At 28.5% G+C, this 230686-nt stretch carries 202 protein-coding genes, 1 tRNA gene and 2 pseudogenes (2 of these 205 only partly in view); 123 read left to right on the top strand and 82 right to left on the bottom strand.

The features are described from left to right. Together ACFOWD_RS04335 and pdeM are read left to right on the top strand one after the other, a co-directional pair. Positions 1-1711, top strand: partial view of a ligase-associated DNA damage response DEXH box helicase gene (locus ACFOWD_RS04335; protein WP_377408420.1) — the 3' portion only. Its footprint begins 737 nt before the window's first position; the window shows 1711 of its 2448 coding nt (coding positions 738-2448); its start codon lies off the left edge, out of view; its stop codon occupies positions 1709-1711. Between the two features lies 1 nt (position 1712). Continuing rightward, positions 1713-2375, top strand: coding sequence for a ligase-associated DNA damage response endonuclease PdeM (gene pdeM, locus ACFOWD_RS04340; protein WP_377408422.1), 663 nt, complete (start codon positions 1713-1715; stop codon positions 2373-2375). Here pdeM and thrC read toward each other — a convergent pair. The 4 genes from thrC to ACFOWD_RS04360 all read right to left on the bottom strand — a co-directional run bounded on the left by thrC (position 2372) and on the right by ACFOWD_RS04360 (position 9059). After that, positions 2372-3658 carry a threonine synthase gene (gene thrC / locus ACFOWD_RS04345; RefSeq protein ID WP_377408424.1) on the bottom strand — a complete coding sequence of 429 codons (1287 nt, stop codon included), beginning with the start codon at positions 3656-3658 and terminating at the stop codon, positions 2372-2374. The two genes, pdeM and thrC, sit on opposite strands and share 4 nt — an antisense overlap. Positions 3659-3746: 88 nt before the next feature. Further along, a complete protein-coding gene (locus ACFOWD_RS04350) occupies positions 3747-4670 on the bottom strand; it encodes a homoserine kinase (RefSeq protein WP_377408426.1) in 924 nt (307 codons plus the stop codon). Between the two features lie 78 nt (positions 4671-4748). After that, positions 4749-7187, bottom strand: a complete 2439-nt coding sequence (thrA, locus tag ACFOWD_RS04355; protein ID WP_377408428.1) for a bifunctional aspartate kinase/homoserine dehydrogenase I — start codon at positions 7185-7187, stop codon at positions 4749-4751. 309 nt (positions 7188-7496) lie between these two features. Next, on the bottom strand, positions 7497-9059 hold the full coding sequence (locus tag ACFOWD_RS04360) for a hypothetical protein (protein WP_377408430.1): 1563 nt from the start codon (positions 9057-9059) through the stop codon (positions 7497-7499). A 130-nt stretch (positions 9060-9189) separates the two neighbouring features. Here ACFOWD_RS04360 and ACFOWD_RS04365 point away from each other — a divergent pair, with 130 nt between their 5' ends. From ACFOWD_RS04365 to ACFOWD_RS04400, 8 genes are all read left to right on the top strand, one after another. Then, positions 9190-10365 carry a 2-isopropylmalate synthase gene (locus ACFOWD_RS04365; RefSeq protein WP_377408432.1) on the top strand — a complete coding sequence of 392 codons (1176 nt, stop codon included), beginning with the start codon at positions 9190-9192 and terminating at the stop codon, positions 10363-10365. Positions 10366-10380: 15 nt separating this feature from the next. Further along, positions 10381-11502 carry a 3-isopropylmalate dehydrogenase gene (gene leuB, locus ACFOWD_RS04370; RefSeq protein WP_377408434.1) on the top strand — a complete coding sequence of 374 codons (1122 nt, stop codon included), beginning with the start codon at positions 10381-10383 and terminating at the stop codon, positions 11500-11502. 292 nt (positions 11503-11794) lie between these two features. Then, complete coding sequence (gene ilvD / locus ACFOWD_RS04375) at positions 11795-13471, top strand: dihydroxy-acid dehydratase (RefSeq protein WP_377408435.1); 1677 nt, start codon at positions 11795-11797, stop codon at positions 13469-13471. Between the two features lie 9 nt (positions 13472-13480). Beyond that, positions 13481-15214: a biosynthetic-type acetolactate synthase large subunit gene (ilvB, locus tag ACFOWD_RS04380; protein ID WP_377408437.1), complete on the top strand. Its 1734-nt coding sequence runs from the start codon at positions 13481-13483 to the stop codon at positions 15212-15214. A gap of 1 nt (position 15215) precedes the next feature. Continuing rightward, positions 15216-15752 carry an acetolactate synthase small subunit gene (gene ilvN, locus ACFOWD_RS04385; RefSeq protein WP_298991003.1) on the top strand — a complete coding sequence of 179 codons (537 nt, stop codon included), beginning with the start codon at positions 15216-15218 and terminating at the stop codon, positions 15750-15752. A gap of 10 nt (positions 15753-15762) precedes the next feature. Next, positions 15763-17238, top strand: a complete 1476-nt coding sequence (gene ilvC, locus ACFOWD_RS04390; RefSeq protein WP_377408439.1) for a ketol-acid reductoisomerase — start codon at positions 15763-15765, stop codon at positions 17236-17238. A 202-nt stretch (positions 17239-17440) separates the two neighbouring features. Then, the gene (locus ACFOWD_RS04395) at positions 17441-19033 is read left to right on the top strand and encodes an NADP-dependent glyceraldehyde-3-phosphate dehydrogenase (protein WP_377408441.1); all 1593 of its coding nucleotides are present in this window, start codon (positions 17441-17443) and stop codon (positions 19031-19033) included. An 89-nt stretch (positions 19034-19122) separates the two neighbouring features. After that, the gene (locus ACFOWD_RS04400; RefSeq protein ID WP_377408442.1) at positions 19123-19659 is read left to right on the top strand and encodes a hypothetical protein; all 537 of its coding nucleotides are present in this window, start codon (positions 19123-19125) and stop codon (positions 19657-19659) included. Positions 19660-19741: 82 nt separating this feature from the next. On the opposite strand, the gene tsf is transcribed toward ACFOWD_RS04400, so the two are convergent. The 4 genes from tsf to rplM all read right to left on the bottom strand — a co-directional run bounded on the left by tsf (position 19742) and on the right by rplM (position 22518). Beyond that, complete coding sequence (gene tsf, locus ACFOWD_RS04405) at positions 19742-20707, bottom strand: translation elongation factor Ts (RefSeq protein WP_377408444.1); 966 nt, start codon at positions 20705-20707, stop codon at positions 19742-19744. 43 nt (positions 20708-20750) lie between these two features. Next, positions 20751-21533, bottom strand: coding sequence for a 30S ribosomal protein S2 (gene rpsB, locus ACFOWD_RS04410; protein ID WP_298991017.1), 783 nt, complete (start codon positions 21531-21533; stop codon positions 20751-20753). Between the two features lie 143 nt (positions 21534-21676). Beyond that, positions 21677-22063: a 30S ribosomal protein S9 gene (gene rpsI / locus ACFOWD_RS04415; RefSeq protein WP_288956483.1), complete on the bottom strand. Its 387-nt coding sequence runs from the start codon at positions 22061-22063 to the stop codon at positions 21677-21679. Continuing rightward, positions 22063-22518, bottom strand: coding sequence for a 50S ribosomal protein L13 (rplM, locus tag ACFOWD_RS04420; RefSeq protein WP_288956484.1), 456 nt, complete (start codon positions 22516-22518; stop codon positions 22063-22065). The genes rpsI and rplM overlap by 1 nt, the downstream gene beginning before the upstream one ends. 242 nt (positions 22519-22760) lie before the next feature. Here rplM and ACFOWD_RS04425 point away from each other — a divergent pair, with 242 nt between their 5' ends. Continuing rightward, positions 22761-25376, top strand: a complete 2616-nt coding sequence (locus tag ACFOWD_RS04425) for a DUF5916 domain-containing protein (protein ID WP_377408447.1) — start codon at positions 22761-22763, stop codon at positions 25374-25376. Position 25377: 1 nt separating this feature from the next. Here the strand turns inward: ACFOWD_RS04425 and ACFOWD_RS04430 are convergent, their stop codons facing one another. The 3 genes from ACFOWD_RS04430 to ACFOWD_RS04440 are packed head-to-tail and all read right to left on the bottom strand — an operon-like array spanning position 25378 to position 27859. Next, positions 25378-25680, bottom strand: coding sequence for a DUF6370 family protein (locus ACFOWD_RS04430; protein WP_377408449.1), 303 nt, complete (start codon positions 25678-25680; stop codon positions 25378-25380). A 7-nt stretch (positions 25681-25687) separates the two neighbouring features. Then, complete coding sequence (locus tag ACFOWD_RS04435) at positions 25688-26152, bottom strand: VOC family protein (RefSeq protein WP_377408451.1); 465 nt, start codon at positions 26150-26152, stop codon at positions 25688-25690. An 18-nt stretch (positions 26153-26170) separates the two neighbouring features. After that, positions 26171-27859, bottom strand: a complete 1689-nt coding sequence (locus tag ACFOWD_RS04440) for a glutamine--tRNA ligase/YqeY domain fusion protein (protein WP_377409610.1) — start codon at positions 27857-27859, stop codon at positions 26171-26173. A 111-nt stretch (positions 27860-27970) separates the two neighbouring features. Here ACFOWD_RS04440 and ACFOWD_RS04445 point away from each other — a divergent pair, with 111 nt between their 5' ends. From ACFOWD_RS04445 to ACFOWD_RS04490, 10 genes are all read left to right on the top strand, one after another. Next, positions 27971-28186 carry a zinc ribbon domain-containing protein gene (locus ACFOWD_RS04445; protein WP_026776514.1) on the top strand — a complete coding sequence of 72 codons (216 nt, stop codon included), beginning with the start codon at positions 27971-27973 and terminating at the stop codon, positions 28184-28186. 64 nt (positions 28187-28250) lie between these two features. Beyond that, positions 28251-28676, top strand: a complete 426-nt coding sequence (locus ACFOWD_RS04450) for a DUF2452 domain-containing protein (RefSeq protein WP_377408453.1) — start codon at positions 28251-28253, stop codon at positions 28674-28676. 3 nt (positions 28677-28679) lie between these two features. Then, complete coding sequence (folB, locus tag ACFOWD_RS04455; protein ID WP_298991042.1) at positions 28680-29036, top strand: dihydroneopterin aldolase; 357 nt, start codon at positions 28680-28682, stop codon at positions 29034-29036. 64 nt (positions 29037-29100) lie between these two features. Then, positions 29101-29171: transfer RNA gene (locus tag ACFOWD_RS04460), tRNA-Cys, on the top strand. A gap of 121 nt (positions 29172-29292) precedes the next feature. Continuing rightward, a complete protein-coding gene (locus ACFOWD_RS04465; RefSeq protein ID WP_377408456.1) occupies positions 29293-30747 on the top strand; it encodes a CotH kinase family protein in 1455 nt (484 codons plus the stop codon). 117 nt (positions 30748-30864) lie between these two features. Next, entirely contained in the window at positions 30865-36408 is a 5544-nt protein-coding gene (locus ACFOWD_RS04470; protein ID WP_377408458.1) for an alpha-2-macroglobulin family protein, read from the top strand. 4 nt (positions 36409-36412) lie between these two features. Continuing rightward, positions 36413-38761 carry a penicillin-binding protein 1C gene (gene pbpC, locus ACFOWD_RS04475; protein ID WP_377408460.1) on the top strand — a complete coding sequence of 783 codons (2349 nt, stop codon included), beginning with the start codon at positions 36413-36415 and terminating at the stop codon, positions 38759-38761. An 85-nt stretch (positions 38762-38846) separates the two neighbouring features. Next, positions 38847-39689, top strand: coding sequence for an MBL fold metallo-hydrolase (locus tag ACFOWD_RS04480; RefSeq protein ID WP_377408462.1), 843 nt, complete (start codon positions 38847-38849; stop codon positions 39687-39689). A gap of 12 nt (positions 39690-39701) precedes the next feature. After that, positions 39702-41417 carry a S8 family peptidase gene (locus ACFOWD_RS04485; RefSeq protein WP_377408464.1) on the top strand — a complete coding sequence of 572 codons (1716 nt, stop codon included), beginning with the start codon at positions 39702-39704 and terminating at the stop codon, positions 41415-41417. A gap of 45 nt (positions 41418-41462) precedes the next feature. Then, the gene (locus ACFOWD_RS04490) at positions 41463-43307 is read left to right on the top strand and encodes a M1 family metallopeptidase (RefSeq protein WP_377408466.1); all 1845 of its coding nucleotides are present in this window, start codon (positions 41463-41465) and stop codon (positions 43305-43307) included. Between the two features lie 48 nt (positions 43308-43355). Here the strand turns inward: ACFOWD_RS04490 and ACFOWD_RS04495 are convergent, their stop codons facing one another. From ACFOWD_RS04495 to ACFOWD_RS04505, 3 genes are read right to left on the bottom strand one after another with little or no spacing between them, the layout of a single operon-like run. Then, on the bottom strand, positions 43356-44024 hold the full coding sequence (locus ACFOWD_RS04495; RefSeq protein WP_298991232.1) for a LysE family translocator: 669 nt from the start codon (positions 44022-44024) through the stop codon (positions 43356-43358). Between the two features lie 21 nt (positions 44025-44045). Beyond that, positions 44046-45089: an FAD-binding oxidoreductase gene (locus tag ACFOWD_RS04500; protein ID WP_377408468.1), complete on the bottom strand. Its 1044-nt coding sequence runs from the start codon at positions 45087-45089 to the stop codon at positions 44046-44048. A gap of 8 nt (positions 45090-45097) precedes the next feature. Further along, entirely contained in the window at positions 45098-46087 is a 990-nt protein-coding gene (locus ACFOWD_RS04505) for an aspartate-semialdehyde dehydrogenase (protein WP_377408470.1), read from the bottom strand. A 238-nt stretch (positions 46088-46325) separates the two neighbouring features. On the opposite strand from ACFOWD_RS04505, the gene trhO reads away from it, so the two are divergent. From trhO to ACFOWD_RS04570, 13 genes are all read left to right on the top strand, one after another. Then, positions 46326-47357 (top strand): oxygen-dependent tRNA uridine(34) hydroxylase TrhO, encoded by a 1032-nt coding sequence (gene trhO / locus ACFOWD_RS04510; RefSeq protein ID WP_298991239.1) that lies wholly within the window; start codon positions 46326-46328, stop codon positions 47355-47357. A gap of 318 nt (positions 47358-47675) precedes the next feature. Then, positions 47676-49016 carry a PSP1 domain-containing protein gene (locus tag ACFOWD_RS04515; RefSeq protein ID WP_377408473.1) on the top strand — a complete coding sequence of 447 codons (1341 nt, stop codon included), beginning with the start codon at positions 47676-47678 and terminating at the stop codon, positions 49014-49016. Continuing rightward, the gene (locus ACFOWD_RS04520) at positions 48991-49485 is read left to right on the top strand and encodes a gliding motility lipoprotein GldH (protein ID WP_377408475.1); all 495 of its coding nucleotides are present in this window, start codon (positions 48991-48993) and stop codon (positions 49483-49485) included. The genes ACFOWD_RS04515 and ACFOWD_RS04520 overlap by 26 nt, the downstream gene beginning before the upstream one ends. Positions 49486-49488: 3 nt before the next feature. Beyond that, on the top strand, positions 49489-51774 hold the full coding sequence (locus tag ACFOWD_RS04525; protein ID WP_377408477.1) for a transglycosylase domain-containing protein: 2286 nt from the start codon (positions 49489-49491) through the stop codon (positions 51772-51774). A 9-nt stretch (positions 51775-51783) separates the two neighbouring features. Beyond that, on the top strand, positions 51784-52485 hold the full coding sequence (locus ACFOWD_RS04530) for a CoA transferase subunit A (protein WP_377408479.1): 702 nt from the start codon (positions 51784-51786) through the stop codon (positions 52483-52485). Between the two features lie 2 nt (positions 52486-52487). Next, on the top strand, positions 52488-53144 hold the full coding sequence (locus ACFOWD_RS04535; protein ID WP_377408481.1) for a 3-oxoacid CoA-transferase subunit B: 657 nt from the start codon (positions 52488-52490) through the stop codon (positions 53142-53144). Further along, the gene (locus ACFOWD_RS04540) at positions 53145-53375 is read left to right on the top strand and encodes a hypothetical protein (protein ID WP_377408483.1); all 231 of its coding nucleotides are present in this window, start codon (positions 53145-53147) and stop codon (positions 53373-53375) included. 9 nt (positions 53376-53384) lie between these two features. Beyond that, positions 53385-53609 carry a hypothetical protein gene (locus tag ACFOWD_RS04545; protein ID WP_298991252.1) on the top strand — a complete coding sequence of 75 codons (225 nt, stop codon included), beginning with the start codon at positions 53385-53387 and terminating at the stop codon, positions 53607-53609. Beyond that, the gene (locus tag ACFOWD_RS04550; protein ID WP_377408485.1) at positions 53610-54371 is read left to right on the top strand and encodes an exodeoxyribonuclease III; all 762 of its coding nucleotides are present in this window, start codon (positions 53610-53612) and stop codon (positions 54369-54371) included. A gap of 2 nt (positions 54372-54373) precedes the next feature. After that, the gene (locus ACFOWD_RS04555) at positions 54374-55366 is read left to right on the top strand and encodes a lytic transglycosylase domain-containing protein (protein WP_377408487.1); all 993 of its coding nucleotides are present in this window, start codon (positions 54374-54376) and stop codon (positions 55364-55366) included. Further along, positions 55329-55904 (top strand): LysM peptidoglycan-binding domain-containing protein, encoded by a 576-nt coding sequence (locus ACFOWD_RS04560; protein ID WP_377408489.1) that lies wholly within the window; start codon positions 55329-55331, stop codon positions 55902-55904. Before ACFOWD_RS04555 ends, ACFOWD_RS04560 begins: the two co-directional genes overlap by 38 nt. Before the next feature lie 4 nt (positions 55905-55908). Then, positions 55909-56889: a DUF4837 family protein gene (locus ACFOWD_RS04565; RefSeq protein ID WP_377408491.1), complete on the top strand. Its 981-nt coding sequence runs from the start codon at positions 55909-55911 to the stop codon at positions 56887-56889. Positions 56890-57005: 116 nt separating this feature from the next. Beyond that, entirely contained in the window at positions 57006-57503 is a 498-nt protein-coding gene (locus tag ACFOWD_RS04570) for a DUF1761 domain-containing protein (protein ID WP_377408493.1), read from the top strand. A 55-nt stretch (positions 57504-57558) separates the two neighbouring features. Here the strand turns inward: ACFOWD_RS04570 and trpS are convergent, their stop codons facing one another. After that, entirely contained in the window at positions 57559-58527 is a 969-nt protein-coding gene (gene trpS, locus ACFOWD_RS04575; RefSeq protein WP_377408495.1) for a tryptophan--tRNA ligase, read from the bottom strand. A gap of 200 nt (positions 58528-58727) precedes the next feature. On the opposite strand from trpS, the gene ACFOWD_RS04580 reads away from it, so the two are divergent. Both ACFOWD_RS04580 and trhA read left to right on the top strand, forming a co-directional pair. Beyond that, positions 58728-59444, top strand: coding sequence for a lysophospholipid acyltransferase family protein (locus ACFOWD_RS04580; RefSeq protein ID WP_298991267.1), 717 nt, complete (start codon positions 58728-58730; stop codon positions 59442-59444). Further along, complete coding sequence (trhA, locus tag ACFOWD_RS04585; protein WP_377408497.1) at positions 59413-60051, top strand: PAQR family membrane homeostasis protein TrhA; 639 nt, start codon at positions 59413-59415, stop codon at positions 60049-60051. Before ACFOWD_RS04580 ends, trhA begins: the two co-directional genes overlap by 32 nt. Before the next feature lies 1 nt (position 60052). Here trhA and ACFOWD_RS04590 read toward each other — a convergent pair whose 3' ends face one another. Both ACFOWD_RS04590 and ACFOWD_RS04595 read right to left on the bottom strand, forming a co-directional pair. Beyond that, positions 60053-60523, bottom strand: coding sequence for a CYTH domain-containing protein (locus ACFOWD_RS04590; protein ID WP_377408499.1), 471 nt, complete (start codon positions 60521-60523; stop codon positions 60053-60055). Next, the gene (locus ACFOWD_RS04595) at positions 60524-61501 is read right to left on the bottom strand and encodes a class I SAM-dependent methyltransferase (protein WP_377408501.1); all 978 of its coding nucleotides are present in this window, start codon (positions 61499-61501) and stop codon (positions 60524-60526) included. A 98-nt stretch (positions 61502-61599) separates the two neighbouring features. Here ACFOWD_RS04595 and porZ point away from each other — a divergent pair, with 98 nt between their 5' ends. The 3 genes from porZ to ACFOWD_RS04610 are packed head-to-tail and all read left to right on the top strand — an operon-like array spanning position 61600 to position 67135. Beyond that, the gene (porZ, locus tag ACFOWD_RS04600; protein ID WP_377408503.1) at positions 61600-63924 is read left to right on the top strand and encodes a type IX secretion system anionic LPS delivery protein PorZ; all 2325 of its coding nucleotides are present in this window, start codon (positions 61600-61602) and stop codon (positions 63922-63924) included. Next, positions 63924-64646, top strand: coding sequence for a DNA repair protein RecO (recO, locus tag ACFOWD_RS04605; RefSeq protein ID WP_298991277.1), 723 nt, complete (start codon positions 63924-63926; stop codon positions 64644-64646). The genes porZ and recO overlap by 1 nt, the downstream gene beginning before the upstream one ends. Continuing rightward, positions 64646-67135 carry a TonB-dependent receptor plug domain-containing protein gene (locus ACFOWD_RS04610; protein ID WP_377408505.1) on the top strand — a complete coding sequence of 830 codons (2490 nt, stop codon included), beginning with the start codon at positions 64646-64648 and terminating at the stop codon, positions 67133-67135. Before recO ends, ACFOWD_RS04610 begins: the two co-directional genes overlap by 1 nt. A gap of 14 nt (positions 67136-67149) precedes the next feature. Here the strand turns inward: ACFOWD_RS04610 and ACFOWD_RS04615 are convergent, their stop codons facing one another. Genes ACFOWD_RS04615 through ACFOWD_RS04625 form a run of 3 tightly spaced genes read right to left on the bottom strand, consistent with a single transcriptional unit; the run spans position 67150 to position 69549 of the window. Then, a complete protein-coding gene (locus ACFOWD_RS04615) occupies positions 67150-67494 on the bottom strand; it encodes an SdpI family protein (RefSeq protein ID WP_298991282.1) in 345 nt (114 codons plus the stop codon). Positions 67495-67505: 11 nt separating this feature from the next. Further along, positions 67506-68372, bottom strand: coding sequence for an acyl-CoA thioesterase (locus tag ACFOWD_RS04620; protein WP_298991284.1), 867 nt, complete (start codon positions 68370-68372; stop codon positions 67506-67508). Further along, entirely contained in the window at positions 68365-69549 is a 1185-nt protein-coding gene (locus ACFOWD_RS04625) for a peptidogalycan biosysnthesis protein (RefSeq protein WP_377408508.1), read from the bottom strand. Before ACFOWD_RS04625 ends, ACFOWD_RS04620 begins: the two co-directional genes overlap by 8 nt. 198 nt (positions 69550-69747) lie before the next feature. Here ACFOWD_RS04625 and ACFOWD_RS04630 point away from each other — a divergent pair, with 198 nt between their 5' ends. From ACFOWD_RS04630 to ACFOWD_RS04670, 9 genes and pseudogenes are all read left to right on the top strand, one after another. Continuing rightward, positions 69748-70860 (top strand): efflux RND transporter periplasmic adaptor subunit, encoded by a 1113-nt coding sequence (locus ACFOWD_RS04630; RefSeq protein WP_377408510.1) that lies wholly within the window; start codon positions 69748-69750, stop codon positions 70858-70860. 7 nt (positions 70861-70867) lie between these two features. Beyond that, complete coding sequence (locus ACFOWD_RS04635) at positions 70868-74065, top strand: efflux RND transporter permease subunit (RefSeq protein ID WP_298991291.1); 3198 nt, start codon at positions 70868-70870, stop codon at positions 74063-74065. Further along, positions 74055-75395: a TolC family protein gene (locus tag ACFOWD_RS04640; protein WP_377408512.1), complete on the top strand. Its 1341-nt coding sequence runs from the start codon at positions 74055-74057 to the stop codon at positions 75393-75395. The genes ACFOWD_RS04635 and ACFOWD_RS04640 overlap by 11 nt, the downstream gene beginning before the upstream one ends. A 228-nt stretch (positions 75396-75623) precedes the next feature. After that, positions 75624-75923 (top strand): thioredoxin, encoded by a 300-nt coding sequence (trxA, locus tag ACFOWD_RS04645; RefSeq protein WP_298991295.1) that lies wholly within the window; start codon positions 75624-75626, stop codon positions 75921-75923. Positions 75924-75944: 21 nt separating this feature from the next. Next, a complete protein-coding gene (locus ACFOWD_RS04650) occupies positions 75945-76076 on the top strand; it encodes a hypothetical protein (RefSeq protein WP_298991298.1) in 132 nt (43 codons plus the stop codon). A 147-nt stretch (positions 76077-76223) separates the two neighbouring features. After that, positions 76224-76710: pseudogene (locus tag ACFOWD_RS04655) on the top strand (Crp/Fnr family transcriptional regulator). 50 nt (positions 76711-76760) lie between these two features. After that, a complete protein-coding gene (locus ACFOWD_RS04660; protein ID WP_377408515.1) occupies positions 76761-77759 on the top strand; it encodes a Tll0287-like domain-containing protein in 999 nt (332 codons plus the stop codon). Between the two features lie 10 nt (positions 77760-77769). Then, on the top strand, positions 77770-78063 hold the full coding sequence (trxA, locus tag ACFOWD_RS04665; RefSeq protein WP_298991303.1) for a thioredoxin: 294 nt from the start codon (positions 77770-77772) through the stop codon (positions 78061-78063). Then, a complete protein-coding gene (locus ACFOWD_RS04670; RefSeq protein ID WP_377408517.1) occupies positions 78056-78646 on the top strand; it encodes a methyltransferase domain-containing protein in 591 nt (196 codons plus the stop codon). Before trxA (ACFOWD_RS04665) ends, ACFOWD_RS04670 begins: the two co-directional genes overlap by 8 nt. 242 nt (positions 78647-78888) lie before the next feature. On the opposite strand, the gene ACFOWD_RS04675 is transcribed toward ACFOWD_RS04670, so the two are convergent. Continuing rightward, entirely contained in the window at positions 78889-80067 is a 1179-nt protein-coding gene (locus ACFOWD_RS04675; RefSeq protein WP_377408519.1) for an acyl-CoA dehydrogenase family protein, read from the bottom strand. 160 nt (positions 80068-80227) lie between these two features. Here ACFOWD_RS04675 and rnpA point away from each other — a divergent pair, with 160 nt between their 5' ends. The 16 genes from rnpA (at position 80228) to purD (ending at position 98459) form a co-directional block, all read left to right on the top strand. Then, positions 80228-80602: a ribonuclease P protein component gene (rnpA, locus tag ACFOWD_RS04680; protein WP_377408521.1), complete on the top strand. Its 375-nt coding sequence runs from the start codon at positions 80228-80230 to the stop codon at positions 80600-80602. 8 nt (positions 80603-80610) lie between these two features. Continuing rightward, positions 80611-82242, top strand: coding sequence for a S41 family peptidase (locus tag ACFOWD_RS04685; RefSeq protein WP_377408523.1), 1632 nt, complete (start codon positions 80611-80613; stop codon positions 82240-82242). Between the two features lie 27 nt (positions 82243-82269). Then, a complete protein-coding gene (locus tag ACFOWD_RS04690; protein WP_377408525.1) occupies positions 82270-83955 on the top strand; it encodes a DUF6909 family protein in 1686 nt (561 codons plus the stop codon). A gap of 6 nt (positions 83956-83961) precedes the next feature. After that, the gene (locus ACFOWD_RS04695) at positions 83962-85008 is read left to right on the top strand and encodes a hypothetical protein (RefSeq protein WP_377408527.1); all 1047 of its coding nucleotides are present in this window, start codon (positions 83962-83964) and stop codon (positions 85006-85008) included. A gap of 174 nt (positions 85009-85182) precedes the next feature. Continuing rightward, positions 85183-85725 (top strand): dTDP-4-dehydrorhamnose 3,5-epimerase, encoded by a 543-nt coding sequence (rfbC, locus tag ACFOWD_RS04700; protein WP_377408529.1) that lies wholly within the window; start codon positions 85183-85185, stop codon positions 85723-85725. 44 nt (positions 85726-85769) lie between these two features. Continuing rightward, positions 85770-87233, top strand: coding sequence for an oligosaccharide flippase family protein (locus ACFOWD_RS04705; RefSeq protein WP_377408531.1), 1464 nt, complete (start codon positions 85770-85772; stop codon positions 87231-87233). An 81-nt stretch (positions 87234-87314) separates the two neighbouring features. After that, the gene (locus tag ACFOWD_RS04710; RefSeq protein WP_377408533.1) at positions 87315-88436 is read left to right on the top strand and encodes a glycosyltransferase family 4 protein; all 1122 of its coding nucleotides are present in this window, start codon (positions 87315-87317) and stop codon (positions 88434-88436) included. A gap of 12 nt (positions 88437-88448) precedes the next feature. Continuing rightward, on the top strand, positions 88449-89774 hold the full coding sequence (locus ACFOWD_RS04715) for an O-antigen ligase family protein (protein WP_377408535.1): 1326 nt from the start codon (positions 88449-88451) through the stop codon (positions 89772-89774). Continuing rightward, complete coding sequence (locus ACFOWD_RS04720; RefSeq protein WP_377408537.1) at positions 89752-90978, top strand: O-antigen ligase family protein; 1227 nt, start codon at positions 89752-89754, stop codon at positions 90976-90978. The genes ACFOWD_RS04715 and ACFOWD_RS04720 overlap by 23 nt, the downstream gene beginning before the upstream one ends. Before the next feature lie 5 nt (positions 90979-90983). Beyond that, positions 90984-92045: a glycosyltransferase gene (locus ACFOWD_RS04725; RefSeq protein WP_377408539.1), complete on the top strand. Its 1062-nt coding sequence runs from the start codon at positions 90984-90986 to the stop codon at positions 92043-92045. 1 nt (position 92046) lies between these two features. Further along, positions 92047-93138 (top strand): glycosyltransferase family 4 protein, encoded by a 1092-nt coding sequence (locus tag ACFOWD_RS04730; protein WP_377408541.1) that lies wholly within the window; start codon positions 92047-92049, stop codon positions 93136-93138. Further along, the gene (locus tag ACFOWD_RS04735) at positions 93116-93661 is read left to right on the top strand and encodes a putative colanic acid biosynthesis acetyltransferase (RefSeq protein ID WP_377408543.1); all 546 of its coding nucleotides are present in this window, start codon (positions 93116-93118) and stop codon (positions 93659-93661) included. The genes ACFOWD_RS04730 and ACFOWD_RS04735 overlap by 23 nt, the downstream gene beginning before the upstream one ends. Before the next feature lie 112 nt (positions 93662-93773). Further along, positions 93774-95006 carry a WcaI family glycosyltransferase gene (locus ACFOWD_RS04740; RefSeq protein WP_377408545.1) on the top strand — a complete coding sequence of 411 codons (1233 nt, stop codon included), beginning with the start codon at positions 93774-93776 and terminating at the stop codon, positions 95004-95006. Continuing rightward, complete coding sequence (locus ACFOWD_RS04745; RefSeq protein WP_377408547.1) at positions 95006-96364, top strand: exopolysaccharide biosynthesis polyprenyl glycosylphosphotransferase; 1359 nt, start codon at positions 95006-95008, stop codon at positions 96362-96364. Before ACFOWD_RS04740 ends, ACFOWD_RS04745 begins: the two co-directional genes overlap by 1 nt. Further along, the gene (locus tag ACFOWD_RS04750) at positions 96365-97135 is read left to right on the top strand and encodes a glycosyl transferase family 2 (protein WP_377408549.1); all 771 of its coding nucleotides are present in this window, start codon (positions 96365-96367) and stop codon (positions 97133-97135) included. It abuts the gene before it with no gap. A gap of 49 nt (positions 97136-97184) precedes the next feature. Then, entirely contained in the window at positions 97185-98459 is a 1275-nt protein-coding gene (purD, locus tag ACFOWD_RS04755; RefSeq protein ID WP_377408551.1) for a phosphoribosylamine--glycine ligase, read from the top strand. Here the strand turns inward: purD and ACFOWD_RS04760 are convergent, their stop codons facing one another. Further along, the gene (locus ACFOWD_RS04760; RefSeq protein ID WP_298991349.1) at positions 98460-99500 is read right to left on the bottom strand and encodes a sensor histidine kinase; all 1041 of its coding nucleotides are present in this window, start codon (positions 99498-99500) and stop codon (positions 98460-98462) included. It abuts the gene before it with no gap. Between the two features lie 5 nt (positions 99501-99505). After that, positions 99506-100204, bottom strand: coding sequence for a response regulator transcription factor (locus ACFOWD_RS04765; RefSeq protein ID WP_377408553.1), 699 nt, complete (start codon positions 100202-100204; stop codon positions 99506-99508). A 183-nt stretch (positions 100205-100387) separates the two neighbouring features. Between ACFOWD_RS04765 and ACFOWD_RS04770 the strand changes: the two genes are divergently transcribed. After that, a complete protein-coding gene (locus ACFOWD_RS04770) occupies positions 100388-102562 on the top strand; it encodes a T9SS type A sorting domain-containing protein (RefSeq protein WP_377408555.1) in 2175 nt (724 codons plus the stop codon). 73 nt (positions 102563-102635) lie between these two features. Next, positions 102636-103352 (top strand): 3'-5' exonuclease, encoded by a 717-nt coding sequence (locus ACFOWD_RS04775; RefSeq protein ID WP_377408557.1) that lies wholly within the window; start codon positions 102636-102638, stop codon positions 103350-103352. Here the strand turns inward: ACFOWD_RS04775 and ACFOWD_RS04780 are convergent. Next, positions 103349-105211 carry an ABC-F family ATP-binding cassette domain-containing protein gene (locus ACFOWD_RS04780; protein WP_377408559.1) on the bottom strand — a complete coding sequence of 621 codons (1863 nt, stop codon included), beginning with the start codon at positions 105209-105211 and terminating at the stop codon, positions 103349-103351. The genes ACFOWD_RS04775 and ACFOWD_RS04780 overlap by 4 nt on opposite strands. 127 nt (positions 105212-105338) lie before the next feature. On the opposite strand from ACFOWD_RS04780, the gene ACFOWD_RS04785 reads away from it, so the two are divergent. From ACFOWD_RS04785 to ACFOWD_RS04800, 4 genes are read left to right on the top strand one after another with little or no spacing between them, the layout of a single operon-like run. Continuing rightward, the gene (locus tag ACFOWD_RS04785) at positions 105339-106355 is read left to right on the top strand and encodes a sugar phosphate nucleotidyltransferase (RefSeq protein ID WP_377408561.1); all 1017 of its coding nucleotides are present in this window, start codon (positions 105339-105341) and stop codon (positions 106353-106355) included. A gap of 59 nt (positions 106356-106414) precedes the next feature. Then, entirely contained in the window at positions 106415-107335 is a 921-nt protein-coding gene (locus ACFOWD_RS04790) for a tetratricopeptide repeat protein (RefSeq protein WP_377408563.1), read from the top strand. A gap of 3 nt (positions 107336-107338) precedes the next feature. Further along, positions 107339-108109 (top strand): DUF4292 domain-containing protein, encoded by a 771-nt coding sequence (locus ACFOWD_RS04795; RefSeq protein WP_377408565.1) that lies wholly within the window; start codon positions 107339-107341, stop codon positions 108107-108109. Further along, positions 108109-109332, top strand: coding sequence for a murein hydrolase activator EnvC family protein (locus tag ACFOWD_RS04800; protein ID WP_377408567.1), 1224 nt, complete (start codon positions 108109-108111; stop codon positions 109330-109332). Before ACFOWD_RS04795 ends, ACFOWD_RS04800 begins: the two co-directional genes overlap by 1 nt. A gap of 45 nt (positions 109333-109377) precedes the next feature. Here ACFOWD_RS04800 and ACFOWD_RS04805 read toward each other — a convergent pair whose 3' ends face one another. The 3 genes and pseudogenes from ACFOWD_RS04805 to ACFOWD_RS04815 all read right to left on the bottom strand — a co-directional run bounded on the left by ACFOWD_RS04805 (position 109378) and on the right by ACFOWD_RS04815 (position 111332). Then, positions 109378-109869, bottom strand: a complete 492-nt coding sequence (locus ACFOWD_RS04805) for a mechanosensitive ion channel domain-containing protein (protein ID WP_298991368.1) — start codon at positions 109867-109869, stop codon at positions 109378-109380. A 6-nt stretch (positions 109870-109875) separates the two neighbouring features. Beyond that, a pseudogene (locus tag ACFOWD_RS04810) lies at positions 109876-110384 on the bottom strand (acyl-CoA thioesterase). Between the two features lie 42 nt (positions 110385-110426). After that, positions 110427-111332 carry an HU domain-containing protein gene (locus ACFOWD_RS04815; RefSeq protein ID WP_377408569.1) on the bottom strand — a complete coding sequence of 302 codons (906 nt, stop codon included), beginning with the start codon at positions 111330-111332 and terminating at the stop codon, positions 110427-110429. Positions 111333-111424: 92 nt separating this feature from the next. On the opposite strand from ACFOWD_RS04815, the gene dprA reads away from it, so the two are divergent. Together dprA and ACFOWD_RS04825 are read left to right on the top strand one after the other, a co-directional pair. Next, positions 111425-112528, top strand: a complete 1104-nt coding sequence (gene dprA, locus ACFOWD_RS04820) for a DNA-processing protein DprA (RefSeq protein ID WP_377408571.1) — start codon at positions 111425-111427, stop codon at positions 112526-112528. Positions 112529-112563: 35 nt separating this feature from the next. Next, positions 112564-113631 (top strand): hypothetical protein, encoded by a 1068-nt coding sequence (locus ACFOWD_RS04825; RefSeq protein ID WP_298991377.1) that lies wholly within the window; start codon positions 112564-112566, stop codon positions 113629-113631. Between the two features lie 3 nt (positions 113632-113634). Here the strand turns inward: ACFOWD_RS04825 and ACFOWD_RS04830 are convergent, their stop codons facing one another. Next, positions 113635-114492 (bottom strand): DMT family transporter, encoded by an 858-nt coding sequence (locus ACFOWD_RS04830; RefSeq protein WP_377408573.1) that lies wholly within the window; start codon positions 114490-114492, stop codon positions 113635-113637. Continuing rightward, a complete protein-coding gene (gene mfd / locus ACFOWD_RS04835; protein ID WP_377408575.1) occupies positions 114492-117824 on the bottom strand; it encodes a transcription-repair coupling factor in 3333 nt (1110 codons plus the stop codon). Before mfd ends, ACFOWD_RS04830 begins: the two co-directional genes overlap by 1 nt. A 127-nt stretch (positions 117825-117951) precedes the next feature. Between mfd and ACFOWD_RS04840 the strand changes: the two genes are divergently transcribed. Next, complete coding sequence (locus ACFOWD_RS04840; RefSeq protein ID WP_377408577.1) at positions 117952-118503, top strand: hypothetical protein; 552 nt, start codon at positions 117952-117954, stop codon at positions 118501-118503. A gap of 7 nt (positions 118504-118510) precedes the next feature. On the opposite strand, the gene ACFOWD_RS04845 is transcribed toward ACFOWD_RS04840, so the two are convergent. Further along, positions 118511-118984 (bottom strand): thioredoxin family protein, encoded by a 474-nt coding sequence (locus tag ACFOWD_RS04845; protein WP_377408579.1) that lies wholly within the window; start codon positions 118982-118984, stop codon positions 118511-118513. A gap of 1 nt (position 118985) precedes the next feature. After that, entirely contained in the window at positions 118986-121334 is a 2349-nt protein-coding gene (locus ACFOWD_RS04850; RefSeq protein ID WP_377408581.1) for a TonB-dependent receptor, read from the bottom strand. 98 nt (positions 121335-121432) lie between these two features. Here ACFOWD_RS04850 and ACFOWD_RS04855 point away from each other — a divergent pair, with 98 nt between their 5' ends. From ACFOWD_RS04855 to ACFOWD_RS04915, 13 genes are all read left to right on the top strand, one after another. Continuing rightward, positions 121433-122089, top strand: coding sequence for a metal-dependent transcriptional regulator (locus tag ACFOWD_RS04855; RefSeq protein WP_298991389.1), 657 nt, complete (start codon positions 121433-121435; stop codon positions 122087-122089). Beyond that, complete coding sequence (locus ACFOWD_RS04860) at positions 122086-122922, top strand: ZIP family metal transporter (RefSeq protein WP_377408584.1); 837 nt, start codon at positions 122086-122088, stop codon at positions 122920-122922. Before ACFOWD_RS04855 ends, ACFOWD_RS04860 begins: the two co-directional genes overlap by 4 nt. A gap of 81 nt (positions 122923-123003) precedes the next feature. Continuing rightward, a complete protein-coding gene (locus tag ACFOWD_RS04865) occupies positions 123004-126153 on the top strand; it encodes a UvrD-helicase domain-containing protein (RefSeq protein ID WP_377408586.1) in 3150 nt (1049 codons plus the stop codon). 48 nt (positions 126154-126201) lie between these two features. Beyond that, entirely contained in the window at positions 126202-127395 is a 1194-nt protein-coding gene (kbl, locus tag ACFOWD_RS04870) for a glycine C-acetyltransferase (RefSeq protein WP_377408588.1), read from the top strand. 117 nt (positions 127396-127512) lie between these two features. Then, complete coding sequence (locus ACFOWD_RS04875; protein WP_377408589.1) at positions 127513-128871, top strand: OmpA family protein; 1359 nt, start codon at positions 127513-127515, stop codon at positions 128869-128871. A 155-nt stretch (positions 128872-129026) separates the two neighbouring features. Next, positions 129027-130538: a F0F1 ATP synthase subunit beta gene (gene atpD / locus ACFOWD_RS04880; RefSeq protein ID WP_377408591.1), complete on the top strand. Its 1512-nt coding sequence runs from the start codon at positions 129027-129029 to the stop codon at positions 130536-130538. 78 nt (positions 130539-130616) lie between these two features. Further along, entirely contained in the window at positions 130617-130910 is a 294-nt protein-coding gene (locus tag ACFOWD_RS04885; RefSeq protein WP_298991402.1) for a FoF1 ATP synthase subunit delta/epsilon, read from the top strand. A 248-nt stretch (positions 130911-131158) separates the two neighbouring features. Next, on the top strand, positions 131159-131773 hold the full coding sequence (locus ACFOWD_RS04890; RefSeq protein WP_377408593.1) for a hypothetical protein: 615 nt from the start codon (positions 131159-131161) through the stop codon (positions 131771-131773). A gap of 5 nt (positions 131774-131778) precedes the next feature. Beyond that, positions 131779-132414, top strand: a complete 636-nt coding sequence (locus tag ACFOWD_RS04895; protein WP_377408594.1) for a hypothetical protein — start codon at positions 131779-131781, stop codon at positions 132412-132414. After that, a complete protein-coding gene (locus ACFOWD_RS04900) occupies positions 132387-133136 on the top strand; it encodes a sensor histidine kinase (protein ID WP_377408596.1) in 750 nt (249 codons plus the stop codon). The genes ACFOWD_RS04895 and ACFOWD_RS04900 overlap by 28 nt, the downstream gene beginning before the upstream one ends. After that, the gene (locus ACFOWD_RS04905) at positions 133129-133773 is read left to right on the top strand and encodes a response regulator transcription factor (RefSeq protein ID WP_377408598.1); all 645 of its coding nucleotides are present in this window, start codon (positions 133129-133131) and stop codon (positions 133771-133773) included. Before ACFOWD_RS04900 ends, ACFOWD_RS04905 begins: the two co-directional genes overlap by 8 nt. Before the next feature lie 20 nt (positions 133774-133793). Beyond that, positions 133794-134189, top strand: a complete 396-nt coding sequence (gene rbfA, locus ACFOWD_RS04910; RefSeq protein ID WP_377408600.1) for a 30S ribosome-binding factor RbfA — start codon at positions 133794-133796, stop codon at positions 134187-134189. Between the two features lie 15 nt (positions 134190-134204). Continuing rightward, positions 134205-135407 carry an ABC transporter permease gene (locus ACFOWD_RS04915; RefSeq protein WP_377408602.1) on the top strand — a complete coding sequence of 401 codons (1203 nt, stop codon included), beginning with the start codon at positions 134205-134207 and terminating at the stop codon, positions 135405-135407. A gap of 49 nt (positions 135408-135456) precedes the next feature. Here the strand turns inward: ACFOWD_RS04915 and hpf are convergent, their stop codons facing one another. The 4 genes from hpf to ACFOWD_RS04935 form a co-directional block, all read right to left on the bottom strand. After that, positions 135457-135759: a ribosome hibernation-promoting factor, HPF/YfiA family gene (hpf, locus tag ACFOWD_RS04920; protein WP_298991417.1), complete on the bottom strand. Its 303-nt coding sequence runs from the start codon at positions 135757-135759 to the stop codon at positions 135457-135459. A gap of 380 nt (positions 135760-136139) precedes the next feature. Next, positions 136140-137144 carry a tRNA dihydrouridine synthase DusB gene (gene dusB, locus ACFOWD_RS04925; protein WP_377408604.1) on the bottom strand — a complete coding sequence of 335 codons (1005 nt, stop codon included), beginning with the start codon at positions 137142-137144 and terminating at the stop codon, positions 136140-136142. Positions 137145-137146: 2 nt separating this feature from the next. Continuing rightward, complete coding sequence (locus ACFOWD_RS04930) at positions 137147-137548, bottom strand: DUF4345 domain-containing protein (protein ID WP_377408606.1); 402 nt, start codon at positions 137546-137548, stop codon at positions 137147-137149. Between the two features lie 3 nt (positions 137549-137551). Further along, a complete protein-coding gene (locus tag ACFOWD_RS04935; protein ID WP_298991423.1) occupies positions 137552-138775 on the bottom strand; it encodes a M28 family peptidase in 1224 nt (407 codons plus the stop codon). Positions 138776-138818: 43 nt separating this feature from the next. Between ACFOWD_RS04935 and ACFOWD_RS04940 the strand changes: the two genes are divergently transcribed. After that, the gene (locus ACFOWD_RS04940) at positions 138819-139916 is read left to right on the top strand and encodes a TolB family protein (RefSeq protein WP_298991425.1); all 1098 of its coding nucleotides are present in this window, start codon (positions 138819-138821) and stop codon (positions 139914-139916) included. 68 nt (positions 139917-139984) lie between these two features. Further along, positions 139985-140260: an EF-hand domain-containing protein gene (locus ACFOWD_RS04945; RefSeq protein WP_377408608.1), complete on the top strand. Its 276-nt coding sequence runs from the start codon at positions 139985-139987 to the stop codon at positions 140258-140260. 52 nt (positions 140261-140312) lie between these two features. Here the strand turns inward: ACFOWD_RS04945 and ACFOWD_RS04950 are convergent, their stop codons facing one another. From ACFOWD_RS04950 to ACFOWD_RS04985, 8 genes are all read right to left on the bottom strand, one after another. Continuing rightward, positions 140313-141131, bottom strand: coding sequence for a purine-nucleoside phosphorylase (locus ACFOWD_RS04950; protein WP_377408610.1), 819 nt, complete (start codon positions 141129-141131; stop codon positions 140313-140315). Between the two features lie 4 nt (positions 141132-141135). After that, positions 141136-141738 (bottom strand): TIGR04282 family arsenosugar biosynthesis glycosyltransferase, encoded by a 603-nt coding sequence (locus tag ACFOWD_RS04955; protein ID WP_377408612.1) that lies wholly within the window; start codon positions 141736-141738, stop codon positions 141136-141138. Next, positions 141731-142225, bottom strand: coding sequence for a rhodanese-like domain-containing protein (locus ACFOWD_RS04960; protein ID WP_377408614.1), 495 nt, complete (start codon positions 142223-142225; stop codon positions 141731-141733). The genes ACFOWD_RS04955 and ACFOWD_RS04960 overlap by 8 nt, the downstream gene beginning before the upstream one ends. 239 nt (positions 142226-142464) lie before the next feature. Next, a complete protein-coding gene (gene arsM / locus ACFOWD_RS04965; protein ID WP_377408616.1) occupies positions 142465-143433 on the bottom strand; it encodes an arsenosugar biosynthesis arsenite methyltransferase ArsM in 969 nt (322 codons plus the stop codon). A 16-nt stretch (positions 143434-143449) separates the two neighbouring features. Further along, complete coding sequence (gene arsS, locus ACFOWD_RS04970; protein ID WP_377408618.1) at positions 143450-144505, bottom strand: arsenosugar biosynthesis radical SAM (seleno)protein ArsS; 1056 nt, start codon at positions 144503-144505, stop codon at positions 143450-143452. Between the two features lie 71 nt (positions 144506-144576). Continuing rightward, a complete protein-coding gene (locus ACFOWD_RS04975; protein ID WP_298991444.1) occupies positions 144577-144912 on the bottom strand; it encodes an arsenosugar biosynthesis-associated peroxidase-like protein in 336 nt (111 codons plus the stop codon). Between the two features lie 38 nt (positions 144913-144950). Continuing rightward, positions 144951-145661, bottom strand: a complete 711-nt coding sequence (locus ACFOWD_RS04980) for a DUF547 domain-containing protein (protein ID WP_377408621.1) — start codon at positions 145659-145661, stop codon at positions 144951-144953. A gap of 54 nt (positions 145662-145715) precedes the next feature. Continuing rightward, positions 145716-146417 (bottom strand): queuosine precursor transporter, encoded by a 702-nt coding sequence (locus ACFOWD_RS04985; protein ID WP_377408623.1) that lies wholly within the window; start codon positions 146415-146417, stop codon positions 145716-145718. Between the two features lie 205 nt (positions 146418-146622). On the opposite strand from ACFOWD_RS04985, the gene fabD reads away from it, so the two are divergent. After that, positions 146623-147507, top strand: coding sequence for an ACP S-malonyltransferase (fabD, locus tag ACFOWD_RS04990; protein WP_377408625.1), 885 nt, complete (start codon positions 146623-146625; stop codon positions 147505-147507). A gap of 83 nt (positions 147508-147590) precedes the next feature. Here the strand turns inward: fabD and ACFOWD_RS04995 are convergent, their stop codons facing one another. Beyond that, positions 147591-150413, bottom strand: coding sequence for a M16 family metallopeptidase (locus ACFOWD_RS04995; protein WP_377408627.1), 2823 nt, complete (start codon positions 150411-150413; stop codon positions 147591-147593). A 211-nt stretch (positions 150414-150624) separates the two neighbouring features. On the opposite strand from ACFOWD_RS04995, the gene ACFOWD_RS05000 reads away from it, so the two are divergent. The 16 genes from ACFOWD_RS05000 (at position 150625) to tsaB (ending at position 163702) form a co-directional block, all read left to right on the top strand. Beyond that, entirely contained in the window at positions 150625-151047 is a 423-nt protein-coding gene (locus ACFOWD_RS05000; protein WP_377408628.1) for a hypothetical protein, read from the top strand. 116 nt (positions 151048-151163) lie between these two features. After that, complete coding sequence (gene leuS, locus ACFOWD_RS05005; protein WP_377408630.1) at positions 151164-153995, top strand: leucine--tRNA ligase; 2832 nt, start codon at positions 151164-151166, stop codon at positions 153993-153995. Positions 153996-154004: 9 nt separating this feature from the next. Continuing rightward, complete coding sequence (locus ACFOWD_RS05010; RefSeq protein ID WP_377408631.1) at positions 154005-154259, top strand: SemiSWEET transporter; 255 nt, start codon at positions 154005-154007, stop codon at positions 154257-154259. Between the two features lie 74 nt (positions 154260-154333). Then, complete coding sequence (locus tag ACFOWD_RS05015; RefSeq protein WP_377408633.1) at positions 154334-155104, top strand: enoyl-CoA hydratase/isomerase family protein; 771 nt, start codon at positions 154334-154336, stop codon at positions 155102-155104. After that, positions 155105-155665 carry an MOSC domain-containing protein gene (locus ACFOWD_RS05020; RefSeq protein WP_377408635.1) on the top strand — a complete coding sequence of 187 codons (561 nt, stop codon included), beginning with the start codon at positions 155105-155107 and terminating at the stop codon, positions 155663-155665. After that, positions 155662-156225, top strand: a complete 564-nt coding sequence (locus tag ACFOWD_RS05025; protein ID WP_377408637.1) for a hypothetical protein — start codon at positions 155662-155664, stop codon at positions 156223-156225. Before ACFOWD_RS05020 ends, ACFOWD_RS05025 begins: the two co-directional genes overlap by 4 nt. A 261-nt stretch (positions 156226-156486) precedes the next feature. Then, positions 156487-157389, top strand: a complete 903-nt coding sequence (gene cyoE, locus ACFOWD_RS05030; protein WP_377408639.1) for a heme o synthase — start codon at positions 156487-156489, stop codon at positions 157387-157389. A 1-nt stretch (position 157390) separates the two neighbouring features. Next, positions 157391-157978, top strand: a complete 588-nt coding sequence (locus ACFOWD_RS05035) for a cytochrome c oxidase subunit 3 (RefSeq protein ID WP_298991469.1) — start codon at positions 157391-157393, stop codon at positions 157976-157978. Positions 157979-158029: 51 nt separating this feature from the next. Then, positions 158030-159013 (top strand): cytochrome c oxidase subunit 3, encoded by a 984-nt coding sequence (locus tag ACFOWD_RS05040; protein WP_377408641.1) that lies wholly within the window; start codon positions 158030-158032, stop codon positions 159011-159013. Positions 159014-159033: 20 nt separating this feature from the next. Then, positions 159034-159375: a cytochrome C oxidase subunit IV family protein gene (locus ACFOWD_RS05045; RefSeq protein ID WP_298991471.1), complete on the top strand. Its 342-nt coding sequence runs from the start codon at positions 159034-159036 to the stop codon at positions 159373-159375. A 58-nt stretch (positions 159376-159433) separates the two neighbouring features. Continuing rightward, positions 159434-160087 (top strand): hypothetical protein, encoded by a 654-nt coding sequence (locus ACFOWD_RS05050; RefSeq protein ID WP_377408643.1) that lies wholly within the window; start codon positions 159434-159436, stop codon positions 160085-160087. Then, positions 160084-160728, top strand: coding sequence for an SCO family protein (locus ACFOWD_RS05055; protein WP_377408645.1), 645 nt, complete (start codon positions 160084-160086; stop codon positions 160726-160728). Before ACFOWD_RS05050 ends, ACFOWD_RS05055 begins: the two co-directional genes overlap by 4 nt. Then, positions 160721-161260, top strand: coding sequence for a DUF420 domain-containing protein (locus ACFOWD_RS05060; protein ID WP_298991477.1), 540 nt, complete (start codon positions 160721-160723; stop codon positions 161258-161260). Before ACFOWD_RS05055 ends, ACFOWD_RS05060 begins: the two co-directional genes overlap by 8 nt. Then, entirely contained in the window at positions 161253-161471 is a 219-nt protein-coding gene (locus tag ACFOWD_RS05065) for a hypothetical protein (protein ID WP_377408647.1), read from the top strand. The genes ACFOWD_RS05060 and ACFOWD_RS05065 overlap by 8 nt, the downstream gene beginning before the upstream one ends. A gap of 125 nt (positions 161472-161596) precedes the next feature. Further along, on the top strand, positions 161597-162928 hold the full coding sequence (locus ACFOWD_RS05070; RefSeq protein ID WP_298991481.1) for a TolC family protein: 1332 nt from the start codon (positions 161597-161599) through the stop codon (positions 162926-162928). Positions 162929-163015: 87 nt separating this feature from the next. Continuing rightward, positions 163016-163702 carry a tRNA (adenosine(37)-N6)-threonylcarbamoyltransferase complex dimerization subunit type 1 TsaB gene (gene tsaB, locus ACFOWD_RS05075; RefSeq protein ID WP_377408649.1) on the top strand — a complete coding sequence of 229 codons (687 nt, stop codon included), beginning with the start codon at positions 163016-163018 and terminating at the stop codon, positions 163700-163702. Positions 163703-163708: 6 nt separating this feature from the next. On the opposite strand, the gene ACFOWD_RS05080 is transcribed toward tsaB, so the two are convergent. Together ACFOWD_RS05080 and ACFOWD_RS05085 are read right to left on the bottom strand one after the other, a co-directional pair. After that, the gene (locus ACFOWD_RS05080; protein ID WP_377408651.1) at positions 163709-164515 is read right to left on the bottom strand and encodes a mechanosensitive ion channel family protein; all 807 of its coding nucleotides are present in this window, start codon (positions 164513-164515) and stop codon (positions 163709-163711) included. A 58-nt stretch (positions 164516-164573) separates the two neighbouring features. Beyond that, positions 164574-164927, bottom strand: coding sequence for a DUF1304 domain-containing protein (locus ACFOWD_RS05085; protein ID WP_298991487.1), 354 nt, complete (start codon positions 164925-164927; stop codon positions 164574-164576). A 152-nt stretch (positions 164928-165079) separates the two neighbouring features. Here ACFOWD_RS05085 and ACFOWD_RS05090 point away from each other — a divergent pair, with 152 nt between their 5' ends. Next, positions 165080-165433 (top strand): toxin-antitoxin system YwqK family antitoxin, encoded by a 354-nt coding sequence (locus ACFOWD_RS05090; RefSeq protein WP_298991488.1) that lies wholly within the window; start codon positions 165080-165082, stop codon positions 165431-165433. Positions 165434-165545: 112 nt separating this feature from the next. Here the strand turns inward: ACFOWD_RS05090 and ACFOWD_RS05095 are convergent, their stop codons facing one another. From ACFOWD_RS05095 to ACFOWD_RS05145, 11 genes are all read right to left on the bottom strand, one after another. After that, positions 165546-166265, bottom strand: coding sequence for an energy transducer TonB (locus ACFOWD_RS05095; protein ID WP_377408654.1), 720 nt, complete (start codon positions 166263-166265; stop codon positions 165546-165548). A gap of 63 nt (positions 166266-166328) precedes the next feature. Then, positions 166329-166619, bottom strand: a complete 291-nt coding sequence (locus ACFOWD_RS05100) for a VanZ family protein (RefSeq protein WP_377408656.1) — start codon at positions 166617-166619, stop codon at positions 166329-166331. Positions 166620-166671: 52 nt separating this feature from the next. Beyond that, the gene (gene gcvH, locus ACFOWD_RS05105; RefSeq protein WP_298991494.1) at positions 166672-167052 is read right to left on the bottom strand and encodes a glycine cleavage system protein GcvH; all 381 of its coding nucleotides are present in this window, start codon (positions 167050-167052) and stop codon (positions 166672-166674) included. A gap of 13 nt (positions 167053-167065) precedes the next feature. Next, positions 167066-174127, bottom strand: coding sequence for a T9SS outer membrane translocon Sov/SprA (sov, locus tag ACFOWD_RS05110; protein WP_377408658.1), 7062 nt, complete (start codon positions 174125-174127; stop codon positions 167066-167068). Between the two features lie 4 nt (positions 174128-174131). Then, a complete protein-coding gene (gene ruvA, locus ACFOWD_RS05115) occupies positions 174132-174713 on the bottom strand; it encodes a Holliday junction branch migration protein RuvA (protein WP_298991498.1) in 582 nt (193 codons plus the stop codon). A gap of 31 nt (positions 174714-174744) precedes the next feature. After that, on the bottom strand, positions 174745-177021 hold the full coding sequence (locus ACFOWD_RS05120) for an NADP-dependent malic enzyme (RefSeq protein ID WP_377408660.1): 2277 nt from the start codon (positions 177019-177021) through the stop codon (positions 174745-174747). Positions 177022-177110: 89 nt separating this feature from the next. Then, the gene (locus ACFOWD_RS05125; RefSeq protein WP_377408662.1) at positions 177111-178841 is read right to left on the bottom strand and encodes an alpha-amylase family glycosyl hydrolase; all 1731 of its coding nucleotides are present in this window, start codon (positions 178839-178841) and stop codon (positions 177111-177113) included. Between the two features lie 24 nt (positions 178842-178865). Beyond that, positions 178866-179795, bottom strand: a complete 930-nt coding sequence (locus ACFOWD_RS05130) for a carbohydrate kinase family protein (protein ID WP_298991504.1) — start codon at positions 179793-179795, stop codon at positions 178866-178868. Positions 179796-179810: 15 nt separating this feature from the next. After that, positions 179811-181109, bottom strand: coding sequence for an MFS transporter (locus ACFOWD_RS05135; RefSeq protein WP_377408665.1), 1299 nt, complete (start codon positions 181107-181109; stop codon positions 179811-179813). Beyond that, complete coding sequence (locus ACFOWD_RS05140; RefSeq protein ID WP_377408667.1) at positions 181099-181464, bottom strand: glutaredoxin family protein; 366 nt, start codon at positions 181462-181464, stop codon at positions 181099-181101. Before ACFOWD_RS05140 ends, ACFOWD_RS05135 begins: the two co-directional genes overlap by 11 nt. A 162-nt stretch (positions 181465-181626) precedes the next feature. After that, the gene (locus tag ACFOWD_RS05145; protein ID WP_377408669.1) at positions 181627-184251 is read right to left on the bottom strand and encodes a TonB-dependent receptor; all 2625 of its coding nucleotides are present in this window, start codon (positions 184249-184251) and stop codon (positions 181627-181629) included. A gap of 185 nt (positions 184252-184436) precedes the next feature. Between ACFOWD_RS05145 and ACFOWD_RS05150 the strand changes: the two genes are divergently transcribed. Beyond that, positions 184437-185459 carry a LacI family DNA-binding transcriptional regulator gene (locus ACFOWD_RS05150; RefSeq protein WP_377408671.1) on the top strand — a complete coding sequence of 341 codons (1023 nt, stop codon included), beginning with the start codon at positions 184437-184439 and terminating at the stop codon, positions 185457-185459. On the opposite strand, the gene queG is transcribed toward ACFOWD_RS05150, so the two are convergent. From queG to ACFOWD_RS05170, 4 genes are read right to left on the bottom strand one after another with little or no spacing between them, the layout of a single operon-like run. Further along, positions 185456-186379 carry a tRNA epoxyqueuosine(34) reductase QueG gene (gene queG / locus ACFOWD_RS05155; RefSeq protein WP_377408673.1) on the bottom strand — a complete coding sequence of 308 codons (924 nt, stop codon included), beginning with the start codon at positions 186377-186379 and terminating at the stop codon, positions 185456-185458. The genes ACFOWD_RS05150 and queG overlap by 4 nt on opposite strands. Before the next feature lie 30 nt (positions 186380-186409). After that, the gene (locus ACFOWD_RS05160) at positions 186410-189094 is read right to left on the bottom strand and encodes a carboxypeptidase-like regulatory domain-containing protein (RefSeq protein ID WP_377408675.1); all 2685 of its coding nucleotides are present in this window, start codon (positions 189092-189094) and stop codon (positions 186410-186412) included. Then, complete coding sequence (locus ACFOWD_RS05165; protein ID WP_377408677.1) at positions 189078-189860, bottom strand: GLPGLI family protein; 783 nt, start codon at positions 189858-189860, stop codon at positions 189078-189080. Before ACFOWD_RS05165 ends, ACFOWD_RS05160 begins: the two co-directional genes overlap by 17 nt. 60 nt (positions 189861-189920) lie before the next feature. Continuing rightward, the gene (locus ACFOWD_RS05170; RefSeq protein ID WP_377408679.1) at positions 189921-190220 is read right to left on the bottom strand and encodes a hypothetical protein; all 300 of its coding nucleotides are present in this window, start codon (positions 190218-190220) and stop codon (positions 189921-189923) included. Between the two features lie 493 nt (positions 190221-190713). On the opposite strand from ACFOWD_RS05170, the gene ACFOWD_RS05175 reads away from it, so the two are divergent. The 3 genes from ACFOWD_RS05175 to ACFOWD_RS05185 all read left to right on the top strand — a co-directional run bounded on the left by ACFOWD_RS05175 (position 190714) and on the right by ACFOWD_RS05185 (position 193752). Beyond that, a complete protein-coding gene (locus tag ACFOWD_RS05175) occupies positions 190714-190965 on the top strand; it encodes a helix-turn-helix domain-containing protein (RefSeq protein ID WP_377408681.1) in 252 nt (83 codons plus the stop codon). A 65-nt stretch (positions 190966-191030) separates the two neighbouring features. After that, positions 191031-193502 (top strand): DUF5686 and carboxypeptidase regulatory-like domain-containing protein, encoded by a 2472-nt coding sequence (locus ACFOWD_RS05180; RefSeq protein WP_377408683.1) that lies wholly within the window; start codon positions 191031-191033, stop codon positions 193500-193502. Positions 193503-193509: 7 nt separating this feature from the next. Then, the gene (locus tag ACFOWD_RS05185; RefSeq protein WP_298991519.1) at positions 193510-193752 is read left to right on the top strand and encodes a MoaD/ThiS family protein; all 243 of its coding nucleotides are present in this window, start codon (positions 193510-193512) and stop codon (positions 193750-193752) included. On the opposite strand, the gene ACFOWD_RS05190 is transcribed toward ACFOWD_RS05185, so the two are convergent. Then, positions 193753-194025 carry a DUF3817 domain-containing protein gene (locus ACFOWD_RS05190; RefSeq protein WP_298991521.1) on the bottom strand — a complete coding sequence of 91 codons (273 nt, stop codon included), beginning with the start codon at positions 194023-194025 and terminating at the stop codon, positions 193753-193755. A 63-nt stretch (positions 194026-194088) separates the two neighbouring features. On the opposite strand from ACFOWD_RS05190, the gene ACFOWD_RS05195 reads away from it, so the two are divergent. Next, positions 194089-194511 carry a molybdenum cofactor biosynthesis protein MoaE gene (locus tag ACFOWD_RS05195; RefSeq protein ID WP_377408686.1) on the top strand — a complete coding sequence of 141 codons (423 nt, stop codon included), beginning with the start codon at positions 194089-194091 and terminating at the stop codon, positions 194509-194511. A 102-nt stretch (positions 194512-194613) separates the two neighbouring features. On the opposite strand, the gene ACFOWD_RS05200 is transcribed toward ACFOWD_RS05195, so the two are convergent. Next, the gene (locus tag ACFOWD_RS05200) at positions 194614-195633 is read right to left on the bottom strand and encodes a COX15/CtaA family protein (RefSeq protein WP_377408688.1); all 1020 of its coding nucleotides are present in this window, start codon (positions 195631-195633) and stop codon (positions 194614-194616) included. Between the two features lie 427 nt (positions 195634-196060). Here ACFOWD_RS05200 and ACFOWD_RS05205 point away from each other — a divergent pair, with 427 nt between their 5' ends. Both ACFOWD_RS05205 and ACFOWD_RS05210 read left to right on the top strand, forming a co-directional pair. Next, positions 196061-197032 (top strand): ribonucleotide-diphosphate reductase subunit beta, encoded by a 972-nt coding sequence (locus tag ACFOWD_RS05205; RefSeq protein ID WP_298991527.1) that lies wholly within the window; start codon positions 196061-196063, stop codon positions 197030-197032. A gap of 135 nt (positions 197033-197167) precedes the next feature. Beyond that, positions 197168-199564, top strand: coding sequence for a ribonucleoside-diphosphate reductase subunit alpha (locus tag ACFOWD_RS05210; RefSeq protein ID WP_377408690.1), 2397 nt, complete (start codon positions 197168-197170; stop codon positions 199562-199564). Between the two features lie 76 nt (positions 199565-199640). Here the strand turns inward: ACFOWD_RS05210 and ACFOWD_RS05215 are convergent, their stop codons facing one another. The 5 genes from ACFOWD_RS05215 to ACFOWD_RS05235 form a co-directional block, all read right to left on the bottom strand. Further along, positions 199641-200189, bottom strand: coding sequence for a DUF2911 domain-containing protein (locus ACFOWD_RS05215; RefSeq protein ID WP_298991532.1), 549 nt, complete (start codon positions 200187-200189; stop codon positions 199641-199643). 76 nt (positions 200190-200265) lie between these two features. Beyond that, positions 200266-200460, bottom strand: a complete 195-nt coding sequence (locus ACFOWD_RS05220) for a FeoB-associated Cys-rich membrane protein (RefSeq protein WP_377408692.1) — start codon at positions 200458-200460, stop codon at positions 200266-200268. Next, positions 200382-202493, bottom strand: coding sequence for a ferrous iron transport protein B (gene feoB / locus ACFOWD_RS05225; RefSeq protein ID WP_377408694.1), 2112 nt, complete (start codon positions 202491-202493; stop codon positions 200382-200384). The genes ACFOWD_RS05220 and feoB overlap by 79 nt, the downstream gene beginning before the upstream one ends. A gap of 3 nt (positions 202494-202496) precedes the next feature. Further along, a complete protein-coding gene (locus ACFOWD_RS05230; protein WP_377408696.1) occupies positions 202497-202724 on the bottom strand; it encodes a FeoA family protein in 228 nt (75 codons plus the stop codon). A gap of 58 nt (positions 202725-202782) precedes the next feature. Continuing rightward, a complete protein-coding gene (locus ACFOWD_RS05235) occupies positions 202783-203463 on the bottom strand; it encodes an SCO family protein (protein WP_377408698.1) in 681 nt (226 codons plus the stop codon). Between the two features lie 171 nt (positions 203464-203634). Here ACFOWD_RS05235 and rseP point away from each other — a divergent pair, with 171 nt between their 5' ends. Next, positions 203635-204981 carry an RIP metalloprotease RseP gene (rseP, locus tag ACFOWD_RS05240; RefSeq protein ID WP_377408700.1) on the top strand — a complete coding sequence of 449 codons (1347 nt, stop codon included), beginning with the start codon at positions 203635-203637 and terminating at the stop codon, positions 204979-204981. A 563-nt stretch (positions 204982-205544) separates the two neighbouring features. Here the strand turns inward: rseP and ACFOWD_RS05245 are convergent. Both ACFOWD_RS05245 and ACFOWD_RS05250 read right to left on the bottom strand, forming a co-directional pair. After that, positions 205545-206399 (bottom strand): cupin-like domain-containing protein, encoded by an 855-nt coding sequence (locus ACFOWD_RS05245; protein WP_377408702.1) that lies wholly within the window; start codon positions 206397-206399, stop codon positions 205545-205547. 52 nt (positions 206400-206451) lie between these two features. Further along, positions 206452-208269, bottom strand: coding sequence for a TonB-dependent receptor plug domain-containing protein (locus ACFOWD_RS05250; protein WP_377408704.1), 1818 nt, complete (start codon positions 208267-208269; stop codon positions 206452-206454). Positions 208270-208385: 116 nt separating this feature from the next. Between ACFOWD_RS05250 and ACFOWD_RS05255 the strand changes: the two genes are divergently transcribed. The 4 genes from ACFOWD_RS05255 to ACFOWD_RS05270 all read left to right on the top strand — a co-directional run bounded on the left by ACFOWD_RS05255 (position 208386) and on the right by ACFOWD_RS05270 (position 210124). Beyond that, entirely contained in the window at positions 208386-208814 is a 429-nt protein-coding gene (locus tag ACFOWD_RS05255; protein WP_377408706.1) for a LexA family protein, read from the top strand. Positions 208815-208893: 79 nt separating this feature from the next. Next, on the top strand, positions 208894-209409 hold the full coding sequence (locus ACFOWD_RS05260; protein WP_377408708.1) for a DUF2975 domain-containing protein: 516 nt from the start codon (positions 208894-208896) through the stop codon (positions 209407-209409). Between the two features lie 3 nt (positions 209410-209412). After that, a complete protein-coding gene (locus ACFOWD_RS05265) occupies positions 209413-209916 on the top strand; it encodes a DUF2975 domain-containing protein (protein ID WP_377408709.1) in 504 nt (167 codons plus the stop codon). Between the two features lies 1 nt (position 209917). Beyond that, positions 209918-210124 carry a helix-turn-helix domain-containing protein gene (locus tag ACFOWD_RS05270; RefSeq protein ID WP_377408711.1) on the top strand — a complete coding sequence of 69 codons (207 nt, stop codon included), beginning with the start codon at positions 209918-209920 and terminating at the stop codon, positions 210122-210124. Positions 210125-210177: 53 nt separating this feature from the next. On the opposite strand, the gene ACFOWD_RS05275 is transcribed toward ACFOWD_RS05270, so the two are convergent. After that, a complete protein-coding gene (locus tag ACFOWD_RS05275; RefSeq protein ID WP_377408713.1) occupies positions 210178-212682 on the bottom strand; it encodes a S9 family peptidase in 2505 nt (834 codons plus the stop codon). 91 nt (positions 212683-212773) lie between these two features. Beyond that, positions 212774-213223, bottom strand: a complete 450-nt coding sequence (locus ACFOWD_RS05280) for a nucleoside deaminase (protein ID WP_377408715.1) — start codon at positions 213221-213223, stop codon at positions 212774-212776. 55 nt (positions 213224-213278) lie between these two features. Here ACFOWD_RS05280 and dxs point away from each other — a divergent pair, with 55 nt between their 5' ends. Further along, positions 213279-215051 (top strand): 1-deoxy-D-xylulose-5-phosphate synthase, encoded by a 1773-nt coding sequence (gene dxs / locus ACFOWD_RS05285; protein WP_377408717.1) that lies wholly within the window; start codon positions 213279-213281, stop codon positions 215049-215051. A 35-nt stretch (positions 215052-215086) separates the two neighbouring features. Here dxs and ACFOWD_RS05290 read toward each other — a convergent pair whose 3' ends face one another. The 5 genes from ACFOWD_RS05290 to ACFOWD_RS05310 all read right to left on the bottom strand — a co-directional run bounded on the left by ACFOWD_RS05290 (position 215087) and on the right by ACFOWD_RS05310 (position 222632). Beyond that, the gene (locus ACFOWD_RS05290) at positions 215087-218542 is read right to left on the bottom strand and encodes a WD40/YVTN/BNR-like repeat-containing protein (protein WP_377408719.1); all 3456 of its coding nucleotides are present in this window, start codon (positions 218540-218542) and stop codon (positions 215087-215089) included. 3 nt (positions 218543-218545) lie between these two features. Then, positions 218546-218965 (bottom strand): hypothetical protein, encoded by a 420-nt coding sequence (locus tag ACFOWD_RS05295; RefSeq protein ID WP_377408721.1) that lies wholly within the window; start codon positions 218963-218965, stop codon positions 218546-218548. Between the two features lie 29 nt (positions 218966-218994). Then, positions 218995-220332: a deoxyguanosinetriphosphate triphosphohydrolase gene (locus ACFOWD_RS05300; protein WP_377408722.1), complete on the bottom strand. Its 1338-nt coding sequence runs from the start codon at positions 220330-220332 to the stop codon at positions 218995-218997. A 106-nt stretch (positions 220333-220438) separates the two neighbouring features. Beyond that, the gene (gene galE / locus ACFOWD_RS05305) at positions 220439-221449 is read right to left on the bottom strand and encodes a UDP-glucose 4-epimerase GalE (protein ID WP_377408724.1); all 1011 of its coding nucleotides are present in this window, start codon (positions 221447-221449) and stop codon (positions 220439-220441) included. Between the two features lie 19 nt (positions 221450-221468). Next, positions 221469-222632 (bottom strand): DegT/DnrJ/EryC1/StrS family aminotransferase, encoded by a 1164-nt coding sequence (locus tag ACFOWD_RS05310; RefSeq protein ID WP_377408726.1) that lies wholly within the window; start codon positions 222630-222632, stop codon positions 221469-221471. A gap of 74 nt (positions 222633-222706) precedes the next feature. On the opposite strand from ACFOWD_RS05310, the gene ACFOWD_RS05315 reads away from it, so the two are divergent. Continuing rightward, positions 222707-225085 carry a penicillin acylase family protein gene (locus ACFOWD_RS05315; RefSeq protein ID WP_377408728.1) on the top strand — a complete coding sequence of 793 codons (2379 nt, stop codon included), beginning with the start codon at positions 222707-222709 and terminating at the stop codon, positions 225083-225085. A gap of 31 nt (positions 225086-225116) precedes the next feature. Continuing rightward, entirely contained in the window at positions 225117-225548 is a 432-nt protein-coding gene (locus ACFOWD_RS05320; protein WP_377408730.1) for a hypothetical protein, read from the top strand. 5 nt (positions 225549-225553) lie between these two features. Here ACFOWD_RS05320 and ACFOWD_RS05325 read toward each other — a convergent pair whose 3' ends face one another. The 5 genes from ACFOWD_RS05325 to ACFOWD_RS05345 are packed head-to-tail and all read right to left on the bottom strand — an operon-like array spanning position 225554 to position 229483. Further along, positions 225554-226300, bottom strand: a complete 747-nt coding sequence (locus tag ACFOWD_RS05325; RefSeq protein ID WP_377408731.1) for a nitroreductase family protein — start codon at positions 226298-226300, stop codon at positions 225554-225556. 7 nt (positions 226301-226307) lie between these two features. Next, a complete protein-coding gene (locus tag ACFOWD_RS05330) occupies positions 226308-227342 on the bottom strand; it encodes an alkane 1-monooxygenase (RefSeq protein WP_377408733.1) in 1035 nt (344 codons plus the stop codon). 31 nt (positions 227343-227373) lie between these two features. Continuing rightward, positions 227374-228060: an RluA family pseudouridine synthase gene (locus tag ACFOWD_RS05335; protein WP_377408735.1), complete on the bottom strand. Its 687-nt coding sequence runs from the start codon at positions 228058-228060 to the stop codon at positions 227374-227376. Between the two features lie 34 nt (positions 228061-228094). Then, positions 228095-228706, bottom strand: coding sequence for a ribosome biogenesis GTP-binding protein YihA/YsxC (gene yihA, locus ACFOWD_RS05340; RefSeq protein WP_377408736.1), 612 nt, complete (start codon positions 228704-228706; stop codon positions 228095-228097). 12 nt (positions 228707-228718) lie between these two features. Then, positions 228719-229483 carry an alpha/beta fold hydrolase gene (locus ACFOWD_RS05345; RefSeq protein ID WP_298991593.1) on the bottom strand — a complete coding sequence of 255 codons (765 nt, stop codon included), beginning with the start codon at positions 229481-229483 and terminating at the stop codon, positions 228719-228721. A 203-nt stretch (positions 229484-229686) separates the two neighbouring features. Between ACFOWD_RS05345 and mraZ the strand changes: the two genes are divergently transcribed. Next, positions 229687-230154: a division/cell wall cluster transcriptional repressor MraZ gene (gene mraZ / locus ACFOWD_RS05350; protein WP_298991594.1), complete on the top strand. Its 468-nt coding sequence runs from the start codon at positions 229687-229689 to the stop codon at positions 230152-230154. After that, positions 230141-230686: the 5' portion of a 16S rRNA (cytosine(1402)-N(4))-methyltransferase RsmH gene (gene rsmH / locus ACFOWD_RS05355; protein WP_377408737.1), read on the top strand. 354 nt of this gene lie beyond the right edge of the window; only the first 546 of its 900 coding nucleotides appear in the window; it begins with the start codon at positions 230141-230143; its stop codon lies beyond the right edge, outside the window. The genes mraZ and rsmH overlap by 14 nt, the downstream gene beginning before the upstream one ends.

Below are 230686 nucleotides of genomic sequence, written 5' to 3' on the forward strand. Positions count from 1 at the left end.
GAGTTCTAAAATTATTCCAATTATATATGAGAATAATACTACTTTAATTTTTACAAATACAAGAAACCAAAGTGAATTATGGTATCAAATTATTATAGAAGAAGCTCCAGATTTAATTGGGCAAATTGCTATACATCATGGTTCAATAGATAAAGTTCAAAGAAACTGGATAGAAGAAGCTATTTCAGAAGGATTGTTAAAAGCTGTTGTATGTACTTCTTCTCTTGATTTAGGAGTCGATTTTAAACCTGTAGATTGTGTCATACAAATTGGTTCTGCAAAAGGCATTGCACGTTTTATGCAAAGAGCAGGTAGAAGTGGTCATTCTCCTTTTGAGGTTTCAAAAATGTATGCAGTACCAACTCATTCTTTACAATTAATAGAAGTTGCAGCAGTTAAAGAAGCTATTAAGCAAAATGAAATTGAAGCAAGACATCCTTATGTATTAACTTATGATATTTTGGTTCAATTTTTAGTAACTCTTGCAGTAGGTGAAGGTTTTAAAGCCTCTGACACCTTTGAGTTAGTTAAAGAAGTTCATGCTTTTCAATACCTAACTAAAGAAGAATTTGATTGGTGTATTCACTTTATTACAAATGGAGGAAATACTCTTAATTCTTATGAAGAATTTCATAAAGTTGTTTTAGATGATGATGGTGTTTATAGAGTAAGAAGTAGACGAATTGCTATGATGCATAGAATGAATATTGGAGTTATTGTAGGTGAAGTTATGATGTATGTAAAATTCTTTTCTGGGGGTTATATAGGCATGATTGAAGAGTTTTTTATTTCGAAATTAAAAAAAGGAGATGCCTTTGTTTTAGGAGGTAAAGTTGTAGAGATGCAACAAATAAAAGACATGACAGTTCTGGTAAAAAGAAGCAAAAAGAAAAAAGCAATAACACCAAGTTGGTTAGGAGGTAGACTGCCTTTAACTTCTTACTTAACTCATTTTTTGCGTTTAAAATTAAATGATGCTCTTACCCCAAATAATCGAGAAAAAGAACTAAAATTTTTACATCCGCTTTTAAAAAGACAAGAGAATAATTCTCATATTCCTAAAAGCGATGAGTTTTTAGTAGAAAAAATAGAAACCAAAGAAGGTCATCATTTATTTGTTTACCCTTTTGAAGGAAGACTTGTGCATGAAATTATGGCTTCTTTAATTGCATATAGAATTAGTCAAATTAAAAAGCTAACATTTACAATTGCACAGAACGATTATGGTTTTGAGCTATTAAGTGATCAAGAAATACCTTTACATGAAGATAATATTAATTCAATATTCTCAAAAGAAAATTTAATACAAGATGTTACAGCTAGTATAAATGCAAGTGAAATGGCATCTAGAAAATTTAGAGATATTGCTGTAGTTGCTGGTTTGGTTGTACAATCGCAACCAGGTAATAAAAAGTCTAATAAAAGCTTACAATCTTCTTCTGGCTTAATATTTAGAGTTTTAAATGATTACGAACCTAATAATCTTTTACTAAAACAAGCCTATAATGAAGTCTTTGATTATGAGTTAGAAAAAGTTCGATTACAAGGTGCTTTTCAAAGAATTTCTGAGAGTAAAATCATTTTGAAAAAAGCCAATAATTTTACACCTTTGAGCTTCCCTTTAAAAGTTGATAGTTTACGTGGCACTATGAGTAATGAGGAGCTAAGTAAACGTATAGAACGCATACAAAAGCAAGCTTTAAAATCTTAAAATGACAGAAAATTTCTTAATTGTAACTCAAAAAATTAATTGTAAAAATGAAATTTTAGAGCTTACAAATCAACGTGTTATTTTTTGGGAATCACAAAATAGTTTAATTCTAAGTGATTTACATATAGGCAAATCTGCTCATTTTCAAAAAAGTGGAATACCTATTCCTTCAAATATTTTAACTACAGATTTAAATAGATTAGCAAAGTTAATTCATCATTTTAAAGCAAATCAACTGATTATTGTGGGTGATTTATTTCATGCAGAATATAATAAAGATCTAGATGAATTTAAGTCTTGGTTAACACAGTTTAATAATCTAAATATTAAATTAATAAAAGGCAATCATGATCGACTATCAGATAAGGTTTATAAACAATTTAATATTCAGGTTTTCAACAAAAAATACACAGAAAATCTATTAAAATTTGTTCATGATTTTGATAAGATTGAAGAGGAGTACTTCGTAATTTCTGGACATACACATCCTGGAGTTTTTATAAAAGGTAAAGGGAAACAACGTATAAAATTACCATGTTATCAAGTAACAAAACAACAATTAATATTACCAGCTTTTAGTTTATTTACAGGCCTAAATACTAAAAATGCACCTGAAAATTGTAAAAATTATTGTTTCACAAATGATGGTATTTTCGAAGTTTAATTTTTCATTAAAAAAGCTTTTAAATCTTCATAAGTAGAAGCCTTAATTGCGACTTTTTCTTTGTGTATTACTTTTTGAATTTGTGGTGGTATTTCTACTTTTACAGGTAAAGTTTCTTCTACTATATCTAAAAATTTAACAGGATGTGCAGTTTCTAAAAACACACCATATTCATTTTCTTTTAAACCATATTTTTCAAGACCTAAATAACCTACAGCTCCATGAGGATCTGAAATGTATTCAGATTTTTTATAAATATTTTGCATGGTTTCTTTAGTTTTTTCATCTGTAAAACTAAAAGAAGAAAAATTATTTTTTAATAAAGTTATATCGTTATTAAATAGTTCTTGAATTCTTATAAAGTTACTAGGGTTACCAACATCCATAGCATTAGAAATTGTTGCTTTAGATGGTTTTGGACTGTAAATACCATTTAGCATATAATTTGGTACTGTATCATTTACATTAGTGGCAGCAATAAAATGTTTTATGGTTAAGCCTAACTTTTGAGCCATAATACCTGCACATATATTCCCAAAATTTCCACTAGGTACAGAAAAAACGATCTCTTTTTGATGTTTTTTTAATTGTTTGTAAGCAAAGAAAAAGTAAAACATTTGAGGTAACCAACGTGCTACATTTATAGAATTTGCAGAGGTAAGCGTTTTGGTAATTTCTTTATCTAAAAAAGCAGTTTTTACCATTTCTTGGCAATCATCAAAAACACCATCAACTTCTAGGGCTGTAATGTTTTGTCCTAAAGTGGTGAGTTGTTTTTCTTGAATATCACTTACTTTTCCTGAAGGATATAAAATTACTACTTTTACTCCTTTTGCACCTAAAAAGCCATTAGCTACTGCACCACCAGTATCACCAGATGTGGCTACTAAAACAGTGACTTCATCATCATTATCTTTATTAAAAAACTCTAAACATTTAGCCATAAATTTTGCACCTACATCTTTAAAAGCCATGGTTGGTCCATGAAATAACTCTAATGTGCCAATATTTTTATTTATTGGAACAACAGGGAAGTCAAAAGAAACAGTTTCTGCAATGATTTCTTTTAATTTATTTTCAGGAATTTCATCACCTACAAATTGCTTAATCGCTTCAAATGCAATTTCATAATTAGAATAGTTTTCTATGTTTTTTATAAAATCTTTAGAAAGTGGAGTTATGTTTTCTGGAAAATACAAGCCTCTATCTTGAGCAATTCCGTTTATAACTGCATTTTTAAATGTTGTTTTTGGTGATTTATGATGTAAACTATAATAGTTCATTTTTTATTGATTTGTCTTTGCGAGTAAAACGAAGCATCTTTTTATTTAATTAGAGATTACTTCAGTCATTCTTCCTTCGTAAAGACGGTTAATTAATTATTTTAATTCCTTCTTTATTTACTTTAGAAGTATACATTTCGAAATCTATATTTTTATTTCTATAACTTTTTTCAATTGCATTGTATACTTGTTCAGTAATTTCATCTCCTTTACAAAGAGCAAAAATTGTTGGTCCAGAACCAGAAATTCCAGCACCTAAAGCACCTGCTTTTATAGCAGCACTTTTTACTTCATCAAAAAAAGGAATTAATTTTTTACGATGAGGTTCTACAATTACGTCTTTTAAAGAGTTACTAATAAGTTCGTAATTATTAGAGTACAACCCACTAATTAAACCACCTACATTTGCCCATTGTGTAACAGCATCTTTTAATGCAATTTCTTTAGGTAAAACGTTTCTTGCATCTTCAGTTCTAACTTCAATTTGTGGATGAATAGCTACCAATCTTAACTCATTAGGTACAGGTAATTTTACAACTTCTAAAGGTTGGTAACTTCTAATTAATACAAAACCACCATAAATAGCTGCTGCAACATTATCTGCAATTTGAGAACGACAAGCAACTTCTTCACCAAACATGGCAAATTTGGTTAGTTCTAAATTTGAGTAAGGTTTACCTAATAGCTGATTAGCCCCAAAAGCGGCACCAGCAGAACTTGCAGCAGAACTTCCCAAACCACTTCCAGGAAAATAGCCTTTATGCATAGTAAGTTGTATGCCAAAATCTGCTTTTGCATCTAATAACATTTTTTTTACAACTGCACTTGCTGCATTTTTATCTACATCATAAGTTAGTTCTGCACCTGTAATATTTGTTATTTCAACTCCTTTTTGTGGTGTTTTTACAAAGGTCATTTCATCACCAATTTCGTCTACAGCTAATCCTAAAGAATCAAAACCACAAGAAACATTGGCAATTGTAGCTGGTGAAAATATTTTTAAATAGTCCATATTTTTGGTTTATTGTTGTTAGTTTATGGTTTTTGGTGATTTGTAACTGGCAACCAATAACCACCAACCCTTAACTAATTATTGATTTGCTATTCTAATTACATCTGCAAAAATACCTGAAGCTGTAACTTCTGCACCTGCACCTGCACCTTTTATAATTAAAGGATTTTCTGGATATCTGTCTGTATAAAATAATACAATATTATCACTACCTTCTAGATTGTAAAAAGGATGTTCTGCTTCAATTTGTTGTAAACCTACACTTGCAATACCATCTGTAAATTCAGCAACATATTTTAAACGACAATCTTTGTCATCTGCTTGTTGATATATTTTTTGAAAATGATTTTCGTATTTAATTAATGATTCGTAAAAATCTTTATTATTCTTTGTTTGTAGAGCTTCATCAGGTAAAAATGCATTATTTTCTATATCTGATAATTCTAATTGATAACCACTTTCTCTAGCTAAAATTAAGATTTTTCTAGCAACATCTATCCCACTTAAATCAATTTTTGGATCTGGTTCTGTATAACCTTCTTCTTGAGCTTGTTTTACCACGTCATGAAAAGTTGAGTCTTCATCATAATTATTAAATACAAAATTTAAACTACCAGATAAAACAGCTTGAATTTTATGAACTCTATCTCCAGAATTTATTAAATTTTTTAAGGTATCTATAATTGGTAAACCTGCACCAACATTAGTTTCAAATAAAAACGAGGCATTATATTTTTTAGATAAGTTTTTTAAATTTTTATAATTATCAAACTCAGAAGCACATGCAATTTTATTACAAGTAACAACAGAAATACTTTCTCTTAAGTATTTACTGTATACTTTAGAAACACTTTCGTTTGCTGTGTTATCTATAAAAACACTATTTCTTTGATTACATTTTTTTACTTTAGTATAAAATTTTTCAAGACTAGTAGGTTCTCCTTTCTCTAATAATTCTTTCCAGTTTTTTAGGTTGATTCCAGAATTTTCAAAAACCATTTTTCTAGAATTCGAAATTCCAATGACTCTAATATTTAATTTTAAATTTTCTTTTAAATATTTTTTTTGTTGTTCAAGTTGAGCTAAAAATCGTTCGCCAACATTACCAACTCCTGTTACAAATAAATTAAGTTGTTTTACTTTTTCTTCAAAAAACTGTTCATGTAAAGTGTTTAAAGCTTTTTTGGCATCAATTTTATTAATAACAGCAGAGATGTTTTTTTCTGAAGAACCTTGAGCAATAGCTCTTACATTAACATTATTTCTACCTAAAGCACTAAACATTTGTCCACTTAAACCTTGGTAGTTTTTCATACTTTCACCAACTACAGCAATAATGGCTAAATCATTTTCTAGAATAACAGGTTTTATTTTTTTTCTTTCTATTTCTCTTTGAAATGTTTCGTCTAAAAGATGTTTTGCTTTTGTTGCATCTGCATCATAAATACCAACACAAATAGAGTGTTCAGATGAAGCCTGAGTAATAAATACTACATTAATTTTAGCTAAAGAAAGTGTTTCAAATAATCGTTTAGAAAAACCAGGAATTCCAATCATTCCTCCACCTTCTAAAGTAATTAAACTAATGTCTTCTATATGAGAAATTCCTTTTACTTCATGTCCATTTTTAGGATTTTTAGAAATTAAAGTACCTTCAATTTCAGCTTCAAAAGTATTTTTAATTCGAATAGGAATATCTTTTCTTAATGCAGGCTGTATGGTTGGGGGATACAAAACTTTTGCGCCAAAATGAGATAGCTCCATAGCTTCTTCGTAAGAAATTTCTGGTATAGCAAAAGCTTGCTTTACAACTCTTGGATTTGCAGTAAACATACCACTAACATCAGTCCAAATCTGTAATTCATCAGCATCTAAAGCAGCAGCATAAATAGCTGCAGAAAAGTCTGATCCTCCTCTGCCTAAGGTTGTTGTTTCACCCTCTATATTCGATGAAATAAAGCCACCTAAAAGAGTAATTTGATGTTTATTTTTAGAAAAAAATGATGAAATATTTTTGTTGGTCACTTTAAAATTAACCTGAGCATTTAAATAATCATTATTTGTAATAATTAAATCTCTACTTTCTTGATGAATGGCATCTAAATTCTCTTTAGCTGCATTTGCAATAATAACCGATGATAATCTTTCTCCAAAACTAGATACTTTAGCTAGAGTTTTATCAGATAATTCTTGTAATAAAAAAATTCCTTCATAAATAGAAGCAAGTCTATCAAACAAATACTTAACTTCTTCATGTGTCTTTTTTTTGTGATTTAAGATTAAATCATCTATAACTGTAAAATGTAACTCACTTAATTTTTCTAAAATTTCTATGGCAGATGTAATGTCATCTAGAGCTTTGTTAGCACCTAGTAACAGATTATCTGTGGTTTTACCAAATGCAGATACTATTACAGCTATTTTACTATTTTTTGATGTGTTAGATATGATATCTAATACTTGTTTTATGTTTTTTGAATTGGCTACTGATGAACCTCCGAATTTTAATACTTTCATTTTTTTAATGATAAATATTGATACTTTTTATAAATGTTTTTTGTTGATGATAACAACAAAATATAACCTGAAATAATATGAATAGAAATAACCCCTAAAGGGTTGTAGTAGTTGTAAAAGTGCGAGAATTTGTTATTTGCATAACAAATTTTACATTTAAAGTAGTTGCTGTATTTTTATTAAGAAACTTCACGCTTCAAAAATAGAAGGTTTATTTAAATAACAATTAAAACTTACTGTTTTTTTTGTAAAATATTTAAATTAATATGAAATTCTTAAAAATTTACTTATCAAAATATGAATAATAAGTTATTTACTAATTTGATTTGATTTTTCTTTAATTACCTGTGCAATGGTTTTATTTTGAATTTTACTTTCTAACCAAGATAAAATATCCAAATATAAAAAAGCTCTTTTTTCATAAGGATGATCTTCATACTTCTTTAATTTAGCGTGAATTTTTTTGAATTCATTTTTAATTTCATGAGGATAAACATCACTTAAATCTCTAATAGAAGTTAAGAAAACCTTTTGTACTTCTTGAAGATTCTGCATTTTTAATAAGAATTTATAAGTATCTAAAAATTGTCTTTCTAAATCGTAATCTAAACCACACTCATAATGTGCTATAAGATTTAAAACTCTAGCAAAACACTGTAAATCTTCTGCAGAACCAAGGTTTTTAGATTTTATAATTTTTTGTAAATAAGCAATACAAAGCTCATTTTTACCCATACCAAAATACAAACAAGCAATTTTATAATATAGCATTACAACGTAATGATTATCTAACCTATTTTTATAAATCTCAATTTTCTGATTTATAATATCTACAAGATATTCTCCTTTGGCAAAACTAGCTTCTAAAAAGTGTAAATGCAGTTTGTTAGCATATAAATACTGAAAAATTAAGATATCTGTATTTGTATTTGTAGGTATAATTTTTTCATCTACATCTTTTTCAAAAAGCCTTAATTCTTCTTTAAAATTATCTACCTTTTTTACAAAAAAACAAGCCTCTAATAAGTAATTAATACCTTTTAAATAAAATACAGGATGTAGCGTAATAAATTTTTTGTTTCCTTTAAATAAATCTACCCATTGATTGGCATATTTATAACTATGTAGAAAATCTTGAGTTAAAAAGCTGAACCACAAATGAGATTTATACAACCATAATTTTTCACGAAAGCCAAATTTTTCGAAATCATATTTTGGAAGTTTACTGTAAAAATAACTATTAATAAACTCTAATTCTTCGTTATTTTTTACATACCCATTTTGTAATAAATAGCTGTATAGTTGTAAAGATAAATTAGACAATTTGCTAGCTACCACATTTTGTTGACTAAGCTCTTTTGCTTGTATAGAAAGCTGGTCTGCTCTATTGCTTAAGCTTCTTGTTATGTATTGTGTTTCAATTACTTTTTCTAACTCAACAATTTCATAAGCAATATTTTTTTCTTCATTTTCTAAAGCTAAATTTTTAGCTTTTTCTAATAATTTTAAGCTTTGTTTGTACAATCCTTTTTGATATAAAACTGTTGCAAAGTCTAATTGTTCTCTAATTTGAATTCTTATATTTTTATGAGCAGGATTTAAACGTAAACTAATTAGAATCTGTTTATATAAATGTGCTTTAAGGTTAGAGAGTTGTTGTTTAGTAACTATTCCACTTTTAATAATTACTTTTTCATCATAGACTTTTAGTTTTTCTAAAAACTTAAATAAAGAGAAAAATTTAGCATCAATATTTCCTCCTAACCTACCAACATATAAGTTAAATTGTCTCTTTTCAGATTTAGTTAATGATTTAATTAACACAAAAAGAGCATCATTTTGATTATTGGCTGATGTAATAGATTTAGGCATAAAATACTGATAAATAATATATTAACATTTTGTCTCTCTTTGTAGAAATCGTATAAAACTCCAAAAATAACTAATTATTTTTTTCCTCTTAAATATATTTGATTAGTTAATAAGAAAAACTAATACAAACATGCAAGATAACAAGGTACATATTTTTGATACTACATTAAGAGATGGAGAGCAAGTTCCTGGTTGTAAATTAGATACAAAACAGAAATTAGTTATTGCAGAAAGATTAGATGTTTTAGGTGTAAACGTTATTGAAGCTGGTTTTCCTGTTTCTAGTCCTGGTGATTTTATTTCAGTTTCAGAAATTGCAAAAATTGTAAAAAATGCAACAGTTTGTGGTTTAACTAGAGCAGTAGAAAATGATATTAAAGTTGCTGCAGATGCATTAAAACATGCAAAATATCCAAGAATACATACAGGCATAGGCACTAGTGATTCTCATATAAAGTTTAAGTTTAATTCTACAAGAGAAAAAGTAATTGAAAGAGCAGTAAAAGCGGTTTCTTACGCAAAATCTTTTGTTGAAGACGTTGAGTTTTATGCAGAAGATGCAGGTAGAACAGACAATGAATATTTGGCCAGAGTTTGTGAAGAAGTAATTAAAGCTGGGGCTACAGTTTTAAATATTCCAGATACAACAGGATATTGCTTACCAGAAGAATATGGAGCAAAAATGAAATATTTACGAGAAAATGTAAAAGGTATCGAAAATGTAATTCTTTCTTGTCACTGTCATAACGATTTAGGAATGGCAACAGCTAACTCAATTGCAGGGGTTATTAATGGTGCTCGTCAAATAGAATGTACAATTAATGGAATTGGAGAAAGAGCTGGTAATACTGCTTTAGAAGAAGTAGTAATGGTTTTAAAACAACATCCATATTTAAATTTAGAAACAAGTATCAATACAAAACTTTTATATGATACAAGTTTAATGGTTCGTGATAAAATGGGAATGCCTGTACAACCAAATAAAGCTATTGTTGGTGCAAATGCTTTTGCTCATAGTTCTGGAATTCATCAAGATGGAGTGATAAAAAATAGAGAAACCTATGAAATTATGGATCCTGAAGATGTTGGAGTTACAGAAAGTGCTATTGTATTAACCGCCAGAAGTGGTAGAGCAGCATTAGCTTACAGAGCTAAAAAAATTGGTTATGAATTAACTAAGATTCAATTAGATGAGGCTTATACATCATTCTTAAATATAGCTGATAAACAAAAAGAAGTAAAAGATGAAGATATTCACAACATCATAAAAATTGTGAATCAAAATTCAAAAGTAGAAGTAGTTTAATTTTTTAAGATAATAATGAAGTTTACTATTGCAATTATTCCTGGAGATGGAATTGGACCTGAAGTTACAAGTCAAGCAAAAAAAGCATTAGATGCAGTTGCAGAGGCTTATGACCATATTTTTTTATATAAAGAAGCGCAAATTGGTGCAACAGCAATAGAAGCAACAGGTAGTCCATTACCAAAAGAAACTATTGAAATTTGCAAAAATGCAGATGCCATTTTATTTGGTGCTGTTGGTAATGAATATTATGATAATAATCCAAGTGCAAAAGTTAGACCAGAGCAAGGCCTTCTAAGATTAAGGCAAGAATTAGACTTGTTTTGTAAAATTAAGCCTGTAAAGGCATATGATAATTTAATTTATAATTCGCCTTTAAAAAGAGATGTTATTAAAGGGACAGATTTTGTAATTTTTAGAGAATTAACAGGAGGCATTTATTTTGGTGATAAAGAAATAAGTAAAGACGAAAAGTCTGCTTATGATAAAAGTTTTTATACAATTGATCAAATAAAAAGAGTAGCTCATTTAGCTTTTAAAGCTGCACAAAGAAGAAGAAATAAAATAACATTAGTAGATAAAGCAAATGTTTTAGCAACTTCACGTTTATGGAGAAAAACAATCATTGAAATCGCTAAAGAGTATCCTAATGTAGATGTTGAGTTTATGTTTATAGATAATGCAGCCATGAAAATGATTTTGAACCCAAAACAATTTGATGTCATACTTACAGAAAATCTTTTTGGAGATATAATTTCAGATGAAGCTAGTGCAATTGCAGGTTCTATAGGTTTATTAGCTTCTTCTTCTATTGGAGAAAAAAACGCATTATTTGAACCAATTCATGGTTCTTTTCCAAAGGCAAAAGGTAAAGATATTGCAAACCCTTTAGCTTCAATTTTATCTGCAGCAATGTTATTAAAACACTTAGGTTTAGATGAAGAAGCAGATGCTATAGAAAGAGCTGTAGAGAAATCAATTGCATTAGGTATAACTACAAAAGACATAAAACGTAAAACACAAACATCTACATCAACATCTAAAGTAGGTGATTTTATTGCTGATTATATTACAAATCAAGATGATAGTAATATGAACTTTAGAAATATTCACATGGGGCAAAGTACCATCATATAATTGAAAAGATGAAAAATATAGTTTTAAATATTTGTGTAATTGTCTTTGTCATTTCATTAAAGATTTGATAAGGAAACTCTATTAATATTTAAAATTAGAACCTTCCTTAAAAAGAAGGTTTTTTTATGAAATATAAAAAGAAGTGAATGTCATAATAATTAAGAGTTAAGATATTGTAATACAGTATTTTATATAATTTTTTTAACATCTGAAATTAAAGATGACATTAAATTTTATTTAATAAAAAACAAGAAATAAAATAATTTTGATAACTAAACTAAGAAATCATTAAATGAATCTTAACAAACATAGCAAAAGATTAACACAAGATGAATCTCAACCAGCTTCACAGGCCATGTTGTATGCTGTAGGTTTATCTGAAGAAGATATGAGCAAAGCTCAAATAGGTATTGCAAGCACAGGTTATGATGGTAATCCATGCAATATGCACTTAAACAGATTGAAAGATGAGGTTAAAGTAGAGTGTAAAATTGCTGATATGGTTGGATTAGGATTTAATACTATTGGAGTTTCTGATGGGATTTCTATGGGAACTTCTGGAATGAATTATTCTTTAGTTTCTAGAGATATTATTGCAGATTCTATAGAAACAGTTATGAATGCCCAAAGTTATGATGGCTTAATTGCTATTGTAGGCTGTGATAAAAATATGCCAGGAGCTGTAATATCTATGTTGCGTTTAAATCGACCTTCAATAATGATGTATGGAGGAACCATTGCATCTGGTAATTACAAGGGAAGAAAACTTAATATTGTTTCTGCATTTGAGGCTTTAGGACAAAAAGTAGCTGGCGAAATTGATGAGGATGAATACAAAGAAATTATTAAAAGTGCAATCCCTGGAGCAGGAGCATGTGGAGGAATGTATACTGCAAATACAATGGCATCAGCCATAGAATGTATGGGGTTTGCATTACCATATAACTCATCAATTCCTGCTGAAAACCCTAATAAATTATCGGAATCAGAAAGACATGCAAGAGCTATAAAAAATCTACTGGAAAAAGATTTAAAACCGTTAGATATCATCAGTAAAAAATCAATAGAAAATGCAATTGCTTTAGTAAATGCATTAGGAGGTTCTACAAATGCTGTATTACACTTTTTAGCCATTGCACATGCAGCAGATATCGATATTACATTAGAAGATTTCCAAAGAGTTTCAGATAGAACGCCTTTAATTGCTGATTTAAAACCATCAGGTAAATATTTAATGGAAGATGTGCATGGTATTGGTGGTACACCAGCAATAATGAAATATTTATTAGATAATGGATATTTACATGGCGATTGTTTAACTGTAACAGGTAAAACTTTAGCTGAAAATTTAGCTAATGTAGAAGCTATGGAGTTCCAAGAACAAGACGTTATTTTTCCAACAGATAAAGCCTTAAAATCTTCTGGAAATATTCAGATATTATATGGAAATCTTGCAGAAGAAGGAGCTGTTGCAAAAATATCTGGAAATGAAGGTTTATTGTTTGAAGGTAAGGCTGTTGTTTATGATGGAGAGCAAGCAGCAAACACTGGTATTTCTAATGGTGAAGTTGCAAAAGGTGACGTAGTCGTCATTAGATATGTAGGTCCAAAAGGAGGGCCAGGAATGCCAGAAATGTTAAAGCCAACATCTTTAATTATGGGAGCTGGTTTAGGAAAATCAGTGGCATTAATTACAGATGGCCGTTTTTCTGGAGGTACTCATGGTTTTGTGGTTGGTCATATTACACCAGAAGCACAATCAGGAGGTGCAATTGGGCTTATTGAAACAGGAGATAAAATTAGAATTAGCGCAGAAGATAATTCTATAAATGTCTTAATTTCTGATGAAGAATTGTCTAAAAGAAAGGCTAAATGGAAAGCTCCAGAGCCAAAACACAAAAAAGGAATTTTATACAAATATGCAAAATATGTAGCATCTGCCTCTAAAGGATGTGTTACTGATTTATAATTAAAATATATGGAAACACAAACCATAAAATCAACTCAAAAATCTACCAAGAAAAAAGAACGTATTTCAGGTAGTGAGGCAATTGTAAGATGTTTAATAGAAGAAGGTGTAGATATTCTTTATGGATATCCAGGAGGTGCAATTATGCCAGTTTATGATGAGTTATATAAATATCAAGACAAAATACATCATGTTTTAACACGTCATGAACAAGGTGCAACACATGCAGCTCAGGGTTATGCTAGAATATCAGGTAAAGTTGGGGTAGCTATGGCTACATCTGGACCAGGAGCAACCAATTTAATTACTGGTATAGCAGATGCACAAATAGATTCGACACCAATGGTTTGTATAACAGGCCAAGTATCTTCTCATTTATTAGGTTCAGATGCATTTCAAGAAACAGATATAGTGGGTATTTCAACTCCGGTTACAAAATGGAACTGTCAAGTAACAAAAGCAGAAGATATTCCTTCTGTAATAGCAAAAGCATTTTATATTGCTAAAAGTGGAAGACCAGGTCCTGTTTTGGTTGACATTACTAAAGATGCACAATTTAATGAGTTTGATTTTTCTTATGAAAAATGTACACAAGTAAGAAGTTATAATCCTATTCCATTAACAGATATTATAGATGTAGAAGCTGCAGCAAAACTCATAAATACAGCAAAAAAGCCACTAATTGTTTGGGGGCAAGGTGTTATTCTAGGTAAAGCAGAAGAACAATTAAAAGCTGTTGTAGAAAAAGCAGGAATCCCAGCTGCTTGGACAATTTTAGGAGCTTCAGCAATTCCAACTTCTCATCCTTTAAATGTTGGTATGGTGGGTATGCATGGAAATTATGCACCAAATATGCTAACAAATGAATGTGATGTTTTAATCGCTATTGGTATGCGTTTTGACGATCGTGTTACTGGAAGTTTAGATACCTATGCAAAACAAGCAAAAGTAATTCACTTTGAAATTGATCCTGCAGAAATTGATAAAAATGTAAAAACAGATGTAGCTGTTTTAGGTGATGCAAAAACGAGTTTAGAGTTGTTATTACCATTATTAGATAAAAATTCGCACAAAGAATGGCATCAGCAATTTAAAGATTTGTATCAAATAGAATTTGATAAGGTTATTAAAAACGATTTATACCCAACAAAAGAAGGATTAACCATGGCTGAGGTGTTAAAAGAAATAAACATACAAAGCGAAGGTAAAGCTGCAATAGTAAGTGATGTAGGTCAGCATCAAATGATTGCTTGTAGATATGCAGATTTTAATGTTTCTAAAAGCAATATTACCTCTGGAGGTTTAGGAACTATGGGCTTTGGCTTACCTGCAGCAATAGGTGCTAAAATGGCTGCTCCAGAACGTGAAGTAGTTTCTATTTCTGGTGATGGGGGTTATCAAATGACCATTCAAGAATTAGGTACAATTTTTCAGCAAAAAGCAGCTGTGAAAATAGTTGTGTTAAATAATGATTTCTTAGGTATGGTTCGTCAATGGCAACAATTATTTTTCGATAAAAGATATGCTTCAACAGAAATGATAAATCCTGATTTTGTTAAAATTGCTGAAGGATATTATATAAAAGCAAGAAAAGTAACAAAACGTGAAGAATTAGCTGAAGCTGTAGAAGAAATGATGAAAAGTAAAGAAGCTTATTTCTTAGAAGTTTGTGTAGAAAAAGAAGATAACGTTTTTCCAATGATTCCCTCTGGAGCAAGTGTTTCAGACATTAGATTAGAATAAAATGAGCATAGAAGATAAACAACTGTTTACAGTATCTGTATATACTGAAAACAATATAGGTTTGTTGAATAGAATTTCAGCAATTTTTCAAAGAAGACATATTAATATTGAGAGTTTAAACACTTCTCCATCAGAAATAGAAGGCGTATCTAAGTTTACGATTGTTGTTAATATAACAGAAGTAAACATGAAAAAAATTATAGGGCAAATAGAAAAGCAAGTAGAAGTCATAAAAGCCTATTACCATAAACTTGATGAAATTATTTATCAAATAGCAGGTTTATTTAAAATCAAGTCTGAATTATTGTTCGAAGAGCGCCAAATTCAAAATATCATAAAAGAAAGCAATGCTAGAATTGTAACTGTTAATAAAGAGTTTTTTGTTTTAGAAAAATCAGGTAAAAAAGAAGAAATTGTAACACTTTATAATCAATTAAGTCCTTTTGGCATTATGCAGTATACAAGATCAGGGCTTATAGCAGTTACTAAAGAAGAAATGAAAATATCATCGCTTTTAGAAGCAATCAAAAACAACTAAATAAACAACAATGTCAAATTATTTTAACACATTAACATTAAGAGAAAAATTAGAACAATTAGGGCAATGCAGATTTATGGAAGCTTCAGAATTTGAAGACGGAGTAAATGCATTAAAAGGGAAGAAAATTGTTATTGTGGGCTGTGGAGCACAAGGATTAAACCAAGGTTTAAATATGAGAGATTCTGGATTAGATATCTCTTATACTTTAAGAAAAACAGCAATAGAACAGAAAAGAGAATCTTTTGTTAATGCCACTTCTAATGGATTTACTGTTGGTACTTACGAAGAATTACTACCAACAGCAGATTTGGTAATTAATTTAACACCAGATAAACAACATACTAATGTAGTAAATGCAGTGATGCCTTTACTAAAAAAAGGAGCTACTTTAAGTTATTCTCATGGATTCAATATTGTAGAAGAAGGAATGCAAATTCGAGAAGATTTAACTGTAATTATGGTTGCTCCAAAATGTCCAGGATCTGAGGTTCGTGAGGAATATAAAAGAGGTTTTGGTGTGCCAACATTAATAGCTGTTCATCCCAATAACGACCCAGAAGATAAAGGTTGGGCTCAAGCAAAAGCTTATGCAGTTGCAACAGGTGGTCATAGAGCAGGTGTTTTAGCTTCTTCATTTGTAGCTGAGGTGAAGTCAGATTTAATGGGAGAACAAACCATTTTATGTGGTTTGTTACAAACTGGTGCAATTTTATCTTTTGATAAAATGGTAGAAGAAGGCATAGATGCTGGTTATGCTGCAAAATTAATTCAGTATGGTTGGGAAACAGTTACTGAAGCTTTAAAGCATGGAGGAATCACAAATATGATGGATAGATTATCTAATCCTGCTAAAATTGAAGCTTTTAGACTTTCTGAAGAATTAAAAGATATTATGCGTCCATTATTTCAAAAGCATATGGATGATATTATGACTGGTCATTTCTCTAAAACAATGATGGAAGATTGGGCTAATGATGATGTAAACTTATTAAAATGGAGAGCAGCAACTGGCGAAACTGCTTTTGAAAAACAACATATTACAACTGACGAAATTTCTGAACAAGAGTATTTTGATCATGGAACTTTATTAGTTGCTTTTGTAAGAGCAGGTGTAGAATTGGCTTTTGAAGCAATGACAGAATCTGGTATTATTGATGCTTCTGCCTATTATGAATCTTTACACGAAACACCATTAATAGCTAATACTATTGCACGTAAAAAATTATTCGAAATGAATCGTGTTATTTCTGATACTGCAGAATATGGTTGTTATTTATTTGATCATGCTTGTAAACCTTTATTAGCAGATTTTATGAAAACAGTTTCTACAAACGTAATTGGTAAGCCTTTTAGTTCAGAAAATGGAGTAGATAACCAAGAATTAATAAAAGTAAATCAGATTATTAGAAATCATCCTGTAGAAAAAGTAGGAGCAACTTTAAGAGCTTCTATGACAGCTATGAAAGTTATAAAAACTTCATAGAAATTTAAAAATTCTAAAATTTATAAAACCTGTCAGAATTTAAATTTTTGACAGGTTTTATAGTTTTGACTCTCAAAAAATTAACTTAGAAAACGAAATTGTTTTCGTTAATAGTAGTAGAATTATAAGGGCTTTTGATACCTTTTTAGTTAATTTTGAGTCTAATAAATTCAATTATGAACTAATTGAAAAACTAAAAAATATGGAAACTACATTTAAAGAAATTCCAAAAAAGCATCAAATCTCAGAATTAACTATACAAAACACTTATTTAGTTGATGGTGAGTTAAAGAAGTGGAGTGGAGAAATGGCGGATGTTTATTCTACAATTTCATCAACAGAAAAATATAAACCAACTTTATTAGGTAAAGTACCTAACTTATCAGAAAATGAAGCATTAGAAGCATTAAACTCTGCTTACAAAGCTTATGATAAAGGTCAAGGATTATGGCCAACAATGAGAGTTGTAGATAGAATTGAATGTATGGAAGAATTTGCAGAGCAAATGAAAACCAAACGTGATGAAGTTGTTAAATTATTAATGTGGGAAATAGGAAAATCTTTAGCAGATTCTGAGAAAGAGTTTGATAGAACAGTAGAATACATTTATGATACTATAGAAGATTATAAGAAAATGGATAGAAACTTTGCTAAGTTTGAAAAGCATAGTGGAGTTCATGCTCATATAAGACGTGGTCCTTTAGGAGTTGTATTATGTTTAGGGCCTTATAATTACCCTTTGAATGAAACATTTGCTTTGTTAATTCCAGCTTTAATTATGGGAAATACAGCAGTGTTTAAACCAGCAAAACATGGTGTTTTATTACTTACTCCTCTTTTAGAAGCATTTCAAAATTCTTTTCCAGAAGGTGTAGTTAATATCATTTATGGAAGAGGTAGAGTATTGGCTACTCCTATAATGAAAACTGGTAAAGTAGATGTTTTAGCATTAATAGGAAATAGTAAATCTGCAAATGCAATTCAAGCAAATCATCCATATAAAAACAGATTACGTTTAGTGTTAGGTTTAGAAGCTAAAAACCCAGGAATTGTTTTACCAGATGCAGATCTAGATTTAGCGATTGATGAGTGTATTACAGGTTCTACTTCTTTTAATGGACAACGTTGTACAGCTTTAAAAGTGCTATATGTACATGAACATATAGTTGATAAATTTAACAAACGTTTTGCTGAAAGAGTAGATGCTTTAAAATATGGTAATCCATGGGAAGAAGGTGTTAAATTAACTCCTTTACCTGAGCCAGGCAAACCTGCTTACATACAAGAATTAATAGATGATGCCTTAGAAAAAGGAGCAAAAATTATTAATAAAAAAGGAGGTGAGACTTCAGAAAACTATATTTATCCTGCTGTTTTATATCCTGTTTCTAAAGATATGAGGGTTTATGAAGAAGAACAATTTGGTCCTGTTATACCTATAGTATCTTTTAAAAACATTCAAGAGCCTTTAGATGATATGGCTGACTCTAATTATGGGCAACAAGTAAGTGTATTTGGAAGTGATACCAGAACTTTAGCTCCTTTAATAGATACACTTGTAAATTTAGTTTGTAGAGTAAATTTAAATAGTGCTGCTCAAAGAGGGCCAGATGTATATCCATTTACAGGAAGAAAAGACTCTGCAGTTTCTACTTTAAGTGTTCATGATGCATTACGTTCTTTTTCTATAAGAACTTTTGTTGCATCTAAAGATACAGCATATAACAATGCTATTTTACAAGAATTGTTAGATAAAAAAGCATCTAATTTTATAAGTACCGATTATATTTTGTAATTATAATTAATCATATTTATGAGCCTCTTTTTAAGAGGCTTTTTTTATTGGAATGATGTTTGATAATAGTTCATAATTAATCAAGCTAAATGAAAAAACTTTTTTTGATTTTATGTATTGTTCTTCAAACTAAATCTTTTTCTCAAGATAAACCAGGAAGAGTCTTTTTTACTGGAAATATAAATTTTGTTTTGGGTGTTAATGAAAATTATACCCTTTTTCAACAAGATGATGATGAGTCTCTAATTATACCAACAGCAATTTTTGCGAGAATAGGTTTTGGTTATGAGTTTAAAAAAAGAGTTGCAATAAGTTTTAATTCAGGTTATGATTACCATTGGAATTATGCTGTTAGTGCGATTCCTGCTTTTGGTAGTTTACAATTTAACTTATGGAGAAATGGAGATGATGTTTTTTTTATAGATACTAGTTATGGTAAAATGTTTAGAATGTCTAAAAACTATGCAGATGGTAATTATTATGGTCTTGGTTTAGGTTATCAAATAGATGGAGAAAATAGATGGAATACAGTAATTCGTTTTGATTTACATAGAAAAGGTATTATAGGATTTAAGAACAATAGGCTAGACAGTTTTTCTATTGGTATAGGATTCTCATTTTTCTAAGCCATATTTTATAAAAAGAAAAACCTCGCAATTTGCGAGGTTTTTTATTTAAGCTTTCTGTTTTCAGAAATAATATGTTGAATTATCCTAAAGTAACTCTTTTAAATCCAGTTACTTCAACAGTACCATAAGTCTTTACATATTCTGCAACATTTTTCTTATCATCCTTAATAAAAGTTTGATCTAATAAACATTGTTCTTTATCTAAAGTAGTATTGTCAGAGATAAATCTTTCCATTTTACCTGGTAAAATTCTATCCCAGATTTTTTCTGGTTTACCTTCAGCAGCTAACTCAGCTTTTGCAGCCTCTTCAGCTTCAGCTAAAACTTCATCAGATAATTGAGACATAGAGATGTATTTTGGTACATTTTTTAATGTTTTACCTAATCTACCTAATTCTATGTTCTCTTTTTCGATTTCTGCAATTCTAGCTTCAGTTTCAGAAGCAACAAATGCAGGATCAAAATCTTTATAAGATAAAGTTGTTGCACCCATAGAAGCAACTTGCATAGCTATATCTTTAGCTAAAGTTTCAGCATTATCTACAGCTGCAGATAAACCTACTAAAGCAGCAATTTTACCAATGTGAGTGTAAGCACCAACATAAGCAGCTTCAATTTTTTCGAAAGCTGTAATGTCTAACTTTTCACCAATAACACCAGTTTGTTCAACTAATTTGTCAGCAACAGTCATACCACCAAAATCAGCAGCTAAGAAAGATTCTTTACTGTCATGATTTAATGCGATATCTGCAAACTCACCAGCTAAAGCTACAAATTTTTCGTTTTTACCAACAAAGTCAGTTTCACAAGCTAATACAATTGCAACACCTTCTGTGTTTGCATCGTTAATTCTTGTTACTGCAACACCTTCTGTAGATTCTCTATCAGCTCTTTTTGCAGCGATTTTTTGACCTTTTTTACGTAAAATATCAATTGCTTTATCGAAATCACCTTCTGCTTCTACTAATGCCTTTTTACAGTCCATCATTCCAGCTCCAGTAGCGTCTCTTAATTTTTTTACGTCAGCAGCACTAATTTTTGCCATTTTTAATCTTTTTTTTAGAAATTTATGTTTCTATTTATTAAAATTATTTTTTCTCTTCTGTTGCAACTTCTTTTGCTTCAGCCTTTGGAGCTTCCTTTTTAGGAGCTTCTTTAGCTTCTTTTGCTTTGTCTTTATCAGCTTTTCTTTCTGATAAACCTTCTGCTATAGCATCAGTTACAAAACCTAAAACTTTATCAATAGATTTAGAAGCATCATCATTTGCTGGTATAACATAATCTACCTGTCTTGGGTCAGAGTTTGTATCTACCATTGCAAAGATTGGGATATTTAATTTTTGAGCTTCTGCTACTGCAATGTGCTCTTTCTTAATATCGATTACAAATAATGCACCAGGTAAACGAGTCATATCAGATATAGAACCTAAGTTCTTTTCTAATTTTTCTCTTTGACGATTAATTTGTAATTTTTCTCTTTTAGATAAAGCGTCAAAAGATCCGTCTGTCTTCATTCTATCGATAGAAGCCATTTTTTTAACAGCTTTTCTAATAGTAACAAAGTTAGTTAACATACCACCTGGCCATCTTTCTGTAATGTAAGGCATGTTTACAGCTTTTGCTTTATCTGCAACTATATCTTTTGCTTGTTTTTTTGTAGCAACAAATAAAATTTTACGACCAGAATTTGCAATCTTCTTTAAAGCTGCAGAAGTCTCTTCTATTTTTGCTGCTGTTTTATACAAATCAATGATGTGTACACCATTTCTTTCTGTATAAATATAAGGAGCCATGTTAGGATCCCACTTTCTAGTTAAGTGTCCAAAGTGTACACCACTATCTAATAATTCTTGAATGTTAATGTTTGCCATTTTAAAATGTGTTTACTTTCTGTTTTTGAAATCAATGATTAAGTAGTCTTTTGGAGTCTTAACCATTTAGATACTAAACTGTTATTAATATTTGATAACAGTCTCTTAATGTAAATAGTTGCTGAATTTCTTTCAGCAAATAATTAACGTTTAGAGAACTGGAATTTCTTACGTGCTTTCTTCTGACCGAATTTCTTACGCTCAACCATTCTTGGATCACGAGTTAATAATCCTTCTGGCTTAAGTACAGCTTTGTGTTCTTCATTAATAGAAACTAATGCTCTAGTAATTGCTAAACGAATTGCTTCAGCTTGTCCTGTAACACCACCTCCGTAAACATTAACTTTAATATCGTAAGACGTTAAGTTTTCTGTTAACATTAAAGGTTGTTGAACTTTATATTGTAAAGTACCTGTTGTAAAGTAGTCTTTATAATCTTTTTTGTTTACTGTAATATTACCTTTTCCTTCAGAAAGATAAATACGTGCTACAGCAGTTTTTCTTCTACCTATTTTGTGAACTGTATCCATTATTTATAATCGTTAAGGTTAATAGCTTTAGGTTCTTGACCTGCTTGTTTGTGCTCTGAACCTGCATATACATACAAGTTTCTGTATAAAGCGCTACCTAATTTGTTTTTTGGTAACATTCCTTTTACTGCTTTTTCGATTAATCTTGTAGGATCTTTATCGAACATTTCTGTTGCAGTTAACGATCTTTGACCTCCTGGATATCCTGTGTGTCTGATGTAAGATTTATCAGTCCATTTTTTACCTGTAAGGTTAATTTTCTCTGCGTTGATAATAACCACGTTATCTCCACAATCTACGTGAGGAGTATAGTTTGGCTTGTATTTACCTCTAATTAGCTTAGCTACTTTAGAAGCTAGACGACCCAACGTTTGCCCGTCTGCATCAACTAAAACCCACTCCTTATTTACTGTAGAAGCGTTTGCTGATACTGTTTTGTAACTTAATGTGTTCATAATTACACTTTTAGTCTTTGTTCTTTGTTAATAATTTATTTTTTCCTTAAAAAAGGAGTGCAAATGTACCGCTTTTTATTTGATTGACAAATAGCGTTTTAAAATATTATCTATAAAGGTATATGATGTTCTTATATCTAAGAATTATTAACAAAAACTTAAGAAATTAGAAACTTACTTTTGCATTGCATTTTTAGAAATAATGTTTTCATTGTATTTACAGAGCAAACTAACCCAACAAAATGAAATTTTTTCGATATTTTTTCACATTAATTTTTTTACTCTCTTTTAAATTATTTTCTCAAGAAAATAAGATCTCTAAAAGAATTTATACTACAAAAAAACTAGTAAAGAAGCCTGTAATTGATGGATTTATTAATGATGAAGCTTGGAATGTAGTAGAATGGTCATCAGATTTTACTCAAAAAGACCCAGATGAAGGTAAGCCACCAACATATCAAACAAAATTTAAAGTAATGTATGATGCTAAATATCTTTACGTTGCTATTAGAGCTTTTGATGATGAACCAGAAAAAATAGAAAGACGTTTAAGTAGAAGAGATGGTTTTCAAGGAGATAGAGTAAATGTAATTATTGATAGTTATCATGATAAAAGAACAGCTTTTGTTTTTACTACAACTGCAGCTGGCGTGAAAGGAGAAGAATTTGCTTCTCAAAATGGAGAAAACTGGGATGATAGTTGGAACCCAATTTGGTATACAAATGCCAAAATAGATGATAAAGGTTGGACTGCTGAAATGAAAATTCCTTTTAGTCAATTACGATTTGGAAAAGCAGAAGAACAAATTTGGGGTTTTAATATAAACAGAACTATTTTTAGGTTACAAGAACGTTCTTTATGGCAAAGGATTCCAAACGACCAAGCAGGCTTTATAAGTGAAGCAGGTGAATTACATGGGTTAAAAAATTTAATTTCCCAAAAACAATTAGAAATTCAGCCTTTTACAGTTTTACAATATGATAAATATCCACCAGAAGCAGGTAATCCATTTAGAACTGGTAAAGACTTTAGAGCAAATTTTGGATTAGATGCTAAAATTGGAATAACAAATGATTTAACATTAGACTTAACTGTTAATCCAGATTTTGGTCAAGTTGAAGCAGATCCAGGAGCAATTGCTTTAGATGGATTTCAAATTTTCTTTAGAGAACAAAGACCATTTTTTGTTGAAAATAGCAATATTTTTGATTATCAATTTGCTAATGGTAGTGATAATGTTTTTTATAGTAGAAGAATAGGTAGAAATCCTCATAGAAGTGCAAATTTAGCTAATGGAGAATTTTCAGATGAACCTCAAAACTCAAGAATTTTAGGTGCAGCAAAATTTTCAGGTAAAACTAGAGATGGTTGGTCTATTGGAATTTTGGAAAGTGTGACAGGAAATGAATACGCAGAAATTAGACAAACAGATGGTAGCTCTAGAGAAGAAATTGTAGAACCTCTTACCAATTATTTTGTTACTCGAGTCCAAAAAGATTTTAACGAAAGAAATTCTTTTGTAGGTGGAATTTTCACAGCTACAAATAGACATTTAAACGGAGATTTTAATGAATTACACAAGGCTGCTTATACAGGAGGATTAGACTTTCAACATAATTGGAAAAATAGAGAATACTATATAGATGGTAACATGATTTTTAGTCATGTTTTAGGAAGTAAAGAAGCTATTACAGCTACACAACAAACGTTACGTCATAATTTTCAAAGAACAGATGCAACACATGTTTCTGTAGATACAGACAGAACATCATTAACAGGAACAGGAGGTAGATTTGAATTTGGAAAAGTTGGTGGTGAAAAATGGAGATATAGTACTGGAGTAATTTGGAGATCTCCAGAATTAGAATTGAATGATGTTGGTTTTTTAAGAAGAACAGATCAAATTTTACAATTTTTAAATGTTGATTATTTGTGGCTAGTTCCAACAGATACTTACAGAAATATGGCTATAAATGCAGAGCAGTTATCTGAATATGATTTTCAAGGAAATGTAAATAGATTACGTTACGAATTAGCAGGTAATATCAATTGGATTAAAAATGAAAGAACAAGATTAGGTATAGGTGCAAACTTTTCTAGATTTGACAACTTTTTCTTAAGAGGAGGCCCAAGATGGAGGTCTGCAAATTCTAGGTATATTTTTACTTCATTTAATTCTGATAATGGAAAAAAGTTTGCCTTTAGTTTTGGGTATACTAATGTTCATTCAGACGAAGATGTTTTTAGTAGAAACAGATTTAGAATAGGTTTTTCTTATCAGCCTTTTGATGCTCTTAATATCTCTTTAAACAATGAGTTAGAAATTACTAAAGATCGTTCACAATATGTAACAACAACCTCTTTTGGAAATGATAGCAGGTATATTTTAGGAACAATAAATAACGACGAACTAAGTACAACATTACGTTTTACTTATAGTTTAAATCCAAATTTATCAATTCAGTTTTATGGACAGCCTTTTATCTCAAGAGGAAGATTCTCTGACTTTAAATTTGTAAATATAGCTGCTGCAGATAAATTTACAGATAGAGTTAATATTTACAGTCAAAATCAAATTACAAATCAAAATAACATTTATAATATAGATGAAGATTTAGATGGTAATTTAGATTATACTTTCGAAAATCCAGATTTTTCTTTTGTACAATTACAAACAAATTTAGTTATGAGATGGGAATATATACCTGGCTCAGAATTATTTTTAGTTTGGTCTAGAGGTTCTGTAGGTAGTGCAGATGTAGATGATGATTTAATAGATAGCGTTTCTGACCAGGTGTTTAGAGCACCAGCAAATGACACCTTTTTATTAAAATTTACTTACAGATTTAGAAGGTAGATTAATCTATTAATTTAATAGAAGATGCAATAAACTTATCCTCTTTTATTTTACCTGATACATTACCCTTTCTAATAACGTTACAAAAGCCTGTGTTTTCATCATGGGCATCACCAAAGTCATCAATACCAAATCCTTCTATAAAATAGGCTTTGTTATCTAATTTAACTGCTAAATCACAACCATCAGCTTCTAATTTAAATTGGCATTGGCCACAAGAAATTTCTGCGGTTTGATTTATTTCTTCTTTAGTATTACAAGAAAATAGGATGCATACTATTAATAAGGATAATAATTTTTTCATTTTCGTATTAGTTTTTATCTTTAATTTTTAACCAATCATCATAAGTTACAACTCTTTTTTCTTCAGATGTTTTTGTTGTTCCTGGAAGTAATCCTATAAACTCAAGATAATGCCCATCTGGATCATTAAAATAAATTGAAATAGCAGGCATCCAACAAAAAACCATTGGTTGTTCGTTATCATCTTGTAAAAAGTTCCAGTAGTTAAGATGATGAGATTTTAAAAAATTAATAGATTCATTTAAAACCCAGTTAGGATCACATTGAAAAGCAAAGTGTCTAAGGTCTATTTCTTCTTTTTCTTTTTCCCATAAACCTAGCATGGCTTTTTTATCTTCACCTATCCAAAAAAAGGATGCTCTTCTTTCATTTTCTAAACGACATTGTTTTAAACCAAGAACATTTTTATAAAACTCTATGGAACGCTCTAAATTTTCAACAAATAAATGTGTTTCATAAAGTCCTAGAATCATATCTTTTTTTGATTTAATTTAATTCTTACCTCCCCATGAATCTCTTAATCCAACAGTTTTGTTAAATACTAATTTTTCTGGAGTAGCATCATCATCTACATTAAAATAGCCTAACCTTTGAAACTGAAATCGCTCTCCAATTTTTGCAGATTGTAAACTTGGCTCTACAAAAGCTTCAATAATTTCTAAAGAATTTGGGTTTATAAATTCCATGTAATCTTTGTCTTTATGAGCATCAGGAGCTTCATCTAAAAATAACCTATCATAAGCTCTAACTTCTGCTTTTACTGCATGTTTTACAGAAACCCAATGTAATGTTCCTTTAACTCGTCTTGTACTTTCTGGAGTTCCACTTCCAGATTTACTTAGTTCATCATAAGTACACTGAATTTCAATAACATTACCATCTGCATCTTTGGTACAACTTTCGGCTTTTATGATATAAGCATTTTTTAATCGAACTTCTTTACCCAGTTTTAATCTAAAAAACTTCTTATTAGCTTCTTCTCGAAAATCTTCTTTTTCTATATACAATTCTCTTGAAAAAGGAACTTCTCTAAACCCTGCACTTTCGTCTTCTTGATTATTTTCTGCTTGTAGCATTTCTTCCTTACCTTCAGGATAGTTAGTAATTACTACTTTAACAGGATCTAAAACTGCCATAACTCTATTTGCAGTTTTGTTTAAATCTTCTCTAATTTTAAACTCTAAAAGAGCAACATCAATTACATTTTCACGTTTAGATACTCCAACAGTTTCTACAAAACTTCTAATAGATGCAGGTGTATAACCACGTCTTCTTAAACCAGAAATTGTTGGCATTCTTGGGTCATCCCAGCCAGAAACAATTCCTTCTTCTACCAATTTAAGTAACTTACGTTTACTCATTATGGTATAACTTAAATTTAATCGAGAAAATTCTCTTTGTTTTGGAGGTAGAGGTAATTTACTAGAACTGTAATTATAAACATTATCTCTAAACCAATTATATAGCTCTCTATGAGGTTTAAATTCTAAAGAACATAATGAGTGAGATATTTGTTCAATATAATCACTTTCTCCATGAGTCCAATCATACATAGGATAAATACACCATTCATCCCCTGTTCTATGATGAGATTTGTACATAATTCTATACATTAATGGATCTCTCATTAACATATTAGGAGAACTCATGTCTATTTTTGCACGTAAAACATGTTCTCCTTCTTTAAATTTGCCTTCTTTCATTCCTTGGAATAATTCCAAGTTTTCCTCCACACTTCTATCTCTAAAAGGGCTATTAGTTCCTGCTTCTGTTGGTGTACCTTTTTGGATACGCATTTCTTCAGAAGTTTGTGAGTCTACATAGGCTTTACCATCTTTTATCAATAAAACTGCCCAATCATAAAGTTGTTGAAAATAATCTGAAGAATAACATTCATTTGCCCAATTATAACCTAACCATTTAATATCTCTCTTTATTGCATCTACATATTCTTGCTCTTCTTTAGCAGGGTTTGTATCATCGAAACGTAAGTTTACAGGTGCATTATATTTTTCGCCCAAACCAAAACTAATACCAATAGCTTTTGTATGGCCAATATGTAAATATCCATTAGGTTCAGGAGGAAAACGAAAATGTAATTGTTCTTTTGACATTCCGTTTGCCAAATCTTCCTCTATAATATGCTCTAAAAAATTAAGCGATTTATTTTCTTCAGACATTAGTTTATCCATAAAAATTAGGCAACAAAATTACATAAAATATTACACAGCTATTTATTATCTTGTAACAAAAATAGTATTTCAACAACTTATAAATAAACAAAAGAAATTATGAGCAATCAAATTAGAAACTACACTTGTCCAAAATGTAATAACAAAACATATAAATTAGGACAAATGAGAGCAACTGGTGGTACTTTATCCAAGATATTTGATATTCAAAATCAAAAATTTACAAGTGTTACTTGTGAAAAATGTACCTATACAGAGTTTTACAAAACTAAAACAAGTGCTATTAGTAATGTATTTGACTTTTTCACTTCTTAAAACTACCAGTTAAAGTTTTCTAAAAGCAGTTTTTAGTGCTTATTTATTGTCGTATTTTTGCAGTATGAAGAAAGAAGCTAAAAAACCAGATTTAGTTGTTTTTAATGAAGAAGAACAAAAATATGATGCTGCATTAAAACCTTATGGTACATCTGCTAGTTCACCAGTAATACAACCATTAAATACTGCAAGTTGGAAAAATGATGGTATTCAGCGTGTAAACAAGCAATTAAAATCAAAATTTGATGAAGTAAAAGCTCAATATGAAGAGCTAATGCAGAAGTTTCAGTATAATGATTTGGTGTATAATGCAAAATTTAGCTTTGAACCTAATATTGGTGAAGTTTATCATTTATATAATAATAAAAAACAGGAATCATTTTTATCTATTATCGCTCCAGAGCAATGTAGTTTTCAGCATTTAGGATCTTTTAGACTAAATTCAGATAAAATGTGGGAAAAGGTAGCATCAGAGTCAAATCAAGAATAATAAATGGGAATAATACAAGTAAACAATATTAAATTATATGCGTATCATGGCTGTTTAGAAGAAGAAGCAAAAATAGGTTCTTGGTATAGAGTAGCAGTAGAAGTTAAAGCAGATTTAAAAAAGTCTGCAAAAACAGATAATTTAAAAGATACTGTAGATTATGTTCATTTAAATCTAATTGTAAAAGAAGAAATGGCAATTAGATCAAAACTTTTAGAAGAAGTTGCTCAAAGAATTTTAAATCGTTTTTTTAAAGAAATACCAATGATTAAAAAAGCAAAAATAGAGGTAGCTAAAATTAACCCGCCAATAGGAGGAAATGTCGAAGAAGTCGTAATTATTTTAACAAAAAAACGATAAGATTAAAAAATACTTGTACTAATTGTAAATTTGCGTAAATTTGCAATCCTTAAAATATACTCAAGGTGTCGTGGCCGAGTGGCTAGGCAGTGGTCTGCAACACCATCTACAGCGGTTCGAATCCGCTCGACACCTCAACAAAACTCTAAATTTTATTAAAAAAAGTTTAGAGTTTTTTATTTATATAATATTTACAACTCTTTTTGATGCTTTCTTAACATTATTAATTAGATTTATAAATCTATAAATAAAGGTTTTGAAAATATTTATATATAAACTTCTAATTATATTATTTCTTACAAGTACAACCAATTCAGCTCAAGAATTAGTTGCAGAAAAAGGGAGTTTTGGAATAGATACAAAGAATAAAATTATTGTTTGGCATGTTTTTAACTTAGACTCTATTCTAAAAGTGAGTAAAAATATAAAGTCAATAAAATTTAATGAAAGCTTTAGAATTCAGGATTTATCAACTAAAAATCTTTCTTACACAAACTCTATTTCTTTATCTAATGGTAACTCATACAAACTATATATTTCAAAACTACCAATTATTCATTTAGATGTAAATACTTCTGAATTAAATAGTAGAAATAAGATACTTGGTAGTTTTACTTTTTTTTATAAGACAAGATTTTTACAATCTAATTTAGGGATAAGATATCGTGGTAATTTATCACTTTCTTTTTCTAAAAAATCTTTTGATTTAGAATTTTGGAAAGACAAAGTTTTAAAACAAAGTAAAGATGTAAAATTTGAAGGACTGAGATCTGATGATGATTGGGTTTTAGATGCAATGTTTAATGAGCCCCTAAGATTAAGATCTTTTATTGCAGCGAATTTATGGACTCAAATTCATCAACCTTATTATAAGAGTAAAGAACCAGAAGCTAAAAGTGGTTTTGGAGTAAAGTATGTTGAGGTTTTTAAAAATAATGAATATTATGGAGTGTATCAACTTTCAGAATCTGTAGATAGAAAACAATTAAAACTTAAGAAAAGTAAAAACAAAACCATTTATGGAGAATTATATAAAGCAGATTCTTATGAAGGTGGGCCTAGTTTCGAAAAAGCTCCAAAAGAATATTCTAATTTATTAGGTAATTGGAATGGTTGGGCAATGCGTTATCCTTTTATTGACAATCAACCTAATTGGAAAAATTTAGCTGAATTTTCAAATTTAGTAGTTAAAGAACCAGATGATTATTTTATTAAAAAAATAGCAACTAATTTTAATATTGCTAATGCGATAGATTACTATTTATTTGTAAATATTTTAGGAGCAACAGATAATCTTGGTAAAAATTATTATTTAGCAAAGTACTCAAACAATGAGCCTTACTTTTTTGTTCCTTGGGATTTAGATGGTTCTTGGGGAGTTATTCAAGATGGTAAAGAGCAATACAATACTGATAAAATTTTAGATAATGGTTTGTTAAAAAGGCTGATTGTAACTAATCCTGATAACTATAAGCAAAAGTTAAAAAATAGATGGTCACAATTAAGGTTAAAAGAATTTAGTGATAAAAACTTATTTGCTAAAATTGATGAAATCTATACCCAATTTAGTGAAGAAAAAATCTATGAACGTGAGTTTTTGGTATGGCAAAATAAATATACTAGAATATCAAAAGAAAAGCATTACCAACATCTTAAATGGTGGCTAGAAAAAAAACTAAACTTCTTAGATAATTATTTTAATAACTTATAATGCTATGTGATCTTTTTTAAAATACTAATTCTAAATAAATTATAACGAATTCTCATTTAAAAATTCTTTGCTTAATAAATTTATTAACTTTGAGTAGTCTTCAAAAATCAATCCAAAATGAAAACAAGAAATCTACTCATTTTAACACTATTCATAACTCTTATATTTTCTTGTAATAAACAAGATATTAAACCAGATAACATCTATAAGTTTAAAGAATATATAAGCTATACCACTTCTGGTATTGTGTCAGCCTCAGATCATATTAAGATAAATTTAGCTAAGGATGTAGAAAGTTGGGAAGCAGGTAAAGAGATTTCTAATGATGTAATAACAATACAGCCTTACATTTCTGGAAAGGTGAAAATTATAAATAAGCATGCTTTTTATTTTGAACCTGATGAAATTTTAGAACCAAATACAGAATATTCTGTTACAGTTAAACTAGATAAAATCTACGATAGTATAGATAAAGAATATTCTAATTATACATTTCAGTTTAAGACGATAACACCTAACTATAGCATACAAACAGAAGCTTTACAATCGTATACTAAAACACATCAATATTTAAATGGATTTTTAAAGTCTGCTGATATCATTTCTTTAGAAGATGCAAAAAAAATTATAACTGCCTCTCAAAATAACCAAAAGATAAATATTGTTTGGAACGAATCTTATGCAACATCTAAAGTTTTTGAGTTTAAAATAGATAGTATAACACGATTTGTAGAAGATTCTAAACTAACTATTTCTTGGGATGGAAAACCAATATATGCCAATAATAAAGGTGATAAAGAAATTATAATTCCTGGGAAAAATAATTTTAAAGTGTTGTCAGTTTCAGTTAATAATGCCGAAAATCAGTTTATTTCAATTAATTTTTCAGATGAATTAAAAGAACAACAAAACTTTGATGGTTTAGTGTCAGTTCAAAATCAAAATAAACTCCAATTTATTGTTAATGGTAATGAGTTAAAAATCTATCCTCAAAACAAGTTTGAAGGAGATGTTTTGGTTTCTGTTTTTGAAGGAATTAAAAATTCACAGAATTATAAGTTAAAGAAAGCTTTTAAAGAAACAATTACTTTCGAACAAAAAAAACCTCAAATTAGGGCGCTTTCTAGTGGTACAATTTTACCCAATTCTAAAGATTTAAAATTTAATTTCGAAGCTATTAATGTTAAAGAAGTAGAGGTTAGAATTATCAAAATATTTGAAGACAATGTATTGCAGTTTTTACAAGAAAACAACATTAATAGCAACTATGAATACAATATAAAAAGAGTAGGTAGAAGAGTTGCAAAAGAAACAATTACTCTTATAAATAATAAAAACAATAACACTCAAAAATGGAAAGCTTATAGTATAGACATCGCTAAAATGGTAGCTGCAGAACCAGGGGCTATTTACAGGGTTGAACTTAGTTTTAATAAAAATCAAACATTTTATAATTGTCAAAATACATCATCAATAAAAGAAGCAAATGATTTTGAAGAAGATTTTAATAATAACTTAAATGAAATAAATGATGATGAAGCTAGAGAAGAAATGTATTGGGACAATCAATTATATAGTTACAAGAACTACAATTACAATTGGAGAGAAAGAAACAATCCCTGTCATGATGCATATTATGATGAAAGTAAAGTTATAGCCCAAAATCTTTTAGCATCTAATCTTGGAATTATTGCTAAAAAAGGAGAAAATAATAATTACTTCTTTGCAGTTACAGATATTGTTAAAGCTACTCCTAAAGCAACAGCAACAGTAAAATTATTCAATTTTCAACAACAAGAAATTGCTTCTGGTGTTACTAATTCAGAAGGTATAGTTTCGATTAAATCTAAAAATAATGCTGCCTTTGCAATAGTTTCTCAAGGTAATGAAAAAGGATATGTAAGATTATTTGATGGTAATTCTTTATCGTTAAGCAAATTTGATGTTTCTGGTAGTAAAACTCAAAAAGGCCTTAAAGGTTATATTTATGGAGAACGTGGAGTTTGGAGACCAGGAGATGAAATACATCTTACATTTTTACTTAATGATGCTGATAATAAGTTGCCTAAAAATCATCCTATAAAGTTAGAAGTTACAGATCCTAGTGGAAAATTAGTATATAAAAAAGTAACTTCAGATCAATTAAATAATTTTTACAAGTTTACAGTAAAGACTTTGCAAGAAGCAAAAACAGGAAATTACACTGCAAAAATTTCTGTTGGTGGAGCAAAGTTTTATAAAAATTTAAAAGTAGAAACAGTTAAACCAAATCGTTTAAAAATTAAAGTAGATTTTGATGATGAAATATTATCAAACTCAAAACCAATTAATGGTACTTTAGATGTAAAATGGTTACATGGAACACCTGCTAAAAATTTAAAAGCAGAAATAAAAGCTAAAATTACATCGTCAAATTTCAGTTTTAAAGAGTTTAAAAATTATGTCTTTACAGACCCCTCAAGAAATTTTTCTACTGAAGAACTAAACGTTTTTGAAGGTAAATTAAATGCAAACGGAATTGCAAAAATAAATACCAATTTAAAAGTAGGTAAAAACGCACCAGGAATGTTAAATGTCCAATTCTTGGTGAGAGCTTTTGAAAATGGTGGAGATTTTTCTATAGATGCTTTCACCAAAAAATATGCGCCTTTTAAAACTTTTTTAGGATTAAAATCACCAAAAGGCAATAAATACGGCTCATATTTTACTGATGAAAATCAAACTTTTTCTGTAGTTTCTGTAGATGAAAATGGTAAACCTGTTCAAGTAGATGATATAGAAGTTCAAGTTTTTCAAATAAAATGGCGCTGGTGGTGGAGTTCATCAGAAGATAATTTATCTAGATATACTTCAAGTAGTTACCATCAACCCTATAAAACAATAAAATTAAGCACAAACTCTAAAGGAGAAGGTAATTTCTCTTTAAATATTCCTGAAGAAAATAAAGGTCGATTTTTAATTAGAGTTATCGATAAAAAGAGTGGTCATGCAACTGGTAGAACAGCTTATTTTTATAAAAATTGGTGGCAAAACTCAGCATCTGGAGATAAAGAAGCTGCAAAAATGTTAGTATTTTCTGCAGATAAAGAAACCTATAATGTTGGTGAAACTGCTAAGATTACTTTTCCTTCAGGCTCAAAAGGCAATGCATTAATAAGCATAGAAAATGGCACAAAAGTGTTAGAAACAAAATGGGTAAAGACAGAAAAAGGAACAACAACTTTTGATTTGCCTATTACTAAAAAGATGACACCTAATGTTTTTGTAAACATCACTTTATTGCAGCCACATAAAGTTACAGAAAACGATTTACCAATTAGATTGTATGGTGTAATTCCGATTTTAGTTGAAGATTCAGCTACAAAATTAGAACCTGTAATTCAGATGCCAAAAGAATTAAAACCAGAAACAGAATATACAGTAAAAGTTTCTGAGAAAAACAGTAAGGCAATGACGTATACTTTAGCAGTGGTAGAGGATGGCTTATTAGATTTAACACGATTTAAAACTCCAAACGCTTACCATACTTTTTATGCAAAAGAAGCTTTAGGCGTTAAAACTTGGGATATTTTTGATGATGTTATTGGGGCGTATTCTGGAAGTATAGATCAAGTTTTTGCAATTGGTGGTGATGGAAGCATAGCAAAAGGAAAGAATAAAAAAGCAAATAGATTTAAGCCTGTAGTTCAGTTTTTAGGACCTTTTGAATTAAAACCTGGTAACAGTAAAACTCATAAAATTAAACTGCCAAACTATATAGGTTCTGTTAGAACTATGGTTGTTGCTGGTGATGTTACTACAGAAGCTTTTGGTAGTTCAGAAGAAACAACACCTGTAAAAAAACCACTAATGGTTTTAGCTACTTTACCAAGAAAATTATCGCCTAAAGAAAAAGTGACTTTACCTATTTCTGTTTTTGCAATGGATAAAAAAGTAAAAAATGTTACTGTTCAGGTTAAAACTTCTAAAGGAATTTCTGTTGTGGGTAATGCAACTCAAAAAATCAATTTTAATAAACCAGATGAAAAAATGGTTTATTTTGAACTTGATGTTCTAAAAGCAAATGGTATCAATACTGTTGAAGTGATTGCTTCTGGAGCAGGAGAAAAGTCAACTTATAAAGTAGAGTTAGATGTAGTTAATCCAAACCCAATAACTACAAAAATTATAGATAAAACCATACAAGGTAATGCTACTCAAACTATAAGTTTCGAAACTTTTGGAGTAGAAGGTTCAAATTCTGCAATAATTGAACTATCAACAATACCTGCTATGAATTTTACAGGTAGATTAGAGTATTTAATTCAATATCCTCATGGTTGTGTAGAGCAAACCACATCAAGTGTTTTTCCTCAATTATTTTTAAATGATTTATTCGATTTAACTTCAGAAAAGAAAAGAAAAATACAGAATAATATAGAAAAAGGAATTAAAAGATTAGGTAGTTTTCAAAAAGCAAATGGAGGATTAAGTTATTGGTTAGGTGAAAATTACATAAGTGATTGGGGTACAACTTATGCAGGTCATTTTATGTTAGAAGCTGAGAAAAAAGGCTTTGTGTTACCACTTACTTTTAAAAGTAATTTTATTAACTATCAAAGAAATTTAGCTAGAAATTGGAGGCCAAATTATAACAGTTATTCTAGAGATTTAGAGCAAGCTTATAGGTTATACACATTAGTATTGGCAGGTAGTCCAGACTTATCAGCTATGAACAGATTAAGAGAATATAATAAGATTTCTAATGAGGCAAAATGGAGGTTAGCTGCAGCATATGCATTAGTTGGTCAAAAAGAAGCTTCAGATGAAATTTTAACACAAACAACTCTAAATTTTGAAGGTTATAACTATTACAATTATGGCTCTAAAACAAGAAATAAAGCTATGGCTTTAGAAACGATGTTGCTTACAAACAACAATAATGTAAAAGACTTGGCAAAAAGTATTGCAAAAGATCTATCAAGTAATCAGTGGATGAGTACCCAAACAACAGCTTATAGTTTGTTAGCTATAGGTAAAATGGTAGTGAAAAATGGTGGTAAAGCTATACATGTGGTATTAACTTCAGATGATAAAAAAGATCAAATTAACACTAGTAATTCTTTATTGCAAAGAACTTTAAAAGTCGAAAAAGGTAAGAATACTATCAGCATTAAAAATAATGATAATAATGTTGTTTATGCAAGAATTGTTAACTCAGGAAAATTACCTTTAGGTAGCGAAATTGTTGAAAATAGAGGATTAAAAGTTGCTTTAGAATACAAAGATTTAAAAGGCAATAAAATTGATGTAAATCAATTAAAACAAGGTCAAGATTTTGTGGCAAAAATTACGGTTCAAAATAGTAAAAATGAGTCTGTAAAAGATATCGCTTTAACTCAAATTTTTCCTTCTGGATGGGAAATTGTAAATACACGTTTTACAGATTTTGGGACTACTACAAAAAGCGATGCCAGATACACAGATATTAAAGATGATAGCGTTAATTTTTACTTCGACTTAGAAAATGGGAAATATAAATCTAAAACAAAAACATTCTCTGTATTATTAAATGCAGCTTATTTAGGTAACTATTATTTACCAGGTATACAAGTTGAAGCTATGTATGATAATGACTATTTGGTAAGAACAAAAGGACGTTGGATAAAAGTAGTGAAGTAGTTAAATGAGGATAAAAGGCTACATAATAAAGCATAAAAAGAAAAGTATTTTAGTTGGTATCTTGTTGATTTTTTATGCTTTTTGCTTACCTAAGCAACTTTTTGTTAAGCCAACTTCTACAGTTATTACAAGTACTAAAGGCCATTTGTTAGGGGCTTTAATTGCAGAAGATGGTCAGTGGAGATTCCCTCATAATGATTCTGTACCTGATAAGTTTAAAACCTGTTTAATTCAGTTTGAAGACGAACATTTTTACAAACATCCTGGGTTTAATCCTGTTTCTATTTTTAAAGCAATTCAACAAAACATTAATGCTGGAAGAGTTGTTAGAGGTGGTAGTACAATTACACAGCAAGTTATAAGATTGAGTAGAAATGATAGGCCAAGAACTTATTTAGAAAAATGTAAAGAACTTATTTTAGCTACAAGATTAGAATTAAGAGCCAGTAAAGAAAAAATTTTAGCTTATTGGAGCAGTAATGCACCTTTTGGAGGTAATGTTGTTGGTTTAGATGCAGCTTCATGGCGTTTTTTTAATAGAAGTTCTGCTGATTTATCTTGGGCAGAAGCTGCAACATTAGCAGTATTACCTAATGCTCCAAAATTGATTTATCCAGGGAAAAATCAACAAAAATTGTTGGCAAAAAGAAATCGATTATTAAAAAAATTACTTCATAAAAATGTAATTGATTCACTTACTTATAATTTATCAATTTTAGAAGAACTACCACAAAAACCTTTTGCTTTACCTCAAATTGCACCACATTTATTGCAAAAGATTAATAAAGAAAAAAAAGGAGAATTTGTAAAAACCACAATTAATAAAAGATTACAAAATCAAACCAATACTATTGTAAAAAACCATTATAATCAACTCTCAAAAAACGGAATAAATAATATTGCTGTATTGGTTTTAGATGTAAATACAAGAGAGGTTTTAAGCTATGTAGGTAATGCTCCAACAACAAAAAAAAACCAAAAAGATGTAGATATAATAGATAAGCCAAGAAGTACAGGTAGTATATTAAAACCTTTTTTATATGCAGCTATGTTAGATGCTGGAGAACTTTTACCCAACACTTTGGTTGCTGATGTACCAACAAATTATGGAAGTTATCAGCCAGAAAATTTCGACAAAAAATATGCTGGAGCTATCTCTGCTAAAAAAGCACTTTCTAAATCTTTAAATGTGCCTACAGTCAGACTTTTACAAAAATTTGGTTTAGAAAAATTTCATGATTATCTGCAAAAGTTACAATTACGAGATATCAAAAAAAACCCTAATTACTATGGGTTAACTTTAGCTTTAGGTGGAGCAGAAAGTAATTTATGGGATTTATGTAAAAGTTATGCATCTCTAGCTTCTACTGTAAATCATTACACAGAAACTTCAAGTTTTTATTTTGATAATGAGTTTTTAAATCCAACATTTTATAAAGGTGAAACCATAGATTTTGGTAAAAAATCTAATCAAAAAATCGTTTTTGATGCAGCTTCTATTTATCTAACTTTCGAAAGTTTGAAAGAAGTAAACAGACCCAATGCAGATGAAAATTGGGAGTTTTTTGATGCTGCAAAAGAAATTGCTTGGAAGACTGGAACTAGTTTTGGATTTAGAGATGCTTGGAGTATTGGTGTAACTAGAGATTATGTAGTTGGTGTTTGGGTGGGTAATGCAGATGGAGAAGGAAGACCTGGTTTGGTAGGTATACAAACAGCAGCTCCAATTCTTTTTGATGTATTTGATAAACTGCCAAATTCGTCTTGGTTTGAAAAACCTTTTGATGAAATGACTCAAGTTGAAATATGTTCAAAAAGTGGTTATAGAGCTACCAAAATTTGTGAAGAAACGAAACTATCTTACATACAAAACACAGGTTTAAAAACTGAGCCATGTCCATTTCATATAAATATAAATATTGATAGATCAAGCACTTATCAAGTAAACACTTCATGTGAAAGTTTAGAAAATATTCAGCAGAAATCTTGGTTTGTGTTGCCTCCTTTACAAGAGTATTATTACAAAAAACAAAATCCTTTTTATAAGCCCTTACCAAAATTTAGAGAAGATTGTTTGGGTGAGGTAAAGAATGTGATGAAATTTCTATATCCAACAGAAAAAAGCACCATTTTTTTGCCAAAAGACTTTGATGGCAAACAAAATGAGCTAATTTTAAAAGTAGCACATTCTAATAAAGAAGCCATTTTATTTTGGTCTTTAAACCAACAATTTTTAGGAACAACTACAGAAAATCATGAGTTAGCAATAACTCCAAAAGAAGGGGATTTTAAAATTACAGTCGTCGATAATTTTGGTAATGAAATTCAGCAACAAATTAGTATTAAAGAATAAAAAAAGAGTTAATCTTTAGAGTTTTCTTAACGAAAAATCATCAATTTTTTAACATCTTTGTAAGAATCAAAAAATAGGTTCTACAATGAAGATTTATCCTATAGAAACTGGTAATTTTAAATTAGATGGAGGTGCAATGTTTGGTGTTGTACCTAAATCTATTTGGCAAAGAACAAATCCTGCAGATGCTAATAATATGATAGACATGAGTATGCGTTGCATGCTTATAGAAGATGGTAATCGTTTAATATTAATAGATACTGGTTTAGGTAATAAACAATCAGATAAATTTTATAGCTATTATTATTTGTTTGGAGATTTTTCTTTAGATACATCCTTAAAAAAATATGGTTTTCATAGAGATGATATCACAGATATTTTTTTAACACATTTACATTTTGATCATTGTGGAGGTGTTATTAAAAGAAACAAAGAGGGTTTATTAATTCCTGGTTTTAAAAATGCAAAAGTTTGGTCTAATCAAAAACATTGGAAATGGGCAACAGAACCAAATGCCAGAGAAAAAGCATCATTTTTAAAAGAGAATATAAATCCAATTAAAGAAAGTGGTCAGTTAGAATTTATTCATAGTAATTACAAAGATCAAATTGGTTTTGATGTTTTGTTTATGGATGGTCATACAGAAAAACAAATGTTGCCAAAAATTGAATATCAAGACAAAACATTGGTATTTATGGCAGATTTATTACCAACAGTTGGTCATATACCTTTACCATATGTTATGGGGTATGATACTAGACCTTTGTTAACTATTAAAGAAAAAGCAGCATTTTTAAACGAAGCTGCAGATAAGAACTTTTATCTTTTTTTAGAACATGATGCACATCATGAATTATGTACTGTAAAGCACACAGAAAAAGGAGTCCGTTTAAATACTACACATAAGTTTTCAGAAATATTTAATTAGAGAAGTTAGAATATGAAGCGTATTAAAGCAAGTTTTTTTATTGCCTTTTTAGGCATTTTTTTATGGGGTTGTAAATCATCAAAAATAGCAGTTACTGCACCAAACTTCGATGAAATTATTACAACACCAGCAAAAAAAGATTTTTTGTCTGAAGAAGAATTAAAAGTTTGGCATCATTTAGATATACAGAAAGATTCTATTGCAGGTATTAGCTTAGAAAAAGCATATAAATTTTTAAAGGGAAAAAAAGCAAGACCAGTTGTTGTTGCAATTGCAGATTCTGGAGTAGATATTAATCATGAAGATTTAAAGGATGTACTTTGGGTTAACAAAGACGAAATAAAAGGTAACAATAAAGATGATGATAATAATGGATATATAGATGATGTTTTTGGTTGGAATTTTCTTGGGAATGCTAAAGGAGATATTGTAACTACAGATCAATTAGAAATTACTAGAATTGTTAAAAGAGGCAGAGAAAAGTTTGGAGATAAGGAACTTTCTGAAATTGCAGAAAAAGACAAAAAAGCATATGAAGAATATTTAAAACTAAATAAAGAATTCGAAGCTACTCTTATTGAGAAAAAAGGAGAAATTTATCAAATGGATGACTATCTAAAAAATTTAGATATGGTTCAAGAAAATTTTGATATTGTTAAAAAATTAGCAAAAACAGATAGTCTTACTTTAGCAATTGTAGACAAAGTAGAAGCACCAAATTTACAAACTTTAATGAGGGTAAAAAATGTTGCTAATATTCTAAAGCAAGGTATGAGTGAAAGTACTTTGATAGAAGAAAGAGAAAAAGTAAAAGAATACGTTGCAGAACTTAAAAAGGCAATGGAAGGTTATAATCTAGATATGAATTATCGCCAATCTTTAGGAGATGATTTATATGATATTACTGATAAATTTTATGGTAACAATAATATGTTAGGTACTGCAGATGCAGGTAAACATGGTACTCATGTAGCAGGAATTGTTGCAGCAAATAGAGCTAATAAAATAGGAGCAGTAGGTGTTGCAGATAATGTAAAAATTATGACTGTTAGAATTGTTCCTGAAGCAGATGAACATGATAAAGATGTGGCTCTTGGTATTAGATATGCAGTAGATAATGGAGCAAAAATTATAAACACAAGTTTTGGTAAACGTTTTTCACCAAATAAAAATTGGGTTTATGATGCATTAAAATATGCAGCAGAAAAAGATGTTTTAATAGTTAATGCAGCAGGTAATGATGGTAAAGATTTAGATGTTAACGAAACCTACCCAACAGACTCCAAAGATATGCTTACAGAATTTACAGATAATGTAATTACAATTGGTGCAAATAGTTTGCATTATGATAAAAATTTACCAGCAAATTTTTCTAACTATGGTAAAGTAAATGTAGATATTTTTGCACCAGGTGTGAGTATCTATGCACCAATACCAGAAAATAAATACGAGGCTTTAAGTGGTACTTCTATGGCTGCACCAACAACTGCAGGAGTTGCTGCTTTAATACGTTCTTATTATCCAAATTTAACTGCTAAAGAAGTTAAAGATATCATTATGAAATCTGGAGTAAAAATTAATTTTGATGTTGTAAAACCAGGTTCGCAAACAGAAGAAAATCCAAATGGAGAAATGATTCCTTTTTCTAGTTTATCTGTTACAGGTAGAGTTGTAAATGCATACAATGCATTACAATTAGCAGAATATATTTCAAACAAAAAACAATAGTAAATCTTTTACTATTTTTATAAATAAATAAAAACCAATTTAAAAATGAAGAAAGTACCTTATTTAGTTTTATCAATACTAATGTTAGTGTCATGTGCTCAAACCAAAGATGTTTCTAATACAGATAACAATGCTAAAAAAAGTAATGAAAGTTACTGGCAGCAACATGTAGATTATACTATGGATATTGATGTAAATGGTTATCAATATAATGGAAAACAAAAATTAGTGTATACTAACAATTCTCCAGATGATTTAGATAAGGTTTTTTATCATCTTTATTTTAATGCTTTTCAACCTGGTTCTCAAATGGATGTTCGTTCTTTAAATATTAAAGATCCAGACAGAAGAGTAAGAGATAGAATTAGTAAATTAAAACCAAATGAAATAGGTTACATTAAAGTAAATTCTTTAAAACAAGATGGAGTAGCAGTTTCTCATGAAACAGTGGGTACTATTTTAGAAGTAACTTTAAACAAGCCTATAAAATCTGGAGAAAGTGTAACTTTTGATATGCTGTTTGATGCTCAAGTTCCTGTTCAAATTAGAAGATCTGGAAGAAATAATGCAGAAGGTGTTGCTTTATCTATGACTCAATGGTATCCTAAAATGGCTGAATATGATTTTCAAGGATGGCATACTCCACCTTACATTGCAAGAGAATTTCATGGTGTTTGGGGAGATTTTGATGTGACTTTACATATAGATAAAAATTATGTTGTTGGAGGTACAGGTTATTTACAAAATCCACAAGAAGTAGGTCATAATTATGAAGACAAATCAAAAGAATTAAAATTACCAAAAGGTGATAAATTAACTTGGCATTTTAAAGCACCAAATGTTCACGATTTTTCATGGGCAGCAGATCCAGAATATAATCATGATATGATTACAACTAAATCTGGTATAGATTTACATTTCTTTTACAAGAAAACTATGGAGGCTAAGTATTTAAAGAATTGGAAAGATTTACAGCCTAAGACTGCAGAATTAATGGATTTCTTTAGTGAAAATGTGGGTATGTACCCTTACAAACAATACTCTGTGATTCAAGGTGGAGATGGAGGTATGGAGTATGCAATGTCTACATTAATTACAGGTCAAAGAAATTTTGGAAGCTTATTTGGTGTTACTGCACATGAAATGGCACATACATGGTTTCAGTTTCTGTTAGCTTCAAACGAAAGTTTACATCCTTGGATGGATGAAGGTTTTACTTCATACATTTCTTCTAAAGCATCAAATAAAATATTAGAAAGAAATAGAGAAAATCCTCATGCAGGTTCATATAGAGGTTATAGAACTATTGTAAATAGAGGTTATGAAGAATCAATTTCTACACATGCAGACAGGTATAACACAAACTGGGCTTATAGTACAGGGAGTTATTCTAAAGGAGCAATTTTCTTAGCTCAATTAGAGTATATAATTGGTGCAGAAAATGTGGCAAAAGGTTTAAAGAAATATTTTAATGACTTTTCTTTTAAACACCCAACACCAAATGATATTAAAAGATCTATGGAAAAGGTTTCTGGTATTCATTTAGATTGGTATTTAAATGAATGGACGCAAACTACACATACAATAGATTATGGTCTAAAAAGTGTTGATGGAAAAACAATTACTTTAGAAAGAATTGGTCAAATGCCAATGCCTATAGATCTTGAAGTTGAATACACAGATGGGTCTAAAGAAAGCTTTAACATTCCATTACGTATGATGAGAGGTGTAAAACCAACATCTGCAACAATTTTAAAAGACTGGGGATGGGCTTTTCCAACCTACACTTTTGATGTTTCTAAAGATGTAAAATCTGTTGTAATAGATAAAAGTGGATTAATGGCAGATATTAAATTAGAAAATAATACGTATCCTGCAAGCTCAAGATAAAATTAAATAATAGTAAGAATTTAATGACCCTAGCTTTGGCTGGGGTTTTTAATTTAGAAGACTATTTATATCTTCTTTTGGTATAAAACCTACTAACATTAAATAAACTCCACAAACAATTAAAATAATTCCCATTACTTTTTTTACTCTATAAATAACTGTAGGAGTCATCTTGTTTTTAAGCTGTTTTGCTAAAAATATTTTTCCTAAATCTGTTATAAAATAACCTGCAATAACAACAGAAAAATAAGTAAAAATTGCATTTTGATTCATTTTTAAAGAGGGACCAATAACAAGTATAGTTCCTAACCAAAATGCTAATACCCCTACATTAATAAAGTTTAAAAAATAACCTTTTAAAAATAGTTTTATATAGTTGTTTTTTACAATGGGGACGTCTATCTGTTTAGCAGATTCTATAGCCTCTTTTTTGTTTTCTCTATCAAAGTAAGTAATTAAACCATAGATAATTAACACCAAACCACCAATTAAAAATAATCTTGGATCATCTTTTATTTTTTCTAATAAAGACCTACTTCCATAATAGGCAATTAGAATAAAAGTAACATCTGCTAATACAACACCTAAATCAAAAACAATAGCAGCTCTTGCACCTTTAATAATACTAGTTTGAATCAACATAAAAAAAACAGGTCCAATCATAAAAGCCATGAAAAAACCTATTAAAAAAGCGTTTTTAAAATCGTAAAAATCCATATTTAACAAAAATAAGGATTTTTATACATCATCAAAATCTATACTAATTTTTGAAGTTGTTGGGTGTGCTTGACAGGTTAAAATAAGTCCTTCTTCTACTTCACCATCAGTTAAAATAGTATTTTTAACCATAACAGCCTTACCTTCTGTAACTTTAGCTAAACAAGAACTACAAACACCTCCTTGACAAGAATAAGGTGGGTCTAAATCGTTACGTAAACTTGCAGCTAAAATGTTATCTGTTTGCGTCATTGTAAAGGTGGTTTCTTCATCATCTAACAAAACAGTAATTTCTGATGTGCCTTCTTTAATTTCGTCTTTTGCATTTTCATCTTCAGAAACTGTAAATAATTCAAAATGAATATTTTCATTAGAAAAACCAGCTTCTTTTAAAGTTTCAGAAACCGTATTTATCATAGCTTCTGGTCCACATAAAAATGCTGCATCAAAAGAAATGTCTTTGTATTTATTTTTAATAAAGAAATTAGTGAATGGTTTATCTATTCTGCCAAATAACATGTTTTCTTGACGTTCTCTACTACAAACAAATTCTAAATTAAAATGTTCATATTTTGAATTTAATGCAAGTAGTTCGTCATAAAAAATAGTATCCTCTACAGATTTGTTACCATAGATTAAGGTAAATGTTGATGTTGGTTCATGCTCTAAAACAGATTTCACCATCGATAAAATAGGAGTAATACCAGAACCAGCAGCAAACGCAATATAGTTTTTCTTAGCTTCTGGATTTAGTAAAAAACGACCTTCAGGAGTTGAGATTTTAACTTCATCACCTACTTTTAAATCAGTTGTTGCATAAGTAGAAAAGACTCCATTTTCTACAGCTTTTATGGCAACTCTTATTTCGCCACTTTTAGGTGTGGAGCAAATAGAATAAGCTCTTCTTACTGCTTCACCATTAATCTCTTTTTCTATAGTAATGTATTGCCCAGCTGTATAACTAAATTCAGTTATTAAATTTTCAGGAATACTAAAAACAACAGAAACCGCGTTTGCGGTTTCTTGTTTTATTTCTTTGATGTTTACGTTATAAAATGTTGCCATAAATAGTTTTAGACTAAATTTTTCTCGATTAAATATTCTGCAATTTGAATGGTATTAGTAGCAGCACCTTTTCTTAGGTTATCTGCAACAATCCACAAATTTAAGGTATTTTCTTGAGATTCATCACGTCTTATTCTACCTACAAAAACTTCATCTTTATCATTTGCATTTATTGGCATTGGATATATATTGTTTGCCAAATCATCTTCAACAATTACTCCAGGAGTTTCACTTAAAATTTTACGAACTTCATCAACATCAAAATCATTATGAAATTGTACATTAACAGCTTCAGAATGTCCACCAGCTGTAGGAATTCTAACAGCAGTAGCTGTTACAGAAAAAGAATCGTCACGTAATATTTTCTTTGGTTCTTTAACTAATTTCATTTCTTCTTTAGTATATCCATTTTCTAAGAAAATATCACAATGTGGTAAAGCATTTCTACCAATTTTATGAGGGTAAGCCATTTCTCCATCTATACCAGCTTCTTCATTATCTAATTGTTGTACAGCTTTTACACCTGTTCCAGATACAGATTGGTATGTTGAAATAACAACTCTTTTCATTTTATATTTTGCATGTAAAGGCGCTAAAGCCATTACTAACTGAATTGTAGAACAGTTTGGATTTGCAATAATTTTGTCTTCTGAAGTTAATACATCTCCATTAATTTCTGGAACCACTAATTTTTTATCAGGATCCATTCTCCAAGCAGAAGAATTGTCTATTACAGTTGTACCTACTTCTGCAAATTTTGGAGACCATTCTAATGAGGTATCACCACCTGCTGAAAATAAAGCTACATCTGGTTTCATATTAACTGCATCTTGTAAGGTAACAACTGTGTAATTATTTCCTTTATATGATAATTTTTTACCTGCAGATCTTTCTGAAGCCACAGGAATTAATTCTGTAATAGGTAAATTACGTTCTTCTAAAACTTTTAACATGACTGTGCCAACCATACCAGTTGCACCAACAACAGCTACTTTCATTTTATCTTTTTAAAAAATTTATTTATTGCATTGCAAATATCAACACAAAAAAAATACTGACCATTGTTTTAAGAAATATTTACCAAAATTATTTCTAATGTTTAATTTAAAACAAATTGATATAATTTTAATTGAATGCTAGTTCTTATGTGGCTTGCAAGTCTATAAGAAATAACTACATTTGCAAAAAATTTATTAACAAAAACTGAATTTTGTTCAGCTTAAAAATTAGTATAGCATGCAACTGTACAATAAGTTAAGCGCAAAAGAACGCGCTGCATTAATAGATGAGGCTGGTAAAGACCGCATCACAATTTCTTTTTATCAATATCATCAGATAAAAAACCCACAAATACTTAGAGATAAATTATTTTTAGAATGGAATGCTTTAGATGTTCTAGGAAGAATTTATGTTTCTTATGAAGGTATCAATGCCCAATTATCTGTCCCATCAGAAAACATGTATGCTCTTAAAGAGCAATTAGATAGTATATCATTCTTAAAGGATATTCGATTAAATGTAGCTATTGAGCAAGACAATAAATCGTTCCTAAAACTTAAAGTTAAGGTTCGAAATAAAATTGTTGCAGATGGTTTAAATGATGAAACTTTTGACGTAACTAATAAAGGAGTACATTTAAATGCAGCAGCATTTAATGAAATGTTAGCAGACCCAAATACAGTTTGTGTTGATATGCGAAATCATTATGAAAGTGAAATTGGCCATTTTGATGGTGCAATTACTCCAGATGTAGATACATTTAGAGATTCTTTAGATATTATAGAAGAAGATTTAAAAGATCATAAAGAAGATAAGAATTTATTGATGTATTGTACAGGAGGTATTCGTTGTGAAAAAGCTTCTGCCTACTACAAACATAAAGGATTTAAAAATGTATTTCAGTTAGAAGGTGGTATTATAGAATATACACGTCAAGTAAATACAGAAGGCATAGAAAATAAATTTATTGGTAAGAATTTTGTGTTTGATCATAGAAGAGCAGAAAAAATTACAGATGATGTTATTGCAAATTGCCATCAATGTGGAAAGCCTTGTGATACACATACAAATTGTGCGAACGAAGCTTGTCATTTATTGTTTATACAATGTGATGATTGTGCTGAGCAAATGGAAAATACATGCTCTACAGAATGTCAAGAAATTATTCATTTACCTTATGAAAAACAAAAAGAGCTTAGAAAAGGAAAAGGCAATAGCAATAAAATTTTCAAAAAAGGAAGAAGTGAAGTTCTGAAATTTAAGAAATAAAAAAACCAATAAAAAAGACCTCATTAAGAGGTCTTTTTTAGTTATAATAATCAAATACTAAAAGTAACCTAGCGAATTCTAAAAAGATTTATAAAGCATCACTTTTAAAATTATATTTGATGAGTAATAGATACATTCATTACAGTAAGGTAGTTTTAAAAATAGCCTTTTTTCATTCTTTAATATTGTGTATATTTACCTATTAAGCAATAAAGAAGTTTTTTATTGCAACTATTTAATAATCAGAAATAAAACTTTAGTTAAAACTATAGACTGTTAATTAACTTCTAAAGACGAACAACTAAAGACTAAATATATATGGCATGTGGAAGTTGTGGTACAACAGAAAATGGAGTACCAAGAGGTTGTAAAAGTAATGGAAATTGTGGTACAGGAACCTGTGGTTCTGGTAGCGAAAAACTAGCTGTTTTTGATTGGTTGTCTAATATGACATTACCAAGTGGACAAGAACGATTCGATATTTTTGAGGTACGATTTAAAAATGGTAGAAAACATTTTTTTAGAAATGTAGATAATTTAACCATTTCTATGGGAGATGTAATTGCTGTAGAAGGTAATCCTGGTCATGATATTGGAATTGTATCTCTTGCAGGAGAACTTGTAAAAGTTCAAATGAAGAAAAGAAATGTGCCTATTGATAGCGAAGACATAAAAAAAATATATAGAAAAGCTACACAAAAAGACATTGATATTTGGCAGCAAGCTAGAGCCAGAGAAGAAGAAACTCAAAAAAGAGGAAGAGAAATATTAGGTAGGTTAGGGCTTCAGATGAAATTGTCTGATGTAGAATTTCAAGGAGATGGAAATAAAGCTACTTTTTACTATACTGCTGATGCAAGAGTAGATTTTAGACAATTGATTAGAGATTTAGCTAGTGCTTTTTCAATTCGTGTAGAAATGAAACAAGTAGGTGCAAGACAAGAAGCAGCAAGACTTGGAGGTGTTGGCTCTTGTGGAAGAGAATTATGTTGTTCTACATGGCTTACAGATTTTAGAAAAGTAACCACAGCTGCAGCTCGTTATCAGCAATTGTCTTTAAATCCTTTAAAATTAGCTGGGCAATGTGGAAAGTTAAAATGTTGTTTAAATTTTGAATTAGATACCTATTTAGATGCATTAAAACCTTTTCCAAAACAAGATGTTGTTTTAAAAACAGAAAAAGGAGATGCTGCTTTTGTAAAAATGGATATTTTTAAAAAATATCTTTGGTATACTTATAAAGAAGAACGTACAAAATGGTTTAGATTAACTTTAGACCAAGTGCAAGAAATTATCGCTTTAAATAAGCAAAATAAAAAATCGAGTTCATTAGAAGATTATGAATCTGATATTGAAATTCCTGAAAAAGTCGATTTTGAGGATGCAGTAGGTCAAGATAGTTTAACAAGGTTTGATGTACCTAAAAAACGTAAAAGAAATAATAGAAACAAAAAAAGAAGACCAGCCACAGCTGCTGTTGCTTCTTCAGAGAATAAAGAAGATAAAAAACAACAGCCTAGAAAAAAAGTTAATCATCAAAAATCAACTGATAATTCATCAGCATCTAAAACTGTAAATAAAAATAAAAACAGGAGAAGAAATTTTAAAAATAAAAGAAATAATCAATTTAAAAATGGAAATAATTCTCAAGAAAAATAGGGGTTTAATTTGTTTTTTTTCATTGATGTTTCTTGTTTCTTGTTCAGATAATTTAGTGTTTACAGAATACAAAACATTAAAAAATTCAACTTGGAAATCAAATGAGAAATTAACATTTAATTTTACTGTAAAAGATACTATACAGCCTAAAAATCTGTTTATTCATGTTAGAAATAATAAAGATTATGCCTTTAGTAACTTGTATTTAATTACCAGTTTAAATTTTGCAAATGGTACAAAAATTGTAGACACTTTACAATATGAAATGACAGATGAATATGGGGCTTTTTTAGGAAAAGGATTTTCTAATATTAAAGAAAATAAATTATTCTATAAAGAAGCAAAAATTTTTCCAACTAAAGGAGAATATCAATTTATCATATATCATGCTATGAGAAAACAAGGAGAAATAGAACCAATTTCTACTTTAAAAGGAATTCAAGATGTTGGTTTTTCAATAGAAAATTAAAAAATGGCAACAAAGAAAAAAACAAATTTTAAAAAATACATCCTTTGGTTTTGGGCTACTATTTTAGGAGGTTTATTAGTTGTAATACTTTTATTTTTTACAGCTTCAATAGGTGGTTTTGGAGCATTACCCACTTTTGAAGAATTAGAAAACCCACAAACTAATTTAGCAACAGAAGTTATTTCTGCAGATGGTGTTACCATTGGTAAATATGCAACAGAAAACAGAACGCCTATTAAGTATAAAGAATTACCAGAAAACTTAGTACAAGCTTTAGTTGCTACAGAAGATGAACGTTTTTATGAACATTCTGGAATTGATTTTAAAGGTTTTGCAAGAGCCGTTATTAAGTTAGGAAGAGATGGTGGTGCTAGTACAATAACACAACAATTAGCTAAAAATTTATTTACGAAAAGAGCTTCTAGAAATATTTTTAAAAGAATAGGTCAGAAAATGAAAGAGTGGGTAGTGTCTGTTAAATTAGAAAGGCAATACACTAAGCAAGAAATCATTGCAATGTATTTAAATACTCAAGATTTTATTTTTAATGCTGTAGGTATTCGTTCTGCAGCAAGAATTTATTTTGGAAAAGAAGCAAAAGATTTAGACGTTCAAGAATCTGCAATTTTGGTAGCTATGTTAAAAAACCCAAGGCAGTACAACCCTAATAGAGAAATATCTAAAGAAAAATCTAGAAGAAGAAGAAATGTTGTTTTTTCTCAAATGGCAAAAAATAGATTTTTAACTCAGTCTGAGAAAGATTCACTTCAATTACTTCCTTTAAAAATTAATTACACACCAGAAAGTCATGATGAAGGTTATGCTACTTATTTTAGAACACACCTTCAAAAAATAATGCGTAATTGGGTAGAGAAAAATCCAAAACCAAATGGTGAGGAATACGATATTTTTAAAGATGGTTTAAAAATTTATGTGACTATAGATTCTAGAATGCAACAATATGCAGAAGAAGCTGTAAAAGAACATATGGCTAATTTACAAACGTATTTTTTTAGAGAACAAAAAAGAAATAGAACAGCACCTTTTTATGACATTGAAAGAGATCAAATAAGAGGAATATTAACCAGAGCTAAAAAGAATTCAGAACGTTACAAAAGACTAAAAATAGCTGGTGTTTCTTCTAAAAGAATAGACAGTATTTTTAATGCTAAGACTAAAATGAATGTCTTCTCTTGGAGAGGAAATATTGATACAATTATGTCTCCTATGGATTCTATAAAGTATTACAAGCACTTTTTAAGATCAGGTTTAGTTTCTATAGAGCCACAAACAGGTCATATAAAAGCTTGGGTAGGTGGTATAGATAATAAACATTTTAAATATGATGCTGTAGCTCAACAAAAAAGACAAGTTGGTTCAACATTTAAGCCATTTGTATATGCAACAGCTATAGATCAATTAAGAAAATCACCTTGTGATATGTTGCCAAATACACCTTATACAATACCTAAAGGTAAATATGGTATACCAGAAGAATGGACACCAAGAAACTCTCAAGAAAAGTATGGAGGAATGATGACTTTAAAAGATGCATTAGCAACTTCAACAAATGTGGTAACAGCTAATTTAATAGATCAGGTAGCTCCAGAAAATGTAGTTCGTTTAGCAAAATCTGCTGGAATCGAAACTGAAATTCAAGCAAACCCTTCTATAGCATTAGGTGCAGTAGATCTATCATTGTTAGAAATGACAAGTGCCTATAGCACATTTGCTAATAAAGGTTTACGAGTAAAACCAATGATTATTACAAGAATAGAAGATAAAAACGGAACAGTTTTAAAAGACTTTATTCCTAAAACAAAAGAGGTAATTAGTGAAGAATCTGCATATGTAATTTTAAAGTTATTAGAAGGTGTAGCAGATTCTGGTTCAGGTATTCGTTTACGATCATCATTTACAAGTTCTGGTAAAGCTTCAACTGGTTTTCCTTATAAGTTTACAAATGCAATTGCTGGTAAAACTGGAACTACACAAAATCAATCAGATGGTTGGTTTATGGGTATTGTTCCTAATTTAGTTACAGGGGTTTGGACAGGTGGAGAGGATAGGGCTACTCATTTTGCTGGTATTACTTATGGTCAAGGTGCAAATATGTCTTTGCCTTCTTGGGCTATCTTTATGCGAAAATGTTATGAGGATAAATCATTAAATGTGAGTAAAGAAGATTTTGAGAAACCAGAAAACTTAACTATAAAAGTTGACTGTGATGAGGTTATAGATGAAGATAAAAAAGTAATACCAAAGAAAAATACTGATACAGATTTTTAATAAAGCACAATGATAAATAAGAAAGTTAATAATGTAGAAGAAGCTTTAAATGGCGTAAAAGACGGAATGACTTTTATGTTAGGAGGCTTTGGTTTATGTGGTATTCCTGAAAATGCAATATCAGAATTAGTTAAGTTAAATGTAAGAGACGTAACATGTATATCTAATAATGCAGGCGTAGATGATTTTGGTTTAGGTTTACTTTTACAAAATAAACAAATCAAAAAAATGATTTCTTCTTATGTAGGCGAAAATGATGAGTTTGAACGTCAAATGCTTTCAGGAGAATTAGAAGTAGAATTAACACCACAAGGTACTTTAGCAGAAAAATGTAGAGCAGCTCAAGCTGGTTTTCCTGCCTTTTATACACCTGCAGGTTTTGGAACAGAAGTAGCAGAAGGTAAAGAAACTAGAGATTTTGATGGTAAAATGTATGTTTTAGAACGTGCTTTTAAAGCAGATTTTGCTTTTGTTAAAGCTTGGAAAGGTGATGCTGCAGGAAACTTAGTGTTTAAAGGAACTGCAAGAAATTTTAATGCTAATATGTGTGGCGCTGCAAAAATTACAGTTGCAGAAGTAGAAGAGTTAGTTCCTGTTGGTGAATTAAATCCAAATCAAATTCATATTCCAGGAATTTTTGTTCAAAGAATTTTTCAAGGTAAAAACTATGAGAAAAGAATAGAACAAAGAACAGTAAGACAAAAAAATTAGGTATGGCTTTAGATAAAAACGGAATTGCAAAACGTATTGCTAAAGAAGTAAAAAATGGTTACTACGTAAACTTAGGAATTGGTATTCCTACTTTAGTAGCTAATTTTGTTAGAGATGATATAGAAGTTGAGTTTCAAAGTGAAAACGGAGTTTTAGGAATGGGACCTTTTCCTTTTGATGGAGAAGAAGATGCAGATATTATTAATGCTGGTAAACAGACAATAACTACAATGCCTGGTGCTAGTTTTTTTGATTCAGCAACAAGTTTTTCTATGATTCGTGGTAAGCATGTACATCTAACTATTTTAGGAGCTATGGAAGTTGCAGAAAATGGTGATATTGCAAACTGGAAAATTCCTGGTAAAATGGTAAAAGGTATGGGTGGTGCAATGGATTTAGTTGCTTCTGCAGATAATATAATCGTTGCTATGATGCATACCAATAAAAGAGGTGAAAGCAAACTATTAAAAAAATGTTCTTTGCCTTTAACTGGTGTAGGTTGTGTAACTAAAGTGGTCACAAACTTAGCAGTTTTAGAAATAAGAGAGAATGCTTTTCATCTTTTAGAAAGAGCCCCTGGAGTTTCTGTTGAAGAAATTCAAAATGCAACAGAAGGTACATTAATTGTTAATGGAGAAATCCCTGAAATGAAAATATAAATGAATACATTAAAATATATTATTCCTTTTCTATTTCCTCTCTTAATTATTTTATTTGGCTTGATAACTTATAATGTATTAGAGTTAGAACCTAATTTTTATACAATTCTGATAAATATTGGATTGGCATATATTTTATCTCCAAAATATAAAATAGTTCAAAAACAAGATGGTGAAGAAGAACAAATGAAATGGTTATTCTATAAAAAAGTTGTAATTAGAAAAATATAGCATTATCAAATGAATAAAATCGCACAATATCCTAGATTAGTTTTTGTATTTTTTTTCGTTTTCATTTACCTGATTACTTATTTGTCAGGAATTGAAAACGCCATGTTAAGAACTGTTTTTTCTATAACCTTAGCTTTTGTAATTTCTCCAAGAAGAAAAAAATTAAAAACTCAAACAGGAGAAAAAACTCAAGTTACTTGGATTTTTCTTAAAAAACCTATCATTTTAGAGTAAATGAAAATTATATCTTACAATGTAAACGGAATTAGAGCTGCCTTAAAAAAAGGTTTTTTAGATTGGTTACAAGCAGCAAACCCTGATGTAATTTGCATACAAGAAACCAAAGCACATAAAGAACAAATTGATGTTTCAGAAATAGAAAATGCTGGGTATCCCTATCATTACTGGTTTTCTGCACAAAAAAAAGGATATTCTTCTGTAGCTATATTTTGTAAAGAAAAACCAAACCATATAGAATATGGAACTGGAATCGAAACTATGGATTTTGAAGGTAGAAATTTGCGAGTAGATTTTGATGAGGTGTCTATTATGAGTTTGTATTTACCTTCTGGGACAAATCTAGATCGATTAAATTTTAAGTTGACGTATATGGATGAATTTCAAGCGTATATCAATCAACTTAAACAAGAAATACCTAACCTTGTTATCTGTGGAGATTATAATATTTGTCATGAAGAAATAGATATTCATAATCCTAAAATGAAAGGAGTTTCTGGTTTTTTACCAGAAGAAAGACAATGGATAGGTTCTTTTATAGATAGTGGTTTTATAGATAGTTATCGATATTTAAATCAAGGTGTTCAAGAGTTTTCTTGGTGGAGTTATAGAGCCAATGCAAGAGCAAACAATAAAGGTTGGAGGTTAGATTATGCAATGGTTTCTGAACCTCTTAAAGATAAAATAGCTAGAGCTTATATTTTAACTGAAGCCAAACATTCAGATCATTGTCCAATAGCATTGGAATTAGATATTTAAAAATGAAACAAATTTTATTATTTTTCTTTTTTTCGGTTTCAGTTTTTTCTCAAACGAAAAAAGATACATTAATCATACCTAAAAAAGATACTTTATTTATAGCTAAAGACACTATAAAACAACCTATTGATTCTGCTTTTTTTACAGATAAAGACTTAAAAGTAATAGATAGTTTATTGGTTGATGAAAAATTTAGTTCAGCATTATTAGATACTTTAGAATATATTATTGATGATAAAGATATTATAGGTAATACTAATTTGGTATTAACTACAGATTTATTAAAACAGCGACTATCTGTTTTAAATGAAAACACTCCTTTTAACCTAGCATACAATCCTGCATTAGAAAAAGTAATTAATAGCTATTTAAAATATAGAAGAAAGTATTATCCAGCATTAATGGCTAAGGCTAAGTATTATTTTCCAATGTTCGAACAATATCTAGATCAATATGATATTCCTTTAGAAATGAAATATCTTGCCATTGTAGAATCTGCTTTAAAACCAAGAGCAAGATCTAGAGTTGGTGCATCTGGTATGTGGCAATTTATGTATGGTACAGGAAAACAATTTGATTTAAAAGTAAGTTCTTACGTAGATGAAAGATACGATCCTTTAAAATCTACAATAGCTGCTTGTAAATATTTAAGTCAATTGTATAAAATATTTGGAGATTGGGATTTGGCTTTAGCAGCTTATAACTCTGGTCCTGGTAACGTTACTAAAGCTATAAAAAGATCTGGAGGTTACAAAAACTATTGGAATATTCGCCCTTTTTTACCAAGAGAAACAGCTGGTTATGTGCCTGCTTTTTATGCAACAATGTATATTTTTGAATATTCAGAGGAGCATAAAATTTATTCAGATTTACCAAAATTTTTCGATTTCCAGACAGATACTATTCAAGTTAAAAGAACCATTTCTTTTGATCAAATATCAGAAATCATAAATGTTGATGAAAGAGGTTTTAACATTTTTAAATCCTTCTTATAAATTAGATATTATACCTTTTATAAAAGACAGAAAATACGCCTTAAGATTACCCACAAGTAAAGTTATTGAGTTTTTAAATAAGGAGAAAGAATTATATGCTTTAGCAGAAGCAGATGATGCGAAAAGAGAAAAACCTTTGCCTAAATATTTTGAGATGGACAAACGCGTTCGTTATAAAGTAAGAAGTGGAGATTATTTAGGTAAAATTGCAAATAAATATGGAGTTAGAGTAAGTGATATAAAAAGATGGAATCGCTTAAAAACAAGTAGTTTAAAAATAGGTCAACGATTGTATATTTATCCAAAAAGAATTCCAAGAGATATTGCAAAACCTAAGGCTAAGAAAGAGAATATTGTTAGCAGCAGCAAAAAGAAATCTGGAAAATATGATGTTTATATTGTAAAGGAAGGAGACTCGCTTTGGACCATTGCACAAAAATTTAAAGGAATTTCTGCAGATGATATTAAAAAATGGAACAATATTTGGAGTGCTAAAGGTTTAAAACCTGGAACTAAACTTAAAATTTATAAAAGTTAACCTCATGAAAAAAATTATCCTAGTATTTTTTGCTACAGTTTTATTAATTTCTTGTGTTGGAAATGACAAAATGATTCTTAGAGACTCTATTGGAAAAATTAATAAAGTAATGGTTGTTGCTAAAATTAGTGATTGGACAGGAGATGTTGGTCAAGAAATTAGAAATACCTTTGGAGAGCTTCAAGTTGGTTTACCTCAACCAGAACCAATTTTATCTGTATCTCAAGTTGCACCTAATGGCTTTAGTTCTATGATGAAATCTAGTAGAAATATATTAATGGTTTTAGAAGGTGAACAAGAAGGGATTTCTGTTAAGAAAAATGTGTATGCACAACCACAAACTATTGTATATCTACAAGCAAAAAACGACGAAGCAATTATTAATATTTTCAACAAAAATAAAGAGAAAATAAAGAGAATATTTTTAGATTCAGATATAGCTTTTACTCAAAGTATTTTTGCAAAAAATAAATTAGATGATTCTAAATATAAAACACTACAAAATTTAGGTATTTCATTAACCATACCAAATAAGTTTAATACAGTAGATGATACAGGAGATTTTTTATGGCTTAGAAATCACTTAACAAGTGGTATTGCAAAATCTGGAAGTAACAATATTTTGGTATATTCTTTGCCTTTAGAAGATGGATTACAAGTTGCAGATAGTATTGTTGTAAATAGGAATAAAATTGGTAAAAAATACATTCCTGGTTATAAAGAAGGTATGTATATGATTACAGAAGAGGCTTATACACCTTTTACTTTTGATGCTGTTGTTGATGGTAAAAAAGCCTATGAAACTCGTGGAAAATGGGAAGTAAAAGGAGATTTTATGGCTGGTCCTTTTGTTAACTATACTGTTTTTGATGAAGAAAAAAATAGACTAATAGTTGTAGAAGGTTTTACTTATGCACCTTCTGTAAGTAAAAGGGCTTTTCTTTTTGAGCTAGAAGCTATAGCAAAGTCTTTAAAAATAAAATAAAAAACATCAAAATAATATTAAAAGTCTGAGTATTAAAAGCTCAGGCTTTTTTTGTGTTATAAATTTCATGAATTTATTTTCATATATTTGAGTATCAATCAATAAACTTTTTTATTATGGAAATGAATATTTACATTCTTTTTATTGCAGCAATTGTACCTATGTTAATAGGTTTTGTCTGGTATGGTCCTTTATTTGGCAATGCTTGGATGAATGAAATGGGTTTTACAAAAGAATCCTTAGAAGGAACTAATATGGCTAAGGTTTTTATTTTAAGCTATATTTTTAGTCTTTTATTGGCCTTCTTTTTACAGTTCATTGTAATCCATCAAATGGGTGTTTTTCAAACACTAATTAATGAACCTGGGTTTAATGAAGAAACAGGGACAGCTTTTGCTTATTTTCAAGATTTTATTGCTACTTATGGAGATCGATTTAGAACATTTCAACATGGAGTTATTCATGGTGTTATGTCTGGGTTATTTTTTGTTTTACCAATCTTGTCAATTATAGCAATGTTTGAAAGAAAATCTTTTAAATATATAGCAATTAATGCTGGTTATTGGATAGTAACTCTAGCAATAATGGGAGGTATTATTTGTCAATGGTTATAAAAACCAACTATAACAATAATAAAAAAGCTTCACATTTGTGAAGCTTTTTTATTTATTAATATCCTATTTTTTGTCTTACTCTTTGCAGTACATCATTAGCAACTTTACTTGCTTTTTCTGCTCCAACTGCAAGTGCTTCATCAATTTCATGTTTATTTTCCATGTAATGATGATACTTAGCTCTTACCTCAGAAAAGGTATCAATAATCAATTCGTATAAAGCTTGTTTTGCGTGTCCATATCCATAATTCCCACCTTCATAATTTGCACGCATCTCAACAATCTGTTCATCAGAAGCTAATAATTTATATAAAGCAAAAACATTATCTGTATCAGGATTTTTAGGTTCTTCTAAAGGAGTACTATCTGTTTTAATACTCATTATTTGCTTTCTTAATTTTTTATCTGCTAAAAAAATATTTATGATATTGTCTCTAGACTTACTCATTTTTTCTCCATCAATACCAGGAACTAATTTAGTATGTTCTTGAATTTTTGCTTGTGGAGCAATAAGTGTATCACCTACTATATTATTAAATCTATTTGCAACATCTCTTGTCATTTCTAAATGCTGTAATTGATCTTTACCTACTGGTACAATCTCAGCATCATACAATAAAATATCTGCTGCCATTAACATTGGGTAAGTAAATAAACCAGAATTTACATCTGCTAATCTGTCTGCTTTATCTTTAAAACTATGTGCTAAAGTTAATCTTTGATAAGGAAAAAAACAGCTTAAATACCAAGACAATTCTGTAACTTGAGGTATATCACTTTGCTTATAAAAAACAGTTTTATTGATGTCTAAACCACAAGCAAGCCAAGTTGCAGCAGTACTGTAAGTGTTTTCTCTTAAGACATCTCCATCTTTAATTTGTGTTAAAGAATGCATGTCTGCAATAAATAAAAAAGATTCATTTTTAGGATCATTTGCCATTTCTATTGCTGGCAAAATGGCTCCTAATAAATTTCCTAAATGAGGTGTTCCAGTACTTTGTACACCTGTTAAAATTCTTGACATTAATTTTTTATTTTATCAATTTTTACAAGATTGAGATTGATGAAAAATCTCTAAAAGCACAAAAATAAGGTTTTGTATATGAAAATCCATCAAACAAAAGAATATTAGTATTTTTGGTGTTTATGAAATTTTTGAAAATACCTTTTTTACTAATTTGGAGAGTATGGTTTTACATACTCATTTTTATTACCATTATTATTATGGTACCTTTTTTATTAGTATTAACGTCAAAAGAAGAATATTACCCTACATTTTGGAAAATGGTTAGACTTTGGGCAAAAGTGCTAATTTATGGGATGGGATTTCGTCTTAAGATACAAGCTGATGAAGTTTTAGATAGAAATAAAAGCTACATGTTTTGTCCAAATCATGCTTCGTTAATGGATCCGTTTGTGCTGATTGCTTTAAGTAAAAACCCAATAGTTTTTGTTGGTAAACAAGAGTTTGTAAAAATTCCGATTTTTGGGTTTTTCTACAAAAGAGTGGTAATTATGGTAGATAGAAGTAGTCCAAAAAGTAGAAAAAGAGTTTATGAAATGGCTAAAAAAAGATTACAAAATGGAGTAAGTATGGCTATTTTTCCTGAAGGATTAGTACCAACAGAAAATGTAATTTTGGCCCCTTTTAAAAATGGTGCATTTTCTTTAGCTATTGAATATGAAATACCAATTGTGCCACAAGTTTACTTAGATGGTAAACGTTTATTTTCTTGGGATTTTTTTAAAGGCGGACCTGGAGTTTTTAGAATTCGTCAACATAAATTTATTCAAACAAAAGACTTAGAACAGTCTGACATGCAAAAACTAAAAGAAAAAACTTTTGATATTATTTACAATGATTTGGTAAATGACAAAAAGTATATGAAAGATACAAATAGACCTAATAATGAAAGAGAATTTAAATCACCTTTATCCTAAAAAAGAAGAAACATTAAATATTCTTTCTCATGGATTAGGATTTTTATTGAGTATTGTAGCATTACCATTTTTAATTTTAAAAAGTTTTAATTTTACTGGTTTTTGGAAACCATTAAGCTTTATTATTTATGGTTTAAGTATGATTATTCTATATGCTGCATCTACATTTTATCATGCAGCAAAAAACCCAAAAAGAAGAAGAAGATTAAATATTTTTGATCATGCAGCAATTTATGTTTTAATAGCAGGTAGTTATTCGCCTTTCTGTTTGGTAGCATTAGACTCAAGTTTAGGTTGGTATATGTTTGTTTTTGTCTGGTTATTTGCATTAGCTGGGGTAATCTTAAAATTATTTTACACAGGTAAATTTGATAAACTTTCAACAGCTCTTTATTTACTTATGGGTTGGCAAGTGGTTATCTTTATAAAACCATTAATGGCAAGTTTAACTTCAGAAGGATTACAGTTTTTGTTTGCTGGTGGAATTTTTTATTCTGTAGGTGCAATATTATATTCAATAAAAAAATTACCTTACAACCATGCTATATTTCACATATTTGTTCTTTTAGGTAGTTTGAGCCATTTTTTAGCAATTTACAATTTATAAATTACCAATTTTTAAAAGGATTTTTACTGAGGTATGAATTATAATATTCTTTATTTCCAGTAACTTCTTTGCCTAACCAATCTGGTTTTTTAAATTTTTGATGTTCACTATTTAATTCAATTTCAGCAAGAATTAATCCTTGGTTATCAGCATAAAACTCATCAACCTCAAAAATTAAATCATCATTTTTAATATAATACCTTTTTTTCTCAATAATAATAGGTTCACACAATAAAAGTAATTGTTCTGCTTCTTGTCTATTTATTTCTTTTTCCCATTCAAAACGAGTGGTTCCAGAAGCATTAGATGCCCCTTTTATTGTTAAAAAAGCTTTATCATTAGTAACTCTAATTCTTACATTTCTTGTTTTATCAGAATTTAAATAACCTTGTTTAAATACTTCTTCTTTATAGCTTAGGTTTTTAAAATCTTTGTTTTTTACTAAAAACTTTCTTTCTATTTCTATATTCATTTAATTGTTATTTTGATAAATACCAAATACAAAATCTGATGGGTTATGTTTTAAAAATTCATCTTCGAGAAGAAAAATTTCTTCTAAAATTTGCTGCTTTTCTTTATTAACTTCATAAAAATGATGAGATATATCTCTAAATGCACTCATTAATAAATTACCACCATAAGGTTTTTCTAAAACTGTATTAAAATGTTTATGAATTGATGGCATTATGCTTGAAGAATCTACACATTCTGATGGATCTGCAATTATCATTCTTAACGTTCCTACACCTCTATATTTATTTTTTAGAAACCTACTTTTAAATCTTACTCTATATTTTTTAGGTATTAATGCTATAGCTTTATTAATTGCTGCAATTTGATTTTTAGAAAATTGATGTCTAGTTGCACCAACAAATTCGTTAATGATTAACAAACCATTAGGTTTTATAAGTGGTTTTATTCTGTTAGCTAAAAATGAATCAATTTTATCAAAATGATGCAATGATGCTTTAAAAAAAACAACATCAAATTCTTGCTCTTTAAAATGAATATCATAAATGCTTTTTGCAATAAATTCAATATTTGTTAGGTTTTGTTTTTTTGCAGATGTAGAAGCTTTTTCAAGAAGATTTTCAGCGATATCTAAACAGGTGATTTTTTTAAAAATGTGGGTGTTTTTTGCTAGCTCTATTTCAGTATTAGAAATACCAGAACCAATAGAAAGTAGTTTTAAATCTTTTTTATATTTTAAAGTAGTATTGATTAAGTAACTTATATAATCTTGTTTTTTATCTCCAGTAATTAAGGTGTTCCACCTTTCTTTTACTTTAGGAATAGACCAGAAGTTTGATGATTGAAAAGAACTATTATTAAATGCACTTTTTGTTCTTTTCTCTTTATTAAAAGTTAGTTTTGATAAGAAAAAACCATTTCCTCTTTGTACAACTTTAAAATAAGTATCTATAAAATCATCTAAAGTTATGAATGGCATTAAATTTTATTTTAAAACAGTTATTTACAGGTGCACTAAGATACGTTATTAGTCGTTTTATCATAAATAAATAATATATTTGATGTATATAAATTAACATGAAAAAAATACTTTTTCTTTTCTTTTTTTTTAATTTAATAAACATCTATTCTCAAGTTGATTATAGTGATTCTTGGGAAGATTTTTTCTCTTACAACAACGTTAAAGACTTTGTAAAAGTAGATAATATTATTTATGCTTTAGCAGACAATGCTGTTTTTACCTACAATGAGTCAACTTCAGAAATTAGTAAATTTTCATCTATTCAAGGTTTATCTGGAGAAACAACATCAAGTATTCATTATAATAACACATTTAAAAGATTAGTTATAGGTTATGAAAATGGTTTAGTAGAGGTTATAGATGATGATAGTTCAATTACCATTTCTTCTGATATTATTAACTTTAACCAATCTAGTAATAAAAGTATAAATCATATTTCTGAATCTGGAAATACACTTTATTTATCAACTCCATTTGCCATTGTAGAATATGATATTGAGAAACTAGAATTTGGAGACACTTTCTTTATTGGCAATGGCTCATTATCATTAGCCATAAACAAAACTGTTATTCAAGATAGTAAAATTTATGCTGCAACAGAAGATGGTCTTTTTACTGCAGATGTAACAAGCAATCTTTTAATTGATTTTAATAATTGGACTCAAGAATTTTCTGGAAGAAACTTTAGCAACATAGAAAGTTTTAATCATCAGATTTACCTAACAGAAAATACTATTCTATATCAATATGAAAATGGATTGTTAAATCAGCAAAGAAATTTTTTTGAAAGTATTACAAATATAGACGCAACAACAAATAGTTTAACTGTATCTCTTAATAAAAAAGCGATTGTTTTAGATGCAGGTTTAAATCAAACAGTAGAATTTAATACTACAACAGATTTTGATTTTACACTATCAAAAGCTATATATGAGAATAATACAATATATCTTGCAACATCAGAATATGGTGTTTTAATATCAGATAATATAGTAAACCCTTATCAAGAAATACATCCAGAAGGACCTCTTTTTAATGAAGCTTTTAACATAGATGTTTTAAATAGTAATTTATGGGTGGTTTATGGTGGTTATAGTGTAGTTTATGGGCCTAATTTTATTAGAAAGGGATTTAGTCATTTTAATGGAGAAAACTGGATTAACACAAGATATGACCCAACATTTCCTTTAACGGATTTAAATTACATTTCTATAGATCCAAATGCAGAGAATAGAGTTTTTTTAAGCTCTTTTGGTGACACAAGAGATGTAAACAGTACCTTAACAGGAGGTTTATTAGAAGTAGAGAATGATGTTATAAAAACATTTTACAATCAATTAAATAGTCCCTTACAAGATATAGAGGCTAATGATCCTAATAGAGTTACATTAAGAATTAGTGGAACTGTCTTTGATAACGAAGGTAATTTGTGGGTAACAAATATTGGTGTGCCAAACGAATTAAAAAAGTTAAGTGCTTCTGGTCAATGGACAAGTTATGATGTTTCTGCTGCAAAAACTAGAAATGCATTTGGTTTAAGCGAAATAGAATTAGATAGATCTGGGAATGTTTGGTTTGGTACTAGAGGAAATGGAGTTTTAGCTTTTAATGAAAGAGCTAATACAGCAAAATCTTTAATAGCTACACCCAATTTAGGTAATTTGCCAGATGCAAATGTAAAAACAGTTGCAATAGATAGAAGTAATAGAGTTTGGTTAGGTACAAGAAGTGGAATGGTCGTTTTTAGAAATGCATCAAGTATTTTTACTTCTGATGTTGTAAATGCCCAACCTATAATTATAGAAGAAAACGGAATTGGAGAAAGACTTTTAGGAGACCAAAATGTAAATTCTATAGAAATTGATGGAGCAGATAATAAATGGTTTGGGACAGATTCTGGAGGAGTTATTTATACAAATCCTTCTGGGTTAAGAACAATAGCTAATTTTAGTAAAGAAAATTCTCCTTTACCTTCCAATAGAGTATTAAAAATTAAAGTTGATGATAGTTCTGGCAAAGTATATTTTGCTACAGATAAAGGTATTGTTGCTTATAATAGTAATGTTGCACCTTTTGGAGACACTTTAGGAGAAGTTTATGCTTATCCAAATCCTGCTTTAAAAAACCATGCAACAGTTACAATTACAGGAAGAAATGGAACAACTTTACCTAAAGGAACAAACGTAAAAATTCTTGATGTTGCTGGTAATTTGGTTTATGAAACAAATGTAATTGAAGGACAAGAATTACAAGGTGGTAAAGTGGTTTGGAATAAAAAAAATCTTGCTGGTAGATCTGTAGCTTCTGGAGTTTATATTGTTTTACTTACTAATGAAGATTCTTCTGAAACATCAACCACAAAAATTGCGATTGTAAATTAATGTCAATTATTACTACAAAAGCTATTGTATTAAGCTCACTAAAATATGGTGAAACAAGTTTAATTGTTAAATGTTTTACAGAACAAGAGGGATTAAAATCTTATTTAATTAAAGGTGTTTTATCTTCAAAAAAAAGAAATATAAAAGCCGCTTATTTTCAACCTTTAAATCAACTTTCTTTAACAGCAAATCATCATCAAAAATCGAATTTACATCACTTAAAAGAAGTGCATGTAATACATCCTTACAAAACCATCTACGCAGATATTGTTAAGCAATCTGTAGTCTTGTTTTTATCAGAAATGCTAACTAGTGCAATTAAAGAAGAAGAACAAAACATTCCATTATATAATTATTTAGAAAGCGGTCTTAATTGGTTAGATGTACATGATAAAATTGCAAACTTTCATTTATTATTTCTTTTAAATTTAACTAATTTTCTTGGTTTCTATCCTGATGTGTCAAATACAGATAGTAAATATTTTAACCTCTTAGAAGGCAATTTTACTTCTCAAGATTATTATAAAAATAGTATTTCAGATAATGAACTTTATCAATTTAAAAAGCTGTTAGGCATAAATTTTGATAGTATAGAAAAAGTTACTTTCAGTAAAAATGAAAGACAACTAGTTTTAAAAATTATTATTGAATATTTTAAATTACATTTGGGCAATTTTAAAAATCCGAATTCTTTACAAGTTTTAGAAACCATTTTTAGTTGATGATGAGGTACAGTGTTTTTGTTTTTTTATGTTTTGTGTATAGTATTTCTTTAAGTCAAAACGTTAAAATTTTAGATAAAGAAACAGGAAAAAGCATTAGAAATGTAACTGTTTTTAATGATAGCAACTCCATTTCTTTAACCTCTAATAATGATGGCTTTGTAGACATTAGTTCTATAAAAGAAAGTGAAACAATATATTTTTCTCATTTATCTTATGCTATTTTTAGTATTACAAAGGCGAAATTAAGAAAGCAAGATTTTATAGTTTACTTATCTAAACAGTCAGAACAGTTAGATGAAATTATAATCTCATCATTTAAAAAAGCAGAAAAAAGAAAAAGAATAGCAGAACAAATTGCTGTTGTTTCTCTAAAAGATATTCAAAAAGTATCTCCACAAACTTCAGCAGATTTATTGGCTACAATACCAGGTATCAAAGTTCAAAAATCACAATTTGGTGGAGGTAGCCCTGTAATTAGAGGAATGGAATCTAACAGAGTGCTTTTAGTGGTAGATGGTGTTAGAATGAATAATGCAATTTACAGAAAAGGACATCTGCAAAACTCAATCACATTATCTCCTAATTTACTAGATAAAACAGAAGTTATTTTTGGACCTTCTTCTGTAATATATGGTTCTGATGCTTTAGGTGGCGTAGTTCATTACTACACAAAAACGCCTAAATTATCTGAAGAAAAAAAAGTTACAAGTCAATTTTTTTCTAGATTTTCAACAGTAAATCAAGAAATAACAACCAATGTTTCTGCAGAAATTAGCTTTGCAAATTGGGCTTCATTTACAAGCATATCATATTCAGATTTTGGAGATTTAATGGCAGGTAAAAACAGAAGACATGGTTTTAAAGATTGGGGTAAAGTATTTTATTTTTCAGAAAATGTAAATGGTAATTACAATCCAAATCCTACCTTAAATGCAGACCCTAATTTATTAAGAAATACAGGTTATAATCAAACAGATGTGCTTCAAAAGTTTTTTGTGCCTTTATCTAAAAATACTGATCTAAAAATAAACCTACAATACTCTAGTTCATCAGACATTCCAAGATTTGATCGTTTAACAGAGTTAACAAATAGTTCAGACCCATCTTCTTTAAAGTTTGCAGAATGGTATTATGGACCGCAAAAAAGATTATTAATTTCTTCTCAGTTGTTATTAAACCCAAATAAAAATTGGTTAGAAAGTGGTGCAATTACAACAGCATATCAAAATGTTCAAGAAAGTAGAATTCAAAGAAAATTTGGAAGTTTAGATCGTTCTTACAGAGAAGAAACTGTAAATATTTTAAGTGTTAATGGAGATTTTTCTGTATCATTAACAGAAGATAAAACAAGAACTTTAAGTTACGGTTTTGAAGTTGCATACAATGATGTAATGTCTAATTCTTATGGTCGAACTTTAAATATTTCTAATGGAGAAATTGATGGTTTTTCAGGAGATTTTAAAGTACAATCACGTTATCCTGATGGAGGAAGTGATTTTTTAACATCAGCTATTTATGTAGGTTATAGACAAGATTTAAATAGCAAGTCTACTTTAAATACAGGTATAAGATTTACAAACATAAATAAAAACGCAACTTGGATAGATGAGACATTTTTAACCTTTCAAGACAAATCAATTTCTAGAAATAATTCTGCAATAACAGCAACTTTGGGTTATGTATATAAACCGAATACAAATTGGCAGTTAAATGGAGTATTATCTTCAGGCTTTAGATCTCCAAATATAGATGATATTGGTAGAGTAAGAGAAAAAGCAGGTAATGTAACCATTCCAAATATTCATGTTTCTCCAGAATTTGCATACAATGCAGAAATAGGAATTCAAAAATATTTTAATAATAGAAAGTTTAGAATTGGAGGTAATTTTTATTACACATTATTAGATAATTATATTCAAAGAGACTTTGTTTATAATCCAGATGGTTCTATAAAACAAGTACAGTTTGATGGTGATTTTGGTAACGCTGTTAATAATCAAAATAAAGGAACTGCTTATGTTTTAGGTTACACAATAAACTATTTAGGTAAAATATCAAAAACCCTAAATACAGAAGGATTTTTAACATATACAAAGGGTAGAACTTATGACACAGACGAACCTATGTCTTCTATACCTCCTTTATTTGGCCAGTTTTCTATCAATTATAAAAAAGAGAAAATAGAATTAGGTTCTGTAGTTAGATTCAATGCTAAAAAAAATATAGAAGATTTTAATTTTACTGAAGGTATAGATAATCATGAATTAACTCCTGTTGTAGACCAAAATGCAACAAATGATATTGATAAATTCTATGGATCTCCAAGTTGGATTACTTTAGGTGTAAATGGAAGATATGTTGTAAGCGATAATTTTTCTGTACAAGCAAGATTAGATAATATATTTGATGAACATTACATCGAATTTGCTTCAGGAGTTTCTTCTCCAGGTAGAAATTTGTCAGTTTCTTTTATGGCATCATTTTAAAATTACAGACTTTTTTATTTCTTCTTTCCTTCTTCAGTAAAATTTTCAGAAATAGCTCTTTCAGTTTTTACAATAGCAACTAAAATAGATAATGCAACTAAAACCATAGGCTGCCAAGTTAATTCACTTTTAGCAAAATTAGCTAAGACTAAACTTGCTAAAAAAGATAGACCACTGTATTTAACAAAAGCTTCATTAAAAGTTTTATTAGCAAAGTCCCAAATTTGTTGATTTAGCATGGTTTTATGAGTTCTATAACCATATAAATTATTTATTTTTTTTGGTGGAAATTTCCAAAATATAATACTCAATAAAAATAAGACGCCATTTGTGGTTAATACGTAAATAAATGGATTCATGTTTTAATATTTTATTTGTTAATTGGTCTCATTAATCCTTCTTGAGAAAATGAGGCTACAAGTTTACCTTCTCTAGTAAAAATATTGCCTTTTACTAACCCTCTTGCACCAAATGTATTTGGAGATTCTGCAGAAAATAACATCCAGTCATTAAAATCAAAGTCTCTAAAAAACCACATAGAGTGGTCTAAACTAGCAGTCATTGTATTCGCAAAACTATATTCTTTTCCATTAGGATTAAAAGCTGCATTTAAAACATTATAATCAGAAATATAGGTAAGAATCTGATGCTTTAAAGCAGTATCCATTTCAGGAATCTCTCCTTTTAATTTAAACCAAATATGTTCTATTGGTTTTTTATTTTCTGGTTTTAAAGGGTTTTTAACTTCTACAGGTTTAAAATCTACAGGTCTTTTAATACTTAAAAAAGACTTTATAGATTTAGGTAAAACAGCTCCGAACTTATCAACCATATCTACCCAACTTAACAGTTCTTCTGGCTGTTTTAAATTCGATTCCATTTGTGTTTGATGTTCAAAACCTTTTTCTTTTTTATGAAAAGAAGCTGCTAAAATAAATATGGTTTTTTGGTTTTGAGAAGCAGTAACTCTTCTAGTAGAAAAACTACCACCATTTCTCATTTCATCTACCTTATATTGAATGGGTAAAGTTAAATCACCAGCTTCTAAAAAATAAGAATGTAAAGAGTGCAGAAATCTATTTTCTGGAACTGTTCTATAAGCTGCATTAATAGCTTGTGCAAGTACTTGACCTCCGAAAACAATAGCACTACCAATAGTAACACTAGTTCCAGAAAATGTATGGTTATCTAATTTATCTAAATTTAAAAGAGCTATAAGTTCTTTAGTATTATTCATTTTTGATATTTTTAAAGGGGAAATGTTGTCTAAAAGGAGATGGTTGTATGTATTGTAAAAACAGTTTTACTATTTTATTTGTTATACCTTTTTTATGTCTTAAATACATTGTTAAATCTTGAGGTTTTGCCCCAACAGAACTTTTAATTTCACTTGCAGTTCTTCCAAAATTTAAAGTTTTTATTTTTTTTGCAATAGCAATTTGAATATAGTCATACAACATTCTTTGATAAATAGCATATTGTCTATTTAAACTATAATCTAAACCTACAAAATGTGCATCTAGAGAGTTTTGATTAATCATGCCAGACATAAAACCAACAATTTTACCATCTAACTCATAGGTTTTAAGAATATATTTTTCACCAAAAGCACTTTTTAATGTTTTATAACTTTCTAGATTAAAATGGCTCAAATTAAAATCTGCATTATTTACAACTTTCTTATAAAGAGAAGTCATTTGAGGTAATTTATTCTCAATGTTATGATCGTTAACTTCTTTAATAATAATGTCTTTACTTAATTGTAATGCTTTTTTTGCTTTTACTCTAAATTTAGTTTTTATTGCATTTAAGTAATCTTCAAAAGAGATCCAATCTTCATTTATTTCTAAAATCATATTTGGTTCTACAGAAAATGGATGGTAGTTGTAGTTCTTTAATTCATCTGTTATAAATAAAGATTCATTTACAAAATCTTTTAGTAAAAAGGCGTCAATATTTATACTATTATTTGAGTTTACGAAATGTAAAATAGCTTTAGCAAGGTTTTTAATAACTTGTTTTTTATCTTGATTATGAGTTATAAAAATACCATGCTCACCACTTACAAATGTATTACCAGATATAAGCAGTTTTAAAGCTTTTTTATTTGGTAATATGTATAGTTTTCTTAATAGATTTTTTATTTTTCTTATAAAATCTTCAAAATTAGTTTTTACTGTATCTAAGTAAAAATCTACTATTTGAATTGAAGCTAAAGCAATTGGTTTATTAGAATTATCTACTAAAACTATATAGTAAAAATTAATTTCAGAATGATTTATTTCTATTGATTTTAAAAAATCTCTATGAAAATATAAATTATTTTCACACTCTAATTGAGTCCAAATTTCGTTAGAAATTTCATCAATAGAAGAAAAAAATAATGCTGTATTTGAATTAGAAGAGAAATTCAATAGATTTTTAATGATTTTGTTTTAATCAAACGTAAAATTACGCATTTATTAAAAAAGGATATTTAAAATGTTAATTATAACTTTTCTTTAACAAAGTAATGTCACATAAAAAAGTCATTTGAAAATGTTAAAAGTATCTTTGTGTCTTATAAAAATCCGTTACCAAAATAAACTTAAAGGTATTATAACTAACCAATTATGAGAAAAATAATTCTAGGAATTCTAGGTGTTTTACTAATTGCAGGAGCAATTTTTTTAGGAAAGTATTTTATAGATAATAATCAAAAACCAAAACCAAAGTTTAAAAAAATTATAAATACGGTTTTTGTAAGTAATGTAGAAAACCAATCTGTACCAATTATGTTATCTGCTAATGGTAATTTAGTAGCTAAACATAAAATAGACATTTTTTCTGAGGTTCAAGGAGTATTACATACATCTAATAAACTATTTAAACCTGGTACAAAATATTATAAAGGTGAAACTTTATTAAGTATTAATAGTGAAGAATTTAGAGCCAGTTTACAATCACAAAAAAGTAATCTATATAATTTAATTACTTCTATTTTACCTGATATTCGTTTAGATTATGCTTCTGAGTTTACAAAATGGGAAAGCTATTTAAAAAGTTTCGATTTTAAAAAATCAGTACCAAAATTACCAGAATTTTCATCAGATAAAGAAAAGTATTTTATTTCTGGTAGAGGTATTTTAACAGCTTATTATAATGTAAAAAATTTAGAAGTAAGACTTGCCAAACATCAAATTAAGGCGCCTTTTACTGGTGTTTTAACAGAAGCTTTAGTTACTTCTGGTTCTTTAGTAAGATCTGGTCAAAGATTAGGTGAGTTTATAGATACAAGTGTTTATGAATTAGAAGTTTCAATTAATGCAGAATTTGCAGACTTACTAAAAGTAGGAAATACTGTGCAATTATCTAGTTCAAACAATACTACTATTTATACTGGTAAAGTTGCAAGAGTAAATGCTAAAATAGATCAAGTATCTCAAACTATTTCTGCATTTATAGAAGTAAAACATCCAGACTTAAAAGAAGGAATGTTTTTAGAAGCTAACTTAAAAGCAAAATCAATTGATGATGCAATAGAAATTTCTAGAAAATTATTAGTAGATAATAAAGCAGTATATACTGTTAAAAATGATAGTATTTTAAAATTACAAGCTGTGAATGCAGTTTATTTTGGTTCAGAAAGTGTAGTGATTAAAGGTTTAGAAAATGGAGCAAAAATTTTATCTCAACCTTTACCAGGTGCATTTGATGGTATGATTGTAAAAATCAATAAAAAGTAATTGTAAGATGAGAAAAATCATAAGTTACTTTATAAAATATCCTGTTGCAGTTAATGTAGTAATTATTGCATTTTTTGTATTTGGAATAATTGGAGCTTTAAAAATGAAGTCTTCCTTTTTTCCATTAGTAGACTCACAACTAATTAATATTAGTCTAACTTATCCTGGAGCTTCACCTGCAGAAATGGAAGAAGGTGTAGTTTTAAAAATAGAAGATAATTTAAAAGGAATTGTTGGTGTAGATAGAGTAACATCTATCTCAAGAGAAAACTCTGCAGTTGTAAATGTAGAAGTAGAAAAAGGTAAAAATATTGATGTTGTTTTATCTGATGTTAAAAATGCTGTAGATAGAGTGCCTTCTTTTCCTTCTGGAATGGAACCACCAGTAATCGCAAAAGTAGAAAGTATAAGACCTACTATAAGTTTTTCTGTTAGTGGAGAAAATGTTTCTTTAAAAGCACTAAAACAATATGCCAGAAATATAGAAAACGATATTCGTGGTATAGAAGGTATTTCTCAAATAGTTATTTCTGGTTTTCCAGAAGAAGAAATAGAAATTGCGGTTAGAGAAAATGATTTAAGAGCTTACAATTTATCATTTACAGAAGTTGCAAATGCTGTTAGAAACGCTAATATTTTAGTAACTGGGGGTAATATTAAAACAGATCAAGAAGATTATTTAATTAGAGCTAGAAACAAATCTTATTATGGAGTTGAGCTTCAAAATTTAATAGTTAGAACTCAACAAAATGGAACGATTATTCGTTTAAAAGATATTGCTAATGTAAATGATGTATGGTCAGAAAATCCAGATAGGTTGTACTTTAATGGAAATTTAGCAATTAACATAACTATTAATAATACCAATAGCGAAGACTTAATTTCAACAGCAGATAAAGTAAAAGAATACATTTACGAATACAATCAAAAGCAGCAAAACATACAATTAAATGTTTCTAGTGATTCTTCTACTACACTAAAAGGAAGAACACAATTATTAATAGAAAATGGGGCAGTAGGTATTTTATTAGTATTGTTCTTTTTAGCATTATTTTTAAACTTAAGATTAGCTATTTGGGTTGCTTTTGGATTACCTGTAGCTTTCTTAGGTATGTTTGTTTTTGCTTCTCAATTTGATGTTACCATTAATGTTTTATCATTATTTGGGATGATCATAGTAATAGGTATTTTGGTAGATGATGGAATTGTAATTGGAGAAAATATTTATCATCATTATTACGATTTAGGAAAATCTAAAATAAAAGCAGCTATAGATGGAACTATGGAAGTTATTCCACCCATTATTTCTGCAATTTTAACCACTATTATTGCATTTTCTACATTCTTTTTTCTTGATGGTAGAATAGGTAGTTTTTTTGGAGAAGTTTCTACAATTGTATTGTTAACCTTAAGTGTTTCATTAATAGAAGCTCTTATTATTTTACCTGCTCATATTGCTCATTCTAAAGCTTTAGATAGAAAAAGATTAGAAAATGGAGAAGAGAAAAAGACCAATGCAATAGATGCTTTTTTTAAAAAAATAAATAAGGCAGCAGACCAAGGTTTATCTAAATTTAGAGATAAATATTATGTACCTCTTTTAAGTTTTACATTAAAACATAGGTTCTTTTCTTTTTGTATTCCTGTAGCTATTTTAATTTTTAGCTTTATGGCAATTGGTGGTGGTATTGTTAGAACTTCATTTTTCCCTAGAATTGCTAGTGATAGGGTTCAGATTACTCTTACTATGCCACAAGGAACTAACGAAAAAATTACAGACTCAATTATATCTTCAATAGAGGATAAAGTTTGGTTAGTAAATAACGAGTATACAGCTAAACAGACAGATAATTTACAAGTAGTAGAAAATGTAATTAGAAGGGTTGGCCCTGGAAGTGCAAATGCTACTTTAACTGTAAACCTTTTGCCTGGAGAAGCTCGTGATTTTTCATCCCCAGAAATTACAAATTCAATTAGAGAAAAAGTAGGTAAGGTCTATGAAGCAGAAAGTTTGGTTTTTGGTTCTGGAGGAAATTTTGGAGGAAGCCCAGTAGCTATCTCATTATTAGGGAATAATATTACTGAATTAAAAGCGGTAAAAGAAGAGTTAAAAACTGCTTTAGAGAATAATCCATTATTAAAAGATGTAACAGATAATGATCCTGCAGGTATTAAAGAAGTTAGAATAAAATTAAAGGATAATGCTTATTTGTTGGGCTTAAATTTACAGTCTGTAATGCAACAAGTACGTTATGGATTTTTTGGTTTTCAAGCACAACGTTTTCAAAGAGGTCAAGATGAAATTAAAGTTTGGGTTCGTTATAACAGAAAAGATAGATCTTCTATAAAAGATTTAGATGATATGCGAATTATTGCTCCAAATGGAACACGAATTCCACTCTCTGAAATTGCAGATTATACAATTGAGAGAGGTGATATTGCTATAAATCATTTAGAAGGAAAACGAGAAATACAAATTACTGCAGATTTAAAAGAAGTAAAAGGTAGTGCAACAGAAATATTAGATGATATTAAGTCTAATATTATGCCAGAAATATTGTCTAAATATACTTCTGTAACTCCAATTTACGAAGGTCAGAATAGAGAGCGTAAAAAGACAACAGACTCAGCAAACGGAGTTTCCTTAATCATTTTAGGACTAATTTATATAGTTATTGCATTTACATTTAGGTCTTACTCACAACCATTTTTACTTATAATATTAATTCCTTTTAGTATGATTGGTGTAGTTTGGGGTCATTTTATTCATGATTTTGCCATCGGAATTTTATCCTTCTTAGGTATTATTGCACTTATAGGAATTATGGTAAATGATGGTTTAGTATTGATAGGTAAATTTAATAATTATCTAAAAGAAGGCATGAAATATGATGATGCACTTATAGCTGCAGGAAGATCTAGATTTAGAGCTATTTTCTTAACATCGTTAACAACAATCGCAGGTTTAGCGCCTTTAATTTTTGAAAAAAGTAGACAAGCTCAATTTTTAATTCCTATGGCTATTTCTATTGCTTATGGTATTGCAATTGCAACATTATTAACTTTATTAGTATTGCCATTATTACTATCAAGTTCTAACTTTTTTAAGGTAAAAATGAAGTGGTTAATTACAGGTAATAATGTTACTAAAGAAGAAGTAGAAAGAGCAGTTATAGATTCTAAATACGATGAAAATGAAATATAATAAACTCACATTTGTTGTCGTTTTTTTATCGACATTTTATAGTTTTTCTCAAGAAATACTTACAAAAAAAGAAGCTTTAGCAATAACGTTAAAAAATAATTTTGGAATTAAAATTGCCAATAATAATTTAGAAATTGCTAAAAATAATAGCGATATTTTAAACACAGGTTTTTTACCAATTGCAACTTTAAATTCAGGTGCTACTTATCAAAGAAACAACCAGAGTTTAACGTTTACAGATAGAAATACTGGTAACGATTCTGAAATTTCTGGAAATGGTGTTGTATCTAAAAACTACAATGCTTCTTTAGGTGTTAATTATACCATATTTGATGGTTTAGGAAGAAAATATAATTATAAACAATTAAAAGAAACTTATAATTTAACAGAGTTACAAGCTAGAGAAACTATAGAAAACACCTACTTACAACTCTTTACAATTTACTTTCAAATTGCTAGATTGTCAGAAAACGCAAATAATTTAAAAGAAGCTTTAAGTATTTCTAAAAGAAGATTAAAACGTGCTAAATATCAATATGATTATGGACAATCTACTAAACTAGAATTATTAAATGCACAAGTAGATGTAAATAATGATAGTATTACTTATATATCAGCTAAACAGCAACTTAGTAACGCAAAAAGAGGTTTAAATGTAGTTTTAGGTGTAGATAAAGAAACAAATTACAATGTAGAAACTGTAGTTGAATATAATAAGCTACTAAATCTAGAAGAACTTGAGCAAAAAACCATTGCAAATAATTCATTATTAAAGCAAAATGAAAAAAATATAGCAATAAGTGAATTTAATATAAAAGTAAATAAGTCTAACTATTTCCCAACATTAAATTTTAATGCTTCATATGGTTTTAATAGAACAGAAAATGAGAATTTAATCAACCCATTTGGTGCTAAATTAATTACTTCAGATGGTTTAAATGCAGGCTTAAATTTAACTTGGAATATTTTTGATGGTGGTACAAGAAAAACTAGGGTAGCCAATGCAAAAATTGCTTTAGATAACCAACAAATTGCTTTAGAGCAACAAAAAGTTACCATTAAAAACAATCTAAAAAACACTTGGGAAAATTATAATAATCAATTGTTTATATTAAAAGCGCAAGAGCAAAATGTACTAAGTAATCAAAATAATTTCGAAAGAACACAAGAACGTTTTAACCTTGGACAAATAACTTCTGTAGAGTTTAGACAAGCACAAATAAACCTTATTAATGCTAAAACTGCTTTAAACAATGCAAAGTTTGATGCTAAACTAATAGAACTTCAATTACTACAGTTAAGTGGAGATATATTAAATGTAAATTTTTAAAACTTGATTTTTATCATATAATGTAGATTTTTTAAATAGTAACTTTATTTAAAATTTATATTATGAGCCTAGTTAATTTACTTTTAGTGTTTAGCCCAATATTAAGTGCAGTTGCTGTAGTTGTATTTTTAGTTTTTCTTTTAACAGTTAGTGTTATTTCTGACTCTATTAAGAAAGCTTAACTATTAATTGATTTCATAGTTTTTTTGGTATTTTTAAAATAAAATTATGAGTAAGTTTTTAGAATTTATAAATCAAGACAAACCTGTTTTAATAGATTTTTTTGCAACTTGGTGTGGTCCTTGCCAAACCATGTCTCCAATCTTAAAGCAAGTTAAAGATGATTTAGGCGAGAGTGTAAAAATTCTAAAGATTGATGTTGATAAAAATAAAGCACTAGCTAATAAATTTCAAGTGAGAGGGGTGCCTACTTTTATACTTTTTAATAAAGGCAAACAAGTTTGGAAGCAATCTGGACTTATAACAAAAAGCGATTTAAAACATATAATTTTAAAAAATCAAAATTAATTTTAACCAAAAAATTTAAATATGAGTTTATATAATTTACCTTTAGTATCTTGGGCAAATGGTACTGTAATGATCGGTGTTTTTGTGCTAGTTGTAGTTGGTTTGATTTTAGCTGTTTATCTTTTAATGAATAGTGATAAAAAAGCCAATTGAATAAGAATTGAAAAAAATACAACCGAGTTTAATACTCGGTTTTTTTATGTCTAGTCTTATTGTTATTTTTTATGAAAATATATTTTAATGCCTAACTACTTTAATGATTTAGTAACAAATTTTGGATATTCTTGAGAAGAAGAGTTAATTTCTGAAATTCAAAAAATTGGTTATCCAAAAGTTATCTCCAAAAATAAAGAAATTATAGATATTGGAGATTATATAAAGTTTATGCCCCTTTTGTTAAAGGGAGCTATAAAAATTCAAAGAGAAGATGCTAATGGAGATGAATTGGTATTATATTATTTAGAGAAAGAATATACTTGTGCAATGACTTTATCTTGTTGTTTATGAGAAACAAAAAGTAAAATTAGAGCAGTAGCAGAAACAGATGTATAGTTAATCATGATTCCAAAAGCAAAAATGGGAGAGTGGTTTAGCAAATATCAATCTTGGTAATCTTTTATCTTACAAAGCTATGGTTATACATAATGACATCATAATAACAACTCATAAAGAAATTGCTGAAGATTTGCATACCTCTAGAGTTGTCATTTCTAGGTTATTAAAAAAATTAGAAAATGAATCTAAAATAAAGTTGCATAGAAATAGTATAAAAGTGCTTCAACTGTAACCTTTGTTACCAAAAATGATAAGAGATCGTTTTATCTTTGAAATAAAAAGATGAAATATTTTCTAGTTGTTTTCGTGTCTTTATTTCTTTTAAGTTGTTCTAATAAAACTAAAACTTATAACAATAAAACAGACTTAGCTTTAAAATCTAATATAGGTAAAGAGCTAATGCAGAATAAATGTCTTATTTGTCATAGTAATACAGCAAATCATTCTTCAAGAATTGCACCTCCTATGTTTGCTGTAAAAAATCATTATCTAAATAAAAATACGACTAAAAAAGAGTTTATAAGTGATATCCAAAATTGGATAAAAAACCCTACTCAAGAAAATGTAAAAATGCATGGAGCTGTCAAAAAGTTTGGGATTATGCCTAAACAAGTTTTTTCTGAAAAAACAATTGAATATATTGCTTCTTATATGTACGATAATGAATTAGAAAAACCAAAAGGATTTCATAAAAATCATAATGGTAAAGGAAAAGGAAAAGGCATGAAAAATGGCATAGGTAAAGGTAAACACCAAGGCATGGTCAAATATGGTAATAATATGGATGCTAAAACAAAATCACATAAGAAAAAAGGTGTTCAAATAGCTTTAGCAACCAAAACTGAATTAGGAAAAAATTTGATGAAGAAAATTCAAAAAGAAGGAACTCTTGAAGCATTAAAATTTTGCAATATAAATGCTTTACCCATAACAGATAGTATGTCTAAAGTTCTAAATGCTAATATTAAAAGAGTTTCTGACAAACCAAGAAATTTAAAAAATAGAGCAACATTTGAAGAAGAAGGTTATATAAAGATTTTTAAACAAGAAATTTTGGAAGAGAAAGAAGCAAATGCAATTGTTAGAGAGGAAAATAATACTGTTAATGTCTATTACCCCATCAAAACAAATGGTCTGTGTTTGCAATGTCATGGAAATCCAAAAACAGATATTAAGGAAAATGTTTTGGCATCATTGAAAGAATTATATCCAAATGATAAAGCAGTTGGATATAGTATTAATGAAATTAGGGGAATTTGGAAAGTATCGTTAGAAAAATAATTATATAAGCATGAATAATTTTACAGAAATAGTAAATCAAAATAAACCAGTTTTAGTAGATTTCTTTGCTGAATGGTGTGGCCCATGTAAAATGATGAGTCCAGTTTTAAAAGAGGTGAAAGATAATTTAGGAGATAAAGTAACTATTTTAAAAGTTGATGTAGATAAAAATGCTGCAATAGCTAGTAAGTTTCATGTTAGAGGCGTGCCAACTTTTATCTTATTTAAAAATGGGAAACAAGTTTGGAAACAAGCAGGTTTAATATCTAAAACAGATTTAAAACAAAAAATACTAAATGTCTAATATAGATTTATCTGAAAAATCTTGGGATAATCGTTATCAAAACCAAGATATAGGTTGGGATTTAGGGAAAGTTTCCACTCCTTTAAAGGCTTATTTTAATCAACTCAATAATAAAGATCTTAAAATTTTGATTCCTGGTGGAGGTAATTCTTATGAAGCTGAGTACTTGTTTAATTTAGGGTTTAAGAACGTATTTGTTGTTGATTTATCAAAAACTGCTTTAAACAATATCAAAAAGAGAGTTCCAAATTTTCCAGATTCACAATTAATTTTAGGTGATTTTTTTAATGTAAATGATACATTTGATTTAATTGTAGAACAGACTTTCTTTTGTGCTATACATCCTTCATTGAGAAAAGATTATGTTTCTAAAATGTATAACTTATTAGAAATAAATGGAAAATTAGTAGGTGTATTATTTGATGCGCCTCTATACAAAAACAGACCTCCTTTTGGAGGCTCTAAACAAGAATATTTACTTTATTTTAAGAAACTTTTTAAAATAAACATTTTCGAAAAATGTTATAATTCTGAACCCAGTAGAAAAGGGAAAGAACTTTTTATAAAACTGATTAAATTTTAACATTCATTATTTTTATTTATTCTAAATAAACAATTATCTTTGCAGCAATAGTATAGCAAATGATTGTTTTTTATCAAAAAGAGACTACAAAAGTTACACAATTACAAACAACAGCAGTTTGTGATTCTTCATGCTTAACCAATTGCTTAAAGCCTAAAAGTAAGTGTTGTAATAAGTATAAAAAAAAGGGCATCAATTGTAAAAGATGCCCAAAAATTTTATTAGAATCTGCTTCTTAATATTTATTTAAAAGCATTCAATCCAGTTACATCTAACCCTGTTATTAACAAATGTATATCATGTGTACCTTCGTAGGTAATTACACTTTCAAGATTCATCATATGACGCATTATAGAATATTCTCCAGTAATACCCATTCCACCTAACATTTGTCTTGCTTCACGTGCAATTTTTATAGCCATTTCTACATTATTTCTTTTAGCCATAGAAATTTGAGCAGAAGTAGCTTTTCCTTCATTCTTTAATGTTCCTAATCTCCATGCTAATAATTGAGCCTTAGTAATTTCTGTAATCATTTCAGCTAACTTTTTTTGTTGCAATTGAAATTGACCAATAGGTTTACCAAATTGTTCACGTTCTTTTACATAACGTAAAGCAGTATCATAACAGTCCATTGCAGCACCAATAGCACCCCAAGAAATTCCATAACGTGCAGAATCTAAACATCCTAAAGGGGCTCCAAGACCAGATTTATTAGGTAATAAATTTTCTTTTGGTACCTTAACATTATCAAAAATTAATTCACCAGTTGCAGAAGCACGTAAAGACCATTTATTGTGAGTTTCTGGTGTAGAAAATCCTTCCATACCACGTTCTACGATTAAACCGTGAATTCTTCCTTCTTCATTCTTAGCCCAAACTACAGCAACTTGTGCAAAAGGAGCATTTGAAATCCACATTTTTGCTCCATTTAATAAATAGTGATCACCTTTATCTTTAAAGTTAGTTTCCATTCCTCCAGGGTTTGAACCATGATTGGGTTCAGTTAATCCAAAGCAACCCATCCATTCTCCAGAAGCTAATTTTGGTAAATATTTTTTACGTTGTTCTTCTGTTCCATATTTATAAATAGGATACATAACTAGAGAAGATTGTACAGATGCAGTAGAACGAACACCAGAATCTCCACGTTCTATTTCTTGCATAATTAATCCATAAGAAATTTGATCTAAGCCAGCACCACCATATTCTTCAGGAATGTAAGGGCCAAAAGCACCAATTTCTGCTAAACCATTAATAATTTGATGAGGAAATTCAGCTTTTTGAGCATATTCTTCAATAATTGGAGATACATCACGTTTTACCCAATCACGAGCAGCTTCTCGTACTAATTTATGTTCATCACTTAATAAATCATCTATATTGTAATAGTCTGGTGCTTGAAATAAGTCTGGCTTCATATAAATCTACTTAATTATTTTAAATGTGTAATTTTAAACAAAAATACAATTATTTGTTTAATATAAAACAAGTGTATTTTCAATTTTAAAAATACAAATAATTAAAATTTCGTATAAAGTTATTCTATAAAAGTTATTGATTTCATTTAAGTTTGTATCAATGAAGTTTACTTTAGGAAAAAAAGAACGATTAAAAAGCAAAAAGCTTATTGAACAGCTTTATGCTGAAGGAAAATCTATAAAGGTTTTTCCTTTTAGAATGGTTTTTTTACAAGTTCAGCACACTTCTGATTTTCCTTGTCAGGTTGGATTCTCTGTTCCTAAAAGAAATTTTAAATTAGCTGTAAGCAGAAATCGAATTAAAAGATTAATGAGAGAAACGTATCGTTTACAAAAAAATATTGTTTACGATAAAGTAGATAAACCTTATGTTTTTATGATTTCGTATATTGGTAGAGAAGAAATGAGTTACCAAGAGCTATATTTTAAAACGAAAAAGCTGCTTGAGTTATTTATAGAAAAAACTAAAAAATAGACAAAAGGATGAAGTTTAAATTTTCAAACAAAACAATTTTAGTTGTAGTTGCAGCAACAATGTTTTTAAGTTATTCTTTTAAGTCTAATTTCTTTGAGGTTGCTAAACAAATTGAAATATATAACTCTCTTTTTAAAGAGTTAAATATGTATTATGTAGATGAAATTAACCCTGCAGATTTAACAGACAGAGCTATAAAAAATACCTTAAAAGATTTAGATCCTTACACAAATTTTTACAATGAACAAGATGTAGAGGATGCTAAAATTAGAAGAGAAGGACAATATGGAGGTATAGGAGTTTCAGTTTATTATTTAGATAAAGGCATACAAATTAAAGAGATATATCAAGGTTATGCAGCAGATAAAGCAGATTTGAAAGCTGGTGATATTATTACATCTGTTGATGGGCAATCTTTATTAAACATGGAAAGAGAACAACTTTCTATGTATTTAAAAGGAACACCAAATAGTAAGATTTCAGTTGAAATTGAAAGGCAAGGAAAAGTCTTAAAAAAAGAAATAACTAGAGAAAAAATAGAGGTAAATCCTGTTCCTTTTTCCAAAATGATAGATGAAGAAACTGGTTATATTGTTCTAACAAGATTTAATAATAAAGCATCATCAGAAGTTAAAAAAGCATTTAGGAAATTAAAGTCTGAAGGGATGCAAAAATTAGTTTTTGATTTGCGTTCAAACCCAGGTGGTTCTCTTTTAGAAGCTATTAATATTTCTAACTTTTTTATTCCAAAAGGTAAAACTATAGTTACTACTAAAGCTAAAATAAAAAAATGGAGTAATACTTACAGAGGTAGTAATGAACCTTTAGATTTAGAAATTCCAATAACAGTTTTAATTAATGGTAGTTCTGCATCTGCATCAGAAATTGTAGCTGGGTCTTTACAAGATTATGATAGAGCTGTAATTTTGGGCGAACGTTCTTTTGGTAAGGGCTTAGTTCAGCGTCAAAAAGAATTAACCTATGGGACTCAATTAAAATTGACAATTTCTAAATATTATACACCAAGTGGAAGGTGTATTCAAGAATTAGATTATACAAATAGAGATCTTAAAACAGGTAAAGTGCCTAAGTTTTCAGATAGAATAGTTAATAAATTTAAGACTCAAAATGGAAGAATAGTTTATGATGGTGGAGGTATTTTACCAGATGTAAAGACAAACTCTTCAGATAAAACAGATTTAACCAAAGAATTATTTCAATCTAAGGCTATTTTTAATTTTGCAACAGATTATTATCATAATAATCAGAAAGTTGAAAAACTTGAAGATTTAAATATTCCAGCAACTATTTTTAAAGACTTTATACAATATCTAGAAAAAGATACCACTTTTGTAACTCAACAAGAAAAGCTTTTTAAAGAAGCTTTTAATTATGCACAAAACCAAAATATAAGTAAAGAACTCAATAAAATACAAGAAGAGTTATACAAACAAAAAGTTGATGAAATTTCAAAAAATAAAGAAGAAATAGAAGAAGAAATTATTGATGAAATAATATTAAAATATTTTTATAAAGAGGGTGTTTTTATAGATGATTTAAAAAATGACAAAACCATTATAGAAGCAGTAAAATTATTGAAGAACACAAAAGAGTACAATAGAATTTTATCCTCTAAATAATTCTATATTTGCTTATCAAAAAAATAAATGCAACAAGTAAAAAACATAGATAGAACTAGAGCACAAGAATCTACCAATGCCATAGAAAAATTATATATTTCTATGAGACATTTATTTAGTAGAGGCTTTTACAAACCTATGGGTGTTTCTGGTGAAACGTTAAGGAAATCGCTTTTGCTTTTACGGCCAGAAATTTATGGTTCTATTGCAGAAGAAAGAGTAGAATTAAATGGATTAATTTATGTCATAGAAAGATTACCTGAAGGCATAGAAGAATGTCAGTTTATTAATTTAACTGCTGATGAAGGATATAAAAACTCTCACTTTAAGCCTATAATTCCTCCTAAAAGAAGAAGAAATTGTTATAGAATAGATAAAGATCAAATGAATATTGAGATTACAAGAGGGAGATCTGAAATCTATGATATACTTACACATTTGACTTTTTTATTTATAGAATCTCATAAAATTCAAAATAGAGTTACTATAAATGAGGGTGAAAATTTTACTAGAGAATGGAAACATTTAGAAGATGTTATTTTACATGATAAAGTAATTTCTGAGAAAGAAAAAGAAGTACTTATAGTTCATTTAGGTAATATATTAGGAAGAACATTTAACGAAGTTCTTGCAGCTTACAAAGTATTTTCTACTGAAAAAAATCCTCATAAATTTTTTAAACTCATTTATTGGTTAGGTAAATTAGCTATATATGAAGTATTAGAAAGTAAAAAAAGAACCATTACTTTTAGTTCGGTTTTAGTAGAAGAAATTGGTCATCACATTTATGGTGAAATTTGGGCTAATGAAATAAAAAATGTATTAAATCATTATAATCTATTAGAAAGACCAATTCATATAATTAGTGCAAATATGCATAGCGTTTTAAACTCTATCTATGCAAAGAATGCACTACAAAAAGAAAGTATTTCAAAAAAAGACTTTGATTTATTTCAATTACTGAGCGATAAAAAAAGTAAAGAATTACAAGAAAAAGTTAAGGACTTTGCCTTAAGAAATGGATTAATCTTTATTGATGATAATTCAGGGACAAACATAGATGTACAAATAATTGATACTCATAAAATAAACTTTGATATTCTATCGTTTGAAAAAAGAGAAAACACAGAAGAAAATCCTGTAATTATTGTTATGGATTATGCTTTTGGAGAACAAGCTTATGAAACTATGGATGAATTACTTAAGCCTTATATTGGCGAAAGTAAAAATATACATTTAGATGTTAAGTCTGTCTCAATTATGGGTAAAGCAGGGATTTTAGAAGGAGGCAAAGGAGATATAATGATACCTAATGCCCATATTTTCGAAGGAACAGCAGACAATTATCCTTTTGAAAATGAATTAAAAAAAGAAGATTTAGAAGGATTTGGAGTAAAAGTTTTTGATGGATCAATGGTGTCAGTTTTAGGAACATCTTTACAAAACAAAGATTTACTAAAGTTTTTTCATGATTCTACTTGGAATGTAATTGGCTTAGAAATGGAGGGAGCTCATTATCAAAAAGCAATTCAATCTGCATCTAGAATTAGAGATAATATTTCTAAAGATGTAAAAGTAAGATATGCTTATTACGCCTCTGATAACCCTTTAGAAACAGGAGCAACATTGGCATCAGGAGGTTTAGGTATGACAGGAGTTGTGCCTACTTATGCGATTACTCAAAAAATATTAGAACAAATTTTTAACAGTTAAAATTATATGTCAACTAACCAAAAACAACAAAATAATGAAGAAGAGGTAGATTTAGGCTCTTTGTTTATTATTATTGGAAAAGGATTTTCAAAGTTTTTCAACTTCATTGGAAGTATATTTAAAGGCATTTTTGATTTTTTAATAGAAATATTACTATTCTTAAAAAAGAATTTTATTAAAATTGGTCTTGCTACCATTTTTGGTGCAATTTGTGGATTTTTCCTTCAATCTAATTCACCTGAAAAATATGGTTCAGATTTATTACTTGAACCTAACTTTAAAAGTGTAATGCAACTGTACAATAATATTCAATTTTATAATGATCTTGTAAAACAAAAAGATACTATTGGTCTTGTTAATACTTTTAACTTAAGTAAAGAAGACGCAGCATCATTAAAAAAGTTTACTGTAGAACCTATTGTAAATGAAAATGATATTATTAATGGGTATAATGAATTTATAACTGAGGTAGATACTACAACTGTTAGAAGTTATTCATTTGATGAATTTAAAGCCTCTTTTTCAGATTATGACTATAAAATTCATAAAGTACAAGTAATATCTGAAAAGAATAACGTTTTTAATAAGTTAGAAAATAAAATAATTTCTTCTATCGTAGAAAATAAATATTTTAAGAGATTAAAAGAACTTACCAATGAAAACTTAAACAGAACAGATTCTGTTTACAGAGAGAATTTAGCCCAAATAGATTCATTAAGAAAAGTTTATATGACTGTAATGATTGAAGAAGCAAAAAAACAGTCTACAGGGACAAGTATAGATTTAGGAGGAGAGAAAAGAACAACGAAAGAGCTTGAATTATTTGAAACTAACAGAAGAATAAACTCAGACTTAAAAGATTTAGCAGATCAAAAAGCAGCAGAATTTGAAGTTATTAACGTAATTTCTAATTTTCAGCCTGTTGGTTATGAAATTAAAGGAGTAACAAAGAACTACATTTTTATTTTAGGAGCTTTATCTGCAGCTTTAATGATTGTCTTTTTATTACTTTTAAAAATAAATAAATTTTTAGAAAATTATAAGAAGAATTAAAGATGAAAACTCTTCTTGTTACTGGTGGTGAAGGTTTTATAGGTTCAAATTTTATTTCTTTTTTTAAATAAAAATTAATTTTTAGAAGTGGATTTATAAATAAAAGTCAATTAAAAAAATTAGCTGAACCATTATTGAAAAGTGGTTATGGTAATAAACTTTTAGATATTTAGTATGATAATAGAAACCCCTTTTAAAGATTGTTTTATAATAAAGCCTGCTTTTTTTGAAGATGAAAGAGGGAGTTTCTTGTTAGAATATAATAAGAATCAACTAAAACAATTAACAGGCTTTGAAGGTGAATTCGTTATGGGTAATCAGTCCATATCTAAATATGGGGTAATAAGAGGATTGCATTTACAAAAAGGTGAATTTGCTCAGGCAAAATTAGTAAGAGTTATACAAGGTAAAATTTTAGATGTAGTTGTTGATGTTAGAATAAATTCTAAAACTTTTGGTAAAGTTTTTACTACTGAATTAAGTAAAGAAAACCAAAAGCAAATTTTAATACCAAGAGGATTTTTACATGGTTTTTCAGTGTTAGAAAATGATACTATAGTTGCTTACAGATGTGATAATTATTATAATCCTTTATCTGAAGATGGGGTAATTTACAATGATAAAAAATTGAATATTGATTGGAAAATTCCAAAGGATAAAATAATATTATCTAAAAAAGATATGCAATTAAAAGAATTCCATAAGTTTATAATATAATTTTGATTTTCATTAATTGATAGAATATCATAAAAATAAAAATATTGAAAATTAAAAACTTAAATAAACTAATTGATTCAGATATAAAATTAAAAATTGCAAATGGAGTCTTTTGGTCTTTCTTAGGTACATTTATTTCAAGAGGTCTTTTTTTTCTAACTACAATTTTTATAACTGATGTAGTAAGCTTAGAAGAGTATGGAGAAATAGGTATTATTAAGTCTATTATAGTAACATTTACTATGTTTAGTTTAGCTAGTTTTGGGGTAACAGCAACTAGATATATTGCTATTTATAAAGAAAAAGATTTATCTAGAGTTGGTAAAATACTATCCTTAACGCTTTTATCTACAGTCTTAGTAAGTCTAATTATTTTTATAGGTATTAATGCTTTTTCTACATATTTCAGTAGACATGTTATTAATAAAGAGGGTTTTACATTAGGTACTTTTTTAATTTCTATAGCAATACTTTTTTCTGCAATAAATGGTTACCAAAATGGAGCTTTAGCAGGATTTGAAAAATTTAAAAATATATCGATAATTAATATAATTAATGGTGTACTATCTATTCCAATTTTGTTTCTTTTAACTAAGTACTATGGTGTTCTAGGTTATTGTTTTGGTATGGCTCTCTTGTTTTTTATTCTTTTTATCTGCTCTCAAATATACCTTCAAAGAGCAGTAAAAGAAGTTGATATTAAATTAAATTTTTTTAATATTAAAAGCGAGTTTAAAATTATTAAAAAGTTTAGTATTCCTTCATTCCTAGGAGGTTTTATCATAAGTCCAACTATTTTAGTTTGTAATAACATTTTGGTTAAATCTAATAATGGTTTTGTAGCTATGGGTATTTATGAAGCTGCATTTAATTTTTCAATTATAGCTATGACTTTTAATTCTATGGTTGGGCAAGTTTTATATCCATTTGCTGTTAGATTATTTAATAAAAAAAATAAAAAGTTCGATTTTTTAAATTTGAATATGCCTTGGTTGATAGGTGTATTCTTAAGTCTTTTTTTAATATTTCTACCAGATTTCTTTACTTATATATTTGATGAAAAATATCATAACATTGAAATGTATAAAACAGTAATTTATATAGCTATTTTTATCATTTTTATAAGTCATAGACAAGGTATTTCAAGAAATTTAGCAGCTGTCAATAAAATGTGGTATGGTTTTTTTGATAATTTAATATGGGCATTTTTAGCAATTGTATTTACATTTTATTTTGTAGATAAAGGTGCACAAGGAAGAGCTCTAGCTTTTGTTTTGGCTTATTTAATAAATTCAATTTTTATTTTACCTTTTTACATTAAAAAAGAAATTATACAAAAGAATTTTATCTATTCTATACAAAGTATATCAATTTGGTCTTTAGTATTAGTTAGTTTTTGGATTACTACATTTAATTTAGACCTTTATTTAAGATTATTATTACTAATTTTATCATTAATATTTTTATGTTTTATTTCTGTTAACTGGTTTTTAAAATCTAAGAATTAAATCATTCAATTGTTATTATTAACAAGATATTTAATTTAAAAATTAATTTGGTCAAGAGGTTTTAAAACTTACCATTAAGTTATGTCAAAAAAAAAGACTCTATATATTATTTATTCTGAATTTTTCATCTATGAACAGAATAAAATCAGTATTGGAGGAATTCAAAATTATATACTTGGTTTAATAGAAGTTTTTCATATTAAATACAATATTAAGATAATACAAAAATCAAATCAATACTTTAAAAAAGAGTTTAAAGATTATACTGTACAAGGCTTTAAAATTAAAAAGAACCATAATTTGGGCAAGCAGTTATATAATAATATAAAGTCTAATTTAAATGATGAAGATTATATTATTTGGGCTTCAGATAGGATAGCTTGTAAAACAAACCATAATAAAACTGTTTCAATCCAACATGGTATTACATTTGATTTTTTAGATTATGAAAATATCAAAATAGGAAATATTTTGAAAAAGAGTTTACTACTATCTGTTACCTATCGTTTTTTCCAATATTTGAGTGCAGTCAAATATTTTTTAAGATCTAAAACAGTAGTTTGTGTAGATTATAATTTTTTAAATTGGATAAGAACAATTTTGCCAAGAAGTTATACTAATAGAGCTGTTGTTATTCCTAACTTCACAAAAATTCCAAATTTAAATGTACTAAAAGATACTACTGCTATTAATATTTTATTTGCTAGAAGATTTGTAGCATATAGAGGAGTCTTTGTGTTGTGTGAAGTTGTTAAAGCTATACTAAGCAAATACGACAATGTTAATTTTGGTATTTATGGTGAAGGTGTTCTTAATGATTATATTAAAAAAGAACTTGGTGATTTTAATAATGTAACAATTTCTAGTTTTAATTTTGATGAAGCTATTGATGTATCGTTAAATTATGATATTTCTATAGTGCCATCATTAGCAAGTGAAGGCACTTCTTTAAGTTTGTTAGAATCTATGGCTTGTGGTTGTGTTCCAATTGCTAGTAATATAGGAGGTATGACAAATATTTTAATAGATGGTTTTAATGGTTTTTTAGTAAATCCAACTGCTACTGATTTTGTTAAAAAAATAGAATACTTAATAAATAATCCTGATGAATTATTATCATTAAGTAAAAATGCTAGAGAAACATCTGTAAAAAGTTTTTCTTTTAGAAAATGGAAAATGGAATGGGAGCAAGTTCTGAAATAAGAAATTAAATATATGGAGCAAGTTTTAACTTATTCTTTATTTCTATTAATTGTTGTTATAACAGTAAAAAATTCTGCTATTTCTTTAGCGATATTACTAAATGTTGTTGTTTTTAGAGCTATCCCATATGTAGATTATAAGGCTCCTTATTATGGGTATTATAATGAGAATGATTTAATTTTAGGAGCTATATTACCAATTACTTGTTACATAATTATACTCTCTAAAATTTTTTTAAATAAATCTAAAATAAAATATCATACTGATGTTTTTGATTTGTTTATGCTAGTTTTAAGTATTGTCATGATTATATCTATTATATTTTCTCCAAATACTTTTAAATCAATTTATTACACCTGTATTTTTTTATTGCTTGCTTTGCCTTTATATTTGGTAACAAAAGTATATTTTTTAAATACTAAAAAATATAAAACAAGGTTTTTGCAATTTTTAAAGTCAATAGTAATTTTTGCAGTTGCTTTTTCTATAGTAAGTCTCTATCTACATAAAATTGCTAAATATCCATATGAAAGAATGACATTTCCTGGGGTATATCCAATTCCTTTTTGTCTTTTTCTTTGTACAGCTTTAATTATCTTATTATTATATTATATAAAACCATCATTTAAACTTCAACTTGCAAAAAAGAGTCGAATTTTATTCTCTTTACCTGTATTAGGAATCGTTTTATTTTCAATAATAAAAACAAATACCAGAGGTCCTGTTTTTGCAATGTTACTAACTGTAATAGTGTTATTTTTTATGTTCTTTAAAATAAAATTACATATTAAAATTATAATGAGTTTTTTAGCAAGTTTGTTTATTGGTTTTATAATATTTATTAGCGCATTTGATGTTCAAAAAATTGCAGTAAGATTTATCAATTTGGCTCCTAAAGATGCAGAATCTATTTCTCCAAGATTAATTGCATATCTAGATTCAATAAAACTTTTAATCTATAGACCCTGGGGAATTAGTGTTGGTACATTTGGTGATTTTTATTCAGATAAAAACTCATCTGCAGAAGAAACAGGTACATATGCTCATAATTTATTTATGGAATTAATTTCTAGTTTTGGAATTGTGGGTGCCTTATTGTCTTTTTTCTTTATTTATATTCTATTATTTGAATATAATTTTATTATAAGAAATCAAGAAAAGATTTTTTCAAATATCTATTTATTTACAGCTTTAGTACTTTTTATTTTCTTTTTCTTTGAAACTCAGTTTAGCTTTACTTTAAATACCCATAAAGGATTTTATATTGCTATGGCATTTTACAGCGTATTTAAATTTAAATTTATAAATTCTAAATATGAACATAAGAATTCCATTTAAAATAGATATTTCTAAAAATAGTTTTTTTGCAGTAATTGCTTTTTTGCTTTTTGGGCTCATCCCTTTAACTTCTCAAAAATTAGAAGCTGTTTTTGTTGCCATTTTTATTTTTTTATTAATTGTCCAGAATTTTTTTAATGTAAATGAAGAAAAAAAAGAAGTTAAATTTTATACAATAAATACTTTACTGTTTTTAGTTTTATTATTTACATTTTTTGATGGTTTTGATTATTTAGCATACAAGAAATTAGAGCAATTGGTTTCTTTATTAATTTTTCCTATAATATTTTATTTATTAAGTAATCAAAAAAGGAATGAAGTAAATAAGTTATTTAAGATTTGGCAGTATACCTTTCTAGGTTCAACTTTATTATTAGTATTTGTTGTTTATTATCTTGTTTATAATTATTCAAACCCAAGGTATCCAAATTTTGATTCAAATCTTTTTAAAGCTGCTTTATCAGATTCTTCTTTTTTTTCAAGAGATCCAGCATATATATCTATGTTTATGAATGTTGCAATTTTAATATGTTTAGATTTTTTAAATAAAGCTTCAAAAAAAATAAACAAGGTCTATTTATTTTTAATTATTATTTTCCTTTTAATTCCGATATTTCTTTTCTCATCTAAAATTGCTATTCTTGGTTTAGTTACATGTTCAATAATTTATATAATTATTAGCTTTAAAAAAGAAAGACTACCAATAATAATAAGTTTATGTCTACTTTTTTTTACAACAATATTTTTATTACCATCGAAATTAAATAGGTTTACAGATTTGTTTAGTAATAATATATTAAAAAGAAATGTAGAATATAACTCTACATTTGTTCATAAAGAAACAATTAAATGCTCTTACGATATTTTTAAATCAAACTTTTTGTTTGGAGTTGGATTAGAAAATACAAATACTAGTGTAAACAATTGTGTAAGAAAAACTTTTACATATAATGAAGGAGTTATTTATAACCCACATAATCAATATTTAGGATTTGCTTTACATTCTGGAATTTTAGCCTTATTGATATTTATATATGTCATATATAATGGTTTAAGATTAAGTTATAAGAATAATAAGTTTTTATTTTTGACAGTAGTTTACTTTTGTGTATTTTTTTTTACTGAAAATGTTTTAGAAAGACAATCTGGATTAGTTTTATTTTGTTTTTTATTTAACACAATACCATTAATTAAAAGCAAATAAAAAGAATGAATATCATAATTCAAACCTGTGTTCCATCTTATAGATTGAATTTTTTTAATTTTATAACTTCAAATTCTAAGTCAGTTAAAATAATTGCAGGTAAATATTTTTATTCAAAATCTATTGTTTCAGATCCATCAACAAAATCAGTAATTTGGGTAAAGAATTATTTTTTCTTTAAAAGAAAAATTTTGTTTCAAAATATCCCTTTTTTTAAAGTGTTAAAAGCTGATAATGTTGTCATAGAATTTAATTTAAATAACATAACATTTTACATTGTTTTTTTCTTAAGGGTATTACTCAATAAACCAGTTTATCTATGGGGGCATGCATGGTCTAGAAAAGGACCAAAATCGAAATCAGAATATTTACGTAAATTTTTTAAAAAAACATCTACAGGTTATATTACTTATACACTAAAGCAACAAAAAGAATTAGAGTCACAAATAAGTAGTTTAAAAACATTTGCAGCACCTAATGCTATTTATTTTAAAGAAGAAATGTCACCAAAACATTCAGATCAAAATGATATACTAAATTTTATTTATGTTGGTAGACTAGTTGAGGAGAAGAAAATTTCATTGCTTGTAAAGTCTTTTCATAATATAATTGATAATTTACCAATTAATGTAAAATTAATAATAATTGGTGCAGGACCTGAATTTGATTCAATCAAACATTATATTGAATTAAACAACCTCAAAAATAGAGTAGAGTTGTTAGGAGAAATTTCTAATTATAATGATTTAAGAGATTATTATTCAAAAAGTATTGCAAGTATTTCTCCAGGTTATGTTGGTTTGTCAATAACACAAAGTTTAGGTTTTGGTGTTCCAATGCTTATTTCTAGAACAGAAAAACATTCTCCAGAAATAGAAGCTTCAATAGAAGGTTTTAATTCAATTTTTTTTGAAACAGATAATCAAACAGATTTAGGAGAAAAATTATTATCATTTTTTTTAAATAAAGAAAAATGGATTCAAAAAAGAAATCAAATTTCAGAAAAATGTAAAGAGCTATATTCAATAGAAAGAATGACAAGTCCCTTTATTTCAATTTTTAAATAGAATGAAAAAAGTATTAATTATTGGGCCATTTCCAAAACCTATTTCTGGTGTAGCATTAGCAAATAGTGTTTTAAAAAAAACTTTAGATAAATCAAATTTATTTAAAACCCAAATCATAAATACTTCTTTGCCTTTTTTTGAAGAATCTATTGGTAAATTTTCTTTTAAAAAATTCTTTTTTTTTATTTCTTTAAATTTTAAAGTATTAAAAGTTTTTAATGCAAATAAAATTTATATAACACCAGGTCAATCTTTTTTTGGAGTTGCAAAGTATTCCCTTTTTATTCTTTTGGCATTTGTTTTAAAGAAAGAATTAATTATTCACGTTCATGGAAATTATCTAGGTACAGAATATAAATTGTTAAAAGGTTTTAAAAAGAAATATTTTTATTTTTTACTATCAAAATTTAATAAGGGAATTGTATTATCTGAATCTTTATTAAAAAATTTAACACCATTTATAAGTAAAGAAAATATTTATGTGGTTTATAATTTTGCAGAAAATTTTCTCTATGATAAAGATCATACTAAAGACTTTTCTAAACTAAAAATTACTTTTTTAAGTAACTTAATGGAGGAAAAAGGGATACTATATTTATTAGATACATTACTTGAGTTAGAAAAGAAAAACATCAATTATTCTGCTAGGATTGCTGGTAATATTGACGAATCTTTAAAAGAAAAAATTAATAGTAAGATTGATAAACTAGAGCATACTAAATATATAGGTATTGTTTATGATAACCAGAAAAAAGAACTATTAGATTGGAGTAATATATTTATACTACCTACGTTTTATAAAATGGAAGGTCAGCCAATTTCTATTCTAGAGGCTTTAGCTACTAAAAATGTAATTATTACAACAAATCATTCTGGAATACCAGATATAATAACCTCAGAAGTAAATGGTTTTATAGTAAGGCCTAAAAATGTATCAGATATCATAGAAAAACTAGTGATTCTTGATAATGATAAAACTAAAATTAAAACTATTGCAGAAAGTAACAGAAAGTATTTTTTAAATAACTTTACTTTAAATAAGTTTCAAACAAAAATCATAAAAGTAATAAATGAAAGTCCAAGAATTAGATAAGTTTAAATTACCAAAAAATTTTAGACGAAGAAATGCCTTTATTGTTCAAATTTGGTGGTTAGTACAAAGTCTTTTGTTTAGAACTTCACCTCAATTTCTATATGGATACAGGAGATTTTTGCTTAGGTTGTTTGGAGCTAAAATTGGTAAAAAAGTTATCTTAAGACCCACTGTAAAAATTACATATCCTTGGAAAATTTCAATTGGTGATTATTCTTGGATTGGTGATGATGTAGATTTATATTCTTTAGGAGAAATAGAGATTGGTGAAAATGTTGTTATATCTCAAAAATCTTATTTATGCACGGGTTCTCATGATTATAAAAATTCAGAATTTCCTATTTATGCAAAAAAAATAATAATAGAAGATGAATGCTGGATAGCAACAGATGTTTTTATTGCTCCAGGAGTAAATATTAAAAAAGGGACATTAGTAGGCGCAAGAAGTAGTGTTTATTCAGATTTAAAAAGTAATAAAATTTACATTGGTAATCCTGCAAAAGAAATAAAAGATAGAGTCTAGTTTTTTATCAGTTTTTATTCTATCATCTCTTCTAGAAACCCTTTAAATTTTGATAAATAATAGTATTTTTGAGCAGTTTTAAATATTTAACGTATAATCAATAGTTTCTACTTTGAAAAAGAAAATTACTATTATTGGAATCAATTATTTTCCAGAAGATACAGCTATTGGATTATATACATCACAGCTTGCAGAATATTTAAATCTGAGTAATATTGATGTTACTGTAATTACTGGATTTCCTTATTATCCTGCATGGAGAATTCATGAAAAGTATAGATCAAAAAAAAGATTTTTAGAGGAAAATATAAATGGTATAAGAGTTTTAAGATATAAGCAATATGTGCCCAAAAAACCAACCTTTATAAAAAGAATTCTACATTTATTAGATTTTTCACTAGGTACGCTCTTTAATATTTTTAAAGTAAAAAAAACAGATGTTATACTATGTGTAGTACCTTTTATAGGAAGTGTTTTTTTAGGAAAAATATTATCTAAATTAAAAGGAGCTAAGTTGTGGGTACATATTCAGGACTTTGAGTTTGATGCAGTATCTGATTCTAATTTGATAGAAAATAAAACTAACAGTAACTTTATATTTAAGGCATTATTTAGGGTTGAGAAAAAGCTTTTAAAATCAGCAGATTTTTTGAGTACTATAAGTACTTCAATGATTTTAAAACTTAAAAATAAGGTTAATACAGAAACTAATAATAAAAAACTTTTACCTAATTGGGTAGATGCTAATTTTATTAAGCCAGATAATTATAAAACTCATCAATTTTTATCATCAACAAAATTTAAAATTTTATATTCTGGAAATATTGGTGAAAAACAAGATTGGAATTTTTTTATAGATTTTGTTAAGAAACTAGAACCTATAAAAGATATTGAAATTATTGTTGTTGGTAATGGTAGTAAAAGAATTTGGCTTGAGGAAAACTTGTTAGATTTTGATAATATTTATTTTTATAGTCCAGTAGATTATTCAGAATTATCAAATTTATTGTGTAGTGCAGATTTACATGTATTGTTTCAAAAAAATAATGTGATAGATACAGTTATGCCATCAAAGATTTTAGCAATGATGTCTAGTGAAAAGCCTTCATTAATTACTGGAAATTTAAAATCAGAAGTATCATCAATAATAAAAGAATCTAAAGCTGGTAAGTATTTTGAAACATATAATATAAATGAAGTTGTGGATTTTGTTATTGAATTAAAGGATAATAAAAATTTACAAGTAGAATATGGAGGAAATGCAAGGGAATTTGTGAAAAACAACTTTTCAAAAACAAAAATTCTAAATCAATTTAAAGAAGTTTTTTTTAAGTTAGCAGAATAGTGATAAAGAGGATAAAAAAATATTCAAGTTTAATAAGACCATTAATCATTTTATTTGATTTAATAGTTATAAATGTTGTTGTCTATTTTTTTTCAGATAAACAGTTTTTTAATCTAAAGTTCTCAATTTACCTAAGTATTTTTTGGCTGCTAATTTCTTATTATACAAAGTTTTATAACGTATATAGATATACTCACGTTTTAAGATTAATAACACTAATTTTATCTCAATTCTTTGTTTTTTTATTGGCCTTTTTTGCATACTTCACCATTTTTGAAGAAGGTCAAATTGTAAACAAACAATCTAACATTGTATTTTATTTTGTAAGCATAATTACACTTTTTAAGTTTATTTTTTTCTTCCTATTAAAATCCTACAGATTAAGTGGAAATAATTATAGAAATGTTGTTGTATTTGGAAAAAGTAAATCAGCACAAAACATTGCATCTATTTTCGAGAAAAGGCAAGATTTAGGATATAGGTTTAGAGGCTTTTTTACTGATAAAACAAATGTAACAGGTCATTCAGGAACTATTGAACAGGGTTTAGATTATATCTTAAAAGAAGATATAGACGAGGTTTATTGTGAAGAAAGTTCTATGAGTAGAGAAAAGTTTAAGCAGATTAGAATATTCTGTAATAAACATAAAATAGATTTTAGTTTAGTACCAGAAAATAAAGCAATTTATAGTAAAGATTTTATTCTTGAATATTATGGTACTATACCAGTTTTAAAACCAAAACAATTACCTTTTGAGCGTATAGAAACACATATATTAAAAAGATTTTTTGATGTAATTTTTTCTTTTTTTGTTTGTCTATTGATACTTTCTTGGTTGTTACCTATTTTATGGATTATTGTAAAATTAAATTCAAAAGGAAATTTTTTATTTAAACAAAAAAGAGATGGAGCTAATGGAAAACAATTTTATTGTTATAAAATTAGATCAATGAAAAATAATGTTCTGGCAGATAAAATTTCGACAACAAAAGATGATTCTAGAATTACATCAGTTGGTTCTTTTTTAAGAAGAACAAGCTTAGATGAGTTACCCCAATTTTTCAATGTTTTAAAAGGAGATATGAGTGTAGTTGGTCCAAGACCACATATGAATATTCAAACAAAGAAATATTTAAACGAAATAGATAATTACATAATTAGGAACTCAGTAAAACCTGGTATTACTGGGTTAGCTCAAGTCTCAGGATATAGAGGAGAAGTTAAAGAAAAATCAGATATTGAAAATAGAGTTCGTTTAGATATTTTTTATATAGAAAACTGGTCTTTCTTTTTAGATATTAAAATTATTTTACAAACTCTTTTAAGTGTTTTTAAAGAAGAAGAAAAAGCTTATTAGATGGATGAAAAATTTGCTATAACAGCCTCAATTGTTTTATATAAAGAAAACCTAGAAGAGCTTACAAAAACAATAAACTGTTTTTTAAATACCCCTTTAAAAAAGAAACTTTACCTAATTGATAATAATAAAGATAGACGATTCGAAAATTTATATAGTTATGAAGAAGTTGAGTATATAGCTGTTGGTAAAAATATTGGATTTGGAGCAGGGCACAATATAATTTTAGAACAAATAAAGACATTGTCTAAACATCATTTAATTTTAAACCCCGATGTTTATTTCACTTCAAATGTAATACCAAACTTAATATCAAAACTAGACAGACATGAAATAGTTTCTATGATTGCTCCAAAAGTTTTATTTCCTGATGGAATGCATCAATTTTCTTGTAGAAGGTATCCAAAAATTCCTGAACTGTTAGCAAGAAGATTTCCATTTCTAAAACCTCTTTTTAATTCATATATAGAAAAAGGGAAATATAATGATAAACAATTGGAATATTCATTTTTCGCAGATTATATAACTGGTTGCTTTCATTTATATAAAACAGAAGACTTAATCAAAGTTGGTGGTTTTGATGAACGTTATTTTCTTTATATGGAAGATGTTGATATTTGTAAGAAAATAGAAAAAATAGATAAACAAAAGCTATATTACCCTAAAGAAGAAATAATACATGTTTTAAAGCAGGGCTCATCTAAAGATTTTAACCTGTTTATAATGCATATTAACTCAGCAATTAAATATTTTTTAAAGTGGGGTTTTTAGCATTCTGATATTTTTTAAAATATATTTGCAAAATCATTAATATTATAAAATGAACGTACTTATTTTAGGTTCTGGAGGAAGAGAACACGCATTTACATTAAAACTATCTGAAAGTAAAAAAATTAACAAACTATTTGTTGCTCCTGGAAATGCAGGAACAAACAAAATAGCGATAAATGTTGATGTAAATCCAACAGATTTTGATGGTATTAAGAATTTAGTACTTAATGAAGACATTAAAATGGTGGTTGTTGGTCCAGAAGCTCCACTAGTAGAAGGTGTACACGATTTTTTCTTATCAGATGAACAACTTAAAAATATTCCTGTTATTGGACCTAAAAAAGATGGTGCTCTTTTAGAAGGAAGTAAAGATTTTTCAAAGCAGTTCATGCAAAAACATAATATACCAACTGCAAAATATCAATCTTTCACTAAAGATAATTTACAAGAAGGTTATGCATTCTTAGAAACATTAAAACCTCCATTTGTTTTAAAAGCAGACGGATTAGCTGCAGGTAAAGGAGTTCTTATTTTAAATTCTTTAGAAGAAGCTAAAAAGGAATTAAAAGAAATGGTTTCTAATCAAAAATTTGGAGAAGCTTCATCTACTGTTGTTATCGAAGAATTTTTAAAAGGAATAGAATTATCTGTTTTTGTATTAACTGATGGTATTGATTATAAAATTTTGCCTTCAGCTAAAGATTACAAAAGAATTGGAGAAGGTGACAAGGGATTAAATACTGGAGGAATGGGAGCAATATCTCCTGTGCCATTTGCAGATGATGCTTTTCTTAAAAAAGTTGAAGATTTAATCGTAAAACCAACTGTTGATGGTTTGCGAAAAGATGGAATAGATTATAGAGGATTCATTTTTATTGGATTAATGAATGATAATGGAAATCCATCTGTTGTTGAGTATAATGTAAGGATGGGAGATCCTGAAACAGAAGTTGTTTTACCAAGAATTGAATCAGATTTATTAGATTTATTTGAGGGTGTTGCAAACCAAAATTTAGGAGAAAAATCATTTTCTATTACATCAAAAACTGCTACTACTGTTATGCTAGTTTCTGGAGGTTATCCTGAGGCTTATGAAAAAAATAAAGAAATTAATGGTTTAGAGAACATTAATGAATCTATCGTTTTTCATGCAGGTACTTCTTTAAAAGAAGATAAAGTACTAACAAATGGTGGTAGAGTTATGGCTATTACTTCATTTGGAGAAAATATTCAAGAGGCATTAGATAAAAGTTATGCATCAATAAAAAAAATTCATTTTGATAAAATGAATTTTAGAAAAGATATTGGTTTTGATTTACTTTAATTAGGTAGCTTTTTCTAGAGTAAAAGAAAATTCAGAACCTTCACCATAAGTACTTTTCAAAAGTATATTTTCATTGTGAGCTTCTACAATATGTTTTACAATAGATAATCCTAAACCAGAACCACCTTGTTCTCTAGATCTACTTTGATCTACTCTATAGAAGCGCTCAAATAAACGTGATAGGTGTTCTTGTTTAATACCTTCACCATTATCAATTACCTTGATAATAAACTTTTTATCATTATAACTTTCAATAGCAACTATAGTACTTCCATTAGGTTTACCATACTTAATTGAATTAACTATTAAGTTAATTAGTACTTGTTCTATTTTTTCTATATCACCTTTTACAAAAACAGGAAATTCATAAACTTTATCAAAAAGAAGAGAAATATTTCTTTTTTTAGCTTTCATTTCAAACAAATCAAAAACATTTTGAACAAGTTCAAGTATATTAAAAGGTTCAATTTTAAGTTTTAAACCTTCGTTTTCTAACTTAGCAATCATGTCTAAATCTTTGATTACGGCTGTTAACCTCTCTACACCTTTATTGGCTCTTTCTAAGTATTTGGCTCTTATTTTTTTATCATTAATTGCACCTTCTAATAACGTTAAAATATACCCTTGAACTGTAAAAAGTGGAGTTTTAAGTTCGTGAGCAACATTCCCTAAAAAGTCTCTTCTAAATGAATCTCTTTCTGTTAAGTTTTTGATTTCCAATCTTTTTCCATCTACATATTTCTGCATACTTTTAGATAATTGATCTATATCTGTAGTAGCATTTTCTCTTTTTAAATCTTTTGCATTTAAAATAGAAACTTCTTCATATATCTTTTTTAATCGTCTATAGATAAAATGTTCAGCTCTATACTGAATAATAAAAAATGAAACAAAAAATAGAACAATTACAGACAATATTATGGTTTTAACACCAAAATGTTTAATTATAAAAAAATAAGAAACACCTGCTATAATAACAGATAAAAGTGTTAAATAAATTGCAGACCAAAGCGCATAAGAATATGTCTTTTTAACTTTCAATAGATTTATTTTTCTGTATTAGTGAGTACAAATTTATAACCTACTCCTTTAACAGTTTTAAAATGATTGTCTCCAATTTTTTCTCTTAATTTTCGAATATGAACATCTATAGTTCTACCACCTACAACAACTTCATTTCCCCAAACAGTATCTAAAATTACTTCTCTTTTAAAAACTTTATTTGGTTTAGAAGTTAAAAGAGAAAATAGTTCAAACTCTTTTCTTGGTAAAGAAATTTTTTCTCCAGATTTATAAACCACATATTCTTCTCTATCAATAACAATGTCTCCAATTTTTAAAGAATCTTCAGAGTTTTTTTCAGTCTTTAATCTTCTTAATAAAGATTTTATTTTACTTACTAAAACTTTTGGTTTTATAGGTTTTGTAATATAGTCATCAGCACCAGCTTCAAAACCAGCAACTTGAGAGTAGTCTTCTCCTCTTGCCGTTAAAAAAGCAATAATTACATTTTCTAGAGAATTAATTTTTCTAATTTTTTCGCAGGCTTCTATACCATCCATTTCTGGCATCATGATATCTAGCAATATTAAATGCGGATTATGTTTTTTAGCAAATTTTATGGCTTCTTGACCATTTTCTGCAGTAATAACTTGGTAGCCTTCGTTTTTTAGATTATACCCAACAATTTCTAAAATATCAGGCTCATCGTCTACTAAAAGAATTTTAATATCTCCTTTATTCATAATATTATGATTGATAACTCAAAAATAGCGATAATTATAGAATAATAACAAGTGCTTAACAATCATTTAATATTGGCCAAGAATAAAGTGGTGAATAACTTAACAATAAGTTAATCAGGTTAAATGATAAAAACATAAATATAATTTTCTATTTTTAAGGTCTTAATTAAAATTCAATCAAACATGAAAAAAAATTACTTTTTAACTTTATTATTAACTTTATGTTTTAGCCTTTTTTCCTTTGGGCAAGACTTAATTATTACAGGAGTTGTAGATGGTTCTCTTAGTGGAGGAACACCTAAAGCACTAGAATTATATGTTGTAAATAATATTTCAGATTTAAGCATTTATGGTGTAGAAAGCGTAACAAATGGTAATGCTTCAGGTAATGCTCCAGAATTCACATTTCCAGCTGATCAAGTAACAGCAGGAACTTTTATTTATATAGAGTCTGTTTCAGGAACAAACCCTACAGCTTTTAATGATTTTTTTGGTTTTAATTCTACATATCAAGATGGAGTATTATCCGTTAATGGAGATGATCCAATAAAACTTTATATGAATGGAACAGCAATTGATGTTTTTGGTTCGGTTGGTACAGATGGTACAGGTGAAACTTGGGAGTATATGGATGGTTGGGCTTACAGAAAAGATGGTAAAACAGCAAACACTACTTTTACTGATAGTGACTGGACATACAGTGGGCCAAATGCATTAGATAATCAATCTACTAATGCATCTGCATCTATACCTTTTCCTGCAGGTACTTATTCTATGACTGCTTCTACAAATCCAAATTTAGCTATAACATCTCCATCAATTAATGAGGTTTTTCAATCTGTAACTGAAGTTTCAGTTTCAATAGATGTAAATAACTTTACAGTTTCAGGTGATGCTGGAGGAGGTGTTAGTGATAACTCTGGAGATGGTTATATTAAATCAACTTTTGAAACTCAAGGTGGATCAACAGAAAACAGTAATTTTTTTACAACGACTTTACCAAATATAACTGTAGCTGCTGGTAATACTTACACTTTAACTCTTGAATTAGTAGATAACTCTGGTAATTCTTTAAGTACACCAGTTACACAGTCTGTTACTTTTTCAGTTATTTTTCCTTGTGATATTCAATTAGCAACTATATTAACAACATGTGAAACTTCAACATCTGGTACAGACACATATACAACTAGTATAGATTTTACAGCTGGTAATACTACAACTTATACCATTACTGCAAAAGATAGTAATAATAATGATGTTGGTACTATTGGAGGTGATAACCCTAGTACAAGTGCTGCAGGAACTATAACAATTACTGGTGTTCCAGAGGGAACAGATTTTACAGTAAAAGTAATTGGAGGAACTGGAAGTAGTTGTGATTTAACAAGAAATATTTCTAGTCCTAGCTGTATTGCATTTCCAATAGAAGAAGATTTCGACTATGCAGACGCAGCAAATTTAGGTGACCAAGCTTCTTGGACAAAGTTAAATTCTGGAGATGATATGTTAGTAACTGCAGGAAGTTTAAATTATACAGGATTAAAAGCTTCTACAGGTAATAAAGTAACTTTTAGTGAATCTGGTTCAGAAACTTATACTAGTTTTTCGGATATTAACTCTGGTACAGTTTATGCCTCTTTTCTCTTAAAAATAACTGGTTTTCAAACAAATGGAAGTCCAGATACAACAGATGGTGGCTATATTGCTGCATTAGCAGGAAGTACGAGTGGATATGATGCAAGATTTTGGGTAAGACCAAATCCAGATACAAGTGGATCTACATATGATATTGGATTTGGACATGTTTCTTCTAATCCAACTTTTACATCTGGAACATACAATTTAAATGATGTTTTATTTGTAGTTATGGCTTATAATATGGATACGAAACTAGTAAGTACCTGGGTTAATCCTGATGTATCTACTTTTGGAGGAACTGCACCTGCTGTAACTCTAAGCACAACAGATGATAACCCACCAAATTCTATAAATTTATTTATTTTAAGACAAGATTCAGATAGAGAAACTCCTTTTATAGAAGTTGATGAATTAAGAATTTCTACATCTTGGGCAGATGTAACACCTAAAGAAGCTACAGCATCAACCATAAACAGTCAAATAGAAGGTTTTGCAATTTATCCAAACCCTGTTACTAATGGTAGACTTTCTATCACTAGCAACAGTTCAGATAATAAGCAAGTTTCAATTTTTAATGTTTTAGGTAAAAACGTATTGAATACTACAGTTTCTGGAACCAAAGCAGAGGTGAATACTTCTGGAATTTCTGCAGGGATTTACATTTTAAAAGTTGTAGAGGGTGGTAAAACAGCAACTTCAAAACTTATTATAAGATAATATTTTTTACATATTTTATTAAAAGCTCTGAATTTTCAGAGCTTTTTTTTATTTTTAAATCAAAATAAATGCTATGAATTTTAAAAAGAAGTTATCAGATATCTTGTTTTTAGATATCGAAACTATACCACAAAAAGAACATTGGGAAAATTTATCTTCTAAAGAACAAGAACTTTTTACTCAAAAAACACTATATCAAAGAAAAGATGAAATTACTGCTGAAGATTTTTATGAGAGAGCAGGTATTTGGGCGGAATTTGGTAAAATTATTTGTATTTCAGTTGGCTTTTTTACAGGTTTAGATGAGAATAAAATGTTCAGAGTAAAATCTTTTTTTGGCGATGATGAGCATAAAATATTATCCGATTTTAAAGACTTGTTAGAATCTCATTTTTCTAAGAATCAACATGTTTTATGTGCACATAATGGAAAAGAATTCGATTTTCCTTTTATAGCCAGAAGAATGATAATTCATCAAATTGTTTTACCTAAAAAGTTAAATTTATTTGGTAAAAAACCTTGGGAAGTACCACATTTAGACACTTTAGAATTATGGAAGTTTGGAGACTACAAACATTATACCTCATTAAAATTATTAACTCATGTTTTGGGAGTTCCTTCACCAAAAGATGATATAGATGGTAGTGAGGTTGCTAAAGTTTATTATCAAGAAAATAATATAGAACGTATTGTAACTTATTGCGAAAAAGACACAATTGCAGTGGCTCAAATTTTATTAAAAATGAACAATGAAAAATTACTAGAAGATAAAAATATTATAAAAGTTTAGTTGTCTTCTAATTTCATAGATAACTCAAACCAACGCTCTTCTTTTTCTTCTATATTTTTAATTATTTCTTCTAATTCTTGTGATTTTTTTGGAATATCTTCAGGAGCAATTTCAACATTTAAAAACTGTTTCTCAATCCTAGTTTTTTGGTTTTGTAACCTTTCGATTTCGACTTCTAAAGACCCAAATTCTCTTTTTTCATTATAACTTAAAGCAGATTTAGTACTCTTATTTTTATCTTCTTTAACTTCAATTTTTGTATTTTCTGCTACATAAGGATTTGAGTTATCATAAGCTCTAAAATCTGAGTAATTTCCAGGAAAATTTTCAACAACTCCTTCTCCTCTAAAAACAAAAAGAGAATCTACAATTTTATCCATAAAGTAACGATCATGAGAGACAACCAATAAATTTCCAGGATAATCTAACAAGAAATTTTCTAATACGTTTAGTGTTATAACATCTAAATCATTGGTAGGTTCATCTAAAATTAAAAAGTTAGGATTTTGAATTAATACAGCACACAAATACAACCTTTTTTGTTCTCCACCAGAAAGTTTTTCAACAAAATCATATTGCTTTTTCTTATCAAATAAAAAACGTTCTAAAAGTTGGGAAGCAGAAATTTTACGTCCTTTTGTTAAGGGTATAAATTCTCCAAATTCTTTAACAACTTCTATTACTTTCTGGCCTTCTTTTATAATGATTCCTTTTTGAGTATAATACCCAAATTTAATAGTTTCACCTATTATAACTTTACCACCTTCAACTGGAATTTTCTGTGTAATTATATTTAAAAAAGAAGATTTACCAGTTCCATTTTTTCCAATAATACCAATTCTTTCTCCTCTTTTAAAAACGTAATCAAAACCATCTAATATTACTTTATCATCAAAAGACTTTTGTAATTTATGAAGTTCAAGAATTTTACTTCCTAAACGTTCCATATTAATTTCTAACTGTACTTTATGGTCTTTTCTTCTTTGGTGTGCTCTTTGTTTAATTTCAAAGAAATCATCAATTCTAGATTTAGACTTTGTAGTTCTAGCTTTTGGTTGTCTTCGCATCCAATCCAACTCTTTCTTATATAGTTTTTTATCCTTTTGAACTGTGGTTTGTTCTATTTGTAAACGTTCTTCTTTTTTCTCTAAATAATAAGAGTAATTACCCTTGTACTTATAAATTTTGCCTTCATCTAACTCTAAAATTTCATCACAAACTCTTTCTAAAAAATAACGATCATGTGTAACCATAAACAAGGTTATTTTTTCTTTTGCAAAAAAATCTTCTAACCATTCTATCATTTCTAAATCTAAATGATTAGTTGGTTCATCAAGAATTAATAAATCTGGTTTATGAATTAAAACAATAGCTAATGATAATCTCTTTTTTTGTCCTCCAGAAAGTGATGCAACTTTTTGTGAAACATCATCTAATTTTAGTTTCGATAATATCTGCTTGTATTGGGTTTCAAAGTCCCATGCATTAAACTGTTCCATTAACTCAAATGCTTTTTGATAAGCCTCTTCATTTTCTGGATTTTTTAATGCTTTTTCATATTGACTAATTACAGAAAGAATCTTATTGTCTGTATTAAAAACACTTTCTTCAATAGTTAAGTTATTATCTAAATTATCTTTCTGTGCTAAGTAAGCTATAGAAATGTTTTTTCTGCTTACTATTTGTCCAGAATCTGGGACATCTAAACCAGCAATAATGTTTAAAATAGAAGTTTTACCTGTTCCGTTTTTTGCAACAAATGCTATTTTTTGATCTTTATTTATACCAAACGAAATGTCTTTAAACAAAATACGTTCACCATAAGATTTCGAAATATTTTCTACAGAAAGGTAATTCATTATATCATTTTTCTTTGAGCAAAGAAACAAAAAATAATACTAGAAAACCGATGATTTTAAATTATTGAAGGGCTTTTTAAATCAGTCAATTAATGCTATCTTGCAATTATAAATTTAAAAATACTTTATGAAAATTATAGTTCCAATGGCTGGTATAGGTTCACGTTTAAGGCCACATACGTTAACTGTTCCAAAACCATTAACAGTTATTGCAGGAAAACCAATTGTACAGAGATTAGTAGAAGATATTGCTTCTGTAATTGATGAAAAAATTGATGAAATTGCCTTTGTAATTGGTCCAACAGCAAAGGGTTTTCCAACAGATACTGAAGATAAATTATTAAAAATTGCAGAAGAACTTGGTTCTAAAGGTTCTGTATATGTACAAGAACAAGCGTTAGGTACTGCTCATGCAATTTATTGTGCAAAAGAATCTCTAAGTGGGCCTTGTGTTGTAGCCTATGCTGATACTTTATTTAAAGCAGATTTTAAATTAGATGCAAATGCAGATGGAGCAATTTGGGTAAAACAAGTAGATAACCCAAGTGCATTTGGGGTTATTAAATTAGAAGACGGATATATTAAAGATTTCATTGAAAAACCTAAAGAATTTGTTTCTGATTTAGCTATAATAGGTATCTATTATTTTAAAAGTGGAGAAAAATTATTAGATGAAATTCAGTATTTAATTGATAATGATTTAAAAGAGAATGATGAATATCAATTAACAAATGTACTTGAATCTCTAAAACAACAAGGAGCAAAATTTATTCCTGGTAAAGTTTCAACTTGGATGGATTGTGGTAAAAAAGATCCAACAGTAGAAACTAATAAAATTATTTTAGGCTTTGAACAACAAGCAGGTAATAATTTAGTTTCTAAAGATGTAGTATTAGAAAATTCAGAAATTATACAACCTTGTTTTATTGGTGAAAATGTGGTTTTAAAAAATACTAAAGTAGGGCCTTATGTGTCTATTGGAGAAAATAGTATTGTAGAAAATTCTACAATTGTAAACTCATTAATACAAACAAATGTATCTATTTCTAATGCTAATTTAGATAATGCTATGATTGGTAATCATGCTAAATATAATGGTAATTATACATCTGTAAGTATTGGCGATTACACTGAATTAACTTAATAATGTTAAACAATAGAAAAATAATAAAAAGTAGAGAGAGGCAATTTAAAAATTTTAGATTGGCTCTTTTCTATTTATTTTTTATTCTTTTTTCTTTAAAAACAGTTTCTCAAGATAGTATTCCAGAACAAAAAGATTTAACAGAAGAAGCAGAACTTAAGTTTCAGCAATATTTTTTTAAGGCTCTATCTCAAAAATCTATTGGTAATTACTCAAAAGCAATTGAAAACCTAGAAGATTGTAATCAAATTTTACAAGAAAATACAGCAGTGTTTTTTGAGTTTTCTAAAAATTATTTAGCGCTTAATAAAACATTATTAGCTAAAGAATATATTAACAGAGCATTAGTAAAAAAACCTGATAATATATGGATGTTAAAACACTTAGTAGAAATCTATGTAAAAGAAAGAAATTATAGCAAGGCTATTGATGTTCAACAAAAAGTTATTACCCAAAACCCTAAAGAAAAAGAATATTTAGTTCGTTTATTTTTATACAATAGAGAATATAAAAAAGCTGTTGATTTAATGAACGCTTTAGAAAATGATAAAGCATTATCTACTTCTTTAAAAATGCTAAAACAAAGTTTAGAGGCAAGAAAAAATATTAGTGTTAAAACTGAATCACCAAATGATGTTTCTACCCTAAAAAAAAGCTTTGAGAATGAAAAATCTTATAAAACATTAGAGAAAATTTTAAAGTTATCTAATGATAATATTAATGATTTACTTAAGTATAGTAAGTTAGGTATAGAGCTTTATCCATCTCAGTCTTTTGTTTATTTAATAAATGGCAAAGCATTAAATATGCAAAAAGAGTACAAAAATGCGTTATTGATTTTACAAAATGGTATTGATTTTGTTATTGAAGATAATATGGAAATCGATTTTTATAAAGAAATAGCTAAAGCATATAAAGGTTTAGGAAATATAGATCAAGAAAATAAATACATTAAAAAAGCAAAACAGTTAAAAAGTTAAGTAATGAAGATTTTAAAATATTCGCTCTTTTTTATGGTATTTTGTTTCTCTTGTAAAACCAAAAAAAACATGATAGATGCTAATATTATAGCAAAAAATATTTCTGCAAGAAAAGTTGCAAAAAAACATGATTTAGGTTCTTTTGATAAAAAAACTGTTGATGCTAAATTAAAAGTAAATTTTAATAACGGAAAGACAAATCAAGGCTTATCTGTACAATTAAAAATGAAAAAAGATGAGGTAATTTATTTAAGAGGCACAAAATTAATTACTGTTTTTAAAGCTAAAATTACACCTACTTCTGTAAGTTATTATTCGCCATTTGCAAAAAATTATTTTACTGGAGATTTCTCTATGATAAAGCAATTATTAGGAGTAGAAATTAATTTTGAGCAACTACAAAATTTATTTTTAGGACAAGCATTGCAAAATTTAAAAGATGATAAACATGAAGTAGATATTGTAGATAATAAATATGTTTTAACTCCTGAAAATCAAAATATTTTGTTTGATATTTTCTACACAATAAACCCATCTTATTTTAAAATTGATAAACAGTCCATTATAAATTCTCAAAAAAATTTAAGCTTAGACATAATTTATCCTTCTTATAATTTAATTAATGATATTATTTTTCCTTCTAAAATAAAAATCATCGCTAAGAATACAAAAAGAACTACTCGTATAGATTTTGATTATAAAACAGTTGTTTTTGATGAAGATATTTCTATGAGTTTTAATATACCTTCTGGCTACAAACGTTTAGAGTTTTAATGAAAAAAATATTCTTACACATATTCATTTTCACTTTTTCTTTTTTGAGTGTTTCTATAAACGCGCAAACTAAAGCTGAGTTAGAACAACAGCGAAAAAAATATAAAAAAGAGATCAATCAGCTCAACAAACTTCTTTTTTCTGAACAAAAAAAAGAAAAAAATGCACTTGAAGAATTAAGAGATTTAAATCAAAAAATAGAACTTAGAAATAAGTTATTAGCAACCATAGAATCAGAAACAAAACTTTTATCAAGAAAAATTAATACTAACGAATCTAAACTTAAAAAGCTGAAAACAAATTTAGCTTCTTTAAAAGAAGATTATGCAGAGATGATTTATAAGTCTTATAAGAGTAAATCGCAACAAAGTAGGTTAATGTTTTTATTATCTTCTCAAAATTTCTATCAAGCTTATAAAAGAATGGAGTATATGAAACAGTATACAAAATTCAGAAAAAAACAAGGAGAATCTATTGTAGTGCAAACTAAAGTAATAGAAAGTGTAATAGATTCTTTAAACATTCAAAAAATAGAAAAAGACACATTATTGGTTTTTGAAAAAAATCAAAAAACAGAAATAGAAAATGATAAGAAAAACCAAGAAAATTTAATTTCTACAATTAAAAAACGAGAAAATAAATATAAAAGAGATCTTAGAAATAAAATAAAAGAAGATAAATTAATTGCTGCAAGAATAGATAAATTAATTAAAGAAGAGATAGCAAGAGCCAATAGAAAAATTAAAAATAAACCAAAAACAGTAAAACGAAACGAATTTATTTTAAGTCCTGAAGCCAAAGTTTTGGCTGCAAATTTTGAGTCTAATAAAGGCAAATTACCTTGGCCAATAGAACAAGGTTTAATTACAAGAAAGTTTGGTGTTCAACCACATCCTACATTTCCTGGTATTACCATAAATAGTACAGGATTACATTTTGTAACAGCTAAAGAAAGCGATGCAGAAGCTATTTTTGATGGTGAAGTTTTAAATATTTTAGTAGGTTCTGGTGGTATTAAAAACGTAATGGTTAGACATGGTAATTACATTTCATCATATAACAACATAGAATCATTATATGTAAAAAAAGGTGATAAAATAAAAACTGGGCAAAAAATAGGTAAAATATTTACTGATAAAGTTTCTGGTAAAACAAAATTGGTTTTTTCTTTATTTAAAAATACAAAACGTTTAAATCCATCTTCTTGGATTTTAAAAAGATAATTACAAAAAAAATACTCTTTGACCCTAATAGTACTTTTCGTCTTTTTATTTGTACTTAATCATTTTTTGAAGAATTAAAGAATTTGGTATCGATACATTTTGGCCATCTTTTGTGGTTAAGGTTATAAAAAACACACCAATATCTTTAATTTGTCCTGTTAAATCGTTGTCTTTTTCTAAAATTGTTATGCTATCACCAATTTTTACAGGATAATTTATAAATAAAATTAAACCAGCTGTAATATTAGAAAGCATAGACCATTGTGCAAAGAATGCAATACCTAAAATGGTTAAAAATGAAGAGATAAATAATACCAATTGTTTTTCATCTACACCCCATAAAAATGCAACAACAATTATAGCTGTCGCAAAAATTAAAAAACTTACAACTTTATTAGTGACAAGAATTCTAGCTCTTTGAAAACCAAACTTTATCTGAATTTTTCTAAGTGAGTTAGTTATTAGAAATCTCAATAAAAAAGCAACTGCTAAAATAATTATTGACTGTAAAATTTTAAAGTTTTCGAAGAATTCCATTTGTATTTATTTAAAAAGTGCTTTTAATTCTGTAGCTTCATTTGGTAGCATTTTACCAGCTAAAACTAAACTTAATTGTTTACGTCTTAGTGCACCATCAAAACGTTCTTTTTCTAGTTCTGTTTCAGGTTTTATCTGAGGTATATTTACTGGTTTTCCTGTTTCATCTACTGCAACAAAAGTATAAATACCTTCATTTACTTTTGTTCTTTGACCAGATTGTCTGTCTTCTATCCAAACATCTACATAAATTTCCATAGAAGTTTTAAAAGCCCTAGATACTTTTGCTTCAACAACAACTACGCTTCCAACAGGTACAGATTTATTAAAAGCAACATGATTTACAGAAGCTGTAACAACAATTCTTCTAGAATGACGTCTTGCAGCAATACTACATGCTCTATCCATTCTTGCTAATAATTCACCACCAAAAAGATTGTCTAAATAGTTGGTTTCACCAGGTAACACTAAGTCTGTTAATACAGTAATGATTCTTTAGGTGTCTTTGCTTCCATTTTTTTAATTTTTGCAAAGATAAGAAGAGGTGATAAATAAATCTATTTTTTAATCAATAACCAAGCATCTTTAGATACTGTATCTTGAATTTTGTATAAAGCATTAGTAGCTTTGTTTTTATCAGAAAAGCTCTCAAAAGCAACTTCTGTTAATCCCCATTTATTCACTCCTAAAATACTAGCTTTAAAACCTTTCTTTTTTAATTGATTTACTTTTTTCTTAGCATTTTCTGGAAATTGAAAAGCGCCAGCAATTACGTGATATGGTTTTTCAACTTCTTTAACAACATTTAATTCTATAGTTGGTAAAGGATTAGAAATAACAAAAGTAGCAGACTGAATTTTTTCTTCTAAAGCTTTTTCTTGATTGGCAAGTATTTCTTTCTGTTCGTTTTGTTGATACATGTTATTACCAGCAAAACCAAGCGTTAATAAAATGGCAGCAGTTGCAACATATTTTATAAATGTAGGTATACCTGTTTTTTCTTTTTTATTTACAACAGCTACTAAAGGCTTTACTTTCTCTTTATATCTATCAACTTTAGTAGACTCAACTTCAGATAAACCAAAAGAATCTGTTAAGTAATTGACTTTAGTATTAGGTTCAAAAATGTATTGTTTACTTTCATTTAAACTCAAACTTCCTAAAGCACCAATAGTAATTGTATTTGTTTGAAGTTCAATTTTCCAACTATTAACACAGTTTAAGATGTCTTTAGTTGCTTTATCGTAAGAAATATTTTCTGATGTTGCTACGTAATTAACCAGCAATCCATCATTAACATTTAAATGTTTATTAAACGATATTTTTTTTGAAGGTGGATAAATTGAGTTTGTATTCTCATTTATTTTTGCACTTACTTTGTTAGTTATAAAACCTCCAAAATTTGGAACAATAACACAATCGTATCTGTATAATAAATCGTTGATGTAGCTAGCTAAATTCATATTAACAAAATTAATTTTTTAACTGACTTATCCAAATAAAGCATAACACTACTTATTAACAATTTTTTTTATCTTGTGATTCATTGTAAATTATGAAAGAAGAAGAATTACTGTCTATACTTAGACTTCAAAAAAGTAAAGCTATTGGAGATATTTTAGCTAAAAAATTAATTGTTTCTGTTGGTGATGTGCAGCAGATATTTGAAGAGAAACCTCAATTTTTAGCAAAAATAAATGGTATAGGTAGTCATGCTATAAAACACTTGTTTGCTAAAGAAAATTTAGAACTTGCCCAAAAAGAACTAGAATATATTAAATCAAATAAAATTGATTACACCTATTTTTTAGAAGATGATTATCCAAAAAATCTTTTAAATTGTATAGATAGTCCAATTTTACTCTTTAAAGATGGCAACATAAACCTAAAAAATGAAAAAATCATTTCTATTGTTGGTACTAGAAATATGAGTTCTTATGGTAGAGATTTCACTAATAAACTTATAGAAGATTTAGCTGAGTATAATCCAATAATTGTAAGTGGTTTTGCTTATGGAGTTGATATTTGTGCTCATAAAGCAGCAATAAAGAACAATTTACAAACAATTGCTGTTTTAGCTCATGGTTTTGAGCAGATTTACCCAAAAGTACACAAGAAATACATTAATCAAGTAAATGATAATGGTGGTTTTTTTACTGAGTTTTGGAGTGAAGATCAACCTTTACGTGAAAATTTTTTAAAAAGAAATAGAATTGTAGCTGGTATTTCTAAAGCAACCATAATCATAGAAAGTGCAGAAAAAGGTGGTTCTTTAGTTACTGCAGATATTGCAAATTCTTATGATAGAGATGTCTTTGCAGTACCTGGAAGATCTACAGACTTGTTCAGTAAAGGATGTAATAATTTAATAAAAAACAATAGAGCTCATTTGCTTACATCTGCATCTGATATTGTGAAACTTTTAAATTGGGATGTTCTTCAAAAACCAAAAAAAGAAATTCAAAAACAATTATTTGTAGAACTTAATAATCAAGAACAAAAAATCTACGATTATTTAAGTATGAATGGTAAACAATTGTTAGATGTTGTTGCTTTAGAATGTCACATTCCTCTATATCAATTGTCTTCTGTATTATTACAAATGGAATTAAAAGGGGTTATAAAACCATTACCAGGTAAAATGTTTGAAGTAGTCTAAATAGTTTCCTTATTTTTGAGATAAACTCTAATATAATGTCTTCACCTAAAAAATTAATGTCCAAAAAAAAGCCAACATTTCCTGTGAATGAAATGTTAGATGGATATTTAAAACGATATAAGCGAAACATAAAAATTCCTATATTTTATGATGACTTACTTCGTTTTCAAGGCTCTGTAGCTGTTTTTGATAAAAACGATGAAGACACTCTTTGGGTTAGAACTTATTATTCTGAGTGGGATAGAAAAGAGATTGATAAAAGCCTAAAGAAAATATATACCATGTTACATTCTGATGGTAGTAATGAGACAATTCCTTTTTTAAATATTGATGCCATTGATTATTGTACGTTTGGTAATTCTAAACCTTTTCGTATTAAAGTAAGAAATATTTTAAATGATAACTTCATTTATTTTTATGTAAAAAAAGCAGATGCTTCTCGTATTTACGGACTGGAATTGGAGCACATTTTATCTCCACATAACATGAACTTTTTAGTTCATAAAGAAACTTTAATAGAAGAACATATTGCTGGAATTCCTGGAGATGATTTTATTAGAGATTTTTTACCAAAATGTACAGAATCAGAAAAATCACAAATAGCCAAAGAATTTGTAAAATTTAAAGAACGTTGTTTAATACGTTTGTTGGGTGATATGCGCTCTTACAATTATGTAATTACACCTACTCACGACTTTGATCAAATCGTTTATAAATTTAGAGCCATAGATTTCGATCAACAATCTTTTGAAGGTAATCTAAAAGTCTATAATCTTCAGTTTATGAAAGAGAATTTTAAGATGATTGAAATGGTGGGTAGAAAACTGCAAAATAGTTCTATAAATCAGTATAAAGTAGAGGAGCGATCTTTTATGGCTAAAAGAATGATTACCTCTCCTAAAAGAACTTCACGTTTAATAAAGTGCATGAAAAAAGACACTATCTCTTTTCCAGAAAATATAGAATTACTTAAAAAACATTTAATACAGTACGTAGGTGATGTTAAGTTTAAAGATTGTAAAAATATGGGAGAAATTTTGGAAACTATTTTAGATTTTGTAAAACGTAACTATCTAAATATTAGTAATAAAGAGTTGTTTTAGATTTTACTTTTTACTTCGTAAACTTTCAAAAACAACCGTAAGTAAAATTAAACTACCACCCCAAAAAGTATTCCAATTAGGTATTTCTTTTAAGAAGAAAAAAGCTAGAATAATGCCAAATATTGGTTGTAAACTACTAATTATGCTTGCAGTAGAAGCAGAAAAGAATTTTAAAGAATGTAACATTAAACTATGACCAACTGCTGTAGTTAATATGGCTAATAATAAAATATATGGAAACTGAGATTCTAAACCAGATAAATCCATAAAAAACAAAGTAGGTAAAAGAAGAATACTTATAATTACTGTTTGATAAAACATTAACATAGAGCCATTGTAATTAGCTACATGTTGTTTCATTATTAAAATTCTTAAAGCATAACAAAAAGCAGAAAAAATACCAAAGAGTATGCCTTTAACTTGAGCGCTTTCAATATCTAATTCAGGTGTTAAAATATATAATCCTGTAAGTACCATAAAACCAAATAAAATATAAATAGGATTAAATTTTATTTTTAAAAAGAAAGGTTCTAGTAATGCAATAATAATTGGAAAAGTATATAATGATAAAACACCCAAAGCTACATTAGCTAGTTTTAATGCGTAAAAATAAGTAATCCAATGTACAGCCATTAATACACCCCCAATTAAAAAGGGTTTATAATCTTTACTAGACTTTATGGTTAAATCTATTTTTTTATACTTACAAAAACCATAGATAAAAAACATGGCTAAGAATGCTCTAAACCATATGATAATTTCTACAGGTAGTTTTATATAACGACCTAAAACACCAGAAGTACTTATAAAAAAAGTAGCTAATAATAAACCTGATAAATTTTTTAAATGATTGTTTTGCATTAGATTTTCTGTAGTGTTTCTAATGCATTTTTAACAGTGTCTATTTTGATAAAAGTAATTAACAAACGTAAACCATTTTTAGTTTGTTTCTCTTTCATTACACAGCTTTTTGGATTTTGTTGAAGGTATTTTAAAGTTTTAGTGAATGCTTCTGTTTGATAAAACTCACTTTGTTGATCAGATACAAAATAGCCAATCATTCTTTTTTGTTTTAAAATGATCTTTTCTAAGCCTAATTTTTTAGCCAACCATTTAATCCTAACAGAATCTAATAAATCTTCTACTTGAGTTGGTATTTCTCCAAATCTGTCTATAATTTCATTTTCAAAAGCAATTAGTTCATCTTCAGAAATTAAGTCAGATAACTTTTCATATAAACTTAAACGTTCTGTTACAGAATTTACATAATCATCAGGAAAAAGAATTTCGAAATCTGTATCAATTTGTACCTCTTTTACAAATTCTTTTGGTTTAGAATTATCTGTTATATATAAATCTTTAAACTCATTTTCTTTAAGTTCTTCAATGGCTTCTTGCAATATTTTTTGATAAGTATCAAACCCAATATCATTTATAAATCCACTTTGTTCTCCACCTAATAAATCTCCTGCTCCACGAATTTCTAAATCTTTCATGGCTATATTAATTCCACTTCCTAAATCAGAAAATAATTCTAAAGCCTGAATTCTTTTTCTAGCATCATCTGTCATCATGTGATAAGGAGGCGTAATAAAATAACAAAACGCTTTTTTGTTAGAACGCCCAACTCTTCCTCGCATTTGGTGTAAATCACTCAATCCAAAATTATTGGCGTTATTGATAAAAATTGTATTAGCATTAGGTACGTCTAAACCACTTTCTATAATAGTTGTTGATACTAATACATCAAAATCGCCATTCATAAAAGCTAGCATTAGTTCTTCTAACTTTTTTCCTTCCATTTGTCCATGACCAATACCAATTTTAGCTGATGGTACTAATCTTTGTAACAACCCAGCTACTTCTTTAATATTTTCTATTCTGTTGTGAATAAAGAAAATTTGACCACCTCTAGATATTTCATAAGAAATAGCATCTCTAATGGTTTCTTCAGATAAACGAATTACATTGGTTTCTATTGGATGTCTGTTTGGTGGTGGTGTTTTTATAACAGATAAATCTCTTGCAGCCATTAAGCTAAATTGCAATGTTCTTGGTATTGGAGTTGCAGTTAAAGTTAATGTATCTACATTTTCTTTTAAGGTTTTTAATTTGTCTTTTACAGCCACACCAAATTTTTGTTCCTCATCAATAATTAATAAACCTAAATCTTTAAATTTTATACGTTGATTTGTTAGCTGATGTGTACCTATTATAATATCTACAGAACCATCATTAACTCCATCAATAGCAGCAGTTTTTTGTTTAGCAGTTCTAAATCGATTTAAATAATCGATCTTGATTGGAAAATCTTTTAAACGTTCTGAAAAGGTTTTATAATGCTGAAATGCTAAAATGGTTGTAGGAACTAAAATAGCAACTTGTTTTCCATTATCAACTGCCTTAAATGCAGCTCTTACAGCAACTTCTGTCTTACCAAAACCAACATCACCACAAACTAACCTATCCATAGGCTGTTCTTTTTCCATATCATTTTTTACATCCAAAGTAGCTGTAAATTGATCTGGAGTGTCCTCATACATAAAACTACCTTCTAGTTCATGTTGCATATGTGTGTCAGGTCCAAAAGCGTAGCCTTTTTGTAGTTTTCTTTTTGCATACAATTGAATTAAATTAAAGGCTATATGCTTAACTCTAGCTTTGGTTTTTTGTTTGATTTTTTTCCAAGCCCCAGAACCTAATTTGTAAATTTTTGGAGCTTTACCGTCTTTACCATTAAACTTAGAAATCTTATGAAGCGAGTGTATACTTACATATAAAATGTCTCTATCTCCATAAATAAGTTTAATAGCTTCTTGTTTTTTACCCTGAACATCAATTTTTTGAAGACCTCCAAATTTTCCAATACCATGATCCATGTGTGTTACATAGTCACCAATTTCTAATTTGTTCAATTCTTGTAAAGTAATGGCTTGCTTTTTTGCATAGCCATTTTTTAATCGGAATTTATGGTAACGTTCAAAAATTTGATGGTCTGTATAACAAACTAACTTGTTGTCTACATCTATAAATCCTTGATATAAAGGAAAAACTACAGTTTCGTAATGAACTTTTTGTTCAGCATCATCAAAAATGTCATGAAAACGTTTTGCTTGCTGATCGTTTGCACAAAAAATATAATTCGTAAAACCTGCTTTATGGTATTCATTTAAATCATCAATTAATAAATTAAACTTTTTATTAAAAGAAGGTTGTGGTTTTGCATCGAATACAATTTCTAAATTTACATTTTGATTTGTAGTACCAAAATGAACAACAGAAAACTCTTGTATCTGTTGATTTATAAAATTACCATCACAAAATAATTCTTCTGGCTTTGCATGTTTTATTTCTTTGGAAAGTCCATCAAAAGCTTCTTCTGCTTTTTTAAAAAACTTATCTAAATTTCCTGATAGTAATTCTATGTTTTTAGCAAAAACAATAGTTTTAGAAGAAATATATTTTAAAAAACTTTCTCTGCTTTCTTGTAAAGTTTTGTTTTCTACATTGGGCATTATAGAAACCTTTTTTAATTTTTCTTTAGAGAGTTGAGTCTCTACATCAAAGGTTCTTATACTGTCTATTTCATCACCAAAAAACTCTATTCTAAAAGGCTCATCATTTGAAAATGAGAATACGTCTATTATACCTCCTCTAACAGAAAAATCACCAGGCTCTGTAACAAAATCTACTCGTTTAAATTTGTATTCAAATAATACTTCGTTTACAAAATCTAAAGATAAGTTTTCACCTACTTTAACATGCAATGTATTTTTTTCTAACTCTTTTTTAGTAACAACTTTTTCGAACAATGCTGTTGGATAGGTTACAATTATTGCTGGTTTTTTTCTAGAATTAATTCTATTTAAAACCTCAGAACGCAATAAAACATTAGCATTATCTGTCTCTTCAATTTGATAAGGTCTTCTGTAAGAACCAGGATAAAAAAGTACATTTTTATCACTTAATAATTGTTCTAAATCATTTAAATAATAAGCAGCCTCTTCTTTATCATTAAAAATTAAAAGATAGGGTTTGTCTACTTTTTTAAAAGTTTCTGAAATTACAAAAGACAAAGAGGAACCAGCCAAATTCGAAATTTGAATTTGGTTTTTTTCTTTTTGTAGGGCAGAAATAATCTGCTCAACTTTTGCGGATTTTTGATATCGATTTACAATATATTGTTTACTCAATTGTAAAAGTTTTTGCAAATGTAAGTATCTTATATAGAAAATATAAAAGAACTAAAGTCATTTCTAGATTGAATACAATATATTTGTTTCTTTTACAGTTGTAATTATTATAAAAATCCCTTTAATCATGAAAAACATTTCCCCCCTTAAAATTTTTTTATTAGTTTTTTTATTTCAAAGTTTAGCCATTCAAACTATAAACTCTCAAGGTTTTGATGGAACTTTAGGTGTTGGTTTAAATCTTGGTTCTGCATTGTATTCTGAAGAAGATGGAAAAGTTGTAGGAGGTAGATATATAGCAACAATTCCTGGTGTAAGTTTTAGTAAATACTTGGGAGATAAAATGACGATTTCTTTAACATTGTCTAATTCTGTAAGAGATACTCAAAACTATTTTTCTACAGATTTAAATTTAAGCTACGATATTTTTAATCCAGAAGGTAAGTTAAGGCCTTATGTGCTTGCTGGTTTTGGTCTTGTAAACTTATTAGATAGTGGTTTTACTTTTAATGCAGGTGCAGGAGGAACTTATTGGATAACAGATGTAATTGGTTTAAATGCTCAGTTATTTTATAAAGTAAGTATTTTTAGTACAGAATTTCAACGTTCGCATATTTTTGGTTCTGCAGGTTTAATCTATAGTATAGATTTAGGAACTAATAAACGTATTTGGGAATAATTAAAGTTTAATCTTTCTTTAAAATAGAGATTAGTTTTTTAGGAGATAAATACTCAAAATACCTTCCTTTAATTTTAAAAGATTCATCTAGAACAATATTTGCTGGTAATGAAAATGGCATATTTATTCTTGAAGCTAAAAGCAAAGGAATTTGATGAGTAGGTTTTCTACTTTTCCCAATGTTTTTATTGATATATTTTTTTCCTTCAAAAACAATAGTGTCTTTTGTTTCAGCATTTAATTTTATAGCATAGTAATTATTATTTAAAATACGGATAATTTCTATGTCTTTAAAAGCTATTGCATCCATTTTTTTACAGTAGGTGCACCAATCTGCATAAAATGAAATAAATACTTTTTTAGGTTTTATCTTTAGAGAATCTTCAAGTTGTTCAAAGCTTATCCAATTTATTTTAGACTCTTGAGCATGAAGTTTAAGAGTAATTAAAATAAAAGATAAAAGAAAAACAATTCTTTTCATATTAATGTAATTTACCAAATTTTACTCCAATAAAGAATGTTCTTGGAGCACTTGGCCCATAAACATAATCAGAGTCTCTTGTTGGCCCAATATCAAAATCATTTTGATAAGCATTAAACATATTTTTTACGCCAGCTGAAATAGTAGTCATAAAGTTATCACTAAAATCTATGTGAGATTCAAGTTTTAAATTTAAATCAAAAAAAGAATCTACCTCGTTTAATTGTAAAAAACCAGTATTGCTAATTACTTTTGGTACAGTCATAGAACCAGTATAAGTTCCTGTTAGATCCATATTAAATTTTTTATTAGGAATCCAACTTGTGCTTAAGAATCCATAAAAATTAGGGTTTCTTAGAAATTCATTAATGATGATATCAGATTCACCTGCAGTTCCATCAGTTTCAAAAATAACTTGAGGCTCATCATACTTTGTTTTTTGCAAAGTACCACCTAATTGAAATTGCCACTTTGGATTTGGAGAAAGGCTAAATTCAAAATTTGTTCCATATACTTTTGCTCCAGAACCATTTCTTACTTCCTCTAAAATAGAGCCATTTGGTAATACACTTCCAGTACTTACCAATGTAAAAGGATTTTCTAAAGTTGTATAAAAACCTTCAATTAAAAAATCCATTTGTAATAAGTTAATGCTTTTTGAGTAGTTAAAGCTACCTGTATACGCATTAGAATATTCAGTTTTTAAATTATCAGAAAGAATTACAAATTGGGGTTCTCCTCCAACACTAGATATGTGTAAATCTTCATTAAATGCTTGAGATGCTCTAAATCCTCTAGCATAACCTCCTCTAAATTTAAGGGCGTCAGTAAACTTATAAGAAAACGTTAATCTTGGAGAAAACGCATTTTGATTTACATTTATTTCTCTGTTTATAGAGCCTACTTTATAAATACCATCAACAGAAATATTATCAAATCTAGACCCTAATAAAGCTGTAAATTTTTCTGTAGGTTTCCACTCATATTGTGCATAAATTCCAAAAGAATTTACGGTTTGATCTATTAATCTATTATAACCTAAAATTTCATCTTTAGTATTTGTATGATTGTATTCTGAACCTAAAGTTATAACATCATTATTCTTAAATGATTTAGTGAATTGCAAACCATTTACCCAAGCTATATCTTTGGTTGTTCCAAAAGCATTATTTGCAGTAATACTATCTTGTTTTGTTCTTGCACCTCCTAAACCACCATAATAACTATCTCTATTTGTATGAGAAACAGAAGTGTAGACTTCAAATTTTTTTGAGTCGTCTTTACTAAAAGATTCGTAATCTAAGCCACCAATAAAAGTATCATGATTTAATTCTTCTGTAATATCTGTGAATTGAGGTGCTAAATCAAGTTGATTTCCACCTCTTCTATATTCTTGAATAGATGCTAAATTTAAAGAGATTTTACTTTTTTCAGTAGGTTTTAGATAAGCATTAGCACCTACTGTTGTATTTTTAATTTTAACTAATTCTGAAAAGCCATCATTATTAGCATCAAAAGCATCTCTTTTTCTATAGTTACCAAAAAATGAAATTCCGCTATTTAAATCATCTGCAACTAACGAATTATTAAAGGTAAGTGTTCTATCTACAGCAGAACCACCTATTAAAGCTAGGTTAGTTCCTATTTCCCAAGTATTTAAAATGGGGTCTTTGGTAATTACATTTATAGTACCAGCTATAGCATTAGAGCCATATAATGCAGATCCTCCACTTCTAACTACTTCAATTCTTTCAATAATATTTGTAGGTATTTGTTCTAAGCCATAAACGCCAATTAAAGAAGTAAATACAGGTCTGCTGTTTAATAGTACTTGAGTATAACCACCACCTAAACCATTTAACCTAACCTGAGTAAAACCACAATTTTGGCAGTTAGTTTCAACACGAATACCAGGTGAATAATTTAAACCATCAGCCATTGAAATAGATTGGGTTGCTTGTAATAATCTTGGTTTTATAGTTGATACAATAACAGGAGCTTTTCTTTTTGTAACTCGATTTCTTGTTGCTGTAACCACAACTTCTTCTAATCCTAACTGATCTTCCATCAATACAAAATCTAGTACTTTGTTTTCATTATGATTTACAGTTATAATTTTACTTAAATTTCTATAGCCTTGATAACTTACTTCAATTGTGATTTGTCCAGAAACGTCTTCTAATTTATAAAACCCTTTTTCATTGGTAGATGTTCCTTTATTGCTATTTTTTAAATAAACAAAAGCATAAGGAATACTATTACCTTCAATAGAAGTTACTTTTCCTGATACAGTTTGACTTACAGATTTAAAAGAAAAAAATAGTAATAATAAAATTAAACTAAAGCGCATTTGATTATTTTTATGCAAATATAAAATAATTTTTAGACAAGTCTAAAAAATGATTTTGATATAACAAAACTTTGTATATTTGTCTTTTTATTTTACAAATGTTTAGTCAGTCTGAAGAAAACTACATAAAAGCAATTTACCATTTAGAGGTTTCTCCTAATAAAGGAATTAGCACTAATGCTATTGCAGAAAAATTAGAAACAAAAGCTTCTTCTGTTACAGACATGATTAAGAAATTATCTGAAAAAGAATTAGTTGCTTACAAAAAATACCAAGGTGTTAAATTAACTTTTCATGGTAGAAAAGTGGCTGCAAACATTGTAAGGAAACACAGATTATGGGAAGTTTTTCTCGTAGAAAAATTAAATTTTTCTTGGGATGAGGTTCATGATGTTGCAGAACAATTAGAGCATATTCAGTCTCCAAAGTTAATAAATCAACTAGATGCGCTTTTAGGTTTCCCTACACACGATCCTCATGGAGATCCTATACCTGATAAAGATGGAAATTTAAATATGATTGATAAAAAATTATTATCAACATTAGAAATAAATGAAATTGGTTTGTGTGTTGGTGTAGAAGATTCTTCCTCAGAGTTTTTACAATATTTAGACAAAAAAAATATTGAATTAGGCAAAACAATAAAAGTTATAGAAAAAGAAGAATTTGATAATTCTGTTATTATAGAAATAAATCAGAAAAGAATTTCAGTTTCAAATAAAATTGCAAATAATTTATACATAAAAACATCATGAGTTATTTTGATCAAATAGTTGCATTTGGTAAAGAACATCCAATACAAGCAGCTTTATATGCATCTCTTTTTACATGGGGTTTAACAGCTGCAGGTGCTGCTTTGGTTTTTTTCTTTAAAAAATTAAATAGAGCAGTATTAGATGGTATGCTTGGATTTACAGGAGGAGTTATGGTAGCTGCAAGTTTTTGGAGTTTGTTATCTCCTGCAATAGAAAATAGTCCTGGAGAAGGTTTTATAAAAGTAATTCCTGCTGCTTTTGGTTTTGCTTTAGGGGCTTTAGCATTATTTGGTATGGATAAATGGTTGCCACATTTACATATTAATTTTAAAGAAACAGAGGCAGAAGGTGTAGAAACAAATTGGCACAAAACAACTTTATTAGTTTTAGCAATTACACTACATAATATTCCTGAAGGATTAGCAGTTGGTGTTTTATTTGGTGCTGCATCAACTTTAGGAGGTGTTGAGCAAACAGAAATGATTATTGCAGCAATTTCCTTAGCAATAGGTATTGGAATACAGAATTTTCCTGAAGGTTTTGCAGTTGCTATGCCTTTAAGAAGACAAGGTGTAAGTAGAAGAAAAAGTTTTTGGTATGGACAGCTTTCTGCTGTGGTTGAACCTATAGCAGCAGTTTTAGGAGCTTTAGCAGTGTCATTTTTTACACCTATTTTACCTTATGCCTTAGCATTTGCAGCAGGTGCAATGATTTTTGTTGTGGTAGAAGAAGTTATACCAGAAACACAAAGAGATAAATATACAGATATAGCCACTTTAGGTTTTATTGGCGGATTTATTGTAATGATGTCACTTGATGTTGGTCTAGGTTAGAAAACCCAACTATTCATTTTTCTTTTCTTTTGATGCTTGTCTTTTGGTTGTAAAAAGATTATTTTGCAATAAAATAATTCTGTGCATCAACCTTCAACTTTTCAAGTTTACAATGCTTCTGCAGGTAGTGGAAAAACCTTTACACTCGTAAAAGAGTATTTAAAAATCATTTTAACTTCAGAAAATATTTTTTCGTTTCAGAACGTATTAGCAATTACTTTTACTAATAAAGCTGCAGCTGAAATGAAAGAGCGAGTTTTAAAAAGTTTAGAGGATTTTTCTGAAGAAAGAGAAAATGATTTAATGCCAGAAATTTTACAAGAAACAGCTTTAGATAAGAGTATAATTAAACAAAGAAGCATAAAAATTTTAGATGCAATTCTACAGAATTACTCAGCTTTTTCTATTACTACCATAGATAGTTTTACACATAAAATCATTAAAAGTTTTGCTTACGATTTGGGTTTACCTCTAAATTTTGAAGTAGAATTAGATGCACAAACTTTATTAAATGAAGCAGTAGACGTTTTAATATCTAAAATAGGTACAGATAAAAAACTAACAAATCTATTAATAGATTATTCTTTAGAAAAAGCAGATGATGACAAATCTTGGGATATTTCAAGAGATTTAAATGAGTTTGCAAAAGTGTTATTAAATGAAGATGATATTTTACATTTTAAAAAATTATCAAATAAATCATTAGATGACTTTATCACTTTAAAAAAGAAAATGAAAGATCAAATGGATGTTATAGAAAAAAAGTTTACTTCTATAGCAGATAAAACCTTACAGTTTATAAAAGATCATAATCTACAATTTTCAGATTTTAGTTATTCTGGAGAATATCCAAAGCATTTTCAAAAAATGCAAAAACTAAGCACTTTAAAATTTGAAGAATTAAAGTTTGATGGTAGATTAAATAAAAATATTGAGGAGGGTAAAAATCTATATGCTGCAAAAACACCTGAAAATGCAAAACAAACTATTGATGCTATAAAAGAGCAATTGTATCAATTCTATTTCGAATCAAAAGAAATATTCAATACTTATTATTCAGATTATTTATTGTGTCAGCTTTTATCAAAAAGTATAATTCCTTTAGCTGTTTTAAACAAGATTAATAATGAGCTTTCTGTGATTAAAGAAGAAAATAATTTGCAGTTAAATGCTGAGTTTAATCAATTAATTTCAGAAAATATAAAAGAACAACCTGCGCCTTTTATTTATGAAAGAATTGGACAACGTTTTCAAAATTATTTTATTGATGAAATGCAAGATACTTCTGTTTTACAGTGGCAAAATTTAATACCTTTAATAGATAATGCACTAGCTCAAGAAAAAAGTAGTTTGTTGTTGGTAGGTGATGCAAAACAAGCTATTTATAGGTGGAGAGGAGGTAAAGCAGAACAATTTATTGCTTTGGGTTCAGAAAATAACAATCCTTTTTCTATTAAAAAAGAGAAGCAACAATTAGAAACCAATTATAGAAGCTATTCAGAAATTATAGATTTTAATAATAAATTTTTTAAGCATACTTCAAATTTTTTAGAGAATACTGTATATAAAAAAATGTTTATTGATGGCAATAATCAGTCAGAAAATAAAAAAAAAGGAGGCTATGTTTCATTAACTTTTCTAGAGGATGAGGCTGATAAACATGATAAAGATTTAAGATATCCAAAACAAGTTTTAGCAAAAGTACTTGAGTTAAGAACACAATTTTCTTTAGGAGAAATTTGTGTGTTAACTAGAACTAAAAAAGATGGTATTGCTATAGCTAACTATTTGTCTGAAAATGCAATTCCAATAGTTTCATCTGAAACTTTATTGTTAAAAAATAGTGCTAAAGTTACTTTCTTGATAGATGTTTTAAAATTAATTCAGAACCCAGAAGACGAAGAAACTAAGTTTGAAATTTTATATTTTTTAAGTGAGCATTTAAAACTTAATAGTACCAAATCTCAATTTCTTCATCAATTTGCTAAAAAAGAACTTTTTTTACTATTTGATGAGTTGCAAGTCTTTGGTGTCGACTTTCAAATTTCTAAATTACATCAACTTCCTTTTTATGAAAAAATAGAAAGTATTATTAGGAGTTTTAATTTGATTAATACTTCAGATGCCTATGTACAGTTTTTTTTAGATGTTGTTTTAGAACAACAAAGAAAAGGAGCAGAGTTAAATGAATTTTTAGATTTTTGGGAGTTAAAAAAAGAAAAACTAAGTATTGTTGCTCCAGAAAGTGCAGATGCTGTGCAAATTATGACAATTCATAAATCTAAAGGATTAGAATTTCCTGTGGTAATTTTTCCTTGTGATGTAAATATTTACAATCAAATAAACCCAAAAGTTTGGTTAGATAAATTGCCAGAAAATTTTACTAATTTTTCTGAATTGTATGTAGATTTTAAAAAATCTATAAGTGCTGTAAATGAAAGAGGTTTAGAAATTTATAATCAACAAAGGCAAGAGTTAGAATTAGATAATTTTAACTTATTGTATGTAGCTCTAACAAGAGCAGTTGAGCAACTTTATGTAATTACAGAAAAGAAAATATCTAGTAAAGGTATTGTGAACACAAATTATTTTTCTGGTGTTTTTATAAATTATTTACAAGAAAATAATCTTTGGGACAATCATAAACTTAATTACAATTTTGGCAATAAAGTAAGAGTTAGTAAAAAAACAGAAAGTAAAAGTGTCTCAGAAAATCATGAGCAATTTATATCTAATCCTTGGCAAGAACATAATATCGTTTTATTAGCAAGTGCTTCAAAATTATGGAATACAGAACAAGGAAAAGCAATAGATTTTGGAAATTTAATTCATGATATATTTTCAAAAATTTACACTGTAAAAGACGTAGAAAAAGTAATTCAGCAATTTTACGAACAAGGTTTTTTAGATGATGATCAGCTAGCTTATATTAAGAACTCTATAGAAAATGTAGTGCATCATCCAGAATTAAAATCCTATTATTCAAATCAAGTTACAGTTTTTAATGAAAGAGATATTGTTGATATAGATAATCAAATAATAATTCCTGATAGATTGGTGTTTCAAGATTCAAAAACAGTTACAATTATAGATTACAAAACAGGGAGTGAGTCTCAAAAACATCAGCAACAAATTAAAAATTATGCAAGAGTTTTAAAGCAAATGAATTTTAAAGTTGCTAAAAGACTATTGATTTACATAAATGATAATATTGATATTGTTGAAGTATAATCAAACAAAAGAAACTTTGTAACTTTGTAATTCTTAAATTGATAAAAAATGTACGGAAAAATTAAAGATACTTTAAAGAAAGAAATAGAAGAAATTAAAGAAGCAGGTTTATACAAATCAGAGCGTATTATAATTTCTTCACAAGATGCAGTTATAAAAATTTCTACAGGAGAAGAGGTAATAAATTTTTGTGCAAACAATTATTTGGGTTTATCAAATCATCCAGAAGTAATTCAAGCTGCTAAAGATGCAATGGATACTCATGGATTTGGTATGAGTTCTGTGCGTTTTATTTGTGGTACGCAAGATATTCATAAGCAATTAGAAAAAAAGATTGCAGATTTTTATCATACAGAAGACACCATTTTATATGCAGCTTGTTTTGATGCAAATGGTGGAGTTTTTGAACCATTACTTACAAAAGAAGATGCTATCATTTCAGATAGTTTAAATCATGCTTCAATTATAGATGGTGTTCGTTTATGTAAAGCTGCGCGTTACAGATATGATAATAATGACATGGCTTCTTTAGAAGAGCAGCTTATAGCAGCTAACAAACAAAACCATAGATTTAAAATAATTGTTACAGATGGTGTTTTTTCTATGGATGGTATTGTTGCTAAACTAGATGAGATTTGTGATTTAGCAGATAAATATGATGCTTTAGTTATGGTAGATGAATGCCATGCAACAGGCTTTATTGGTAAAACTGGTAGAGGTACAGTTGAGCTAAAAAATGTAATGGATAGAGTAGATATCGTAACTGGTACTTTAGGTAAAGCTCTTGGTGGAGCAATGGGTGGTTATACTACTGGTAAAAAAGAAATTATAGAAATTTTACGTCAACGTTCTAGACCTTATTTGTTTTCAAATTCTTTAGCGCCAGCAATTGTAGGAGCTTCTTTAAAAGTTTTTGAACTTATAGAAAACGATACTTCTTTAAGAGATCAGTTAGAATGGAATACAAACTATTTTAGAACAGAAATGGAAAAAGCAGGATTTGATTTAGTTGGTGCAGATGCAGCAATAGTTCCTGTAATGTTATATGACGCAAAGTTATCTCAAATTATGGCAAATAAGTTATTAGAAAAAGGCATTTATGTCATAGGATTTTTCTTTCCAGTTGTGCCAAAAGAAAAAGCAAGAATAAGGGTTCAACTATCTGCGGCTCACAAAAAAGAGCATTTAGATAAGGCTATTTCTAGTTTTATTGAAGTAGGTAAAGAGTTACAAATTATTTAGAATCATTAAAAAAACTTGTTTTTTGTTTAACTTTTTGTAGATTTGTCTTTGAAGATAAGTTAATACAACTTATTTTTGCTCTTAATAATAATGAACTTTTAATTTAAAAATTTGATAATGAAACAATTAAAATTAGCTGTGTTAGCGTTGTTTACGTTAATGACATTAAGCAATGTTAATGCACAAGATGAAAATAACCCTTGGGTTATTGGTTTTGGTACTAATATCGTTGACTTTTATGGATCTGGAAATTTTGGAGACCATGTAAAAGATCACTTAGGTAATAGTGATTGGAACTTTTTACCATCTATATCTAGATTAACTGTAGATAAATACCTTGATAAAGGTTTTTCTTTACAATTTGCTGGAACAATGAATAAAATTGACCATTTAATGGTAGAAGGTGATGTAGATGAGTTTTATTATTCACTTGGTTTAAATGTTAAGTATGACTTAAACAATTTAGTTGGTGAAACTGCTTGGTTTGATCCTTTCGTATCTTTAGGAGGAGAATATGTTTCTTTTGGAGGTCAAGGTAAAGAAGGAATGTTAGTTGCAGGTGCTGGTTTTAATGTTTGGTTTAACGATAACTTAGGTGTAAACTTCCAAACTGCTTCTAAATTTGGTTTTGCTGATAAAGTAAATGATCATATCCAATCTTCTTTAGGACTTGTAATTAAGTTTGGTGGAAAAGATACTGATGGAGATGGTATTTATGATAAGAATGATGCTTGTCCAGATGTTGCTGGTTTAGCTGAGTTTAATGGTTGTCCAGATGCTGATGGTGATGGTATCAAAGATTCAGATGATGCATGTCCTAATGTAGCTGGTTTAGCTTCAATGAACGGTTGTCCAGATTCAGATGGTGATGGTGTTGCTGATAAAGATGATATGTGTCCAAATGATAAAGGAACTAAAGCTAACAAAGGTTGTCCAGATTCAGATGGTGATGGTGTATTAGACAAAGACGATAAGTGTCCTACTACTGCAGGTCCTGCAGCTAATGGTGGATGCCCTTGGCCAGATACTGATGGAGATGGTGTTTTAGATAAAGATGATAAGTGTGTTAACGAAGTAGGTCCTGCTTCAAACATGGGTTGTCCAGAAGAAGTAATTACTAAAGAAGCTACTGAGGTAATTAATTTTACTGCTAAGTCTATATTATTTAACTCTGGAAGAGCTACTTTCAAATCAGGAGTTACTGACCAATTAGATGCTATTGTTAAAATCATGAATGATTATCCAAAAGCAACTTTTACAATCGGTGGTCATACTGATAGTACAGGTAATTCTACATTAAACTTAAAATTATCTGAAAAGAGAGCTATTGCTGTTAGAGATTACTTAGTTAAGCAAGGTGTAGACACTACTAGATTAAAAGCATTTGGTTATGGTGAAGGAGAGCCAATAGCTGAAAATAATACAAGAGCTGGTAGAGCTAAAAACAGAAGAGTTGAAATTAAAGTTAACAACTAATAGTTAACTTAAATTCTAAATACAAAAGGTCTCAATTCAATTGAGACCTTTTTTTTTATAAATGTTTTTTAATTTCAATCAAATAAAGTACCTTTGCACCTTGAAAATGAGAGGGTAAATCCCATATTAAAAATAATAATTTAATTAGATACAAAATGTCTACAACAACAGGTAAAGTTTCTCAGATTATTGGTCCAGTTATTGACGTTGAATTCAATACTGAAAACAATGAACTTCCTAAAATTTATGATTCATTAGAAATTAAAAGACCAGATGGTTCTGTTTTAGTTTTAGAGGTTCAGCAACATATTGGAGAAGATACAGTAAGAACCATTTCTATGGATGCTACTGATGGATTACAAAGAGGAGCAGAAGTATATGCTACAGGTAACCCAATTCAAATGCCAATAGGAAACGATATTTATGGTCGTTTATTTAATGTTACTGGAGATGCAATTGATGGTTTAGGTAATCTTGCCAAAGAAGGTAAAGATGGTTTGCCAATTCACAGACAAGCACCAAAATTTGAAGATTTATCTGTTTCTACAGAAGTTTTATTTACTGGTATTAAAGTAATCGACTTAATTGAACCTTACGCAAAAGGTGGTAAAATTGGATTATTTGGAGGAGCAGGAGTAGGAAAAACTGTATTAATTCAAGAGTTGATTAATAACATCGCAAAAGGTCATGGTGGTTTATCTGTTTTTGCAGGAGTTGGAGAAAGAACTCGTGAAGGAAATGATTTACTTCGTGAAATGTTAGAATCTGGAATTATCAAATATGGTGATGATTTTATGCATTCTATGGAAGAAGGAGGATGGGATTTATCTAAAGTTGATAAAGCTGGAATGAGAGACTCAAAAGCAACTTTCGTTTTTGGACAAATGAACGAGCCACCTGGAGCACGTGCAAGAGTAGCTTTATCTGGTTTAACAATAGCTGAATACTTTAGAGATGGAGCAGGTGAAGCGCAAGGTAAAGATGTACTTTTCTTTGTAGACAATATCTTTAGATTTACACAAGCAGGTTCTGAGGTTTCTGCACTTTTAGGACGTATGCCTTCTGCAGTAGGTTACCAACCAACATTAGCAACAGAAATGGGTGCTATGCAAGAGCGTATTACATCAACTAAAAAAGGTTCTATTACTTCTGTTCAAGCAGTTTATGTACCTGCAGATGATTTAACAGATCCAGCACCAGCAACTACATTTGCTCACTTAGATGCAACTACAGTATTATCTCGTAAAATTGCAGAGTTAGGTATTTATCCTGCAGTAGATCCATTAGATTCTACTTCAAGAATTTTAACAGCAGATATTTTAGGTGATGAGCACTATAACTGTGCACAAAGAGTAAAAGAAATATTACAACGTTATAAAGAATTACAAGATATTATCGCAATTTTAGGTATGGAAGAATTATCTGAAGAAGATAAATTAGTAGTTCATAGAGCAAGACGTGTACAACGTTTCTTATCTCAACCATTCCATGTAGCTGAACAATTTACTGGTATACCAGGTGTTTTAGTAGATATTAAAGATACTATTAAAGGCTTTAATATGATTATGGATGGTGAATTAGATAAATATCCAGAAGCAGCATTTAACTTAAGAGGATCAATTCAAGATGCAATTGATGCTGGAGAGAAAATGTTAGCAGAGGCATAAACGAGTTTTGAGTTTTTAGGATTGAGTTATGATTAAATAGCTAAAAACTAAAAATTAAAAACTAAAAACTAGAAAATTATGTTTTTAGAAATTGTAACACCAGAGGCTATTTTATTTTCATCAGAAGTAGATTCTATATCTGTTCCTGGCGTAAATGGTGAATTTCAGATGCTAAATAATCATGCACCTGTAGTTTCTAATTTAGCAAAAGGTACTGTATATATTCATGTTCATTCTCAAGAACATGTAGAGTTAAACGATTTAAAAGGAAAATTAACTCAACATGCAGATGATGATAAAATTTTAATGCTACCTATAGATTCAGGTACCATAGAATTGAATGATAATAAAGCGATTATTTTAGCAGATTAATAAAGTAATCAATTAAAAAAAATCTCGAAACCAAAAGGTTTCGAGATTTTTTTTTGCAATTTTCCCAGTAATTGAGTTAACGAATTCAAATAAAATTCTTTCTTCATTACAAATGTTGTGATTTTTAATTAATTTACTACTAGTAAAAACACCCTTTTAAAAAAAGAAAAACCCCTTTTCTTTTTTACAAAAATCAACTATCATTTTATATATTGTACTTTAGTAACCATTCAACTTAAATTTTAAACATGAAAACAAAGTTTTTAAAACCAACAATTTTAGTATTATTTTCAATACTATTTTATTCTTGTAATACAACTACTTGTAATCATCAATTAGAAAGCAAATCTTGTTATCCTAATGATAGTTTACCATCACAAGTAATTACGTATTCAGAAATGATTAATATGATGGATGCATATGATAATGGAGCTAAAAAAGAATTAAATAAATATTTAAAAAAAGTATCAAAAGGTAAAGATTCTGTTTCAACTAAGTATAGTTGGTATAAATTAGAGGATTTAAAGCAATATATAGCTTATGTAGAAAGAATATCTAAAGAAAAAGATATTACATTAACTGGCTTTAGAATTATACCTAGCAGCTACCCTAAAGATCATAAAAATCCAAAATTAAGAAATAGAACAACTTTAATCTTTACACCAACTACTGTTGTTAATAATAAGATGGATGTTGCATTTGAACCTTTATATTCGAAAAAAGGTAAACCTACATTAGTAGAAGATTATTTAAATTTGGTTAGAAATAATAAATTAAAAAATAGTTCTTTTTCTAATGAAAGATATTCTGATTCATTATTAAGTTCATCAGCAAATAGATTAAGACCATCTCCACCATATTAATAGATATGATTTCAGATGATGGTTTATTTATTAAAGAATTTGGAAGAGCGTTACATTACATAACTTTTTTACTTGCATTAGTATATTATTCTAAATACAAAGATTATACATTTTACAAGTATTTTATTTTATATTTTTTAGTTATAGTAATTGTAGATCTTTTAGCAGAATTTTATATAACAGGCTATACAATAGATCTTTATAATGTATATACATTTTTCGAATTTAATAGTATTGCACTTATTTATTATCATTTAATAAAGCAAAAAACAAGACTAAAAATTTTAAAAATCTTAGCTCTTTTTTTTAATATTGTTTATCTATTAAGTATTGTTTTTGACTTTTACATACTATATACAGTTCCACTTGAAGGTGTAGTAAATAGTATTTTTGTTATTTTATTTTTTATTGAATTATTAAATTCAGACAGAATTTTAAATTACAAGAAATTATTTTCATTTTGGATGTCTGTTAGCTTTTTAATTTTCTACCTAACATCTGTTCCTTTCTGGTCTTTATACTATTCAAGTATTTTTAATACAAGAGATATGTTTCCTATAATTTACTATCTTGCTACTGTATATCAATTAATTTTTATTTACGGTTTAATAGCATGCAAGAAAATGGAGAATTTGTATTAATAGTTTCTACTATATTAATACTAATTATAGTAATTGCATTAATAATATTATTTACAACTTTTCAAAAAAAGAAAAATTTTTTAGTTGAAAAACAAAAAGAAGAACAAGAAAGATTTGAAAAAGAAATTGCAGAAACACAAATAGAAATTAGAGAAGCAACACTTAGAAATATTAGTTGGGAGCTTCATGATAATATTGGGCAACTTCTTACATTAGCAAAAATACAATTACAAAATTCAACTCCAGAAAATATTAAAGAAGTTTCAGAAACTATTACAAAAGGATTAACAGAAGTCCGTTCTTTATCTAAATTAATTAATCCTGAAGCCATAAAAAACATTAATTTAAGAGAAGCTTTGCAATTAGAAGTAGATCGTTTTAACCGTTTAAATTTTATAGAAACCACTTATAAAGTTGAAGGTGATGAAGTTGAAATTGATAAAAAAGCAAGTATTGTTCTTTTTAGAATTTTACAAGAATTTTTTTCAAATACTATAAAACATTCTAAAGCAACTAATTTAGAAGTAACTTTGAATTATAAAAAAGACAAACTTATTTTGTTTGCAAAAGATAATGGAGTTGGGTTTTTGATAAACGAAAAGAAAGAAGGTATAGGCTTAAGTAACATAAAGAATAGAATTAAACTAATAGGTGCAGAAGTAAACTTTGTAACTGCCGAAAATAAAGGAACATCAATAGAGATAACTTATAAATATGAATAATTATACTGTAGTTGTTGTAGATGATCATACATTGCTATCACAAGCCATAGAAGCTATGGTTAATACTTTTGAGCAATTTAAAGTATTATATACTTGTAAAAATGGAAAAGAACTTACAGAGCATTTTGCAGATAGTCCATCAAAAGTGCCAAACATTGTATTAATGGATATTAATATGCCAATTATGAACGGCATAGAAACTACTGCTTGGATTACTACTAACTATCCAGAAGTTAATGTCATGGCATTATCTGTAGAAGATGATGATAGTACTGTTTTAAAAATGCTAAAAGCTGGTGCAATTGGTTACTTATTAAAAGATACAGAAAAATCAGTTTTAGAAAAAGCTCTTTTAGAAACTGCTAAACATGGTTTCTATCATACAAAATCTGTTACTCAATTACTTATGAAATCTATTACAGGTAAAATAGAAAATCAAATAGATTTAAAAGAAAAAGAAATAGAGTTTTTAAAATTAGCCTGTTCAGAGTTAACTTATAAAGAAATTGCAGACATAATGTGCTTAAGTCCTAAAACCATTGATAATTATAGAAATGAACTTTTTACAAAACTAAATGTAAAAAACAGAGTTGGTTTAGTAATGTATGCCATAAAAAATAAGATTTACACTCCGTAAATTAATTGTAAATTTGCACTATGGAAGAAACTAACAGACAACGAAAAATAGCAGGAGTACTGCAAAAAGATTTGGTAGATGTGTTGCAAAAAGCGGCACAAGATGGAATGAAAGGTGTAATTATATCTGTTTCTAAGGTTTTTGTAACTTCAGATTTAGGAGTAGCAAAAGTTTATTTAAGTATTTTTCCATCAGAAAAAAGAGAAGAAATTATAAAGGGTGTACAATCTAATGCTCCATTAATTAGACACGAAATGTCTCAAAGAACTAGAAATCAATTGCGTAGAATGCCAGAATTGTTATTTTTTGGTGATGATACTTTAGATTATTTAGAAGAAATAGACAAGTCTTTACAAGGTAAAGATGAAGACCCAATAAAAAACCCTGATGTTTTACCAAGACGTCAAAAACGTTAAATTCATATAAACTATTTGAATTTTTCTTACTACATAGCTAAAAGGTATTTATATTCTAAATCTTCAAATAGTGCTATAAATATTATAACTATTATAGCTTCTTTTGGTATTATAGTAGGTTCTATTGCTTTATTTATTATCCTATCTGGTTTCTCTGGTTTAAGAACGTTTAGTTATAGTTTATTAGATGCAGCAGATCCTGATATAAAAATAACTTCTGTTAAAGGGAAATCTTTTATTTTATCAAATAGTAACTTACAAAAACTAATTGAAAATGATAATATAGATGATTTTTCTAGTGTTATTGAAGAACGAGTGTTTTTAGAGTATAATGATAAAAATGAAATTGCTTATATAAAAGGCGTTAAAGAAAATTATACAAACATTACCAAAATAGATTCTTCTTTAAGTATTGGTAGCTGGTTAAACCCTAATTATAGTAACACAGCAGTTGCAGGCAGAATTATTGCATTAAAATTATCTATGGGAATTAGAAATTTTACTGAGCCATTAACAATTATGGTACCCAAACCAGGTAAAGGATTTATAAACCCAAATAATGCTTTTTACAAAACTAATGTTCAAATTGTAGGTTTGTACACAGGTACTGAAGCTTTTGAAAGTAAATTTGTATTTGTAGATTTTAATTTAGCAAAAGACTTATTACAATTTAAATCAAACGAAATAACTTCTATAGAAATAAAACTAAAGGATACCAATTTTTCAGATGAAGTAGCAGAAGATTTACAAAAAGCATTTGGAGATAATTATAAAGTACAAACTAAAGAGCAATTAAATGCTATTTTTTATAAAGTAATAAATACCGAAAATTTAGTTTCATATTTAATATTTACACTCATCATTATTATTGCTTTGTTTAATGTTATAGGTGCTATAATTATGATGATTATAGATAAAAAAGAAAATTTAAAAACTTTATTTAATTTAGGGACTACAGTTAAAGAAATAAAAAAAATATTTGTTTTACAGGGATTTTTATTAACGCTATTTGGTATGAGTATTGGGCTAATAATAGGAGTTATTCTAGTTTTTGTTCAAAAACAATTTGGTCTTTTTATGATAACTCAAAATTTACCTTATCCTGTTGAGTTTCGATTTACAAATCTTATTGTAGTAATTTTAACAATATCAACATTAGGCTATATAGCAGCAAAAATTGCTAGTAGTAGAATAAATAAAAATTTTATAGAAAATTAAATTGTACATAAAAAAAGGCTTTAAATTTCTTTAAAGCCTTTTAAAAAAACTACATGTATGGTTTTAACACACCTTTTCTTTTTTTCAATTGTTTCTCTAAATCTCTTATGGTATTCTTTACAGCTAACTCATAATTTTTTTCATTAGAAGAAGCAAATATTCTTGGACCATATAAACTTAGTTGCATTTCACAAATTCTACCTAAATTTTCTTGGCTATTCTCCTTTTTTAAAAAAACATTTACAAAAATAATATTGTCAAACTTCTTTGCTAACCTATTCAGTTTTTTAGTAATATAAGCTTCCATAGTTTCACTTGTAGGCATATTTACAAATTGAATTTCTGTGTTCATAATCTTAGGTTTTGAATTAATAAAATAAAGTTAAGATTATGTACTATAAAAAAGTATGATAAATATCAGTTTTAAAAAGATATTTATAAGGTAGATGTATCTATATAATGATACATATGAATTAATGATTTTCAAATAATAATAAAACCTAGCTAGGATTTAACTTTATGTATTAAACCTAAATGACCTAAAAACTCTTAATAGGGATGAGTATTTATTAAACACTAGGTTTATGAGTTTAGGGGTTTGTAACTACTAATTATTAGGGATTAATTAGTAATTACACTACAAATATATATAGTATTGTTTATTGAAAAGTTCAAAATAATTCAGACTGCATTTAAATGTAGACGAATTGTAAAGTTTTGTAGATGATTTGATTATTGAGGAATCTCTGTGATTAAAGTATTACCAAATTTTTCTTCTACTTCGTTAAATGTAGCAAAAACGTCTTTTGGATCGTCTGAAGTAACCATCTTTGTTCTGTATTCTTTAAAATGAGGAATTCCTTTAAAGTAATTAGTGTAATGTCTTCTAGTTTCTACAACTCCTAAACGTTCTCCTTTCCAATCTATAGACATTTGTAAATGTCTTCTTGCCATTTCTGTACGTTCTGCAATTGTAGGTTTAGGTAAATGTTCTCCTGTTTTAAAGAAGTGTTTTACTTCATTAAAAAACCATGGATATCCAATAGAAGCTCTACCAATCATGGCTCCATCTAAACCATATTTATCTCGCATTTCCCTAGCTCTTTCAGGTGTATTTACATCACCATTTCCAAAAACAGGAATATGCATTCTTGGATTGTTTTTAACTGCTGCTATTGGTTTCCAATCTGCATCACCTTTATACATCTGTGCACGAGTTCTTCCATGAATAGAAATTGCTTTACAACCAACATCTTGTAAACGTTCTGCTACTTCAACAATTTTAATAGAATCATGATCCCAACCTAAACGCGTTTTAACAGTAATAGGTAATTTAGTATGTTTTACCATTTCACTGGTTAACTTTACCATTAAATCAATATCTTTTAAAATACCTGCACCTGCACCTTTAGAAACTACTTTTTTTACAGGGCAACCAAAGTTGATGTCAATAATATCTGGATTTGTTTTCTCAACAATTTCAACAGATCTTAGCATAGAATCTAAGTTAGCTCCAAAAATCTGGATACCAACTGGTCTTTCTTTTTCATAGATGTCTAATTTCATCACACTTTTAGCAGCATCTCTAATTAAACCTTCTGAAGAAATAAATTCTGTATATACAACATCTGCTCCATTTTCTTTACACAATGCTCTAAAAGGTGGGTCAGAAACGTCTTCCATTGGTGCAAGCAATAATGGAAAGTCAGATAATTCTATGTTGTCTATTTTTACCAAGATTATTTTTTCTGCAAAAATACCTTTTTATTATTGATAACCCAAAATCCATAAAATCCTAAAAGTAATTCTGCAGCAGTTCCAAAAGTATATCCAAAAGTAGGTGTACCATCAATAAAAATACTCAGAAGTCTTCCAAACCCTAGGCCTAGCATAAATATCATATTACTTAGTAAAGCCGATTTTAGAAATTTTGTTTTAAATATTCCAAAAACCCATAATAAAGAAAAACCAATGTATAAACCCATAATAGCTTTAAAAAAATTGTTTTCATCTACTGTGTTAAGTGAAATATCAAACTGAGAACTTGGGTTAAAACCATAAATGAAAGAAACAGGTATTACTATAATTACAGATATAACTAAATGTATTTTGGTAATAAAAGCTTCTTTAGATAATTTCATTTTTTAGAAGTTAATAACCTTTTCAACTTCTTTATCTCCTCTTTTTACAATTACTTTTGTGCTATTTCCTTTTTCAAAAATTGATAATGCACGCATGTAGCTCATCATATTTGTAATTGTGCTATCTCCTAATTTTATAACAATATCTCCTTTTTTAAGACCTGCTTTTTGTGCTGGTTTATTCTCAGAAACTCCATCTATTCGCATTCCTTTTCCATCAAATAAATAATCTGGTATCACACCTAAACCAACTTTAAATCTTGGCGTACTTTCACTTTCATTTTTAGTTTTTCTAAAAGCTAATTTTCCATTATCGTCTAAATCTGTGATAATATTAAAAATATATTCAGAAATTAAATACATGCCATCGTAATTCAATTTTTCTGAATCATCTCCTGGTTTATGATAGTCTTCATGTTGTCCAGTAAAAAAATGTAAAACAGGTATATCAGCCAAATAGAAACTTGTATGATCAGAAGGACCAACTCCAGATTCTTGCTGAATTAATTTAAAGTTATCATTATGAGATTTTAATACTTGTTTAAATATAGGTGAAGTACCTGTACCATAAACAGCTAAAGTTGAATCTTTTTTCATACGTCCAACCATATCCATATTTATCATATATGATACTTTTTTAGTGTCTATAGTAGGGTTTTTTACAAAATAATTAGAACCTAAAAGTCCCATTTCTTCTCCAGAAAAAGCCATAAATAAATAGTTATTATTAGTGTTTTTTTCTTTCAATTTTGCAGCTAGATTTAGTAAAACAGATACTCCAGAAGCATTATCATCTGCTCCATTATGCACTGCTTTAATAGAGTCTCTATATAAAGAGCCTTCTCCTCCAAAACCTAAATGATCAAAATGAGCACCAATTATAATCGTATTTTCTGCTTTGTTATCTACAAAACCAATAACATTATTACCTGTAATGGTTCCATCTCCATTTACATCAAATTTTACTTCATCATGAGGGTTTGTTTTAGGCTTAAAAGTAAAAGGTTGTAAATATCCTTCAGTACCTTTAGCTTCTAATGCTAACTCTTTAAAACGATTTGCTATATACTTTGCAGCTTTTTTTTCACCATCTGTACCAGTTTGTCTGCCTTCTAAAGCGTCAGAAGCTAAAAAAGTAACATCTTCTTTAATTCTGTTTTCTTGATTAATATCTGTTTTACAAGATATAAATGCTACTAAAAATATAAGAAATAAGGTATTTTTCATGATTAGAATATTATTTTTGCGAAGTTAATTAATAAATAAGAAAATGAGAATTCTTTTTGTATTGATGATTGCATTAACCATGCTTTCTTGTAAAACAGATAAAAAACAAAATGATAATAAGCCAGAAGCTAAAGCCGAAGTTAAAAACTCTTTAATTTACCCTGAAGAAAAACATTTTAAAAGCTTAAAGCAAATTACTTTTGGTGGTGATAATGCAGAAGCCTATTGGAGTTTTGATGATAAACAAATTGTTTTTCAATCTAACTTTAAAAACTGGGGAGTTAATTGTGATCAAATGTTTTTGATGAATGCAAACGAAACATTTAAAGATTCAAAACCACCAATGATTTCTACTGGTTTTGGACGTACAACATGTGCTTATTTTTTACCAGATAACAAACATTTTGTCTATGGCTCTACTCATTTAAAAGATAAAGAATGCCCAGAAGTTCCTTTACGTAAAAACGGAAAATATGTTTGGCCAATTTATGATAGTTTCGACATTTTTGTATCTGATCTAGAAGGTAATGTTGTAAAACAATTAACAAATGAAGTTGGTTATGATGCAGAAGCAACAGTATCACCACAAGGAGATAAAATTGTATTTACTTCTACTAGAAGTGGAGATTTAGAATTGTACACCATGAATATTGATGGTACAGATGTAAAGCAAATTACAGATGAATTAGGTTATGATGGTGGTGCTTTCTTTTCTCCTGATGGAACAAAGTTGATTTTTAGAGCTTCAAGACCAAAAACAGAAGAAGAAATTAAAGCCTATAAAGATTTGTTAGCTCAAGGTCTAGTAGAACCAACAGATATGGAATTATTTATTTGTGATGCTGATGGTTCTAACTTAAGACAATTAACAGATTTAGGAAATGCAAACTGGAGTCCGTTTTTTCATCCTTCAGGTAAAAAAATATTATTCTCTTCTAATTTTGAAGCAGAAAGAGGTTTCCCTTTTAATTTATACATGATAGATTTAGATGGTAAAAATTTAGAAAGAGTTACTCATGGAGAAACTTTTGATGCATTTCCTGTTTTCTCTAATGATGGTAAAAAACTTATTTTTTCATCTAATAGAAATAATGGAGGAGGTAGAGATACCAACTTATTTATTGCAGAATGGCAAGACTAATAGGCTTGTTTTCTGAAATAAAAATAAAGAAACTCCAACTTATTTATTGCAAAATAGCAGATTAACTTATGGCTTGGTCTAAAGAAAAAATACTTATAAACATAGAAAACTTAATGAGAAGTAAGTTTACTAATCCTAAAGAAGCATTTGAGTATTTTGATACTGATAATGATGGGCAGCTAACAAAAGCAGATCTTAAACAACTTTTAAAAGAAGCTAAGGTAAGCAGCTTAATAAGAGGGTTAGTTGCAGAATTTATGTTAAATGAATTTGACAAATCAAAATCTGGAACTGTAAATTGGGAGGAGTTTAAAACAGTAGCACATACCTATGTTAAAGAGTAGCGCTTTTAGATATTATAAAAAATAGTCTTAGATTTTTAATTAATATTCTAATTTATAATTTTTTGATTACTTCTTTAAACAGAGTAATCATTTTAGGTTCAGCTTCTCCTGCAATAGCAATAATTTCTGCAATATTAACAGGCTCTAAATTTTTAGGATCGCATTCATCTGTTAAAACAGAGATAGCAGCACAAGGTAAGTTTAATTGTTTGGCAACAATAACTTCTGGAACAGTGCTCATACCTACAGCATCTGTTTCTAAAATTTGTAGCATTCTATATTCTGCTCTTGTTTCTAATTGTGGTCCTAAAACACTAGCATAAACGCCTGTATGTAGTTTAATATTCTCTTTTTTGGCGACTTCAACTATTTTTGAATTAATATATTTTGAATATGGTTCTAACATATCAGCAAAAATATTTCCAAAGTCATTTGCACCTTTAAATGCTAGTGGAGAACTGCCTTGCAAATTAATATGATCTTCAATTAACATTAAATCGCCCTTTTTGTAGTTTAGATTTATAGCTCCTGCTGCATTAGATATTAATAAATTTTTAATGCCTAAACCATGCATGGTTCTAATACCATAAGTTACTTCCCAAGAATTGTAGCCTTCATACAAATGAAATCGACCAGACATCACAACAACTTTTTTGCCTGATAAATCTCCAAAAATTAATTTCCCAGAATGAAACTCTACTGTTGCTTCTGGAAAATGTGGTATTTCTGAATAGGCGATTTCTTTTTCAATTGAAATTTCATGAATTAATTTCCCTAAACCTGTGCCTAAAACTACGCCTATTTCAGGATTGGAAAATCCTTTTTCTTTTAAAAATAAAATACTTTCTTGAAGTTGTTGCTGTTTATTCATATTGCTATTTTAAAAAGTGCTGAAATGCTTTATGATCTTTGATATCTTCAAAAACATCAATATCATTTAATTCTTCTAACAAATGTATGGTATTCTCTTTTAAGTCTTTTAATGTATCTTTTCTTACAGAAGATGTACCCCAATCTTTATTCTTAAAGATTTGTTCATGAAGTTTAGTTAATCCTAATAAATAATAACCACCATCTTTTGCAGGTCCAATTACTACATCATTAGAATCTAAATAAGAAAAAGCTTGTTCTATATGATTTGGTGTTAAATCATACAAATCACTACCAATGATAATGATTTTTTTATACCCTTCATCAAATCCGTGTTTAAAAGCATTTAGCATTCTAATCCCTAAATCTTCTCCTTTTTGAAGGTGTTTTTGATAAATTGATGCATCCCAAATATCATTTTTTCTTACTTTAACAGAATAGTAAACTGCTTTATCTGCATTTACTTTTGATGAAATTTCATTCGTTTTTTTTAGTAAAAATTTATAGATTTCGAGAGCAGTTTCATCTCCAACAGTTTTTGCTAAACGTGTTTTAGCTTTACCAAGCTCAGGGTTTCTTGTAAAAATTAAAAGAAGATTTTTAGTCATAAATTTTCTTTCCTTTTTTAAGCCATTTGCCCCAATCTTTACTAAAAGCATGTACTTTTTCTGTAGGTTTATTTAAAGTATCTACAACTGTATAGTTATTATTTTTCCATTCAAAAATACCTCCATATAAGTTATAAACATTAGTATAACCAGCTTCAATAAGTTTATGAGCAACTGTCTCAGAACGAATACCCAAAGAGCAATAGACAACAATTTTTGTGTTTTTATCTTCAGGTAGCTTTTTTAAAGTTTCTTTTAGTTTAAAATTATCATAGCCAACACAAATAGCATTTTTTAAATGACTTACTTTAAACTCTTTTTCTTCTCTTGCATCTAATAAAATTGCATCAGTTTTTGGTAAAGCTAGAGTTTCTACAGACATGTATGGAACATTTCTTTTGTTCCATTTGTTTAGTAGTTTATCTAGTTTTTTTTGCCCAAAAGTTGAGGTGCTAACTAGTATAAATAGGATGAAGAATTTTTTCATAGTAAATTTTAACTGTCAGTGAATCTTAAAATTAGTTCTATTGTTTTACAATTTAAAACTGAATCTACTGCAATTCTATTAATCAAATTTCTTTCTTTATTGAGCTCTTTTTGACTTTTTGTTGACTTTATAATTTCAAAAATTCTTTGAAGTGCAATATCTTTTTCAAATTCTGTTGAGTTGGAAATTTTATTTAAAAAATCAATTTTATTTTTAACGTAACTCATGAGTCAACCAAACTAACAACAACCACCTCCATCATAATGAAAAGTAGATTCTGAAATAAAAATATCATCTCTACCTAAACTAGCTAAAGCTCCTGCAGTTTTATCACAAATAGCAAGAGGTTGATTTTTAAGTAGCACATGACCAGCTTTGTCATCAAAATAATCTTCATCACCATAATAAATGGCAGCTTTCCCTGTAAAAATACAAGGGCCATCTGCAGGCATAGGGTCTTTAATAGCAGCAACTTCTATCGATTCAATATAAATCAATTCATCTGTTGGGTAATGCTTAGGATCTAAGATTCTATAAGGTTTTCTTGCTCTAATTTCTATTGTTCCAAAACCAGCATCTGTTAATGCTTTTACATAATCTGCAATAGACAAACTTCCACTTAAACATAAGGCTCGTAAACGTTCATCATTTCTTAATTCATCATTCATGTCTTGTTCACAAGTTGGGTCACTCATTACCAATCTTCCATGTGGTTTTAACACTCTGTACATTTCTGAAATTGCCTTTTTTAAATCATCAGATTTAAAAATATTGAACAAACAATTTTGCGCAGCAACATCAATGGAATTGTCTTCTACAGGTAAATCCATTGCATCACCTTTTCTTAAATCGACAAAATCACTCTTAAACCAGTCGTTTTGTTCTTCAGCAATTTTAAAGTTTTTTCTTGAGGCTTCTAGCATTTCATCAACCACATCTAAACCTATAACTCCGCCTTTAGTTCTGTTGAAATAAGCAAATTGTAACAATTCCATTCCACCTCCAACACCAACATATAACATTTTTGGATTGTTGGTTAAATCGCGAGCGTGCACAGTAGAACCACAACCGTAATTCATCTCTTGCATAATTCTTGGGATTTTTAATCCAGGTAATTCCCAAATAGGATTTGTAGTACAACACAAACCAACATCTGGTGTTAAGGCTGCTTCTTTATAGACGTCTTTTGTAGTTTCTAAATAACTCATTTTAATATATTTTTAGTTAGGCTACAGTTCCTTGGCAGCTACTACCTGCTCCAGCTGTACATCCATAACAATGTTGATTTATAATAATATTTCTATCTTGAAGAAGATCTTCATTGTAGTCTTTAATGTGTTTTACTTTACTTGCTACTTTTAAATTTAGCATTTGATTAAAATCGCAATCGTACAACCAGCCATCCCAACTAACAGAAAGTGTGTTAGTACACATTACATTAGCTACTGCTGACGGATTATAAGCATCAACCAAAGCATACATATAGTCTTCGTAATTTTCAGATGCAATTAAATAATCTAAAAATCTACTTATTGGTAAATTTGTAATGGCAAAAAGATGATGAAAATCGATATTAAAATCGGCTTTTAAAGCTTTTTTAAAATCTGCTTCTAAAGCCATTTGATCTCCAGGTAAAAATGCTCCTGAAGGATTGTAAACTAAATCTAGTTTTAAATCAGAATTTGGCATTCCATAACCTACTGCATTTAGTTCTTGCAATGCTTTTATAGATTTATCGAAAACACCATCTCCACGTTGTTTGTCTGTTTTTCCGCGAGTCCAATGAGGCATAGAAGAAACTACATGCACATTATGTTTTTTAAAGAATTCTGGTAAATCGTAATACTTTTTATTAGCTCTTATAATAGTTAAATTAGATCTTACAATAAAGTCTTTAATACCTGCTTTTGATGCTTCTTCTACAAACCATCTAAAGTTAGGATTCATTTCTGGGGCACCACCTGTTAAATCTAAAGTATGCGCTCCAGTATTTTTAATCACATCTAAACATTGTTGCATGGTTTCTACAGTCATAATTTCTTTACGATCAGGACCAGCATCAACATGACAATGTTCACATACTTGATTACACATATATCCTAGATTGATTTGTAAAATCTCAAGCTTTTTAGGACGTAAAGGAAACTGATTTGTCTCCTTAATTTTTGCTGCAAATGTTGGTAACTCTCCATCAGCGAAAATTCCGTTTGAAAGAATTTCTAATTGACGAGAAGTATTTGCAATATCGTTATTTCTTGCTTTTAGCGATTTTGTAGCCATTTATTTAATTACGAATTTCAAATTAAAAATTACGAATTGATAAATTATTCATTCGTAATTCGTAATTGATTTTACATTTCAAGTTTATTTACTTTGTTCATCATTTGTACTCCATGAACAAGAGTTGCTCCACTTTTAATGGCTGCTCCTACATGAATAGCTTCCATCATTTCTTCTTTGGTAATACCTCTTTGTAAACCATCTTTAGTATAAGCATCTATACAATAAGGGCATTGCTCTGTATGTGCTACAGCTAATGCTATCAAAGATTTTTCGCGAGCTGTAAGGGCTCCTTCTTCAAAAACTTTTCCGTAATAATCAAAAAACTTGTTTCCAAGCTCTTCACTCCATTCTGTTATTTTACCGAATTTTCTTAAATCGGCTGCATCATAATAGTTTTTAGACATAAGTTAATTTGTAATTAAGAAGACGAAAGATACAGAAATTATTTACCATTTAAAGACCAGTCATATTTTAAATAACTGATTTTTGCATTCGATTTAATTTCAGTTTCTGAGTATTTATTTAAATAATCTATAATTGAACCATTTTTTGTAAAATCACCTTTAAACCAGTTAAAAATTTCTGAAATTTGAATTCTTTTTTCAGTTATTTTATTTCTATTTTGGTCGTTTATAAAAGCCTTCATTAACTTAGTTAATTCTGCATCAATATTTTCTTCAGTAAATGCTACATTACCAAGTTTTGGGCAAGACATAGAAGCACAATTTACACCTACATGAATTTTTGGATCAAAAAATTTTTTTCTTAAAATTTGATGTTCAATGTGATCTAAAGTATAAGTCGTATTTCCAATTTTTGCAAATGGAATTTTCCAAGCATTTTTATCTTTTCTTTCGATTTCCATTATAGATTTTAGAGGATAATTTTCTAAAATTAATTTTATTGTATAAGCATTATAGGCATTTATCCAAAAAGCTCTTTCTTTATCTTTAGACCAAGAAGATTCAGGAGTCGTTTTTTCTAAATATTTGATATAACTATCTAGTTTAGCCTCATCTTTTTTAAATGATTGGTAGTCTACAATTCCTTCATCAGAGACATGTTGTTGTAATAAATCATTAAATATAGAGGTTTGTGCATTTGTATGTAAAAGCATTAAAAATGCAATGAATGTAAAAAGTATTTTCTTCATTTTTAAAAATATTCTAATGTTTTAGACGAGCGCTTTTTTAATTAATTACAAAAATTAATCTAAAATTTCTTCATTTATTTTTAGGTTAAATCTTTTCTTAAAAGCATAAACAACTAAATATAATATAGGTGTGTCTAAAGCAGCAATCATTATTTTAAATAAAACGCCACTAATAAGAAGTCCTAAAAAGTTATCCCAGTTAATAATTCTAAACGAACATAAGAGTAATAGAACAGTTAAGGTGTCTATAAATTGAGAAGAAAAAGTAGAGAAATTATTACGTAACCAAAGATGTTTACCTTTAGTAAGTTGTTTCCAAAAATGATAGACTTTAATATCAATAAATTGAGCAAAAAGATACGCTAACATTGATGCTAAAACTGCTAATGGTGCAGCACCAAAAACATTAACAAATAAACCATCATTTACTGGAGACCAAGGTGTAGCAGGTACATTTTTAGAGACATAAATAATTAATAATGAGAAGAATGAAGCAAAAATACCTGCAATAACAACTTCGTTGGCTTTTCTTTTACCATAGATTTCAGATAAAATATCTGTAATTAAAAAAGTTATTGGGTAAGGTAATAAGCCTACAGAAACTTCAAATAATTTTGTATCAAATATTTCAATATCAAAAGGATACCAGTAAAAAAACTTTTGAAATATTAAATTTGAGGTAACTAAAGAGGCTATAAAAAGAGCTGCAAGAATTAAATAGATTCTATTGGCTAATAATTTATCTTTTGATGTCATAAAAGCGAAGTTAATAAATAAAACAATGTGTTTCTTCTTATCTAAAATTTGATTGACTTGCATAGTACTATTTACACTACTTGTTTGTAATCATTTTAAGAATCTAAACTAAATATGGTTATAGAAAAAGTGAGTAATAAAAGCAGGTGTTAGCTTCTGATAAAAATGATTATTTTTGCCACAACAAACAACAATAAAATAATTTATGAAAGCATATATTTTTCCTGGTCAAGGTGCACAATTTACAGGAATGGGTTTAGATTTATATGAGAAATCGCCTTTAGCTCAAGAATATTTTGAAAAAGCAAATGATATTTTAGGCTTCTCTATTACAGACATAATGTTTGAAGGAACAGCAGAACAATTAAAAGAAACTAAAGTAACACAACCTGCTATTTTTTTACATTCTGTAATTTTAGCAAAGGTATTAGGTGATTCTTTTCAACCAGAAATGGTAGCTGGTCATTCTTTGGGCGAATTATCTGCTTTGGTGGCAAATGGAGTATTAACTTTTGAAGATGGTTTACAATTAGTTTCTAAACGTGCTTTAGCGATGCAAAAAGCTTGTGAAATGCAAGAATCTACAATGGCTGCAGTATTAGGTTTAGATGATCATGTAGTAGAAGAAGTTTGTGATGCAGTTGATGGTGTTGTAGTTGCTGCAAATTATAATTGTCCTGGTCAATTAGTGATTTCTGGAGAAATTGAAGCTGTAAAAAAAGCTTGTGAAGTCTTAACTGAAAAAGGAGCAAGAAGAGCTTTATTATTACCTGTAGGTGGTGCTTTTCATTCACCAATGATGGAGCCTGCTAGAGAAGAATTAGCAGCTGCAATTGAAGCAACAGAATTTAGTGAGCCAACATGTGCTGTATATCAAAATGTAGTTGCTAAGGCTGTTACAAATCCTAATGAAATAAAAGAAAACCTAATAGCACAATTAACAGCACCAGTAAAATGGACACAATGTGTACAAGCTATGATTGCTGATGGAGGAACTGAATTTATTGAAGTTGGACCAGGTAAAGTTTTACAAGGTTTAATGCGTAAAATTAATAGAAATGTTTCTGCAAGTGGAGCAAGTTTTGAGTAAATAATTTTAAAATATATTTAAAACAAAAATCCCAATTTCATATTAGAAATTGGGATTTTTTATGCTACATAAAAAGAAAACATTTACTTCTTAATTTTTTCTTGTCTCTTATTTAATAGAACAGGTTCACCATAACCTAATTCTTTCATTCTATCAAACTGGGTTTCTGCATCACCCACTACTAACCAAATCATTTTCTCTGGATTCACGTATTTATTAGCTAATTCAGTAATACGTTCTTTGGTCATATTATTTACTATTTTTTCTCTATTTTTTACATAATCTGGACTCATACCATAATCACTAATATTTGTAAGCATATTTAATTTTGCTCTAGAAGTTTCGAAAGCTCTTGCATTACTTTTTATTAAAAAGCTTTTTGTGGTTTCTAAATCTTTATCAGAAAAAGTAGTTGGATATTCTTCTAAGATTTTTTTCACAAGCTGAGCAGATTCTAAAGTTACATTACTTCTAACTCCACTAGAAATGGTAAATGCTCCTTTTGCATTAGTTCCCGAAAATCCAGAACGAATTCCGTAAGTATAGCCTTTTCCTTCGCGTAATTCTTGTGTTAAACGTGAAGCAAAACCACCTCCACCTAAGATGTAATTCATAACTGATGCAGGATAATAGTCTTCATCTGTTGCAGCTAATGCTGGTGCACCAAATAATAACACAGATTGTTTTGCATTTGGAATATCATAAAAATAAACAGTTGGTTTTTCAGGAGCATCAGGGGTTTTATATTCAGGAATCGTAACTTCTTTTGCTTCCCAATTTTGATTTAATTTAGCTAAAGATTGTGTTACGTTTTCTTTAGAAATGTCACCAACAACTAATAATTTAGAAACAGAAGGAGAAATAAATTTGTTATAATAATTTTTTAAATCATCAAGAGTTATTGATGTTACAGAATTAATATTACCTAAAGTATTTTTAGCTCTAATATTATTTTCACCATAAATCAATTCATTATACTTATTACTTGCAACAGAATTTGGGCTAGCTTCTTGTTGCCTTAATCTAGAAAGAGTTGCTTTTTTAAGAAGCTCAAATTCTTCTTCATCAAACCTTGGCTCTAGTAACATTTCTTGAGCTAAAGCTAAAGTTTTTTCATAGTTTCTTCTTAAGCTAGTACCACTAATTGTAATATTTTCTTTTGAAGCATAAATATTAATAGATGCGCCTAATTCTTGAATAGCTTCCTCTAACTCAGAAACAGTTTTGTTTTTTGTTCCTTTGTTTAAAAGACTAGCAGTTAAATTAGCAACGCCCAATTTATCCATAGATTCAACTAATTGACCACCATTAATAACTAAATTAAATTGAACTAAAGGCACTTCATTATTTTCAATACCATATACTTCTAATCCGTTTTCAAGTTTATTTTGATAAACTTCTGGCACAGCTAAAGAAGGAGTTTCTCCATAAGGTGGCTCAATACTTCTATCAAAAGTAGAAGGTGTTTTTGTATATGTAGCAGCAATTTTTGGGTCAAACTTTTCTTCAGCTCCAATAACAATTTGTTCTTCTACAACATCTGCCAAAGTAGAGTTTTCTAAAGCTAATTCAGCACTATTTTTAGGTACAAAACTAGTTGCAATAAAGTTTTTATCTTTTATATATGTGTTATACACACGCATTACATCATCTGTTGTAACACCTAATGTTCTTTGGATATCTTTAGTTACAAAACCAGGATTACCTGTATAAGTATTGTATGATGCTAAATTGGTGCCTTTACCTAAAACACTAGATAAACTTCTATAAAAACGAGTTTCTTGTCCTGCTTTAATTCTATTTAAATCTTTCTCAGAGATGCCTTCTTCTTCGAATTTAGCAAAAGCTTTTTCAACACCTTTTTTAACTTCATCTAAATCCTTTCCTTTAAAAGCTCTAATAACCAATTGCATTTGACCTGCTAATTCAGATGAATAATTATACATACTAGTATTAGATGTTAATTTTAAATCATCTATTAAAACTTGATTAAAAGGTGCTTTTTTACCAGAAGTTAAATATTCTGTTAATACCTCTAAAGCATATGCATCTGGGTGATAATTCTCGACTGCTGGCCAAACCATTGTTAATTGTGGAACTCTTGCAAAATTATCTTCATAATATAAAAACTTAGTTTCATTTACGATACCAGATTTTTTTTCTAGAGGTTCAATTTCTTCACCTCTTGGTATTTCATTAAAATACTTTTTAACCCATTTTGTTGCTTGTTCAATATCAATATCACCAGATAAAACCAAGGTAGCATTGTTAGGTACATACCACTTTTTAAAGAATGTTTTTACATCTTGTAAAGTAGCATTTTGTAAATCTTCTAAAGAACCAATAACTTGCCAGTTGTATGGATGATCTTTTGGGTATAAATTTTTATCAATTACATATTGGTTATGACCATAAGGTCTGTTATCTACACTTTGTCTTTTCTCATTTTTAACCACCTGCTTTTCTTTTGCTAAAACAGGGTCTGTAACAGTATTAATAAACCAACCTAACTTATCTGCCTCTGCCCAAATCATTTTTTCTAAAGCATCTTTTGGTACAGTTTGTAAATAATTAGTTCTATCTCTAGATGTAGAACCATTAGCTCCAGAACCTCCAATTCTAGCACTCATTTTATCTAAACCTCCTTTACCTAAATTTTCTGATTCTAAAAATAATAAGTGTTCAAATAAATGCGCAAAGCCTGTTCTGCCTTCTACTTCTCTTGCAGATCCAACATGAACCATCAATTCAACAGCGACTACAGGATCAGATTTATCAACATGAAAAACTACATCTAAACCATTTTCAAGTTCTATTTTTTTATAATTGATACTAAGTTCAGGAGTTTTTTCTTTACAAGCTGATAAAACAAAAGCAGCTAAAACAAATACAATAATTTTTTTCATGAGTAGTTGATTTTTTATAATTCTCTAAAAGTACTAATTCATTAAAAAGTAGTACTTTTTTTGTTGTTAAATTATTTTAAAAAGATTTTTATACTTTTAATTTTTCCTTTTTAAGGTTGTTTTTTCCTTTTTAGAAACATTATTAAAAGGATATTGTTTTAGTACTCATTTCTTTGTGGTAACAAAAAACAAACCAATTAAAACTAAAATTATGAGAGTAGTAGCAAAGACAATTTACACAGCATTAATTACTTTTTCAATTGTATTCTTTTCAAGTTGTGAAAATTCAGCAGATGATATACAAAAAGAATTGTCTATTCAACAAAAGGTAGAGCAACTTAAAAGTGGGCAATGGCTTTTAAAAGATTTTGAAGATAGAGTGATGCATACCTATAAAGATGGAAAACAGTTTACGTATTATGGTACAAATAATGTTTTTCCTGATGAAGCTATACCAGGTACTCAAACTTATACTATAGAAGGTGATAGACTAACTTTTGATTATAATTTTGGAAATATTATCACTTTTGATGTAAAAGTATCTTGTGATAACAATATTATAGAGTTTTATAAAGACGGAGAATTAAATAAAACACTTTATAGAAGAAACTCAAATTACAAAGACTGTTTATAAAAAAAAGCTCAAAAAGCTTCTAAAAAAATATTTTAGAGGCTTTTTTAATTTAGAGTAGTTACACTTTTAGCTTACAAAGAATAAACGTAAATTTGCACCCTCTAAATTCATAGAAGATGCAATACAATCATCAAGAAATAGAAAAAAAGTGGCAAAAATTTTGGGCTGAAAACCAAACTTTTAAAGCTTCTAATAACTCTGAAAAACCTAAATATTATGTGTTAGATATGTTTCCTTATCCATCAGGAGCAGGTTTACATGTTGGGCATCCTTTAGGCTATATTGCATCTGATATTTATGCACGTTATAAGCGTCATAAAGGGTTTAACGTATTGCATCCTCAAGGATATGATTCTTTTGGTTTACCTGCAGAACAATATGCTATTCAAACTGGGCAACATCCTGCAAAAACAACTGAAGAAAACATAAAAACTTACAGAAGACAATTAGATCAAATTGGTTTTTCTTTTGATTGGAGTAGAGAAGTGAGAACATCGAGTCCTGAATATTATAAATGGACACAATGGATTTTTATTCAACTATTCAATTCTTGGTACAATAAAGATTCAGATAAGGCAGAAGACATCTCAACTTTAATTTCAATTTTCGAAAAAGAGGGTAATGCAAATGTAAATGCAGTTAGTGATGAAGATATAATTCCATTTTCAAGTGATGATTGGAATGGTTTTTCATCAACCAAACAACAAGAGATTTTATTACAATACAGATTAACATTTTTGTCTGATACAGAAGTAAACTGGTGCCCTGCATTAGGTACTGTTTTAGCAAATGACGAAATTGTAAATGGAGTTTCAGAAAGAGGTGGTCATCCTGTTGTTCGTAAAAAAATGACACAATGGTCTATGCGAATTTCAGCCTATGCACAACGTTTGTTAGATGGTTTACAAACAATTGATTGGCCACAACCACTAAAAGATTCTCAAACCAATTGGATTGGTAGAAGTCAAGGTGCAATGGTTTCTTTTACTGTTGATGGTTTTGAAGGTGAAAAAATTGATGTCTTTACAACAAGACCTGATACCATTTTTGGAGTGTCTTTTATGACACTAGCTCCAGAACACGAATTGGTGTCAAAAATTACAACTGAAGCTCAAAAAGCTGAGGTTGAAGCGTATGTAGAAGCTACAGCAAAACGTTCTGAACGTGATAGAATGGCAGATGTAAAAACCATTTCTGGTGCTTTTACAGGAGCGTATGCAATTCATCCTTTTTCTGGTGAGAAAGTTCAAATTTGGATTGGTGATTATGTGTTAGCATCTTATGGAACAGGTGCTGTTATGGCTGTTCCTTGTGGTGATCAACGTGATTATGATTTTGCCAAACATTTTGGTATTCCTATTCCTAATATTTTTGAAAATGTAGATATTTCTGAAGAGGCTCATACAGATAAAGAAGGAACTGTCATTGCAAATTCAGATTTTTTATCAGGATTAAAATACAAGAAAGCCTTAAAATTAGCCATTTACGAAATCGAAAAAAGAGGTTTTGGTTATGGTAAAACCAATTATAGATTACGTGATGCAGTGTTTAGCAGACAACGTTATTGGGGAGAACCTTTTCCTGTGTACTATAAAGATGGAATGCCACAAATGATTGATGCAAAGCATTTACCAATTGTCTTGCCAGAAGTAGAAAAGTACTTACCAACAGAAGATGGTAAACCACCTTTAGGAAATGCTGAAGTTTGGGCTTGGGATACTGTTAACAATAAAGTAGTACACAATAGTGAAATAAATAATATTACTGTGTGGCCTCTAGAATTAAACACAATGCCTGGTTGGGCTGGAAGTTCTTGGTATTTTAACAGGTATATGCAATCTGAAGAAGAGCAAAAAGAAAATACTGTTTTTGCTTCTAAAGAAAACTTAGAGTATTGGAAAGAAGTTGACTTATATATTGGAGGATCAGAACACGCAACAGGACATTTATTGTATGCACGTTTTTGGCAAAAGTTTTTATTTGATAAAGGCTTAGTTCCTGTAGATGAGTTTGCAAAAAAACTGATTAACCAAGGAATGATTTTGGGGACTTCTGCTTTTGTATTTAGAGTTGAAGGTGAAAATAAATTAATTACATCATCAAAAACTAGCAACTTAAAAGTTCAACCAATTCATACAGACGTGTCATTTGTAAACGCCTCTGATGAATTAGATATTGAAGCTTTTAAAAATTGGAGACCAGAGTTTAAAGATGCTGAGTTTATTACTGAAGAAGATGGCACTTTTAAAGTTTCAAGAGAAGTAGAAAAAATGTCAAAATCCAAATATAATGTGGTGAATCCAGATTTGATTTGCGAAGAATATGGGGCAGATGCATTACGTTTATTTGAGATGTTTTTGGGGCCTTTAGAGCAAACCAAACCTTGGAAAACTTCAGGAATTTCAGGTGTATATTCGTTCTTGAAAAAACTATACAAACTGTTTTATAATGGTGAAAATTTTGAAGTTTCAGAAGCAACAGCAACAAAAGACGAGTTAAAAACATTACATAAAACCATTAAAAAAGTAGAAGAAGATATAGAGAATTTTTCTTTTAATACTTCAGTTTCTACCTTTATGATTGCTGTAAATGAGTTAACCACTCAAAAATGTAATAAACGTGAAATTTTAGAACCTTTATTGGTTTTATTATCACCTTATGCACCACATATTACAGAAGAATTATGGAGTCAATTAGGTCATACAACTTCAATTTCTAAAGTACCTTTCCCTAAATTTGATGGAAAACATTTGGTAGAAAGCACTAAAAATTATCCTATTTCATTTAATGGAAAAATGCGTTTTACCCTAGAATTATCCTTAGATTTATCTAAAGAAGAAATTGAGAAAATAGTGATGGCTCACGAAAAAACACAAGCACAATTACAAGGTAGAACTCCTAAAAAAGTAATTATTGTTCCTGGTAAAATTGTAAATATTGTTGGTTAATATGTATGTATGAAGTATTTTGAAATTATTGGTTTTTTGGCAGCAATTTTAACAACTGTGGCATTTTTTCCTCAAGTAATTAAAGTGTATAAAACCCAAAACACCCAATCAATTTCACTTTCTATGTATATTGTGTTTTCTATCGGTATTTTACTATGGTTAGTGTATGGTTTTTACCTAAATAGTTTACCTATGATTATTGCTAATGCTATAACTTTAGTTTCTTCTATTTACATTTTATACATGAAACTTAAACACAAATAAGTAATCTAAATCTCAAGTACATTTGATTGATTTTCTCTTAATAAAGACTTATTTTTGAATAAATTCAAAAACCTATGACTACAAATAGACAAAATGGAAGTCTTTATGTAAATATTCAAAATAAAATTGCAACTGTAGAATTTGGTCATCCTGCAAGTAACTCTTTTCCAAGTGAACTTTTAGAAAGATTAACTAATGAGTTGCATGCTATAGCTAAAAATGATGAAGTATCTGTGGTTATTTTAAAATCTGAAGGAGAAAGAGCTTTTTGTGCAGGTGCATCTTTTGATGAATTAGTGGCTATTACCAATTTAGAAGAAGGGAAAAAATTCTTTTCAGGTTTTGCGAACGTAATTAATGCCATGAGAACTTGTGGAAAAATTATCATTGGTAGAATTCAAGGAAAAACTGTGGGTGGAGGAGTAGGATTAGCTGCTGCATGCGATTATGTTTTAGCAACAGAAGCAGCAAGTATAAAATTATCTGAATTAACTATTGGTATTGGTCCTTTTGTCATAGAACCAGCTGTTAGTAGAAAAATAGGTTTAGCAGCAACATCAACTTTAACTTTAGATGCTACAAGTTGGCAAAATGCCTATTGGGCTAAAGAAAAAGGATTATATGCTAAGGTTTTTGAGAGTATAAAAGAGTTAGATGAAGAGGTAGCGCATTTAGCAACAAAATTATCATCTTATAATTCAGAAGCTTTATCAGAAATGAAAAAAGTATTCTGGAAAAAAACAGATCACTGGGATGATTTACTAATAGAAAGAGCAAAAATTTCAGGTGAGTTGGTTTTGTCTGATTTTACAAAAAAAGCCTTATCAAAATTTGCCAAAAAATAAATGAAGATTATTTCTACAAATATTGGCGATCGTAAAGAAATCACTTACAAAAATAAAAAAGTAACTACAGGTATTTTTAAATATCCTGTTGAGGAACCTATTTTTTTAGACAAAGAAGAGGTTAAAGGAGATGAAATTTCAGACAGAAAACATCATGGAGGAATCTACCAAGCTGTGTATGGATATTCTCAAAAACATTATGAGTATTGGAAACCAAAATATCCAGAATTAGAATGGAATTTTGGAATGTTTGGAGAAAATTTAACTATTGATGAACTAGATGAAACTAAAATTCATGTTGGTGATACCTTTAAAGTAGGGGAAGCCATAATAGAAGCTACTTTGCAAAGAAATCCATGTTATAAGTTAGGTGTGCGTTTTAATAATATGAAAATAGTTAAACAGTTTTGGAGTACCACTATGTGTGGAGTCTATTTTAAAGTAATAGAACCTGGCTTAGTAAATGTTGGAGATGAGTTGAAACAAACTAAATCTTCTAAAACTAACCCAACAATAGCAGACTTATATAAACAACAAAAAGAAATAAAGGGGATTAAATGAAAAGAAAAAAATCGATAGGCATAAGGTATATTTTTTTAATTTTTTTAGCAGTTTTACCCTTTTATAAATTTTATCATCCAGAAGATTATTGTTTTGGAGATAAAGATTTAGTTGTAGTTTGGGGGTTTATCATTTTGTTTACTATTCCTTTTTTAGTTATATTATTTTATAATTTATATGAGTTTTCATTAAAAAAAATACTATTTGACTTTAGACCTGTAATTATTCTAGTTCTTTTTTTGATAGGATTATATATTGCTTTTAATCATCAGCACAATATATTTTTTAAAAAAGAAATTTTAAAATTTAAAATAACTAACTCTTTAAAAGGCATAACAATTACTTTGTATGAAGATTCTACCTTTGTTTTGCAAAAATCTTTTACAAATTATGATTGCTTTTATAATGGTGAATTTGATAAAAAAAATGATACTTTATTATTTAAAACACCACAAAAAATAAACGATTTAGAAGATACTTATATTTATAATACAGAAAGAGGTACATTAAAATCTCTAAAAACAAAAAAAACTACTTACAGAGAAATTTTAATCGATTAATTATTAAATAAAATTATCAAAAAATTATCATAGGATAATTTTTTTAAGAATTTAAAAAAAAAACAGATCTGTTTATGATTAATTGTTAATTAATAATTATATTTGTGTGTGGTTTTTTTAAAACCACACTTTTTCTTTTTCATAGCAATTTTCCCACTCAAATTTTGAGTGGGTTTTTTTATTTATTTAACATTCAAAAAGGATTAAATTCTATGGTAAATTCATAATTATCAAATATCTTTGCAAACTAGTTGTGATAGAATGAATACCACAGTTATTTCTCAGACAAAACCATTAATGAAAACAATTATTTCTGATTTAAAGCAACTCACAAAGGTGGGCTTATCTTTAAGCGTTGTTTTCTCTTCTGTTGCTGGTTACTTTTTAGCAGCAGAAATAATAAACTTTAGCACTGTGCTATTATTAGCATTAGGTGGTTTTTTTATGGTGGGTGCATCAAATGCTTATAATCAAGTTATAGAGAAAGATACAGACGCTATAATGCAACGTACAAAAAATAGACCTTTACCAACAGGTAGAATGTCTGTTAATTTTGCAATGACTATAGCTATTTTATTTACAGTATTAGGGCTTGCTATTCTATATAGTATAAATCCAAAAACTGCATTGTTTGGTGCAATATCTATTTTTCTTTACACGTGTGCTTATACTCCTTTAAAAGCTGTAACACCTTTGGCTGTTTTTGTTGGTGCAATTCCTGGTGCTATACCTTTTATGTTAGGTTGGGTTGCTGCCACTGGAAACTTTGGTATAGAAGCAGGTTTTTTATTTATGATTCAGTTTTTCTGGCAGTTTCCGCATTTTTGGGCTATTGGTTGGTTACAATATGAAGAATATAAGAAAGCAGGGTTTAATATGTTACCTATGAATACAAAAGATAAAGGAGCTGTAAAGCAAATTATCTTTTATACCATTATTATGATTTTAGTATCTGTAGCACCAGTACTTAAATTATCAGGGGCGTTTTATATTCACCCAATTACTGCAGTAATAGTTGCTTTACTTGGTTTTATAATGTTGTATTATGCTTTAGCTTTATATAAATCACAACAAAATATAGATGCTAGAAAACTAATGTTGGCAAGTGTTTTGTACATTACATTAGTTCAAATAATATATGTAGTAGATAAATTTTTACATTAAAATGATGGAAGGACAAACTTTAGAACAAGAATATGTAGCAGCAAAGAAAAAATCTGCAAAACCTATGTTATGGGTTGCTATGATTAGTATGGTAATGTTTTTTGCAGGTTTAACAAGTGCTTATGTAATAAGTATGAAAAGAGATGATTGGGTTTCTTTTGATTTACCTCAGGCTTTTTACATTAGTACAGCTTTAATAATAGTAAGCAGTATTACTTTATTATTATCACAAAGATTTTTAAAACAAGATAAGAGGCAATTATCGATAATTTTGTTATTAATTACCTTTGCTCTTGGTGTTGCTTTTGTTTGGCAACAATATGTTGGTTTTAATCAACTAAAAAGTATAGGATTATTTTTTACAGGTCCAGAAAGTACGGTATCTACATCCTTTATAATCGGAATTAGTTTTATGCACGTTTTGCATATTCTAGCAGGTATAATTGTACTACTTGTTGTAATTTATAATCATTTTAAATACAAATATAAACCAACAGATATGTTAGGCTTTGAGCTAGGCGCAATTTTCTGGCATTTTGTTGATGTTTTATGGATATATCTATTTTTCTTTTTCTATTTTATTAGATGATGAAAAATGATTAATTTTGACAAACTTTTAAGATTTAATTAAAATTTATATATGGAAGCAAATATTGCTATACCTTCTGACGGAAAAAACACTTGGGATGGTGGAGGAGTAAGACCATTTGGAGCAAGTTATGGTAAAATGATGATGTGGTTCTTCATTTTGTCTGATGCCTTAACATTTTCTGGATTTCTTGCAGCTTATGGTTTAACACGTTTTAAATTTATAGACTCTTGGCCAATTGCTGATGAGGTTTTTACACACGTACCTTTTATACATGGAGAATTCCCTATGTATTATGTGGCCTTTATGACTTTTGTACTTATCTTTTCTTCTGTAACTATGGTGTTAGCTGTAGATGCAGGTCATAAGATGCAGAAGAACAAAGTAGCTTGGTATATGTTTGCTACAATTATTGGAGGTTTAATATTCGTTGGCTCTCAAGCTTGGGAATGGAATACTTTTATTAATGGTACTTATGGTGCAGTTAAAACAACAGATGGTAAAATTTTACAGTTTGCTAGAGATGGAAAACAAATAGCACTATCTGACTTTGTTGTTGGAGATAGAATGGATGATAAAGTTCAGCACACAAGAAAAAACGGTTTGTGGTGGAATAAAGCAGATGAAACTTTACCTCAATATTCTGTTGCTCAAGTATTAGCTTCTTATAAAGCAGACCCTTCAGTACAGATTAGAAGTGAAGAAATTAATATGGATGAGAAACAAAAATATATCCTAACAAGAGAAAAAGGTTTAGCAGAATTATCTAAAGCCAAAATGGTAGTAGAAGGGGCTAACTTAAAAGTAAATGAGTATGGGAATACTATTTTTGCTGATTTCTTCTTCTTTATAACAGGTTTCCATGGTTTTCACGTATTCTCAGGAATTGTTATTAATATTATCATTTTCTTTAATGTAATCTTAGGTACTTACGAAAAAAGAGGACATTATGAAATGGTAGAAAAAGTAGGTTTATATTGGCACTTTGTAGATTTAGTTTGGGTATTTGTATTTACATTCTTCTACTTAGTTTAATCATATTTAAAGCATAACAAATGTCACACGCACACGAATCAAATGTAAAAAGAATATGGATGGTATTTGGAATATTATCCTTAATAACCATTGTTGAAGTTGGTTTTGGTATCTATAAACCAGATGCTTTACACTTAACAAATTTTTTAGGTACTAGTCCTTTAAATTGGTTATTTATCATATTAACCTTAGCTAAAGCTTATGGTATTACCTGGACTTTCATGCATATGGAAGGTGAAAAAAAATGGTTTAGAAGAGCTGTTGTATGGACAGCAGTATTTCTAATCTGTTACTTAGTAGCATTGCTATTAATTGAAGGTGGTTATTTATACGAAACATTATCACCATTAGTAAAATGGTAAAAAAATAATAAGGTGGTTTTAACCACCTTTTTTTATCCCTTTTTTTAAATATTGATTTATGAAGTTTTTGACAAAAAAAAGAGTTGTATTATTTCTACTTTTTATTTTTCCTTTAATCTGTTTTTTAATTTTATCAACAGGCGAAAATAACTTTAAAAAACTACCTATACTTACAGAAAATATAAGTAATACTGCAGCTTTGTCTTTAGACAATAAAGTAAGTGTTATTTGCTTTTTAGGTAATAATGTAAAAACATTAGAGTCAGGTATTTTTAACTTAAATGAAAAAATTTACAAGAAGTTTTTAGATTACAACGATTTTCAAATCATTGCAGTTTATCCATCTCAAAATGAAAATGAAGTTGTTAAACTAAAAGAAAATATGGGTACATATACAGATATGCAAAAATGGAAGTTTACAGCATTAAATACTGATCAAATTAATATTTTCTTTAATAGTTTGTCTGTTAAAGATAGTTTGGAAAACTTAGGTATTTCAAAAGCGTTTATTATCGATAAAAATCTAAATTTAAGAGGTAGAGTTAATGATAAAGATTTTGCTGATGGTAGGTTAGAAGGTTATAATTTAAATTCTGTTTCTGAATTAAAAAGTAAAATGAAAGACGATATTAACGTCTTATTTTACGAATATTATGCAGCATTTAAAAAAAGAAATAAAAATAAAGCAGACAGAAAAGAAGTAGGCTTATGAGCAAAAAATATTCATACATAGGTATCTCATTTGTTATTTTGTTGTTTGGTATTTATTCAATTCCAAAAATTGTAAATCGTTTTCAAGATTCTGGTTTAGTAAAATTTAATAAAGTCCCAGATTTTGAATTTACAAATCAAGAAGGTAAAACAATTTCAAATAAAACTTATGAAGGTAAAGTATATGTTGTAGAGTTTTTCTTTTCTACTTGCCCTACCATTTGCCCAATTATGAATAAAAAAATGCTAATACTACAAGATGCATTTTTTGGAAATCCAGAGTTTGGTATTGCTTCAATATCTATAACTCCAGAGATTGATACTCCAGAAATTTTAAAGGAGTATGCTAAAAATAATGGTATCACTCATAAAAATTGGCACTTACTAACAGGCAAGTCAGATGATATAGTTTATGCACTTTCAAATAAAGGATTTAAATTATACGCAGGAAAAGGAGATGAAGAACATGGAGGTTTTGAACATTCAGGCTTATTTGCTTTAGTAGATAAAGATGGCTATATACGCTCTAGAAAAGATGAATATGGAAATCCAATAATGTATTACAGAGCTATAGAAGAGCAAACTTTTCCTGATCAAATAAAAGAATTAAAAGAAGATATAAAACTGTTGTTAAATGAATAATCTAGCACAAGAAAGAAAATATAGAAAATTAATTACAGCATTATCGATAATAATACCTATTGCTGTTGCTGCACTTTTTGGAATTAATTTAAGAAAGTTAGGATTTGATGTAGAACCTTTTACATTTTTACCTCCAATTTATGCTACTATTAATGGAGTTACAGCTGTTCTATTGGTTGCTGCTGTTGTAGCTATTAAAAAAGGAAAAAGAAAATTACATGAAAAATTAAATACATTAGCAATACTTTGTTCTTTGGCTTTTTTGTTAATGTACATTGCATATCATATGACTTCTGATTCTACCTCTTTTGGAGGAGAAGGAGTTATCAAATACATTTATTATTTTATTTTAATTAGTCATATTCTGTTATCTATTGCAGTTATTCCTTTAGTTTTAACTACGTTAATGAGAGCCAAATTAGGAGACTTTAAAAAACATAGAAAAATTGCAAAAATTACCTTTCCAATTTGGCTATATGTTGCAATTACAGGTGTTGTAGTTTATTTAATGATTTCTCCTTATTATGTATAAAAAAATAATATTATTCTTAGTCTTTTCTTTTTTTACTTTATGTAATGCTTTCTCACAATGTGCTATGTGTAAAGCGGTTGTAGAAAATGGAGATGTAGATATGGCTGAAGGAGTTAATAATGGGATTACCTATCTTATGGTTTTTCCATACCTTTTAATTGGCTTTCTTTTTTTTGTAATTTATAGATATAGAAAGCAACTTAAAAATTAACATTTCAATAAGATTAATATCTTGTAACATATTTTACTTTTGGTCGTCTTATAAACGTTACCAACTATAAAAATCACTTTTTTTAGTTATCATTTATAAATAAACCAACCAAAAATATATACGTTTTGAAATTAAAACTTATTCTATTTGTAGCATTATTATCAACTGTTGCTACATTTTCTCAAAAACAATGGACTTTACAAGAATGTGTAGATGAAGCGTTAAGAAAAAACATCACCATACAACAAAATAAGCTTAGTTTAGAATTAGCAAAAAAAGATGTAGATATTGCTAAAGGTAACTTTTTACCAAACTTAAACGCAAATACTGGAGGTAACTTTAACTTCGGTACAAGTTTTGACCCAAGAACAAATGATAGAATTAATACGAGTCTTTTTGGAGGTTCTATGAATGTGAGTTCTGGTGTTACAGTTTTTAATGGTTATAGAAACACAAATACTTACAAACAAGCTCAACTTGGTGTTGAAACTAGTTTGTTAGATTTAAAGTTTATAGAAAATGATGTTTCTTTAAGAGTTGTAAATACATATTTAAACGTATTGTTTGCTAAAGAAAATTTAGAGGCAGCTAGAGTTCAATATGATATTAGTAAAAAACAAATTGAAGCTGCTGAGTTAAGATTTAAAAACGGAGTAATACCAAAAGGAGATTTACTTAATGTACAATCTACTGCTGCATCTAATTTACAATCAGTAATAACACAAGAAAATGCTTTAGATATTGCACGTTTAACTTTAGCACAATTATTACAAGTACCAGTAGAGAATTTTGATGTAGCACCTGTAGATGTTGGTGCACCTACAGCTAATTTATTATATAAAAATTCATCTTCTGTTTATGACAAATCTATAGAAGTAATGCCAGAAATTACTAGAGCAAAATTAGCTATAGAAAATGCAGATTTAAATATAGAACTTTCTAAAGGCGCTTATTTACCAACATTATCAGCTACAGCTGGTTTGTCTACAAATTTTGGTTTTAATTTAAATCCTCCTGCTGGAATTTCTAATACTGGTTTTGGTACACAACTTAGTGATAACTTTGGTTATGGTTTTGGTTTTAATTTAAACATTCCAATTTTTAATAGATTACAAACTAAAAATAGAGTTGCTAGATCTGTAATAAGTAAAGAAATTTCTGAGTTTAGACTACTTAATGAAAAACTTAATTTAAAGCAGACTATTGAACAAGCTTTTTTAGATGTTAAAACAGCTCTAAAAACTTATGAAGCTTCAAAACTTTCTTTAGAAGCTCAAGAAGAAGCTTTTAAAAATGCACAAGAAAGTTATAATTTTGGTACAATGACTCAGTTCGATTTTGATCAAGTTAGAAATAGATTAGTTAATGCGCAATCTGCTTTAATAAGATCTAAATACGATTATGTATTTAAAACTAAAGTTTTACAGTTCTATTCTGGAGAATTAGTTTTCGATTAAAAATCGAATTCATAAAATATTAAAAACCTCGTAAGTAAAACTTATGAGGTTTTTTGTTGATATAACTATCTTTGTAAAAAAATACGGTTGGCTTACATTTTAAATATAGAAACATCTACAAAAAACTGTTCTGTTAGTATTGCTAAGAATGGAGAAATACTTGCCATTAAAGAACTAAATAATGGGCAATATTCTCATGCAGAAGTTTTGCATCCTTTTATACAAGATATACTAGTAGAAGCAAATATTAAAATGAATAAAATTGATGCAGTAGCTGTTAGTAAAGGCCCAGGTTCTTATACTGGTCTTAGAATAGGAGTTTCTGCAGCAAAAGGATTTTGCTTTGCATTTAATAAGCCTTTAATTTCTATTGATACTTTAACTTCTTTATCATATTCAATTTCTATAAAAGAAGGTTTTATTGTACCAATGATAGATGCTAGACGTATGGAAGTATACTCTTGTGTTTTTAATAATAAACATCAAAAAGAAAGAGTAATAAAAGCAGAAATTATTGATGATAACTCTTTCAATGCTTATTTATCTGAGAATAAAGTATATTTTTTAGGTGATGGTTCTCAGAAATGTAAAGAAATTATTACACATAAAAATGCCGTATTTGTAGATGATAAATATCCATCAGCAAAAGAAATGGCCATATTATCATATGAGAAATACAAAAAAAGCGACATAGAAGATGTCGCTTATTTTGAACCTTTTTATTTAAAAGATTTTATTGTTATTCCAGAAAAAAAGAAAAAACCTCTTTTCTAATTTTGTTTATTCTGTTTTATTAATATTTACTCTATGAGGGTAAGGAATTTCAATTCCAGCCTTATCAAGTTCTAGCTTAACATTTTCTGTAGTCTCAAAAAATACATCCCAATAATGTTCTGTTTTACACCAAGGTCTAACAGCAAAATTAACAGAACTATCTGCTAAAGCTAAAACTGTAACACTAGGCTTAGGATCTTTTAAAACTTTATCATTAGATGTAAGAATATTCATTAATACTTCTTTGGTTTGTTTAATATCTGAATCATATGAAACACCAACAACTAAATCTACACGTCTAGTACCTTCTGTAGAATAGTTTACGATATTTCCATTAGATAAAGAACCATTAGGTATTATAATTTCTTTATTAGATAAACCAGTTAATTTAGTTGTAAAAATTTCTATTTCTTTTACAACACCAATTTCTCCTTGAGCTTCTATTAAGTCTCCAATTTTTATAGGTCTAAAAATCATAATTAAAACACCTCCTGCAAAATTAGCTAAAGAACCTTGTAGCGCTAAACCAACAGCTAAACCTGCAGCAGCTACTATTGCTGCAAAAGATGTGGTAGCAACTCCTAATTGAGAGATAACAGTTATAAAAAGTAGAATTTTTAGAATCCAACTACCCAAGTTTAATAAGAATTTTTGAAGTGTAATATCTACACCTCTTTTATTCATAATTTTTCTTGATGAATTAACAATAAATTTAATTGCAAATAAACCTACTATTAAAATAACAAGTGCAGTGATTACACTTGGTGCATATTCAAATAATAAATCTTTGATGTCTTCTATATAATTTTCCATTTGTATTTTATTAATTATTGTAAATGTAATAGAACAGATTTAATTTTAAAAAGATATACTATATAAATATAGAAATGATTCCTATTAAAGCAGGAACACTTTGTATGTATAAAATCTTTATTTTTTTGGTTGAATAAGCCCCATAAATTCCAGCTATTACTACACAGCTTAAAAAGAAAGTAGCAATATCAAATTCTTTAATAATTAATGACCATATTAAACCAGCAGCTAAAAATCCATTATACAAACCTTGATTAGCTGCAAGTACTTTTGTTTCTTCTGCAAACTCTTTACTTTTTAACCCAAATGCCCTTTTGCCTTGTTTAGAAGTCCATAAAAACATCTCTAAAATTAAAATGTAGATATGAATAATAGCTACGAAAAGGATAATTATTAACTGAAAAGTACTCATTTTAATGATTTTTATATATTTCAAATATATTAAATTATTGTAAATCAGGTAAATATATTTTTAATGTTAATTTAATGTTATGTAAATGTTGCTTAATAGTTACATAAATGTTATATTTGTAAATGTAATGTAAACCTTAAAATATTGTGGTCATGAAAAAAATATTAACAACAGTAATGCTGAGCTTAGGAATTGTAGCATTTGCACAAGAGAAACAACCAACTTTTAAGGCAGAAGGTGATTTAGTAAAAGCTACTTACTATTATGCTGATGGATCAATAAAAACACAAGGGTTTTTTAAGAATAAAAAACTAACTGGAGAATGGGTTCGTTTTGATAAGTCTGGGAATAAAACTCAATTAGCTTATTACAATAATGGTAAAAAAGTTGGAAAATGGTTTATTTGGACAAAACAAACGTTAAAAGAAATTAACTATGAAAATAATAGTATAGCTTCTGTAAATGTTTGGGAACCAAAATCTAAAGTAGCTGTCAATAACGATTAAGTTAAGTTAAAAAAAAATAAAAAAAGCATCTTAAATTTAAGATGCTTTTTTTATGAGCAAAAAAAAATCTACTAATTTTATTAGTAGATTTTTTAATTCTTTATATTAAATATTACTCTACAATTAATGTAAAAGGAATACTATATTTAACACCTACTGGTTTTCCTCTTTGTCTTCCAGGCTTCATTTTAGGTAATTGTTTCATTACACTTACAACCTCAGTTTTAATTTTTGGGTGTGGTGCTCTAGCTTGTATATTTACAATATTACCTTGTCTGTCTATTTTAAAACCGATAAAAACTCTTTTCTTTCCAGGAGATAACCCTAATTCGTTAGGTAATTCTGCATCAAACTTTCTAGAGAAATGCTTTTGTACCATTTTACTGAAACAAGCTTTTAACTCTTCATTATTTCCAGTACAACCAGGAAAAACAGGAACGTTTTCAATAATCATGAAACTTACATCTTCCACAACTTCTTCAACCTCTTCTATTTCTTCAATTTCTTCAACAACAACAGCTTCAGTTTCATCAGTTTCAGTAGACTCAATTACAGTTTCTTCAACCTCTTTTTCATCTTCTACAACTTCAATTTTTTCTGGAGTTGGTGGTGGTGGAGTTTTTGGCTTTTCTGGTTCAACTCTTTCAGTAATCGGAATTTCTTCTTCTAACTCTGCATTCATATTAACAGTACCTAAATCTCCATAGGTTTTGTCATATGTTTTTTGTTCTATAGCTTGATATGTTACAAATAGGGCTAATACTAATCCTATTTGCATGAAAATTTTACTAAAATTTTCTAAATTCGATTTCGGATTTTTTTTAATTTGCATACTAAAGAGTTTTAATAGGTTGCTAATTTAATTAATTTATTGTGTTTAACGCAAGTCTTTAACTTAATTAATAGTTTTTTTTCTTAAAAAAATATTAAAAATAACTAACGCAAACAATACACCTACAGAATTTGCTAAAACATCAAAGTAATCTGCTGTTCTGTAAACTGTTATGGTATCTTGTAACACTTCAATTATTATGCCAAGAATTATACATAAAATAACTATTAGGTATTTTTTATTTGGCTTCTTATAAAAAGATAATAACCAAGATAGTGTTAAAACAAAATAAGCTATACTATGATATCCTTTATCTATATGTTTAATTTCTATACCATTGTTTGGCATTTTCATTAAACTTAGATAAAGAATAACTAAGGTTATTGCAATAGCAAAAAATATGAGATTATCCTTGAATAAGGTTTTTATACGCTTCAGCATCTAATAAATTATCTATTTGAGAAGCATCTGATATTGTAATTTTAATCATCCAACCTTTACCATAAGGATCTGTATTTACCAATTCTGGCTCATCTTCTAATTCTTCATTAAATTCTGATACTTCACCTGATAATGGCATAAATAGGTCTGAAACTGTTTTTACAGCTTCTACAGAACCAAAAACTTCACCTTCTTCTACTGTGTCATCTAAAGTATCTACATCTACATAAACGATGTCACCTAATTCACCTTGTGCAAAATCTGTAATACCAACTGTTGCTGTATCACCATCAATTTTTATCCACTCGTGATCTTTTGTAAATTTTAAATCTGCTGGAATATTCATTTTTATTTTATTATTAATTTCCTCCTAAATTATAAACAATATTAAACCCTCCATTAATCGCTTGTCTAGGGAAAGTTGTAGATATTGCGTATTCTGATGTTTGATGATTATAATAGAAAGATGCTGTTAAACTTCTACTCAAAATATAATCGGCTGTAAATTTAATAGAAAATAATCTTTGTCCACCACTAATTTGGTTATTATCTTCATCAATATATCTAATTTGTGTAATATTATCTCTTAAAGATACATCTGCCCTTAAATTTATATCACCTTTTAATGTAGTTTTCTTACCTGTAAAACGAGTATTCATTTTTACGTTTTTAAACACGTAACCTAAACCAAAAATATATTCAGTACCAGCAATGTCTGTTAAAGTACTATTGTTAAAGTTCATAGTTAATGTTCTGTCTCTTTTAACCTCTCCTCTAAACGAAAATGAATTTTTCATTTTCATATCTACTTTAATAAGTGGAGAAAATTCATCTACTAAAGTTGCACTAGAGATAAGTCTGTCTACTTCGTAATTTCCAGCAGCATTTGTATTTGCAAATGGGTTATTAGCATCATACTGTAAATTATTAGTAAAACTAGAAATGGTATACGAAGATTTATAACCATGTGAAACAATAAAATTAGAGAAGTTTTTCTTGAACCAATTAAATTTCATTAACCCACTATATCTTAATGTCCAGTTTGGTATTGGTATATTTCTAAACAATCCAGTATTTACTTTATTAGGATTTTTACCTGAGTAAGCTGCCATAAAAGCAGGTAATAATACTTGCTGACTGTTTTCTCCAAAACCAGAAATTGGTGCTCCTGTTTCATTAGATAATCTATTTGCAACTGTAGCTCTATAGTCTTTCATGGTTTGAAATAGTGCATCACCATCTTTAAAAGCTGTTGATAACATTGAATGACTAGAACTAAAGTTACCAGTTTCAAAAATTGGAGTATCCTCTAAAGTATTATTTCCAGTAATTAAATCTAATTGCTGAGAGATATCTCTTGTTTTAATCTTATTACCTCTAACATCTATATTTAAATCGTTTATAGGCTTTAATGTAAAAGTATAATCTAATTTATTGTAAGAAGTTCTACTATATGTTTTATTAAAATATTCATCTCCAGCATTTCTAGAAACTAACCAACCATTTTCTAAAGCTGTATTTCTAAAATCTACTTGACTACCAAAAGCAAATGCAGTTGGTGCACCACCTAAGAAACCTATTCCTTGGTTGTATCCTTGTAAAAACTGACCATTATTTTCTGTATAACTAATTTTACCTTGTTTTACAGATGTTAAAATATCCCAAGTACCTTTTAATATTTTTTTACCTAAAGGTAAATTTTTGCTAGGTCTAATTCTAGCTCTATTACCAGCCTTTGCATTTTTTCGTTGAGCTTTTGTAAGTAAAAGTTTTTCGAAGTTTATGGCTTTATAAATTTTATCAAAAGACCAAGTAGTATTTAAATTATGCGTATTTGCATTCTGTACAACATTACCAATTTGTTCTACAATAGTTTTATCTTGAGATGAAACTTGCCAATCAAAATCTGCAGTGTATGCATAATCTGCTTGTAAAAAACTTAAGAAAGGAAACTTGTCTAAAGGTAAATTATAAGTAGCATTTAATTTTTGATGATATTGATTTGGTCTACCTACATTAAAAAAGTTATCGAAAACTTGTAAATCTTCTCCACTACCAAAAGCATCATAGATATAACTATTTGTAGCATTAAAGTTTAATTGTAATGATTTTGTTAAATCGAAACCAATAGTGTAATCCCAATCGAATAAGAATCTACGTTGTTTTAATTCTGGCTGAGGAGATAAACCAGCAATTAAGTTTCTAGATTGTTGCTCATTATAACTTCTGTTAATTCTTGAGTTAATAGCAAGAGTTGTTGGTATAGGATTGATATTAATATCCTTTAAAAAACGCCAATATTTACTTCTAAAAATAGAGTCATTATTTTTAAATGGCTCTAAAGGTTTAGAGCTAAAGTTAAAATTATAGTTTGCAGATGCAACTACATTTTCATTTACATATTTTTGAATATTATAGTCTCTATGAAACTCTCTATTATGTGCGTAAGAAAATGCTAAATTTTCTACATCATAAAATTTTGGTTTCTTAGTAGAATTTGGATTTCTATTCTTTTTTACATTATTAAAACTAATACTAGTTCTTTTTGTATAATCTCTAGAAAACTCACTATTAGGGTTTTGATTAATAGCATCTTCTAATTTTACATCTTGGTATTGAGGATCAAATTTTGGATCAATAAAAGTTTCACCAACACTATAACTCATAGGAATTTGTATACCCCATTTTTTAGGAGTTATTACTTTTCCAAGATTTACAGTTGTAGAAACATCATATTTTTTTGTTTCATCTAAAGAACGTTGATTTACTCTGTCTTCAACATTACCAAAACCAATAGTTTGTATACTACCAGCTAAAGAAACATTAGCAACATCAGCAAAATTTGCATCAGCATTTATAACAGCTGCCCAACTTGCATCATTATCAAAACCAGAAGAACGTAATTCGTTAAACCAAACTTCACCAGATTTAGAAACGACACCTGTGTTCTTTAATCCTAAAACAATAGTTCTTAATTGGGCTAGAGTAGGGTTACCTCTTACACTTAATGTATAGGGCTGACTTGCACCTATTGCTGTAGAAGTATATAGCTGATTTATAGGAGCACCTGCTGCATCTCTTTCTAATTTAACTTTTCCAAATTCTTCTAAGATAGCATCTAAATTATTGACTTCTGGCCAAATATCTAATTGACCATTTCCTCCAGAACTAACTGTTAATGGTAATTCTATTTCGTAATAATTTTCTGCTAAATCTGTTCCTAAACGTATAATACCAGAAAAACCACTATCACCTTCTAAATGCATAAACATTTTAAGGTTATTAAATCGTCTTAAATCTACACTTATGTTTTTATAGATAGCTCTAGTTTTACCTGGGCCTAAATTATTAACTTTTAGTGTAACAGATTGTTCGTTTTGTAATTGTACAGTAGTACTTCCTTGAAGACGTTCACGCTCAATTCCTGGTGGTTGTATATAGCTGCCATCATTTTGTTCTATACTTACAACACCTACTTCAAAACCTTCTAATTCTTGTTGTGTTAACTCTCTATCTGGGTCTATATTAGGGTCAATAGTTCTAGTATATCGTCTCCAATCTCCACGAACTAAATCTAATTCTCCAAAACGCATAACAACAGGCATTCTAAAGTTAGTTAAAAACATTCTTATAAAACGAATACTATTAAAATCTGTAATACCATTTACAGGAGTTCCATTTCTTATAGGTACTCTAAATTGATACCAAGTTGTAGATTGTTGATTTCCGTTTTCTAAGGTTACAGTAGTTGTTTTTTCATCAACAATATAATTTCTCCCTTTTACTAAATCTGCTTTATTCATAGAGATTTTATATTCATAAAAACTTTCTACAGTATTCATGGTTTGGTCTCTATTGATGTCTTCTACATCTGGATATGTAGTTGAAGAGGTTGGGTAAGGTTCTGTTGATTGATTTAAGGTTGGTGAGTTACCTTGTGTATTATTAAAGTTCTTATATCTTCTTAAAATAGATGCATTTATGGCATCTAATTCTGTACCTCTAAAAAATTGATAATCATCTGCAGCAGGATCTATAAGCGTTCTATATTTAGCATCAATATTTGCTAAATTTTGTTCTTCTAAGTTGGTTAAACCATCAAAACCTAAATCTTGATTTGTTCTAGCTGCATCTTCTTCACTAAATGCATATATAATTGATGGATTTCTTGGTACATCACCCCAAATTGTTCTATTTACATTGTTACCATTTATTTTTAAACCATCTTCTGGTAATCCGTTTTCGAACATTTTACGATTATCCTTAACAATATCTTCAGAGATATTTCCAAGATTAATATATAAGTCTCCAACTTGATTTGCTAAATTATTTGGATTTAAACCTTGAGGTAATCCTTCTTCAGCTGTAAGAGAATAATTTTCATAAGGATCCATAATCCAAAACTGAATATATTCTACGTTAGCAACATCAAAATTATTCGTATTTAAGGGACGCATAATTCCACCCCAATTTTCTTGAGGATTAGGTAAAAAGGCTTCTCCATTTACCACATTTGCATTTGGATTAAAATTGTAAGAACCTCTTTCTTCAGGAAAATAAGCTAAATCTAAAGTTCTAATTTGTGCATTTTGTGTAATATCTAATTGCTGATTTGGAAAAAGCTCTTGAAAATTAATTTGCCTTGTTTCTGCTCTCGAAAGTTGATCTGCATCTATACTTGGTGGCGTTTCACCAAAACCATAAAAAATTTGATCTATACTATACCAAGCTAATTTTGCACGTTTGTAATTGTAAGACAAATCGTTGTTTGATCCATTAAAAATATCATTGGTTTCATATCTAGGCGTACTAGCTTCATACCATTCTAAAGGAGAAATTAAACTAATAGGAATTTGTGAAGCTTCAAAATCATCTATGTAAGAAGTAGCAGCTCCAGTTACGTCTAATCCACTTGGTGTACCAGGTAATAAATATGCCATATCTGCTCTTACAGATAAATTTGATGGAACATCTGTATCTACAAATGGTAATTTATTAGCTAATTTTGTGAAATATGGAACTTCTGTTGAGTAATCTAAATTAAACCCAAACATGGTATTATTTATAGGGTCTGAACCATAATTTACTTTTGGTGTTAATGGTCTTTCAATAACATTTAAAATTGTACCACCTACTGTTAATTCATCAGAAAATTTATGTTCAACATCTATTCCCATAAAGGTTTTTCGTTGCTGATTAAATACAGCATTGTTTTCTGTTGATACATTTATTGGAGTACCTGATGCTTGTAAGCCTGGATCAATAATCTGTACTCTTCCTAATTGATAATCAACAACATAATCTATGCCTTCTACCAATTGTTTACCACCAGCAGTTACTGTTACAGAACCTCTAGGAACATTAAAAGCACCAATTGGGATACCTCCAGAATTCTCAGATTTAAAGTACCCTTTTAAAAAGTACTTGTCTTTATTCTGGAAATTATTTTGAATATTAATTTTAGTATTTAGGTATAATTCATCAAATAAAAACTTATCATCTGCAGGATTTGTTAAATCATTTTCTAATCCATTTCCAAAAGGTTCTGGATGAGGAAAAATGACATATCCGTTTTGAGAGTTTACTGTAATTCCTTCTAAATAATCGAAAAATCCATCAGGTGTTCTAAATTGACTTTGGTCTAGTTGATCTAAATTTAATACTTGAATTAAAGGTGTGTTTGGTATACCAGGAGTTGCTGCATTTTGTAATACATTAGAGGGTATACCTGTATCATCATCTCTATATTGAATTTCAAAACGAAAACCTTCTCTAGTCAATGGGAAAGCTCCTAAAGCATAAATGTTTTTCATCATTAAACGCCAAGTTGGGAAAGCCTCATCATTACCTGTTGTAGTATTTGTTCTTTTTGTTTGTAAAACTTCTGAACGTAATAATTTTACAGCTAAATTGTTTGGTGCTTGTACACCATCATTAGAAAACTCTCCAACTTTAAAAGATTTTTGAGTACTACCATTTACAGAACCAGCTATAGTATATTCATAAGCTACAGCTAAAACTTCACCATCATTTAATCTTCTATTTAAAGAAATGTAACCTAATTGAGGGTTTAATGAATATTCATTTGTATTTAATTTTCGGGCATTCTCTAAGATAGAGTAATCTGTTCCTTGTTGCATTTGGTATGTTGAAGACAACGTATTATCTACGTTAGAAACATCTCTAATACCACTTAAAGTACTATTTATATAAATATTATTTGCATTGTTTTGTGGTAAAAATAAGGTTTGCCCATTACTATTAACACTTACAGGATTTGCAGGTTGCACTGTGCCACTATCATCTACTAAATTATTGTAAGTAGTGTTAGGATTATCATTTTCACCTAAATCAGCAAACGCAACAATACTTCGAAAATCTTCTGTGGTTGCATTTCTATTAGTAATCCAAACCTCTATCCTTGTAATATTAACTTGACTACTTATTAATGGATAATTTTTTAATGAATTTGCATAATTATCTATAAAAAATTGAGATAAGAAAAAGTGACGATCTGTATCATAATCTGTAGCTCTTAATTCGAAAGGCTGAATTGATGCACCTGCTTCTGCAATTACATTTGTACTCTCTGAATTTTGCTGAGAAAAAACAGCTGTAATATTTGTATTGCCAAATTGTAGTTTTGTTTTAACCCCAAATAAACTTTGTGCTCCATTTATTAAAGAGTTTTTAATAGGCATAGATACGTTACCAGCTTCTATACCTTGTATAATATCATCTTCAGTTGGGGTATAATCTATTTTTACTAAATTTTGAAAATCAAAAGTGGCTTGAGTGTCGTAATTAGCAGTAAACTCAAGACGTTCACCAACTTTTGCTCTAATGCTTGCATTTATTTGTTGATCAAAATCAAACACAAAACTACTTCTGTTTTCTTCAGAAATTTGAGGGTTTTCTGTATTCTGATAAATAAAACCTAATCGTAAATTTATGTTACCTGTAGGTGTAACTTTTACTGTATTTCCTCCAAAAATATCTTCAAAAAACTTTGAGTTCACATAATAAGTTGGAAGTAAATCTTTACGCGCTTCTTCAGAATTTTTCTTCTTACTATTTGTTGCACTTACTTTTTGTTTAAAGTACAACAACATATCTCTCTTTAAACGATATTTTGCATACTCTTTTCTTGTTAGAAATATTGGAGTTTTTGTGTAGTAGTCTCCTATTTTTTCTATGATAACATACCTGTTTAAATCTTTATCAAAAATAACTTCTTTCTTAGCTAAATCATCTAAAAATAACCCTCCTTTTTGTGTGTTCTTAAAGTCATATTTTAATTGAATTGTGTCTTTTTTTACAGCTGTAGAATCTTTACTAGAATTAGTTTGAGAGTATAAATTTTGATTTACTAAAAAAGTAAAAAGAGATAAAAAGAATATATTTTTTAATAATCTATACAATGGATTATAAGTTTTTTAGAGCTGATTTTATAATATTTTCTACAGAAGCATCTGGCTGTTCTTTTAAAATAGTGTTTACAATTTTCTCAGATTGTTTTCTATGATAGCCTAAAACTTCTAAAGCAGATAACGCTTCATCTTTATTAGTATTGCTTGTGTTTAAAGAAACTTCATCAATATCAAAAGTTTTTAAAATTTTATCTTTTAAATCAACAATAACTCTTTGTGCTGTTTTAGCTCCAATACCTTTTACAGATTGTATTACTCTTACATTTTCAGAAGCTATCGCATTCTGAATTTCCTCTGAAGTCATAGAAGAACACATAGTTCTAGCAATACTTGGCCCAACACCAGAAACTGAAATTAAAAGTTTAAAAACCTCTCTTTCTGTTTTGTTGATAAAACCAAAAAGTGTGTGTGCATCTTCTCTAATAGATAAATGCGTGTATAAAACTACATTTTCATCATTTGGTAAAGCAGAGAATGTATTTAAAGATATATGTAATAAATATCCAACTCCATTGCAGTCTACTACTACTTCAGTCGGATTTTTTTCCACAAGTCTCCCCCTAATTTGTGTAATCATGTTTCCTCTTTATGGGCTCTAATGTAACAATTTATTTATTCTTTTCTCTTTGTTGTGCATCTACTGCTGCTAAAGCTGCCATATTTACCATTTCATCTACACTTGCTCCTAATTGTAAAACGTGAACTGCTTTGCTTAAACCTAGTATTACAGGTCCAATAGATTCTGCTTTATCTACTTGTTTTAATAGTTTGTAGGTAATGTTTGCAGATTCTAAATTAGGAAAAATTAAAACGTTAACTTTTTTTCCATTTAATTTAGAAAAAGGAAATTCTTTAGCTAACATTTCTGGATTTAATGCAAAATCTGCCTGAATTTCTCCATCTACATTTGCATTCGGAAAATGACGATGAATGTAAGATACAGCTTCTCTAATTTTTTTTGAAGTTTCTGTATTAGAAGACCCAAAGTTAGAGAAAGATAACATTGCTATATTTGGTTTCATACCAAACATTCTAACTAAGTTAGAGGTCATTTGAGAAATTTTAACCAAATCTTTTGCAGACGGATTTATATTTATGGTAGTATCTGCTAAAAATAATGGGCCTTGTTTGGTTAGCATTAAGTTACATGCTGCAACTTTAGAAATGCCTTTATCTTTTTCTATTAACTCTAATATTGGCCTAACAACAGTTGGGTAAGGTCTAGAATAACCAGTAATTAAGGCATCTGCTTCATTCTCATTTACCATCATTGCAGCAAAGTAATTACGCTCTCGCATTAATTTTTTTGCTTCAGATAAAGTTCTTCCTTTACGTTGTCTGGTTTTCCAATAAGCAGCACCAAAACGTTCTCTACGTTCTTTTTCTTCGTCCGTTTTTGGATCAAAAATAGGTACATCACCTGTAAATCCTATTTCTTCTTTTAATGCTAAAATAACATCTTTTCTACCTAATAAAATTGGATGACCTAATCTCTCTTCATGAACTCTTTGAGCAGCTTTTAAAACATCTAAATGATCTGCTTCTGCAAAAACAATTCGCTTTCTATTACTCTTTGCTCTGTTGTGTATTAATCGTATTTCTTTACTTCCAGATCCAGAACGTTCCATTAATTCTTCTCTGTAATTATCCCAATCTTGAATGGGTTCTAAAGCAACTCCAGAATCCATAGCTGCTTTTGCTATGGCTGGTGGAATTTCATAGATTAATCTTGGATCAAAGGGTTTAGGTATAATATATTCTTTACCAAATGTTAAGCTAACTTCATCATAAACAATATTAACTTGTTCTGGTACAGATTTTTTAGCCAAGTCTGCTAGAGCATGCACTGCAGCTAATTTCATTTCTTCATTAATTTTAGTAGCCCTAACATCTAAAGCACCTCTAAATATAAAAGGAAAACCTAAAACATTGTTAACCTGGTTTGGATGATCAGACCTACCAGTTGCCATAATAATATCATCTCTTGTGGCAATTGCTAAGTCGTATTCTATTTCTGGAACAGGGTTGGCCATTGCAAAAACAATAGGATCTTTTGCCATAGATAATAACATTTCTGGAGAAACCACATTACCCATAGAAAGACCAATAAAAACATCTGCATTATGCATGGCTTCTTCAAGCGTATTTAAGTCTTTATCTGTAGCAAATTCAGCTTTTTGTGATGTTAAGTTTTCTCTATCTTTTCTAATGACACCCTTACTATCACACATTACAATGTTTTCTCTTTTTGCACCTAATTCTAAATATAATCTAGTACAAGAAATAGCTGCAGCACCTGCACCATTTACAACAAAATTAAGTTTGGTAATATCTTTACCTGTAATTTCGATCGCATTTTTTAGTGCAGCTGCAGAAATAATTGCAGTTCCATGTTGGTCATCATGCATTACAGGAATATCTAATTCCTCTTTTAATCGTCTTTCTATTTCAAAAGCTTCAGGAGCTTTAATATCTTCTAAATTTATACCACCAAAAGTAGGGGCAATTGCTTTTACAGTTTCTATAAATTTGTCTACATCTGTAGCATCTACTTCAATATCAAAAACATCTATATCAGCAAAAATTTTAAATAACAAACCTTTACCTTCCATCACTGGTTTAGAAGCTTCAGGGCCAATATCTCCTAGTCCTAAAACAGCAGTTCCGTTAGAAATTACTGCAACTAAGTTACCTTTAGAAGTATATTTATAAACGTTGTTTTTGTCTTTTTCGATTTCTAAACAAGGTTCTGCAACACCTGGTGAATAAGCTAGTGCTAAATCGTGTTGTGTGGCATATTTTTTTGTAGGAACGACTGCTATTTTTCCTGGCTTTGGTTTTGCATGATACAGTAAAGCTTCGTGTCTTTTCCTAGAATTGCTCATAAATTAGTTATTTGCTGTTTTAACATACAAATATATAGTTTTCAGATAAAGAGCAAGAGAAATGTACTAATATTAATAGTTTAATTTTTTTAAAACTTAATTTTTTTAATTGTGTCTTTTTCTGAATAATTTATTGAGAATTCTAATGTTTCAATATTTGCTGTGAGATGGGCAAAATCATTTTTGTTGTTCCAAATTATATCAAGATGATTTTCTTTAGATTTATTAATTGTAATTTTACCTAAGAAGGCTTTAGAAGTATTTCTGATACGAATTAACTTTAATTGATTTAATACTATTTTTTTCTTTAAACCAATTTCTATATCATCTTTAGATAAGTTTGTTCTATTTATTTCTTTATGAGATCCTGTACCTCCTTTGTTAGCTGCTGTATAATTATTTTTGCCAGCAAATAAATCTAAATACCAAATTTGAGGAATACCAGGCATAAATAATTGAATAGCTCTTGCTAAAAGTAATTTTTGTTCATCTTCACCTAAAGCACTAAAAAAAGTAGCATTTACTTGATAATATGAAATTTTATTTCCTTCAGCATCAAATAAGTTTTTAACTCTACCTCCTCTATTTATTATAGTATTCATTATGTCTTCAATTTCAGAATCTTCCAGTAAGCCTTTATTGTAAATTCCATCAATAATTTTTCCTTTCAAATCTAAAACAGGTATACCATCATGACATCCTAACATATTTACTGTCTGATAATTCTTTGTGATTATTTCATTAATCCATTTTATTATAGCTTTATTATTTTTTTTCTCTATGGTATGTATCATTAATCCAGGCAAGAAAAAATCATATATTCTATAACCTTCTTTAGCAACTTCATCATGTAAATGAAGTCCATATTCTGCATGTATTTCTGGTAGTAGAGTTAAGTTGTTTTTAAGCGCAATTTTTTTAATTTTATTTAAATATATCCAAGTACCAGGTTTATTAAAAAAATTAGATTTTCCGATTTCTTTATGTAAATATGCAAAAGCATCTAATCTTAAAATAGAGCATCCATAATCACTTAACTTTTTTAATGTTTCTTCATAAAAATCCCAAACCAGCTTAGATTTTGCGTTAACATCCATTTGACCTAAGAATGATTTTTTAGCATTAACGATTTTTAGTAACTCAGGTTTAAGATTATTATCATAATCTAAATTTAAGATTTCTTCTTTATTTTCTAAATTATTTAATTTAAAACAGATTTCTTCTTTTTCAGTTACTGATAGATTTTTAATTGACTTTAAATCTTCTATAGTAATTTTATCATAATTTATTTCTTGATAAAAAGTATTCCAGTAAGGTTTTTCAGAGCCATCAGGAAATGGTACTTTTAAAATAGGTAAACCCGATTTTCTCATAAATAATTTATCTAGAAATTCTTTTTTTGGAATTATAATTCCATCTTTATTAACCTCACCATTATTTTCCCAAAAGGTGTTCCAGTTGATAAAAAAATCTTTGTATTTTGATTTTTCTCCATTTTTTAAAATGTCTTTAAATTGTGGAGAAGCGACTGAAAGATGATTTAAGACGATATCAAATTTTAAAGCAATATTTAATTTATTTAGTGTTTTTAAATCTTCCTCAGAAACGAGTTTTTTATTGATGTTGTAATCAATTATAGAAAATCCTCTATCTAAATCGCTGTTAAAAAAAGTAGGTAAAATGTAAAATAAAGAAAATACATCTTTAAACTCTTTTTTTTGCAACATTTCTATTGCATCACTTAGCTTAATACCAATACTATCTGGATAAGCATTTAGCATAACTCCATTAGAAAGAGCTGTTTTTTTTTCTTTTGACATAAATCAAGTAATTATTTTTGTTGATTATAGAAGTTTAGAAAGTATATCTATGTTATCTGGTAACCTACCCACATTTTGAAGTTTTAATGCAGCTAAATTTAATGCTATATTTAAACATTCTTTTATGGGTTTATTTTGAATGTAAGCAAATAAAAAGCCAGACCAGAACGCATCTCCAGCACCAGTTGTATCCATTACTTTATCAATTTTGATAGCAGGTAATTGAATTAGTTCTTTTCCTTTTTGAGATAATTTTACACCTTTACTTCCTAGAGTTAAACAAACAATATCTACGCCTAAATTGTGGAAATAATCAAAAATTTCTTGATGAGGTAATTCTTTTTCAAAAAGGCGCAACATATCATCTTCACTAATTTTTATTAATGGATTATATATACAATATTCTTTAATTACTGATAGCGCTTCTTCTTTTGATTCCCATAATTCTTTGGCATAATTAATGTCAATACTTAATATGCAATCAAGATTAAAAGCTTCTTTAGCTTTTTTTAATATTGTTGTTTGCGCAGGTTTTTTACTTAAGGCAAAACAGGTTGTATGAAAAATTTTAGTTTTTAATAAAATATCTTTTGGGATTTGATCTTCAGTTATTTTATAATCAGCACTTCTGTAAGGTATAAAGTCTGGTGTTCCATTAGATCTTGAAACAAAAATAACACTTGTAGAATCTTTGCTTGTTCTTTTAGTATAATTTGTATTTATACCAATTTCATTAAGCCTATTTATTGCATATTCACCAAAACCATCAATTCCCAAAGTAGATACTAACAATGATGTTAGTCCAAGTCTTTTACAGTTCATGGCTACATTAGCAGGTGAACCACCAAGATATCTATGATAATCTCTAGTTTCATTAATTAATACATCATTTTGATGACCTATAAAATCAATTAAAATTTCACCAACACATAAAATGTCTATATTTTTTTTCAAATCAGATTTTTAAATTTAATTCGTTTCTTTATTGTTTTTAATAAAAAGTGTAAAAAATGCACTAATAATTAATAATATACCAGCAAAAGAAATTGCATTTCTTGGATCATTATTTAAAAAAGTTTTTAAAATATACCCAAATGATAAGGTTTGTATAATCATTGGTATTACAATCATCATATTAATAATACCCATATAGACTCCATATCTTTCTTTCGGAATATCTGAAACTACCATTAAATAAGGTATACCCATCATACTTGCCCACCCAATTCCAAAACCAGATATTGCAAAAAATAATAAGTTTTTATTTTCTATATGAGGGAATGCTAAAAAACCAATTGCTGCAATTAATAAACAAAATGCATGTACTTTTTTAGGACTATATTTTTTTGCAAATCCTACAAGTAAAAAAGCTACTAAAAAAGTAACCACATTGTACCAGCCATTTACTAGCCCTGTCCAACTTACAGCTTCACTATAAGCAACTGTATCATCTGGTGTTGCTTTCCAAACAGAAAGTGCAACACTTTTTGATGAGTTTTGCCAATAACAAAATAAAGCATACCATTGAAAAAGATAAACTAGAGCTAATTGCCACATAACTTTTGGCATATCTTTAATGGCTGAAAATATTTCTAGTAAAGGCTCTAAAACATTTCTTTTTTCTTTTAGTTTTTTTAATTCTTCTTTTGTTGGAGGTATTTCTTTTATTTTACTGATACTCCAAAGTATAGTTGCTATTGAACAAAATGCTCCTAAAAAGAAAGAGGCATATACCCAAGTAGGTAAAGATCCTGTTGAGCCTAGAAATATTAGAGGAAATATAAATAAAGATAAATTAGCTAAAACTTGACCAAAACCAGTGAAAAAGCTTTGCATTTGAAACCCTAAGGGTTGTTGTTGTTCATCTAAATTGTCTGCTATAAGAGCTCTATAAGGTTCCATTGCAGTATTGTTACCCACATCTAAAATCCATAATAAACCTGCTGCCATCCAAAGAGAGCTACTATAAGGAAATGCTAATAGTGTTAAACTACATAAAAGCGCCCCAATTAAGAAAAATGGTTTACGTCTCCCAAATCTAGGACTCCAGGTTTTATCACTTAAAGCTCCAATAATAGGTTGAACTAGCAAACCTGTTACTGGACCAGCAAGATGTAAGATTGGAATTTGATCTGGGCTAGCACCTAAAAAATCATAAATTGGAGTTACTGCACTTTGTTGTAAACCAAAACTGTATTGAATTCCAAAGAATCCTACATTCATATTTAAGATTTGCCAAAAGCTTAATTTTGGTTTTTTAATTTGCATCTTTTACTAATTTTTTTTCTACTATTTTTAGAAATACTTTAAGGTTGCCTTTGTTTAAAAAAATTTCTCCTTTATTGTCTATAACAGGTAAAGTTAATGTATGTATAGAAATATTAGCTTTTTGTAGTTTAACTAACATTTCTTGTTCTTTCTTTTTGTTTATATCTATATCGTAATAAGTGAATTTAATTTTTTTTTCATTTAAAAAAGCTTTTGTGTCTATACAGCTATGACAACTATCACTACCATACACAATAATTTTACCTTTTTTTGCACTTATATCTTCTTGATACACTTCTTTTTCATTATTTTGACATGTTACTAACAAAAGAAAAATAATTACTAGATACTTCATTTTAAGTTTAAGTTTAGAATATATTAATTGTAATTTATTTACGTATAAAAAAGTTATGTTAGTATTTTAGTTTATACAGATTATTTTTAAGTTTTATTAAAAAGAGCCAATATATATTATTGGCTCTTTTTTTAATTCAAATTAATAATAATCAACTTTTTATTAAAAGCTATATTGCAATGTCATTGTTGTTGAACGACCAGAAATTGTTCTTGCTGCAGCTAAACCTCCAGCGATATTTCCATTTCCTTCTACTTCTGTAACACCTATAGTATCAAATAAATTGTTAGCATTAACACTTAAAGATAAGCCTTTAGTTAAGCTAACTTTTGCAACTGCATTTATATAAGCATAACCAGGCATTACTAGATCGTTATCATCTTGTGCAAATGATTTAGATGTTCCTAGAATTGTAATTCCTAAAAGGTGTTGTCTGCTAGCTCCAAAAGAATATGTTGGTGCTAAATTGTATACAAAATCTGCTTGTCTTCTTGGTTTGTTCCCTTTATTTACACCTCCATCAATTTCTGCTTTTGTATAAGTCACAGAACCATTTAAAGAAAATGCTCCAAAATTATACGCAGATTCTACTTCTAAACCTAAAGCTTTAAAAGGGTTACCTACAGTTCTGTTTAATTCGTTACTGATGCCTTCATCTGTATTACTTAAAAAACCTGTAACATTTAAAACACCATTATCTAATCTCTTTTTTAAACCAACCTCAAATTGTGAAATTTCATCAAATTGCACATCTCCTAATCCATCTGCACCATAATTATTTCTATCTGCAGCTCTTCCTGAGGCACCTTTACTATATCTTCCAAAAACAGCAGCTCCGTCATTAATTTTATAATTTAAACCTGCAGAGAAAGAAACAAAATTATAATCATCACTTATCGCCTGTCCTGGGTTACCAGCTATTGTTGGGATTGTTGATTCAAAAGGGCTAATAACACCATCACTGTTGTAATCAAAACCAATTAAGTCTCCATTTGCATCTACATTACTTAACTGACCAGAGTTAATAGTTCCGTTAACATTTACGTTTTCAAAACGAACACTACCATCGAAGTTTAGTTTTTCAGATATTTTTGCATCAACACCAACATAAGGAGAATTTACATTATGTACTGTGTTGTATTTTCTTTGACAACAATTACCCCATACAGGCTGGCCAAATGAATAAGCACCTCCTTGAGAAAAACCTTCAAAAACACCTAATCTAGCTGTTCCACCTCCTGCAACTTCAGAAATAGCAGAGCTCCATTGCCATCCTATTTTAGTATTTTGAGTTGCTGAGAACATACCTAAAGTAACTCCAATATTATCATTAATTGATTTTGTAACTTTTACATCGCTAAAAAAGTTGCTTAAATCTTCGATAGTCACATCAAAATATCTAATATCTTGTGCTAATCCATTTGCTGGATTAAAAGGTGAGCCATCTTGAAAAGTTAAAGCACCTGTTGCACCAGAAGCACCTCTTACTAGAGCTTCTATATCTGCTACTGTACCTACATTTGCTGTAAATGGAGCATTCCATTGACCTGAATTATTTGAGTATCTTGCTTTTCCATTTACTTTCCAGTCATCACCTAAATCAAAAGAGAATTCTGCACCAACAGAAGCACTTACAGGGTTGTTACCACTTCTCATGTCGTTTTGTGTAGGATTTCCGTCATAAACACTGTATGTATTTTGAATATTTACAGAATGTGGAGAATCTGAAGTAATATCAAAGCCTGGAAGATTTCCAAAAGTAGGATTAGAGTTTGTACCTGTAAGACTTACTGGCATTGGCATATACATTACAGATCTATCATTTAAATATTTAAAATATGTACGTATATAACCGTTTTTAAATTCTTTTGTAAGGTTAGCTTTTAATTGTCCACCTTTATTACCTTGATAACCTATATTTCTTGGACCTTCACCTACGCGCATAAAACCACCAATATGATAATATAAACCTTCTGCAATTGGAGTACCATATTCAAAGTCTAATCTACTCGTTTGAAAATCTAAACCATAAGTTGCACCAATAGTACCTCCTTCTGTTCTACCTGTCCTACTAATCATATTGATGATACCTGCAGGACCATTAGATGTTTGTGTTGAAGCAGAGCCTCCTCTGATGGCTTCTACTCTTCCAATATTATAGTCAATACGTAAGAAGTTATCTGCATTACCAAAAGATGTGTCTCCAAATAGCATAATAGGTAGTCCATCTTCTTGCAATTGTAAATATCTAGAACCACCTGATGAAACAGGTACACCACGTACGTTAAAGTTTGCATTACCTTCACCACCTGAAGATTCTGCACGAATACCAGGAATACTTCTAAAAAGTTCTCCAGCTGATCTTGGTGATGCTTGTTCTATTTGTTTAATACCTACAGTAGAAACAGAAATACTAGATTCTATTTTAGACTTTGGGTTTACCACACCAGTAACAACAATTTCATCTAAAGATTGTGCATTTTCTTTTAAAATTATATCTAATTTTAAATTACCATTAATATTAATTTCTTTTTTAAAATTATCATAACCTATATAAGATGCGATAATTGTGTAAGTTCCGTTTGCAACATTCTTAATTTCGTAATTTCCGTCAAAATCTGTATTGGCACCCTGTGAAGATTCTTTTAAAAGAATGTTTACTCCAGGAATCAAATTACCATCTTGATCTTTAACATTACCCGAAATTGTTGATTGTGCAAATGATGCAGCTGTAAATAGTGTAAGCACTATTAAAGCAACAATTTTAAAGTGTATTTGTTTTTTCATTATAAATGTGAATTTAATAAAAAGTTAATTGTTTTTTTGATAAATGTATAATCCTAAGAGAATAATTTTAGAAAAAAACAAATCGAAAACGTTTTCGAAAAACCGAAAACGTTTTCGATTTTGAAAATTTACTATATTTATGAGGTAAAAAAGTATATATTTACGTTAATAAAATTTAATCTACCTTGGTTACATTAAAACAAATTGCAGAAGAATTAGGTATTTCTGTAGCTACAGTTTCTAAAGCTTTAAAAGAGTATTCAGATGTCAGTAAAAGAACAAGAGTATTAGTTAGAGAAACAGCACATAGATTAAATTACAAACCAAATTCTTTTGCAGTTAATTTAAGAACTAAAGAATCTAAAACCATAGGTATAATTATACCTGAAATTGTTCACCACTTCTTTTCTAGTGTAATAAAGGGTATTGTTTCGCAAGCAGAGAAAAAAGGATATTTAGTAATTATGTTACAGTCTAATGAATCTTATGATTTAGAAAAAAAACAATTAGATTTATTAATAAGTAAGAGAGTAGATGGTATATTAATTTCTTTAGCAAACGCTACTGGAAATTTTGATCATATTAAAAATGTAATTTCACAAGATATACCACTAGTAATGTTTGATAAAATTGCTAAAGTTGTAAATTGTTCTAAAGTTATTATTGATGATAGAAAAGCTGCTTATATGGCTACACAATACCTAATAAATATAGGTTGTAAAAAAATTGCCCATTTCAGAGGACCACTTTTGCCTCAGAATTCTATAGATAGATTTTTAGGATACAAACAAGCTTTATTAGATAATAACATTACATATGATTCTTCTTTAGTGTATATTAATGAGTGCAGTGATAAAAGTTTTGAAGAAGGTAAAAAGAACGCCAAACAATTATTAAAGGATCATAAAGATGTTGATGGTATTTTTATTAATACAGATTTGGTTGCTATTGGTGCAATGACTCTATTTTTAGAAAAAGGTATTAAAATACCAGAGCAAATAAATATTGTTGGATTTAGTAATTGGTTTATGTCTTCTGTAATTTCTCCTTCTTTAACAACTGTAGATCAACCAGGTTTTAAAATGGGAAAAAAAGCTTTCAAAATTTTATATAAAGAAATGATGACTAAGAAAAAAAACAAAAACTTTGATTATAAACAAGTTGTTTTAGATACAGAATTAGTAATTAGAGACTCTACAAATAATTAGTTTTTTAAAAATCGAATATTTCTTTGCAGTCCTGCAAACTTTGTTCTTTTTACTGCAGATTTTTTAAAGACTTTTTTAAACGTTTCTTCTGTAATTTCTTCCCAATCTTTTTTACTAAAATTTATTAGCTCTTCTTTAGGATGAAATAAAGGCTCTTGATGAGGTTTTGAGAAACGATTCCAAGGACAAACATCTTGGCAGATATCGCAACCAAACATCCAATCATCCATTTTATCTTTAAATTGATTGGGGATGTTGTCTTTTAGTTCAATGGTTAGGTACGAAATGCACTTACTACCATCTATTGTGTTATTTGGTAAAATGGCTTCTGTTGGGCAAGCATCTATACATTTAGTGCAAGTGCCACAATGATTTGTGGTTGTTGGGTGATCATATTCTAATTCTAAATCAATAATTAACTCAGCAAGAAAGAAATAAGATCCTTTTTGTTTTTGAATCAATAGAGAGTGTTTACCAATAAAACCCAAACCAGCTTTTTCTGCCCAAGCACGTTCTAAAACTGGTGCAGAATCTACAAAACAACGACCAGAAACTTCTCCTATTTCATCATTTATGCTTTGTAATAATTCTCGAAGTTTTGTTTTAATGACATGATGATAATCTTCACCATAAGCATATTTAGATATTTTATAACTATCAGGGTTTTGTTCTTCTTTAGGGTAATAATTAAATGAAAGAGAAATCACTGATTTTGCATCATCTACCAATAAACGTGGATCTAAGCGTTTGTCAAAATGATTTTCTAGATATTGCATTTTGCCTTGAAAACCATTTTTTAGCCATTCTTCTAATCTTGGGGCTTCTTCTTCTAGAAACTCAGCTTTGGCTATACCACAATCTAAAAAACCCAAACGTTTGGCTTCTTTTTTAATAAATTGTGAGTGTTTTGATATAGACATTTGGCAAAAATAACTGATTTTTAAAATCAATTAAAATCTATAATCTAATTTAAGCAAAACAAATCTTGGTAATAAGCGATATTCAATAATAGAACTACCAACATCACTAATAGAGAAATTTTTAAATTGTTCTGTATTGGTTAAGTTTTTACCTACAATACCTAAAGTCATTTTATTTTTAAATAATTTATATCTTATATCTAAATCCAAGAAATAGTAAGTATTATTACTTTGTAAATTCCCAAAATAATAACGTTCAGATTTTAGTTCTATGTCGAATTTATCACTAAAAATAAAAGATAAATCTAAAAAGCTATTATTATCTGTAAACGAATTATTTATTGTAGTTCTAATTTCGGAAGTGATCCATTTTGTCCCAAAATGATAGTTAAAAATACCACTGAAGCCAGAACGTAATTCAAAACCATAATTGTAGTTAAATGAAGATACATTTCTTAAGTCAGAGTTGTTGATAATATTTTTGAATTGACTTTTAGAATACCCAAAATTGAATTTAAGGTTAGAGGATATATTTTTTAAATAATAATCAATAGTACTATTTAAACTAATAAATTCTCTGTCTTTTATTAAAATTTTTTCAGATTGTGTATAATTTTGATTGATGATAGAATTTGTAGAAAAGAAATCATGATTTTTACTGTAAATAAAAAAAGTATTTGCAAAAAAACGATCACTCCAATTTCCTAATTGATAATTTACGGAAATATTTGATGCTTCTAATTGGTTAAAGTTTCCAGTACCTTTTGAGAAACTTCTAAAACCAGTTAGCACAAAATTAGAATATACATCTACAATTTTTGCATTTGTTGTATTGTAAGAGTAAGAAGTCGTGAGTTTATTTTTATCATTAATTTCCCAATTAAAACCAAAGCTTGGATTTATAAAAAAAGGGTTTTGTGTACTATGATTTAGATTGGTTTCTAAACGATTGAATAGTTGATGAAAACCAAAATCACCAATTAATTTAAACTTATTTAAAGCCAATAAATACTTAGTTTTTAAGTACAAATTATTTACACTGTATGTTGTATTATTTTGATAGTTAATAGGGCTATTAACTCTATTGTTACCATTTAGTAAAGTAAATGTAGAAAATAACTTGTCTTGTCTAAACTCGTTTCCAACCTGTACTTCAAAGAGATTTTCATTCTCTTTTCTATCTAACAAATGTGCATTCAACCCAGCAAAAATCATTTGATTTTCACTTTGTTGTTTTACATTATCTACATTTGTTTGATTTGGAAATAAATTCTGATAAAAAAACTGATTTATGCTATAGTTTTGTGGTGCTTTTTCATCAATAAATCTTCCTGTTAATAACAATATTTTTTTGTTTATAAACTTGTTAGTATAGTTTATTTTTTGATCTATAAGTGTATTTTGATGTTCTAAACTCTCGATAGTTGAGTTGCCATTAAAAATTAAGTTGGTATTGTCGAAAAAATCACCATTATTATACTTTGTGGTTGCTTCTAGCATTTTAGTAGGTGAAATATTATAAATAATATCTAACTTTCCAAAGGCTATTTGTTTGGTGTTTCTTACTGTATAGTTTTCTGTATTGGTAAAGTTGGTATTGTTTGCAGTAAATGTTTCTGTACTATTTCTAAAAAAATCAGTTTCATCCCAATTGAAAAAACAAAGTGTTTTTATTTTTAATTTTTTGGTAGGATTAAAAATAGCATTTAACGATACCAATTCTGCATTATTAAAATTTGTTCTACTTTTTTTAAAATTGCCATTACTAAAACTCAAACTCAATAAATTGTTTATTTGTTGATTGTCACCAATACTTGCAGGTTCTCCAAAACGAAAAGGTCTTATTAAATTATTAATATCACCAGTAGCGTCTTCTCCTAAATTATTAAAATTCGAAAGCAAAATATATTTGTTTTTTTTTCCAAAATTCATTGCATAGGTTTTTAACTGATATCTATTTTCGGAAATTAAACCATAATTTGCAGAAAAATTACCAAACCATTTTCTTTTGGCATCTTCTTTTAAAACTAAATTTAAAGCAACTTTATTACTTTCTTCAATATCTTTTAAGAGACGATTATTAGAATATTTTTGAAGTATTTGTATTTTTTCTAATTGATTAGGAGGCATGTTTTTAGAGAGAATTTTGTAACCCTTTTCAAAAAAATCATCTCCATCTACCATAAGTTTTTCTATCTCTCTATTGCCAATTTTAATAGTGCCTTCACTATTTACTGTAACACCTGGTATTTTCTTTAGTAAATCTTCTACAGTAGCATCATTAGGTTTTAAAAACCGATTAACTTTAACTTCTATTGTATCTTTTTTAATTTTAATAGGTTTTTCTGCTTCAATAATTACTTCCTTTAATTGATAAGGTTTTTCTTTTAAAATAATATTTATAGATATTATTTCTTCATTAGAATTATAGGTTATTGGAATACTTTTGGTTTCATAGCCTAAAGCTGAAAAAAATAATATATAACTACTTTTTTTGTTAGTTGAAATTAAGTAATTACCGTTTTTATCAGTAAATGTATATTCTAAGATTGTGTTTAAGCTATCTTTTAAAACTACACTTGCATTGCTTAAAGAAAAATCTTTATTTTTCTTTACTAAACCTTTAATTTTTATTTGTGCAGTTATGTTAGTTTGAAATAATAGAAAATAAAAAAAAATAATGACTATTTTGTTTAAATTATAACTCCCACTCATATATTTTTTCTATTCCTAACCTTCCTTTACTTATTAATTTAGTTGAACTACCTCTTGAAGATCTGCTTGTTAATTTCTTAGTAATGTTTGACATTTTTTTGTCAAAACTTTCTATTAGACTTTTATATGAGACAATTTTTTGATGATAATTGTCTTTATTAAATACAATATTTTTTTTCAGTTTTTGATTAAAAACTATTTTTTTTGCAGCCCAAGTATATTTAGTACCATATGAATCTTCATTGTAAACCTCTAGTATTAATCCTGGTAGCCCTTTAAATTTAAAAGGCCCAAAAGGTATTGGAATATTTATAGCATAATAAGCAACTATTTTAGATCCTCTAAAATTCCCACTTGCTTTAGAACAAATAAACCCTCCTATTTTTTTTGTTTGATTATTAGAAATTTCCCATTTTATTTTAGGTAATTTATCTATAGCAATTATTTTCTTTCCATTTGGAAAAATACTAACAAAAAATAAACTATCCTTATTTAGAGAAGAATAGTATTCCATTTTATTAACCTTTAACCTTTTTTCTTGTATAATATAGTTGTCATTTTTTTTTGATAAAGAATTTAATTCATTATTAAAATCAATAAAATCAGTTGTATATAAAGAATTATCTTGGTTTACAAAAAGGAATTCTTTGCTTTTAATTAAACCTTTAGTAATATTATATTCTACATATAAATTTCCTTTTGTATTTTGGCAATTAATATAATTTACAAAAAGTAAGGTAGATATAATTAAAAATTTTATTTTCATAATATAAATATTTAAAAAAAGTAATTACTCAAGGTAAATTAAGTAATTACTTTTTAATTTTTAACTATTTAATTCAGTTGCTAAAACCATCCTATGAACCTCCATATGAATTCTAGCTGCAGTTTGACATTCAGATTCTGAACTTGCGTATGTACTATGAGTAAAAGTATGAAATTGCTGTTCTCCTGTAATACTATTAGTTGCTATCAAAGTGTAAGTAAAAGTACAAACTCCAAATTCTGAATCAGTATCTAAACTATAATCTAATTCAACTACTTTAACATAATTATTTTGTTTGGTTGTAAAACTCATCATGGTAATTGAAAGCATAATTACTAAACCTAAAATTATTTTCTTCATTTTTTCTTCATTTTTAAAATTATTATTAAAACATGCTTAAACTAAACTAGCATGTTATTTGTGAAGGTTTTAGTGAGTTAAGAAGTCATTAAAAACAAACAAAATACTTCTAGAAAAAATGTTACATTTGCAATACTTCCTCTGCTTGGGTTTATGGCTTACATAGGCTTTGGTTTTAAATGATACATTATTTCGCGATAGTTTTATTTAATTCCACAAGTGGAGGTTTTTTTAATATAATACTACATGGGGGTATAAACAGTAATAGCAATTTTACTTTTCCCAAAATTGGAAAAGAAAAGTCAATTTTGCAAGAAAACAACTTTCCGTTTTCGCCTAATGGAAAACCATGATATTTTTCTGTTTTTCTCCCTGAAAACTATTAGGCGAAAACGGAAAGTAAAACTCGCAAAAGATTTTTTTATATTTGCTATTGCTATTGCAATTGCTATTGCTATTTAATATTTCTATGAAAAAAACATTTCAATTTTTTTTGGAAAAAGACTACCAAAAAATATTACAATTACTTGCTAAAAAAAGAAAAGAAAAAGGGGTAACGCAATATGATATTTCTCAAAAGCTAGGGTTAACAGAAAGTGGGTATTTTAAAATAGAAAAAGGCACCACAAGACTAGATATAATGCGTTTTATTGTAATTTTAAACTTTTTAGATGTTTCTCCTAAAGACTTTTTTCAGGAATTAGAAGAAACATTAGCTTTAGATATTTATAAAAATAATCTTTAACAAAAAATAAAGAATAACGAGTAACAAATTGGGTTATGTTTGCGTCTATCTAATAAAACCAACCCATGCAAAAACTATTTTCTCTGTTTGTTTTGTTTTTCAGTATTGCTATTACAGCGCAAGTAAAAGGAAAAATTACAGATATAAAAAATGAGCCACTTTCTTTTGTTAGTATTTATCTTAATGGCACAGTTACAGGTACAACTTCTAATGATAATGGTAATTATGTTTTAGAGATAAATAAAATAGGAACCTACAGCATTGTGTTTCAATATTTAGGATATAAAACACTTAAAAAAGAAGTAAATATTAACAGTCTTCCTTTTGAATTAAATGTAGTTTTAGAAGAAGAAAAAGTAGAGTTGGCAGAATTTTCTATTTCTACAAAAGACAATCCAGCAAATAGAATCATAAGAAATGTAATTGCTAACAAAGAAAAAAACACCAATAAATTTGCGAACTATAAGGCTAAGTTTTATTCTAGAGGTTTGTACAGAATAAAAGACGCTCCAGAAAAATTTATGGGTCAAAATATGGGCGATTTTGGTGGAGGTCTAGATTCTACTAGAAGTGGTATTATTTACCTTTCTGAAACGGTTTCTGAAATAAAATTTCAAAAAAAGCCTAAAAAATTTAAAGAAAAGATTATTGCTTCTAAAGTTTCAGGACGAGATAATGGTATAAGCTTTAATAGGGCAGAAGACGCAAATATTAATTTTTATGAAAATAGCGTGGAGTTTGGTAATGATTTAATTTCTCCTATTTCTACAAATGCATTCTCCTATTATAACTTTAAATTAGTTGGAACTTTTTATGATAAAAACGGAAAATTAATCAATAAAATTAAAGCGACTCCAAAAAGAAAAAACGATCGTGTTTTTAATGGAGATATTTATATTGTAGAAGATGATTGGGCTTTGTATGGAGTTGATGTTTCTGTGACTGGTGCCCAAGTTAACATACCTTTAGTTGATGTTTTAAAATTAAAACAAAACTATAATTATGCTAATGAAAATGATGCATGGGTTTTAATAAGTCAGAGTATAGATTTTAAAGTAAATTTCTTTGGGTTTAAATTTAATGGCCGTTTTTCGTCTGCTTATTCTGAGTATGATTTTACTCCTGATTTTAAAGAAAAAACGTTTACAAACGAGGTGTTAACTTTTGAAGATAAAGCTACAGAAAAAGATAGTGTGTATTGGAATAATTTAAGACCTGTACCACTAACTCCAGAAGAAGTAAAAGATTATAAAATAAAAGACAGTATTAAAGTGGTTAGAGAATCTAAAACTTATTTAGACTCTGTAAATAAAATTCAAAATAAATTTAATCTTGTGGCTCCTTTAACAGGGTATACTTACAGAAACTCTTATGATAAATGGTCTTTAAGTTTTAAAGGTTTAATAGATGAGTTAAGTTTTAATACGGTTCAAGGTTTTAATGCATCTTTAGGATTTAGTTATTTTAAACAAGAAAATGATAAAGGTAAATGGTGGAGTATAGGAGCTGATGTTAATTATGGTTTATCTGATAAAAGAGCAAGACCAACTTTTTATTTTAGTAAAAAATGGGACAACATTTCTAGACCAAGAATGACGATTTCTGGTGGTGTTGCTATAAATCAATTTAATAATAGAGAGCCTATTTTAAAATTAAATAACACCATTAGTTCTTTATTATATAGGCAAAATTACATGAAGATTTATGAAAAAACCTTTGGTAGAATTGCATATTCAGAAGAAATAAGTAATGGGTTTTACTTTTCAACATCTTTAGAATATGCCAAAAGAACACCATTATTTAACACAACAAACTATTCTTTTGCTGCACAAAGTTCTAATAATCCTTTTACTTCTAACAATCCATTAGATAAAAATGATTATACAAATGCAGCATTTACTGAGCATAATATTGCAACTTTAAATATTGGAACACGTTTTGTTTTTGGACAAAAATACTTGTCTTATCCTAATAGAAAAGTAAATATTGGTAATAGTAAATACCCAAGTTTAAGTCTTAATTACATTAAAAGATTTGGTGCAAGTGACAGTAGTTTAAATTCTGATGTATTTATCGCAAATATTAGACAATATTTAGATGTTGGTAATTATGGGGACTTTATGTATAGTATTAGAGGTGGCGCTTTTTTAAAGAAAAAGAATATTGCTTTTATGGATAATCTTCAAGCCAATGGAAATCAATTATTATTTCCTATTGATAGAGAATTAAATAGCTTTAATTTGTTAGAATATTATAAATATTATACAAATGATAAGTATGCAGAGTTGCATACAGAGTATAATTTTAAAGGATTTATTTTAGGTAAAGTTCCGTTAATTAATAAATTAAATTTTCATTTAGTTACAGGAGCAAAAGTACTTTTTATGGCAGATAAAAATCCATACTCAGAATATTCAATTGGTTTAAGTAACTTGGGCTTTGGTAAATGGAGGTTCTTAAGATTTGAGTATGTTAGAGCAAATTATGGTGGTGTTACAGAAGATGGTTTTGTGTTTAGACTTAGTTTATTTGAATAATTAATCTATGAATATTAAGGTTTTATTTTTTGGAATTACAACAGATTTAACTGGTGAACAAGAAGTTGTTTTACAAGTAAATGAGGAACTTTCTATAAATGACTTTAAATCTATTTTAAAAGAAAAATATAGCAATTTAGAACATTTAGATACTTACGCTTTAGCTGTTAACGAAGCATATGTAAGTTATGATATTTTTCTAAAACCTAATGATGTTGTAGCAATTATTCCACCAGTTTCTGGAGGTTAATTATCTTAAATATTTTTTATCTACATAAAAAGTACCAAAAGGTATTATTGCACAAAGTAAGATTATTGTAAAAGATTTAGAATCCCATTTCATTTCTTTTCTTAATACAATTGCTAAGACAATATATAGCATAAAAAGAATTCCATGTGGCATTCCTAACATTTTTACATAAGCCTCATTACCTTGTAAGTATTTTATTGGAGTTGCAATAAAAAGTAATAATAAGTAAGAAACACCTTCTAAAAAGCTAATGATTCTAAATGCAGTTTTCATATTCTAAATCAAAAAAATAAATTGTGACAAAGATACGTGCTGAATTGTTATTTTTGCGTTAATATGATAAGAACTTCTATAAAAATATCATCCCAAAAATTAGATGTAAAAGAATGCTATTCTTTTGTAGAAGATGATACATGTGGTGGTATAACAGCATTTATTGGTACTGTTAGAAATGAAACAGAAGGGAAAGAGGTACTTCAGTTAGATTTCACTACTTATAAACCAATGGCAATTAAAGAAATGCAAAAAATTGCTGACAAAGCATTAGAGAAATTTGATATTAAAAAAATTGCCATTCATCATGCAGAGGGTATGTTACAAATAGGTGATATACCAGTAATTATTACTGTATCTGCAAAGCATAGAAAAGCAGCTTTTTTGGCATGTGAATTTGCTATAGATACTTTAAAAGAAACTGTACCAATTTGGAAAAAAGAATATTTTTCTGATGGTGAAGTTTGGGTAAATGCACATCCTTAGTTAGTAGACATTAGACAGTATTTATTTGTAATTAAGAAATATTGTCATTTTTGCTAAATGCTAAATGCTAAATGCTAAATGCTAAATGCTAAATGCTAAATGCTAACTGCTAACTGTCTTTCTGCTTTGCATCCAAAGATAAAATTGTAAACCAAATAAAATGGCTCCAGACATTAAATGTATTGCTTGGGTTCCAAGAGGTATATCAGCATAATACATTAAAATACCAGTAATGGTTTCTAGAAAGATTAAGAATACAATCCAATTTACCAATTTGTACCCTAAATTTTTTACTTGATTTAAGTAAAACAAACCTAAATTAACTAAAATAATAGCTATGGTAAATGATCTGTGAAAGTAAAATTTCCAGTTAGGATCCATTAAGCTATAATTTTTATTTTCGAATCCAAATATTTTTACTTGCTCATCTATAAATTGTCTTACCTGTGTTCCCATTGCAATTTGTATAAGAGAGAATATAACAGAGACAATAAGAAGTTTATTAAATAACGAGTTGTAATTGTAGCTTTTTTGAGGTGATATACTATATTTTAATCGTAATAAAAGCGCAATAATTATTAAACCAACCACCATATGAATAGTAATTGTAGTTGGTGTTAAATTACTATCAACAACTGTTTTTCCTAACCATGCTTCAAATAACATTAAAAAGAAAGCGCCAAAAGCTAGAAGTGTTATGCTCTTTTTTTCTTTCCAATATTTAGTTGATGCATAAATAAGAAACAGAAAAACAAAACCAGCTAAAACAGAAACCAATCTGTTTATATACTCTGTCCAAGTATGAAATTTGTTGAAAGTAGCATAATCATGCTTCGTATATTTACTCCAATTTTTAGCATTAAATTCAGAAGAGGTTGTTACATCTTTGTCAGCTACAAAAAGTACTTCGTCTTTTACAATAATATAACCTTTTTTAAAGGTAGTATTTGGTTTCCAAGTAATTTGTTCTTCTGATGTAGGTGGTATATAATAACCAAAACATTTAGGCCAATCAGGACACCCCATTCCTGAACCAGTCATTCTAACAATAGAACCCGCTAGAAAGATTAAATAAACAGAAATAATGGCAATATTTACAATTTTAGGAAACTTTTGCTTCATTGTATTTATATCTTTTTGCAAAAATACGTCAAAAAAAATCGGCTTAAAATTCAATATTATTAGAAGTTGTTATTTAGAATTATAAAAAATAAAAAACGAGTTTTGTTTAACTTTTCTAATTGTTACTTTTTGTGACTTAAATATTGAAGAGCTTATTTTTTTAATAAAAAAAAGTTTTTAATACTTAATTTTAAGAATGTCAATAGTCATAGTGGTTTCAAAGAAATAGATGTTTTAAAAAACTGATTAACAGCTATTTGTGTAAGTGTTAAAATTTTATCATATTCGTAATTTTTAGAATTTTGTTAAAAACTTCAAGGGATTTGTGAATAAGTAGGTCTTTCTTTTTGGTTTAAAAATTTCAATCTTTGTAAGGCTCGTTCTTAACGATTAATTAACATTTACTAACGCAAAATTTTTAAAAATAATGGCTCAACAAGAACCAATTTTACAACCAAATGACAACAGATTTGTAATTTTTCCAATTCAACATAACGATTTATGGGAATGGTATAAAAAACAACAGGCCTGTTTTTGGACGGCTGAAGAAATTGATTTGCATTCTGATATTGTAGATTGGACTACAAAATTAACAGATGATGAACGTTATTTTATTAAGCATATATTAGCTTTTTTTGCTGCCTCTGATGGTATTGTTAATGAAAATTTAGCAGAGAACTTTGTAAATGAAGTTCAATATTCTGAAGCAAAATTTTTCTATGGTTTCCAGATTATGATGGAAAACATTCACTCAGAAACATACTCTCTTTTAATAGATACTTACGTAAAAGACGAAGTAGAAAAAGATAGATTGTTTAGAGCAATTGAAGTTTTTCCAGCAATTAAGAAAAAAGCAGAATGGGCACTAAAATGGATAGAGTCTGATTCTTTTGCAGAGCGTTTAATTGCTTTTGCAGCAGTAGAAGGTATTTTCTTCTCTGGAGCATTTTGTTCTATTTTCTGGTTAAAGAAAAGAGGTTTATTACCTGGTTTAACTTTTTCTAACGAGTTAATTTCAAGAGATGAAGGAATGCACTGTGATTTTGCTGTTCACTTACACAACAATCACATTGTAAATAGAGTATCTAAAGACAGAATTAAAGAAATTATTGTTGATGCTTTAAATATTGAGCGTGAGTTTATTACAGAGTCTTTACCTGTAAGTTTAATTGGTATGAATGCTAAATTAATGACTCAGTATTTAGAATTTGTTACAGACAGATTATTGTTAGAGTTTGGTTGTGAGAAAGTTTATGACGCAACAAATCCTTTCGATTTTATGGAAATGATTTCTTTAGAAGGGAAAACTAATTTCTTCGAGAAAAGAGTTTCTGAGTACCAAAAAGCAGGTGTTAAATCTGGTGGTACAGGAAGCATTAGTTTCGATTCAGATTTTTAACCTATAGTTTTTACAAAAACTTAAGTTTCAAAATATATTTCTGGGTAACATCAGAAACAATTATAAAATCAGCTGTCAAAAAGTGGATGTTTTGGTGGCTAAACAAACGACTATTAAAATAAAACAAGTAAACCAATGTATGTAGTAAAAAGAAATGGCAGAAAAGAGCCTGTGATGTTCGACAAAATCACAGCAAGAGTAAAAAAAATGTGTTATGGATTAAACAAAATTGTTGACCCTGTAAAAGTTGCAATGCGTGTAATTGAAGGATTATATGATGGTGTAACCACTTCAGAATTAGATAACTTAGCTGCAGAAACTGCTGCTACTATGACTACTGCACATCCAGATTATGCACGTTTAGCTGCAAGAATTGCTGTTTCTAACTTACATAAAAATACAAAGAAGTCGTTTGCAGAAACAATGGACGATTTATACACTTATGTAAATCCACGTACAGGAAAAAAATCTCCATTATTAGCAGATGATGTTTATGAAATTATCCAAGAAAATAGAGATAAATTAGATTCTACTATTATTTACAATAGAGATTTTAACTACGATTACTTTGGTTTTAAAACATTAGAACGTTCATATTTATTAAAATTGAATGGTCAAATTGTAGAGCGTCCACAACACATGTTAATGCGTGTTTCTATTGGTATCCACAAGTCAGATATAGACGAAGCAATTGCTACATACGAGTTAATGAGTAAAAAATATTTTACACATGCAACACCTACTTTGTTTAATGCTGGTACACCAAAACCTCAAATGTCTTCTTGTTTCTTATTGCAAATGCAAGATGATAGCATAGAAGGTATTTATGATACATTAAAGCAAACTGCTAAGATTTCTCAATCTGCAGGAGGTATAGGTTTATCTATTCATAATATTAGAGCTACAGGTAGTTACATAGCTGGTACAAATGGTACAAGTAATGGTATAGTACCAATGTTACGTGTATTTAATGATACAGCACGTTATGTAGATCAAGGAGGAGGAAAGCGTAAAGGATCTTTTGCAATGTATTTAGAGCCTTGGCATGCAGATATTTTTGACTTTTTAGATTTAAAAAAGAACCATGGTAAAGAAGAAATGCGTGCTAGAGATTTATTCTATGCAATGTGGATTTCAGATTTATTTATGAAACGTGTACAAGAAGATGGTGAGTGGACGTTAATGTGTCCTCATGAGTGTCCTCATTTATATGATACTTATGGTGAAGAATTTGAGCGTTTGTACACGAGTTACGAAGCAGCTGGTAAAGGAAGAAAAACTATTAAAGCTCGTGAATTATGGGAGAAAATATTAGAATCTCAAATTGAGACTGGTACTCCTTACATGTTATACAAAGATGCTGTAAACCGTAAAACAAATCAGAAAAATTTAGGTACAATTCGTTCTTCTAACTTATGTACAGAGATTATGGAGTACACTGCAAAAGACGAGGTTGCTGTATGTAACTTAGCTTCAATTGCTTTACCTATGTTTGTCTCTGAAAAAGAAAATGGAGAAAAGTACTTTAATCATAAAAAATTATTTGATGTAACTAAAAAAGTTACACGTAATTTAGATACAGTGATAGACATGAACTTCTATCCTGTTAAAGAAGCAGAAAACTCTAACTTTAGACATAGACCAGTAGGTTTAGGTATACAAGGTTTAGCAGATACATTTATTAATTTACGTTTACCATTTACTTCAGAAGAGGCTAAAAAGTTAAATCAAGAAATATTTGAAACCATGTATTTTGCAGCTGTAACTTCTTCTATGGAGATTGCTAAAGCAAAAGGAGCTTATTCTACTTTTAAAGGTTCACCAATGGCAGAAGGTGAGTTTCAGTTTAACATGTGGGGTGTAAATGATGATGAATTAAGTGGACGTTGGGATTGGGCTAAATTACGTAAAAATGTAATGAAGCATGGAGTTAGAAACTCTTTACTTGTAGCACCTATGCCAACTGCATCTACATCTCAAATATTAGGAAATAATGAAGCTTTTGAACCATATACTTCTAATATTTATACAAGAAGAGTTTTATCTGGTGAGTTTATTGTAGTAAACAAACACTTATTAGAAGACTTAGTAGAATTAGGTTTGTGGGATAATGATATGAAAGAAAACATTATGCGTGCAAATGGTTCTATACAACACATAGAAGAGATTCCTGCTGATTTAAGAGAATTATACAAAACAGTTTGGGAAATGAGTATGAAAGATATTATTGATATGGCTCGTCACAGAGGTTATTTCATAGATCAATCTCAATCTTTAAACTTGTTTATGAATGATCCTGATTATGGTAAATTAACTTCTATGCATTTCTATGCTTGGAAATCAGGTTTAAAAACGGGTATGTATTATCTAAGAACAAAATCTGCTGTAAATGCAAAACAATTTACATTAAATGTTCAAAAGAAAAATCAACCAGAAGCAGAAGAAAAGCCAATGAGTGCTGCAGAATTTAAAGCAATGGTTGAAGCATCTAAAAATGCAGGACCAGACGATTGTTTAATGTGTGGTTCTTAAACCAAACTTTATAAATTAATAGTTCAAAAAAAAGAGAAGCAATTTGCTTCTCTTTTTTATTTATATAATAAGTATTTTATTTCTTACTTACAGGAACACTTATCACAGTATTTCCCCAACCTAAAAGCATAGTTGTGTTGTCTTCTTCCTCACCATCAAACATTATAGAAAAAGCTTCTATTGGTTCTTCAGCAGTAGAAACATTTGCAGTTATACGAACCACATCTTCTTCTTGATTGTAAAAGTAAGAACCCCAAATATTTTTTTGATTACTTAAAATAACTGTCCAATTCTCTCCATTAGGTATCGTAAATAAAGAGTAAGTTCCTGCAGAAACTTCTTCATCACCAAAAGTTACATCACTGTAAAAAGTGATTTCTGGAGCTTCATTTGCTCCAGTTCTCCAAACTTTTCCTTCTGGAGCTAATTTATCTAAAGAACGCCCTTTTAATTGTGGTCTACTGTAAATTACTTTTACCATTTTATCTGCGTTTCTCCAATTAGATGGGTAAGCAGCAGCATCCATTGGACTGACATCCATTTTAGGAAATTTTTGAGCCTGAGCATCAAAATTGATAAACAATGTTGCTCCTAAAATGCATACGAATAAGAATATTTTTTTCATAATGAATTGATTAAGTTTATGTTCTTCAAATTTAGAAAATACAAAATAGTAAGATTCCTAATATTGTGTTAAGAAATTAATGGCAGTTACAATCTGTATTGCAGCCTTTATTTTTTTTAGTGTTAAAAAAATACTTTTTAACAATGTAAAAAACAGCTAAAAAAACGAGTATGTAAACTACTATTTGTTGCATTAGCTTAAAATTTGAAATGTTATAAATGATGCAACATAGGCTAAAAGTCCCATAGAAAATAACTGAATCAAAGGCCATTTCCAACTTCTAGTTTCTTTTTTAACTATTGCTAATGTTGCCATACATTGCATTGCAAATGCATAAAATATTAATAAAGACATACCAACTGGTAGTGTAAACATTTTGTCTCCAGTTATAGGATTTATTTCAGATGCCATTCTTTGTTTTATAGTTGATGTGTCATCATCATCAGCAGCAACACTATAAATAGTTGCTAAAGTACCCACAAAAACTTCACGTGCAGCAAAAGAAGTAATAAGAGCAATACCAATTTTCCAATCATACCCTAAAGGTCTAATAACTGGTTCTATGGTTTTTCCTAAAATACCTATGTAAGAGTTTTCTAATTTTGCAGAAGCTATTTTTTGGCCTAATTCTTCTTCATTTAAATTTTGATTTACAGTATTTTCTGTAACCTGTTTTTCAGCATTTTTAAAATCATTACCTCCATTTGATGCTAAAAACCATAGCACAATAGAAAGTGCTAAAATTATTTTCCCTGCACCTAAAACAAAGGCTTTTGTTTTTTCTACAACTTCAAAAAACACATTTTTTAAAGAAGGCAGTTTATAATCTGGCATTTCAACAACAAAAAATGATTTTGATTTAATGTTTAAAGTCTTATGCAAGAGATAAGCAGCTATTACAGCAGATACAAAACCTAGTGCATATAATAAAAGTAGTACTAAGCCTTGTAAGTTTAGAAAACCAATTATTTTTTTATCAGGTATTACCAAAGCAATTAAAATGGCATATACAGGTAACCTTGCAGAACAAGTGGTAAAAGGTGTAACTAGAATGGTTATTAAACGCTCTTTCCAACTCCCAATGGTTCTAGTAGCCATAATTGCAGGAATTGCACATGCTGTTCCAGAAATCAATGGAATAACACTTTTACCATTCATACCAAATCGTCTCATAATTTTATCCATTAAAAAAACGACTCTACTCATATAGCCAGTTTCTTCTAAAACAGCAATAAATAAAAATAATATGGCAATTTGTGGTATAAAAATAATGACTCCTCCAATACCTGGTATAATACCTTCTGCTAGTAAATCTGTAAATACACCAGGAGATAATGTGTTTTTTACGGTGTCAGCTAATTGAGCAAAAGTTGCATCTATAAAATCCATAGGTATACTTGCCCAATCAAAAATAGATTGAAAAATAAGCAATAGAAGTACCACAAAAATTAGATAGCCAAAAATTTTATGAGTAAAAACTTTATCTAATTTGCTTCTTAAATCTGTGGCTTTAGATTTATCTACTAAATAAGTTTTCTTTAAGATTTTATTAATTTCTTGATATCTGTAGATGGTTTCTTTATGTTGGTATTTCTTTAGTTTAGAGATGTCTTTTTGAAAGGCAATTAGTTTTTCTTTTTCTTCACTTGTTATAGTGTCTGGAAAATTATTTTGGGTTACCATTAACCATAATTCGTATAAAGAATAATTAGCGCTAATTTGTTTTAAACTCTCAAAATAATCTGGATCTATTTTAGAATTAATTCCACATAAAGGCGATGCTTTAGCAGCAATATGACAACGAATTAAGGCTTCTTTTACCTCTTGTATACCTTCGTTTTTTCTTGCACTTATTAATACTACTTCTGTGTTTAATTCTTTTGCTAATAAAGATAAATCAATTGTTATTCCTTTTTTAGACATTTGATCTACCATGTTTATGGCCAAAACAGTTGGTATTTCTAAATCTTTAATTTGAGAAAATAAGAGTAAATTTCTTTTTAAATTTTCTATATCTGCAACTACTAAAATAACATCAGGTGAAGCCTCTATATCTTTATTTAACAACGTTTTTAAAACAATACTTTCATCTAAAGAAGTTGGGTTTATACTATAGGTGCCAGGTAAATCTATAATTGTAGCTTGATGTGAGGCAGATAATTTAGATATACCTTGTTTTTTATCTACAGTAACTCCAGGATAATTACCTACTTTTTGGTTTAAACCTGTAAGTTGATTAAAAAGCGAAGTTTTACCTGTATTTGGATTACCAATTAAAGCAACCTTAATCGAATTTTGAGCCATTAATTATTCGCTTTTTAAAATTTTTATTTGGATTGCAGTTTCTTTTCTAATGGCTAAATGACTTCCATTAACGCAAATGTACAAAGGGTCTTTAAGAGGTGCTATTTGAACAAGCTTAATTTCTGCTCCTGGCAAACAACCCATTTCTAATAATTTAAGCGGAATAAAATCTAAAGATTCTTCAGAAATATAACCTACTTCTCCAATTTGTAAAGTTGCTATTGTGCTCAAATAATTAGTAATTTACATTATTAAACAAAGATAAGTGTTTAGAATGATTCTAAACAATTTATTTTGAAGCATATTCTTCTTTTAATAAAATCATATCTTCTTTTAGTTTATCCATATCTTTTTTGTCTGTACCATCATAAAAGCCACGAATTCGCCTTTCTTTATCGACCAAAATAAATTGTTCTGTATGTATAAAATCATCTTCACCTCCATCACCTTCTTCAATTACAGCCATGTAGCTTTTTCTTGCTAATTCGTAAATATGTTTTTTAGGGCCTGTAGTAACATTCCATTTACCATCAATCACTCCTTTTTCATCAGCGTATTTTCGTAATACAGGTACACTATCCATAACAGGAGTTACAGAGTGTGATAAGAACATAATATCATCATCATTTTTATAATATTCTTGTAGTTCGTTCATGTTATAAGCCATAGCAATACAGATATTGGTGCATCTTGTAAAAAAGAAATCTGCTATGTAAATTTTGTTTTCATAATTTTTTTGAGTGATAGTTTCTCCATTTTGATTTGTAAGTTTAAAATCATCTATTTTGTGGTCTTTAGTGATGTGCTTAATAGATTCATGCACCAAACTTGGGTTTACGTCTATAGGATTGTAGACTTTTAATTTTTTATCAACCTTTAATAAATGATAAAAAACAGGTAAAGAAATTGCTGAAAAAACAATTAAAAAAATTAAAAGAGATTTACTTTTCTTAAAGAAGCTAACATCCATATGAATAGAATTTATGCAAATTTACTCCATACTAATTTCTTAGAAAAGAAGCTGGGTTTAAAAAAGCTCTAAAATCTTTGTTAAAAAGAAAAATCTAAATGTGTTTACTCTTTTTAAACTCTATGTAAAAACGTACATTTGTGCGTTTTATAATTTATGATTTAACGCTGAATGGAAATATTAATAAAAGCATCACAATTTATTTTAAGCTTATCGTTACTAATTGTTTTACACGAATTAGGACACTTTATACCCGCAAAACTTTTTAAAACCAGAGTAGAGAAGTTCTACTTATTTTTTGATTATAAATTTTCTTTAATTAAAAAGAAAGTAGGAGAAACTGTATACGGAATTGGTTGGATTCCTTTAGGAGGTTATGTAAAAATCTCTGGAATGATAGACGAAAGTATGGATAAAGAGCAGTTACAACAACCTGTTCAACCTTGGGAGTTTAGAGCAAAACCAGCTTGGCAACGATTAATAATAATGTTGGGTGGTGTATTTGTAAATTTTGTTTTAGGTATTTTTATTTACATTATGCTAATGTGGGCTTATGGAGAGCAATATTTACCAAACGAAAGTTTAAAAGATGGAGTTTGGGTTCAAGATTCTTTAGCATCAAATTTAGGCTTAGAAACAGGGGATAGAATTTTAACTGTTGATGGTAATAAAGTAGAAAAATTTTCAGCTTTAACGTTAGAGTTTATAAATGGATCAAACTACCAAATAGAAAGAAATGGAGAAGTTATAGAGAAAGAAATACCTACCAACTTTATTTCACAATTAATGGATAGAGGTAAAGATGCTGGTCCATTATTATATCCTAGATATCCATTTACAATTGGGCAAATTTCTAAAGATTCTCCTAATTTTAATTCCCAATTAAAGGTAAAAGATATTATAACTAGCGTTAATGGTAATAAAATAAATTACTATGATGAAGCAGAAGCTATTTTAGCAAATTATAAAGGAGAAAAAGTTTCTGCCACTGTTTTAAGAGGAAATGAAACTAAAACTATAGATTTACAAGTAACTAATGAGGGTAAAATAGGGGTTGTATTTTCTACAATATCTTTTAAAGACTTAGAAAAAATAGGTTATTATACTCTAGCAAATAAAGAATATAGTTTTTTAGAATCAATTCCTGCAGGGTGGAACAAATCTTGGAAAACCTTAACAGATTACGTAAAGCAATTAAAGAAAATTTTTAACCCAAGTACTGGAGCTTATAAAGGTTTAGGTGGTTTTATTTCTATAGGAAGTATTTTTCCTGATGAATGGAGTGCCCAATCTTTTTGGAATATTACAGCCTTTTTATCAATCATGTTAGGTTTTATGAATTTATTACCAATACCAGCTTTAGATGGAGGTCATGTAGTGTTTACTCTTTGGGAAATGATAACAGGTAAAAAACCTGGAGATAAGTTTTTAGAATACGCACAAGTAACTGGCTTTATAATTTTAATAGCCTTGTTGTTATTTGCTAATGGTAATGATATTTTTAGGCTATTTAATTAAATCTTTAAAGACACTTTAAAGTGTTTTAACCAAGTATAATCTGTACTGCATTGCGTACATTCGTAAGATTTAGAACCAGGAATTAATTTAACAAAAGGTTTTCTTTTGAGAAGCGTTCTAGAGGATGAATTACAGTTGGGACAGATCATTTTTAAGGGTAATAAGATTATAAATATAATGAAAAAAAATTAAAATCTTAATAATTAAGTAATTATAATAAAAAAAGCCTCGAAATTTCGAGGCTTTTTTTAAACTTTAAAAGATCGATTTATAATAGCAAACCAAGTATACTGTGTGTTACATTTATCACAAGAGTAAGATTTTGTGCCTGGTATTAGTCTTATAAATTCTTTTCTTTTCATTCTGTGCCTAGACACAGATTTGCATCGTGGACACTTTTTCATAGGCTGATAATATTTGTTTAGTTATTGTAAATATAATAAAATCAATCTATTATAAATTTTTAAAAGCATATTTTTATATAAATTCAAAAAAAATGATTGCTTTATTTTACTAAGTATAAAAAAAATAAAGTGTTTTTGAGAAAAAGAAAAAAGACTGGTTTAAAGATTAGTTTTTTCAAGGGCTTTATTGTTTTTCCAATCAATCCATTTTTGACCTTTAATTCTGCGCATTACATTATCAATAGAACGCATCACAAAAACATTATAGATAGCTTTACCAAGATTTTTAGGGTTTCTTGCTATAGCTCTTAAACTCATAGAAAAACCAGGAGTAATATATTTCATATAATGCCAATAACCTTCAGGCATATATAATACATTACCATGTTCTAAATTTGTAATATACCCTTTTGCATTTTTTAAAGCTGGCCATTTATTAAAATCTGGATTAGAAAAATCGATATCTTCTCTTGTAATTAATGAATAAGGAATTTTATATAAATGCTTATTTTGTTGCTGGTCAAATAAAATGACTTGTTTCTTACCTTCAAAATGAAAATGAAAAATATTAGCTAAATCAATATCATAATGCATAAAAGTATACGAATCTGTACCACCAAAAAAAAGCATTGGTAATCCTTTCATTAAACGTAAGCCAAAGTCTGGATAAGAAAAGTCTTTTTGTAAAATAGGAACTTCTTTTAAAATATTCCATAAAAAAATCCTGAATTTAGTAGGTTCTCTTTTTAAAAGATCTACATATTCAGACATTTTCATTTTTGCATGAGGCTCATTAAAGCCATCTTTATAGTCTACAGGTCTATCATCATATAGAGGTACTATTTTATCACCTGCAACCTCTTTCATATAATCTAAGTTCCACTTTTTATATGCAGGCCAATCTTCTATAAAACGCTCAATAACCACAGGCTTTTGAGGTTTAAAATAATTTTGTAAAAATTCTTCTTTAGTAATAGTAGCTACCCTATCAATTTGTGATAAATTTAAACTCATATGCAATAGAAATAATCACAAAAATAAGAAATCAATAGGAAAAGATAAAAATCTAAAAAGAATATCGTAAGCCAAATAAAACATTACTTTCTGGCATTGGTACAAAACCAGTTTCTATAAACTTTGCATTAAATATATTGTTGGCAGTAACTGTAAAATCAAACTTATTAAAGTTAAAGATGATAGATGCATCCCAAACATTATAACTTTGTCCATCAGTTCTTTCTGCATGTTTATAAATAATGTTCTGACTTACATTTTTAAACAATTGTGTTCTTAATCTAGTCGTAAAATGATGTTTTAAAGTATTTAATCTGTAACGTGATAAATCTCTATCTTGGTCTTTAATATTGTCTTCTAAAAAAGTATATCCCACTGCTAAAGATTGATTATAGTCTTTTATTTTAAACGTATAATTTGCATCAAATTCGAAACCTTTAGTATTTACTTCTGCAATATTTGTAGCCTCAAATTTAGTTGCAGTAGTATTTGGTCTAATAAAATCGATTAAATTATTTGCATCTCTGTTAAAAACAGAAACTGTAGCATAAAAGTTATTTGTATTATATTTTAATCCTAATTCTTGTGCAAGTGCTTCTTCTGGTTTTAAGTTTGGATTACCAGTAGTACTAGAATCATTATAATATAAATCTGTATATGTTGGTATTCTATAAGTATATCCAATATTTCCATAAGCTCTTAAGTTATCAGAAACTTTATAACCAATATCTAAACCTGGGAAAGCATGAAATTTAAAATCAGAAAAATAAGTAACAGCTACACCAGGAGTAATATCAAAATTACCTGTTTTAAAACGATGTTCTAAAAATAGGTTTACCATAGTTCTATTTCTATCTCCTAAGTTATTACTGCTAATTGAAACTCTAGAAATGTCTAACCCAAAACCTGTAACCCCTAAACTAGAAGTGTAAGATGCATTTGCTTCTGCACCAACTTTATTAGTAATGTGTAAATTTCTATAAAATGATGGATTATCTCTCTGTAATAAAAAGATATCTTGACCTCTTCTCCAATAAAGTCTTGGAGTTATTTTGAATTTTTCTGATTGAAAAGTAGTAGAAATACCTAATAAGCTGTTTTGCGTTTCTTCATACTCATTTAAACCAAAACTTGGTGGAGTATAAAAATTTTGTGCACCAAACTTTCTATCGAAAAAAGTTGCAATTACATTAATAGGTTGTTTTTGTTTATTAAAGGTTCCTTTAAAAAAGTAGTTGTAATTTTCGTAATCAGAATTTGTTCTATAACCATCTGAGGTTAACGTTCCAATATGTGCAATAATAGTGGTGTTTTCTGTTTCTTTACCAAAAGTTACAGAACCATTTAATTGACCAAAAGAACCTGCTTCTATATTGGCAGAAACAGTACTATTTAATTTCTTTTTTGTTACAATATTAATTGCACCAGTAAATGCATTTTGACCAAAAATTCTAGCTGCTGGCCCTTTCACAATCTCAATTCTTTCTATAACTTCAATTGGTAATGCTGCATTTAATGTGTGATGACCAGTTTGAGCATCATCCATTTTAATACCATCTATAAGTAATAAAGTTTGGTCAAAACCACCACCTCTAATATATAAATCTGCTTGGCTACCTGCTGTACCTCTTCTTCTAATATCTACACCTGCAACTTGTTGTAACAATTCAGCTACGTTTGTGGCAGCACTTTTTTTAATGATGTCTGCAGTAATTATTTGTATAGTTCTTGCATTCTCTTTAAAAGGAACATCTATCCTTGTAGATTTTATTAATACAGTATCTAACTCTTGTCTAGTTTGTGTTTGTTGTGCAATAATAGATGAAGTAGCTACTAATAAAAGAGTAAAAGCAAATCTTAATTTTAACATTTTGATTGAATTTTTAAGAGTGCAAATGTATTAAAACCAAAATAAACGATTTCTTTTTTTTAAGAAAACTAAGCTGTTTTTTTTCTTAAATTTACAATGAAATTAATTGATAAAAAATGTCTAAAAACTTAACTTTTTTTACTCCACAACAATCTAAAAGTGAGGGTGCTATACTAATAGATACTGGTATATCTGCAGGTTTCCCTTCTCATAACCAAGATATAGAAGGAGAAAGAGTTTCTTTAGATGACACTCTAATAAAGAATAAAAAAACAACTTTTTACGCTAAAGTTAATGGACAGTCTATGATTAACGCTGGTTTAAATCATGATGATTTGTTAGTGATAGATAGAAGCTTACAACCAGAAGATAAAAAAATAGCTGTTTGTTATATAGATGGAGATTTTACAGTTAAACGTTTACGAGTTGTAGATAATGAAGTTTGGCTACAGCCAGAAAACCCTGATTATCCAATAATTAAAATTACAGAAGACAATGATTTTGTAATTTGGGGAATTGTAACAAACGTTATTAAAAAAGTTTAAAATTACCTTTTTTTAATAAAATATTATTGTTTTACGATAATTTAATATATATTTGTTATCGTAAAACAATAATAATATTATGAAATCAAAAAATATTTTAAAAATAATGTACGTGTTTGCTTGGTTGGCATTCATAGGTCTTTGCATACAAACAGGAGCAATTATATTTTCTTATTTAGTTAGTTTAAATAACCCAGAAGCATCTAAAAATTTATTTGGTGGGTTAAATTTAAGTGAATACTACAATTATAATATTAATCAATATTCAATTATAGTTTTTTATAAAGTTTTACTTTATGCTTTAGAGGCTTATATTGCTTTTATTTTAATTAAACTTTTAAAGGATTTAGATATCAAAAATCCTTTTAATCAGTTTGTTTCAGATCTAATGAAAAATACAAGTATTAGCATTTTTGTATTATGGATTATAGCTATGATTCATAATACACATTTACAATTTATTGGTAAAAAACAGGGTTTTGAAATGGATTTGTTTTCTAGTGATTTTGTGTTTTTAGCTGGTGTTATTTTTATTTTCACAAAAATTGTGCAAAGAGGGATACAGATACAAACAGAAAACGATTTAACAATATAATTTATGAAAGAAATCAATCAATATAGGTTACTTATAAAATTATTTTATTTTATATTTTCTCTTAGTATACTTTTATTTCCTATAAGGGGCTTATTTGCTTTTATGGAGAATGATATTACTTATCTTGGAGAATATTCAGAACAGAATACATTTTCAAAACTTATATTATTCGTTTTTATTATTAAAATAGTTAGTAAGATTATTTTTTTTCTTGGAGGTTTTTATCTAATCAAAATTTTAAAGTTTGAAGATATTCAAGAAATCTTTTCAGACAAGAATATTTTTCTATTTAAAAAGGCGGGTAAACTTTTTATCACTTCATCTGTAGTTGGTACAGTTGTTATTTGGTTAGATTATTTTAGAAATGGAATTGGAAATTTAAAAGGGAATAATGACTTTTTATACTCTTTATATTTTTCAGCTATTGTTGGTTTATTTTTATTAATATTTAGTAAAATATTAGAAAAAGCAAAAGAATTAAAACAAGAAAACGATTTAACAATATAATATGGCAATCATTGTAAACTTAGATGTAATGCTTGCCAAACGTAAAATGAAAAGCAAAGATTTGGCAGAGATAATAGGTATTACAACTGCTAATTTATCTATCTTAAAATCAGGGAAAGCAAAAGCTATTCGTTTTTCTACATTAGAAGCCATTTGCAAAGCATTAGACTGTCAGCCTGCTGATATTTTGGAATATAAGGAGGCATAAAAAAACTCCAACTTATTAGTTGGAGTTTTTAGTTAATTAACTACTTGTTTAATTTATCTTTTTTGAGGAATATCTCTATTCATTTCCATTAAATCTACACCTTCAACCTCTTTACCTAAAAGATGTTTGCTAAAATAGTCTGCTTTTCTCCAGAACCAATATTCTCTATCATTAAAACCATGTCTACTTCCTGGGAATAACATAAAATCGAAACGTTTATTCGCTTTTAAGAATGCATTAACCATTCTAATGGTTCCTGCAGGATGTACGTTATTATCAACATCACCTGTAGCTAACATAATTTTACCTTTTAAGTTTTTAGCTAAAGATTGATTTTTATCAATCATATACTTGTAAGATATTTTTCCTTTTGCATCTTTTTCTTCTTTAATTCCATGATGTGTTTCACTCCACCAAGAATTATACACAGAGTTATCATGATTACCTGCAGAAGAAACAGCTACTTTAAAGAAATCTGGATACACTAACATAGCTGCTGTAGACATAAATCCACCTCCAGAATGACCGAAAATTCCAACTTTATCAAGGTTAATAAAATCATATTTATTTGCCAATTGTTCAGCAACATATTTTTTATCAGCTAAACCATAATCACGTAAATTTCCATAACCATAAGTATGGTACCATTTAGAACGAGCAGGATGACCACCTCTATTTCCTAACGTAATTACAACAAAACCAACTTGTGCAAGTCTGTCTGTTCTGTCCATATACTGAGAGAATGATTTATTTACAGCTTCTGTTTGAGGGCCAGGATAAACATACTCAATTAATGGATATTTTTTAATAGAATCAAAATCGTAAGGTTTGTACATAACCCCATAAATATCTGTTATACCATCTGCAGCTTTTGCTTTAAATGGTTCAGGAAACTTATATCCAGCTGCAAATAATTGAGATAAATCAGCTTCTTCTAATTTCATAACTAGTTTTCCATTGCTATCTCTTAATTCAGATTTTGGTACAGTATTTACTCTTGAGAAATTACTCACAAAATATTGATTAGAATCTGATAAACTTATGCTAGTATTATAGTTACCTGGGTTTAAAGATTTTAAACCAGAACCATTTAAGTTAATTTTATATAAATGAGAATAATATGGGTCTTGATCTTTAGCAATACCATTAGCAGTAAAATAGACTGTTCTTTCTTTTTCGTTAATACCTTCAAAACCATCTACATGAAATGGTCCATTTGTAACTTGTTTTTTTAAGTTTCCACTAGTATCATACAAATAAAAATGACCCCAACCATCTCTTTCTGACCAGAATAATATTTCTTGTTCGTTGTTAAATAAAACAATTGATTTTCCTCTTTGTTCTATGTAAGTATTTGAATGTTCTTCAATTAAAGTTTTTATTTCTCCTGTAGCAATATCTGCAACATGTATGTCTAATCTTTTACGATCTCTGCTAGTTGTGCTAAAGTAAATTTTTCCGTTTTTAGAAAGTAATTTTGTAGGATTATGTTCATCACCTCTAGCATTATTTTTTCTAGGATAACTATAAATATTTATAGATTGTTGAATAGTTGAATCTAACTCAATTTCTTTTTTTGATTTTGATGGAATATCAAAAACTAACATTTCATATTTATAAAAATCTTGCTCACCAGCCATATGATATTTATAAGTCTCTAATTGTGGTCTTCCTTTTTTAGTTGAATGTATAACCCATAAATCTTCTATGTGTCTTGCATCTGTTCTTGTAAAAACAAATTGCTTAGAATCATGACTCCAATGACCATAAAGGCCTTGTCTTTTATCTTTATCTTTTAATTTATCTTTATCTGTTTTTCCATAAGTTCTACCTCCATAACTATAGTTTATTTCACCATCTTTTGTCCATTGGTTTTCTACTATAGTACTATCTTTTTCGTCTTTAACAGCTTTTAAAAAGTTAGCTTTATCCATCCAATAAACATTGTAGTTTTTAGAATATAAAACTATTGAACTATCAGGAGCAATGTTTGCCCAACTTTTCCAAGGTTGCTTTTCTTTCTTTTTAGTATCTAAAATAGTTAAGCCATTAGCACCAAGTCTATATTCTAGATGATAAACTTTTTTCTCCATTTTAGGTTTCCCTTTTTTCTTCTTTTTATCATCTTTTTTATCATCACCTTCTTTTTCATCTTCTGTAACTTCTACTTCTTCATTAGAAGTAATATAAAAACGAATAGCATTTTCATCTTTTGTAAATTCAAAATTAAAACGAGGTAAATGCTTTGCTTCATAAGGGTCTTTTGTAATTTCTGATAACCATTTTGCCATTTTTACATTATCAAAAAGTGGTTTTCTAGTTTTTTTATCAGCATCTACTAAATAATATTTAGAACCTTCTGTAGATGTTTTGTATTGATACCAAAAACGATTTCCCTTTTGTAACCAATTTGGTCTAACAGAAGTAGAGTGCACCATTTTAGCTATTTTATTAGGTGAAAATCTAGATGCCAAATCGTAATTAGGAGTAGGCGTTTCTTGTGCAGTAAGACTAATAAAACTTAGCATTAAAGCACAAATTATCGTATATTTTTTCATAAAAGTAGTTTGAATTAGATGTTAAATTTCCTTAAAATAGATTACATTCCCAATTATAATATAAAGTTTTATAAAACTTTAACAGATTGAGTTAGTTTAGATTTCTTTTTTGGATAAAAAATCTCTTTAAAATTTGAGAGCATTCATTCTCTAAAACATTACTTACAACAGTAGTTTTAGGATGAAGTTTGGTTTGTAAGTTTATGAACCCTCTTTCTGGTTCAGAAGCGCCAAATACTATTTTTTTGAGTTGTGTCCAGTAACTAGCACCAGCACACATTTGACATGGTTCTAGTGTAACATATAAAACACATTCTTTTAAATATTTACCACCTAAAAAATCAGCAGCAGCAGTAAAAGCTTGCATTTCTGCATGTGCTGTTACATCATTAAGTGTTTCTGTTAAATTGTGAGCTCTTGCTATAATTTGATTGTTTAAAACGATAACTGCACCAACAGGAACCTCACCTTTATCAAAAGCTAAATTAGCTTCTTGTAAGGCTTTTCTCATAAAATATTCATCATCAAAAGGCTGTATCATTTTTAAAAATAAAAAGTAATATTACAAAAATTGAAGTTGTATTTTTGTATTGATTTTGAAAAATTTACTTCATCATATAAAATATCCAGAAGATTTAAGAAAACTAAATCTAGATGAACTACCTAAATTAGCCAAAGAATTAAGGGAGTTTATTATTGATATTGTTGCAACTAAAGAGGGTCATTTAGGAGCTAGTTTAGGTGTTGTGGAATTAACTATTGCCTTACATTATTTGTTTGATACCCCAAATGATATTTTAGTCTGGGATGTTGGTCATCAAGCTTATGGACATAAAATTCTAACAGGTAGAAAAGATATTTTTCATACCAACAGACAATTTGGAGGTATTGCAGGTTTTCCAGCTATAAAAGAAAGTGCTTTTGATGCTTTTGGTGTTGGCCATTCATCAACATCCATTTCTGCTGTTTTAGGAATGGCAATTGCTTCTAATTTAAAAGGAGAAAGAGATAAACATCATATTGCTGTTATTGGAGATGCATCAATTGCTAGTGGTATGGCTTTTGAAGCGTTAAATCATGCTGGAGTTTCTAAAGCAAATATTCTTATTATTTTAAATGATAATGCTATTGGTATAGATCCTTCAGTGGGTGCTTTAAAAGAATACTTAACTAAAGTAAAAACAGATAAAAGGTTAGCAGTACAAAATAATATTATTAAAGCCTTAAACTTTGATTATTCAGGCCCAATTGATGGTCATGATTTGCCAAAATTGATAAACGAATTAAATAGATTAAAAACTATAAAAGGACCTAAGTTTTTGCATGTTATCACAAAAAAAGGAAAAGGGTTACAAAAGGCAGAAGAAGATCAAGTTACCTATCATTCACCTGGTAAATTCGATAAAATCTCGGGAGAACGTATTATAAAGAATGAAGAAGGTTTTACAAAATATCAAGATGTTTTTGGTAAAACCATTGTAGAATTAGCTAGAGAAAATAAAGATATTGTAGCAATAACACCTGCAATGTTAACAGGTAGTTCTTTAAAGTATATGTTACAAGAATACCCTAATAGAACTTTTGATGTTGGCATAGCAGAACAACATGCTGTTACTTTAGCTGCTGGTTTTGCAACTCAAGGGCTAGTTCCTTTTTGTGCTATTTATTCTACTTTTTTACAACGTGCTTATGACCAAGTTATACATGATGTTGCTTTACAAAATTTACCAGTAATTTTTTGTATTGATAGAGCAGGTTTAGTTGGTGAAGATGGTGCTACACATCATGGAGTTTTTGATATTGCTTATTTAAGAGCTATTCCTAATTTAATTATAGTGTCACCAAGAAACGAAATTGAATTACGTAATATTTTATATACAGCTCAATTAGGTTTAGAAAATCCTATTGCTATTCGTTACCCAAGAGGTTATGGAAAAATAAAAGAATGGAATACACCTTTTCAAAAAATTGAAATTGGTAAAGGAGAACAATTAAAAGAAGGCAATTCTTTAGCTATTTTATCTGTAGGAACTTTATCAAATTTAGTTTCAGAAGCCATTCAGTTAGCTACAAATAGTGATGAAATTGCACATTTTGATATGCGATTTGTAAAACCTTTAGACGAACAATTACTTCACAAGATTTTAAAAAAATATAAGAGAATTATAACTGTTGAAGATGGTACTGTAAAAGGTGGATTTGGAAGCGCAATTTTAGAATTTATTTCAGAACACAAGTACAAAAATGAAGTAGAATTATTAGGTGTACCTGACGAATTTATTGAGCATGGAAGTATGAAAGACTTATTAAAAAAAGTAAGTTTAGATCTTAATGGCTTATCAAGTTTTATACAAAAGAAAAGGCACTAAAATAGTGCCTTTTCTTTTGTATAAAACTATGCAGTTTATTTGATAATTATTTTTCTAGAAATTCTAATATTAGAATCACCATTTATATTCACAAAATAAACACCTGGCTTAGCAGTTACATTTACTTTTTGTTCGTTAACAAAAGTGAAATTAACTTTGTCATTAAAGATTACTTTACCAGTAATATCTGTAATATTCACTTTAGCTTCACCTAATTTGTTGTTTCCGAAAATCGTAAAATTACCATTAGAAATTGTTGGGTAAATTACCAAGTCTTTTTTATCTTCTATTACTTCTCTTAATGAAGCTGTTGTAGCATTAATAGACTTTATAAACCAACCAGAAGCATTAACATTAGCATCTGAAACTAATTTAAATCTAAACACATAGGTATCTCCTGTATTTAAGCCTTTATTAGATAAATTAATTTTTTGAGATTTCAAGATGGTTTCATCTAAGAATCCAAAATTGTTATAAAAATCTAACCAGTCAGAAAATCTTCTGGCATCATATTTATCAATAGTTATCCAATTTTCTAAATCGCTTGAAGCTTCAATACTTACATAATCATAAAATTGATTTAAATCTGAAGTAGGATTATCAAATGGTTCAACAATAGCAGCATCTACATATTCTAATGCATTATTAGAAGAGGTTAATGTTAATGGCTTTTTTAATATAAAAGCGTGTGTTGTGTTATTTGCGTAAGGTATTGTTGCAGTATTAATTAAAGGATCTACAAAGAACTGTGCATTATCTACTTTAAAGGTATTATCAAAAATGTAAATATCATTTAAAGTAAATTCAGCAATAGATAAATTTGTAGATGCATTTTCATAATCAATTATGTGTACTTCTATTTCTTTAGTTTGTGTAGATAAAGATACACTATCATCAAATAATTGAACACCAATTGTGTGTTTACCTTCTGTTAAATCTTCAGTTTCAAACTGGTAAGTTGTAGTTGTATCAAAAGTCTGAGAAACTTCAGATTTTTCTACACCATCAACAAATATTTTAGCTCTTGTTACAGCATCAGTTGTAGCATTATAAGAAACCACAGCTTTAAAACTATCTATAGATTTTTGTCTTGCTGTTACATCTGGTGAAGTTAAGTAACTTGGTAATGTATAGTTGCTTAACTCACTTAAAGTAGCTGTCCAAATACCTCTACCATGTGTTGCAAATACAACTTGATCATTAACAATTTTCATTTCAAAAATTGCGACAGAAATAAAATCGTTTCTTAAGTTCCAACTAGCACCACCATCTGTAGTTTCCAATAGACCTATATCTGTACCTACCCATAAAACATCTTTATCAAATGGCATTTCTAATAAACAGTGTACTTTTACATCTGGAAAACCTCTGTCAACTCCTGATTCAAAACCAGAAATATCCGTCCATGTAGTACCTAAATCTTCTGTTTTTAAAACTTTTGGGCGATTGCCTGATGAGAATAAAGCATAAGCTCTGTTTTCTTCTGTTGGAGATGTTGCTATACCAGAGATAAATAAGTTATGACTATCAATTGGATTGTCATAAGTGCTTGCTGGTGTAAATGTTTGACCATTATCTTGAGAAACATGTAAAACAAAAGAACCACTTTCTGTCATTGCTGAACCTGCCCAAACTATATTTGGGTTAGCTACTGATACTTCAACATTTAAAGTACTTGTAGAATTAGGGGCAAAACTAGAAGGAATAGAACTTAGGTTCCAATTACTTCCAAAATCTATAGATCTCCATACTCCATTAGAAGAAATCGCAAATACTACATCTGGGTTATTATCTGCATTTGAAAGTTTTGAATAAAAAGGAGATAAACTGCTATTACCAGCATCTGGAAAAGATACTAATCGTCCACTATTATTAATGTATTGTCCAATATTACCATAACTTTGAGATGCCACAATAAAGTCTCCTGGATTATTATAATGCCAAACTGCTTCAAAACCATCACCACCTAATATTCTTTGATAAGAAGTTGTTTTACTTGTATTATTAGTTGTAGAAATCCATGAACCATTATCTTGTGCACCAGCTATATAATTATCTGCTCCATTTTGTTTAGTAGCTCCGTAAAATTGTGTACTATTTTTAGAAATACTATCATCAGACCAATCTCCTTGAGATGCTCCTGGGTCTGTTTCAAATGCAGTACTGTATACACCACCATCATTCGTTAGTAGAATTCTAAATTCTTGTGCATTACTACCTAAAATATAGTCCATTCCATGCTGATCTACATGGACACCAGTATTAATTTGTGAGCTATCATAGCCAGAAGCAATAGATGTAAAAGTGAAAGTATCATTAGTTTCATCTACTGTTACTTTAAAAACAGCAACACCTCCCACATAGAAAATATTTTTATCAAAAGGATGTGCCATTATTATATTATCATACCAACCTTGTCCAGTAATTAAGTTAGAAGCACTGCCTGTTTCAATTGGATTTAGGGAAGTGAAAGTAGCTCCCTTATCTTTAGAAACATAAAAGTCTGTATTTACAGATTTACCTCCACTTGGCGAATAAACACTTAAATATACATAATTGTTATCTACAGGTGAAATAGAAAGTTCAAATCTAGAATGACTACCGTTAAAAACATTTCTGTCAAAAACTAAAGACCAAGTATCACCTCCATCAGTACTTTTTACAATACCAACATTTCTTAAAGAACCATACTGAATGTTAAAATCTGAAGGATCTGCATCTAAATCTTGTACCCAAGCTCCACTTGAATCGTATGTGTTTACCCAAGTTGTACCACCATCAGTAGTTTTATAAATACCAGTTTGTGTCCCAATTAATACTGTGTTTTTATCTGTTGGGTCAATAATCATTCTACCAACATCACCAAAATTTGCAGTAGCAGGTAAATTAGACCAAGTAGCACCACCATCTGTAGTTTTAAAAACACCAGAACCACCAATAGCACCTAAATTACCAAAAGGCTCTCCTGTACCAACATATAAAGTGTTTTTATCTTGTGGACTTATAACAATTACAGAAGTTGATAAATTAGGAATTTTACCATCTGTTAAATTAACCCAAGAAGTACCTTGATTTTCTGTTAACCAAATACCACCACCAACACTACCTACAAACCATCTATTTTTGTTTGTTGGATCTATAGCAATTCCTCTTGTTCTTCCAGGTACATTAAAAGGACCTCTTTCTATAAAAACTGCATTTGGAGACGCACTATTTTTTGCTTGATTATTAGACTTTAATTTTGCTTTATTAAATTCTTTATAAATATAGCCAGGTTCATAAGAAGACTTTGTTTCTCCAATAGGTGTGCTGATTTCTCTATAGTAATCAGCCATATGTTCTATACCTTTTTTATGGCGTTTGCTAGGGTCTTTTTTTACTTTTTTATAAGTAACTTTTTTAATTTTTACTTCTTCATTGTTTTTTGAGCAAGAAGTAATTAGAAGAGTTGTTAAAATTGCAATATAAATTGCAGAATTTCTAAATTTCATTTACTAGTTTTTAATTTTGATTATTTTATAAGAACTGTCTTTGTTTTCTTTGGTTGAGTTATTGTTTAGAACAGAATCATCATCTTCTTTTACTATGCCAACATGTAAATATCCAATTAATTCTGTATTAGTATGCCATGTTAATTTTGTACCAATAAAAGAGCTATCTAAAACTGTTTCTTTAGTTGAAATGTCTATTACTTTAAACTTAAAATTTTTAACTACTTCTATATTTTTAGAATACTCTAAAACTAATAAGTACGTACTGTCTTGATTATAAGTCTTTTCAGTAACTAATTTAGTTTCCATAGTAATTTCTTTATTTTCATTAGTCTTTGTAACTTCTTTAGACTTACAAGCAAATGCAAATAAAAAAATAGTTATAAGTAAATAATAATTCGATTTTTTTGGAATAAACTTCATCTCGTAAAAATAAGGCTTAAAGAAATTATTTATATAATGTAACCTGTTAATTTTTTATGCATTCTAATAGCATAACTATCAGACATTCTAGAAACATAATTGCAAATTTGCATAATTCTTACATATAAAATATCACTATCTTGTTGATATTCAATAGGTAATAAGTTTAAAACTAATTTATCATAACTAGTTTGTTTGTTGTTATATTTATTGTTTAGTGCTGTTATAAAGGTGTCTAATAAATCAGCAATTACTCTATAACCAGAAACTTCTTTTTCTATTACTTCTTTACTTTTATATATTTTGTCTACACTAATTTTTATAATATCATTAATTTGAGCTTCGTACTTACATCTATCTAATAAAGACTTTTCGAATTCACCATTTAATATTTTTTCTTCATTATCTAAAAAGATATTTACAGCTTCATTTATTAAAACCCCAATAGCTAAGGCTCTTAAATAACTAACTCTATCTTTTTTAATTTTTAATGAATGATATTTTTTAATATCAATAGTGTCTTTCACTAATTTAATCATATACTCAAGTGCAAATTCTTCATCTATTAGACCAAGATTTATACCATCTTCAAAATCTATGATTGTGTAGCATATATCATCTGCAGCTTCTACTAAATAAGCTAAAGGATGTCTAAAATAAGAAATTGACTCGTTTGATTTTCTTAGCAAACCAAGTTCATCAACAACTTCTAAAAAAGCATCTTTTTCTGATTGAAAAAAACCATACTTTTTATCTACAATGTGTTGAGTTGGTTTTTTAGGTAAACTTTCTTTTGGGTATTTTAAAAAAGCACCTAAAGTTGCATAGCTTAAACGCAAGCCACCAGAGATACCTTCTCTTGTTTCTGTAAGAATTTTAAATCCGTTTGCATTACCTTCAAAATCTATTAAGTCTTGGTATTCTTTATCTGTTAAATCATTTTTAAATTGAGAACCTTTACCTGATTTAAAATACTCTCCAATAGCTTTTTCTCCTGAATGACCAAAAGGAGGATTGCCTATATCATGCATTACAGATGCTGCAGCTACAATAGCTCCAAAGTCATTAAATGTATGCCCTAATTCTTTTAGGTTTGGATGACGCTCTAACAATACTTTACCTACTTTTCTTCCTAGAGTTCTACCAACAACAGAAACTTCTAAACTATGGGTTAAACGAGTATGTACAAAGTCGGTTTCTGAAAGGGGAATAACTTGAGTTTTATCTTGTAAACTTCTAAAAGCAGATGAGAAAATAATTCTATCAAAATCTACTTCAAAACCCAATCTAGTTTCATCTTGTTGTGCTCTAATACGTTTTTGAGTATCGCCAAAACGTTTTAAAGAAAGGAGTTGTTCCCAATTCATTATTTGCTGAATTATTTCAGTATTATTTTTTAAGTTCTCGAAAATACAAAAAAAGAGAAGCAAATTTGCTTCTCTTTATAGATATTATTTATGGTTTTTCTAAATATTATTTTTGTTGTAATTGCCATTTCCATGCAGAAGCTAATGCTTCTTCTAAACTCTTTTCTGTTTTCCAGTTTAGTTCTCTGTTTGCAGTTGTAGTATCTGCATAAGAAGCCATAACATCTCCTGGTCTTCTATCAACAATTTTATAATTAAGTTTTAAGTTGTTTACTTTTTCAAAAGTTTTAATCACTTCTAAAACAGAAGTTCCTTTTCCTGTACCAACATTAAAATATTCAAAAGATTTTTTATTGTCTTTGTTTAGCAGTCTTTTTAAAGCAGCTATATGTGCTTTTGCTAAGTCTACAACATGAATATAATCACGAATTGCTGTGCCATCTTCTGTTGGGTAATCATCGCCAAAAACAGACAATTGTTCACGAATACCAGCTGCTGTTTGAGTTACAAAAGGAATTAAATTTGCTGGAACACCTAAAGGTAATTCTCCAATTTTTGCTGTTTCATGAGAACCTATAGGATTAAAATAACGTAGTGCAATCGTATTTATGTTATGAGCATTACTTGCATCTCTAATAATTTCTTCTCCAATTTTTTTTGTGTTACCATAAACAGACTCTGCTTTTTTAACAGGAGCATCCTCAGTTAAAGGTAAACTATCTGCTTCACCATAAACAGTTGCAGAAGACGAAAAGATAAAATTATCTAGATTTCTATCTTTTATTTCTTGTAATAAATAGATTAAAGAACTTAAATTATTTTCATAATAATCTAAAGGTTTCTCCATACTTTCTCCAACAGCTTTAAAAGCTGCAAAGTGTATAATTCCGTCTACTTTATTATTATCAAAAAAAGTTTTTAAATCACTTTTACTTCTTACGTCTAAATTATAATAGTCTGGTTTTTTACCTGTGATTTCTGTAATGCTATCTAGAACAGAAATAGTTGTGTTAGATAAATTGTCTATAATAACTACATCAAAACCTTCGTTTTGTAGTTCTACAACTGTATGAGAACCTATGAAGCCTAGACCTCCAGTCACTAAAATTTTTTTCATTTATTGATTTTTATAGGGGTTATTTAATAAAATTATTTATAGTTTCTGTGATAAAAGTTAATTGCTCATTATCTAATTCTGTATGCATAGGTAATGATATCACATTTTTAATTAAATCGTTTGTCACTGGAAAATCAGCTTCATTATACCTATCATCTTTATATGCTTTTTGAGCATGCAGAGCTACAGGGTAATAAATAGCATTTGGTATTTCTTTTTCTAATAAATGTTGATGCAGTTCATCTCTTTTACCATTAGTTATCTGAAGGGTATATTGATGAAAAACATGACAGTCACAAACCTCACAAATCTGTCCACAATTTTTAGTTGCATTCGATTTTGTAGTTGGAGTAATAATGTTAGGATTATTTGCAAAAGCATTATTGTAAAAACGAGCTGCATTTCTACGTGCATTACAATAACTGTCTAAATGAGGTAGTTTAGCTTTTAAAACTCCTGCTTGAATAGAATCTAGCCTTGAATTTACACCTACAACATCATGATAATAACGTGTATACATTCCATGATTTACTATTCCTCTAATAGTATGTGCTAATTCATCATCATTTGTAAAAATAGCTCCTCCATCTCCATAACAACCTAAATTTTTAGAAGGGAAAAAAGAAGTAGTACCTACATTACCAATAGTTCCTGCTTTTTGCTTTCTACCATCTTTAAATGTGTAATTTGCACCTATTGCTTGTGCATTATCTTCAATTATATATAAATTGTGTTCTTTTGCAATTTCTAAAATGGCATCCATGTTAGCAACTTGTCCAAATAAATGTACAGGTACAATTGCTTTTGTTCTTGGTGTAATAGCTTTTTTTACAGCCTCAATATCTATATTAAAAGTATCTGGTTCTACATCAACTAAAACAGGAGTTAATTGTAACAAAGCAATTACTTCTACAGTAGCTGCAAATGTAAAATCTGCAGTAATTACTTCATCACCTGGTTGTAACCCTAAACCCATCATTGCAATTTGCAAAGCATCAGTTCCGTTTGCACAAGGGATAACATGTTTAACCTCTAAATAATCCTCTAAATCTTTTTGAAAATCTTTTACTAAAGGACCATTTATATATGTTGAGGTATCTAAAACCGATTGTATAGAAGTATCTACTGTTTCTTTTATTTGTTGATATTGACCTTGTAAGTCAACCATTTGAATTTTTTTCATAAAGTCAGAAAATATTGATACTTCAAAAATACAATATAAATTGATTAACTTTGAAATCATCAAAAATTTTTCGAATGAAATTTCTTATAAAACTCTTAAAAGTCATAGCAGTTCTATTGATTTTAATTGTAGTAGGTACTTGGTTATACAGTAAAACATATCATCCAAATTATAAAGGAGAATTAGAAATAAATAATCTTTCTGATGAAGTAACTATATATTTTGATGAAATTGGAGTGCCACATATTAATGCAAAAAACCAGAAAGATGCTTATATAGCTTTGGGTTATGTACATGCTCAAGATAGATTGTGGCAAATGGAGTTAATTAGAAGAATTGCTCCTGGAAGATTGTCTGAAATTTTTGGAAAAGATTTATTAGAAACTGATGTTTTCTTTGCTGGTTTAGGTATAGAAGAAGCTTCAGAAAAATCGATTGCAAAATTAGATACATCTTCTGAAGCTTATCTCATGAGTATGGCTTATTTAGAAGGTGTAAATCAATATTTGAACGAAGGTAAAATGCCTTTAGAATTTGATTTGGTTGGTATTAAAAAAGAGAAGTATACCTTAAAAGATATTTATAATGTTTTTGGTTATATGTCTTTTAGTTTCGCAGTTGCGCACAAAACAGACCCATTACTTACAGAAATTAAAGAAAAATTAGGTACCCCATATTTTAATGAATTAATGTCTGCTTTTGATAAAAACCTAACTATTAATAAAACTGAAATACAACCTATTAAAGCTGAAATGTCTAAAGCTGTAAGTAAAATTATGGATAATTTACCTGTATCTGCATTTATAGGTAGTAACTCTTGGGTAATTGCACCAGAAAAAACAAAAAACGGAAAAGTTTTGTTTGCAAATGATCCTCATATTGGTTTTGCACAACCCTCTGTTTGGTATCAGAATCATATTAAAACACCAGATTACGAAATTTATGGGTACAATATTGCTTTAATGCCTTTTCCTTTGTTAGGTCATAACAGAGATTATGCTTATGGTTTAACCATGTTAGCTAATGACGATTTAAACTTTTATATCGAAGAAAATAATCCAGATAATGCTAATCAATATAAAACAGTTGATGGATTTAAAGATTATGAAATTAGAACAAAGACCATTAAAATTAAAGATAAAAAAGATACCACTTTTCAGGTGAAAGTGAGTAAACATGGTCCAATAATGAATGGTTTAAATCGTAATATTTCTGATGATAGACCTATAGCTATGAATTGGATGTACACCTATTTAGAAAACGAAATGCTAAATGTTGCTCATGGTATTTCTCATGCAAAATCTCTTGAGAATTTTAGAGCTTCTGTAGCAAAAATTCATGCACCAGGTTTAAATGTAATGTATGGTGATGCTAAAGATAATATTGCTTGGTTTGCTGCTGCAAAGTTATATCAACTTAGAGATAGTGTTTCTTCTAAAACCTATTTAGATGGAGCTTCTGGTAAGGATGAAATTTTAGAAATTTTACCTTTTGAAGAAAATCCACAAGCGATTAATCCAAGCAGAAATTATGTGTATTCTGCTAATCATCAACCAGATTCTGTAAGAGGTAAATTGTATCCTGGATATTATCAACCAGAAGACAGATCTAAAAGAATTGTAGAATTATTAGAAGCAAAAAATGATTTTACAAAAGAAGATGTTGCAAAAATGATTTATGATGTAAAATCTTCTAATGTCTCCCAAATTGCTAACGATTTATTAGCAATTGTAAATGACTCAGATTTTTCGGTTTCTCAGAAAAAAGCTGTTTCTATTTTAAAAAATTGGGATGGAACTTATTCAAAAACTGCAGTAGGTGCAACTATTTACAATCGCTTTTTATACGAGTTTTTAGTAAATACTTTTAAAGATGAATTGGGAGATGGATTTGAATTATTTATCAATTCGCAATTACAAGACCAAGTTTTACCAAATCAAATTAGTAGAGAAAATTCGATTTGGTGGGACAATATAAATAGTAAGAATAAAACAGAAACTAGAGCAGAAATTGTGACAACTTCATTTAAAAATGCGTTTTCATTTTTAGAAAATCAATTAGGTGCAAATGTAGAAGACTGGTTATGGAAAAGGGTTATTTCTATAGAGCACGAACATGCTATTGGTAAAGCTGGAGGTGTATTACGTAAGTTCTTTAATGTAGGGCCTTTTGAAACTATTGGTGGTAATGAAGTAATTAATAATCAAATTTTTAAATTAGATAGCACTGGAGTTTATAAAATTACAGCTGGCCCTTCAACTAGAAGAGTTATCGATTTTTCTGATATAGAAAACTCTTTATCTATTTTACCTACAGGACAATCAGGTAGAGTGTTTAGTCCATATTACAAAGACCAAGCACAAAAGTTTGTGGATGGTGAGTTTGTAAAGATGAGCCTAAATAAAGATGAAATTAAGCGTTCTAAAAATAAATTGATTTTTAAGAAGAGATAATTTTTTTTATATTTAAATAAATAAAGTTATAATGTTAAGAAAAATAATATTTAGCGTAACTTTTTTAATTTTCATTACAAGTAGTTATGCTCAAAAACAAACCACTTCTGCAGACTTTTCAGAACCATTTAAAATTGCTTTTAATAATTTTACATCAAAAACTGTTTGGGTAGCAGTTCGTTACAAAACGACAAGTGGTTCTTGGAGAACTAAGTATTGGTTTAAGTATAAACCATATGAAAAGGATAAAAATAACAAAACGTTTGTTATCAAAACATTCAATAGGTATTTTTATTATTTTGCTCGAACTAAATCAAATTACAATGGATCTTATTCTGTTTGGAAAGGAAGAGATAATTATCGAAAAGTAGATGGAAAACAAGTAGGAATGAAGGAGATTTATTTGAGTAAAAGTATCTTCAGCAAGCCTAGAGGTCAAACTTATTACATTGATTTGAAGTAAAGTTTTTATGAGTTGTCGATTTTGTGATAAACTTCCTCAAAAGGAATTCGAAAACGTTCTCCATAAACACCTTCTGGTTTTCTAATGCCACATGAAACAATCATGTTTATTTCTGCTCCAAAAGGGATGCCTAATAATCGTTTTACTCTTAAGGTATCAGAACCTTCCATTGGGCAAGTGTCATAACCTTCTGCAGCCATAGATAGCATAAAAGTTTGGGCAGCCAAACCGCAAGTTTTATGAGCTACAATTCGCATATCAGACTCTCTAACTTGTCTGTATATAGGTTTAAAAAGTCCGATGACAGAGATCATAATGTATTTTAAAAAACCTAAAATGCCTAAAAAATCTCCATAAGCAAAAGGAATAATTTTTCCATAATAATTGCGTGCTACTTTTTCTCTGCTACTTTGCGCTGCTTTAGGAGTATTAGCTCCGAAATTTTTATCAATAAATTGTAAATTGCTTTTAGCTCTCTTTCTCCATAAATCTTTTCTCGTTACAAAAACCACTAATTGTTGTGCTGTTCTTGCTGCATTTTGATTAAAACAAAAAGGTGCAATTTTAGCAATAGTTTCTTTAGAAGTTACATGATAAAATTCCCACAATTGCATGTTACTACTATTAGGAGCTAAAGAAGCTTGCTCAATACATTTTTTTACAATAGCAGTATCAATTGGTTTTTCTGCATCGTAAACTCTTACTGAACGTCTATGTTGTATAGCTTCAGAAACTGTTTTTTCTGTTGACATAAATTATTTATGAGATTTGTTTAAGTTTTTTATTCATTACCCAAAACCAAAGAGGAGGAAAGAATGAGAGTAACATCATTCCTGGATAACCAGTTGGCATTTGCGGACTTTCTGGAAGTGATTTTAATAATTGATAATGCTTACTTCCATTATAATGATGATCTGAATGACGAGATAAATTAAATAACAACACTTGCCCAACTTGATGATCAGAATTCCAAGAATGATTTCTTTTTACGCGTTCATATCGTCCATGTTCGTTTTGTTTACGTAACAATCCATAATGCTCAATATAATTAACAGTTTCTAATAAGATAATACCAGAAATAGCAGCTGCTAAAAAAGCAAAAAGAACAAATTGACCAAAAATTAAATAAATACTAACCAATAAAATGATATTACAAAGTGTGTAAATAACCATTCTATTTTGATGATGAAACCAAGACCTACCCAATTCTTTCATTCGCTTATTTTCTAAACTCCAAGCTTGAAAATAACTTGTAAAGTGAGAACGAATCCAAAAGATAAATAAGATTTCATTTTTTCTTGCAGTTGCAGCATCCTTTGGAGTAGCTACATTATAATGATGCCCTCCATTATGATAAGGTAAAAAGTGTGTATTTAAAGAGGTAAGCAATAAAATTTCACCAATAAATTCGTCAAATCTATTATTTCTATGACCTAACTCGTGACCAACATTTATACCAATAACACCACACATAATACCCATTGCAAAAATGCGTCCAGTTATTTCTCCATTGGTTAAATTTGGTTCTTGAATTGCGTAAAAAAAGAATATTAAAAAACAAATTTGAATAGGTAATGTTAAGTATAATAGATAGGTGTATAGCTTATTTTCTTTTTCTAATTTCTCCTCATCTTTTGTGAAATTTTCTTTATTAGGTTTTATAAAAAACTCTAAAAAAGGTACTAAACCAAAGAAAACAATTGCAGGTAAATGCGTTAACCATACTTTACTTGTAAAAGATATGTATACAACTATTGGAAGTATTAAAATTGAAAAATATTTAAGAGCTTTCATATAACTAAATATTACTTTCTAAAGATAGTAATTAGTTACAAGCGTTCCAAATTACATCATTTGGTGTGGGTGCAATTAAAGAAATCTGCTCTTTAGAAACAGGATGAATGAATTCGATTTTTCTAGCATGTAAATGGATGCTACCATCCTTATTGCTTCTATTAAAACCGTATTTTAAATCTCCTTTAATTGGAAACCCAATTGCAGATAATTGAGCTCTAATTTGATGATGTCTACCTGTTTCTAAATCAATTTCTAACAAAGAATAATTATCTAATTTTTGAATTACTTGATAATGTAGAACTGCTCTTTTAGAACCCGAAATTTCATGTTGATATACAGAAGATTTATTGTTTTTTGGATTCTTTTTTAAAAAGTTAATAAGTGTGTCTTTTTCTTTTTTTGGACATCCTTTTACAATTGCCCAGTAGGTTTTATTTATTTTCTTATCTCTCAACATTTTGTTTAAACGTTCTAGAGCTTTAGAAGTTCTTGCAAAAATAATGACGCCAGAAGTAGGTCTGTCTAATCTATGTACAACACCTAAATACACATTACCAGGCTTATTAAATTTTGTTTTAATATAATTTTTTACAACATCACTTAATGGTTTATCCCCAGTCTTATCTCCTTGGGTAATATCTCCTGAACGTTTATTAACAATGATAATATGATTATCCTCAAAAAGTACTTGTAAGTTGTCTTTGTTAGAATGCATTATAAATTGTTGTTTAGGCTTATGTAAATTTAACTTACTTAAAGTTATCTTTTACATCTTCGTTTACACCATCTATAAATTCTAAGAATTCTTTCCTACCCATTCCAGTGGATGAAGATGTAATAAAAGAAGTAGGTACAGACTCCCAATGATTTAATAACTTCTTTTTGTATGAAGTAATTTGCTTGTTTAATTTAGAGCTACCTAATTTGTCAGCTTTCGTAAAAACAATACAGAATGGAAGTTGATTTTCACCTAAAAAACGCATAAAATCTAAGTCTATTTTTTGAGGATCGTGTCTAGAATCTATCAAAACAAAAGTGCAGACTAATTGTTCTCTTTCTTTAAAATAATTCTCTATAAAATATTGGAATATTTGACGCTTTTTTTTAGAAACTTGAGCATAACCATAACCAGGTAAATCTACTAAAAACCACTCGTCATTTATTTTGAAATGATTGATTAGCTGTGTCTTACCAGGTTTTCCAGAAATTTTAGCTAAATCTTTACGCTCCATCAACATATTTATTAACGAAGACTTGCCAACATTAGAACGTCCAATAAACGCGTACTCTGGAATTCTGTCTTTTGGAGCATTAATAACATTGCTATTACTCATTACAAAGTCAGCAGATTTAATTTTCACAGCAAATAAATTTTATATGTTTCTAGATACTAACCAATCTTCAAGAATCTTATTAAATTCTTCTGGTCTTTCCATCATAGCAGCATGACCACATTTGTCAATCCAAAATAAATTTGAATCTGGTAATAATTTATTAAAATCATTAGCAACTTCTGGTGGAGTAACATTGTCTTGTTTACCCCAAATTAAACAAGTTGGTTGTTTCATTTCAGGTAAATCATTGGCCATATTATGTCTTATAGCACTTTTTGCAATAGCTAATGTTTTAATAACAGAATTCCTGTCATTTACAATATTGTAAACGTCATCAACAAGTTCTTTTGTGGCAACCTTAGGGTCGTAAAAAACGTCTTTAGTCTTTTGCTCAATATATTCGTAATTTCCTCTTTTTGGAAAACTACCACCCATTGCATTTTCATACAATCCAGAACTTCCAGTTAAAACTAAGGCACTTACTTTTTCTTGATAATGTTTGGTAAAGTACAAAGCAATATGGCCTCCTAAAGAGTTCCCTAAAAGAATAGCATTATCAATTTTTTTATGCTCTAAAAATTCTTTTAAATATTTTGCTAAATTTTTAACGTTGGTTTTAATTAAAGGTAATGTATAAAGAGGTAATTCAGGAATTAAAACCTGATATCCTTTATTAGAAAAATGATTAAAAGTAGCTCCAAAATTACTTAAAGCACCCATTAATCCATGTAAAACAATGATTGCAGGTCCTTCTCCAGCTTCTGCGTATGTAAACTTACCTTCAGTTTTTAACTTGTCAGTCATTGAGTTTTGATTAGTTACTATCAACCGCAAATGTAATTCTTTTTTATAACATACAAAGCCTTTTAAGTGTCAGTGATTTAAGGTTGTTAACATCTTAAAATCTCTTGTATATAAAGGGTATTCTCTGTTTTTATTAACAATGTGGTAAAAAGTGGTAAAAAGTGGTAAAATTTATATATTTTTGAGTTTCTATAGCTATTTTAATGATTAACCTAATTGGTACATACGAATGTAAGGCAGATGCTAAAGGTAGGGTGATGTTTTCATCGGCTTTTAAAAAGCAACTGTCGCCTGTTTTACAAGAAGGTTTTGTGTTAAAAAGAGCGGTTTTTCAACCTTGTCTAGAATTATATCCAATGAAAGAGTGGAATTTAATGATGGAAAAGGTGGGCAAACTAAATAAGTTCAAAAAGAAGAATAATGATTTTATAAGAAGATTTACTGCAGGAGTAAAATTAATTGAATTAGATGCTAGTGGTAGAATTTTAATACCAAAAGATTTATGCGATTTTGCAGGAATTCAAAAGCAAGTAGTGATGTCTTCTTCTATAAATATTATTGAGATTTGGGATAAAGAAAATTATGAAAAAGCCATAAATGAAGCAGCAGATGATTTTGCAGATTTAGCTGAAGAAGTTATGGGTAATACCGATTTTGATGAGTTACCATAATCCAGTTTTATTACATGAAAGTATAGATGGTTTAGCAATTAAAGAAGATGGTGTTTATGTAGATGTCACATTTGGTGGTGGAGGTCATTCAAAAGAAATTTTAAATAGACTAGGTAAAGAAGGAAAATTGTTTGCATTTGATCAAGATCCTGATGCTTTAGAAAATGTTATAGATGATGAAAGGTTTGTGCTAATTCCTGAGAATTTTAGATATATCTCAAGATTTTTAAGATTTCATGGAGTTAGAAAAGTAGATGGTATTTTGGCTGATTTAGGGGTTTCATCTCATCAATTTGATGAAGCAGAAAGAGGTTTTTCGATTCGTTTTGAAGGTGATTTAGATATGAGAATGAATCAAAAGTCTAAAAAATCTGCTAAAGATATTATCAATACGTATTCAGAAGAAAAACTAGCTGAGATATTGTTTTTGTATGGTGAGTTAAGAAATTCTAGAAAAATAGCAAGAACTATTGTTCATGAAAGAAAGAATAAATCTATAGAAACAAGTTTTCAGTTAAAAGAAGTTCTAAAA

The sequence above is a fragment of the Polaribacter marinivivus genome, assembly GCF_042651285.1.
GTDB lineage: Bacteria > Bacteroidota > Bacteroidia > Flavobacteriales > Flavobacteriaceae > Polaribacter > Polaribacter marinivivus.

Excerpts from the sequence above, each read along its gene's own strand:
- pdeM (WP_377408422.1), top strand. The coding sequence starts at position 1,713 with ATGACAGAAAATTTCTTAATTGTAACTCAAAAAATTAATTGTAAAAAT.
- thrC (WP_377408424.1), bottom strand. The coding sequence starts at position 3,658 with ATGAACTATTATAGTTTACATCATAAATCACCAAAAACAACATTTAAA.
- ACFOWD_RS04350 (WP_377408426.1), bottom strand. The coding sequence starts at position 4,670 with ATGGACTATTTAAAAATATTTTCACCAGCTACAATTGCCAATGTTTCT.
- thrA (WP_377408428.1), bottom strand. The coding sequence starts at position 7,187 with ATGAAAGTATTAAAATTCGGAGGTTCATCAGTAGCCAATTCAAAAAAC.
- ACFOWD_RS04360 (WP_377408430.1), bottom strand. The coding sequence starts at position 9,059 with ATGCCTAAATCTATTACATCAGCCAATAATCAAAATGATGCTCTTTTT.
- ACFOWD_RS04365 (WP_377408432.1), top strand. The coding sequence starts at position 9,190 with ATGCAAGATAACAAGGTACATATTTTTGATACTACATTAAGAGATGGA.
- leuB (WP_377408434.1), top strand. The coding sequence starts at position 10,381 with ATGAAGTTTACTATTGCAATTATTCCTGGAGATGGAATTGGACCTGAA.
- ilvD (WP_377408435.1), top strand. The coding sequence starts at position 11,795 with ATGAATCTTAACAAACATAGCAAAAGATTAACACAAGATGAATCTCAA.
- ilvB (WP_377408437.1), top strand. The coding sequence starts at position 13,481 with ATGGAAACACAAACCATAAAATCAACTCAAAAATCTACCAAGAAAAAA.
- ilvN (WP_298991003.1), top strand. The coding sequence starts at position 15,216 with ATGAGCATAGAAGATAAACAACTGTTTACAGTATCTGTATATACTGAA.
- ilvC (WP_377408439.1), top strand. The coding sequence starts at position 15,763 with ATGTCAAATTATTTTAACACATTAACATTAAGAGAAAAATTAGAACAA.
- ACFOWD_RS04395 (WP_377408441.1), top strand. The coding sequence starts at position 17,441 with ATGGAAACTACATTTAAAGAAATTCCAAAAAAGCATCAAATCTCAGAA.
- ACFOWD_RS04400 (WP_377408442.1), top strand. The coding sequence starts at position 19,123 with ATGAAAAAACTTTTTTTGATTTTATGTATTGTTCTTCAAACTAAATCT.
- tsf (WP_377408444.1), bottom strand. The coding sequence starts at position 20,707 with ATGGCAAAAATTAGTGCTGCTGACGTAAAAAAATTAAGAGACGCTACT.
- rpsB (WP_298991017.1), bottom strand. The coding sequence starts at position 21,533 with ATGGCAAACATTAACATTCAAGAATTATTAGATAGTGGTGTACACTTT.
- rpsI (WP_288956483.1), bottom strand. The coding sequence starts at position 22,063 with ATGGATACAGTTCACAAAATAGGTAGAAGAAAAACTGCTGTAGCACGT.
- rplM (WP_288956484.1), bottom strand. The coding sequence starts at position 22,518 with ATGAACACATTAAGTTACAAAACAGTATCAGCAAACGCTTCTACAGTA.
- ACFOWD_RS04425 (WP_377408447.1), top strand. The coding sequence starts at position 22,761 with ATGAAATTTTTTCGATATTTTTTCACATTAATTTTTTTACTCTCTTTT.
- ACFOWD_RS04430 (WP_377408449.1), bottom strand. The coding sequence starts at position 25,680 with ATGAAAAAATTATTATCCTTATTAATAGTATGCATCCTATTTTCTTGT.
- ACFOWD_RS04435 (WP_377408451.1), bottom strand. The coding sequence starts at position 26,152 with ATGATTCTAGGACTTTATGAAACACATTTATTTGTTGAAAATTTAGAG.
- ACFOWD_RS04440 (WP_377409610.1), bottom strand. The coding sequence starts at position 27,859 with ATGTCTGAAGAAAATAAATCGCTTAATTTTTTAGAGCATATTATAGAG.
- ACFOWD_RS04445 (WP_026776514.1), top strand. The coding sequence starts at position 27,971 with ATGAGCAATCAAATTAGAAACTACACTTGTCCAAAATGTAATAACAAA.
- ACFOWD_RS04450 (WP_377408453.1), top strand. The coding sequence starts at position 28,251 with ATGAAGAAAGAAGCTAAAAAACCAGATTTAGTTGTTTTTAATGAAGAA.
- folB (WP_298991042.1), top strand. The coding sequence starts at position 28,680 with ATGGGAATAATACAAGTAAACAATATTAAATTATATGCGTATCATGGC.
- ACFOWD_RS04470 (WP_377408458.1), top strand. The coding sequence starts at position 30,865 with ATGAAAACAAGAAATCTACTCATTTTAACACTATTCATAACTCTTATA.
- pbpC (WP_377408460.1), top strand. The coding sequence starts at position 36,413 with ATGAGGATAAAAGGCTACATAATAAAGCATAAAAAGAAAAGTATTTTA.
- ACFOWD_RS04480 (WP_377408462.1), top strand. The coding sequence starts at position 38,847 with ATGAAGATTTATCCTATAGAAACTGGTAATTTTAAATTAGATGGAGGT.
- ACFOWD_RS04485 (WP_377408464.1), top strand. The coding sequence starts at position 39,702 with ATGAAGCGTATTAAAGCAAGTTTTTTTATTGCCTTTTTAGGCATTTTT.
- ACFOWD_RS04490 (WP_377408466.1), top strand. The coding sequence starts at position 41,463 with ATGAAGAAAGTACCTTATTTAGTTTTATCAATACTAATGTTAGTGTCA.
- ACFOWD_RS04495 (WP_298991232.1), bottom strand. The coding sequence starts at position 44,024 with ATGGATTTTTACGATTTTAAAAACGCTTTTTTAATAGGTTTTTTCATG.
- ACFOWD_RS04500 (WP_377408468.1), bottom strand. The coding sequence starts at position 45,089 with ATGGCAACATTTTATAACGTAAACATCAAAGAAATAAAACAAGAAACC.
- ACFOWD_RS04505 (WP_377408470.1), bottom strand. The coding sequence starts at position 46,087 with ATGAAAGTAGCTGTTGTTGGTGCAACTGGTATGGTTGGCACAGTCATG.
- trhO (WP_298991239.1), top strand. The coding sequence starts at position 46,326 with ATGCAACTGTACAATAAGTTAAGCGCAAAAGAACGCGCTGCATTAATA.
- ACFOWD_RS04515 (WP_377408473.1), top strand. The coding sequence starts at position 47,676 with ATGGCATGTGGAAGTTGTGGTACAACAGAAAATGGAGTACCAAGAGGT.
- ACFOWD_RS04520 (WP_377408475.1), top strand. The coding sequence starts at position 48,991 with ATGGAAATAATTCTCAAGAAAAATAGGGGTTTAATTTGTTTTTTTTCA.
- ACFOWD_RS04525 (WP_377408477.1), top strand. The coding sequence starts at position 49,489 with ATGGCAACAAAGAAAAAAACAAATTTTAAAAAATACATCCTTTGGTTT.
- ACFOWD_RS04530 (WP_377408479.1), top strand. The coding sequence starts at position 51,784 with ATGATAAATAAGAAAGTTAATAATGTAGAAGAAGCTTTAAATGGCGTA.
- ACFOWD_RS04535 (WP_377408481.1), top strand. The coding sequence starts at position 52,488 with ATGGCTTTAGATAAAAACGGAATTGCAAAACGTATTGCTAAAGAAGTA.
- ACFOWD_RS04540 (WP_377408483.1), top strand. The coding sequence starts at position 53,145 with ATGAATACATTAAAATATATTATTCCTTTTCTATTTCCTCTCTTAATT.
- ACFOWD_RS04545 (WP_298991252.1), top strand. The coding sequence starts at position 53,385 with ATGAATAAAATCGCACAATATCCTAGATTAGTTTTTGTATTTTTTTTC.
- ACFOWD_RS04550 (WP_377408485.1), top strand. The coding sequence starts at position 53,610 with ATGAAAATTATATCTTACAATGTAAACGGAATTAGAGCTGCCTTAAAA.
- ACFOWD_RS04555 (WP_377408487.1), top strand. The coding sequence starts at position 54,374 with ATGAAACAAATTTTATTATTTTTCTTTTTTTCGGTTTCAGTTTTTTCT.
- ACFOWD_RS04560 (WP_377408489.1), top strand. The coding sequence starts at position 55,329 with ATGAAAGAGGTTTTAACATTTTTAAATCCTTCTTATAAATTAGATATT.
- ACFOWD_RS04565 (WP_377408491.1), top strand. The coding sequence starts at position 55,909 with ATGAAAAAAATTATCCTAGTATTTTTTGCTACAGTTTTATTAATTTCT.
- ACFOWD_RS04570 (WP_377408493.1), top strand. The coding sequence starts at position 57,006 with ATGGAAATGAATATTTACATTCTTTTTATTGCAGCAATTGTACCTATG.
- trpS (WP_377408495.1), bottom strand. The coding sequence starts at position 58,527 with ATGTCAAGAATTTTAACAGGTGTACAAAGTACTGGAACACCTCATTTA.
- ACFOWD_RS04580 (WP_298991267.1), top strand. The coding sequence starts at position 58,728 with ATGGTACCTTTTTTATTAGTATTAACGTCAAAAGAAGAATATTACCCT.
- trhA (WP_377408497.1), top strand. The coding sequence starts at position 59,413 with ATGAAAGAGAATTTAAATCACCTTTATCCTAAAAAAGAAGAAACATTA.
- ACFOWD_RS04590 (WP_377408499.1), bottom strand. The coding sequence starts at position 60,523 with ATGAATATAGAAATAGAAAGAAAGTTTTTAGTAAAAAACAAAGATTTT.
- ACFOWD_RS04595 (WP_377408501.1), bottom strand. The coding sequence starts at position 61,501 with ATGCCATTCATAACTTTAGATGATTTTATAGATACTTATTTTAAAGTT.
- porZ (WP_377408503.1), top strand. The coding sequence starts at position 61,600 with ATGAAAAAAATACTTTTTCTTTTCTTTTTTTTTAATTTAATAAACATC.
- recO (WP_298991277.1), top strand. The coding sequence starts at position 63,924 with ATGTCAATTATTACTACAAAAGCTATTGTATTAAGCTCACTAAAATAT.
- ACFOWD_RS04610 (WP_377408505.1), top strand. The coding sequence starts at position 64,646 with ATGATGAGGTACAGTGTTTTTGTTTTTTTATGTTTTGTGTATAGTATT.
- ACFOWD_RS04615 (WP_298991282.1), bottom strand. The coding sequence starts at position 67,494 with ATGAATCCATTTATTTACGTATTAACCACAAATGGCGTCTTATTTTTA.
- ACFOWD_RS04620 (WP_298991284.1), bottom strand. The coding sequence starts at position 68,372 with ATGAATAATACTAAAGAACTTATAGCTCTTTTAAATTTAGATAAATTA.
- ACFOWD_RS04630 (WP_377408510.1), top strand. The coding sequence starts at position 69,748 with ATGAGAAAAATAATTCTAGGAATTCTAGGTGTTTTACTAATTGCAGGA.
- ACFOWD_RS04635 (WP_298991291.1), top strand. The coding sequence starts at position 70,868 with ATGAGAAAAATCATAAGTTACTTTATAAAATATCCTGTTGCAGTTAAT.
- ACFOWD_RS04640 (WP_377408512.1), top strand. The coding sequence starts at position 74,055 with ATGAAATATAATAAACTCACATTTGTTGTCGTTTTTTTATCGACATTT.
- trxA (WP_298991295.1), top strand. The coding sequence starts at position 75,624 with ATGAGTAAGTTTTTAGAATTTATAAATCAAGACAAACCTGTTTTAATA.
- ACFOWD_RS04650 (WP_298991298.1), top strand. The coding sequence starts at position 75,945 with ATGAGTTTATATAATTTACCTTTAGTATCTTGGGCAAATGGTACTGTA.
- ACFOWD_RS04660 (WP_377408515.1), top strand. The coding sequence starts at position 76,761 with ATGAAATATTTTCTAGTTGTTTTCGTGTCTTTATTTCTTTTAAGTTGT.
- trxA (WP_298991303.1), top strand. The coding sequence starts at position 77,770 with ATGAATAATTTTACAGAAATAGTAAATCAAAATAAACCAGTTTTAGTA.
- ACFOWD_RS04670 (WP_377408517.1), top strand. The coding sequence starts at position 78,056 with ATGTCTAATATAGATTTATCTGAAAAATCTTGGGATAATCGTTATCAA.
- ACFOWD_RS04675 (WP_377408519.1), bottom strand. The coding sequence starts at position 80,067 with ATGAAGCCAGACTTATTTCAAGCACCAGACTATTACAATATAGATGAT.
- rnpA (WP_377408521.1), top strand. The coding sequence starts at position 80,228 with ATGAAGTTTACTTTAGGAAAAAAAGAACGATTAAAAAGCAAAAAGCTT.
- ACFOWD_RS04685 (WP_377408523.1), top strand. The coding sequence starts at position 80,611 with ATGAAGTTTAAATTTTCAAACAAAACAATTTTAGTTGTAGTTGCAGCA.
- ACFOWD_RS04690 (WP_377408525.1), top strand. The coding sequence starts at position 82,270 with ATGCAACAAGTAAAAAACATAGATAGAACTAGAGCACAAGAATCTACC.
- ACFOWD_RS04695 (WP_377408527.1), top strand. The coding sequence starts at position 83,962 with ATGTCAACTAACCAAAAACAACAAAATAATGAAGAAGAGGTAGATTTA.
- rfbC (WP_377408529.1), top strand. The coding sequence starts at position 85,183 with ATGATAATAGAAACCCCTTTTAAAGATTGTTTTATAATAAAGCCTGCT.
- ACFOWD_RS04710 (WP_377408533.1), top strand. The coding sequence starts at position 87,315 with ATGTCAAAAAAAAAGACTCTATATATTATTTATTCTGAATTTTTCATC.
- ACFOWD_RS04715 (WP_377408535.1), top strand. The coding sequence starts at position 88,449 with ATGGAGCAAGTTTTAACTTATTCTTTATTTCTATTAATTGTTGTTATA.
- ACFOWD_RS04720 (WP_377408537.1), top strand. The coding sequence starts at position 89,752 with ATGAACATAAGAATTCCATTTAAAATAGATATTTCTAAAAATAGTTTT.
- ACFOWD_RS04725 (WP_377408539.1), top strand. The coding sequence starts at position 90,984 with ATGAATATCATAATTCAAACCTGTGTTCCATCTTATAGATTGAATTTT.
- ACFOWD_RS04730 (WP_377408541.1), top strand. The coding sequence starts at position 92,047 with ATGAAAAAAGTATTAATTATTGGGCCATTTCCAAAACCTATTTCTGGT.
- ACFOWD_RS04735 (WP_377408543.1), top strand. The coding sequence starts at position 93,116 with ATGAAAGTCCAAGAATTAGATAAGTTTAAATTACCAAAAAATTTTAGA.
- ACFOWD_RS04750 (WP_377408549.1), top strand. The coding sequence starts at position 96,365 with ATGGATGAAAAATTTGCTATAACAGCCTCAATTGTTTTATATAAAGAA.
- purD (WP_377408551.1), top strand. The coding sequence starts at position 97,185 with ATGAACGTACTTATTTTAGGTTCTGGAGGAAGAGAACACGCATTTACA.
- ACFOWD_RS04765 (WP_377408553.1), bottom strand. The coding sequence starts at position 100,204 with ATGAATAAAGGAGATATTAAAATTCTTTTAGTAGACGATGAGCCTGAT.
- ACFOWD_RS04770 (WP_377408555.1), top strand. The coding sequence starts at position 100,388 with ATGAAAAAAAATTACTTTTTAACTTTATTATTAACTTTATGTTTTAGC.
- ACFOWD_RS04775 (WP_377408557.1), top strand. The coding sequence starts at position 102,636 with ATGAATTTTAAAAAGAAGTTATCAGATATCTTGTTTTTAGATATCGAA.
- ACFOWD_RS04780 (WP_377408559.1), bottom strand. The coding sequence starts at position 105,211 with ATGAATTACCTTTCTGTAGAAAATATTTCGAAATCTTATGGTGAACGT.
- ACFOWD_RS04785 (WP_377408561.1), top strand. The coding sequence starts at position 105,339 with ATGAAAATTATAGTTCCAATGGCTGGTATAGGTTCACGTTTAAGGCCA.
- ACFOWD_RS04795 (WP_377408565.1), top strand. The coding sequence starts at position 107,339 with ATGAAGATTTTAAAATATTCGCTCTTTTTTATGGTATTTTGTTTCTCT.
- ACFOWD_RS04800 (WP_377408567.1), top strand. The coding sequence starts at position 108,109 with ATGAAAAAAATATTCTTACACATATTCATTTTCACTTTTTCTTTTTTG.
- ACFOWD_RS04805 (WP_298991368.1), bottom strand. The coding sequence starts at position 109,869 with ATGGAATTCTTCGAAAACTTTAAAATTTTACAGTCAATAATTATTTTA.
- ACFOWD_RS04815 (WP_377408569.1), bottom strand. The coding sequence starts at position 111,332 with ATGAATTTAGCTAGCTACATCAACGATTTATTATACAGATACGATTGT.
- dprA (WP_377408571.1), top strand. The coding sequence starts at position 111,425 with ATGAAAGAAGAAGAATTACTGTCTATACTTAGACTTCAAAAAAGTAAA.
- ACFOWD_RS04825 (WP_298991377.1), top strand. The coding sequence starts at position 112,564 with ATGTCTTCACCTAAAAAATTAATGTCCAAAAAAAAGCCAACATTTCCT.
- ACFOWD_RS04830 (WP_377408573.1), bottom strand. The coding sequence starts at position 114,492 with ATGCAAAACAATCATTTAAAAAATTTATCAGGTTTATTATTAGCTACT.
- ACFOWD_RS04840 (WP_377408577.1), top strand. The coding sequence starts at position 117,952 with ATGAAAAACATTTCCCCCCTTAAAATTTTTTTATTAGTTTTTTTATTT.
- ACFOWD_RS04845 (WP_377408579.1), bottom strand. The coding sequence starts at position 118,984 with ATGAAAAGAATTGTTTTTCTTTTATCTTTTATTTTAATTACTCTTAAA.
- ACFOWD_RS04850 (WP_377408581.1), bottom strand. The coding sequence starts at position 121,334 with ATGCGCTTTAGTTTAATTTTATTATTACTATTTTTTTCTTTTAAATCT.
- ACFOWD_RS04855 (WP_298991389.1), top strand. The coding sequence starts at position 121,433 with ATGTTTAGTCAGTCTGAAGAAAACTACATAAAAGCAATTTACCATTTA.
- ACFOWD_RS04860 (WP_377408584.1), top strand. The coding sequence starts at position 122,086 with ATGAGTTATTTTGATCAAATAGTTGCATTTGGTAAAGAACATCCAATA.
- kbl (WP_377408588.1), top strand. The coding sequence starts at position 126,202 with ATGTACGGAAAAATTAAAGATACTTTAAAGAAAGAAATAGAAGAAATT.
- ACFOWD_RS04875 (WP_377408589.1), top strand. The coding sequence starts at position 127,513 with ATGAAACAATTAAAATTAGCTGTGTTAGCGTTGTTTACGTTAATGACA.
- atpD (WP_377408591.1), top strand. The coding sequence starts at position 129,027 with ATGTCTACAACAACAGGTAAAGTTTCTCAGATTATTGGTCCAGTTATT.
- ACFOWD_RS04885 (WP_298991402.1), top strand. The coding sequence starts at position 130,617 with ATGTTTTTAGAAATTGTAACACCAGAGGCTATTTTATTTTCATCAGAA.
- ACFOWD_RS04890 (WP_377408593.1), top strand. The coding sequence starts at position 131,159 with ATGAAAACAAAGTTTTTAAAACCAACAATTTTAGTATTATTTTCAATA.
- ACFOWD_RS04895 (WP_377408594.1), top strand. The coding sequence starts at position 131,779 with ATGATTTCAGATGATGGTTTATTTATTAAAGAATTTGGAAGAGCGTTA.
- ACFOWD_RS04900 (WP_377408596.1), top strand. The coding sequence starts at position 132,387 with ATGCAAGAAAATGGAGAATTTGTATTAATAGTTTCTACTATATTAATA.
- ACFOWD_RS04905 (WP_377408598.1), top strand. The coding sequence starts at position 133,129 with ATGAATAATTATACTGTAGTTGTTGTAGATGATCATACATTGCTATCA.
- rbfA (WP_377408600.1), top strand. The coding sequence starts at position 133,794 with ATGGAAGAAACTAACAGACAACGAAAAATAGCAGGAGTACTGCAAAAA.
- hpf (WP_298991417.1), bottom strand. The coding sequence starts at position 135,759 with ATGAACACAGAAATTCAATTTGTAAATATGCCTACAAGTGAAACTATG.
- ACFOWD_RS04930 (WP_377408606.1), bottom strand. The coding sequence starts at position 137,548 with ATGAAATTATCTAAAGAAGCTTTTATTACCAAAATACATTTAGTTATA.
- ACFOWD_RS04935 (WP_298991423.1), bottom strand. The coding sequence starts at position 138,775 with ATGAAAAATACCTTATTTCTTATATTTTTAGTAGCATTTATATCTTGT.
- ACFOWD_RS04940 (WP_298991425.1), top strand. The coding sequence starts at position 138,819 with ATGAGAATTCTTTTTGTATTGATGATTGCATTAACCATGCTTTCTTGT.
- ACFOWD_RS04945 (WP_377408608.1), top strand. The coding sequence starts at position 139,985 with ATGGCTTGGTCTAAAGAAAAAATACTTATAAACATAGAAAACTTAATG.
- ACFOWD_RS04950 (WP_377408610.1), bottom strand. The coding sequence starts at position 141,131 with ATGAATAAACAGCAACAACTTCAAGAAAGTATTTTATTTTTAAAAGAA.
- ACFOWD_RS04955 (WP_377408612.1), bottom strand. The coding sequence starts at position 141,738 with ATGACTAAAAATCTTCTTTTAATTTTTACAAGAAACCCTGAGCTTGGT.
- ACFOWD_RS04960 (WP_377408614.1), bottom strand. The coding sequence starts at position 142,225 with ATGAAAAAATTCTTCATCCTATTTATACTAGTTAGCACCTCAACTTTT.
- arsM (WP_377408616.1), bottom strand. The coding sequence starts at position 143,433 with ATGAGTTATTTAGAAACTACAAAAGACGTCTATAAAGAAGCAGCCTTA.
- arsS (WP_377408618.1), bottom strand. The coding sequence starts at position 144,505 with ATGGCTACAAAATCGCTAAAAGCAAGAAATAACGATATTGCAAATACT.
- ACFOWD_RS04975 (WP_298991444.1), bottom strand. The coding sequence starts at position 144,912 with ATGTCTAAAAACTATTATGATGCAGCCGATTTAAGAAAATTCGGTAAA.
- ACFOWD_RS04980 (WP_377408621.1), bottom strand. The coding sequence starts at position 145,661 with ATGAAGAAAATACTTTTTACATTCATTGCATTTTTAATGCTTTTACAT.
- ACFOWD_RS04985 (WP_377408623.1), bottom strand. The coding sequence starts at position 146,417 with ATGACATCAAAAGATAAATTATTAGCCAATAGAATCTATTTAATTCTT.
- fabD (WP_377408625.1), top strand. The coding sequence starts at position 146,623 with ATGAAAGCATATATTTTTCCTGGTCAAGGTGCACAATTTACAGGAATG.
- ACFOWD_RS04995 (WP_377408627.1), bottom strand. The coding sequence starts at position 150,413 with ATGAAAAAAATTATTGTATTTGTTTTAGCTGCTTTTGTTTTATCAGCT.
- ACFOWD_RS05000 (WP_377408628.1), top strand. The coding sequence starts at position 150,625 with ATGAGAGTAGTAGCAAAGACAATTTACACAGCATTAATTACTTTTTCA.
- leuS (WP_377408630.1), top strand. The coding sequence starts at position 151,164 with ATGCAATACAATCATCAAGAAATAGAAAAAAAGTGGCAAAAATTTTGG.
- ACFOWD_RS05010 (WP_377408631.1), top strand. The coding sequence starts at position 154,005 with ATGAAGTATTTTGAAATTATTGGTTTTTTGGCAGCAATTTTAACAACT.
- ACFOWD_RS05015 (WP_377408633.1), top strand. The coding sequence starts at position 154,334 with ATGACTACAAATAGACAAAATGGAAGTCTTTATGTAAATATTCAAAAT.
- ACFOWD_RS05020 (WP_377408635.1), top strand. The coding sequence starts at position 155,105 with ATGAAGATTATTTCTACAAATATTGGCGATCGTAAAGAAATCACTTAC.
- ACFOWD_RS05025 (WP_377408637.1), top strand. The coding sequence starts at position 155,662 with ATGAAAAGAAAAAAATCGATAGGCATAAGGTATATTTTTTTAATTTTT.
- cyoE (WP_377408639.1), top strand. The coding sequence starts at position 156,487 with ATGAATACCACAGTTATTTCTCAGACAAAACCATTAATGAAAACAATT.
- ACFOWD_RS05035 (WP_298991469.1), top strand. The coding sequence starts at position 157,391 with ATGATGGAAGGACAAACTTTAGAACAAGAATATGTAGCAGCAAAGAAA.
- ACFOWD_RS05040 (WP_377408641.1), top strand. The coding sequence starts at position 158,030 with ATGGAAGCAAATATTGCTATACCTTCTGACGGAAAAAACACTTGGGAT.
- ACFOWD_RS05045 (WP_298991471.1), top strand. The coding sequence starts at position 159,034 with ATGTCACACGCACACGAATCAAATGTAAAAAGAATATGGATGGTATTT.
- ACFOWD_RS05050 (WP_377408643.1), top strand. The coding sequence starts at position 159,434 with ATGAAGTTTTTGACAAAAAAAAGAGTTGTATTATTTCTACTTTTTATT.
- ACFOWD_RS05055 (WP_377408645.1), top strand. The coding sequence starts at position 160,084 with ATGAGCAAAAAATATTCATACATAGGTATCTCATTTGTTATTTTGTTG.
- ACFOWD_RS05060 (WP_298991477.1), top strand. The coding sequence starts at position 160,721 with ATGAATAATCTAGCACAAGAAAGAAAATATAGAAAATTAATTACAGCA.
- ACFOWD_RS05065 (WP_377408647.1), top strand. The coding sequence starts at position 161,253 with ATGTATAAAAAAATAATATTATTCTTAGTCTTTTCTTTTTTTACTTTA.
- ACFOWD_RS05080 (WP_377408651.1), bottom strand. The coding sequence starts at position 164,515 with ATGGAAAATTATATAGAAGACATCAAAGATTTATTATTTGAATATGCA.
- ACFOWD_RS05085 (WP_298991487.1), bottom strand. The coding sequence starts at position 164,927 with ATGAGTACTTTTCAGTTAATAATTATCCTTTTCGTAGCTATTATTCAT.
- ACFOWD_RS05090 (WP_298991488.1), top strand. The coding sequence starts at position 165,080 with ATGAAAAAAATATTAACAACAGTAATGCTGAGCTTAGGAATTGTAGCA.
- ACFOWD_RS05095 (WP_377408654.1), bottom strand. The coding sequence starts at position 166,265 with ATGCAAATTAAAAAAAATCCGAAATCGAATTTAGAAAATTTTAGTAAA.
- ACFOWD_RS05100 (WP_377408656.1), bottom strand. The coding sequence starts at position 166,619 with ATGAAAATGCCAAACAATGGTATAGAAATTAAACATATAGATAAAGGA.
- gcvH (WP_298991494.1), bottom strand. The coding sequence starts at position 167,052 with ATGAATATTCCAGCAGATTTAAAATTTACAAAAGATCACGAGTGGATA.
- ruvA (WP_298991498.1), bottom strand. The coding sequence starts at position 174,713 with ATGATTACACAAATTAGGGGGAGACTTGTGGAAAAAAATCCGACTGAA.
- ACFOWD_RS05120 (WP_377408660.1), bottom strand. The coding sequence starts at position 177,021 with ATGAGCAATTCTAGGAAAAGACACGAAGCTTTACTGTATCATGCAAAA.
- ACFOWD_RS05125 (WP_377408662.1), bottom strand. The coding sequence starts at position 178,841 with ATGTCAAAAGAAAAAAAAACAGCTCTTTCTAATGGAGTTATGCTAAAT.
- ACFOWD_RS05135 (WP_377408665.1), bottom strand. The coding sequence starts at position 181,109 with ATGCAAATTAAAAAACCAAAATTAAGCTTTTGGCAAATCTTAAATATG.
- ACFOWD_RS05140 (WP_377408667.1), bottom strand. The coding sequence starts at position 181,464 with ATGAAGTATCTAGTAATTATTTTTCTTTTGTTAGTAACATGTCAAAAT.
- ACFOWD_RS05145 (WP_377408669.1), bottom strand. The coding sequence starts at position 184,251 with ATGAAAAAACAAATACACTTTAAAATTGTTGCTTTAATAGTGCTTACA.
- queG (WP_377408673.1), bottom strand. The coding sequence starts at position 186,379 with ATGTCTATATCAAAACACTCACAATTTATTAAAAAAGAAGCCAAACGT.
- ACFOWD_RS05160 (WP_377408675.1), bottom strand. The coding sequence starts at position 189,094 with ATGAGTGGGAGTTATAATTTAAACAAAATAGTCATTATTTTTTTTTAT.
- ACFOWD_RS05165 (WP_377408677.1), bottom strand. The coding sequence starts at position 189,860 with ATGAAAATAAAATTTTTAATTATATCTACCTTACTTTTTGTAAATTAT.
- ACFOWD_RS05170 (WP_377408679.1), bottom strand. The coding sequence starts at position 190,220 with ATGAAGAAAATAATTTTAGGTTTAGTAATTATGCTTTCAATTACCATG.
- ACFOWD_RS05180 (WP_377408683.1), top strand. The coding sequence starts at position 191,031 with ATGCAAAAACTATTTTCTCTGTTTGTTTTGTTTTTCAGTATTGCTATT.
- ACFOWD_RS05185 (WP_298991519.1), top strand. The coding sequence starts at position 193,510 with ATGAATATTAAGGTTTTATTTTTTGGAATTACAACAGATTTAACTGGT.
- ACFOWD_RS05190 (WP_298991521.1), bottom strand. The coding sequence starts at position 194,025 with ATGAAAACTGCATTTAGAATCATTAGCTTTTTAGAAGGTGTTTCTTAC.
- ACFOWD_RS05195 (WP_377408686.1), top strand. The coding sequence starts at position 194,089 with ATGATAAGAACTTCTATAAAAATATCATCCCAAAAATTAGATGTAAAA.
- ACFOWD_RS05200 (WP_377408688.1), bottom strand. The coding sequence starts at position 195,633 with ATGAAGCAAAAGTTTCCTAAAATTGTAAATATTGCCATTATTTCTGTT.
- ACFOWD_RS05205 (WP_298991527.1), top strand. The coding sequence starts at position 196,061 with ATGGCTCAACAAGAACCAATTTTACAACCAAATGACAACAGATTTGTA.
- ACFOWD_RS05210 (WP_377408690.1), top strand. The coding sequence starts at position 197,168 with ATGTATGTAGTAAAAAGAAATGGCAGAAAAGAGCCTGTGATGTTCGAC.
- ACFOWD_RS05215 (WP_298991532.1), bottom strand. The coding sequence starts at position 200,189 with ATGAAAAAAATATTCTTATTCGTATGCATTTTAGGAGCAACATTGTTT.
- ACFOWD_RS05220 (WP_377408692.1), bottom strand. The coding sequence starts at position 200,460 with ATGGCCTTTGATTCAGTTATTTTCTATGGGACTTTTAGCCTATGTTGC.
- feoB (WP_377408694.1), bottom strand. The coding sequence starts at position 202,493 with ATGGCTCAAAATTCGATTAAGGTTGCTTTAATTGGTAATCCAAATACA.
- ACFOWD_RS05235 (WP_377408698.1), bottom strand. The coding sequence starts at position 203,463 with ATGGATGTTAGCTTCTTTAAGAAAAGTAAATCTCTTTTAATTTTTTTA.
- rseP (WP_377408700.1), top strand. The coding sequence starts at position 203,635 with ATGGAAATATTAATAAAAGCATCACAATTTATTTTAAGCTTATCGTTA.
- ACFOWD_RS05245 (WP_377408702.1), bottom strand. The coding sequence starts at position 206,399 with ATGAGTTTAAATTTATCACAAATTGATAGGGTAGCTACTATTACTAAA.
- ACFOWD_RS05250 (WP_377408704.1), bottom strand. The coding sequence starts at position 208,269 with ATGTTAAAATTAAGATTTGCTTTTACTCTTTTATTAGTAGCTACTTCA.
- ACFOWD_RS05255 (WP_377408706.1), top strand. The coding sequence starts at position 208,386 with ATGTCTAAAAACTTAACTTTTTTTACTCCACAACAATCTAAAAGTGAG.
- ACFOWD_RS05260 (WP_377408708.1), top strand. The coding sequence starts at position 208,894 with ATGAAATCAAAAAATATTTTAAAAATAATGTACGTGTTTGCTTGGTTG.
- ACFOWD_RS05265 (WP_377408709.1), top strand. The coding sequence starts at position 209,413 with ATGAAAGAAATCAATCAATATAGGTTACTTATAAAATTATTTTATTTT.
- ACFOWD_RS05270 (WP_377408711.1), top strand. The coding sequence starts at position 209,918 with ATGGCAATCATTGTAAACTTAGATGTAATGCTTGCCAAACGTAAAATG.
- ACFOWD_RS05275 (WP_377408713.1), bottom strand. The coding sequence starts at position 212,682 with ATGAAAAAATATACGATAATTTGTGCTTTAATGCTAAGTTTTATTAGT.
- ACFOWD_RS05280 (WP_377408715.1), bottom strand. The coding sequence starts at position 213,223 with ATGATACAGCCTTTTGATGATGAATATTTTATGAGAAAAGCCTTACAA.
- ACFOWD_RS05290 (WP_377408719.1), bottom strand. The coding sequence starts at position 218,542 with ATGAAATTTAGAAATTCTGCAATTTATATTGCAATTTTAACAACTCTT.
- ACFOWD_RS05295 (WP_377408721.1), bottom strand. The coding sequence starts at position 218,965 with ATGAAGTTTATTCCAAAAAAATCGAATTATTATTTACTTATAACTATT.
- ACFOWD_RS05300 (WP_377408722.1), bottom strand. The coding sequence starts at position 220,332 with ATGAATTGGGAACAACTCCTTTCTTTAAAACGTTTTGGCGATACTCAA.
- galE (WP_377408724.1), bottom strand. The coding sequence starts at position 221,449 with ATGAAAAAAATTTTAGTGACTGGAGGTCTAGGCTTCATAGGTTCTCAT.
- ACFOWD_RS05310 (WP_377408726.1), bottom strand. The coding sequence starts at position 222,632 with ATGAAAAAAATTCAAATGGTTGACTTACAAGGTCAATATCAACAAATA.
- ACFOWD_RS05315 (WP_377408728.1), top strand. The coding sequence starts at position 222,707 with ATGAAATTTCTTATAAAACTCTTAAAAGTCATAGCAGTTCTATTGATT.
- ACFOWD_RS05320 (WP_377408730.1), top strand. The coding sequence starts at position 225,117 with ATGTTAAGAAAAATAATATTTAGCGTAACTTTTTTAATTTTCATTACA.
- ACFOWD_RS05325 (WP_377408731.1), bottom strand. The coding sequence starts at position 226,300 with ATGTCAACAGAAAAAACAGTTTCTGAAGCTATACAACATAGACGTTCA.
- ACFOWD_RS05330 (WP_377408733.1), bottom strand. The coding sequence starts at position 227,342 with ATGAAAGCTCTTAAATATTTTTCAATTTTAATACTTCCAATAGTTGTA.
- ACFOWD_RS05335 (WP_377408735.1), bottom strand. The coding sequence starts at position 228,060 with ATGCATTCTAACAAAGACAACTTACAAGTACTTTTTGAGGATAATCAT.
- ACFOWD_RS05345 (WP_298991593.1), bottom strand. The coding sequence starts at position 229,483 with ATGACTGACAAGTTAAAAACTGAAGGTAAGTTTACATACGCAGAAGCT.
- mraZ (WP_298991594.1), top strand. The coding sequence starts at position 229,687 with ATGATTAACCTAATTGGTACATACGAATGTAAGGCAGATGCTAAAGGT.